The following is a 227,757-nucleotide window of genomic DNA, read 5'->3' on the forward strand; positions in this document are numbered from 1 at the left end:
TCGGCATCGGCGGCTCCGACCTCGGACCGGTGATGGCCTACGAGGCGCTGAAGCCCTACGTGCAGGCTGGCCTGGAGTGCCGGTTCATCAGCAACATCGACCCGACCGACGCGGCGCAGGAGCTGGCCGGCCTCGACCCCGCCACGACGCTCTTCATCGTCTCCAGCAAGACCTTCGGGACCCTGGAGACCCTCACCAACGCCCGGCTGTGCCGGGCCTGGCTGCTCGAGGGCCTCGGCGCCGGCGACGAGGCGGTCGCGCGCCACTTCGTCGCGGTCTCCACAGCGCTCGACAAGGTCGAGGCCTTCGGCATCGACCCGGCCAACGCCTTCGGGTTCTGGGACTGGGTCGGCGGGCGCTACTCCGTCGACTCCGCGATCGGCACGTCGCTCGCGGTGGCGATCGGTCCCGAGCGGTTCGAGGAGTTCCTCGGCGGCTTCCGGGCCGTCGACGACCACTTCGTCTCGGCGCCGGTCGAGCACAACGTGCCGATGCTGATGGGCCTGCTGAACGTCTGGTACACCAACTTCCTCGGTGCCCAGTCCCACGCCGTCCTGCCGTACTCCCAGCTGCTGCACCGGTTCCCGGCGTACCTCCAGCAGCTCACCATGGAGTCCAACGGCAAGAGCGTGCGCTGGGACGGCTCCCCCGTCACCACCGACACCGGCGAGGTCTTCTGGGGCGAGCCCGGCACCAACGGGCAGCACGCGTTCTACCAGCTCATCCACCAGGGCACTCGGCTCATCCCCGCCGACTTCATCGGCTTCGCCACGCCGGCGTACTCGCTCGCCGACGGCGACACCGACGTGCACGAGCTGCTACTGGCCAACTTCCTCGCCCAGACGAAGGCGCTGGCGTTCGGCAAGACGGCCGAGGAGGTCCGCGCGGAGGGCACTGCGGAGGCGATCGTCGCGGCCCGGGTGTTCTCGGGCAACCGGCCCACCACCTCGATCATGGCGCCGGCGCTGACGCCGTCCGTGCTCGGCCAGCTGATCGCGCTCTACGAGCACATCACCTTCACCCAGGGCGCCGTGTGGGGCATCGACAGCTTCGACCAGTGGGGCGTCGAGCTCGGCAAGCAGCTCGCGCTGCAGATCGCCCCGGGCCTCGCCGGCGACGCCGCCGTCCTCGCCGAGCAGGACGCGTCCACGCGGGCGATGATCGACTACTACCGGGAGCACCGCGCACCATGACCGAGACCCCGCCACCCCTCGTCGAGGTCCACCCCGACGCCGACACCCTCGCGACCGCCGTGGCCGGCGAGCTCCTCAACCGGATCGCCGACGCCCAGGCCGCCGGGCACGTGCCGAACGTCGGGCTCACCGGAGGCACGATCGCGGACGCCGTCCACCGCGAGATCGCCCGCCTCGCCCCCGCGTCCGGGGTCGACTGGGGCGCCGTCGTGCTCTGGTTCGGCGACGAGCGCTTCGTCGCGGCCGACTCCCCCGACCGCAACCTCAACCAGGCCAGGACCGCCTTCCTCGACGAGGTCGGCGCGCACCGGGTGCACACCGCCCCCTCCTCGACCGAGGTGGGCTCCGCCGAGGAGTCCGCGACGGCGTACGCCGACACGCTCCGTGCCGACGGCAGCGGCGACTTCGACGTGCTGATGCTCGGCCTCGGTCCGGACGGCCACGTCGCCTCGCTGTTCCCCGGGCATCCCGGGCTCGAGGCCACGGGCACCATCACCGTCGCCGTGCACGACTCCCCCAAGCCGCCACCGGACCGCGTCAGCCTGACCTTCGAGGCCCTCAACCGCTCACAGTCGGTGTGGTTCCTGGTCAGCGGCGAGGGCAAGGCCGACGCCGTACGACGAGCGCTCGCCGACGAGGGCTCGATCGCCGAGACGCCCGCCCGGGGCGTCACCGGCACCGCCGAGACCGTCTGGTTCCTCGACCGCGACGCCGCCAGCCAGCTCTAGGAGCCTGCTGGAGCGTACTGACGCCTCAGAAGATGATCTCGCCGGACTTCCGGCGCGACCGGAGCAGCTGGATCGCCTCGTCGAGGATGACCTCCGCCTCCTTGTCGGAGCGGCGCTCCTTCACGTAGGCGAGGTGGGTCTTGTAGGGCTCGATCTTCGGTGCCGGCGGCGCGTTCTCCGAGTCGAGGCCGGCGGGCAGGCCGCACTTGGGGCAGTCCCACGAGTCCGGGACGGACGCCTCGACGGAGAAGGTGATCACCGAACGGTGGTCGTTCGCACAGAAGTACGTGACCGCCTGACGAGGCGCGGCCTCACCGCGCTCGGCCTCGCCCATCGGACCCGCACCGACGCGACTACCGCGGATCGCGTTCCCACCACCAGCCAACGGATTCTCTCCTCAAGCCCTCGGACGACCCGGTGCCCGGGTCGGTTGCAAAGCGATCTGTGCTGTCAGTTCTGATAGGCGAGCAGGAGGCCCAGCGCGATCACGCAGGCGAACCAGATCACGCCGATGCCGACCGTGAACCGGTCGAGATTGCGCTCGGCGACCGAGGATCCGCCGAGCGAGCTCGACACACCGCCACCGAACATGTCCGAGAGACCACCGCCGCGACCCTTGTGCAGGAGCACGAGCAGGATCATGATCAGGCTCGTCACGATGAGCAGCACAGTCAGAAGCGTCGACACGCCAGGAATCCTACGTCAGGCCCGGTGCTAGGACAGCACCGGCATGTCGTAGAACCGGCAGATTCCCCCGAACTCGTCGGCCTCCAGGCTCGCGCCACCCACGAGAGCGCCGTCGACGTCGGCCTTGGCCATGATGCCGGCGACGTTCGCGGCCTTCACCGAGCCGCCGTAGAGGATCCGGACGGCGTCCGCCGCCTCGTCGCCGTGGCTCTTGCGGACCTGCTCGCGAATGGCCGCGCAGACCTCCTGCGCGTCGTCGGGGGTGGCGACCTCGCCGGTGCCGATCGCCCAGACCGGCTCGTAGGCGATGACCAGTCCGGCGACCTGCTTCTTGGTCAGGCCGTCGAGGGAGCCCTCGACCTGGGCGTTGGTGAACTCGACGTGCTCGCCCGCCTGGCGGACCTCGAGGCCCTCGCCGACGCACACGATGGGCGTGATCTTCTCGGCCAGGGCCGCCTTGGCCTTGGCGTTGACGACCGCGTCGGTCTCGGCGTGGTACTGACGTCGCTCGGAGTGGCCGACCACGACGTACGAGCACCCCAGCTTGGCGAGCATCGCCGCCGAGATCTCGCCGGTGTAGGCACCGCCGGCGTGCTGGGAGACGTCCTGGGCGCCGTACCGGATGGAGAGGCGGTCGCCGTCGATCAGCGTCTGCACCGACCGGATGTCGGTGAAGGGCGGGATCACCGCGACCTCGACCTTGCCGTAGTCGTGCCGCTTGTCGGACAGCGTCCACGCCAGCTTCTGCACGAGCACCACGGCCTCGGCGTGGTTGAGGTTCATCTTCCAGTTGCCCGCCATGAGCGGGGTGCGCGCAGCCCCGGTGGTTGAGCTTGTCGAAACCATCAGTCCTCCAGAACCGTGATGCCGGGGAGTTCCTTGCCCTCGAGGTACTCGAGGCTCGCACCGCCGCCGGTCGAGATGTGGCCGAACGCGGCCTCGTCGAACCCGAGGGTGCGTACGGCGGCCGCGGAGTCGCCGCCGCCCACGACCGAGAGGCCGTCGACCTTGGTCAGCGCCTCGGCGACGGCCCGGGTGCCCTCGGCGAAGGCGGGCTGCTCGAAGACGCCCATCGGGCCGTTCCAGAAGACCGTCCGCGCGTCGGCGAGCGCGGCCGCGAAGGCCTTGCCGGACTCGGGACCGATGTCGAGGCCGAGGCTGTCGGCCGGGATGGCGTCGGCAGCGACGACGCGGGCCGAGGCCTCGTCGCCGAAGCTGTCGGCCACGACGATGTCGGTGGGCAGCACGATCTCGACGCCGAGCTCCTTCGCGCGGTCCTGGTAGGCGCGCACGGTGTCGAGCTGGTCCTCCTCGAGCAGGCTGTTGCCGACCTCGAGGCCGTCGGCGCGCAAGAAGGTGAACACCATGCCGCCGCCGATGAGCAGCTTGTCGGCCTTGCCGAGAAGGTTGTCGATCACGCCGAGCTTGTCGGAGACCTTCGACCCGCCGAGCACGACGACGTACGGGCGCTCCGGGTCCACGGTGAGGCGACGCAGCACCTCGACCTCGGCTGCGACCAGGCCGCCCATGGCGTGCGGGAGGCGCTGCGCGACGTCGTACACGCTGGCCTGCTTGCGGTGCACGACACCGAAGCCGTCGGACACGAAGGCCCCGTCAGCACCGGCCAGGCCGGCGAGCTGGTCGGCGAAGGCACCGCGCTCGGTGTCGTCCTTGCTGGTCTCGCCGGCGTTGAACCGGACGTTCTCGAGCAGCGCCACCTGGCCGTCCTGCAGTGCGGTCACGGCCTCCCGGGCCGAGGCGCCGACGGTGTCGGTCGCGAAGGCGACGGGGGCGCCGAGCAGCTCGCCGAGGCGGGCGGCCACGGGCGCGAGGGAGTAGGCCGGGTCCGGCTCGCCCTTCGGCCGGCCGAGGTGCGCCATGACGACCACGCGGGCGCCGGCGTCGGCCAGCGCCCGGATCGTCGGGACGCTCGCCCGGATCCGGCCGTCGTCGGTGATCCGGGTGCCGTCGAGCGGCACGTTGAGGTCCGAGCGGACCAGGACCCGCTTGCCGCTGACACTGTCCAGGAACTCGCGGCGAAGGCCGTTGAACTCAGTCACGGGGTCAGAGCGTAGTGCCCACGTGCGTGATCAGGTCGGCCAGCCGGTTGGAGTAGCCCCACTCGTTGTCGTACCAGCCCGCGACCTTGACCTGGTTGCCGATCACCTTCGTCAACGGCGCGTCGAAGATGCACGAGGCCGGGTTGGTCACGATGTCGGAGGACACGATCGGGTCGGTCGAGTAGACCAGGTAACGGCCGTCGGCAGCCGCCTTCACGATCGCGTTGACCTCCTCCACACTCGTCTCCCGCGACGCCTCGAAGGACAGGTCGGTCAACGAGCCCGTCGGGGTCGGGACCCGCAGCGCGTAGCCGTCGAGACGCCCCTTGAGCTCGGGCAGCACCAGCCCGATCGCCTTCGCCGCACCCGTCGAGGTCGGGATGATGTTCAACGCCGCCGCCCGGGCCCGGCGCAGGTCCTTGTGGATGTTGTCCTGCAGGTTCTGGTCCGCGGTGTAGGCGTGCACCGTGGTCATCAGACCCTTCACGATGCCCAGGCCGTCGTTGAGCGCCTTGGCCATCGGCCCCAGGCAGTTGGTCGTGCACGAGGCGTTCGAGATCACCGTGTGCACGGCCGGGTCGTAGGCCTCGTGGTTGACGCCCATCACGATCGTCACGTCCTCGTTCGAGGCCGGCGCCGAGATGATCACCTTCCTCGCCCCGCCGCCGTCGACGTGCGCCCGCGCCTTGGTGGCGTCGGTGAAGAACCCGGTCGACTCGACCACGACGTCGACCCCCAGCTCGCCCCACCGCAGCGCGGCCGGGTCCCGCTCGGCCGAGACCTTGATCTCCGCATCGCCCACCACGATCACGCCGTCACCGGCATGCACGTCGGCATCCAGCGGCCCCAGGATCGAGTCGTACTTCAGCAGGTGGGCCAGGGTCGCGGTGTCCGTCAGGTCGTTGACACCGACGATCTCGATGTCCGCACCACCCGCGCGCACCGCGCGCAAGAAGTTGCGGCCGATCCGACCGAAGCCGTTGACGCCTACACGAACAGTCACTGCGAACCTCCTGGGAGAGCGGGACCTTCTCGGTCCTCCGACCCTATCCCGCAGGCCGCAACCGCGTCAGGGTCGCGCGCGGGGCCGGCTCAGGCGTCGCCGGCGAGCATCTCGGGCGTCAGCGACGCCTCGGTGTCCGGTACGCCGAGCTCCTCGGCCCGCTTGTCGGCCATGGCCAGCAGCCGGCGGATCCGGCCGGCGATGGCGTCCTTGGTCAGCACCGGGTCGTGCAGCTGACCGAGCTCCTCGAGCGAGGCCTGCTTGTGCTCGAGGCGCAGCTCGCCGGCCATCTTCAGGTGGTCGGGGACCTCGTCGCCGAGGATCTCCATGGCCCGGTGCACCCGGGCGCCGGCGGTGACGGCGGCGCGGGCGGAGCGGCGCAGGTTGGCGTCGTCGAAGTTCGCGAGCCGGTTGGCGGTGGCCCGGACCTCGCGCCGCATCCGGCGCTCCTCCCACGCCATCAGCGTCTCGTGGGCGCCGAGCCGCGCGAGCAGCTGGCCGATGGCGTCGCCGTCGCGGATGACCACCCGGTCCACGCCACGCACCTCGCGGGCCTTGGCCTGGATGCCGAGGCGGCGGGCGACGCCGACGAGGGCGAGCGCGGCCTCGGAGCCGGGGCAGGTGACCTCGAGGGACGAGGAGCGGCCGGGCTCGGTGAGCGAGCCGTGGGCCAGGAACGCACCGCGCCAAGCGGCCACGGCGTCGCAGGCGCCACCGGACACGACGGCGGGCGGCAGGCCGCGGACCGGGCGGCCGCGCTGGTCGAGCAGGCCGGTCTGGCGGGCCAGCGCCTCGCCGTCCTTGACGACCCGCACGATGTAGCGGCTGCCCTTGCGCAGGCCGTTGCCCTGCACCATGACGACCTCGGAGCCCTGGCCGTAGATCTCGGAGATGTCCTTGCGGAGGCGGCGTGCGGCCGCACCCGTGTCGAGCTCGGCCTCGACGACGATCCGGCCGCCCACGATGTGAAGCCCGCCGGCGAAGCGCAGCATCGAGGCGACCTCGGCCTTGCGGCAGCAGACCTTCGTCACCGGGATGTTGGCGAGCTCCGCCTTGACCTGTGCCGTCATCGCCATAGGGGCGATCCTCCCACGCGGGTCAACAACCCCACTCGGCGCTGCCGAAGACGTGGGCGTACGCCGTGGCGAGCCTCACGGGATCGTGCCGCGGCGTCCCGTCGCCGATCGCCAGGTCGTCGAGGACGAGCCGGGCACCGAGGGCCGCGACCGTCTCCTCGAGCTCGGCGAGGTCGTCGGCGACCGAGGTGCGGTCGGCCAGCACCACGTCGATGCCCAGGTCCGGGGCGTGCTCGGCGAGAACGGCCAGGTGGTCGGCCGGCCCGAAGCCGCCGGTCTCGCCGGCCTGCTCCTCGAGGTTGAGCACGACGACCACGCGGGCGTCGGTCGCGACGAGGGACTCGCGCAGCCGCGGGACGAGCAGGTGCGGCAGCACGCTGCTGAACCACGAGCCGGGCCCGAGGACCACCCAGTCGGCAGCGCCGATCGCGTCCAGAACCGCGGGACTCACCTCCGGGTCTGCGGGCTCGAGGGCGATCGCGGCGATCACGCCGTCGGTGGTGGCGACCTCGACCTGTCCCCGCACCGCGGTGAGGGCGTCGGGATCGCCGGCGACCAGGCCGCGCACCTCGGCGGTGATGTCCATCGGCGTCATCGCCATCGGCAGCACCCGGCCCTTGGCGCCGAGCAGCCGGCCGACCCAGTCGAGGGCGTCGACGTGGTCGCCGAGCAGCTCCCACAGGCCGACGATGAGCAGGTTGCCGACCACGTGGCCGCGCATCTCGCCGTCGCCCTCGAAGCGGTGCTGCAGCACCTTCGCCCAGGTGTCGCCCCACTCGTCGTCGCCGCACAGCGCGGCCAGCGCCATCCGCAGGTCGCCGGGCGGCAGCACGCCGAACTCGCCACGCAGCCGGCCCGACGAGCCGCCGTTGTCGGCGACGGTGACCACGGCGGTCAGCTCGTCGACGGTCAGGTCGTCGACGAGGTGGCGCAGGGCGCTGAGGGAGGCGTGCAGGCCGTGCCCGCCGCCGAGCGCCACGACCGCCTGCGCGCGCTCACTCACGGCCCAGGTCGCGGTGGATGGCGCGGGCGACGTACCCCTGCTCCCCCAGCCGGCGGGCGATCTCCTCGGTCATCGCCACGCTGCGGTGCTTGCCGCCGGTGCAGCCGATCGCGACCCGCATGAATCGCTTGCCCTCGCGCAGGTAGCCCTCCGCGACCCCGGACAGCAGGGGGACGTAGGCATCGACGAACTCGGCGGCACCCGGCCGGCCGAGGACGTACGCCGACACCTCGGCGTCCTGCCCGGTGCGGGGTCGCAGCTCGGGGACCCAGTGCGGGTTGGGCAGGAACCGCATGTCGGCGACGTGGTCGGCATCGACCGGGATGCCGTACTTGAAGCCGAAGCTGATCACCGAGACCCGCAGCTGCGTCGTCTCGCGGGTGCCGAAGGACTCCGCGATCCGGTCAGTGAGCTGGTGCACGTTGAGGCTGCTGGTGTCGATGACCAGGTCGGCCTCGGAGCGCAGGTCGGCGAGGACGCCGCGCTCGCGCTGGAGCCCGTCGAGGAGCCGGCCGCCCCCCTGCAGCGGGTGCGGGCGCCGCGCGGCCTCCTGGCGGCGGACCAGCACGTCGTCGGTCGCGTCGAGGAAGACCAGGGTGGTGACCCGGCCGGCGACGCCGTGGGCGATCGCGCTGCGCAGGCCTTGGAAGAAGGAGCCGGACCGGACATCGACCACGACCGCGACCGGCTGGGCCGGGCCGTGGCTCTCGTCGACGAGGCGGACCACCTCGGGCAGCAGACCGGGCGGGAGGTTGTCGACGACGAAGAAGCCGAGGTCCTCGAGCTCCTTGGCCGCGGTGCTGCGGCCGGCACCGGTCATGCCGGTGACGACCACGAGCTGACCGTGCGTCTCATCCATGGGCGTCATTGTGCCCAGTTCCGCCGTCGAGGGCCTCCTTGATGGCGGTGGCCGTGCGCGGCCCCACCCCGGGGACGGCGGCGATCTCCTCCACGGTGGCGGCACGCAGCTTGCGCAGCGAGCCGAAGTGGCGCAGCAGCGTCTTGCGGCGTACCTCCCCCAGGCCTGGTACGTCGTCGAGCAGGCTCTCGACCATCGACTTGGAGCGGCGGTTGCGGTGGTGCGTGATGGCGAACCGGTGGGCCTCGTCGCGGATCCGCTGCAGCAGGTAGAGACCCTCGGAGGTGCGCGGCAGGATGACCGGGTCCTCCTCGCCCGGCACCCAGACCTCCTCGAGCCGCTTGGCGAGGCCGCAGACCGGGATGTCGTCGATGCCGAGCTCGTCGAGCGCCCGCTGGGCCGCGGCCACCTGGGGCGCACCGCCGTCGACCACGACCAGGCCCGGCGCGTAGGCGAACTTCCGCGGCCGGCCGGTGTCGGGGTCGACCAGCATCGGGCCGGTGCCGGCGTCGGGGTCGCCGGGTCGCAGCTCCGAGCGCGCCTGCTCGTCGAGCAGCCGGCGGAACCTGCGGGTGATCACCTCGTGCATCGCCTTGACGTCGTCGGAGCCGTCCTGGTCCTTGATCACGAAGCGGCGGTACTCCCCCTTGCGCGCCAGGCCGTCCTCGAAGACCACCATCGACGCGACGATCTCGGTGCCCTGGATGTGGGAGACGTCGTAGCACTCGATGCGCAGCGGCGCCTCGTCGAGCTCCAGCGCCTCCGCGATCTCGCCGAGCGCGATGTTGCGGGTGGTCAGGTCGCTGGCCCGCTTGGTCTTGTGCAGCGCGAGTGACTCGGTGGCGTTGCGGGCCACCGTCTCCTGCAGCGTCCTCTTGTCGCCGCGTTGCGGGACCCGGATCTCGACCTTCGCGCCACGCAGGTCCGAGAGCAGCTGCTCGAAGGTCGCGTGCTCGGCCGGGAGGGCGGGCACCAGGATCTCCCTGGGGACGGCGTCGCGGACGTCCTCGGGCGCGACGCCGGCGTACAGCTGGAGCAGGAAGTCCTCGACCAGGGCGGCGGTGTCGCCGTCGTCGGTGCGGTCCGCGACCCAGCCCCGCTGGCCGCGGATGCGGCCACCGCGCACGTAGAACACCTGCACCGCGACCTCGAGCGGGTCCTCGGCCAGCGCGATCACGTCGGCGTCCGAGCCGTCGCCGAAGACGACGGCCTGCTTCTCCAGCGCCTTGTTCATCGCGCCGAGGTCGTCGCGCAGCCGCGCGGCCTTCTCGAAGTCGAGGGCGTCGGACGCGGCGTACATCTCCTGCTCGATGCGCCTCATGAACGGACGCGTGCGCCCGGCCATGAACTCGCAGAAGTCGTCGACGATCGCCCGGTGGTCCTCCGGCGTGATGTTGCCGACGCAGGGCGCCGAGCACTTGTCGATGTAGCCGAGCAGGCAGGGCCGCCCGATCTGGCTGGACCGCTTGAACACGCCGTTGCTGCACGAGCGCATCGGGAAGACGCGCAGCAGGATGTCGACGGTCTCGCGGATGGCCCAGGCGTGCCCGTAGGGGCCGAAGTAGCGAGTGCCCTTGCGCTTCGCGCCGCGCCCGACCATCACCCGCGGGAACTCCTCGGACACGGTGACCGCGAGCCACGGGTAGGACTTGTCGTCGCGGTACTTCACGTTGAACCGCGGGTCATACTCCTTGATCCAGGAGTACTCCAGCTGCAGCGCCTCGACCTCGGTCCCCACGACCGTCCACTCCACCGAGGTCGCGGTCGTGACCATCGTGGCGGTGCGGGGGTGCAGGTTGCCGATGTCCTGGAAGTACGACGACAGCCGGGCGCGCAGGTTCTTCGCCTTGCCGACGTAGATCACCCGCTGGTTGCGGTCACGGAACCGGTAGACCCCCGGCTGGGTGGGGATCGAGCCGGCCTTCGGCCGGTAGCTCAGCGCGGGTGACACGCCCACAACCCTACGGAGCGGCGCCGACACCTCCTTATTCGCGTTAGTCGCGTGCTTTACTACAGTTATGCGATGTCGGGACGCCTACGACTACGAGCTCACCACCGGCCCCCTGGCCGCCGACGCCTACGTCGGCGGGATCCGCGACCTGCTGCGGCTGCGCTCCGGCGCCGCCGACCGGATCGCCGCCTCCGTCGCCCTCGACCCGACCTTCGCCGTCGGGCACGCGGCGCTCGCGCTGCTCGGCCACGAGATGTGCGTCGAGGTCGACATCGCGGCCCGGCTCGCGGACGCCCGGCTGCACGCCGCGCGGGCGAGCGAGCGCGAGCGCAGCCACGTGCACGCGATCGAGCGGCACCTGGTCGGCGACCCGGCGCCGCTGGTGGCCCACCTGGCGTCGTACCCGAGGGATGCGCTGCTGCTCTCGGTCGCCATGCCGACCATCGCGTTCGCCGGCGTCACCGACGTCCCCGAGCAGGCGTGGCGGATCGCGGAGGACGCGGCGCCGGCGTACGGCGACGACCCCTGGATCACCGGCCTGATGGCGTTCGTGCGCCAGGAGCAGCGTCGGTTCGACGACGCGATGGAGCTCTCCTGCCGCTCCCTGGCAGCCGAGCCTTCGGGCGGCCACGCGGCCCATGCCCGGACGCACGCCCACTACGAGACGGGCGACCACGCGGCCGGGCTGGCGTGGATGGACGGCTGGATCCTCGGCGACGGTGCCTCGACCGACAGCCTCACCCACTTCTCCTGGCACGCCGCCCTGCACGAGCTGTCGATCGGCGACCTCGCAGCGGTCCGCGCGCGGTACGAACGCCAGCTCCAGCCGCGGCAGGCGGTCGGCTGCCGAGCACTCGTCGACAGCGGGTCGCTGCTGTTCCGTTGGGCGATCACCCCGGACGCCACCGACGTGCCTCCGCTCGCGGAGGTCGTCGCCGTCACCGGCCGCGACGTGCTCGAGCGGCCCGGGACGGCGTTCCTGGGCCTGCACGCGGCGGTCGCGCTGCTGGCGACCGGCGACCGGGCGGGCTTGCGGGACCTGGCCGCCTGGTGCGCCCACCACCCGAGTCCGACGCACCGCGAGGTGGTCGCTCCGCTGGCGACGGCGCTGGGCCTGCTCGCGGCCGGTCGCTCCTCGGCCGCCGCCGACCGGCTCGCGGCTCTGGCGTCGTCGACGTGGCGACTCGGCGGGTCGGACGCCCAGCGCGAGATCGTCGAGGAGGCTCGGATCGCGGCGCTGCTCCGCGCGGGCCGGTACGACGAGGCGCGGCAGGTCCTCGACGCGCGGCTCGACCGCAGGGTGTCGCCGAGGGATCGCGCGTGGCGCCGGTCGGCCGCCGATCAGGCGGCGAGGATCTTGTTGCCCTCGACCTTGATGTCGACCTTCGCCAATGCCGACGGCGCCGGGCCGCCCTCGACCGCACCGGTGGTCGCGGAGTAGGACGAGCCGTGGTTGGCGCAGTGGATGGTGCCGTCCTCGACCGAGGTCACCAGGAGACCCTGGTGGGTGCACACGGCGCTGAACGCGTCGTACGTCCCCGCGGTGGGCTGGGTGATCACGACCTTCTGGTCGGCCAGGATGATGCCGCCCCCGACCGGGACCTCCGACGTGGACGCGAGCTCGGTGCCGGCGCTCACCTTCGTCTTCGTCGAGCCGCCGTCGCTGCCGGCGCACCCGGCCAGGGCGGCGGCGACACCGAGGGCGCCCAGGCCGGAGAAGACGATGCGGCGGCTGGCGCGGACCTCACCGATCGTCGTACGCGGCGTCATGCGCGCTGCACCTGCCCGTCGACGACGCTGACCGCGACCGCGGCGAGGGGACCGCTCGCCGGACCGCTCTCCACGGACCCGTCGACCGCGGAGAACAGGCTGTTGTGGCACGGGCAGTGGATCGAGCCGTCGCTCACCGAGCCGACCAGACAGCCTTGGTGGGTGCACAGCGCCGAGAACGCCTTGTAGTCGCCCGCGGTCGGCTGGGTCACCACGATCTCCTCGGCCTTGAGGACCACACCACCGCCGACCGGCACGTCGGCCGCGGCGACCAGGCCGGTCGCGCCCCCGGTCGCAGCGCCGGCGTCGGCGGTCGTGGTCGCTGTCGTCGGCGCCGTCGTGGGCGCGGCCGAGGTGGGGTCAGGGGTCGTCGCCGGGTCCGTGGCGGCGGTCGAGTCGTCGCCGCAGGCCGCCAGCAGGGGGACGCCGACACCGAGGGTGGCGGCGCCCGCGAGGGCCCGTCTCCTGCTCACCGAGGAAGTCATGGGCGTCAGGCTACGGTCCGCTCCTGAGAGCGACCTATGAGCCCGCCCTCGCCGCGCTCTTCTTCGCAGGTGCCTTCTTGGCGGGCGCCTTCTTCGCTGCCGTCTTCTTGGCGGCGGCCTTCTTGGCCGGTGCCTTGACCGCCGCTGCCGGGGCCCGCTTGAGGCCCGTCGGCTGGCGCGCGGAGCGTCCCTCGAGCAGCGGCCTGAGGAAGGCGCCGGTGTGGCTGCCCGCGGTCGCCGCGATGTCCTCGGGCGTGCCCTCGGCGACCACGGTGCCGCCGCGGGAGCCACCCTCGGGACCCATGTCGATCAGCCAGTCGGCGGTCTTGATGACGTCGAGGTTGTGCTCGATGACCAGGACGGTGTTGCCCTTGTCGACCAGGCCGGACAGCACGCCGAGCAGCTTGCGGATGTCCTCGAAGTGCAGGCCGGTGGTCGGCTCGTCGAGCACGTAGACCGTGCGCCCGGTGGACCGCTTCTGCAGCTCGGCGGCGAGCTTGACCCGCTGCGCCTCGCCACCGGACAGCGTGGTCGCCGGCTGCCCGAGCCGGACGTAGCCCAGCCCGACCTCGGTCAGTGTGGTCATGTGCCGCGCGATCGCCGGCACGGCGGCGAAGAACTCCTGCGCCTCCTCGATCGGCATGTCGAGGACCTCCGCGATGGTCTTGCCCTTGTAGTGCACCTCCAGCGTCTCGCGGTTGTAGCGGGCGCCGTGGCAGACCTCGCACGGGACGTAGACGTCCGGCAGGAAGTTCATCTCGATCTTGATCGTGCCGTCGCCGGCGCACGCCTCGCAGCGGCCGCCCTTGACGTTGAACGAGAACCGGCCCTGCTGGTAGCCGCGCATCTTCGCCTCGGGCGTCTGCGCGAACAGCTTGCGGACGTGGTCGAAGACGCCGGTGTAGGTCGCCGGGTTGGACCGCGGGGTGCGGCCGATCGGCGACTGGTCGACGTGGATCACCTTGTCGACGTGCTCGAGGCCGGTGATCCTCTGGTGGCGTCCGGGGATGGCGCGGGCGTTGTAGATCTGCTTGGCCAGCGAGGTGTAGAGGATGTCGTTGACCAGCGTGGACTTGCCGGAGCCGGACACGCCCGTGACCGCGGTGAAGACGCCGAGCGGGAATGCGACGTCGACGTTCTTCAGGTTGTGCTCGCGGGCGCCGATCACCTTGAGCTCGCGGCCCTTGGTCCGCGGACGGCGGATGGCGGGCACGGGGATCTCGCGACGACCGGAGAGGTACTGCCCGGTCATCGAGTCGGGGTGCTCGAGCAGGTCCTTGACCGTGCCTGAGTGGACGACCTGGCCGCCGTGCTCGCCGGCACCGGGCCCGATGTCGACGATCCAGTCGGCGACCCGGATGGTGTCCTCGTCGTGCTCGACGACGATCAGGGTGTTGCCGAGGTCCTTGAGCCGGACCAGGGTCTCGATCAGCTTCTGGTTGTCTCGCTGGTGGAGACCGATGGACGGCTCGTCGAGGACGTAGAGGACGCCGACCAGGCCGGCGCCGATCTGGGTCGCGAGCCGGATCCGCTGGGCCTCACCGCCCGACAGCGAGCCCGAGGGCCGGTCGAGCGAGAGGTAGTCGAGGCCCACGTCGAGCAGGAAGTTGAGCCGCTCCTGGATCTCCTTGAGCACCCGCTCGCCGATCTGGCGCTCGCGCGGCGACAGGTCGAGGTCGGCGAGGTAGGCGGCGGCCTCGTTGATCGGCAGTGCGCAGACCTCGGCGATGTTCTTGCCGCCGCGTCCGTCAGCACTGTCGCGGGCGCCGAGGGTCACCGACATCGACACCGGCTTGAGCCGGCTGCCGGCGCACACCGGGCACGGGACCTCGCGCATGAAGCCCTCGAACCGCTCCCGGCTGGTGTCGCTCTCGGCCTCGCGGTGGCGGCGCTCGACGTACGTGCGCACGCCCTCGAAGTCGGCGTAGTAGGAGCGCTCGCGGCCGTAGCGGTTGCGGGTGACGACGTGCACCTTGGTCGGGTGGCCCTCGAGGATCGCCTTGCGGGCCTTGGGCGTGAGCTGCTCCCACGGCGTGTCGACGTCGAAGCCGAGCTCCTCGCCGAGCGCGATCAGCAGCCGGCCGAAGTAGTCGGCGACGTGGGCGTGGCTCCACGGCTGCAGCGCACCCTCGGCCAGGGTCGCGGTCGGGTCGGGGACGACCAGCTCGGGGTCGACCTCCATCCGGGTGCCGAGGCCGGTGCAGGCAGGGCAGGCGCCGAAGGGCGAGTTGAACGAGAAGGAGCGCGGCTCGAGGTCGTCGGTCTCGATCGGGTGGTCGTTGGGGCACGCCATCTTCTCGGAGAACTTGAGCTCCTGGCCCCCGGGCTCGGTGCTGTCCACGAGGTCGAACACGACCAGTCCACCGGCCAGGCCGAGCGCGGTCTCGACCGAGTCGGTGAGCCGGCGCTTGGCCGACTCCTTGACCGCGAGCCGGTCGACGACGACGTCGATGGTGTGCTTGTACTTCTTGTCGAGCGTGGGCGGGTTGTCGAGGTTGTGCGTCTCCCCGTCGACCCGGGCCCGGGAGAAGCCCTGGGACTGCAGCTGACGGAACAGCTCGACGAACTCGCCCTTGCGGCCGCGGACGACCGGCGCCAGCACCTGGAACCGGGTGCCCTCCTCGAGCGCGAGCATCCGGTCGACGATCTGCTGCGGCGTCTGCCGCTCGATCGGTGCGCCGCAGGTCGGGCAGTGGGCGCGGCCGGCCCGGGCGTAGAGCAGACGGAGGTAGTCGTAGACCTCGGTGATCGTGCCGACGGTCGAGCGGGGGTTCTTGGACGTCGACTTCTGGTCGATCGAGACCGCGGGCGAGAGGCCCTCGATGAAGTCGACGTCGGGCTTGTCCATCTGGCCGAGGAACTGTCGGGCGTAGGCCGACAGCGACTCGACGTAGCGCCGCTGGCCCTCGGCGAAGATCGTGTCGAACGCGAGGCTGGACTTGCCCGAGCCGGACAGGCCGGTGAACACGATGAGGGAGTCGCGGGGAAGGTCGATCGAGACGTCCTTGAGGTTGTGCTCGCGTGCCCCACGGATGATCAGCTGATCGGTCACTACCGGTCCCTCTTGAGAGTCTCGACGTCTTCGAACAAGTGTTCGCCATCGTACGCCGGCGGGCAAGCCGCGACGCACAGGGAACAGCCTCTCACCCGGCACCGACACCCGCCCTGTTCGCGCAGGCCGGGATGTGGATGATGGGGGCGTGACCTCCCCCACCTCCACCCTCGCCGCCGCCACCGACCGGCTCCTCGCCACCGCCCGCGCCCTGCCCGCCGCCGACTGGGCCGCCCCGTCGCTGTGCACCGGCTGGAGCCGCGGCCACGTGCTCGCCCACCTCGCGCTCAACGCCGAGAGCCTCGCCGGGGTTCTCCGCGGCATCCGCGACGGTGCTCCGGCGAGCATGTACTCCTCCGACGAGGCGAGGGACGGCGACATCGCCGTGCTCGCCACCGCGCCCCCGCAGGAGGTCCTCGCGCGCCTGGTCGCCGGGTCCGCGAGCCTCGCCGCGGTGCTCGACGTCGCCGCCGGATTGGCCCCGGGCACGACCTTCGAGCGCACCCCCGGCGGACGACTGATGTCCGCCAACGCCGTACCGCACCTCCGGCTGAGGGAGGTGGAGATCCACCACGCCGACCTCGGCGCCGGCTACTCCGCCTCCGACTGGCCACCGAGCACCGCGATGACGTTCCTGCACGACGATGCCGAGCGGTACGACGGCCCCGGCTTCCACGTCGTCGCCACCGACGAGCCCGCCCGCTGGGCCTTCGGCTCCCCCGCCGCCGACGCCCCGACCGTGAGCGGCCCGCTCGGCGCCCTCGCCTGGTGGGCGACCGGCCGCACCGCGGCGCCAGTAGTCTCGAGCACGACCGGAACGCTGCCGAGCCTGGAGGGACGATGAGCTACACCGGAGAGGTCACGGTCGGCGGTCCCGCCGACGTGCGCGAGCTGGCCGGGCTGACCATCACGAAGGTCGCCGTCGACGAGAAGATGTCGAACAACTGCTACCTGCTGCGCTGCACCGACACCGGCGACCAGGTCCTCATCGACGCCGCCGCCTCGCCCGAGGTGCTGCTCCCGCTCATCGGCGCGGACGGGCTGTCGGCCGTCGTCACCACCCACCAGCACTGGGACCACCACCGGGCGCTGGCCGACGTCGTACGACAGACGGGGGCGGAGGTCGTCGCGGGTGAGCCCGACGCCGACGCCATCACCGAGCAGACCGGCGTCCCGGTCTCCCGGCGCGTCACCGACGGCGACAGGGTGCCGGTCGGCTCCTGCGAGCTCGAGGTCATCCGGATCACCGGCCACACCCCCGGCTCGATCTGCCTGCTCTACCGCGACCCCGCCGGGCATCCCCACCTGTTCACCGGCGACTCCCTGTTCCCCGGCGGCGTCGGCGGGACCTTCGGCGATGCCGATGCGTTCGTGTCGCTGATCGGGGACGTCGAGACGAAGCTGTTCGGCGCGCTGCCGGACGACACGTGGTTCTACCCGGGCCACGGCAACGACTCGCAGCTCGGCGTCGAGCGGCCGCACGTCGCGGAGTGGCGCGAGCGGGGCTGGTAGGCCCGAGGTGCGCCACCCTCAGGCGGCGTAGCCCTCCGCGAGGACGATCGCGTCCTGCGCATGGAGCAGGTACTCGGCTCGGGTGATCGCGGTGGTGCCGCCGCCGGTGACGAGTCTGTAGAGGCCGTGGGGTGTGCCCCAGATCCACTTGTCGGGTCCGAGCTGCATCACCGTGTAGCCGGGCACGTGGGTCTTGGCCCGGTGGTGGTGCCGGGCGAGCGGGGTGTCGTTGTGGTCGCCGGTCTGGCCGGGTGGTCCGTGCTTGTCGTACGGCGTGGTGTGGTCGTGATCCGGTGTCCGGCCGTGTTTCGCGAAGAGGCCGGTGGCGTGGGGGAACACGTCCCCGACCGTGCGTAGCCGGGTGCGCTGTTTGATGTCGGTGGGGTGTTCGTAGCCGTTGACCGAGCGTCCGGTGTGCAGGTCGATGACGGGCTGCACGGTGATGGTCGTGTGGCGACCCAGGAGGTCGCTCACCTGGGTGAGGAGTCGTGGGCCGAGGCTCTCGACCCGGGCAACGGGTCCGAGGGCGCCGGTGTCGTCGAGCGCGACGTGGACAACGATCTCCGCGGACCGGCGGGGGTCTCGTGACGGTTGCTGCGCAACCTCCTCGACCTCCGAGGTGCCCGGGGTGTCGTCGATGCCGTGGAGGAACGCGAGGACGGCGGCGGGGTCGGCGAGCATCGCGAACGCCTCGGCCCGCCAGTGCTCCATCGACAGTGGTTCGGCGCCCTCGGGGACGTCGGCGTGCTCGGCGAGGGCAGCCGCGAGGTCGTCGACCGTGTGCTGGTGGGCGAGGGCGTCGGCCTCGTCGAGCCGGGCGAACACGGTCCCGATACCGGCAGTGTTGACCGCATCGTTGTCGTCGGCCTGGGAGCCCGGGCGGGGCTTGGGGTACCAGGCACCCTTGTCGTTCTGGTTCTTGTCGATCCGGGTCTGATGAGCGGTGGGGTCGGCCTCGATCACCTTGGCCTCGGCGATGGCAAGGATCCGCGACGGCGACTGGTCCAGAGCAGATGCGACGGCGGTATCGACGAGCGCAACTTGGTGGCGGTCGAGCGCGCGGGACATCCGTGCGACCCGCCGCACCACCCACACTTCGCACCGGCCGGACTTCACGCCTTCCCATACGGCGGGGAGGCGGTGGCGCAGGTCGAACGCATCGGCCAGCGCGCCACGGGTCGCGAGCACGTGCTCGTGCCGGGCGATCGCCATCTCCACCAGCGCGAGGTCGGCGACCTCCGGAGTCCCGTCCCCACCCAACGAGATGAGCCGCGGTCCACCGAACCTCACTGGTACCGCGCCGGGCTCGACCTGCGGGTCACCGGAGTGCAGGTCGGCCCACGCGAGCAGCAGCTCGAGCTGCCGGACCTCGGCCTTCCGCCGATCCCGGACGCCGTCCTCGGCCGCGCGGAGCAGCTGCTCCGGCGTGGCATCCGAGAGGTCCGAGATCAGGCGGTTTCAATCGGCTGTTGCAACTCCATGCGGGAAAGTGGAGGTTGCGCGGATGGCAGGAAAGCGTTTGACCGCTGAGAAGCGGTCGGTGATCGAGCGGGGTTATCGAGTTGGTCTGCCGCAGCGGACGATCGCAGCGTTGGTGGGGGTACATCCCTCGACGATCTCGCGTGAGCTGCGTCGACACCGGGCTACCGGGTACGGGTCAAGGTCGGTGCGAGGCCGGATCGCGCGCGGCGGCGGCAAGGGCTACCGGAATCGATATGACGCAGCCTCGGCCCAGGAGTTCGCCGATCGGCGGGCACGTCGGCGGTGCCGGCGCCGGCTTGACCATGGCCCGTTGCGGGAGAAGGTCTGGGAACTGCTGCGGGCCGACTGGTCCCCGCAGCAGATCGCGGCGATGCTGCCGGTGATGTTCCCCGATGACGAGGCGATGCGGGTGTCCCACGAGACGATCTACCAGGCGCTGTTCGTTCAGACCAAGGGCCAGCTCAAGCGGGAGCTCACACAGCACCTGCGTTCGAAGCGGATGCAACGAAAGCCGCAGGCCAGTGCCGCAAAACGCAGCAGCATCCGACTCAGTGATGATGTGCTGATCAGCGCACGTCCCGCCGAGGTAGAAGACCGCGCTGTACCTGGGCACTGGGAGGGTGACCTGCTGATGGGCGCCAAGGGCAAGGGGTCGATCATCACATTGGTGGAGCGCTCGAGCCGGTACGTGCTGCTGGCCCCGATCCCCGGCCGGCACACCGCCGAGACGACCCGGATGACGCTGGCACAGTTGATCGCCACGCTGCCCACCGACCTGGTGAAGTCGATCACCTGGGATCGCGGCACCGAGATGGCCGAACACGCCAGGTTCAAGGTCGAGACCGGTGTGAGCGTCTACTTCTGCGATCCCTACTCGCCTTGGCAGCGCGGCAGCAACGAGAACACCAACGGCCTGCTCCGCCAGTACTGGCCCAAGAGCTCTGACCTGACTGGAGTCACTCAGACCGAGTGCGACGACGTGGCGCTGCGGCTCAACACCCGGCCCCGCATGACGCTCAACTGGCAAACTCCCGGACAGGTGCTCAACGAGGCACTCGTTGCAACAGCGGGTTGAGTCCGCCTCATGCACCCATTCTACTAGAACATATGTTCGACTCCAAGAGGTTGGAGGAGACTTTCGCCTTGTTTCTAGGGGTTTCCGACCGTGCAGACCGCATCCCGACCGGGGAACCCGGCGACCTCCCGACCGTCTTCGTCGCTGCTCTTCGGAACGCGACCGGCTACGTACCCGAGGCCCGCGGACAGTTGCCACGTACGGCCCCGGTGGTCTCGTGACGGTCGCTGCGCGACCTCCTCGACCTCCTGGCGGGAACCGCAGGCCGACCGCAGAACCCGGCTCCTACGGACCTTCGTCGTTGCTGCGCCTTACCGCACTGTGCCGGCTATGCAGCCGAAGCCCGCGGACAGTCAGCGCGGATTGCCCGGAGGTTCCGAGGCTCGTCGCGGGCGCTCCTCGCACCGCAACCACCGAGACGGAAGGATGAGGACATGCCTGGACCGTCCCACGACGCCCCGACCGGACCCGCTGAGGAACAGGTCGCCCTGTACGGCGCCGACGGCCGCCCGACCGGCGAGTCGGTGCCGCGCTCACAGATGCGGGCCCGGAACCTGCGCCACGCGGCGACCCTGGTCGTGGTGCGCAACAGCGCGGGCGAGGTCTACGTCCACCGGCGCACCGACACCAAGGACGTCTTCCCCGGCTGCTATGACTTCGCGGCCGGCGGGGTCCTCCAGGCCGGCGAGGACCCGTACGACGCCGCGGTGCGCGAGGCGGCCGAGGAGCTCGGGGTCACCGGTGTCGACCTCCAACCGCTGGGCGAGGACGACTACACCGACGCGCACACGTCGTACCACGCGTTCGCCTACACCTGCGTCTACGACGGCCCGATCACCTGGCAGGCCGAGGAGGTCGCCTGGGGCGAGTGGGTGAGCGTCGAGCGGCTGCGGGAGATGCTGGCGACGCGGGAGTTCGTGCCGGACACCGTGGCGGTGCTGGGCGCGTGGCTTCACGGCGTGGAACCGCTGTGGGAGTCTCGGGAGGTGACCACCGTGACCTCGCTCGCCACCGCCATGTTCACCGTCGCCGACCAGGACGCCGCCGTCGCGTTCTACACCGGACCGCTCGGCTGGGAGCTGCGCTCGGACCTCGCGTTCGGCGAGGGCGAGGCCGCCGGCCGATGGGTGGAGGTCGCGCCGCCGGGATCGGTCGCGGTGCTGGCGCTCAACGTCGCCTGGGACGGTTCCGCGCCGGGCGGGGGCGCCGTCGGCGTGGAGGCGACGGACGTCCGCGGGGAGCGGTCCCGCCTCTCGCACGAGGGGGTCGTCGTCGGCGAGCTCATGGGCGGCGAGGGCCCGGTGCCGCTGATGTTCTCCGTCGCCGATGCCGATGGCAACACGGTCTGGGTCGTCGAGGCGCAGCCCCTCACGCCGGGGGCGTGAAGCCGGCCCGGGCGCGGGCGACCTCCTCACGGGTCACACAGCCCGTGACGTGGTCGTTGACCAGCCCCATCGCCTGCATGAACGCGAACGCGGTGGTCGGCCCGACGAACCGCCAGCCGCGCTTCTTGAGGTCCTTCGACATCGCGACGGCGGCGGGCGAGGTGGTGAGGGTCTGCGGGTCGCCCAGCTCGGACAGGGGCGGCTCGAAGCCCCAGAAGTACGCCGCCAGCGAGCCGCGCTCCTCGACCAGGTCGAGCGCGCGGCCGGCGTTGTTGATCACCGCCTCGATCTTGCCGCGGTGCCGCACGATCCCGGCGTCGGCGAGCAGCCGGGCGACGTCGGCCTCGTCGTAGCCCGCGACCACGTCGAAGGCGAAGCCCGCGAAGGCGGCGCGGAAGGCGGGACGCTTCACCAGGATGGTGCGCCAGCTCAGGCCGGACTGGAAGCCCTCGAGGCTGACCTTCTCGAACAGCCGCTGGTCGTCGACGACCGGGAAGCCCCACTCCGTGTCGTGGTAGGCGGGGAACTCCGGGGCGCTGACGGCCCACGGGCAGCGGGGCAGGCCGTCGGGACCGGGCACAGCAGTCATGCCGAGACCCTCCCACGACCCACCGACACGCCCTACAGTCCCGTCATGGCGTTCACTGCGCGGCAGGTCAGGGCCATGGGCCTCATCGCCGACACCTTCGCCCCCGGTGGCGACGGCGTCCCGGCCCCGACCGAGGTCGGCGCCCACGAGCTGGCGCTGCGGATCGCGGAGGCGAACCCGCGCACCGGCGAGGTACGTCAGCTGCGGGCGCTCCTCGACGCGTGGGACAGCCGGGCGCTCGGACTCGCCCTCACCGGGCGCCCCCGCCGCTTCTCCGAGCTCGACCAGGCGGCGCGCGAGCAGGTCCTGCTGTCGCTGTCCGACAGCCGCGTGGGCGCGAAGCGGGTGCTCTTCCAGGGCCTGAAGACCGCGAGCCTGCTCCCCTACTTCATGACCGGCGGCCAGGCACTGTGGGACGAGATGGGCTACCCGGGCCCGCTCGGGGTCCGCGCCGACCCGCCGACACCGGTGGTCCGGCCGATGCCGCTGACCCACGACACGACGATGAGCTGCGACGTGGTCGTGGTGGGCTCGGGTGCCGGCGGCGGTACGGCGGCCGGGGCGCTCGCGGCCGCCGGGCTCGACGTCGTCGTGCTGGAGGCGGGCGGCCTGCACGACGAGCGGCACTTCGACGGCAGCGAGGAGACCGGCTTCCTCGAGCTCTACGCCCTGAGCCCGCAGTCGACGGCGGAGGGCCAGGTGGCGCTGCTGGCCGGGCGGGGCCTCGGCGGCGGCACCGTCGTGAACTACTCGACGTCCTTCCGCACACCCGACCGCGTGCGCGAGGAGTGGGCCGGGCACGGCGTACCCCAGTTCGCCACCGGTGAGTACACCGCCTCGATGGACGCCGTGTGCACCCGCCTCGGCGTCAACACCGACCACGACAAGGCTGCCCCGCGCGACGCGATCCTCGAGCGGGGCGCCCGGGCGCTGGGCTGGGACGTGGCCGCGATGCCGCGCAACGTGGTCGGGTGCGACCAGGACGTCGAGTGCGGCCGGTGCGGGATGGGCTGCCGGCTCGGCGCCAAGCAGTCCACGGCGAAGACCTGGCTCGAGGACGCGGCCCACGCGGGCGCCCGGATCTGCACCGGTGTCACGGTCCGCACCGTCACGACGAGCTTCGGGCGCGCGACGGGGATCGAGGGCGTCACCGCGGACGGCCACCGGGTCCAGGTCCGCGCCCGCGCCGTCGTGGTCGCGGCGGGCGCGATCCAGACCCCGGCACTGCTCCAGCGCAGCGGGCTGACCAACCCCAACATCGGCCGCCACCTCCGCCTGCACCCCGCCACCGCCGTCTGGGGCCGGATGGAGGAGCCTGTCGACGGATGGGTGGGCGCCATGCAGAGCCGGTACGTCGATGCGCTCACCGACCTCGACGGCGACGGGTACGGCGTGCTCTTCGAGACCGCCCCCTTGACGCCGGCGTTCGGCACCGGCTTCGTCAACTGGCGCGGCGCCGAGGACTTCCGGCGCCGCATGAACGAGCTGCGGCACACGCTGGGCGTCGCCGTGATCGTGCGCGACCGCGACCCGGGCGGCACCGTGCAGGTCGACCGGCACGGCGAGCCCGTCGTCCGCTACCGGCTGTCCCCGCGCGACACCGACCACCTGGTCCAGGGCCTGGTCGGTGGCGCCCGGATCGCGGAGGCCGCCGGCGCCCGCTGGATCGCCTCGACCCACCACCGCACGGTCAGCTACGAGCCGGGCGTCCGCGGCTCCGCCACGACCTTCGAGCAGGACCTGCGCGCGGCCGGTGCTGCGCCCGCCACCCTCGCCCTCGCCGCGCTCCACATCATGGGCTCCGCACGGATGGGCGGCTCGCGCGACACGTCCGCGGTCGACCCGGACGGACGCACGTGGGAGGTCGAGGGGCTGTACGTCGCCGACGGCTCCTGCTTCCCGACCGCCTCCGGCGTCAACCCGATGATCTCGATCGAGTCGATCGCCCACATGACCGCGACCAGGCTCGCCGCCCGGATGCGCTGAGGCAGCGATGTAACGCACGGGCCGGTCAGCGACATGTACCGGGTGACGAACGATTCGACCAACGAAAAGGAGCGTCACCCATGACTCTCGCCCGTACCGCCGCCGCCGCGGCCGTGCTCGCCCTCGGCTTCACCGTCGCGCCGCTGACCGGCGCCGTGGCCGCGCCGCCCACCGACGCCCCCTGCGCGAAGCAGCAGGCGCAGCTCGACAAGGCCGAGGCCAAGCTCGAGTCGCTGACCGCGAAGCTCGCCGCCAAGAAGGAGGCCGTCGCCGAGGCGAAGGCCGAGGTCAAGGCCTCCGACACGGCCCAGGAGAAGCGCAACGCCAAGGCCGAGCTCGCCACGGCCAAGGAGAAGAAGCAGCACGTCCAGAAGGCCAAGAAGTTCCAGGTGCAGCGCGTCGAGCACGCGCAGGCGCGCCTCGACAAGTGCCTGGCCGCCCAGCCGGCCACCCCGGCCCCGACCGCCTGAGGCCGGTAGCCACACAGACGGACGGCCGCCGGCTGCATCCTAGGGGGGTGCAGCCGGTGGCCGTTGTCGTCTCTAGGAGTAGCTCACCTTCACGGTGTCGGTCAAGGGCACCGACTGGCAGCCCAGGCGGATCCCGTCCTCGAGGTCGTCGTTGTCGAGCACGTCGTTGTAGACCATCTTGACGTCGCCCTCGATCAAGCGGATGGCGCAGGCCGAGCACTCACCCTCACGGCAGGAGTACGGCGCCTTGACGCCCTTCGACTCCAAGAAGTCGAGCATCTTGGTGCGCGGGTCCCAGTCGTCGAAGGTGTACTCCTCGCCGTCGAGCTCGACCTCGAGCTTGACCGGGCCGGCCGGGGCGTCGGCGAAGACCTCGGCACCCGGGCCGTCGTCGTCGGACTCGGCGAGGGCGATCTCGGCCTCGACGGCCTGCAGCTCCTCGAGGTCGCCGAACGGGTTGCCGCCCAGGGAGACGAACTTCTCCTGGTGGCGCAGGCTGCGGGGCACCTCGAGGTCCTTGAGGACGGTGGTGACCATCTTCATGAACGGCGCCGGGCCGCAGACGAAGGAGTCGAAGCCGCCGTACTGCGACGCGAAGGCCTTCATCTGGGCCTCGGTCGGCAGGCCCTGGACGGACTCGAGCCAGTGGATGACCTGCAGGCGCTCGGGGTTCTCGGCGGCCAGGCGGGTGAGCTCGGCGGCGAAGATGACCGACGACTCGTCGCGGTTGGCGTAGAAGACCACGATCTGGCCCTTGCCGTGCGCGAGGGCGGTGCGGGTGATCGACATGATCGGCGTCACGCCGGAGCCGCCGGCGAAGAGCAGCAGGTCGGCGTCGATCGAGGCCGGGGTGAAGATGCCGGACGGCGGGAGCACGCGCAGCGTGTCGCCCACCTCGAGGTTGTCGCAGATCCAGTTGGACGCGTACCCCTCCGCCGTGCGCTTGACGGTGACGGTGAGCGGACCGCCGTCGTGGGGGCTGCTGGAGAGCGAGTAGCACCGCGCCGCGATCCCGGTCCGGTCGCTGGGCACCGCCACGGTCAGGAACTGGCCGGGCTTGTAGTCGAACGTCTCCTCCTGGCCCGCGGGCACGGCGAAGCTGATCGACTTCGCGTCGGCGGTCTCCTCGACCACACCGACGACGTCCAGCACGAAGGACTCGATGTCCACGAAACTCCCACTCCTCGAACAGATGGCTCAGTAGCCGTCGTACGCGCCGACCGGGACATCTCCGGCCCGGACGGCGTCGTCGATGCTAGCCATCAGCCGCGTGCACGGCTTGTGCACGTCCCGTCCGCCGGGACGCTGATCTCGTCGCACGAACTCTTGACACGCCGACCTCGCCTCTGCGCTCCACTGCACGGAGGTCTGGTGGTCGCTGTTCTTCTTGACCCGCACCCGCGCCAGGCAGTCCAGGCAGGCCACGTCGACCAGCCGGTCCTCCGTGTAGCGCCGCAGGTCGTCGAGGGTCTCCTCGCTGGTCGGGACGAACGATGCCATCGCGCGTCGCCGGCCTCAGGCGTCCGCGGGCGCGGCGGCCTCGGCGGCCGCCCGCTTGGCGAGGTTCTCGGCGACCTCGGCGTGCCAGTACTCATTGGCCTTGGTGGTGTCGACCTCGAACTCGAACCGGTCGGTCATCTCGGGCGCGATGTCGGCGACGTCGACGTAGAACTGCTCGTACCAGCGACGCAGCTGGTAGACCGGGCCGTCCTCCTCACACAGCAGCGGGTTCTGCACGGCGACCTTGTTCTCCCAGATCGCGACGTCCTGGAGGAAGCCGTCACCGAAGGACTCCGTGTAGCGCTCGGCGATGTAGGCGCAGGTCTTCTCGTCGAGGCCCTCGGGCTTCTTGACCGTGATGCCGTACTGCAGCAGGAACGACTCGGGCCCGGTCGGGATGTGGCAGTTGATCAGGATGACCTCGGTGACGAAGCCCTTGTAGTCGACCTCGAGCCAGTTGATCATGTACGACGGCCCGTAGTAGGTCGCGACCGACTTGAGGGTCGAGTTCTCGTCGCCGTACCCACCGCCCATCGTGTCGGGGCGGCCCTTCGACTCCATGAACTGGGTCGCGGTGTGGCCGTCGAAGATGTTGCGGAAGCTCGTCGGGAACGCGAAGTGCACGTAGTAGAAGTGCGCCATGTCGGCGACGTTGTCGATCAGCTCACGGCAGTGCGAGCCGTTGATCTCCTTGGTGTTCCACGACCACGGCGTGTACGCGTCCGACATCACCTCGGGCAGCTCCGGCGGCAGGATGTCGTGGTCGGCCGCCGAGCCCTCCGGGTCGTGCCAGATCAGCAGCTGGCCGTTGCGCACGACGGTCTCGTAGCGCTGCGTGCGGGCCCGCAGCGGGACGCGCCGCGCGTACGGGATCTCCTTGCACTTGCCGTCGCCGCCCCAGCGCCAGTCGTGGAACGGGCAGGCGATGTTGTCGCCCTTGACCTCGCCCTGGGTCAGGTCGCCTCCCATGTGGCGGCAGTAGCCGTCGAGCACGTTGAGCTCGCCGTCGCCGCCCTGCCACACGACCAGCTTGGTGCCGAACCCGTGGACGGCGTGCGGCTTGCCGTCGGCGAAGTCCGAGGCCAGCCCCAGGCAGTGCCAGCCGCGAGCGAAGCGGATCGGCACGGTGCCCTGGTCGAGAAGTCGCGTGTCGCTCATGTAGAACACGTTACAGTTTTGACGTTAAGGTGACAACATGCACATCGACTTGGAGCCGCAGCAGGTGGCCCTGCGCGAGGAGCTTCGCGAGTACTTCGCCCAGCTCGTCACCCCCGAGATCCGCGCCGGCCTGGCGTCCGCCACCGGCGAGTTCGGCGAGGCGGGTGTCTACAAGGACGTCATCCGCCAGATCGGCAGCGACGGCTGGCTCGGGATCGGCTGGCCGAAGGAGTACGGCGGCCAGGCCCGCTCCATGGTGGAGCAGCTGATCTTCACCGACGTGGCGGCGATCGCCGGCGTGCCGATCCCCTACCTCACGCTCAACACCGTCGGACCGACGATCATGCGCTACGGCAGCGAGGAGCAGAAGGAGCATTTCCTGCCGAAGATCCTCGCCGGCGAGCTGCACTTCTCGATCGGCTACTCCGAGCCCGGCTCCGGCACCGACCTCGCCTCGCTGAAGACCAAGGCGACGCTCGAGGGCGACGAGTGGGTCATCAACGGCCAGAAGATGTGGACCTCGCTCATCCAGTACGCCGACTGGCTCTGGATGGCGTGCCGCACCGAGCCGGACGCGCCGCGCCACAAGGGCCTGTCGATGATCCTGGTCCCGGCCGACGCGCCGGGCGTGTCGTACACCCCCGTCCACACCGTCGCCGGGGTCGGTACGTCGGCGACGTACTACTCCGACGTCCGGGTGCCCGCGTCCAACCTGGTCAGCGAGCGCGGCGGCGGCTGGGCGCTGATGACCAACCAGCTCAACCACGAGCGGGTCGCGCTGACCTCGGCCGCCCCCCTCCAGCACTCGCTGACCCTGGTCAAGGACTGGGCCCGTGAGACGCACAACCCCGACGGCAGTCGCGTCATCGACACCGAATGGGTGCAGATCGCGCTCGGCCGCGCGCACGCCCGGATCGAGGCGCTGACCCTGATCAACTGGAAGCTGGCCGCGGACGCCGACCACGGCGTACCGCTGTCGCCGGCGGAGGCGTCGGCGACCAAGATCTACGGCTCCGAGCTGGCGACCGAGGTCTACCGCTCGCTGATGGAGGTCGTCGGGCCGCACGCCGGGGTCACCGGCGACTCCCCCGGCGCCGTGCTCGCCGGCCGCCTCGAGCGCTTCCACCGCTCGTCGCTGGTCATGACCTTCGGCGGCGGCACCAACGAGATCCAGCGCGACATCATCGGGTACGTCGGCCTCGGCCTGCCCGCCGCCAAGCGAGCCTGAGGAGCACGGACATGGACTTCCTCTTCACCCCCGAGCAGGACGAGGCCGCCGAGCTGGCCGCGCAGATCCTCGCTGACAAGACCACCAACGAGCGGCTCAAGGAGGTCGAGGCCGGCGGCGACCGGTTCGACCGCGACCTGTGGGCGACGCTGGGCGACGCCTTCGACTGGACCGAGCTGGACCTGGTCATGGTCGCGCGCGTGCTGGTCGAGTGCGGCAAGCGCGTCGCACCCGTGCCGCTGGCCGTGCACGCCGCCTGCCTCGCCGCGCTCGGTGACGCCGCCGACTCGGGCAAGCTGTACGCCGCCGCGGTGGCCGAGGAGCGCGCGCACCTGCCCGCCTCCCCGACCGTCACGGCGGACGCGTCCGGTGCGCTGAGCGGGACCAAGACCCTGGTCCGGGCCGGCATGGCTGCCGACGCGCTGCTCGTCACCGCAACCGGTCCGTCCGGAGTGGGCGTCCACCTCGTCGACGCGACGGCGCCCGGCGTCGAGCGGGTCGCGCAGAGGACCAGCGACGGCGACGTGGCTGCGCTGGTGACCTTCTCCGGCGCCGCGGCCACCCAGGTCGGCGGGCCGGAGGCGCCCGAGCGCCTCGGCCAGCTCCTCGTCGCGCTCGCCGCGGCCGAGCAGCTCGGCGTGACCGAGGGTGCGCTGCGGCTGACCTCGGAGTACGCCAAGACCCGCGAGCAGTTCGGTCGCCCGATCGGCACCTTCCAGGCCGTCTCGCAGCGCCTGGCCGACGGGTTCATCGACGTCCTCGGCCAGCGACTCACGCTGTGGCAGGCGATCTGGCGCCTCGAGGAGGGCCTGCCGGCCGCGACCGAGGTCGCGACCGCGAAGCTCTGGGCCGCCGACGCGGGCCACCGGATCGCGCACACCACGGTCCACGTGCACGGCGGCGTCGGCATCGACCTGGACGGCGAGGCGCACCGCTACTTCACCAGCGGCAAGCGCTTCGAGTTCCTCTTCGGGGGCGCCACCGAGCAGGCGTTGGCGATCGGCCGCAGCTTCGCGTCCTGATCGCCGGCTGCTGCCCTGAGCCGCCCGGTCAGGGCAGCAGCGCCGCGGCCGGTCCCTGCAGCCCGACCGCGAAGAAGCCCTCGTCCAGGTCGGTGTACCAGACCTGCTGGCGCTCCACGTCCCATGCGGGCTGCGAGAGCGCTGCGCCGCCGTCGGGGCCGGGCTGGTTGAAGTAGCCGACCTCGCGCGGGTGGGCCAGGTCGGAGATGTCGAAGAGCCGCAGCCCGGAGCCGATCATCGAGCAGCCGGCGATCCGCGGCTCGTCGCGGGTCGGCAGCGAGCAGTAGTGCCCGGTGTAGCTGCGCACGATCATCCGGGCGCCGGGGTCGCCCATCACGTCGGCGCGCAGCAGCGGGTCGTGGACCTCGAGCCGCACGTTGGAGACGACGGAGGGCGCTCGCGGGTCGGTCACGTCGATGATCCGCGCGGCCCCGACCGGGCTCTTCGGCGAGTTGATGCGTGAGAAGTCACCGAACAGGTCGCTGAACTCGTCGACCTCGAGGACGTACTGCCGCCCGTCGCGGGTGAACGGCTCGGCGACCTGCGGGATCGACGACTCGTCCCAGGTCAGCCGCGAGAGCGTGCGGATGGCCGGATCCGGGCGACGGTCCTGGATGTCGGAGACGTCGAGGACGTCGAGCCCGGCGCCCTCGAGCAGGCCGCCGGTGAGGATGCTGGGGCTGCCGATGTTGGCGACGTACATGGTGCGGCCGTCGTCGGAGAGCCGCAGCCCGTGGTAGACCACCCCGGTCTTCGTCTTCAGCACGCGCGGTCGCCGCGGGTCGGTGAGGTCGACGGCGGTGAGCGTGAAGCCCGCGGCGCCGGCGGTCCAGAAGGTCCGGCCGTCGGGCGCGAAGCCGCTCTCGTGGCCCATCACGCCGGACAGCGTCGTGGACATCAGCCGCGGGTGGCGGCAGTCCTGGCTGGCGTCGTACACGTCGAGCACGCCCGGCGCGGTCGCCAGGGTGCCCATGACGGCGGCGATCAGGCCGCGCTCCTGGTTGACCAGCAGCGACTCGTGCGGCTGGAGCATCGCGGGCGTGATCAGGTTGGCCGTCTTCACCGGATGGGCGGGGTCGGTCATGTCGAGCACGACCACGCCCAGGCCCGCACCGCCGGTGAGCAGGCCCGGCAGGTTGAGGCCGACCATCATGGCCGAGTCGTAGTAGGCGCAGGTGCGGCCGGTGACGTCGGTGTAGCGCTGCACCTTGTAGCCGCCCGACCCGAGCGCCGAGCGCTTGCCGTGGTGCCCGACCTGCACCGTGTTGCAGCGGTAGCCCTGGGCCGCGCGCCCCGACGTGTAGTCGGCCGCCGGCACCCGGCCCTGCTGCGCGGTCTCGGGCAGGTCGCCGGTGGCGCAGGTCGCGCGCGGCACGCCGCTCAGCGACAGGTCGGCCTGCGAGGAGCCCGCCGTCAGCACCGCCCCGGCGAGGACCACCGTGGCCGCCACCGCGGCGAGCCCCAGCCGGCGTACCGCGTGCGGCCGGCTGCCCGTGCGCTGCGTCGTGTCCTCGTGCACCATGGCGACCCCCATGTCGTCTGCGGTAGGGCGGCCCCGGCCGCCGAGTGCGCCCACCCTCGCACGGTGACGGCGCTCACGTCGACCACCGACCCGTGGCTAGTGTGCGGGCATGGAGCACGCCTCGTTCGTCGATGCCGCCCGGATCGCCCTCGACCTCGCCTCGAGCACCGAGGTGAAGGCCGGCTGGCTCGAGGAGAGCTCGTGCGCGGGGATGTCCGTGGGCGGCCTGGCGCACCACCTGGTCCAGCAGGCCGGCAACACGGTGCGGCTGCTGGAGATGGAGCCGGTCGCGGAGCCGCCGATCCCACTGCTGGAGCACTACGCCCGCGCGGCCTGGGTCGAGGCCGGCCCCGACGACGAGGTGAACGTGACGATCCGCGAGGGTGCCGACGCCGCCGCCGACACCGGGCCGGACGACGTCATCGCGCACGGCACCGCCGCACTCGAGCGCCTGCCCGATCTGCTCCGCGACCACCACCGCCGGATCCCGGACCAGGTCCGGATCCCCTGGCAGGGCTGGTCACTCTCCACGAGCGACTTCCTCGTCACCCGCGCGATGGAGATCGTCGTGCACGCCGACGACCTGGCGAGCAGCGTCGGTGTCGAGACGCCCGACTTCCCCGACGACGTGGTCGCCGACGTCCTCGCTCTGCTGAGCGCGGTCGCCGTACGCCGCCACGGGCAGGTGGCACTCGTGCGGGCCCTCAGCCGGCCGCAGCGGGCGCCGGGGGACGTCTCGGCCTTCTGAGATCCAGGCTCAGCCGGTGTAGGGGACCTCGGCGCGCCAGTCCGCCTCGTCCTGGTCGATCGCGGCCCGCAACGCGCGCGCCACGTTGTCGGGCGCGAACGGGCCCTCCTTCTTGAGCAGGCCGCGAACGGTCACCGAGACCGCGCGGATGCCGTCGCCCTTCAGCGTCGCGTCGATGCTGCGCACCAGGTTCTGCACCCCGGCCTTCTGCACGCCCAGTGACGCCGCGCCGAACCACGGCGTGTCCGCGGCCATGCTCCCGGTCACCGTGATCCGGCCGCCGGGCCCCATGAACGGACGCGCGGCCTGGAGGACCGAGAGCAGCGCGCCGACGCCGAGGCGGACGTCCGCGAGCAGCTCGTCGGGGCTCAGGCTCAGCGGGTCCTTCTCGCGGTACGCCGAGGGGTTGAAGTGGACGACGTCGAAGTGACCGACGTGCTCCCCCATCCGGGTCACGGCCGCGCGGGTGGCCGCGTCGTCGGTGAGGTCGACGACCGACGAGCCGGCGAGCGCCCCGGCGGCCTCGACCTCGCCCCGCAGCTGGGTGAGGACGTCCTCCTCGGCGCCCAGCAGGCCGACCGAGCCGCCCTCCGCGGCGTACAGGCGGGCGAGCGAGCCGCTCACCCCGGGTCCGGCTCCGGCGATCAGCACGTTGCGGGTCATGGCACCAACCTAGATGAGTAAGTCGTCGCTACTCCGGACAGCGGGTGGCCTCGGCCCGCGGCACGACCTCGCCGTCACGTACGACGACCTCGCCCGGGGCCAGGGACGCGAGCTGGACCGGCGTGAAGGTCACCTGGGTGGCCTCGGCGTCCGCTGCGGAGTCGAGGGCGCTCAGCACGTAGGTGCGGTCGTCCTCGAGCGAGAGCTCCTCGGGACCGCTCCACCCGTCGTTGGTGGCGCCGAGGACCAGCTCGACGGTGCCGCCGTTCCCGCTACCGGCCCGCCAGGTCCCGAGGACCGGGTTCGGCTCGTCGTCTGCCAGCCCGACGCGGTCACCGAGGACCTGGACGGTGTCGATGCCGCCCGTGCACACCCGGACCAGCGCGACCGGCCGGCCGTCGGCGCCGACGGTGACGGCCGTCGTACCGATGACGTCGGCGGTGACGGCGTTGCCGCAGGCGGTGAGCGCAGGCGCGAGGACGAGGGCGAGCAGGACGAGACGCAGGCGTGTGGTCATGCTCCGATCCTGCGCACCCGGGCCCGGATCCGGCTGAGTACGCAGGCTCAGCCGAGCCCGCCGACCCCCGAGGGCACGTCGGGGTCGACGGTGAAGCTCGGGACGAGTCCTCGCTGCCGCCCGGGCGCGAGCACGCCGGCGCGGCGGCCGAGCCGCATCGCCGCGACCTTGGCGGCCGGGAGCAGGCCGTGCTCCCGGGTCGAGCGCGGCACCCGGCCGAGCCGGTTGCGCAGGTAGTAGTTGGCCGTCCACAGGTGCTCGCGGCGCACCGAGGCGGCCGTCCAGTGCTCCGTGGACAGCGAGACGTTCATGTCGCCGAGGTTCTCGACGCGGTGCGGGCTGTTCTGCGGCCACCAGGCGACCTGGCCCGGCTCGAGGTCGAGCACCGCGGCCTGCTCGTCGTACCCGAGGTCGAACGGCAGCTCCTCCTCGGTCTCCCCTGCCACCAGCCGCTCGAGGTTCTCGTCGCTCACGAACCGCTGGGTGCACGGGTACACGTAGGCGCGCTTGTGCCCGCGCAGGTGCCACAGCAGGTTCGGCTGGTTGTCGGCGTGGTAGTAGACCATCGCCGACGGCGAGGACAGCAGCAGCGTGGCCGAGGTGCGGATCGGGGCGAAGCCGGGCACCAGTGCGCGGATCCCGGCGTACAGCTCGTCGACGAGGCGGGCGAGCTCAGGGTCGTGGCGGTCGATGCCGACCAGGTTGAGCCACAAGCGGCCGCGGGCGACGACCTCCAGCAGCTCCTTGCCGGGCAGGTCGGTCTCGGCACCGCGCCGCCACTGGTCCGGGCGCGCCGGGTCGTCGCCCATCGTGTACGGATGGACGACCGACCGCGGCAGCCGGTCCAGCAGGTCGGCGAGAGCGTCGTCGGTGAACATCGGCTGCTCGTGCAGCCGGTGCGGGGCGAGGTGAGGGCGGGCGCCGAACGCAGCGATGTCGTCGAAGCCCCACGGGAGGAGGGAGGAGTCGGTCACGCCGTACTGGTGCGGCCGGTACGGCGAAAAGATCCGTCAGATCCCCGCGATCCCGTCGAGCTTCTTGACCGTCGCCTCGAACTCGGCCACCAGGTCGGCGACGACCTCGGCGACCGGGCGGACCTCGTTCATCCGGCCGACGATCTGCCCGATGGGCATCGAGATCACGTCGGGGTCCCCGGAAGCGTTGATCCGGTTGTGGGCGTCGGCGACGAGGAGGTTCTGCAGCGGCATCGGGAGGGGCGCCGGAGCGTCCTCCTCCGACCATGCCTCGGTCCACTTCGTCTTGAGCAGCCGGGCCGGCTTGCCGGTGTAGATCCGGGTGCGCACCGTGTCGGACGAGGTGGCCCGCAGGAACGCGGTCTCCCAGCCCTTGTTGCCGGCGAGGTTGCGGTACTCCTCGGTGCCGAGCCAGATCGAGCCGGTCCACACGCCCTGCGCGCCGAGCGCGAGCGAGGCCGCGATCTGGCGGCCCGAGCCGATGCCGCCGGCACCGAGGACCGGGACGTCCGGGCCGACCGCGTCGACGATGTCAGGCGTGAGCACCATGCTGGCGATCTCGCCGGTGTGCCCGCCGGCCTCGTAGCCCTGGGCGATGATGATGTCGACGCCGTTGGCGACGTGGCTCAGCGCGTGCTTCGGCGCACCAGCGAGCGCGGCGACCTTGAGCCCGGCCTCGTGGCACTGCTCGATCACGTCGACCGGCGGCGAGCCGAGCGCGTTGGCGATGAGGACCGGGCGGTGCTGCAGCGCGACGTCGACGTGCGAGCGGGCCACGGAGTGCAGCCAGCCGAGGACGCCCTCACGGCCCTCGCCCTCCGGCAGCGGCGGCACGCCGAGCTTGAGCAGGGTCTCGTCGACGAACTTCTTGTGGTCCTCGGGGATGTACGACGACAGGTCGGCCGAGGTGCCCTCGGTGGGGATCTTCATCGGCATGACCACGTCGACGCCGTACGGCTTGCCGTCGGTGTTCTCGTCCATCCAGGTCAGTACGCGGTCGAGCTCGTCGGTGTCGTTGAACCGGACACAGCCCAGCACACCCAGGCCACCGGCGCGCGACACGGCGGCCGCGACGTGCTCGGAGGGGGTGAAGGCGAAGATCGGGTACTCGATGCCGAAGGCATCGCACAGGGCGGTGTGCATCAGGCGTTCGCTCCTTCGTTCTCTGCGCGCTGCTCACGGGAGGCCAGCGCGAGCTCCTTGGCCCGCGGGTACTGCGCCTTGCCCGTGGCGTTGCGCGGGATCTCGTCGACGATGGTCAGTGCGCGGGGCAGCTTGTAGCCGGACAGGTGCGCGCGCAGGAAGGTGCGCAGCTCCTCGAGCTCGACCTCGTGTCCCGGGCGGGTCTCGACGACGGCGGCGACGCTCTGGCCGTACTTCTCGTCGGGGAGGCCGACCACCAGGACGTCGTACACGCCGGGGTGCGCCTTGATCGCCTGCTCGACCTCTTCCGGGTAGACCTTCTCGCCACCGGTGTTGATGCAGTTGGAGCCCCGGCCGAGCAGGGTGATCCGGTTGCCCTCCTCGATCCGGGCGTTGTCGCCGGGGATCGAGTAGCGCACGCCGTCGATCTCGACGAAGGTCTTGGCGGACTTCTCGGGGTCCTTGTAGTAGCCGACCGGCACGTTGCCCGAGCGGGCGGTCCGGCCGATCCTGCCGACGTCCTTGACCGGGTCGAGCGGCCGGTTGTCGTCGCCGAGGATCACGGTGGTCGGCGGGATCGAGACGACCGGGCCGTCGGTGGACAGGGCGCTGGCGTCCTGCAGGCCGGTGCCCTGGAAGCCGGTCTCCGAGGAGCCGACCGAGTCGGTGAAGACGGCGTTGGGGAAGTGCTTCATCCAGCGCTCCTTCACCGACTTGGAGAAGATCGCGGCGCTGGAGGCGATGGCGAACAGGGTCTGGCCGTCGTACCCACCGGCCTCGTAGGCGTCGATCAGCGGCACCGCCATGGCGTCGCCGGTCATGAAGAGCATCTGCACGCCGTGCTTGTCGACGAGGTCCCAGGTGCGGACCGGGTCGAACTTCGGCTCCAGGATGGTGACCTGGCCGGCGAACAGGTGCATGAGCAGCGAGGCCTGGGCGCCGCCGTGCATGAGCGGGCTGAGGGGAAGCGTGACCAGGCTGTCCTGCAGCGCCTTCTTGGACTGGTCGTACTCCTCGAGCGGCTCGGCCGTCATGAAGTCGATGCCGCCGCCGAGCACCCGCCAGAAGTCCTCGTGGCGCCACATGACGCCCTTCGGGAAGCCGGTGGTCCCGCCGGTGTAGATGATGTGGATGTCGTCGGGACTGCGCTCGCCGAAGTCACGGGCGGCGGACTGGCCGGCGACCGCCTCCTCGAGCGTGACGCCGCCGTACGACGACAGGTCGCTCTCGTCGCCGGGCTCGAGCGGGTTGGGCACCGCGATCACGGCCTTCATGGCACCGACCTTGGGCAGCACCTCGGCGACCAGCGGCGCATACACGCGGTCGTGGACCAGGCCGACGAGGTCGGCGTTGTCGAAGAGGTACTCGAGCTCGCCGGCGACGTAGCGGTAGTTGACGTTGATCGCGACCGCCCGGACCTTGAGGATCCCGATCAGGGCGATGACGTGCTCGATGCTGTTCTTCGCGTAGAGGCCGACGTGGTCGCCCGTCCCGATGCCCTGTGCCTGCAGGTAGTGCGCGAGCCTGTTGGACTCGGCCTCCAGCTCGGCGAAGGAGATGACATCGTCACCCACCTGGACGGCGGGCTTGTCGGGAACGGCGTCGACGGCGTGTTCGAAGAGATCGGCGATGTTCAGGGCCACGAGGCCGACAGTAGAACACGTTTCACTTTTTCGCTAGCGTTGTTCACATGAGTGATTGCCTCGTCGAGCAGGACGGCCACAAGCTGGTCGTCACGATGAACCGCCCGGAGCGCCGCAACGCGTTGTCGAGCGAGATGCTGCGGATCATGGAGGCCGCCTGGGACCGGGTGAACGAGGACCCGGAGATCCGGGTCTGCATCCTCACCGGCGCCGGCGGGTACTTCTGCGCCGGCATGGACCTCAAGGCCGCCGACGACAAGCCGCCCTCGGAGAGCTTCGAGTCCGGCGCCTACGACCCGACCACGATCAAGGGCCTGCTCAAGGGCTTCCGGCTCACCAAGCCGCTGATCGCCGCGGTCGAGGGCCCCGCCATCGCGGGCGGAACGGAGATCCTGCAGGGCACCGACATCCGGATCGCGGGCGAGTCGGCCAAGTTCGGCGTCGCGGAGGCGCGCTGGTCGCTGTACCCGCTCGGCGGCTCCGCCGTACGGCTCCCCCGCCAGATCCCCTACACGGTCGCCGCCGAGCTGCTGCTCACCGGGCGCACCCTCGGCGCTCCCGAGGCCAAGGAGCTCGGCCTGATCGGCCACGTCGTCCCCGACGGCGAGGCGCTGGCCAAGGCGCACGAGATCGCGGACCGGATCGCGGCCAACGGCCCGCTCGCCGTCCAGGCGATCCTCAAGACGATGCGCGACTCCGAGGGCAAGCACGAGGAGGAGTGCTGGGCCGACGACGCGAAGATCGGTGCCGCGGTGTTCTCCTCCGAGGACGCCAAGGAGGGCCCGCGTGCCTTCCTCGAGAAGCGGGCTCCGCAGTTCCGGGGTCGCTGATCAGTCGCTGACCGGTCGCGGGTCGGGAGCGGGCACCGCCGTGGCGGGACAATGATTCGAACGGGCTATGGCGCCCGGGCGCTCACGAGAAGATAGTGAGCACCGCCACATCCTGCTCTGCTCCCGATCCCCCCGATTCGGCAGGTGACCTCCGTGCGCCCTCGGACCCTTTGCGCTGCGCTCTCCTCGGCCGTGCTGCTGGCCGTCCTCGTCAACCCGGGGGCCGCGCATGCCGCGCCCCTCCCGGCGCAGGCCGACGGCAGCGCCGTACGCTGCGCCGAACCGCCGCCCACCGAGGGCACGACAGCGGAGAACCGTGACCGCTTCGTCGAGCTGTGGTCGCCACGGTTCACTGACAATGCCTGGCGCAAGGACTTCGTCGCGCTGGAGGAGGTTCCTGCCGACATCCTCGCCGAGGGCTTCCACGCACTGCCCGAGCCCACCCAGCTGTGGCTGAGCTCCTGTCTCCTCGAGGACCTGCTCGCCGTCACCCACACGACGCCGACCGCGCAGGAGCGCGAGACCTACCTCGCCGGGGTCGCGATGGTGATCTTCGGCAAGGAGGGCACAGAGCAGCTCAAGGAGGACATGAACGAACCGGCCGAGACGCCGCCCGCCTCCGACCTGCCGCCGGTGAACCGTGACCAGACCGGCGAGGCGCTGGACGACGTCGCCGAGGAGCTCGCGGAGGCGCCGAGCCTGACCTCCGCGCAGCTGCCGCGCACCTCGAAGGCCGCTCCGTCCGCCCGGACGTCGAGCGCCGTCACCGCAGGCCTCCCCCCGAGCTTCAACGACACGCTCACGTCGCTGCCGCTCGTCCCGCTGGTGCTCGACGCACTCGACGAGCTCCTGCAGGAGGTCGGCAAGGTCCAGGGCAAGCTGTTCACACTGCCGGTCGTGAACCTGCTCTCGCCGCTCTTCTACAAGATCTGCGCCGAGTCACCGACCATGACCCTGTCGTGCAGCATCTCGCTGCCCGTGGGCGTCCCGGTGCCGGCCGACGTGACCGGTGACCACCTGCCCGACGTGCTCGGTCAGCTCAACCCGGTGACCAACCTGATCGACGTGGGCGCCCGGTTCGCAGTCCAGCGGATCGCGCCCAACAGCGGTCCGCTCCCGGCGCACGTGTTCGCCGTCTACGACACCCCGATCGTGAAGAAGCGAGTCACCGTCGGGATCGACGGCCGGGCCTCGACGCTCGGGGGCAACAGCACCGCGCGGGTGATGCTCAAGAACATCGTCGACGCCATCACGGGCGACATCAAGATCGCAGCGGACGTCACGTCGACCAACCCCGGCCCGACGGAGGCGATCACGTTCGGCGTGAAGTCGCTGACCGGTGGCAGCGGCGGCGTACCGCTGACCGAGCAGGACCCGCTGACCGGCTCCGTGCAGCTCAGCCCGTTCCCGACCACGCTCGACGTGGGCGCCCAGATGACGCACCGAAGCACCGGCAGCAAGGACACGATCACGGTCAACACCCCGACCGCGACCCGCGTCGACGCCGTCATCGACCAGGCCACGACGTCGGGCCCCGTCGACAGCGACCGCCGGTTCACCGCGACGGTCGACAAGCTGCCGTCGTCGGTGCGCGTCGACCTGACCCGCCAGGGCACGCACCAGAACATCGAGTACACCGCCAACGACGAGATCGCCCTCGTGGAGGCGACCGACACGACCACCCCGGACATCACCAGGCCGACGGAGGTCGACCACGCGGTCTACCGGGTCAACGGCATCCCGAAGCACATGTCGGTCGACCTCGACGGCGACCTGATCACCTACGACGCCAGCGACTCCATCGACAAGGTGTACGCCGGCGTCGAGCGGATGGGCGGCGACCGGATCACGGCCGAGGTACTCGGCATCCCGGCGCACGCCGAGGTGCTCTTCGACGGGAAGGGCTCCGTCCTCGACTGGGACGCCGACACCGCGACCACGAGCGCCGCGGCCACCGCACATCTCACGGCCGCGACGCTCGGCACGGACCGCGACTTCGACGCGGGTCTGGCGATCACCTCGATCCCGGCGAAGTGGAACGCCTCCTGGGCGGACGGCGACGTCCTCTTCGAGGCACCTGCGGGGGGCATCGGCTCGATCGTCGCCAATGTCACCAACCACGAGACGTTCTCGACGCTGTCGGGCGACCACCTCGCGGCGTACTACGACGAGGCCTCGGGCAACCTCGACGCCAGCCTGAAGATCAGCAACCTGCGCCGGGCGGCGTTCTCCAAGCTGCCCGACGACGGCGACGGCGGTGGCTTCGAGGCCGGGCTCGACATGGGTGACAACAGCATCTTCGCCTTCGCCGCGGAGACGCACCTGGCGCAGGGCGACGTCGTCGCCTCCGGCCAGCTGAGCAACCTGCCGTCGCAGGTCACACTGCGCAGCGAGGGCGGCCGGATCACCTACGAAGGCAACACCAACCCCGACCTGACGCTGTCGGTCGCCGCAGGCAAGGCCGCCGCGCTGGCCGCCACGCCCGTGCCGCCGCAGGTCCACGGTGTCGCCGTCCGCGACGGTGCGAGCGGGTCCGACAAGGCGGTCCGGGCCAAGCTCTACCTGACCGGACTGCCGACGGGTCTCGACCTCGACTCGACCCACGGCACCTACACGGTGACGGGCTTCCACCCGACCAACGGCACCCTGGTGGTCGACGCCAAGCTGCAGGCGCTCGCGCCCAAGCCGCTCAGCCTCTACCTGACCCAGGGCATCCCGACGGCCAACCCCGTCGACTTCACCTTCGGCCCGATCGTCACGCGCACCGAGCCCGACGGCCAGCACACCATCGGCATCGACTACGTCGCCAGCGAGACGCTCGGGGCGTTCACGGCCAACGCGCAGTACGACAACACCGACGAGGCGCAGCTGACCATCAGCGCGATCCCGAAGACCATCAGCGTGGACGCCTCCTTCGGGGCCGACACGAAGGAGGTCGACGTCGCGATGGACCAGGGCATCAGCGACATCACGGCGGCGTACAAGCACGTGGGTGACCTCGACTTCGCCGCGTCCGTGCACCTGCACGACGTACCGAAGACGGTCGACCTGCTGATCGGCAAGAAGACCCAGGCCGGCAGCGGCACCACCGTCGACGCGCCGGTCTTCACGATGACGGCCTTCTCCCCCGGCCTCGACATCGACGCCTTCGCCTCGGCGAGGATCGCCGACCCCGTCGACGCCGCCGCCGCGGTGACGCTCGACGTCACCGACCTCGGCCAGCTGGTCACGGCCGACCTGATCGGTGCCCGCCTGCACATCACCTCCGCGCCGGCGACCCACGCCTTCGCCCTGGAGGCGGCCGGGCGGGTCCAGAAGTCGATCTCCCTCGACTGGGGCAGCGGTGAGGACGGTCAGACCGGCTTCTTCCAGAACCGGGGCAACCTGTCGGCCGACCTGAAGATCCACCGGGTCACGCTGGGTCTGACGGACTTCTCGGACGTCAACCTCCGCCTGGGCTTCACCACCGGCCTCGACGGCGACTTCGGGACGTTCACGTTCGGCCAGGACACCGACCTGACGGTCGACCTCGAGGAGAGGTTCTCGGTCTTCATCGACTGGCCCGACCCGCTCGGTACGGACACGATCACCATCGTGGACATCCCGCACGCCTCGATCCCGTTCGGCAACGTCGCGCCGCGCTGGCACATCAACCAGAACGTGCAGGAGCGTGCACTCCACCTGCCGATCATCCACTTCGGGATCGCGGACTGCGGCGTCTCGTTCGACGTCCGCCCGGCACCGGGCTACACGACACCGGGCAACACGTTCACGCTCGGCCAGCCCGCCGGCGACGGGACACACACGCCGGCCTGGCTGATCACGCCCGACATCAACCTGCTCGGGCTGTCGCTGCCCGACTTCGGGCTGGACATCATCGCCTACTTCCTCTCGCCCTACGGCAACAACATCAAGGTGTACCCCGAGTGTCAGTGGCTCGTGTAGGTCTGGCGCTCGCCGCCCTCGCGCTGGCCTGCTCCGGGTGCAACGACACCCCGGAGCAGGCCGGGCCCGACCCGTCCGCACCCGTCACGGACATCACCGTCGAGTGCGACCGCTTCGCTGCCACCGCGCAGCGGATCACCGACGCCCAGACGGCGCTCTACGACGGCAAGGACTCCCCCGAGGACGCGACGGCCGTCGAGGACCTCGTGACCGAGCTGGACGCGCTCAAGGAGGACGCGCCGGACGACGTCGACGAGGCGCTGACCGCGCTCGGCGCGGGCTTCCGCGCCGCGCAGGAGCTGCTGGCGGACCCGACCCCGGCGAACACCGCAGAGCTGGCCGCGCTGTCCTCCGGGCTCTCCGAGGACAGCCAGGCCGTGACGGCCTGGATCCTCAGCGAGTGCTGACGTAGCCGGCCAGCCAGTCCGGGAACTCATCGAGACCGTCCAGCACGGCGTGGGTGCCGGCGGCGACGAGCTCGGCGGCGGTGCACCCGCCGGTCAGCACGGACACGCTGGTGACGCCGGCGGCCAGGGCACCCTCGACGTCGTGGACGTGGTCGCCGACGTAGACCGAGGCGCCCTCGCGGCGCAGCACGCCGGCCTTGCCGACGCCCCAGACCCAGCCCTCGAGCAGGTCGACGTCGAGGCCCGTGTGGTCCAGGTGCAGCTGGGCGTTGGGGGCGTACTTGCCGGTGACCACGACGACCCGCCCGCCGTGGCGTCGTACGGCGGCGATCGCCTCGTGCGCGCCCGGCAGCACCGGCACGTTGGCGATCGCGTGGTCGGGGTAGAGCGCGCGGAACCGGTCGCCCGCGGCCGGGATCACGTCTGCCGGCAGGTACGGCGCGAGCAGCATCTCGAGCGGCGGCCCGAGCCTGTCGGTCATCTCCTCGACCGGGAAGTCCACGCCCAGCTCGCGGCCGAGCTCCAGCAGCACGTCCCGGAACCCGGGCACGGTGTCGATGAGGGTCAGGTCGAGATCGAACCCGACGACGAGATCCGCCATGGCCGCACGCTATCCACCCGTGTCCGGCGAGGCGTGGGCGGGCGGCGACGGGGCAGGATGGCGCCATGGCTGCCCTCCTCGTCTTCGCCGTGTTCGGCCTGGTCTTCGTCGCCGTCATCGTGCTGCTGGTCCTCGGCGTGTCCGCCGGCATGAAGCGCGCGGCCGAGCGGCGGCAGGGCCTGGCCGGCCTGGCGTGGGCGCGGGAGTGGGAGTATCGGCCGAACGACCCGGGCCTGGTCGACCGCTTCACTGGTGCGCCCTTCGGGAGCGGGCACTCCCGCCAGGCCGTCAACGTCCTCATCGGGCGCCACGACGGGCGCCCGTTCACCGCCTTCGACTACCACCACACGACAGGCAGCGGCGACAGCCCGAGCCGCCACGTCCACTCCGTGCTGGCCATCAACCTCGGCGTCCAGGCACCGCCGCTCTCCGTCGGCCCGACCACGATGGTGGGGCGCTGGATCAGCTCCCTCAGCGGCAGTGACATCGAGATCGGCGACCCGGCGTTCGACGCCTACTTCACGGTGCGCTCCCCCGTGCGGGATTTCGCGGTCGACGTCCTGCTCTCCGACGTGCGCGAGGTCATGCAGCACCACCCGAACGTCGCCTGGCGGATCACCGGCGACTCGCTGCTCGTCATCCGCGCCGGTGAGCACACCCCGGCCGAGGTCGACGCCAAGCTGCACCTGATGGACGCCCTGCTCGACCGGATCCCGGAGCGGGTCTGGGAGCGCCTGCGCGGTGAGCAGGCGCGCTGAGAGGAGTCGACCGGCGCCGGCCGGGAAAAGTCACGCGCATGGACTCGCTCCCCACCTTCATGGTCGTGATCTTCGCGATCGTCATCGGCGGTCTGCTGGTGCTCTTCCCGATCGCGATCCTCACCTCGAGGAGGACCGCGGCCCGACGCCGGCGCAGCGTCGCGTCCTTCGCCCACGACCGGGGCTGGGAGTTCCGCGCCGACCACCCGGCCCTGGCCGACCGGTTCGCCGGAGTCCCCTTCGGCAGAGGTACCGCGCGGTTCGCGACCAATGTCGTGATCGGCGAGCACGAAGGGCGCCCGTTCGTGGCGTTCGACTACCAGTACACGGACGTCATCGGCGAGAACAACAACCAGCATTTCTACTCCGTCGTGGCCGGCAGCCTCGGCCTCCGGGCGCCCGACCTGTTCGTGGGGCCGACCACGCTGCTCGGTCGCTGGGCCGACGGACTCACAGGGGGCGACATCGAGATCGGAGATCCCGCCTTCGACGGCCACTTCACGGTCCGCTCACCGAGTCCGGAGTTCGCCATCGACGTCCTGCTCTCCGACGTGCGCGAGGTCGTGAGGCACCACCCGGACCTCACCTGGCGCATCACGGGGGACTCGCTGCTCGTCGTCAGTCCGGGCCGCCACGCGCCGGCCGAGGTCGACGCGAAGCTGGAGATGATGGAGGCCCTGCTCGACCGGATCCCCGAGCGGGTCTGGGAGCGGCTCCTTGCCGGCGAGTCATAGGCCCACCGGCACGGTCCGACACGTCAGTGACCGGTGCGCCTGCCCGCCCAGCGCAGCGGGCTCGCCGGGTCGGTGCCGCGGCGGCAGGAGCCGACCTCGTAGGACAGCGTGCCGTCCTTGACCTTGCGCTTCTTCGCGATGAGCTTGCCGCCGACCTCGATGTGGTACGACGTGCCGTTGTCCTGGGTGCCGGCGAAGACGCTGCTGAACCGGCCGTTCTTCTTGACCTTCATGGTCGGCATGGTCTGCTGCACGAGCTTCACGTCGAGCCCGCAGACCACGTTCATCGTGACCAGCCAGCCCTTCACCTTGCGACCGTTCTTGGCGACCTTGAACCGGATGTCCAGGCGGTCGAGCGGGTTCGGCTCGGTCGGCGTCTCCCCTGCGGTGTAGCTGCCGTCGGGACCGGCAGCCGCCTGAGCCGGCGCGGGCGAGGCGGTGAACAGGACGGCGAGGGCCACGACCGCGACGGCGAGTGCCCGAGAGAGTCGACGCATGTCGGGGACGTTAGCACTCAGCCGACGGAGCGCTCCCCCGTCCAGAACCGTGCGCGCAGCGCCTTCTTGTCCGGCTTGCCGAGCGCGGTGAGCGGCAGCGCGTCGACGGCAAGGACGTCCTTGGGCGACTGCACGGAGCCCTTGCGCTCCTTGACCGCGTCCTTGATCTCGGCGACGACCTCGTCGGTGAGCTCGAAGCCCTCACGCAGCACCACCACCGCGGTGACCGCCTCGCCGAACTTCTCGTGCGGCGTACCGATGACACCGACCTGGGCGATCGCCGGGTGCTCGGCGATGACGTCCTCGACCTCGCGCGGGAAGACGTTGAAGCCGCCGGTGACGATCATGTCCTTGGTGCGGTCCACGATGTACCAGAAGCCGTCCTCGTCCTCGCGCGCGACGTCGCCGGTGTGCATCCAGCCGTCGCGGAAGGTCTCGGCGGTGGCCTCGGGCAGCTGCCAGTAGCCGGCCGACAGGAGCGGTCCGGCGACGCAGATCTCGCCCGGCTCGCCCGGCGCGACCGGGTTGCCGGCCTCGTCGAGCAGCGCCGCGCGCAGGTACGCCGAGGGCCGTCCACACGAGGTGAGCCGGGACTCGATCGGCGCACCCGAGGCGTCGACGTGGTCGCCCTTCGGAAAGTAGCTGATCACCATCGGCGCCTCGGACTGCCCGTAGTACTGGGCGAAGATCGGGCCGAACCGCTCGATGGCCTCCTTGAGCCGGACCGGGTTGATCGCGGACGCGCCGTAGTAGACGGTCTCCAGCGACGACAGGTCGCGGGTGCGCGAGTCCGGGTGGTCCATCAGCGCGTAGAGCATGGTCGGCACGAGCATCAGCGAGTTGATCCGCTTCTCCTCGATGGTCGCCAGCACCTCGGCCGGGTCGAACCGCGAGGACACGAACAGGGTGCCGCCCTTGAGCACGACCGGGACGAAGAAGGCGGCGCCGGCGTGGGAGAGCGGCGTGCACATGAGGAAGCGCGGCTCCTCGGGCCACTCCCACTCGGCCATCTGCACCTGCGCCATGGTCGAGAACGCACGCACCGTGCCGATCACGCCCTTGGGCTTGCCGGTGGTGCCGCCGGTGTAGGTGATCGACGTGATGTGGTCGGGCTCGAGCAGCGCGGCCTGGAACGGCTGCGGCTCGAACGACGCCGCCACCTCGGTCAGGTCGGTGCCGACCTCGGCGAGCTCCGGCGGGACCGGGCCGATGGTCAGGACCTGCTTGAGGCCCGGGCACTTGCCCAGCAGCTCGACCGCGCGGGCGGCGAAGTAGGGATCGATGACCAGCGTGGTGATCCCGGCGTCGTTGATGACGTACGCGTGGTCGTCGGCGGAGCCGAGCGGGTGCAGCGAGGTGCGCTGGAAGCCCTGGGTCTGCCCTGCGCCGAGGATGAACAGCACCTCGGGGCGGTTCAGCGCGAGCAGCGCGCCCGGCGTACCTCGCCCGGCGCCGAGCGACTCGAAGGCCTGGATGTACTGCGAGATCCGGTCCGCAGTCTCCTTGCCGGTCAGCGTCACGTCGCCGAGGTGCACGATCGGGCGGTTCGCGTGGCGCTTGAGGGCAGCGACCATCAGGTGGCCGTTGTGGGCAGGCATGCGGAGCGTGTCGGTCACCCTCGCAGACTAGAACGTGTTCTATCCACGAGCAAGGACCCTTACCGACGGGGCGCCTCAGCCGGCCGGTCGCCGCTCGACCGGCGCTCGCCGAAGCTGATCCACACCGGCACCCAGTCGGCCGCGCAGTCCCACGCCCCGCGCTGCGCCTCGACGAGGCGGCGGCGCACCTGGAACTCGGTGCGCGGACCGTCGGCGCAGATGGGCGCCGAGCGGACCGGCCACGCCCACAGGTCGAGCTCGACCAGCTCCAGCTCGAGATCCGGCAGCAGGGCAGGATCGACCAGCACCGTGGCGACGTTCTCGTGCGGCTCGCGCCTCATGCGACAGGACGGTAGCCCGCGCCGCCGACAACGACCAGCGATCAGGCCAGCAGCTCCGCGATCCCCCGGATCTCGTCGGCACTGCGGCACGACAGCAGCAGCGTGGTCACGCCCGTCTCCTCCCACTGCGCCACCCGCTCGCGCACCTCGCCGGGCGTGCCGATGATGTGCATGTCATCGACCAGCTCGTCGGGGATGAGCGCGGTGGCCTTGTCCTTCTCGCCCGACAGGTAGAGCTCCTGAACCTCGTCGGCCAGCTCGCCGTAGCCCATCCGAGTGAAGACCTGGTGGTGGAAGTTCTGCTCCTTGGCACCCATGCCGCCCATGTAGAGCGACACGAACGGCTTCATCTTGTCGATCACCATCTGCTTCTGCGCAGGCGTCTCGACGACCTGCAGGTGACAGGTGGCGGCGATCTCGAAGTCGGCACGGGTACGACGGGCGCCGGGTCGGGCGAAGCCCTCGTCGAGCCACGGCTGGTACATCCCGGCGCTCTTGGGCGTGTAGAAGATCGGGATCCAGCCGTCGGCGATCTCAGCGGTCTGGGCGACGTTCTTGGGGCCCTCCGCACCCAGCCAGATCGGCAGGTCGGCGCGCAGCGGGTGCACGATCGGCTTGAGCGGCTTGCCGAGGCCGACGGCGCCGGGCCCGTTGTAGGGCAGCGGGTGGTGCGGGCCGTCGTTGGTCACCGGCGCCTCGCGGGCCAGCACCTGGCGGATGATCGAGACCACTTCGCGGGTGCGGGCCAGCGGCTTCGAGAACGGCACGCCGTACCAGCCCTCGACGACCTGCGGACCACTGACGCCCATGCCGAGGACCACCCGGCCACCAGTGAGGTGGTCGAGCGTCAGCGCGTGCATGGCGATCGAGGTCGGCGTGCGGCCCGACATCTGCACGATCGACGTGCCGAGCCGGACCCGGGAGGTCTCACGGCCCCACCAGGCCAGCGGCGTGAACGCGTCGCTCCCCCACGCCTCGGCGGTGAAGATCGCGTCGAAGCCCGCGTCCTCCGCGGCGGCGACGAGCTCACCGACGCCCTGCGGCGGTTGCGCGGACCAGTAACCCAGCTGCAAGCCCAGTTTCATGCTCCGCATCATGACGGATCAGGCAGATCCATTTCTAGAACGTGTTTCACTTTCTGGCAGAACATGTTTCACTTCGACCATGAGCCGCACCCTCTCGGCGCCGGTCACGGTCGCCTTCGACTACACCCGGTCGACCGGCCCCGTCGTCGGTCGCTTCCTCTCCGGACTCCGCGACGGCGTCGTCGTGGGCGCCCGGACCTCGACCGGTCAGGTCGTCGTTCCCCCACTCGAGTTCGACCCCGTCACCCACGAGGCGACGACCGACTTCACGGAGGTCTCCTCCGTCGGCACCGTCACGTCGTGGACCTGGGTCCCCGAACCGGTCAAGGACCAGCCGTTCGACCGGCCGTTCGCCTTCGCCCTGGTCACCCTCGACGGCGCCGACGTGCCCTTCCTGCACGCCTTGGACGTCGCGTCACCCGCCGAGGTCACCACCGGCATGCGGGTGCGGGTGCGCTGGGCCGCGGAGCGGGTCGGCCACATCAACGACATCGCGTGCTTCGAGCCCCTGGCTCCCGGCGAGGCCGAGGCCGCCGCTGTCCCGACCGCCGCCGGCGACGAGCCGGTCACCGGCGTGGTCACCCCGGTCTCGCTCGACTACAAGTACGCCGCCTCCCCGGAGGAGTCGCTGTTCTACCGCGGCCTCAACGAAGGCCGGATCATGGGCCAGCGCTGCCCGACCTGCCAGAAGGTCTACGTCCCGCCGCGCAGTGCCTGTCCCTCCGACGGCACCCCGACCGTCGAGGAGATCGAGCTCTCGCAGACCGGCACGATCACGACGTTCTGCGTCGTCAACGTGCCCTTCCTCGGCCAGAAGATCACCCCGCCCTACGTCTCGGCGTACGTCCTCCTCGACGGCGCCGACATCGCCGTGCTGCACCTGATCCTCGGCGTCCCCGCCGACGAGGTGCGGATGGGCATGCGGGTCAAGGCGGTCTGGACGCCGAGGGACGAGTGGGCCTACTCCCTGGAGAACATCGACCACTTCGCGCCGACCGGGGAACCGGACGCCGACTTCGACACCTACAAGCACCACCTCTGAGACGGGAGACAAGGACAGATGCGTGACGTCGCCGTCGTCGGGTTCGCCCAGCGACAGATGCCTGAGTTCGACGGGTCCCCGACCTGTGTGGAGCTGCTCGTTCCGGTCTTCAAGGAGCTCTACGAGCAGACCGGCTGGACCCGCAAGGACGTCGGGTTCTGGTGCTCCGGCTCCTCCGACTACCTCGCCGGTCGTTCGTTCTCGTTCGTCCAGGCGGTCGACGCGATCGGCGTCATCCCGCCGGTCAACGAGTCCCACGTCGAGATGGACCTCGCCTGGGCCATGTACGAGGCGTGGCTCAAGATCCAGACGGGCGAGGTCGACACCGCCCTCGTCTACGCCTTCGGCAAGAGCTCGGCCGGAGTCCTGCGCCGCACCCTCGCGCTCCAGCTCGAGCCCTACACCATGACGCCCCTGTGGCCCGACACCGTGTCCCTGGCCGGCCTCCAGGCCCGCGCGGGCATCGACGCCGGGATCTGGGACGAGCGTGCGATGGCCGAGGTCGCCAACCGCTCGCTGACCGATGCGGAGAAGAACGAGCACGCCATCCGCAAGGGCGGCTCGTCGGTCGAGGAGCTGCTCGCGCGGCCCATGTACGCCGACCCCCTGCGCAAGCACGACTGCTCCCCGGTCACCGACGGCGTGGCGGCCCTGGTGCTCGCCGCCGGCGACAGGGCCCGCGAGGTCCGCGAGCGTCCCGCCTGGCTGACCGGCATCTCCCACTACGTCGACCCGATGGGCATGGGTGTGCGCGACCTCACCCGGTCGCCGTCGGCCCAGCGGGCCGGTGCCGCGCTCGACCTCGGCGGCGTCGAGGTGGCCGAGCTGCACGCTCCGTTCAGCCACCAGGAGCTCATCCTGCGCACCGAGCTCGGGCTCGGAGAGGACGTCGTCATCAACCCGTCCGGCGGCGCGCTGGCCAGCAACCCGATGTTCTCCGGCGGGGGCATCCGCGTCGGCGAGGCCGCGAAGAGGGTCTGGTCCGGCGAGGCCGACAAGACCCTCGCCCACGCCACCAGCGGTCCTGCCCTGCAGCAGAACCTCGTGTGCACCCTGGAAGGAAAGATCTGATGGGCAAGCAGCCTGCAGCGATCATCGGCGTCGGCCAGACGCACCACCGCGCGAAGCGTGAGGACGTCTCCATGGCCGGCCTGTGCCGCGAGGCCATCGACCGGGCGCTCGTCGACGCGAACCTGACGCTCGACGACATCGACGCGATCGTCGTCGGCAAGGCACCCGACCTGTTCGAGGGCGTGATGATGCCCGAGCTGTTCCTCGCCGAGGCGCTCGGCGCGGCCGGCAAGCCGCTGCTCCGGGTCCACACGGCCGGCTCGGTCGGCGGCTCGACCGCCATCGTCGCGTCGTCACTGGTCCAGGCCGGCGTCCACAAGCGCGTGCTGACGGTCGCCTACGAGAAGCAGTCCGAGTCCAACGCGATGTGGGCGCTCTCGGTGCCGCTGCCGTTCAACATGCCCGTCCACGCGGGAGCGGGCGGCTACTTCGCGCCGCACGTGCGGTCCTACATCCGCCGTTCCCAGGCGCCCACCCATATCGGCGCGGTCGTGGCCGCCAAGGACCGCAACAACGCGCTGAAGAACCCCTACGCCCACCTGCACAACGAGGGCACGACCGTCGAGTCGGTGCTGGCCTCGCAGATGCTCTGGGACCCGATCCGGTACGACGAGACCTGCCCCTCGAGCGACGGCGCCTGCGCGCTGGTCATCGTCGACGAGGACACCGCGAGGACCTCGCCGAACCCGGCGTGGATCCACGGCACCGTGATGCGGTCCGAGGCCACCACGGCCGCCGAGCGCGATCAGGTCAACCCCCAGGCCGGTCGCGACGCCGCCGCCGCGCTGTGGAAGCAGGCCGGCATCACCTCGCCGATCGACGAGATCGACGCGGCCGAGATCTACGTGCCGTTCTCCTGGTTCGAGCCGATGTGGCTGGAGAACCTCGGCTTCGCCGCCGAGGGCGACGGCTGGAAGCTCACCGAGGCCGGCGAGACCGCGATGGGTGGCCGGATCCCGGTCAACTGCTCGGGCGGCGTGCTCTCCTCCAACCCGATCGGCGCCTCGGGGATGCTCCGCTTCGGTGAGGCCGCACTCCAGGTCCGCGGCGCGGCCGGCGAGCACCAGGTCGACGGCGCCCGCAAGGCGCTCGGCCACGCGTACGGCGGCGGGTCGCAGTTCTTCGCGATGTGGGTCGTCGGCGCCGACAAGCCGACGAACTGACCCACCTGCGGTTTCGGCCGGCGCGGGGACGGCTAGGTTCACGACGTGAGTGACGCGTCGTACCCGCCGCCGCCCCCGCCGCCCGGACCGCCGTACGGCGCCGCGCCGGTTCCCGCGTCACCCGGCAACGGCCAGGCGGTAGCAGCGTTCGTCCTCGGCATCGTGGCGATCTGCGTCGCCGTCGTCCCGCTCGTCAACGTCGTCTCCGTGGTCCTGGCAGTGATCGGGATCGGCCTCGGTGTCGCCGGCGTGATCCGTGCCCGCAGACTGGCACGTCCGGCGCACCTCGCGGGTTGGGGCATCGGCCTTTCGGTCGCCGCGCTCGGCGTGTCCGCGGTGGTCTCCTACTACACGCTTCGCTACCTCGGCGACTGGTTCGACACCGTCGACCCGCCCGACCCCAGCGCCGAGGTCGGCGAGTGGTTCACCACCGACGACGGCGACCTGCGGATCAAGGTCACCTCGCTCGAGTGCCACCCCGACGACTCGGAGTACGCCGGCACCGACGACCTCGACTGCACCTTCGCCTTCGACGTGGAGAACCGCAGTGACCGCACGATCGAGCTCGACGACATCACGGTGAAGTCGGTGCTGGACGGCGAGTGGGGCAGCGCCGACGTGTCCGACCCCGCCCAGGGCGACACCTACTCGGCCGGCGTCGACGTACCGCCCGGCGCCGAGATGTCCCTGGCCGGCAGCGTCCAGCCCGGCACCCGCCACCTCGACGGGATCGTGTTCGACGCCGACGACGCGTCCAGTCACAGCGCGGTCGTCGTGGATGCCGGGGACGCCTCCTCGGGTCAGTAGGCTCGTCCCCGTGATCGAGCTGCGCACCCCCACCCAGATCGAGCAGATGCGTCCGGCCGGGCGCTTCGTCGCCTCGGTGATCCAGGCCCTCTCCGAGAAGGCCGCGGTCGGCGTCAACCTGCTCGAGCTCGACGCCCTGGCGCACCAGATGATCAAGGACGCCGGTGCCGAGTCGTGCTACATCGACTACCACCCGTCCTTCGGCGCCAGCCCGTTCGGCAAGGTGCTGTGCACGTCGGTCAACGACGCGGTGCTGCACGGTCTCCCCCACGACTACACGCTGCGCGACGGCGACCTGCTGTCCGTCGACTTCGCCGCCTCGGTCGACGGCTGGGTGTCCGACTCCGCCCTGTCGGTCGTCGTCGGCACCCCGCGCGAGGAGGACCTCCGCCTGATCGAGACCACCGAGCAGGCCCTCGCCGCCGGCATCGCCGCCGCCCGCGCCGGCAACCGCCTCGGCGACATCTCGGCCGCCATCGGCGACGTCGCCCACGCGGCCGGCCTCCAGGTCAACCTGCAGTTCGGCGGCCACGGCGTCGGCCGCACCATGCACGGTGAGCCGCACGTCGCCAACGACGGCCGCCCCGGCCGCGGCATCAAGCTCCGCCCGGGCCTGGTCATCGCGATCGAGCCGTGGTTCCTGCACACCACCGACGAGATCGTGTTCGACCCCGACGGCTGGACCATCCGCAGCGCCGACGGCTCGCGCGGCGCGCACGCCGAGCACACCGTCGCCATCACCTCCGGCGACCCGCTGGTGCTCACCGCCCGCGACTGACCCCCTCGCTTCGGGGTACCTCCATCCCCACGACCCGAGCGGTCGGGAGGTGGGATGGAGCGGCGCACCTTGGGCGTCGAGGAGGAGCTGCTCCTCGTCGATCCGGAGACCCGGGCGACGACGTCGCGCGCCGAGCAGGTGCTGAGGTACGCCGCGGAGCACGACCCGGAACCCGCCGACGAGCTCGACCACGAGCTGTTCGCGCACCAGCTCGAGACCCGCACGCCCCCGGTCCGCGACGCGGCGGACCTGCGCCGCCACCTGGTCCGGCTCCGGGACCGCGCCCGCCGGGCCGCCGAGGCGGTGGGAGCGCGGACCGCAGCCACCGGTGCCGTGCCGCTGCAGGGCGGCCCGCCCCGCACGACCCGTGATGACCGCTACCTGGCCATGGTGGCGACCTTCGGGGAGATCGCCCGCCCGGGCGGGACCTGCGGCCAGCACGTGCACGTCCAGGTCGACTCCGACGAGCAGGGCGTGCGCGCCATCGACGCGATCACGCCCTGGCTGCCGGTGCTGCTGGCGATCAGCGCCAACTCGCCGTACTTCCACGGCCGCGACACGCACTATGCGTCATGGCGGGCCGAGGCCTGGGCGCACTGGCCCAGCGCGTGCTCGACCGAGCGGTTCGGCTCGGCCGATTCGTACCACGCCCTCGGCCGCGCCCTGGTGGCCTCGGGCGCCGCCATGGACGACGGGATGCTGTACTTCGACGCCCGCCTCTCGGCCCACCAGCCGACGGTGGAGGTGCGGATCGCCGACGTGTGCACCGATCCCGACGACGCGGTCCTGGTGGCGGTGCTGGCCCGCGCGCTGGTCTCCCGCGAGGTCGACGGCGACGGGCTGCCCAGCGGTCACTGGCGGGCCGAGCTGCTCCGCGCGGCCCGGTGGCGCGCGGCGCGCTACGGCCTGACCGAGCGGCTGCTCGACCCGGTGACGGGCGACCTGGCCCCGGCGCGAGAGGTGCTGAACCACCTGGTCGCCGTCGTCGCGGACCCGTTGGCTGCGTACGGCGACGACGAGGTCGTGCGGAGGGGAGTGCCGCGAGTCCTGGCCGAGGGTGGCGCGACCCGACAGCGGGCCAGCTACGAGCGCAGCGGCGGCAGCATGACGGCGGTGGTCGACGACCTGGTCAGCCGCACGAACGCCGGCTGACCAGGTCGGAGGGGATCAGTGGCTGACGCCCCAGATGAAGCCGAAGATGCCGCAGGCGACGCCGAGTCCGACGATCACCCATAGTGAGACCCAGGCAAGGGAGTGCATCCCGTGCTGGTAGTGGTTCTCGGAGAAACCGGGGAACTGCTCGGCGTTGATCTCGCTCATCGCGTCGTCCTCCTGATGCTCGGCGTCCTGCACGAACGAACGCTACTCCATCGGGTCCCTCGGGAGGATCAACGATCCTCGGTCTTCTGGACGACGGCGAAGGCCGCGTCGAGGTCCACGTTCCACTCGACGCCCTGGGTGTCGCGCACGTCGGCCTCGTAGGCCACGCCCGGGTCGTCGCTCGCGCTCGCCTCGAGCAGGGTGCCGCCGCCGACGGCGTCCAGCGCCGCCTTCTCGACGAAGTCCCGCTCCTCGGCGGTGAGCACCCGGTCGTCGGCGTCGTTCACGTCGTTGTCGTCCGTGTCATCGTCGTCGCTCTCCTGGCCGACGACGGCGAGGTCCTCATCGAGGGTGACGTCCACCTCGGTCCCGTCGGGGCGGCGTACCTCGACCTCGTAGGCCTCGCCCGCGTCGTCGCTCTTCTCGACGGACACGGCCTCGCCGCCGCCGGCGGCCTTCTCGGCTGCGGCGGCAACCCGGTCGCGCTCCTCGCCACCGACCTCGTCGTCGCCGGAGGCCGCCCACACCGTGCCGCCCACGGCCAGGACGGCCACGACGACGACGGCGGGGATGAGGACGCGCTTGCTGCGCAGGCGTGCGGTGTTCATGGGTTTCCTTGTCTCGGAGGGGATGTTCGGCTCCGACTCTGGCACCCTCTCGCTGAACCCCTGCTGAACCTTCCTGAAGGGGCCTTCAGCCCGGCAGCCGTACGACGAACCGCGCGCCCCCGAGCGGCGACGAGTCCAGCACGACCGAGCCCCCGTGGGCGGCCACGACCTCACGGACGATGGCCAGACCGAGTCCGCTGCCGCCGGCGTCGCGGGCCCGGGCCTCGTCCAGGCGCCGGAACCGCTCGAAGACCCGCTCCCGCTCGGCCGCCGGCACGCCGGGGCCGTCGTCCTCGACGCTCACCACGACGCTGTCGTCCTGCTGGCGCACCCCGACGACCACGCGCCGGTCGGCGTGACGCACGGCGTTGTCGAGCAGGTTGCGCACCACCTGCCCCAGGGCCACGGCGTCGCCACGGACCCGGCCCGGGCCGACCCCGCCCGTGTCGATCTCGGGGCACGGCCGTCCTCCGCGGCGGGCGTGGAGCAGCACCAGGTCGTCGACGTCGACGTCGACCCGCCGCATCCTGGGCGCGCCCTCGCCGGCCCGGGCCAGCACGAGCAGCTGGTCGACGAGCAGCTGCATCCGCAGCGACTCCTCCAGCACCGTCGCGGCCAGCTCTCCCTCCGGCAGTGCGCCGGGATGGGCCTGGGCGACCTCGGCGACCTGGCGCAGGCTGGCCACCGGTGAGCGCAGCTCGTGGGAGGCGTCGGAGACGAACTGCTGCTGCAGCTCGCTCGCCTCCTGCACGCGCCCGAGCATCAGGTTCATGGTGCGGGCCAGGCGACCGATCTCGTCCTTGCCCGTCGGCACCGGGACCCGCCGCTCCAGGCTCGATCCGCTGATCCGCTCGACCTCGGCCCGGATCCGGTCGACGGGACGCAGTGCGCGCCCGACGACCAGCCAGGTGGTCGCGCCGACGACGACGAGGAGCAGTGGAACGCCGAGCAGCAGGGGGACGACCAATGCGGCGGTCGTCTCGTCGAGATCCTCGAGAGACGCGGCCACCGCGACCACGCCACCGGCCCCGGTGTCCTCGGTGACGACGACGTAGCGGTGTTCGCCGCCGCGAAGGGCGACGACCTCGCCGTCCTCGACGGGGATCCGGCCGCTCAGCGACCCGGACGCGACGACGACCTGCCCGTCGGCGCCGGTGACCTGCCAGACGACATCGTCGGGCTCGTCGTCGGTCTCCCCCGGCTCGGGCAGCCGTCCGGAGTCAACCTGGGTCACGAGGTCGCTCGCCCTGTGCTCCGCGGTGGTCTCGGCCGCGTCGCGCAGCGAGGAGCGCACCGCCAGCACGAGCAGCACCGCGGCCACCACGAGGGCCACCGCCACGACGAGGACCGCGGCGAGCGTCGTGCGCAACCGCATGTCAGCCGCCGTCGCTCGCGAGGCGGTACCCGGCGCCGCGCAGGGTCTCGATCGCGCCCCGGCCGAAGGGCCGGTCCACCTTGTTGCGCAGGTGACGCACGTAGACCTCGACGATGTTGGGGTCGCCCTCGAAGTCGCCGTCCCAGACGGCGTCGAGGATCTGGCGCTTGGACACCACGTCGCCCTTGTGCCGCGCGAGGAAGGCCAGTACCGAGAACTCGCGGGCGGTCAGCCCGATCTCGACGTCCCCGCGGTGCACCCGCCGGGCGGCCGTGTCGACGACGAGGTCGCCGATCTCCAGTGCCGTCGGGCGCTCCCGCGCACCTCGCCGGGCGACCGCTCGCAGCCGGGCGACGAGCACGGGGAAGGAGAACGGTTTGGTCAGGTAGTCGTCGGCACCGGTGTCGAGGCCCTCGACCTGGTCCCACTCGCCGTCCTTGGCGGTGAGCATCAGGATCGGGGTCCAGTTGCCCTCCTCGCGCAGTGCCCGGCACACCTGGTAGCCGTTGATCCCGGGCAGCATCAGGTCGAGCACGATCGCGTCGTACGCGTTCTCGCGGGCCAGCCACAGCCCGTCGGTGCCGTCGTGGGCGAGGTCGACGGCGAAGCCCTCGGCACCGAGCCCGACCTGCAGCGTGCGGGCGAGCCGTCGCTCGTCGTCGACGACCAGGACACGCATGCGACCTCCGGGAGAAACGGCTCAGGGTGGCCCCATTGTCGCGGAGCCACCCTGAACCTGCGCTGAAGAGGTGCGCTACTTGGTGTAGTTGACCTGCATCTCCTTGATGGCGTTGAGCCATCCGGAGCGGAGCCGACGCGGCTTGCCGACGAGCTCGATGTCGGGCGCGAGGTCGGCGATCGCGTTGAAGATCAGGTTGATCTGCAGGCGCGCGAGGTTCGCCCCGAGGCAGTAGTGCGCGCCGTGGCCGCCGAACGCGACGTGCGGGTTGTTCTCGCGCATGATGTCGAACTTGAACGGATCCTCGAAGACGGTCTCGTCGAAGTTGGCGGACGCGTAGAACATCGCCACGCGGTCACCCTTCTTGATCGCCTGGCCGGCCAGCTCGGTGTCCTTCTTGGCCGTGCGCTGGAAGACGGTCACCGGGGTCGCCCAGCGGACGATCTCGTCGATGGCCGTCTCCGGGCGCTCCTTCTTCCACAGCTCCCACTGGTCGGGGTGCTCGAAGAAGGCGTGCATGCCGTGGCTGGTCGCGTTGCGCGTGGTCTCGTTGCCCGCCACGGTCAGCAGGATCACGAAGAAGCCGAACTCGTCGTTGGTGAGCGCGCCGTGGTCGTCGTCGGCGCCGACGCTGATCAGCTTGGTGACGATGTCGTCCTGCGGGTTCGCCCGGCGCTCGTTGGCGAGCTGGTCGAAGTAGACGAGGATCTCCATGGACGCGACCGCCGGGTCGGCGCCGATGTCGGGGTCGTCGTACCCCATCATCTGGTTGGACCACTCGAAGAGCTTCTTGCGGTCCTCCTGCGGTACGCCGAGGAAGTCGGCGATCGCCTGCAGCGGCAGCTCGGCGGCGATGTCCTCGACGAAGTCGCCGGAACCCTTGGCCACGGCGTCGGCGACGATCTCGCGGGCCCGCTCCTCCAGGACCGTCTTGAGGGCGGCGATCACGCGGGGGGTGAAGCCGCGCGAGACGATGCCCCGCATCTGGGTGTGGTCCGGCGGGTCGTGGTGGATCAGCATCGCGCGCTGGACCTCGACCTGGTCGCGGGTCATGTCCGGGGCGAACCGGATGATCACGCCGTTCTCCATGGCCGACCAGTTCTCGTTGTCCTTGGAGACCTGGCGGACCTCGGCGTGGCGGGTCAGCGCCCAGTAGCCGGTGTCGAGGAAGCCGGCGCGCGCCTCGGGGACCTGCTCGATCCAGCGGATCGGCTCGTTGGCCCGCAGCGCACGGAACTCGTCGTGCGGCAGGGCCACTTCGTTGATGTCGGGATCGGTGGGATCCCATCCCTCCGGAATGAGGAGCTCGGTCACGCGACGAACCTTTCGCTACTGGACGACCATGGGGGGTGGAACACGTTCTAGAGCCACCGTACAAAGCATCGCGCCAATACGAAAGGGTTTCGTGAAAGGACTTTTCCCGTGGCGCGGATCACGACGGGACGCTGGCTAGAACGTGTTCTACTTCGGTGCTACCGTGCGGACATGGGCAACCCTGTGATCGTCGAAGCAGTCCGCACCCCCCTGGGCAAGCGCAAGGGCTGGCTGGCCGGCCTGCACCCGGCCCAGACCCTGGGCTTCATCCAGGCCGAGGTGCTCCGTCGCGCTGGGGTCGACCCGGCGCTCGTCGAGCAGGTGGTCGGCGGCTGCGTCACCCAAGCCGGCGAGCAGTCCAACGACATGGTGCGCCGGGCGTGGCTGTACGCCGGGCTGCCGATGGCGACCGCGGGGACCGCGCTGGACGCGCAGTGCGGCTCGGGACAGCAGTCCGCCCACCTGGTCAACGACATGGTCGCCGCCGGCACCATCGACGTCGGTATCGCCTGCGGCGTGGAGATGATGTCGCGCATCCCGCTGGGCGCCAACGTCCCGCCGGGGATGGGCGACCCGCGCCCCGACGACTGGTCGATCGACATGCCGAACCAGTTCGAGGCCGCCGACCGGATCGCGAGGAACCGCGGCCTCACCCGCGCCGACCTCGAGGCGCTCGGCCTCGCCTCCCAGGCCAAGGCCCGGGTCGCCGTCGACGAGGGCCGCTTCAAGCGCGAGATCGCCGCGATCGAGGCGCCGGTGCTCGACGACGAGGGCAAGCCGACCGGTGAGACCCGTCTCGTCGACGCCGACCAGGGCCTGCGCGAGACCACCGCCGAGGGCCTGGCCGGCCTGCGCACCGTGCTCGAGGACGGTCTGCACACGGCCGGCACCTCCTCGCAGATCTCCGACGGTGCGGCCGCGCTGCTGATCATGGACGAGGACAGGGCGCGCGCCCTGGGCCTGACCCCGCGGGCCCGGATCAAGGCGCAGTGCCTGGTCGGGTCCGACCCCTACTACCACCTCGACGGCCCGATCGACGCCACTGCGCGACTGCTCGAGAAGACCGGCATGGCGATCGGCGACTTCGACCTGTTCGAGGTCAACGAGGCGTTCGCGTCCGTCGTGCTCTCCTGGGCCGGCGTCCACGGCGTCGACCTGGACAAGGTCAACGTCAACGGAGGTGCTATCGCGCTCGGTCACCCGGTCGGGGCCACCGGCGTGCGGCTGATCACCACCGCGCTGCACGAGCTGGAGCGGCGCGACCAAGGCACCGCGCTGATCTCGATGTGTGCCGGCGGTGCGATGGCGACCGGCACCGTCATCGAGCGGATCTGACCTCGCCCGGCTGGCCCGGGCGAACGCCCGGGTCAGCCGACTGCTCAGCGTCGGCCGCGCTTCTCCCGCGGCTGCACCTTGATCTCGATCGGCGTGCCGACGAACCCGAACTCCTCGCGCAGCCGGCGCTCGATGAACCGCTCGTAGCCCTGGTCGAGCTTGCCGGTGGTGAACAGCTTGAACACCGGCGGCGCGCTCTGCACCTGGCTTCCGAACAGGATCCGAGGCTGCTTGCCGCCCCGCACCGGGTGCGGGTGCTCCGCGACGATGCGGCCGAGGAAGGCGTTGAGGGAGCCGGTGGAGATCCGGGTCTCCCAACCCTCGATGGCGCGGTCGAGTGCGGGCACGAGCCGGTCGATGTGCCAGCCGGTCTTCGCGGTGATGTTGATCCGCGGCGCCCACTGCACCTGCACGAGGTCGCGGTCGATCTCACGGTCGAGGTAGTAGCGGCGCTCGGCATCGACGAGGTCCCACTTGTTGAAGGCGATGACGAGCGCCTTGCCGGCCTCGCGGACCTCCTGCAGGATCCGCATGTCCTGCTCGGCGATCGACTCGTTGCCGGCGAGCACGAGCACGCACACCTCGGCCCGCTCGATCGCGGTGGAGGTGCGCAGCCACGCGTAGTACTCGTGGCCCGAGGCCTCCTTGACCCGCTTGCGGATGCCGGCGGTGTCGATGAAGCGCCACTCGCGGCCACCGAGCGAGACCAGCTCGTCGACCGGGTCGACCGTCGTACCGGCGACGTTGTCGACGACGACCCGCTCCTCGCCGGCGAGCTTGTTGAGCAGCGAGGACTTGCCGACGTTGGGGCGACCGACGATGGCGATCCGGCGGGGGCCGCCGAGCTCCTGCTCGACCCTGTCGGGCGCCTCGGGCAGCACCGACAGCACAGCGTCGAGCAGGTCGCCCGAGCCTCGGCCGTGGAGCGCGGAGACCGAGAACGGCTCGCCGAGGCCGAGGTTCCACAGGCCGTGGGCCTCGGCCTCGGCCCGCTCGTCGTCGACCTTGTTGGCGGCCAGCACGACCGGCTTGCCGGACTTGCGCAGCACCCGGACGACGGCCTCGTCGGCGTCGGTGATGCCCACCGATGCGTCGACCACGAAGAGCACGGCGTCAGCCAGGGTGACGGCCACCTCGGCCTGGACCTTGATCCGCTCGGCCATGCCGCGCGCGTCGGGGTCCCAGCCACCGGTGTCGACGAGCGTGAACGCCCGCCCGGCCCACTCGGCGTCGTACGACACACGGTCGCGGGTCACGCCGGGGATGTCCTCGACGACGGCCTCGCGGCGGCCGAGGATCCGGTTCACCAGGGTCGACTTGCCGACGTTCGGGCGGCCGACGACGGCCAGCACCGGGACCACCCCGGTCGGGGTGTCTTCACTCATCACGTTCTCCTTGCGGGAGCGGTCCGGGCAGGCGCCGCCCCGTCTCGTCCAGGGCTTCGGCCAGCTGCTGCTGCAGGTGGGTGCGCAGCGCGGCCGAGGTCAGACGGACATTCTCCCGCGTCCGGGGCCACGGAGCCGCATCGACGGCGTACGGCTCCCCCACGACGATGTCGATCCGGGCCCCCTTGTGGGGCAGCGAGCTGCTCGAGCCGCCGGGGTCACGGGATCCCAGGAAGGTCAGCGGTACGACGGGTGCCCCCGTCACGAGCGCCAGGTACGCCGCCCCGCCGTGGATCCGCTCGAGGTCCCCCGGCCCCCGCGTGCCCTCGGGGAACACGCCCACCGCGTGGCCGTCGCGGAGCACCCGCAGCGCGGTCCGCACGGCCGCCGGATCGGTGTGGTCGCGGTCGAGCGGGATCTGCCCCGACGCCCGCAGGAACGGGCCCAAGGGGCCCGAGAACATCTCGATCTTGGTCAGCGCGTGCACGGGTCGCGGCGCGAAGATCGCCATCAGTGGTCCGTCAACCAACCCGATGTGGTTGCCCGCGACCACCGCTGCCCCGTGGGCGGGGAAGCGGTCCGGGTGGTGCACCCGGACGTCGTACCGGCGCCGGATCAGCCACCGCGAGGCCGGCCGTCCCCGGACCAGGAGCCAGCGAGCGGGTCGCCGGACCTCGTGCGCGCTCACACGCGCTCCATCACCAGGCCCACCACGACGTCGACGACCTCGTCGAGGCTCAGCTCGGTCGAGTCCACGTGGACCGCGCCCTCGGCCATGGTCAGCGGGGCGACGGCCCGGCCGGAGTCGATCTTGTCGCGGGCGAGCAGCGACTCCTGGGTGGCGGTGACGTCGGCGCCACCGTTCTCCAGGGCGCGGCGGGCGGCGCGGGCGGCCGGGTCGGCGGTGAGGTAGACCTTGAGCTCGGCCTGCGGCCAGACCACGGACCCGATGTCGCGGCCCTCCACGACGATGCCGCCGGCGCCGATCAGGGCGCGCTGGAGGCTCACCAGCCGGGTGCGGACCTCGGGCACCGCGCTCACGGGCGAGACCGCGCCGTTGACCTCGTCGCTGCGGATCTCGACGGAGACGTCACGGCCGTCGACCGTGATGGTCGGCGCGAGCGGGTCGGTCCCGGAGACGAGGACCGGCTCGGAGGCGCGGGCGGCCACCGCGGCCGGGTCGTGCACGTCGACACCCTGGTCGAGCATCCACCAGGTGATGGCGCGGTACTGCGCCCCGGTGTCGAGGTAGCGCAGGCCGAGCCGGTCGGCGACCGCGCGGCACGTGCTGGACTTGCCCGAGCCGGAGGTTCCGTCAACTGCTACGACCACGTTCACCGGCACACTCACGGGCGGCACCCTACCGGTGAGTCACCCAGCCCCTCGACTCCAGAGCGGCCCGCAGCTCCTCGGCACGGCCCACGACGACGTCGAGCTCGACCTGGCCGACGGGGCGACCGGGGTCGTGGTCGATGCGCACGTCCTCGATGTTGACGCCGCTGTCGCCGGCGTCCGCGAACAGCCGCGCCAGCCCGCCCGGCTGGTCGGGCAGGGCCACCCGCACGGCCTCCATCGGCTCCGGCGCCGCGCCGTGCTTGCCCGGGATCGCCCGGGTGCCGGCCTGCCCGTAGGCCAGCAGCGACTCCAGGCCGACCCGGTCGCCCCCGGCGACCGCCTCCAGCGCCAGGTCCAGCCGGTCGCGGACCTCGCTGAGCAGCGCGGCGACCGCGGTCGCGTTGCCGCTGATGATCTGGCTGTACAGCCGCGGGTCGCCGCCGGCCACCCGGGTGACGTCGCGCACACCGGTGCCCGACAGGGCCAGGTGGTCGGCCGAGGCGCCGGCCAGGGTGCCGGCGACGAGCGAGGCCATCAGGTGCGGGACGTGCGAGGTGCGCGCGACCGCGCGGTCGTGCTCGACCGGGCTCAGGTGCACCGGCACCGCGCCGCACACCAGCGCCAGCGCCTCGACCACGCGGGTCGCCGACGCGGTGGCGTCCGGCCCGGGAGTGATCGCCCACGGGCGGCCGTCGAAGAGCTCGGCATTGGCCGAGAGCGGACCGGAGTGCTCGGTGCCGGCCATCGGGTGGCTGCCGACGTACCTGCCGATCGCCGCGTGCCCGGCCACCGCGGCCAGCGGACCGGCCTTGACGCTGCCCACGTCGGTGACCACCGTGTCGTGGCCGACGGCGTCGAGGACCTGGTTGATGACACTGCCCAGCGCGTCGGGCGGTACGGCGACCACGACCAGCTGCGGGACGTCGTCCGCCGTGCGTGCGCGACCGGCGCCGAGCCCGGTCGCCGTACGCACGTGGTCGGACGTGGTGTCCGTCAGCAGCACCTCGAGGCCCGCGCGTCGGCAGGCCAGCGCGATGGAGGTGCCGATCAACCCGGTCCCGACGATCTCGACCGGGCCGGTGAGCGGACTGGTCAGGCTCGTCTCGGACACGCAGGCAAGGCTAGTGGGATCGGGCTCACCCGTCCGCGCCGGGCTGGTAGGACCCGAAGGACCAGTGGTTGCCCTCGGGGTCGCGGACGCTGCCGCCGCGGCCGCCGTAGTCCTGGTCGACCATCGGGCGCTCCACCGCGGCCCCGGCCGCGACGGCGGCGTCGAAGACGGCGTCGGGGTCGTCGGTGACGAGGTAGACGGCGGCGCTCCCCGCCGGCTGGAGCGGGGCATCGGGCCGCACGGCGCCGAACATGATCCCGCCACCGCCGGGCCAGAGCCATTCGGCGTGCACGACGGTGCCGGCGTCGTCGCGGTGGGTGGCGTGCTCGACGAAGCCGATCCCGCGCAGCCACGCGTTCATGGTGTCGACATCGCGGAACTGCATCGCGGGCCCAGAGGCGGACTGTTGCTGCGGAGGTAGCTGTCGTTGTCATGCCTGCAAGCCTGCTCCCACGTCGTCGTCGCGGTCTTGAACGAACGGGAACTCCTCGCGCAGCCACGTCGTCGGCGTGCACCCGGCCAGCGCGGTCCACTCGCGCGTCAGGTGCGCCTGGTCGGCGTACCCGCACGCGTCGGCCACCTCCGCCAGCGGACGGTGCCCGAGCAGCCCACGCGCCGTCTCCAACCGCGCTACCCGCTGGAACGCCTTGGGCGCGAGCCCGCACTCCGCCCGCACCAGCGTCCCGAGCCGGCGCCGGCTGTAGCCGACCTCCTCGGCCACCTCCGCCACCCGGTTCCCCGACGTGAGCAGCGCGAGGGCGTGCGCGACCTCGGCCCGCGGGGCCGGGTCTCCCCCACGCGCCGCCAGCCCCGCCAGGGTCCGGTCCACCAGCGCGACCCGCGCCGGCCAGGACGCCAGCGCGTGCAACCGCTCGGGCAGGTCCCGCAACGCCTGCGGTACGACGGCCTCGTCGAGGTCGGTCAGCGCTCCCGACAGGTCCGCCGCCGGCCTCCCGAGCAGCACCCGCACCCCCTCGACCGTCAGTGCGACCTGGACCCCGCGCTGCGAGCCGTCGTGGTGGATCGCCGCCGGCTCGGTGTGCAGCCCGGACAGGGACGCCCAGGCGGAGTGCAGGCTCGCCGGACGCCCGGCCCACGAGACCCGGAGGGGGTCGTCGAGCGGGAGCACCAGGGTGATCGTGGTCGACGGCAGCCCGCGGTGCATGCCGGGCGCGCCGAAGTCGACGTCGTACGGGATGCGTGCGACGACATACCCCCGCAGGGCCGCGGGCACCGGTGGAGCCGGGATCATCCGACCACCGTAGATTCTAGAGCCCGACCAGCTCCAGCAGCTGGCCGAGCTCGTCGTCGGACAGCTCCCGCAGCCTGCCGCCGCCGAGCGTGCCGAGCTCGATCGGCCCGAACCTGGTGCGGCTGAGCTGGCGCACCGGGTGCCCGACCTGGTCGAGTAGGCGGCGCACGATCCGGTTGCGGCCCTCGTGGATGACCAGCTCGATGATCGACTTGTCGGTCGAGGTGTCGATCACCCGCGCCCGGCGTACCTCCACCGGGCCGTCCTCCAGCGTCACGCCGGCGAGCAGCTCTGCGACGGTGCCCTTGGCGAGCCGGCCGGCGACCTCGGCGACGTAGGTCTTCTCGACCTCGAACGACGGATGCGCCATCCGGTGGGCGAAGTCGCCGTCGTTGGTGAGCAGCAGCAGGCCCGAGGTGTCGGTGTCGAGCCGCCCGACGTGGAACAGGCGTTCGGGCCGGTCGGCCACCAGGTCGGAGAGCGTACGACGCCCCTGCGGGTCGGACATCGTGGACACTACCCCGCGCGGCTTGTTGAGCACGAGGTAGACGTGGTCGGAGATCGGGGGCAGCCGCTTGCCGGACACCTTGATCACCGCGGTGCGCGGGTCGACCTTGGTGCCGAGCCGGGTCACGACCTCACCGTCGACCTCGACCTCGCCCTCGAGCATCAGCTCCTCGCAGCGGCGCCGGGAGGCCACGCCGGACTGGGCGAGCAGCTTCTGCAGGCGGATCTGGCCGTCGTCGTCGACGGCGATGTCACGCGTCATCGTCGTCCTCCTCGGCCACCGGCGCGGGCTCGTCGGCGCCCGCGGCGGCCGGCTCGGCGACGCTCTCGCGCAGCTCCTCCTCGACGTCGGCGAGCTCGGGCAGGTGCGGCGCCAGGTCGGGCAGCTCGTCGAGCGAGACGATGCCGATGCGCTCCAGGAAGTAGCTCGTGGTCCGGTAGAGAGTCGCGCCGTGCTCCCCGTCGCGGCCGGCCTCCTCGACCAGGCCGCGGCTGAGCAGGGTCCGCATCACGCCGTCGACGTTGACCCCGCGCACGGCCGAGACCCGCGCGCGGGAGACCGGCTGCTGGTAGGCCACGACCGCGAGCGTCTCCAGCGCGGCCTGGGTGAGCCTGGCCTGCTGACCCTCGAGCACGAACGCCTCGACGACGGGTGCCAGCTCCTCGCGGGTGTAGTAGCGCCAGCCGCCGGCGACATTGCGCAGCTCGAAGCCGCGGCCCTGGTCGTCGTACTCCGCCGCGAGGGCGGCGAGCGCAGCGACGACCTCGGGCTCCGGGTGGCCGACGGCGGTCGCCAGCGCCACCGCGTCGAGCGGCTGGTCGGCGACCATCAGCACCGCCTCCAGCGCGGGACGCAGCTCGGCCACGGGCGGGGCCAGGGCCTCTTCACTCATCGGTGGGCTCCTCCTCGGGCGGTGCCGCCCCGTCGAACTCGTCGGTGATCAGGTCCTCCACGTCGACCGCCTCGTCGCCGGTCCAGCGGACCGACAGCTCGCCCAGCGGGGTCACCTGGTCGAAGGCGACCGCCCCCTCGCGGAACAGCTCGAGCAGGGACAGGAACCGTGCCACCGTGGTCAGGGTGTCCGGCGAGTCGCCGCACAGCGCCCGGAAGGTGAGCGTGCCGCTGCGGCGCAGCCGATCGACCACGATCGCGGCCTGCTCGCGCACGCTGACCGTCGGGGCGTGGATGTGGTGCAGGGTCAGCTGCAGCTCGGGCCGGGGTGTCATCGCCTTGGCCGCCAGCGCCGCGAACTGGTCGAGGCCGATCCCGATCAACACCTCGGGCAGCAGGCCGGCGTAGCGCTCCTCGAGCCCGACCGCGCGCGGGTAGCGGCGGGACTCGGCCTGGAGCCGCTCGTCGAGGACGGCCGCGACCTGCTTGTAGGCCTTGTACTGCAGCAGGCGCGCGAAGAGCAGGTCCCGCGCCTCCAGCAGCGCCAGGTCCTCCTCGTCCTCCACGTCGCCCGCCGGCAGCAGCCGGGCTGCCTTGAGGTCCAGCAGGGTCGCCGCGACCAGCAGGAAGGACGTCGTCTCCTCGAGCGAGTCGTCCGGGAGCTTCTTGATGTGTGCGATGAACTCGTCGGTGACCTTCGAGAGCGCGATCTCCGTGACGTCGAGCTTGTGCTTGGAGATCAGGCTCAGCAGCAGGTCGAAGGGGCCCTCGAAGTTCGCCAGGCGTACGGCGAAGCCACCGTGCTGCTCGCCGGGCTCGGCGCCCGCCTCGACCTCGCTCACGCCTGCATCATGACTCACGCAGGCGCCTGACCAGCGCGGAGCCCTCCCCCTCGGCCTCGAGCTCACCCAGGACCAGGTGCAGCGCCTCGCGGACCAGGCGGCCGCGGTCGACCGCCATGCCGTGCTCCCCGCGCAGCGTGAGCCGGGCCCGCTCCAGCTCCATCAGCTCCGCGGAGGAGACGTAGACGGTGATCTTCTCCTCGTGGCGGACCCGGCCGGACGGGCCCTTCTGGGGCTTGTCGGGTACGTCGGCCGGCGGGTCGGGGACGGCGCGGACGGCCGGCCCGGTCGAGTCGCCGGTGGGCCGGAACAGGTCGTCCGCGGCCGGCATGCTCACACGTCGAGACACCTCAGCGCCACCTCCTTCGCGAGCTGGCGGTACGCCTCCGCCCCGCTCGAGCCGGAGGCGTACGACGTGATCGGCTCGCCCGCGACGGTGGAGTCGGAGAACTTCACGGTGCGGCGGATGACGGTGTGGAAGACCTTGTCGCCCCAGGCCTGGACCAGGCGCTCGAGCACCTCGCGGCCGTGCAGGGTGCGGCCGTCGAACATGGTGCCGAGGACGCCGTCGACCTCGAGGCCGGGGTTGAGCCGCTGCTTGACCTTGTCGATGGTGGCCTTGAGCAGCGCCACGCCGCGCAGCGCGAAGTACTCGCACTCCAGCGGCACGATCACGCCGTCGGAGGCGGTGAGCGCGTTGACCGTCAGCAGGCCGAGCGAGGGCTGGCAGTCGATGAGGATGACGTCGTACTCCTCGATCGCCGGGGCGAGGACGCGCTGCAGCGTCTGCTCGCGGGCGACCTCGTGGACCAGCTGCACCTCGGCGGCCGACAGGTCGATGTTGGAGGGCAGCAGGTCCATGCCGGGCACACCGGAGGGCACGACGACCTCGTCGAGCGTGGCCTCGGGGTCCATGAGCAGGTTGTAGACCGTGCTCTCCATCTCGTGCGGGTTGAGGCCGAGGCCGACCGAGAGCGAGCCCTGCGGGTCGAAGTCGACCAGCAGCACCTTGCGGCCGTACTCGGCCAGTGCGGCGCCCAGGTTGATGGTGGTCGTGGTCTTTCCGACCCCACCCTTCTGGTTGCACATCGAGATGACCCGGGCGTGACCGTGGGCGGTGACCGGCTTGGGGTCCGGGAGCACCGGCATCGGGCGCCCGGTCGGGCCGAGCTCGCCGGTCACGGTCTGCACCGAGGCGGGCTCGGGCGCGTTCCGGTCGGGCAGCGGGAACTGCAGCGTCATCGCGTCCTCGCGCGTCGCGTCGCTGGTCACGGCTGCGTCCTCCGTGCCGAGCGGTACGTCGCTGCCGGGTGCCGGGATCGGCATCCTCGGCGGCATGTCGGGTGCACTGGATCCTCCGTAGAAGCCGGCCATTGCCCTCACCTTTGTCTGGAGTGGTTGCGGGCTCCTTCCCCAGAGCCCGGGACTCCTCCATCCAACAATGTCGACACGGCGACATTGTGGAGGCGCGCCGCGCGTCGGTCAGCCGTCGATGCCGGTGGCCGCGTGCGGGGCCCCGGTCGGCTTGCTCTGCGAGGACCCGCGCTGGCGCAGGTAGATCGAGAACACAGCCATGGCGCCGACGGCGAGGAACTCCGACTGCCAGTTCTGCAGGGTGCGCTCCCAGAAGTCCGCGGAGCCGACGTACGCCGGCCAGCTGACCGGGTCGCGCAGGTCCTGGAACCGCTGCTCGTCGTACGCCGCCCGACCGGCGACCGACTGGACGAGCCACGAGCAGACGAAGATCGTGCCCATCGCCAGGGCCAGCGAGGTGCCGTACGCGTGACGGCGCCAGCCGCTCGCCCTCGCCCAGGCCGGTGAGTCCGGACGGGCGTACTCACCGACCATCTGGTCCTCGTCGCTCTCCAGGCCGGCCTTGTCGAGCTGCTTGGACTCCGGCGAGCCCTGCTGCAGCAGCCAGACCGTGGCGAGCAGGTAGAGCAGGAACTGGAGGAACTCGCTCTGCCAGTTCTCGGCCACGGCGACGGCGTAGTCGGTGGAGGTGACGTAGTCGCCGAGGCCGATGGTGCCGACCTGGGCAGCGACCTGCTGGTCGTTGAACGACTGCCAGCCCGCGACTGCCTGGGCACCGAGGGTGGCGAGGAACAGGACGCCGAACGCGAGGCCCAGTGCGTTGAGGGTCACGAAACGCTTCATGTGTGCCGCGATCCCGCCAGGAGGAGCAGCACGATGCCGATCGTGATGACCAGGGCGTAGGTGATGAACAGGGCCTTCACCTCAGCCTCCCTCCACCGCGCACCGGTACGGCGCGTCGCCCGAGGCCTCGCAGCCCGCCGCGATCACCCGCCAGCGGTGGTCGAACCGGCCCAGGAAGACGGTGTCGGTGCCGGTCCGGACCTGGGCCGCGGTGCCGTAGACCTCGGTGTCGACGTCGTCGCCGGCAGGCGGGAGGTCCTCGTCGAGCACGGCGGCCGCGCAGGCGGCCTGCGCGTCGCGTTCGAGGGTGTCGCGGGTCGCGGGTGCGAGCAGCCGGCAGGCGCCGGCCCCGTCCCCGGCGTCGACGGCTGCCTGGAACTGCTGGGTGACCTGCGCGACGGCTCGGTCCCGGTCGGCGTCGCCGCCGCAGCCGGACAGGGCGAGCGCGAGCAGGGTCGCGCTAGCCGCCCAGGGCGCGCATTGCCTCCGTGCGAACGACGGCCTCGCCCGCCTCGTCGGAGGCGGCGAGGTCGACCACCGCTTCGATGACCCAGTCGTGATGCCCCTCGGGGTCGTGCAGGGTCTGGACGACGCGCCACTCCCCCGGCGCGCTCTTGTCGACGACGAGGAGCGCCGGTCCGCGGGCATCGGCATCGGTGAGGAGCCGTTCATGCTCGTCGTAGTACCCGTCGAGCGCGGAATCCCAACGGTCCGAGGTCATCTCGGATCCCTCGGGCTCGAGCGCGGCCAGTCCGTCGAGGTCGTCGCGCGCGACGAGCTCGACCCGGCGCCACAGCGCGTTGCGCACCATCACCTCGAACACCCGGCCCTGCTGGCTGAGCGGTCGTGGCGGGGGCGGCGGCTCGTGGTGGCTGACCTGGCGGGTCGCGTGGTCGGGGTCGTTGAGCGCCTCCCACTCGTCGAGCAGCGAGGAGTCGACCTGACGGACCGTCTCCCCCAGCCACTCGGTCAGGAGCTCGAGCTCCTCGGTGCGGTAGGACGCCGGTACGGTCTGCCGCAGCGCGCGGTAGGCGTCGGTGAGGTAGCGCAGCACCAGTCCCTCGGACCGGGCCACCTGGTAGCGCGAGACGAGGTCGGTGAACCCCATCCCCTGCTCCCACATCTGGCGGACGACGGACTTCGGCGCCAGCGCGTCCGGCACCAGCCACGGGTGCCGCTCGCGGTAGGTCTCGAAGAGCGGCTCGAGCAGCTCGCCCAGCGGCTCGGGCCAGGTGATGTCCTCGACCAGGGCCATCCGCTCGTCGTACTCGACGCCGTCGGCCTTGAGCGCCGCGATCGCCTCGCCACGGGCGGCGTGGCGCTGGGCCATCAGCAGCGGCCGCGGCGCCTCGAGGGTCGCCTCGACGACCGAGACGACGTCGAGCGTGAACGTGTCGCTGTCGGGGTCGAGGACGTCGAGCACCGCGAGCGCGAAGTGCGAGAGCGGCTGGTTGAGCGCGAAGTCCGCAGGCAGCGCCTCGGTCAGCACGTAGCGCCGGCCGAACCCGTCGACCTGGTCGAGCCGGGTCAGCACCTCGGAGGCGACCAGGCTGCGGGCCAGCCGCACCGCCCGCTTGGCCAGTCGCAGCTGGCTGCGCCGGTCCTCGTGGTTGTCGGTCAGCAGCCGCCGCATGACCGGGAACGCGTCCTTCTCGCGGGAGGCCACGTTGACGAGCATCGCGTTGTCGACCTTCATCTGCGACTTCAGCGGCTCCGGCTTGCCCTCGACCAGCTTCGCGAAGGTCTGCTCGCTCCACACGACCGTGCCCTCGGGGGGCTTCTTCAGCTGGGGCTTCGACTTCTTCTTCGCCCTCTTCTCAGGGCTCAGTGCCGCGTTCTTGGCCTCGGACTTCGCCTTGGCCTTCTCGTTCTCGATGACGTGCTCGGGGGCCTGGACGACGACGTAGCCGGCCGTGTCGTAGCCCGCTCGCCCCGCCCGGCCGGCGATCTGGAGGAACTCGCGCGTGCGCAGCACCCGCTGCCGCGACCCGTCGAACTTGGCCAGACCGGTGAACAGCACCGTGCGGATCGGGACGTTGATGCCGACACCGAGGGTGTCGGTGCCGCAGATGACCGTCAGCAGCCCGGCCTGGGCGAGCTGCTCGACCAGGCGGCGGTAGCGCGGCAGCATGCCTGCGTGGTGGACGCCGATCCCCTGCCGCAGCAGCTTGTTGAGCGTCTTGCCGAAGCCGGCGGCGAAGCGGACGCCGGCGATCCGCTCGGCGATCTGCTCCTTGCGCTCCCGAGGCAGCACGGTGTCCAGGCGCCCGGGTCCGCTGAGCAGGGAGACGGCGTGCTCGACGGCCGCGGCCTGGGTGAAGTGGACGACGTAGACCGGGCCCTGGCCGGTGGTGACCAGCTCCTCCAGCTTCTCCCCCATCGGCTCGAGCGACCACGAGAAGTCCAGCGGGACGGGGCGTTCGGCCTGGTCGACGATCGTCGTGTCGCGCCCGTTGCGCCGGGTCAGGTCGCCCGCGAGCTCGGTCGTGTCGCCCAAGGTGGCCGACATCAGCAGGAACTGCGCCTGCGGCAGCTCGATCAGCGGTACCTGCCACGCCCAGCCGCGGCCGGGCTCGCCGTAGAAGTGGAACTCGTCCATCACGACCATGCCGACGTCGGCCCGGTCGCCCTCACGCAGCGCGATGTTGGCGAGCACCTCGGCGGTGCACGCGATGATCGGAGCGTCGGCGTTGACCGCGACATCGCCGGTGAGCATGCCGACGTCGGCGGCACCGAAGATCTCGACGAGGTCGAAGAACTTCTCGCTGACCAGGGCCTTGATCGGCGCGGTGTAGAAGGTCACCCGATCGTCGGCCAGCGCTCCCATCGCGGCCGCCATCGCGACGAGCGACTTGCCCGACCCGGTCGGCGTCGCGAGCACGACGTTGTCGCCGGACAGCAACGCCAAGATCGCGTCCTCCTGGTGCGGGTACAGCTCCAGCCCGCGCCCCTCGGCGTACTCGAGGATCCGGTCGTACGCGCCGTCGGATGTCTCAGCCATGGCGCGCCCTCGGGTGCGCGGTGGCGAAGACCTCGCGCAGGTTGTCGACGGTGACGAGCGTGTAGACCTGCGTCGTGGTGACCGACGCGTGCCCGAGCAGCTCCTGGACCACGCGCACGTCGGCGCCACCATCGAGGAGGTGGGTCGCGAACGAGTGCCGCAGCGTGTGGGGTGAGACGTCGCGGGTCACCCCGGCCCGCTCGGCGGCCTTCACCAGCACCGCCCACGCCGACTGGCGCGAGAGCCGGCCGCCGCGGGCGTTGAGGAAGAGCGCAGGCGTCGCCTGGGCGGTGAGGGCAGGCCGCCCCCGCACGAGGTACGCCGACAGCGCGGCGCGCGCGTACGACCCGACCGGGACCATCCGCTCCTTGCCGCCCTTGCCGCGCAGCAGCAGGGTCGCGTCGGCGGCGTCCAGGTCGGGCTCGGCCAGGTGGCTGACGTCGTCGACGTCGAGTCCGACGGCCTCGGAGATCCGCGCGCCCGTGCCGTAGAGGATCTCCAGCAGCGCACGGTCGCGCAGCGCCAGCGGGGTGTCGGCCGCACCGGCCGCCTCGAGGATGGCCTCGACGTCGGCCAGCGGCAGTGCCTTGGGGAGCCGTTTCGCCGGTGTGGGCGGCTTGACTCCCGCCGCCGGGTCGGCCTGGGCCAGCCCGTCGGCGACGGCGAACCTGTGGAAGCCGCGCACCGCGACGACCGTGCGGGCCGCGCTGGACGCGCTCAGCGGCGGGTGGGCGTCGTCGCCCTCGCGTAGCCACACCAGGAACTCGGTCACCGTCTGCTCGGTGACCGCGTCGAGCGAGTCGATGCCCGCGGCGGCGAGGTGCGTCCGGTAGCGGCGCAGGTCGCGCTGGTAGGACGTCAGCGTGTTCGCCGCCAGTCCCTTCTCGACCGCGAGGTGGTCCAGGTACGTGCGGACCGCCCGGTCCACCGCACTTGGTCCACTCACGCGGTCAGGTTAGGCCATGGCTCCGACGCGTCAGGCGAGCGCCTCCGCGACCGGCACGGCGGCGATGCCGGTCGCCTCACCGACGGGTGTGTTGGTCAGCAGGCCGGCGTGGGTGTTGAGGCCCAGCGCCAGGCTGGCGTCGGCACGGCACGCGTCGGCCCAGCCCTTGTCGGCCAGCGCCACGGCGTACGGCAGGGTCGCGTTGGTCAGCGCGTACGTCGAGGTGTTCGGCACCGCGCCGGGCATGTTGGCCACGCAGTAGAAGGTCGAGTCGTGCACCTGGTAGGTCGGATCGGCGTGCGTGGTGGGGTGGGTGTCCTCGAAGCAGCCGCCCTGGTCGACCGCGATGTCGACGAGCACCGAGCCCGGCTTCATCCGCGAGACCAGGTCGTTGGAGACCAGCTTGGGCGCCGCGGCGCCGGGGATCAGCACGGCGCCGATCACCATGTCGGCCTCCATCACCTGCTGCTCGATCGCCAGCTTCGAGGAGGCCAGGCCATGGACCCGGTTGTTGTAGCGCCAGAACGACATCCGCAGCTTGTCGAGATCGGTGTCGAGCAGGGTCACGTCGGCACCCATGCCGAGGGCGATGTTGGCCGCGTTCTGGCCCGAGACGCCGGCGCCGATGATGACGACCTTGGCGTTGGCGACGCCGCCGACGCCACCCATCAGCACGCCACGGCCGCCCTGGGCCTTCATGAGGGAGTACGCGCCGACCTGGGGCGCCAGGCAGCCGGCGACCTCCGACATCGGGTACAGAAGCGGCAGCGCACCCGAGGGCAGCTGGACCGTCTCGTAGGCGATCGCGGTGACCTTGCGGGCGATCAGCTCCTCGGTGAGCGCCTTGTCGGCTGCCAGGTGGAGATAGGTGAACAGCACCTGGCCCTCGCGCATCCGGGCGTACTCCTCGGAGATCGGCTCCTTGACCTTGAGGATCATGTCGGCGCTGCCCCACACCGCGTCCGCGTCGGGCAGGATCGTGGCGCCTGAGGCGACGTAGTCCTCGTCGGCGATCTGCGAGCCGACGCCCGCACCGGCCTGCACGACGACCTCGTGACCGTGCGCGACCAGCTCGTGCACGCCGATCGGCGTGATGGCCACCCGGTACTCGTTGTTCTTGACTTCCTTGGGCACGCCGACGCGCATGTGGGATTCCTCCTGGTCACGGAATCCGTCGCGGATTCCCCTGTGAAGAGAAATCATGAAGATCAGTCGAGCCACCCGCTAGTAGGTGAAGCGAAAATTCGCGCCCTGCCCGAGAACCCGGATCGGATCGTCGGCGATCAGCCCTGTGGCGCGCGTCGCGCCGAACCCTGTTCGGCCGGACGCCCCCGCAGGTGCTCGAAGATCAGGCTGGTCTCGGTCATCGCGACGTCACGGGTGCCGCTGAGGTGGTTCAGGACGAACTCCCGCAGCTCCTCCGAGCCGGCGGTCGCGACGTGGATCAGGAAGTCGTCCGCGCCGGCGAGGAAGTAGACGTTGAGCACCTCGGGCAGGGTCGCCATGGCCTGGGCGAAGGCGCTCAGCTCGCCCCGCGCGTGCGGGCGCAGCCGCACCGAGATCATCGCCTGGAGCGGCCGGCCGATGCTGGCCTGGTCGACCTCCGCGTGCGCGCCGCGGATCACGCCCCGCTCGAAGAGCGCCCGGACCCGGCCGTGGCAGGTGGAGGGTGCGATGCCGACCCGTGCGGCCAGCACGTTGTTGGCCAGCCGAGCATCGTCCTGGAGCTCGCGGACGATCGCCGCGTCGATCGGGTCCAGCTCAACCACGCGCGGCCTCCCGGTCGCGACGGACCTGGACGGCGAGCACCGCCTGCACGACCGGTCCGTCGGTCACGTCGCCGGCGAGGATCGCGTCGACCAGGTCGGCGAAGGGCACCCAGAGCACCTCCAGGTCGGCCTCCTCGTGGCGCAGCTCGAAGTCGCCGCGGTCGGCCGGTGCGAGACCCTCGGCCAGGTAGTAGTGGATCCGCTCGGCGGAGTAGCCGGGCGAGCTGAGCGTGGAGAGCAGGTGGGTCCACCGCTCCGCGGCCAGCGCCGCCTCCTCGCGCAGCTCGCGCCGGGCGACGTCCTCGGGGTCCTCGCCCGGGTGGTCGATCACGCCCGCCGGCAGCTCGACCAGCCGGGACTGCGCCGGGTGCCGGTACTGCTTGAGGCACAGCACCCGGTCCTCGTCGTCGATCGCCAGGACGACGGCCGCCCCCGGGTGCTCGAGCACGAGCCGCCGGAAGGGCTCCTCGTCCTCGGCCCCCGGACGGCGGATCCGGTCGGAGCGGAACGCGACGACCCACCCGTCTCGGTGCAGGTCGACACTGTCCTCGACCGGCCAGGACTCGGGGACGTCGCGCAGGTCGCTCACTCGTCGTCAGTCGGCTCGGCGTGCAGGTTCGTGTCGTCGATCTCGAGGCGCGTCTCGCGCTGCCGCTTGATCGCCGCGCCGACCAGGCCCGCGAACAGCGGGTGCGGGCGGGTCGGCCGTGAGCGCAGCTCGGGGTGGGCCTGGGTGCCGATGTAGTAGGGGTGCACGTCGCGCGGCAGCTCGACGAACTCGACCAGGTCGAGGTCGGTGTTGAGCCCGGAGAAGACCAGGCCGGCCTCCTCGAGCTGGGCGCGGTAGGCGTTGTTGACCTCGTAGCGGTGGCGGTGCCGCTCCTCGATCAGCTCGGCCCCGTAGACCTCGCGGGCCAGCGTCCCGCCCTTGAGGTGCGCCGGGTAGAGGCCCAGTCGCATGGTGCCGCCCAGGTCGCCGGCACCCTCGACGATGGACTTCTGCTCCTCCATCGTGGCGATCACGGGCTCGGGGGTGTCCGGGTCGAACTCCGTCGAGCCGGCCTTGGCCAGGCCGAGCTCGGTGCGGGCGTACTCGATGACCATCGACTGCAGGCCCAGGCACAGGCCGAGGGTCGGGATCTTGTTGTGGCGGGCGTAGGTGAGCGCGCCGAGCTTGCCCTCGAGGCCGCGGATGCCGAAGCCGCCGGGCACGCAGATCGCGTCGACGTCGGAGAGGTGCTTGGCCGCACCCGCCGGCGTCTCGCAGTCGTCGGAGGCGACCCAGCGGATCTCCACCTTGGCCTCGTGGGCGAAGCCGCCGGCGCGCAGCGCCTCGCTCACCGACAGGTAGGCGTCGTGCAGGTCGATGTACTTGCCGACCAGCGCGACGGTGACGTCCTCCTTCGGGTGGTGCACCCGGCGCAGCAGGTCGTCCCAGACCGTCCAGTCGACGTCACGGAAGGGCAGGTTGAGCCGGCGCACGACGTACGCGTCGAGGCCCTGGCGGTGCAGCACCTTGGGGATGTCGTAGATCGACGGCGCGTCGGCCGCGGTGACGACCGCGTCCTGGTCGACGTCGCACATCAGCGAGATCTTCTTCTTGATGCTCTCCGGCAGCTCGCGGTCCGCGCGGCAGACCACCGCGTCGGGCTGGATGCCGACCTGGCGCAGCGCGGCGACGGAGTGCTGGGTCGGCTTGGTCTTCAGCTCGCCCGAGGGTCCGATGAACGGCACCAGCGAGACGTGCAGGAAGAACACGTTGTCGCGGCCGATGTCGTGGCGGACCTGGCGCGCGGCCTCGAGGAAGGGCAGCGACTCGATGTCGCCGACGGTGCCGCCGATCTCCGTGATCACCACGTCAACCTGTTCGTCGCCGTACCCCATGGCGAGGATGCGGTCCTTGATCTCGTTGGTGATGTGCGGGATCACCTGGACCGTGTCGCCGAGGTAGTCGCCGCGGCGCTCCTTGGCGATCACCGACGAGTAGACCTGCCCCGTGGTGACGTTGGCGATCTGGTTGAGGTCGGTGTCGAGGAAGCGCTCGTAGTGGCCGATGTCGAGGTCGGTCTCCGCGCCGTCGTTGGTGACGAAGACCTCGCCGTGCTGGAACGGGTTCATCGTCCCGGGGTCGACGTTGAGGTAGGGATCGAGCTTCTGCATCGTGACCCGCAGCCCACGTGAGCGCAGCAGCCGACCGAGACTGCTGGCGGTGAGTCCCTTGCCCAGCGAGGAGGCGACGCCTCCGGTGACGAAGACGTGCTTTGCCTGCCGATTCTGTCCGCTACCGGGCGCCATGTTCACGGGATTCCATCCTACGTCATCTGTGGCTGATTCACCGTGCTCGCGGTGCGTTTCGCGCCAGCTCGAGCAGCTCGCGGGCGTGCGCGAGCGCGGTGTCGGACTCCGCGAGGCCGGCCAGCATGCGGGAGAGCTCCCGCTCCCGGCCCGCGTCGTCGAGAGTGACCAGGCCCGAGCTGGTGACCGATCCGTCGCTCGACTTCTCGACCAGCACGTGCCGGTCGGCGAAGGCCGCCACCTGCGGCAGGTGGGTCACGACGAGCACCTGGGCGTCGTCGGCCAGCTTGGCCAGGCGCCGCCCGATCTCCACCGCGGCAGCACCGCCGACGCCGGAGTCGACCTCGTCGAACACGAAGGTCGGCACCGGGCTGGTGCCGGCGAGGCAGACCTCGACCGCGAGCATGACCCGGGAGAGCTCACCGCCCGACGCACCCTTGTGCAGCGGCCGCGGCTCGGACCCGGTGTTGGCGGCGAGCAGGAACTCCACCTCGTCGAGCCCACTGCGCCCGAACCGCACCCAGCGCTCCCCGACCTGCAGCAGGTCGGCCGGCGGGTGGGCGGGGTCGGCCGGCGCCTCGGCGGCACGCGGCGAGACCCGGATGGTGACCACGGCGTGCGGCATCGCCAGCAGCGTCAGCTCGTCGGAGACCGCCGTGCCGAGCCGGCTGGCGGCCTTGACCCGCGCCTCGCTGAGCTTGCTGCCCGCCGTCGCCAGGTCGGCCCGGAGCCGGGTCGCCTCGGCGCTCAGCTCCTTGATCTTGTCGTCGGTCGAGTCGAGGTCGAGCAGCCGCATCGCCGACCTCTCGGCCCAGGCGAGCACCTCGTCGACCGTCTCGCCGTACTTGCGGGTCAGCCCGATCAGCGCCGCGCGCCGCTCGGAGACCGCGGCCAGCCGGTTCGGGTCGGTGTCGATGCGCGCGGCGTACGACGCCACGTCGGCCGCGACGTCGGAGAGCAGGTAGCTCACCTCGGCCACCCGGTCGGCCAGTGCCGCCGCCTCGGGGTCGTGGTCGCGCACGCCCTCGAGCAGTCCGCGCGCGGCAGCCACCGCGCCGAGAGCGTCGGGTGAGCCGTGCTCGCTGGAGAGCGCCTCGCGGGCCTGCTCGGCCGCGCCGCGCAGCGTGTCAGCGTGTCCCAGCCGCGCCTCCTCGGCGGCGAGCTCGGCGTCCTCCCCGGGCTGCGGCTGCACCGCGGCGACCTCGTCGACGCCGAAGCGCAGCAGGTCGGCCTCCCGGGCCCGTTCGCGCGCGGTGGCGACGACCTCGGCCAGCTCCTTCTCGGTGGCGACGAGCTTGTCGTGCGCCTTCGTGTAGGCCGTCAGCAGCTTGTCGAGCGCCCCGAACCGGTCGAGCGCGTTTCGCTGGGTCTGCGCCTTGAGCAACCGGTGCTGGTCGGACTGGCCGTGCACCGCGACCAACGGCTCCGCCAGCTCGGCCAGGGTCGCGACGGGGACCGCGGCACCGCCCGCGAACGCCCGGGACCGGCCCTCGGCGCTCACGTTGCGCGCCAGCACCACCCCGTCGTCCTCGGCCTCGCCGCCGGCCTCCTCGACCGCCGTGACCAGGTCGGGCAGCGACTTCGCGGCGACCAGCCCCTCGACCCGCGCCTGCTTGGCGCCGGCCCGCACGGCGCCGCTGTCGGCCCGGCCGCCCAGCAGCAGGCCGAGCGCGGTCACCACCATCGTCTTGCCGGCACCGGTCTCACCGGTGATCACGGTCAGGCCGGGGCCCAGCTCGAGCGTCGAGGAGTCGATGACCCCGAGCGAGCTGATCCGGATCTCCTCGATCATGCGTCCTCCCCCCGGGCCCGCGCCTCCCGGCGCTGCTCCGCGGCACCTCGCCAGCCCTCCACGGACAGGCCGAACTTCGCCACCAGCCGGTCGGTGAACGGTGCAGAGTGCAGCCGGACCAGCCGGACCGGCCGCTGCCCGCGGCTCACCTCGATCCGGGCGCCCGGCGGCAGGTCGACGCTGCGCCGACCGTCGCACCAGAGCACGCCGGACCCCTGGTTGCCCTCGAGCACCTCGATCGCGATCACCGACGACGGCGCGACGACCATCGGCCGCGCGAACAGCGCGTGCGCGCTCAGCGGCACGATGCACAGCGCCTCGACCTGCGGCCACACGATCGGGCCGCCTGCGCTGAAGTTGTAGGCCGTGGAGCCGGTCGGCGTCGCGCACACGACACCGTCACAGCCCCACCGCGACAGCGGCCGGTCGTCGATCTCGACGACCACCTCGAGCATCCGCTCCCGAGCCGCCTTCTCCACACTGGCCTCGTTGACCGCGAAGGTCGAGTAGACGAGCTGACCGCCGACGTACGCCTTCACGTCGAGCGTGAGCCGGTCCTCGGTCCGGTACCGCTGCTCGACGATCGCCTCGATGGTCGCCGCCACGTCCTCGTGCTCGGCCTCCGCGAGGAAGCCGACGTGTCCGAGGTTGACGCCCAGCACCGGCGTCGAGCGCTGGTGGGTCACCTCCGCCGCGCGCAGGATGCTCCCGTCGCCGCCGATCACCACGGTCAGCTCGCAGCCGTGGCTGGCGTCGGACTCGGAGTCGGTCAGCTCGACCTCCGGGACGTAGGCGCCCGGCTCCAGGTCGAGGTCGTCGGCCTCGTGCCGCAGCAGCCGGACCACGATGCCGTGCCCCGTGAGCTCCTTGACGAAGGCACGCGCGACGTCGCGGGCCTCGGCACGCCCGGTGTGGGCGAGCACGAGCACCCGGCGCGGGATGTCGGCGGACGTCATGGGGTCACCTTCTCATCAGGGTCCGACGTTCCGCGGCGCACGATCACCGCCATGGACTCGTCGTCGATCGTCGCCGGCCCGTGCCGCAGCCACAGGAAGAACTCGACATTGCCCGAGGGGCCCGGCAACGGGCTCACCGTCACCGCCCGCGCGCCCCAGCCGCGCTCGGCGGCCGCGTGGGCCACACCCAGCACGGTCTCCACCCACAGCTCGGGGTCGCGGACGACGCCGCCCTTGCCGAGCCGGTCCTTGCCGACCTCGAACTGCGGCTTCACCATCAGCGCCAGGTCGCCGTCCGGCCGGGTCACGCCCAGCAGCGCGTCCAGCACCAGGGTCAGCGAGATGAAGGACAGGTCGCCGACCACCAGGTCCACGGGACCGCCGATGTCGTCGGTCGTCAGCGTGCGCACATTGGTCCGGTCGTGCACCACCACCTTCTCGTGCTGCTGCAGGGACCAGTGCAGCTGGCCGTAGCCCACGTCCACCGCCACCACCTCGGCCACCCCGGACCGGAGCAGCACGTCGGTGAAGCCGCCCGTGGAGGCCCCCGCGTCCAGCGCACGACGCCCTTCGACCTCGAGGCCGAGCGGGGTGAAGGCCGCCAGCGCACCCACCAGCTTGTGGGCGCCCCGCGACACGTAGTCGGGCCCGTTCTCGCCCTCCTTCACCACGATCGCGACGTCGGTCGTCACGCCCGTGGCCGGCTTGGACGCCACCACTCCCGCCACCTTCACCCGACCCTCGGCGATCAGCTGGGCGGCGCGCTCGCGCGACGACGCCAGCCCGCGGCGGACCAGCTCCGCGTCGAGGCGCAGTCGGCGCGGCGGCACTACGGGACGGCCGGTGCGGCCGGTGGGTTGTCGAGGGTCCGCCGGAGCTCGCCGTGCGCCTCCTCGAGCACACCCGCGTGCTCCTCGAGCGGACGCTCGGTCAGCCCCGCGACGAGGTCGAGCACCCGGTCGACGGCATCGATCCCGGTCGGCGTGGGCGCCGGAACTGGTACCTCGGTCATGGCCCGAGGCTACCGCGCCGCCGGGCCGGTTCCGGGGACGCGTGCCGCGGTGATGTCCGGCACCGTTCCCGTCCGGTCCCGGTGCGCCCAGGCCGTCGCCGCCGCCACGCGCCACCAGTCGTCGAGGCTCGCCCCGGCACCGGTCTGCTCCACGACCAGCCTCCCGTCGACCACCCGCCCGGACCACCCACCGGCCCGCCAGCCGTCCCCCGCTCGCTCGGGTGCCGCGTGGGCCTGCGTCAGCCCGCCGAGATCCTCCGCCACGTACGTCGGTCGCTCCCTCGGCGCCGCCGCCACCAGCTCCGCGAGCCCCGTCACGCCGGTGAGCACCAGCAGCGAGTCCACACCCGCATTGCGCGCCCCCTCGATGTCGGTGTCGAGCCGGTCGCCCACCATGAGCGGGCGCCGGCCGCCCACTCGCCGTACGGTCTCGTCGAGCAGCGGCCGAGCCGGCTTGCCGGCCACCTCGGGGCTCACGCCCGCGAACCGCTGCACCATCTCCACGAGCACGCCGTGGCCCGGCGCCACGCCGTACGTCGTCGGGATGGTCCGGTCGGTGTTGCTCGCCACCCACGGCAGCCCGTCGCGGATCCGCACCGCGGCGTGCATGATGTCGCGCCACAGCAGCTCGGGTCCGTACCCGCTCACCACGGCGACCGCCTCGGACTCCACGTCGACCGCCACCAGGCCGGCCTCGTCGAGCGCGCTCTGCAGTCCCGGGCCACCCAGGCACACCACCCGGGCGCCCGCTCCGAAGCGCTCCGCCAGGACCCGCGACGCGGCCTGGGCACTGGTCACCACGTCCGCGGGCTGGGCCGTCACCCCGAGGTCGCGCAGGTGCTCGGCGACCACAGCCGCCGACCGCGACGCGTTGTTGGTGATGAAGGCAACGCGCATGCCGGCCATCCGCGCCCGCCCGATGTGACCGGCCGCGCCGTCGACCGCCTCATGACCGATGTAGACCACGCCGTCCAGGTCGAGCATCGCCAGGTCGTAGGCCTCGGCCAGGGGATCCGCGGATGTGAGCAACACGTGCCCCACCTTGCCAGCCCGCACCACCAGCCGCTCCGTACGATGCCCTGATGGACGCAACCACCCTCGTGACCCCGCCCTACGTGGCCGGTCCGTTGCGTCTCGAGCCGTTCCCGGCGCTCATGCTCGCACCCGCCCGCGTGGGCAACCCGACCACCGGTCGCGCCTTCGCGCGCCCCTACAAGGATGTCTCGGCGCGCCTCCTCCGCTGGCAGGCCCGTGGCCTCGTGACGGCCGACGCCGAGCCCGCGCTCTACCTTCACGAGTACAGCTCCAACGGGATGACGGTCCGTGGCCTGGTCGGCGCGCTCGACGTCTCCCGCCGGGCCGCACGCGCCACGGACCGCGCCGTCCTTCCCCACGAGGGCATCCACCCCATCCAGGCAGACGAGCTCGCCGACCGGATGGACGAGATGCAGCTCAACCCCGCGCCGATCCTGCTGGTCCACCAGGGCAGTCCCCGCCTGCGCGAGGTGATCGCCGAGATCGCCCGCCGCGACCCCGACCACGCGTTCACCGACCGGGGCGGACAGGAGCACCGGATCTGGGCCGAACGCACCCCCGACACCCTCGCCGTGATCGCCGCCGAGCTGGCCGAGAGCCGAGCCCTCATCGCCGACGGCCACCACCGCTACGCGGCCTACCTCCGGCTCCAGCGTCGTCGCGTCGGCGATCCGACCGGCCCCCGCCCCACGGACTTGGGCCTGGCCATGCTGGTCGACCAGACCGACACTCCCCTCTTCCTCGGCCCGATCCACCGCACCCTGAGCGGCACGTCCCTCGAGGACCTGCGCGACGCCGCCGAGACCCTCGGCCTCGAGTACAGCGAGCAGGCCCAGTCCGACGCGGTCCACGCCCTGTCCTCGTCCCGTCTCGCGGCCACCGACGGTGTACGCTGGGCGGTGATCGGCCTGGGCATCGACGCCGACGAGGCCGCGGTGGAAGCGCTCCACCACCGGATCCTCCCGGCACTCCCGCACGGACCCGCCGCGATCGCGTACCACCACACGGTCGACGACGCCCTCGGCGGCGCTCGTCCCGATGCCATCGCGGTGCTGATGCCGGCACCCTCGGTCGACCTCGTCATCCGGGTCGCGGAAGCAGATCGGCTGCTTCCCGAGAAGGCGACCTCCTTCCAGCCGAAGCCGAGCCTCGGCGTGCTCATCCGCTCACTGCGCGACGCACCAGTCGAGCCGTCCTGACCTCGACCTCCATCCGCGACGCGGTCTGCCCGCCCGACCGGTAGAACCGGCGCCGCAGCGCGCCCTCCACGCCGACGACGTCACCGGCCCGCCAGGTGCGCATCGAGCGACGCACCTTCGACGACCAGCCAGCGAGCTCGACGACGTCCACCGACGGCCCCTTGCGTCCAGACGCCAGTGTCCGCACCGCCGCACGCGGCACGATCAGCCGGCACGTCCACAGCCGGTCCCCGCTCGGCAACACCCGCTCCTCGGGATCGGCCGCCAGCCGACCGCTGAGCTGCACCGTGTTCGCCGTCTCCGACTCCACCACGTCCCTCGTCATCCTCCGACCACCTTCGCGTCATCGGGGAGCCCCACTGGCTCACCCGAGCGACGATCCTGCGGAACAGCTCCGACACGACTGTGCCGTGCCGGCGGACGCTGGGGACAACGTCGGGCGAAAGGCAGCCTGGGGACGACCGACGGCTCCGAACATCACCCATGTGACCCACGAGGCGTGAACTGAGCCCAAAAAGCACTCAGGGCCAGCACATATATGTGCTGGCCCTGAGCCAATGTTTGTCCGGCGGCGTCCTACTCTCCCACATCCTCTCGGTTGCAGTACCATCGGCGCTGGCAGGCTTAACTTCCGGGTTCGGGATGGGACCGGGTGTTTCCCTGCCGCTATGGCCGCCGTAACTCTATGAACCCCTGTCTACGACATGTATGTCGGGGTTGGTCATCTTCATGTGGACGCGCGCACCAACACAGTGTTGTCTTGTGCTTGTTGAGTGTGTTGGGGGTTTGTTGTGGCAAGTCTTCGGCCTATTAGTACCGGTCGGCTGGGCATTACTGCTGTACACCTCCGGCCTATCAACCCAGTGTTCTGCTGGGGGCCTTAACCCACAAAGGGGTGGGAAACCTCATCTTGAAACGTGCTTCCCGCTTAGATGCGTTCAGCGGTTATCACTTCCGAACGTAGCCAACCAGCCATGCACCTGGCGGTACAACTGGCACACCAGAGGTTCGTCCATCCCGGTCCTCTCGTACTAGGGACAGCCTTTCTCAAGTTTCCTACGCGCGCGGCGGATAGGGACCGAACTGTCTCACGACGTTCTAAACCCAGCTCGCGTGCCGCTTTAATGGGCGAACAGCCCAACCCTTGGGACCTACTCCAGCCCCAGGATGCGACGAGCCGACATCGAGGTGCCAAACCATCCCGTCGATATGGACTCTTGGGGAAGATCAGCCTGTTATCCCCGGGGTACCTTTTATCCGTTGAGCGACGACCCTTCCACTCGGAGTCGCCGGATCACTAGTTCCGACTTTCGTCCCTGCTCGACATGTCTGTCTCACAGTCAAGCTCCCTTGTGCACTTACACTCAACACCTGATTGCCAACCAGGCTGAGGGAACCTTTGAGCGCCTCCGTTACATTTTGGGAGGCAACCGCCCCAGTTAAACTACCCATCAGGCACTGTCCCTGAACCAGATCATGGCCCTAGGTTAGACATCTAGTACGACCAGAGTGGTATTTCAACGATGACTCCACAACCACTGGCGTGGCTGCTTCAAAGTCTCCCACCTATCCTACACAAGCCGAACCAAACACCAATGCCAAACTATAGTAAAGGTCCCGGGGTCTTTCCGTCCTGCCGCGCGTAACGAGCATCTTTACTCGTAGTGCAATTTCGCCGAGTCCATGGTTGAGACAGTAGGAAAGTCGTTACTCCATTCGTGCAGGTCGGAACTTACCCGACAAGGAATTTCGCTACCTTAGGATGGTTATAGTTACCACCGCCGTTTACTGGGGCTTAAATTCTGAGCTTCGACTTGCGTCTAACCCGTCCTCTTAACCTTCCAGCACCGGGCAGGAGTCAGTCCGTATACATCGTCTTACAACTTCGCACGGACCTGTGTTTTTAGTAAACAGTCGCTTTCCCCTGGTCTCTGCGGCCTCCGGCGCTTCCCCAGCAAGTGGGTACACGCCTCGGGCCCCCCTTATCCCTAAGTTACGGGGGCATTTTGCCGAGTTCCTTAACCATGGTTGTCTCGATCGCCTCGGTATTCTCTACCTGATCACCTGAGTCGGTTTCGGGTACGGGCGGCTCATGGCTCGCTAGAGGTTTTTCTCGACAGCATAGGATCACCCACTTCGACCAAAAGGTCTCGGCATCACATCTCAGACTCACCCACCAAAGGGCTGGGACCCGGATTTGCCTAAGCCCCGTCCTACATGCTTACCCGCCGTCTACCATCGCGGCGGTTGGGCTACCTTCCTGTGTCACCCCATCGCTTGACTACTACCGGATCGGATCCCACGCTCCACACCAAGCCCTCACCCCGAAGGGATCAGTACGAGGTGCTTCGGGTGGTTAGCATCACCGGGCTCGTCATGGGCGCCATTTCGCCGGTACGGGAATATCAACCCGTTGTCCATCGACTACGCCTGTCGGCCTCGCCTTAGGTCCCGACTTACCCAGGGCAGATTAGCTTGACCCTGGAACCCTTGATCAATCGGCGCACGGGTTTCTCACCCGTGATTCGCTACTCATGCCTGCATTCTCACTCGTGTCACATCCACACCTGGATCACTCCGGCGCTTCACCCGTGACACGACGCTCCCCTACCCAGCTCCACCCCTGGACGCCCCTCAAGGAGACGCCTGGGTTGAATGGAACTGCCATGGCTTCGGCGGATGGCTTGAGCCCCGCTACATTGTCGGCGCGGAATCACTTGACCAGTGAGCTATTACGCACTCTTTCAAGGGTGGCTGCTTCCAAGCCAACCTCCTGGTTGTCACTGCGACTCCACATCCTTTTCCACTTAGCCACCTCTTAGGGGCCTTAGCCGATGGTCTGGGCTGTTTCCCTCTCGACTATGAAGCTTATCCCCCACAGTCTCACTGCCACGCTCTCACTTACCGGCATTCGGAGTTTGGCTAACGTCAGTAACCTGGTAGGGCCCATCGGCTATCCAGTGCTCTACCTCCGGCAAGAAACACGCAACGCTGCACCTAAATGCATTTCGGGGAGAACCAGCTATCACGGAGTTTGATTGGCCTTTCACCCCTATCCACAGGTCATCCCCTCCATTTTCAACTGAAGTGGGTTCGGTCCTCCACGCCGTCTTACCGGCGCTTCAACCTGCCCATGGATAGATCACTCCGCTTCGGGTCTAGAACACGCGACTCAAACGCCCTATTCGGACTCGCTTTCGCTACGGCTACCCCACACGGGTTAACCTCGCCACGTATCGCTAACTCGCAGGCTCATTCTTCAAAAGGCACGCTGTCACCCCAAAGGGCTCCAACGGATTGTAGGCACATGGTTTCAGGTACTATTTCACTCCCCGCCAGGGGTACTTTTCACCTTTCCCTCACGGTACTGGTCCGCTATCGGTCATCGAGGAGTATTTAGGCTTAACGGGTGGTCCCGCCAGATTCACACACCATTTCAGGGGTGGCGTGTTACTTGGGAAATGCTGAACACAGCCAGACACTGTCGTCTACGGGGCTATCACCCGCTACGGCACCGCTTTCCAACGGACTTCGACCTCGCGTCTGGTTTCTTACTGCGCGCCATCCCGGCAGAGACGACAACAACACTCCCACAACCCCCACACCGCAACGCCTGCCGGCTATCACACGACATGGGTTTAGCCTCATCCGATTTCGCTCGCCACTACTCTCGGAATCACTTTTGTTTTCTCTTCCTACGGGTACTGAGATGTTTCACTTCCCCGTGTTCCCTCCACACACCCTATTTTATTCAGATGCGGGTAACTGGACATGACTCCAGCTGGGTTTCCCCATTCGGACATCCCCGGATCAACGCTCGGTTGCCAACTCCCCAGGGCATTTCGCAGGCTCCAACGTCCTTCATCGGCTCTCGATGCCAAGGCATCCACCATGTGCCCTTAACAACTTGCCCACAACAAACCACCAACACACACAACAAACACCCCACCACGAACACCCAGAATACAAGGCCCGCAGCAGAGCATCCATGCAGTCAGTGGCCCTCATCACAAGACGTGTGGTACAAACCTGATAAGAGAACACACAAAACAATCACGAAACAAACACTATTATTAATGCTCGCGTCCACTATGAAGAAGTCAAACAACCAGAAGCCAAACCAGCCCCACACCCGGAACCAATCCAGGCAGGCGTCTGATGCCTCAGACACCCAACAGCGTGCCATACCTACCGAACAGCAACCCGATCCACCCGAAGATGAACCAGCACCGTCCAACGATCGTTGCGTTCCACTATCCGAACACCCCAAGTAACAACAACACATTCGGCTGTCGTTGCGGGTGTGCTCCTTAGAAAGGAGGTGATCCAGCCGCACCTTCCGGTACGGCTACCTTGTTACGACTTCGTCCCAATCGCCAGCCCCACCTTCGACGGCTCCTTCCACAAGGGTTAGGCCACCGGCTTCGGGTGTTGCCGACTTTCGTGACGTGACGGGCGGTGTGTACAAGGCCCGGGAACGTATTCACCGCAGCGTTGCTGATCTGCGATTACTAGCGACTCCGACTTCATGGGGTCGAGTTGCAGACCCCAATCCGAACTGAGACCGGCTTTTTGGGATTCGCTCCCCCTCACGGGATCGCAGCCCTTTGTACCGGCCATTGTAGCATGCGTGAAGCCCTGGACATAAGGGGCATGATGACTTGACGTCATCCCCACCTTCCTCCGAGTTGACCCCGGCAGTCTCCCATGAGTCCCCGGCATAACCCGCTGGCAACATGGAACGAGGGTTGCGCTCGTTGCGGGACTTAACCCAACATCTCACGACACGAGCTGACGACAGCCATGCACCACCTGTACACCAGTATCAAAGAGACCCCCATCTCTGGGGGCTTCCGGTGTATGTCAAACCCAGGTAAGGTTCTTCGCGTTGCATCGAATTAATCCGCATGCTCCGCCGCTTGTGCGGGCCCCCGTCAATTCCTTTGAGTTTTAGCCTTGCGGCCGTACTCCCCAGGCGGGGCGCTTAATGCGTTAGCTACGGCACGGAACCCATGGAATAGGCCCCACACCTAGCGCCCAACGTTTACGGTGTGGACTACCAGGGTATCTAATCCTGTTCGCTCCCCACACTTTCGCTCCTCAGCGTCAGGTAATGCCCAGAGAACCGCCTTCGCCACCGGTGTTCCTCCTGATATCTGCGCATTTCACCGCTACACCAGGAATTCCATTCTCCCCTGCATACCTCTAGTCTGCCCGTATCGGAAGCAAGCACCGAGTTAAGCCCGGTGTTTTCACTCCCGACGCGACAAACCGCCTACGAGCCCTTTACGCCCAATAATTCCGGACAACGCTCGGACCCTACGTATTACCGCGGCTGCTGGCACGTAGTTGGCCGGTCCTTCTTCTGTACCTACCGTCACTTGCGCTTCGTCGGTACTGAAAGAGGTTTACAACCCGAAGGCCGTCATCCCTCACGCGGCGTTGCTGGATCAGGCTTCCGCCCATTGTCCAATATTCCCCACTGCTGCCTCCCGTAGGAGTCTGGGCCGTGTCTCAGTCCCAGTGTGACCGGTCACCCTCTCAGGCCGGCTACCCGTCAAAGCCTTGGTGAGCCATTACCTCACCAACAAGCTGATAGGCCGCGAGCACATCCTGTGCCGAAAAAACTTTCCACCACCAATAGATGCCTATAGTGGTTATATCCGGTATTAATCACCGTTTCCGGTGGCTATCCCAGAGCACAGGGCAGATTACTCACGTGTTACTCACCCGTTCGCCGCTCGAGTACCCCCGAAGGAGCCTTTCCGCTCGACTTGCATGTGTTAAGCACGCCGCCAGCGTTCGTCCTGAGCCAGGATCAAACTCTCCATAAGAAACTTGATACCTGACAATCAAGACCCTGCTGACAAACTTGTCATCAGAATCATCATTGCCGAAAACACACACCCAACCCCAAAGGATCGAGTGCACACAAACGTCACAACAATCTATGCATGACACACTGTTGAGTTCTCAAACATCACACGCTCTCGCGCCTCGGCCCTTCGGGCTTCGGTCGCGGGGCAACCTGTGAAACGTTAGTGGTTCGTCTTCCGCTCGTCAACTCCGGGCTACCGGAGCCTCAGACCGGGGTCTGAACCGTGCTGCGGGCGTAGCGAAACGCTCTTGTTTGGGGCCTTGCCCCGGAGGTTTTCGCTGCGTTCCCCGCAACGAGAAGAACATTAACAGCACACGTCCCCCTCGTTGCAATTCGGGGTGCCCCTCAGCGTGCGGAGCGGGTCTCCTGCACGCGTTTGCGCAGGTCAGCGAGCTGTTCGGCGACGCGGACCGGTGCGGTGCCGCCCCGGCCGTCGCGGGACGCGACGGATCCCTCGACGGTCAAGACGGTGCGGACCTCGGGGGTCAGGTGGGGCGAGATGGCCGCGAACTGCTCGTCGGTGAGCTCGTCGAGCTCGATCCCGAGGCCTTCGCACTCGCGGACGCAGGCGCCCGCGAGCTCGTGGGCGACCCGGAACGGGACGCCCTGCTTCACGAGCCACTCGGCGATGTCGGTGGCCAGCGAGAATCCCTGGGGTGCCAGCGCCCCCATCCGATCGGTGTCGAAGACGAGCGTCGCGACCTGGCCGGTGAAGGCCGGGAGCAGCACCTCGAGGGTGTCGACGGAGTCGAAGACCGGCTCCTTGTCCTCCTGCAGGTCGCGGTTGTAGGCGAGCGGGAGGGCCTTGAGGGTGGTGAGCAGGCCGGTCAGGTTGCCGACGAGGCGGCCCGCCTTGCCGCGGGCCAGCTCGGAGATGTCGGGGTTCTTCTTCTGCGGCATGATGCTCGACCCCGTCGACCACGAGTCGTGGAGCGTGGCGAAGCCGAACTCCTTGGTCGCCCAGAGGATGACCTCCTCGGCGATCCGACTGACGTCGATGCCGGTCTGCGCGGCGACGTAGGCGAACTCGGCGACGAAGTCGCGCGACGCCGTACCGTCGATCGAGTTCGCGGTCGATCCGGTGAAGCCCAGCTCGCGGGCGACCAGCTCCGGGTCGAGGCCCAGGCTCTGGCCGGCCAGCGCCCCGGAGCCGTACGGCGAGTCGCCGGCCACCCTGCGCCGCCAGTCGCCGAGTCGCTCGACGTCGCGGAGCAGCGCCCAGGCGTGGGCGAGCAGGTGGTGCGAGAGCAGCACGGGCTGGGCGTGCTGGAGGTGGGTGCGGCCCGGCATGATCGCCGGTCCCCCACCGACCGAGGTGAGGTGCTGCTCGGCCTGCCCGGCCAGTGCCTCGACCAGGTCGAGGACCAGGTCCCCGACCGTGACCGAGTGGTCGAGCAGGTAGCAGCGGAAGAGCGTGGCGATCTGGTCGTTGCGGGAGCGGCCGGCGCGGAGCTTGCCGCCGACGTCGGGGCCGACCTCCTCGATGAGGAGCCGCTCGAGGGCGCCGTGGACGTCCTCGTCGGAGGGGTCGGGCCGCAGGGAGCCGTCGGTGAACCGGGAGGCGAGGGCGTCGAGCCCGCGGTGCAGCTCGGCCTCCTCGTCGGCGGTGAGCAGGCCCGCGGCGCCCAGTGCCTTGGCGTGGGCGTGGGAGCCGGCGATGTCGTAGAGGCCGAGCCGCCAGTCGAAGTGGGTCGAGCGCGACAGGGCGTCCAGCTCCGGCGACGGTCCGCCCTCGAAGCGTCCGCCCCACAGCTTGCCGGTGTTGGTGCTCATTGCGCTGGTTCCGTCCTGTCAGTTCCGCCGGACGTGCGCGATCGCCGCCCGCATCTGGTCGATCAGCCGCGGGTCCACCGCGCGGCCGTCGTGGTCGAGGTCCTCAGGGGTCCACCAGGCCGCGTCGAAGATCGACTGCGACTCCAGGTGGTCGAGCCCGTCGAAGCTGATGGGCGTCTCCTCGAGGGCGAGCGCGAACAGCGTCGAGTCGTTGACGTAGTCGCGGCCGTCCCAGGAGAACCCCACTTCGAAGGTGCCGAACGGCTCGCCGAGCAGTGCCGCGGAGACGTCGATGCCGGTCTCCTCGCGCAGCTCGCGGGCGCCGGCCTCGGCGAGGGTCTCCCCCGCGTCGAGGCCGCCGCCGATGCTGAACCAGTAGCGCACCTCCGGCAGCGCGGGATCGCAGCCGAGCAGCAGCAGGACCTTGCCGTCGCTGCTGACCGGGAGCACCCGGGCCACCGTGCGCCTGGTCGGCTCGTCGTGCACCTCAGTCGGTCCCGATCTCCATCGCCACGTCCTCGAGGATGGCCTCGCCCTCGTCGCCGCCGTCGGGGTTGGCGGTGATCTGGTCGTAGCCGCCGGCAGGCAGCTCGCCGAAGAGGGTGCCGTGCTCGACGAGGACGGTGCCCTGGTCGAGCGGCTGACCCGCGTACGCCTCGAGCTTGGCGCGGCTGTCGGCGATGTCGAGGTTGCGCATGGTCAGCTGGCCGATCCGGTCGGTCGGGCCGAAGGCGGCGTTCTCGACGCGCTCCATGGAGAGCTTCTCCGGGTGGTAGGAGAAGTTCTCGCCCTCGGTGCGCACGATCGTGTAGTCGTCGCCGCGGCGCAGCCGCAGCGTGACCGTGCCGGTCACCAGCGAGGCGATCCAGCGCTGGATCGACTCGCGCAGCATCAGCGCCTGCGGGTCGAGCCAGCGGCCCTCGTAGAGCAACCTGCCGAGCTTGCGGCCCTCGAGGTGGTAGTTGGCGAGGGTGTCCTCGTTGTGGATCGCGTTGAGCAGGCGCTCGTACGCCGCGAACAGCAGCGCCATGCCGGGCGCCTCGTAGATGCCGCGGGACTTCGCCTCGATGATGCGGTTCTCGATCTGGTCCGACATGCCGAGCCCGTGTCGCCCACCGATGGCGTTCGCCTCCAGGACGAGGGCCACCGCGTCGTCGTAGCGCCGGCCGTTGATGGCGACAGGACGGCCGGCCTCGAAGGTGACCGAGACGTCCTCGGTGTCGATCGCGACCGTGGGGTCCCAGAACTTCACACCCATGATCGGCTCGACGATCTCGAGCGAGACGTCGAGGTGCTCGAGCACCTTGGCCTCGTGGGTGGCGCCCCAGATGTTGGCGTCGGTGGAGTAGGCCTTCTCCGTGGAGTCGCGGTACGGCAGGCCGTGCTCGACCAGCCACTCGCTCATCTCGTGGCGGCCGCCGAGCTCCTCGACGAAGTCGGCGTCCAGCCAGGGCTTGTAGATCCGCAGCTCAGGGTTGGCCATCAGGCCGTAGCGGTAGAACCGCTCGATGTCGTTGCCCTTGTAGGTCGAGCCGTCGCCCCAGATGTTGACGTCGTCGGCCTGCATCGCGCGCACCAGCATGGTGCCGGTGACGGCACGACCGAGCGGCGTGGTGTTGAAGTAGGCCTTGGCGCCGGAGCGGATGTGGAAGGCACCGCACGCCAGAGCGGCGAGGCCCTCCTCGACCAGCTGGGGCTTGATGTCGACCGCTCGGGCGATCTCGGCGCCGTACTGCTTCGCACGCGCGGGGACGCCGGCGATGTCGGGCTCGTCGGGCTGACCGATGTCGGCGGTGTAGGTGCACGGGATCGCACCCTTGTCGCGCATCCACGCCACCGCGACGGAGGTGTCGAGGCCGCCGGAGAAGGCGATACCGACGCGCTCTCCCTGGGGAAGGGAGGTCAGGACCTTGCTCAACTCTGTGAATCCTTTCGGGTGTCGCCCTCGGCGAGTGCGGTGAACTTGTGGGCCAGGGCGTCTCCCCCGGCGGGGTCGCGCCCGATCACGAGCACAGTGTCGTCCCCGGCGATGGTCCCGAGCACGTCGGCGAGCTCGACCTTGTCGATGGCGCTGGCCAGGAACTGGGCCGCGCCGGGCGGGGTGCGGAGTACGACGAGGTTGGCACTGGCCTCGGCGCTGACCAGCAGCTCGGAGGCCAGCCGGGACAGGCGGTGCTGGGACGCGGCGCTCTCCCCCGTCACCGGGGACCGGTTGCCGCCCTCGGCGGGCACGGCGTACACGAGGGCGCCGGTGGTGGAGCGGACCTTGACCGCGTCGAGCTCGACGAGGTCGCGGCTCAGCGTGGCCTGGGTGACGTGCACGCCCCGACCGCCCAGCAGGTCGGCGAGCTCGGGCTGGGAGCGCACCTCGCGGGTCTCCAGGAGCTCGACGACGATCGCCTGCCGGGCGCTCTTCGTCATCGGGGTCAGGGCGTGCTCGCTCATGTCAGGAACGCTTGCCCTCGAGCCAGGTCAGGACGGCCTTCTGGGCGTGGCGCCGGTTCTCGGCCTCGTCCCACACCACGCTCTGCGGGCCGTCGAGGACCTCGGCGGCGATCTCCATGCCGCGGTACGCCGGCAGGCAGTGCATCACGATGGCGTCGGCCCGCGCCGCGGCGACCAGGCCGGGAGTCACCGACCAGGGGCCGAAGACGGCGCGGCGGGCGTCGCGCTCGTCCTCCTTGCCCATCGAGACCCAGGTGTCGGTGATGACGACGTCGGCGCCGGCGACCGCCTCGAGCGGGTCGACGACGGCGACGCCGGATCCGCCGGTGGCAGCGCCGATCTCGTCGGCGCGGGCGAACATGGCGTCGTCGGGGACGTAGCCGTCGGGGCCGCTGACCCGCACGTGCATCCCGGCGGTGGCGCCGGCGAGCAGCCAGGAGTTGCCCATGTTGCAGGCCCCGTCGCCGAGGAAGGCGGCGGTCAGCCCGGCCAGCTCGCCCTTGTGCTCGCGGATGGTGAGCAGGTCGGCGAGCAGCTGGCAGGGGTGGAACTCGTCGGTGAGGGCGTTGACCACCGGGACGCCGGCGTGGGCCGCCATCTCGTCGAGGTTCGCCTGCGCGTAGGTGCGCCACACGATCTGCGAGGCCTGGCGGCCGAGCACGCGGGCGACGTCGGCGACGGACTCGCGCTTGCCGATGCCGGCCAGGGTGCCGTCGACGAGCATCGGGTGGCCGCCGAGCTCGGCGATGCCGGCCGCGAAGGAGGCCTGGGTGCGCAGGGTGGGCTTGTCGAAGATCATCGCGACGGTGCGCGGCCCGGCCAGCGGCTGGTGGCCGAAGGGCTCGGCCTTGAGCTTGGCCGCGAGGTCCAGCACCTCGGCCTGCTCGGCCGGGCTGAGGTCGTCGTCGCGGAGGAACGAGCGGGTCATGCCTGCACTCCTGCCTGGTCGAGGCCTGCGTGGTCGAGGATGGCCGGCCAGGCCGCCGCGAAGGCGGCGACGTCGGCGTCGGCGAGGTTGAGCGGCGGGGCCATCCGCACCCGCTCGGGGGTGGCGGCGTTCAGGAGGAAGCCGGCGTCCTGCGCGGCGGTGACCACCTCGGCGGCCTTGGGCTCGGCGAGGGTCAGCCCGACGAGGAGACCCGCACCGCGGGTCTCCACGACCCGGGCGTCGGCGCCGGCGGCGGCGCGCAGCGCGGCGCCCTGGGCACGCGCGTGGGCGAGCAGGTCGTCGTCGGCGATCACGTCGAGGACGGCGAGCGCCGCCGCCGCGGCGACCGGGTTGCCGCCGAAGGTCGTGCCGTGGTTGCCCGGGTCGAAGAGCTTGCCGGCTCCGTGGGTGGCCAGGCACGCACCGATCGGGATGCCGCCGGCCAGGCCCTTGGCGAGGGTGACGATGTCGGGCGTGACCGGAGCGTCGACGAGGGCGGGGTTCTGGTGCGCGAACCAGGCACCGGTCCGGCCGACGCCGGTCTGGATCTCGTCGAGCCAGAGCAGGGCGCCGTTCTCGTGGGCGATCCGCTGCGCGGTCGGCAGGTAGTCGCGCGGCGGCACGATGACGCCGGCCTCCCCCTGCACCGGCTCGACCAGGATGGCCGCGGTGTCGCGGTCGACGGCGGCCTCGAGGGCGGCGGAGTCGCCGTACGGGACGAACACGACGTCGCCGGGCAGTGGCTCGAAGGGCTCGCGGTAGGCGAGCTTGGAGGTCAGTGCGAGGGCACCCATGGTGCGGCCGTGGAAGGAACCCTCGGTGGCGACGATCTTCGTGCGGCCGGTGCGCCGGGTCAGCTTGAACGCGGCCTCGTTGGCCTCGGCGCCGGAGTTGGTGAAGAACACCCGGGCCTCGGTGCCGAGAAGGCCGACGAGCCGCTCGGCGAGGGTGATCTGCGGGCCGCTGGCGAAGAAGTTCGAGATGTGGCCGAGGGTCTGCAGCTGCTCGGTGACAGCGGCGACCAGGCGCGGGTGGCCGTGGCCGAGCGCGTTGACGGCGATGCCGCCGAGCAGGTCGACGTACTCACGACCGTCGGCGTCCCACACGTGGGCGCCCTCACCGCGCACCAGCACGGTCTTGGGCGGGCCGAAGGTGTTCATCAGCGCGCCGGTGTAGCGCTCGGTCCACTCCCGGTTGTCGGGGTGCGTCGCGGTCATTGGTGGGCCTCCCGGGCCTTGCGGGTCTTGGTCGTGACGCCGGGCAGCACCTGGGTGCCGACGCCCTCGTCGGTGAACAGCTCGAGGAGTACGGCGTGCTCCTGGCGCCCGTCGACGACGGTCGCCCGCTTCACGCCGTCGCGCACGGCCTGCAGGCAGGCGCTCATCTTGGGGATCATCCCGCTGGCGAGCGACGGGAGGATCTCCTCCAGCGCCTCGGGGCTGATCTCGCCGATGACCTCCTCGGGGTCCGGCCAGTCGAGGTAGAGGCCCTCGACGTCGGTGAGGACGAGCAGCTTCTCGGCACCGAGGGCGGCGGCCAGCGAGGCGGCCGCGGAGTCGGCGTTGACGTTGTGGACCACGCCGTCGGCGTCGGGCGCCACGCTGGACACGACCGGGATCCGGCCGGCCTCGATCAGGTCGAGGACCGCCTCCGGGCGGACGTGGGCGACCTCGCCGACCAGGCCGAGGTCGACCTCCTCGCCATCGACGACGGTGCCGGTCTGCTCGGCGGTGAACAGGTGGGCGTCCTCGCCGGACAGGCCGACCGCGAGCGGGCCGTGCTCGTTGATCAGGCCGACCAGCTCGCGCTGGACCTGGCCGACGAGCACCATGCGTACGACGTCCATCGCCTCGGGCGTGGTGACCCGCAGGCCGCCGCGGAACTCCGACTCGATGCCGAGCCGGTCGAGCATGGTGGAGATCTGCGGACCGCCGCCGTGGACGACGACCGGGCGGAAGCCCGCGAAGCGCAGGAACGCGATGTCCTCGGCGAAGGCGCGCTTGAGGGTCTCGTCGGTCATCGCGTTGCCGCCGTACTTGATGACGACGATCTTGCCGTGGTACGCCTTCAGCCACGGCAGCGCGCCGGCGAGGGTCTCGGCCTTGAACGGGTCGGGCTTTCCCTTGGCTTCATTCATGAGGAGTAGGCGCTGTTCTCGTGGACGTAGGCGTGGGTCAGGTCGTTGGTCCAGACCGTCGCCTCGGCGGCGCCGGCCTTGAGGTCGATGGTGACGGTGACCTTCCGGTCGGACAGGTCGACGAGCGACGGGTTCTCGGCGGGCGTGCTGTTGCGGCACACCCACACGCCGTTCATCGCGACGTCGAGGTCGGCGGGGTCGAAGGCGGCGCTCGTCGTACCGACGGAGGCGAGGACCCGGCCCCAGTTGGGGTCCTTGCCGAAGACGGCCGCCTTGAAGAGGTTGCTGCGGGCGACGCTGCGGCCGACCTCGACCGCGTCGTCCTCGGAGACGGCGCCCCGCGTGGTGATCGCGATCTCGTGGTCGGCGCCTTCGGCGTCGGCGAGCAGCTGGAGCGCCAGCGAGCGGCAGACCTCGGTGAGCGCGGCGGTGAAGTCGGACAGGGCGGGCGCGACGCCGGACGCGCCGCTGGCCATCAGGGTGACGGTGTCGTTGGTGGACTGGCAGCCGTCGGAGTCGAGCCGGTCGAAGCTGACCCGGGTGGCGGCGCGCAGGGCGGCGTCGAGGTCGGCGGCGGGGACGACGGCGTCGGTCGTGATGACGACGAGCATGGTGGCGAGGGCCGGCGCGAGCATGCCGGCGCCCTTGGCCATGCCACCGATCGACCAGCCGTCTCCCTGCACGACGACCTGCTTGGACACCGTGTCGGTGGTCATGATCGCCTCGGCCGCCTCGTTGCCGCCGTCGGCGGAGAGCTGTGCGTGGAGGGTGCCGACGCCGTCGAGCAGCGTCTGCCGGTCGTTGACCAGGCCGATCAGGCCGGTGGAGCACACGACCACGTCGCCGGCGGCGATGCCGACCAGCTCGCCGACCTTCTCGGCGACCTGGTGGGTGGTCTGGAAGCCTTCGGGGCCGGTGTAGCAGTTGGCACCGCCGGAGTTGAGGACGACGGCGCGTACGACGCCGTCCTTGGCGACCTGCTCGCTCCACAGCACGGGGTTGGCCTTGCAGCGGTTGCTGGTGAAGACCGAGGCGGAGTCGAACGTGGGGCCCTGGTTGACGACGAGGGCGAAGTCCTTGTTGCCGGTCGACTTCAGGCCGATCGCGGCTCCGGCGGCGACGAAGCCGGCGGGGTGGGTGACGCTCATGGGTTATGCGGTTCCTTCGGGACGGTTCAGGCAGGGACGGCGGGGGCGACGGTGTGCCCCGATCGTCGCCAGGCCTCCTCGGCCGTGTCGGCCATGCCGGTCGGGACCAGGATCCAGTCGGTGTCGAAGGTGGAGAGCGTGAAGACCGGGATCCCGGCCTCGGCCAGCGGGGTCAGCAGGCCGACGAGGATCCCGACCGCCGACAGGTCGAGCTCGCCGTCGACGCAGAAGGCGGTGAGCGGCTTCTGGTGGCGCGCCTTCTTGGGCACGCTGCGCCCGGCGCAGACCAGGGAGGTCTCGGTCGCCGTCGCGGTGATCGAGAAGACCGAGGAGGACTCGGCCCACAGCGGGATCTCGGCGCCGGCCGCCAGCCGGACGACCGCGAGGGTCTCCGGGTAGCGCGAGAGGGAGTAGCTGGTCTGCTCGGTCTGCTCGGTCACGGGGCCAGTCCTACGGTGGTCAGGCCCGTGGTCTCGTCGAGACCCAGGGCGAGGTTCATGCACTGCACGGCGGCGCCGGCGGTGCCCTTGGCGAGGTTGTCGATGGCGCCGACGGCGACCAGCCTCCCGGCCGCCTCGTCGACGGTGACCTGCAGGTGCACGGCGTTGGAGCCGAGCACCGCCTGGGTCTGCGGCCACTGGCCGCCGGGCAGGACGTGGACGAACGGCTCGTCGGCGTACGCCTTGACGTACGCGGCGTGCGCCTCCTCGGGGGTGACCGGGCCGGCCAGCGGGGCCGAGCAGGTGGCGAGGATGCCGCGCGACATGGGCACGAGCAGCGGGGTGAAGCTGACCTTGACCTCGGTGCCCTCCGGGGCGAGCCGGCCGAGGTTCTGGGTGATCTCGGGCGTGTGGCGGTGCACTCCGCCGACGCCGTACGCACTGGTGTTGCCCATGACCTCGCTGCCGAGCAGGTGCGTCTTGGCGGCCTTGCCGGCGCCGCTGGTGCCGGAGGCGGCGACGACGACGACATCCGGTACCACGAGTCCGGCGGCGACGGCCGGAGCCAGGGTCAGTGAGGAGATCGTCGGATAGCAGCCGGGTACGGCGATCCGCCGGGCTCCCTGGAGCGCCTCCCGGTTGCCGGGGAGCTCGGGCAGGCCGTAGGGCCAGGTGCCGGCGTGGGCGCTGCCGTAGAACTGCTCCCAGGCAGCGGCGTCCTCGAGGCGGAAGTCGGCGCCGCAGTCGATGACGACGACGTCCGGGTTGTGCGCGGTGAGTTCATCGGCGAGTGCGCCGGACTGGCCGTGGGGCAGGCCGAGGAAGACGACGTCGTGACCCGCGAGCACCTCGACCGTGGTCGGCTCGAGCACCCGCTCGGCGAGCGGGACCAGGTGGGGCTGCAGTGCGCCGAGGCGCTCCCCCGCGTTGCTGGCCGCGGTGACCGCGCCGATCTCGACCCCGGGGTGGCCGAGCAGCAGCCGCAGCACCTCGCCCCCGGCGTACCCACTGGCGCCCGCGACGGCGGCCCTCACCTTGCTCATGTGCATGAACATACAGGGTTGTGCATGAAACCGCGACAGCGGCCCGCTGAAACCGCCGTGAAAGCGGCGCCCGGCAGGCTCCCACCCATGAACGACATCCTCCACCCTCCCGCCCCCGGACGCGACCTCGCGGTCGACGCCCGCGGCCTGGTGAAGACCTTCGGGAGCTTCACCGCGGTCGGCGGCATCGACCTGCAGGTCGCTCGCGGCGAGGTCTTCGGCGTGCTCGGACCGAACGGCGCCGGGAAGACGACCACCTTGTCCATGCTCGCGACCCTGCTACCCATCGACAGCGGTCACGCCTCGATCTTCGGCGTCGACGTCGCCTCCGAGCCGCACCGGGTGCGCCAGCTGCTCGGAGTCACCGGCCAGTACGCCTCGGTCGACGAGAACCTCACCGCCACGGAGAACCTGGTCCTCTTCGCCCGGCTGCTCGGACACCGGCGGCAGGGCGCGTACACGATCGCGGCCGACCTGCTCGAGCGGTTCGGCCTCACCGAGGCCGCCACCCGGCAGATCAAGAACTTCTCCGGAGGCATGCGGCGCCGGCTCGACCTGGCCGCCTCGCTGATCGCTCGGCCGCCGCTGATCTTCCTCGACGAGCCGACCACCGGCCTCGACCCGCGCACCCGCGGCCAGATGTGGGACACGATCCGCGAGCTGGTCGCCCAGGGCTCGACGATCCTGCTCACCACGCAGTACCTCGACGAGGCCGACCAGCTGGCCGACCGGATCGCGGTCATCGACGCGGGCCGCAAGGTCGCCGAGGGGACGCCGGAGCAGCTGAAGTCCGGCGTCGGGTCCTCGACCCTGCACCTGCGCCTGGCCGACCGCGAGCAGACGCCGACTGCCGCCGTGGTCGTCGAGCGGGTGCTCGGCGAGGCACCGGTGCTCACCCCCGAGGCCGGCGGGCTCAACGTGCCGCTGACCAACGCCGACCAGGCCGGCGACGTGCTCATCGCGCTGCGCCAGGCCGAGCTGTCGATCACCACCGCGACCGTGCGCCAGCCCACCCTCGACGAGGTGTTCCTGGCACTGACCGGGCACCACAGCGAACCCGACCAGACCGAGACCGAGGAGGTGGCGTGATGACCATGCTCGTCGACACGCACCCGGCGGCCGCCGTACCGCTGTCGCCGGCGGACCTGCCCGCCCGCCCGACCCTGCGCGACACGATCGACCAGACCCTGGCGATGGCGTGGCGCTCGACCAAGAAGATGCGCCGCAACCCGGAGCAGTTCTTCGACGTCACCATCCAGCCGCTGCTGTTCACGGCGATGTTCGCCTACATCTTCGGCGGCGCGATCTCGGGCAGCGTCAGCGCGTACCTGCCGCTGATCATCCCCGGCATCCTCGCCCAGACCGCACTCACCACCTGCATGGCGATGGGCACCCAGCTGCGCGAGGACATGGACAAGGGCACCTTCGACCGGTTCCGGTCACTGCCGATCGCCCGGATCGCACCCCTCGCGGGGCCTGCGCTGGCCGACGTCATCCGCTACACGATCGCCTCGACGCTGACCATCCTGGTCGGCCTCGCCATGGGCTACCGCCCCGGCGGTGGCGTCCTCGGCACGCTCGGTGGCTGGCTGCTCACCATCGTGGCGGCCTGGTCGCTGGCCTGGATCTTCACCTGGCTGGGCACCGTCGCCCGGTCCGCGCAGGCCGTGCAGGGCATCTCGATGCTCATCATGTTCCCGCTGACCTTCCTGTCCAACGCGTTCGTCCCGGCCGACTCGCTGCCCGGGTGGCTGGAGGCGTTCGTGAAGGTCAACCCGGTCTCGCACGTGGTCACCGCGTGCCGCGACCTGATCAACGAGGGCCAGGTCACCGCCGAGGTCGGCTGGGCGGTGCTCGGCTGCGCCGCGGTGGTCGCGATCTTCGCGCCGCTGGCGGTGCGGTCCTACTCGCGGAAGTTCTGAGGCCTCGGCTCATCGCCGAACAGCCGCGCGACGACGTCGCGGGTCTCGTCCAACAGGTCGAGCCCGCGGCGTTCGGCGTACTCCGCGTCGAGCAGGGCGAGCTCGCCCGGAAGGACGTCCTCGCAACGGGCGGCCGCGCGCTCCCACGACAGAGACGGCACGAAGCGCGGGTAGGCGAGGCGCTCGGCAAGCACGAGCAGTCGGACGGCCTCGGCCGTGGAGGAGGTGCCGTCGCGCAGGGCCCAGGTGCCGAGGGCGAAGAGCATCAGGCCCACCACCGGGACGTCGACGAACCTGCGGTCGCGCTCGATCACCCGCCGCAGCGCGTCCACCAGCCAAGGATGGAGCTCCCTCCCCCGCTCCTCGCGTCCGTGGAGGGCGAACGCGAGCAGGGCCACGGTGTTGCCGTAGATCGTCCACGGAGCGATGTCGGCGTCGTCCCCCATGCCGGGGAAGCGGACGGCGGCCATCGCCGCGGCGGCCTGCTCGACGATGCGGCAGCCCTCGTCCACCTCGCCCCGAGCGAAGGCGATCTCGGCCCTGGTGACCAGCACGGAGCCCCGGGCGCTGAACGCACCGCCGGCGGGGATGTCGGTGCGCGCCAGCACGTCGTCGAGGATCCGCTCGGCCTCGTCCGGGTCGCCGCGCTCGATCGCGGCGACCGCCGAGACGGCCATGGCCTGCAGTGCGTCCTCGTGCGCGCCGAGCCGGACCAGCACGGGTACGGCGGCCCGCGCGTACGGCTCCGCGAGCTCGGGCCGGCCGACCTGGCTGTAGAGGCCGGCGAGCTGGGAGTGCAGCACCGCCCTGGTCCAGGGACCGTCGTCGTCGGTGGCGACCGTCAGGGCCTCCTCGGCCGCCGCGATCGCTCCGGCGGCGTCACCGATGTTCTCGCGCTCGTGGCTGCGCCACTGCAGGGCCACGCCGCGCACCCGCGGATCGGCGGATCCGACGAGCTCGTCGGTGGGCGAGATGAGGTGGGTGGAGCCGGGCGCGTCCACGCCGAGCACGACGGTGGTCATCGCTGCGATCCGCGGGCTCGTCGTGCCGGGGCCGAGCGCGGTGAGCTCGCGGACGAGGGCGCTGACGTCGAGCTGGGCGATCCAGGAGTTGACCAGGGACAGGCACAGGGCCGCTCGCGCCTGGTCGGCGCGGGCGTGAGCGGCGCGGGCGCCGGCCAGGACCTCGGCGACCGGCTCGACCAGCATCACGACGCGGGCGTGCTCGCCGCGGATGCTCCAGAAGCCGCCGAGGAGCGCCATCAACGCGACCACGGCGTCGGGATCCGCGGCGGCGAGTGCCTTGCGCAGCGCGTCGGCGAGGTTGTTCTCCTCGGCCGCGATCTTGTCGATCGTCTCCACCTGCTCCCGGGAGAACAGCCGCGGTCCCAGTCGGTCCGCGATCGCGACCGCCCAGCCCTGGTGGGCCGCCTGCGCGTCGGCTTCCTCACCGGCGTCGACCAGCTGCATCCGGCCGAACTCACGGACGGTCTCGAGCATGCGATAGCGGGCCGGGGCTGCGTCACCGCTGTCGAGGACGGTCAGCAGGGACTGGGCGACCAGCTCCTCGACGGACGTGAGCGCGTCGTCGCCGAGCATCCGCTCCGCCGCCTCGAGCGTGAAGCCGTCCTGGAAGACCGACAGCCGGCGCAGCCCGCGTCGGTCGCGCTCGGAGAGCAGGTTCCAGGACCAGTCGATGACCGCGAGGAGCGTCTGGTGGCGATCCGGGGCGCTGCGGTCGCCGCCGCGCAGGAGGGCGAACCGGTTCTCCAGCCGGGTCGCGATGTCGTCGACCGACATCGCGCGCACCTTGACCGCGGCCAGCTCGATCGCGAGCGGCAGCCCGTCGAGGCGCTCCACGATCTCGGCGACGGCGGCGTCCGGGAGTGCGACCCGGGGCCGGGCGGCGAGCGCACGCTGGCGGAACAGGTCGGCTGCGTCCGCGGGTCCGAGCCGGCTCAGCTCGAAGACGTGCTCGGCGGCGATCGCGAGCGGGGCCCGGGTCGTGGTGAGCACCCGGAGTCCGGGTGTGAGGGCGACGAGGAAGGCGACCAGGTCCGCGACGGCCTCGACCAGGTGCTCGCAGTTGTCGAGCACCAGGAGGCTCGGCGCCTGGTCGAGCTGCTGGGCGATCCGGGAGCGGATGTCGCGCACCTGCTCGGGGGTGAGTCTCTTGCGCCCCGTCACCGAGTCCCGTACGCCGAGTGCCGAGCCGACCTCGGCGACGACGTCGGCAGGGTCGACGACGCCGACCAGCTCCACCACGTGGACCGCCGGCTGGTCGGCCTCGGCGGCCACCAGCTGGGCGAGGCGGGTCTTGCCGAGCCCGCCCGGGCCGAGGATCGACACGACGCGGTGGGAGCCGACCAGCGCGCGCAGCCGGGCGAGGTCGCCGGTGCGTCCGACCAGGCTGCTGGCGTAGTGGGCCAGTCCCGAGCGGACCGGCCGGTCGAGCAGCATCAGCTCGTGGTGGAGGGCCTGCAGCTCGGGGGCGGGGTCGACGCCGAGGCGGTCGGCCAGACGGGCCCGGTGGTCCTCGTAGCGGGTGAGTGCCGCAGGCACGCCGCGGACGGCGGCCTCGCTGCGCAGCAGGGCCGCGAGGGCGAGGTCGTCGCCGTCGGTGCCGTTCTCCTCCAGCAGCGGCAGAGCCTCGTCGTGGCGGCCGAGGGCGGCCAGGATCCGGCCGGCGAGGGCGGGGTGCGCGTCGAGCTGCGGGAGGTACGGCGCCGCCTCGCTCCAGGCCCCGGCCGCGACGGCCCGGCGGGCAGCATCGACCGCCTGGTCGCTCGCCCAGACGTCGACGTCACCGGTGTCGAGCGCCAGCCGGTAGCCGTGCCCCGCCCGCTCGACGACGCCGGGCGCGGTCGCGGCCCGCGCCCGGGACACGACGACCTGCAGTGCCTTGGTCGGGCTGACGGGCGGCTCGTCGCCCCAGATCGCGTCGATCAGGAACTCCTCGCCGACGCTCTTGCCACGAGCATCGGCCAGCGCCGCGAGCAGCGTGCGCGTCCGGTCACCTGGGACGGCGACGCCGTCCCAGGTGACCTCGTCGGCCAGCCGCAGCCGCGGCCCCGGCTTGCCCTGACTCAGCGTTGCACTGCCCCCGTCAGCTCCGCGGCGCGGGCCACGGCGGCGTCGCGGGCGGCACCGGTCTCGGCCTCGGTGAGGGTGCGGTCCGGTGCTCGGAAGCGCAGCGCGAACGCGAGCGACTTCTGCCCCTCGTCGATCTGCTCGCCGGTGTAGACGTCGAACAGCCGGATCGACTCCAGCAGGTCGCCCGCACCCTCGCGCAGCGCGGCCTCGACGGCGGCGACGGTGACGCCGGCGTCGACGACCAGGGCGACGTCCTCCTTGGCCAGCGGCATCGTGGAGAACTCCGGGCCGGGGACGACCTCGGTGGCGGCGGCCATCAGCGCGTCGAGGTCGAGCTCGACGGCGGCGCTGCGGGCCGGGAGGCCGTAGGCACGGCACACATTGGGGTGGAGCTCGCCGGCGTGGCCGATCTCGACGCCGTCGATGCTGACCACCGCGCAGCGGCCGGGGTGCCAGGGCATCCGGCCGGCCGAGGCGACCTGGACAGTGACACCCAGGTCGGCCGCGAGACGTCGTACGACGGACAGCGCGTCGGTCCAGCCGGCCTCGGTCCCGGCACCCCACCAGCCGGCCCGGCGCCGCTCGCCCGCGAGGACGACGGCGAGGTGCTGCGGCTGCACGGGCAGGGCCTCGACCAGCTTCTCCAGCTCGGCCGCGGACGGGCGGGTGTGCACGCCGTAGATCGGTGCGGGGCCGTTGTCGGCGGGGAACGCGACGGTGCCGGTCTCGAACAGGGCGACACCGGGCGCGCCGCGTCCGACGTTGCGCGCGGCGGCGTCGAGCAGGCCGGGGAGCAGTGTCGTGGTGTAGGCCGGCTCCTCGCTCGACAGCGGGTTGGCGAGCCCGACGGTGGCACGCAGCGGGTCGTCGGCGGGCAGGCCGAGCTTGTCGAAGGTCGCCTCGCCGACGAACGGGAAGCTGACGATCTCGACCAGACCGGCACCGGCGAGGGTGCGGCCGATCCGGCGGCGCAGGCGCTGGGTGCGGGTCAGGCCACGGCCGGTCGCGCGCCGCGGGAGGACGCTCGGCACCTGGTCGTAGCCGACGATCCGCACGACCTCCTCGACCAGGTCGTAGGGGTCGTTGATGTCGGGGCGCCAGGTCGGCGGGACGACCTCGATGGTGCCGGCGTCCTGCTCGGTGACCGTCGCACCGATGCTGCGGAGGTTCTCGACGGTGGCCATCGCGGTGATGTCGATGCCGCTGAGCCGGGCGGGCAGGTCGGTGGCGATGGTGATCGCCGGGCGCTCGGGGGCGGTGCCGACCAGGGTGTAGCCGGGCTCGGCGGTCGCGCCGCCGTGCTCGACGAGCAGCTCGACCACGCGGTCGGCGGCGATGCCGGGCAGCAGCGGGTCGACCCCGCGCTCGTTGCGCTTCCCGGCCTCGGAGGTCAGCTTGTGGCGCTTGCCGGTGCGGAACATGGCGACGGCGTCCCAGTGGGCGGCCTCGACGAGGATCCGGGTGGTGCTCTCCGACATCTCGGTGGTCGCACCGCCCATCACGCCGGCCAGGCCGATCGGGCCGGAGTCGTCGGTGATGACCAGGTCCTCGACCGACAGCTCGCGCACGGCGTCGTCGAGCGTGGTGAGCCTCTCGCCCTCCTTGGCCCGGCGGACGCCGAGGGCTCCGGCGACCTTGTCGGCGTCGTACCCGTGGATCGGCTGGCCGAGCTCGAGCATGACGTAGTTGGTGACGTCGACGGCGAGCGAGATGGAGCGCATGCCGGCCTGCTCGACGCGGCGCTTGATGAACTCCGGCGTCGGGGCGCCCGGGTCGAACCCGCTGACGAGGCGCGCGGCGAACACCGGGCAGCCGGCGGGATCGTCGACGACGACCTCCCAGGCCTTGCCGTCGACCTCGGGGAGATCGCGCTCGGCAGGGTCGGTGAACGGTACGTCGAAGCCGAGCGCCGCCTCGCGCGCGACACCGCGCAGGGACAGGGCGTAGGCGCGGTCCGGGTTGATCTCGAACTCGATGACCTCGTCGTCGAGCCCGAGGAGCGCGAACACGTCGTCGCCGGGCTGGCCGGCGTCCGGGGGCAGCACGATGATGCCGTCGTGGTCCTCGCCGATGCCGAGCTCGCGGGCCGAGCAGATCATGCCGGCAGAGACGTGGCCGTAGGTCTTGCGGGCGGAGATCTCGAAGCCGCCCGGCAGCACGGCGCCGGGGAGGACGACGACGACGAGGTCACCGGGCGCGAAGTTGTGGGCGCCGCAGATGATGCCCTGCGGCTCACCGGTGCCGTTGGCGTCACCGACGTCGACGGTGCACCAGTTGATGACCTTGCCGTTCTTCTGCGGCTCCTTGTCCTGGGTGAGGACACGGCCGATGACGAGCGGGCCGGTGATGTCGGCAGCCTCGATGGCCTCGAGCTTGAGGCCGAGCGCGGTGAGCCGGTCGGTCAGCACCTCGGTGGTGACCGACTCGGGCAGGTCGACGAGCTCCCGGATCCAGGAGACAGGGGCCTTCACAGTTCACTCCCGAATGCCGTGGTGAAGCGCACGTCGCCCTCGAACAGGGTGCGCAGGTCCTCGAGGCCGTGCCGGAACATCAGGGTCCGGTCGATGCCCATCCCGAAGGCGAAGCCCGAGTAGCGCTCGGAGTCGACGCCGCAGGCCCGGAGCACGCGCGGGTTGACGATGCCGCAGCCGCCCCACTCGATCCAGCCCTCGCCGCGACAGGTGCGGCAGGCGTCGGAGTCGATGCCACGGCAGACGAAGCAGACCAGGTCGACCTCGGCGGACGGCTCCGTGAAGGGGAAGTACGACGGCCGGAACCGGGTGGTGATGCCCTCGCCGAACATCTGGCTCGCGAAGTGGTCGAGGGTGCCCTTGAGGTGGGCCATCGAGATGCCCTCGTCGATGGCGAGGCCCTCGACCTGGTGGAACATCGGCGAGTGGGTGGCGTCGTACTCGTCGGTGCGGAAGACGCGACCCGGGCACACGACGTAGAGCGGAGGCGTACGCGTCAGCATGGTGCGCGCCTGGACCGGGCTGGTGTGGGTGCGCAGCACGACGTGGTTGTCGGCCGGCTCGGTCCAGAACGTGTCCTGCATGGTGCGAGCCGGATGGTCGGGCCCGAGGTTGAGCGCGTCGAAGTTGAGCCACTCGGCCTCGATGACCGGCCCCTCGGCGACCTCCCAGCCCATCGCGACGAAGATGTCGGCGATCAGCTCCGCGCCGGTGGTCAGCGGGTGACGGCCGCCGAGCGGGAGCTCGTCGGTCGGCAGCGTCACGTCGACGGCCTCCTCGACGAGGATCCGCGCCTCGTGCTCCGCCTCCAGCACCTCCTGCCGCGCGGCGAGCGCCTTGCTCACGGCACCGCGGGCCTGGCCGACGCGCTGGCCGGCCTCCTTGCGGGCCTGAGGAGGCAGCGCGCCGATCTCGCGGTTGGCGAGAGCGAGCGGCGAGCGGTCGCCGGCGTGGTCGGTCCGCACCGCCTTGAGCTGCTCCAGGTCGGTGGCGGCGGCGATCGCGGCCAGGGCGGCGTCGCGCGCCGCTTCGAGCTCGGCAGGGCTCACGGCGGCGACCTCCACGGGGTCGTAGTCAGTGTTCGGGCCAGACATATCGGCGCCAGTCTAGGAACCCGGGTCGCTCCCCCGCGAACCGGTATTCGCCCGTGGGACCTACTCGGGGAACTGCTCGGCTACCGCGGTCAGCCGCGCGACGTACGACGGCCAGTCGACGCCGTCCGGGACGTTGGTCATCGCGGGGCGCAGCCCGGCGGCGCCGTCGAGCTGCTCGCGGAGGATGTCGAGCTGGCCGGCGTGCCGCTGGAGGTCGCACAGGACGTGGACGGCGATGTGGTGCAGCGTGGTCCCTGCCCCGTCCTGCGGCCACCACGGGACGCGCCCGGGAGTGTCCAGCGGGAGCTCGGCGAGCGCGGCGTCGGCGAAGGCGCCGACCCGGCCGTAGAGGGCGATCAGCTCGGCGGCCGGGAGGTCGGCGGGCACGGTCCAGTCGGCCTGGGGATCGGTGTCGTAGGCGTCCATCGCGATCACCGCCGGGTGGTCCGGCTCTGGCCAGACCCGTCCGAAGGTCGGGCCGAAGTAGCCGATCTCGACGTTGGCGCAGTGCAGCACCGTGCCCAGGAAGGAGGTCCCGGTCGGGGTGCGGGGCAGGCGCAGCTGCCGCTCGCCCAGTCCCTCGAGCTTCCAGAGCAGCGCCTCGCGGACATTGGTCAGGTAGCGGCGAAGCACGTCGGCGGGCGGTTCGGCCTCGGTCATGGGCTCATGCTGCCACGGTCCGCGCGACCGGCCAGGTCGTGACGATCCGGGCGCCGCCGCCGGGGCGGTCGTCGACGACGATGGTGCCGCCGTGAGCGCGGACCAGGCCGCGCACGATGTAGAGGCCGAGGCCCGACCCGCCGCCCGTGCCTTCGGTCCAGAACTTGGTGAAGATCCGCTGCCGCAGCTCGGGGGCGATGCCGGCGCCCTCGTCGGTGACGGTGACGGCGAGGTGGTCGTCGTCCTCGCCCCAGCGCCCGACGTGGACCCGGACCGTGCCGCTGCCGTGGCGCACGGCGTTCTCGACGACATTGGTGAGCACCTGCAGCACCTTGTCCGGGTCGGCGTCGACCGGGGGGAGGTCGGGCTCGATGTCGAGCTCGATCGGCGTGGAGGTGACCACGGTGATCGACCGGTGCACCAGCTCGGCCTTGCGACCGAGGTCGGTCGGGCGGCGGTGCAGCTGGAGCCGGCCGGTGTCGATCCGGGCGACGTCGAGCAGCTCGGTGATCAGCCGGCTGAGCCGGTCGGCGTCCGCGCTCGCGGTGGTGAGCATGAGTCGCTTCTGCTCGTCGCTGAGCTTGTCCCACCGGTTGAGGAGGGCCTGGACGAAGCCCTTGACGCCGGTGAGGGGGGAGCGCAGCTCGTGGGCGAGGGTGGCGACGAGGTCGGAGCGGTCGCGGTCGAGGCGGGCCCGGCCCCGGCCGGAGCGCAGGTCGATGGCCACAGTGGTGACCGGGCCGGGGCGGACGGCACGGTGCAGTCGCGCGGTGACCAGCACCTCGGTGCCGTCGGGCAGCAGCCACGACTGCTCGGGGACACCGCTGCGGGTGGACAGTCCGCGGTACGGCGCGTTCGCGTCGGTCCAGGTCCGCGCGTCGTGGTCGGTGAGGGCGAGCACCTCGCCCAGCGGCCGACCGACGGCGGCAGCCGGGTCGTCGATGCCGAGCATGGCGGCCGCGACCGCGTTGACCGCGCTCACCGTGGCGTCGGCGCCGGCGAGGACGACGCCGTCCGGCAGGAGGTCGAGGGGGTCGGTCACGACCTCATCATGGCGCGGGCGCTGGCGTAGAGACAGACCGCCGCGGCCGTGGCGAGGTTGAGCGACTCGGCACCGCCGAGGATCGGGATGCTGACCCGGTGGTCGGCCAGCGCCGCGAGCTCCTCGGGCAGGCCCCAGGCCTCGTTGCCGAACAGCCAGGCCGTGGGCCGCGCGAGCAGGTCGTCGGCGGCGAAGAGGTCGACCTCTCCCCCGCCGTCGGCGGCGAGCACCGTGAGCCCGGCCGCCTGCGCCCGTCGTACGGCGGAGGCCGGGTCGCGCTCGACGACCACCGGGAGGTGGAAAAGGCTGCCGACGGTCGCCCGGACGGTCTTCGGGTTGTAGGGGTCGACGGAGTCACCGGCCAGCACGACGGCCCCGGCGCCGGCGGCGTCGCTGGTGCGGATGACGGTGCCGGCGTTGCCGGGGTCGCGCACGTCGGCGCAGATCGACAGCAGCCGCGGGGCGGACGGCAGCTCGCTGTCCAGGAACCGGCACACCGCCACCAGGCCGGCTGGGTTGACGCTGTCGCTGAGGCCGCCCATCGCGCGGTCGTCGACCAGGGTGACCGGGGCGTCGGCCAGCAGGTCGGCGTACTGCACGGCGGCCTCGGCGGTCGCGAACACCTCGACCACGACACCGGCGCCGAGCGCGCCCTCGACGGCCTTCGGGCCGTCGGCAAGGAAACACCGCCGCCCGGATCGCTCCGGACGGCGGTGCAGCTTGCGTGCTTCCTTGACGCGGGTGTTGCCCGCGCTCAGAGGAGTCATGCTCAGGCGGACACCTTGGGCGCGTTGACGTCCTCGGGCAGCGCGGCCTTGGCCTGCGCGACGAGCGCGGCGAAGGCGGGCGCGTCGTTGACCGCGAGGTCGGCGAGGATCTTGCGGTCGACCTCGATGCCGGCCAGGTTGAGACCCTGGATGAAGCGGTTGTAGGTCAGGCCCTCGGCGCGGGCAGCGGCGTTGATGCGCTGGATCCACAGGCGGCGGAAGTTGCCCTTGTTCTTCTTGCGGTCGTTGTAGCTGTAGACCAGCGAGTGGGTGACCTGCTCCTTGGCCTTGCGGTAGAGCCGCGAGCGCTGGCCGCGGTAGCCGCTGGCCCGGTCGAGGGTGGTACGACGCTTCTTCGCCGCGTTCACTGCGCGCTTGACGCGTGCCATCTTCTTACTCCTTGTTACTAAAGTTCAGGGGCGGACGGCCGGTCAGAGACCGAGCATCTTCTTCGCGCGCGGGACGTCGTTCTTGGCGACCTCGACCGTGCCGGTGAGGCGACGGGTGACCTTGGAGGCCTTCTTCTCGAGGTTGTGGCGCTTGCCGGCCTTCTCGCGAAGGATCTTGCCGCTGCCGGTCACCTTGAACCGCTTGCTGGCGCCGGAGTGCGTCTTGTTCTTGGGCATCTGATGTGTCCGCTCTGTCTCTTCGTTCGTCTTACAGGTCGATGTCGGGGTCGAGCGCCTCGTTGGCGCGCTTGGCCTTCTTGGTGCTCGACGGCTGCACGGCGGTCCGCTCGGCGTGCTCGGCGGCCTGCTCGGCGGCGCGCTCCGCGGCGGCCTCCTGCTTCGCGGCCTTCACCTCGAGCTTGGCCTCGGCCTTCTTCTTGTGCGGGCCGATGACCATCGTCATGTTGCGGCCGTCCTGCTTGGGGTTGGACTCCACGAAGCCCAGCTCCTGGACGTCCTCGGCCAGCTTCTGCAGCAGTCGGTAGCCCAGCTCGGGGCGGTGCTGCTCGCGGCCGCGGAACATGATCGTGATCTTGACCTTGTCGCCGGCCTTGAGGAAGCGAACGACGTGACCCTTCTTGGTCTCGTAGTCGTGCGCGTCGATCTTGGGCCGGAGCTTCATCTCCTTGATGATGACGTTGGTCTGGTTCCGTCGCGCCTCACGGGCCTTCTGGGCGTTCTCGTACTTGAACTTCCCGTAGTCCATGAGCTTGCAGACGGGGGGCTTCCCCATCGGGGCGATCTCCACCAGGTCCAGGTCGGCCTCCTGCGCGAGCTTGAGGGCCTGGTCGGTGGGGACGATGCCGACGGTCTCGCCGTTGGGTCCCACGAGACGGACCTCGGGAACCCGGATCCGCTCGTTGATGCGCAGCTCGGTGCTGATGTGTCCTCCAAACTAGGTGTGTCGGGAGGTCTTCAGCCCTGCAAATGAGAAGAGGCTCCCGCTGGTACAAGCGGAAGCCAGTCACGGGCCCCGTGACTCCGGTGTCGTCGTACGACGGCCCCGGCGGGGCTTTCCACGGACCGGACCCGACGACCTGGCGGCCGCTGCGGGTGGGAGACGATGGTGCTGGTCCCCGCTTGTGGATCTGTCGACGCCTGCGGGTACAGGCATGACGGATCGGTCAACGCCCGATGCTAACCCGTTTGTTCCGCAGGGTGCTAATCCGCGGCACCCAGCCAGGCCCAGTCGCCGTCCTCGAGCCGGACGGGGGTCCAGCCGGACGCGATCCGGTGCAGGTCGTCGTCGGCGAGGACGAAGGTGTGCGGGCCGGCCACGTCGACCACCAGCGCCTGCGCGCCCTCCTGCACGGCGGTGGCGGCGGCGAGGTGCGCGGCGACCGGGACCGGACGCGCCTGCGGGTCCCACGCGGCCAGCGCGGCGAGGTCGGTGAACGCGAGCAGCGCGAGCCGGCCGTCGGCGCCGGTGAGCAGCACGGCCGCCATGTCGCTCGACTTGTCGCGCGCGAGCCCGTCCTCGCCGACCTCGGCCTCGCCGAGGAGCGCGACGACCGGGACCAGCAGCCTGGCCGGGGCCAGGGCGGCGAGCGCCTCCGGGTACGGCGTCGTCCCGGCCTCGTGGCCGGCCAGCGCCCGAGCCAGGGTGGCATCGGCACCGCCGTCGTCGTCGACGTACTCCGAGCCCTGCAGGCGGCGGGCGTCGGGACGCTCGTTCGGCGATGCGGTCACGGAGGAATCATCCCACCCGTGGAACGATGACCAGATGCAGCACCACCCCCCTGCGTCGTCGATCGCGCGCACCAGGCTCGCCGCGCGCCTGCGCGAGGCAGTCGCTGCCTGGCGCGAGCCCCTGTCCACGCCGGTGTTCGTCGTCGACCTCGACGCTTTCGACGCCAACGCGGCCGACCTGGCCCGCCGGGCCGGCGGTACGCCGATCCGGGTCGCGTCGAAGTCGATCCGGGTGCCGGCGCTGGTGAGCCGGGCGCTGGCGGCCGACGGGTTCGCCGGAGTGCTGGCCTACACGCTCGCCGAGGCGCTGTGGCTGGCCGAGGAGGACGTGTGCGACGACATCGTGGTCGCCTACCCGAGCGTCGACCGGGCCGCGCTGGCCGCGCTGGTCGCCTCGCCGCGGGCGGCCTCGCGGATCACGATCATGGTCGACGACGTCGCCCACCTCGACCTCGTCGACAGCCTGCGGGCCTCCACGGCGGTGCCGGTGCGGGTGGCGCTCGACATCGACGCCGGGCTGCGCTGGGGCGGACAGGCGGTCGGCCCCAAGCGCTCCCCCCTGTACGACGTCGGCGCGGTCACCTCGCTCGCCCGGACCGTGATCGACCGCAAGGGCTTCCAGCTGGTCGGGGTGATGACCTACGAGGGCCAGGTGGCCGGCGTACCGGACGCGGTGCCGCACCAGCGGGCGAAGTCGGCGATCGTGCGCAAGCTCAAGCAGCTCTCGGTCGCGCAGCTGCAGGTGCGTCGTACCGCGATGATCGAGGCGCTCGACGCCCTCAAGGGGTACGGCGACTTCGCGGGCATCGAGTTCTGGAACGCCGGTGGCTCGGGGTCGATCGAGTCGTCGGCCGCGGACCCGGTCGTGACCGAGGTGACGGCCGGTTCAGGCCTGCTGGCGCCCACGCTGTTCGACCACTACGAGTCCTTCTCCCCCATCCCGGCGGCCTTCTTCGGGCTGCCCGTCACCCGGCGGCCCTCGGCCGACGTCGCGACGGTGCACGGCGGCGGCCTGATCGCCTCCGGCCCCACCGGCTCCGACCGGGCGCCGACGCCGTGGGCACCCCCGGGCCTGAGCCTGACCGGGCTCGAGGGCGCCGGCGAGGTGCAGACGCCCTTGGTCGGCACCAACGCCGGGCGGCTCGCGATCGGCGACCTGGTGTGGTTCCGGCACGCCAAGTCGGGCGAGCCGTTCGAGCACGGCCGCACCGCGCTGCTCCTGCAGGGCGAGCGGTTCGTCGAGGAGGTCCCGACCTACCGTGGCCACGGCCTCGCCTTCTGACATCCTCGCCGCGACCCTGTCGCGGCCGCCGACGCTCGGGGCGGGACGGCTGATCTGCATCGACGGGCTGGCCGGTTCGGGCAAGACCACGCTGGCCCGCGCGCTGGCGGCCCTGGCACCGGAGGCGGTCGTGCTCGGCACCGACGAGATGCTCGAGGGCTGGCGCGGGCTGCCGGGGCTGGGCGCCTCGGTCGAGGCGCTGCTGCTCCCCCTCGCCGCCGGGCAGCCCGGGCAGTGGCGGCGCTGGGACTGGTACGCCGACGGCTGGGACGGGACGTTCGTCGTCGACCCCGGGCCGCTGCTCGTGCTCGAGGGCGTCGGCAGCGCGGCGGCGTCGTACGCGTCACTGGTGACGTTGACGGTGTGGGTCGAGGCGGACCTCGACGTGCGCCTGGCGAGGTGGCTGGAGCGCGACGGCGAGCAGATGCGGCCGCACTGGGACGCGTGGCTGGCCGACGAGGAGGCACTGCACGCCCAGGAGGGGACGCGGGCGCGGGCGGACCTGGTCGTGCGCACCTAGCGCGTTGCCTAGGCTCACCCCGTGACCGCACCCACCGGCGAGCAGTACGTCCTGTCCTCCCACGGCTACCGCGCCGTCGTCACGCAGGGCAGTGGCGCGCTGCGGTCGCTGACGTACGGCGGCCGCGAGCTGGTCGACGGGTTCGCGGAGGACGCGATGCCGTCGGGTGGGCGGGGGCAGCTGCTGGTGCCGTGGCCGAACCGGATCCGGGACGGGCGCTACACCTTCGAGGGGAGCACCCAACAGCTCGCGCTGACCGAGCCGAAGCGGGGCAATGCGTCGCACGGGCTGGTGCGGTGGGCGGCGTGGACGTTGGCGTCCGCGGCGCCGGACCGGGTGGAGCTGTCGTACTTCCTGCCCGCGCAGACGGGCTATCCGTGGGCGCTGGCGCTGACGACGGCGTACGCGCTGGGGGCGGACGGGCTGACGGTCACGCAGGCGGCGACAAACCTGGCGACGTCGGCGGCGCCGTACGCATCGGGGGCACATCCCTACCTGCTGGCCGGGCCGGGACCGTGCGACGGATGGACGATCGACCTCGGCGCGGCGACGGTGCTGGAGGTGGACCCGGAGCGGCTGCTGCCGACCGGGACGGCGCCGGCCGAGGGGCTGGTGACCTCTCCGCTGGGCGGCACGGTGCTCAACCACGCGTTGACCGACCTGGCTCGCGACGCGGACGGCCGGGCGACGGTGACCCTGCGGTCCGGCGACGCGGGGGTGGCGCTGTGGGTCGACGAGCACCACCGGTGGCTGCAGGTCTACACCGGCGACGACACCCCGACACCGCGGGTCAGCGTCGCCGTCGAGCCGATGACCGCTCCCCCGGACGCCTTCAACTCCGGCGAGGACCTGGTGGTGCTGGCGCCCGGCGAGACCTTCGCGGCCTCCTGGGGCATTCGCGCCCTCTGAGCCGGCTCAGCCCTGGTGGGCGGCGACGACCGCGCGCAGCTCGCGGATCGCCCTGGCGGCGCGGGCACCGTCGGAGGCGTGGATGCCGAGCAGGGAGACCCGCTCGTCGTCGCCGAGGTCGAGGTGCGGCCACGGGGCACCCTGAGGGAACCGGACCGTGCCGACCTCGCTCCAGGCGAAGCGACGGGTGCGGTAGCCGTTGACGACGGTGAGCCCGTCCTCGCGGGCGACCACCCGGGAGCGGGCCAGGGCGTTGAGCAGCGCCAGGCCGAGCAGGATGAAGAAGGCGACGGTCCCCTTCTCCAGGTTGTTGACCGCGGCCTTGGTCTGGTCGTCGAAGTTCACCCAGAGCCAGGCGAAGGCGCCCACGAGGATCACCGCGAAGACCGCGGCGGCCATCCGTGGTCCGAAGGGCCGCCAGGTCCGCGGCAGCGTGGGCAGGTCGGGCGAAGAGGTCACGGGCGGGTCAGAGCCGGCAGGCGTGGATGTCGGTGGTGAGGATCGCGCGGGCGCCGAGGGCGAACAGCTCGTCCATCACCCGTTGGGCGGTGGCCCGCTGCACCATGGAGCGGACCGCGACCCAGCCCTCGCGGTGGAGCGGGCTGACGGTGGGGCTCTCGATGCCGGGAGTCAGCGCGATGGCCTGCTCGACCTTCTCCGCACGGATGTCGTAGTCCATCATCACGTACGCGCGAGCGACCAGGACGCCCTGCAGGCGCCGGGTGAAGACCTCGAGCGCGCTCGGGTCGGCGTCGGGGCGGGTGATCATCACCCCCTCGGACTCGAGGATGACGTCGCCGAACACCTCCAGGCCCGCGTTGCGCAGGGTGGAGCCGGTCTCCACGACGTCGGCGATCACGTCGGCCACGCCGAGCTGGATGCTGGTCTCGACCGCGCCGTCGAGACGGACGACCGAGGCCTCGATGCCGCGCTCGGCGAGGTAGCGCTTGACCACGCCGTCGTAGGAGGTCGCGATCCGCTTGCCCGCCAGGTCCTCGACCTTCTCGGCGGTGCCGGGGCGGGCGGCGAAGCGGAACTTCGAGCGGCCGAAGCCCAGCTGGAGCGCCTCGGTCGCGGTCGCGTGGGAGTCGAGGAGCAGGTCGCGGCCGGTGATGCCGGCGTCGAGGGTGCCCTCGCCGACGTACAGCGCGATGTCGCGCGGACGCAGGTAGAAGAACTCGACCTCGTTGTCGGGGTCGATCTTGGTGAGCTGCTTGGAGTCCGAGCGCTGGGCGTAGCCCGCCTCGCGGAGCATGCCGGAGGCAGCCTCGGACAGGGCCCCCTTGTTGGGGACGGCGATCTTGAGCATCGGAGTTACCTCAGAGGTGTGCGTAGACGTCGTCGAGCGAGAGTCCGCTCGCGATCATGAGGACCTGGGCGTGGTACAGCAGCTGGCTGATCTCCAGGGCCGTGGCGTCCTTGCCCTCGTGCTCGGCGGCCATCCAGGACTCAGCGGCCTCCTCGATCAGCTTCTTGCCGATCGCATGGACGCCGGCGTCGAGCTGCCGGACGGTGCCGGACCCCTCGGGCCGCGTCTGTGCCTTCTCGCTGAGCTCTGCGAACAGCTCGTCGAACGTCTTCACGGGAGGTCAGCCTACGGCGTGGCCGCGGCCGGACCAGCGCCGGTCTCAGCCCGTGTAGCCGCGGCTGCGGATCTTCTTCAGCGTGGCCGCGGTCTGCAGCGCGGCCGAGGCCGCCTCGTAGCCCTTGTCCTCGTGCGAGCCCTCGAGGCCGGCGCGGTCCAGCGCCTGCGCCTCGTCGTCGCAGGTGAGCACCCCGAAGCCGATCGGAATGTGGTGGTCGAGGGAGACCCGCGTGAGGCCGTCGGTGGCGGCGCTGCAGACGTACTCGAAGTGCGGGGTGCCGCCCCGGATGACCACGCCGAGCGCGATCACGGCGTCGTACGACGGAGCGAGGGCGTCGGCGGTGACGGGCAGCTCGAAGGTGCCGGGGACCCGCACCACGACCGGCGCCTCGACCTTGTGGTCGGCGAAGGCCCGCTGCGCGCCGGCGATCAGCCCGTCCATGACCTCGGTGTGCCAGCTCGCCGCGACGACCGCGACCCGCAGGTCGTGGCAGTCGGTGGGGGCGATGTCGGGGGCGCCGTGTCCGGCCATGTCAGTTGACTCCTTCGAGGTCGAGGTCGGGCAGGTCGTGGCCCATCCGGTCGCGCTTGGTCAGCAGGTAGGCGAGGTTGTGGCCGTTGGGGTGCGGCGTGAGCGGGACCCGCTCGCTGACGGTCACGCCGTAGTCCTCGAGCGAGGCCACCTTGTCGGGGTTGTTGGTCAGCAGCCGCACGTCGGAGACGCCGAGGTCCTTGAGGATCTGCGTGGCCGCGCCGTAGTGCCGGGCGTCGGCGGGCAGGCCGAGGTCGAGGTTGGCGTCGACGGTGTCGCGGCCGCCGTCCTGCAGCTGGTAGGCCTGCAGCTTGGCGACCAGGCCGATCCCCCGGCCCTCGTGGCCGCGCAGGTAGATCACGACGCCGCGGCCCTCCTCGACGATGCGGTCCATCGCCTCGTTGAGCTGGGGGCCGCAGTCGCAGCGGCTGGAGCCGAAGACGTCGCCGGTCAGGCACTCCGAGTGCACCCGGGTGAGCACCGGTCCGCCGTCCGCGAGGGTGGCCGGATCGCCGTACACGAGGGCGACATGCTCGCTGCCGTCGACGGTGATCGTGTAGCCGATCGCGGTGAAGTCGCCGTGACTGGTGGGCAGGCTGGTCTCCGCCTCGCGCACGACGTGGGTCTCGACGCGGCGCCGGTAGCGGACCAGGTCCTCGATCGAGATCATCGCCAAGCCGTGCTCGTCGGCGAACGCGCGCAGCTCGGGGGCTCGCTTCATGGTGCCGTCGTCGTTGACCACCTCGACGAGCACGCCGGTCGGGGTCAGGCCGGCGAGGCGGCACAGGTCGACGGCGGCCTCGGTGTGGCCGCGTCGGACCAGGACGCCGCCCTCGCGGTAGCGCAGCGGGAAAACGTGGCCCGGACGGGTCAGCTCCCACGGCTCGGTGGCCGAGTCGGCGAGGACCCGCACGGTGTGGGCGCGGTCGGCGGCGGAGATGCCGGTGCTGACGCCGTCGCGGGCGTCCACCGAGATGGTGTACGCCGTGCGGTAGGCGTCCTTGTTGTGCGGGGTCATCAGCGGGATCTCGAGCCGATCGAGCATGGCGCCGGGCATCGGGGCGCAGATGACGCCGCTGGAGTAGCGGATCGTGAACGCCATCAGCTCCGGCGTCGCCTTGCTGGCGGCGAAGATGATGTCGCCCTCGTTCTCGCGGTCCTCGTCGTCGACGACGACGACGGCCCTGCCCGCCGCGATGTCGGCGATCGCGCGCTCGACCGGGTCCAGTCGCACCGACATGTCAGTTCTCCTTGCTGCTGGCGCCGGGGGCGCTGGTGTAGGCACGGACGAGCTTCTCGACGTGCTTGGCGATGACGTCGACCTCGAGGTTGACCCGGTCGCCGACGGCCCGGAAGCCGAGCGTCGTGCGGGCCAGGGTCTCGGGGATCAGGCTCACGGTGAAGGTGTGCTCGCCGGCCTCGACGACCGTCAGCGAGGTGCCGTCGACGGTGATCGAGCCCTTGTCGACGAGGTAGCGGCCAAGTTCGTCGGGCATCGCGATCTCGACGAGCTCCCAGTGCTCGCTAGGGGTGCGGGCGACGACCTCGCCGACAGCGTCGACATGGCCCTGCACGACGTGGCCACCGAGGCGCTTCTCCGCGGTGACGGCGCGCTCGAGGTTGACCCGGTCGCCGACGTGGAGCCGGCCGGTGGTGGTCTTGGCGAGCGTCTCGGCCATCACGTCGGCGGTCCAGGTCGTGTCGGTGCGCTCGGCCACGGTCAGGCAGCAGCCGTTGACGGCGATGGAGTCACCGAGGCCGGCGTCGGACAACGTCACGTCGGAGGCGATGGTGAGCCGGATGGCGTCCCCCTGGTCCTCGACGGCGGTGACGGTGCCGAGCTCCTCGACGATGCCGGTGAACATCAGGCGGTTCCTTCCTCGGTGCGGCCCGTGCCGGGCCTCATGATCAGGCGCACGTTGGCCTCGGCGCCCTCGCCGACGACAGTGGTGTCGACGAGCCGCAGGTGCAACGCGTCGGCGATGGTGGCGATTCCGAGGTCGCCGACGGCGGAGCGGCCGGCGCCGAGCAGCATCGGGGCGACGTAGGTGACGACCTCGTCGACCAGGCCCGCCTGCAGGAAGGCGGCGGCCAGCGTGGGCCCGCCCTCGAGGAAGACGTGGTGGCGGTCGTGCTCGGCGTACAGGCTGCGCAGCGCCTGCTCGGGGTCGCGGGTGCGCAGGTGCACGGTGGGCGCCGCATCGTCGAGGACGCGGCGGTCCTCGCCGAGGTCGCGCTCCCCCATCACCACGCGCAGCGGCTGCTCGCCGACCGGCTGGTCGTCGTCGCCGCGGACGGTGAGCTGCGGGTCGTCGACCTCGACGGTGTTGGTGCCGACGAGCATGGTGTCGCACAGGCCGCGCAGCAGGTGCGTGTCGCGGCGCGCGGCCGGCGAGGACACCCAGCGCGAGGTGCCGTCGGCGGCGGCGCTGCGCCCGTCGAGAGTGGTCGCGAACTTCCAGGTCACGAAGGGCCGGCCGTTGCGGTGCGCGAACGTCCAGGCCCGGTTGACCTCGGCCGCCTCGTCGGCGAGCAGGCCGGCGTCGACCTCGATGCCCGCCTCGAGCAGCGTCTCCATGCCGCCCGCGGCCTGCGGGTTGGGGTCGCGCTGCGCGATGACCACGCGGGCGACGCCGGCGGCGATCAGCGCCTGCGAGCAGGGGCCGGTGCGACCGGTGTGGTTGCACGGCTCCAGCGTCACGATCGCCGTGGCGCCGCGCGCTCGGTCGCCGGCCACCTTCAGCGCCTCGACCTCGGCGTGCGGCGTACCGGCGCCGTGGTGGTAGCCCTCGCCGACGATGTCGCCGTCAGGGCCGAGCAGCACGCAGCCCACTCGCGGGTTGGGATGCAGAGGCACCCCGGGGGTCGCTGCCAGCGCGAGCGCACGACGCATCGCGTCGTACTCACGGGTGAACGTCTCCGCCACCGGCCACCGCCTCTCGTCGTCCTGGACGCGGACTCCGGGGCTTGCCTGGCGTACGACGGGCGCCCGCTGCGGGGCGTCCGTCGGACACTCGTGCGTGCACTTCCCATCCGGACTTTGACCGTCGGTCCAGGAGTTCCACCTGGTCAACCGATCACTGGCTGCGATCGGGTCGCGGACTGTCACCGCCGGTTCGGATTTTCACCGACCCCAGAGCACGCGAGCTCTTGGGACCCATGGTGGCACACGGCGACACGCCGCGGGTTGTGGGTCCGGTCACTGGAACCTCGGTAGCGTCGCAGGCATGTCGTATCCCCCACCCCTCTACGACGGCGAGGTCTCGGCCTGGGTGCGTCCCGGCACCGACGGCCCCGACCTCGTCTACCCCAACGGCAACCGGGTCCACTACCTGGCGCGTGGCGAGGCGACCGGCGGCCTGTTCGGCCTCTACCGCTGGGAGTTCTCCGAGGCGGTCAGCGGTCCGAGCCCGCACTTCCACCGCACCATGTCCGAGTCCTTCTACGTCCTCGAGGGCGAGGTGCGGATCCACACCGGCACCTCGTGGACGACGGCGCGGCCGGGCGACTTCCTGCACGTGCCGCCCGGCGGCGTCCACGGGTTCCGCAACGAGTCCGGTGCCCCGGCGTCGATGCTGCTGCACTTCGCCCCGGGCGCGCCGCGCGAGCCCTACTTCGAGGGGCTCGATCGGCTCGCCCGGGGCGAGGAGTGGACGCCCGAGGAGTACGACGCGTTCATGCGCGAGCACGACAACGTGTGGGTCGAGGAGTAGGCGTCTCGAGACGGTCACTGCACGACCTCCTCGACGTCCGGGCTACGCCGAGAGGATCAGCCCGCTCGTGGGCACACCGGTGCCGGCGGTCACCAGCACGTGGTGGGCGTCTGCGACCGGGTTGACCGAGGTGCCGCGGATCTGGCGCACTCCCTCGGCGATGCCGTTCATGCCGTGGATGTAGGCCTCGCCGAGCTGGCCGCCGTGGGTGTTGATGGGCAGCCGGCCGCCGATCTCGATGGCGCCGTCCTTGACGAAGTCCTTGGCCTCGCCGCGGCCGCAGAAGCCGAGCTCCTCGAGCTGCATGAGGACGTACGGCGTGAAGTGGTCGTAGAGCACGGCCATCGGCATGTCGGCGGGGGTGAGGCCGGACTGCTTCCACAGCTCGCGGCCCACCACGCCGATCTCGGGGATGCCGATGTCGTCGCGGTAGTAGGACGTCATCACGAACTGGTCGCGGCCCGAGCCCTGCGCCGCGGCGGCGACGTACGCCGGTGGCTGGGCCAGGTCCTTGGCCCGCTCGGCCGACACGACCACGAGGGCGACGGCGCCGTCGGACTCCTGGCAGCAGTCGAGCAGGTGCAGCGGGTCGGCGATCATCCGGGAGGCCTGGTGGTCCTCGAGGGTGATCGGCTTGCCGAAGAAGAACGCGGCCGGGTTGGTGGCGGCGTGCCGGCGGTCGGCGACCGCGACGCGGCCGAAGTCGGCCGAGGTGGCGCCGTACTCGTGCATGTAGCGGCGGGCCTGCATCGCGACCGTGGCGGCCGGGGTGGACAGGCCGAGCGGGTAGGTCCAGGCGTTGTCGAGGCCGTTGGTGTTGACCTGCTGGGCCGCCCACGCCGACACCTGGCCGAACCGGTCACCCGAGCGCTCGTTGAAGCCGCGGTAGGCGACGACGACGTCGGCGACGCCGGTGGCGACGGCCATCGCGGCCTGCTGGACGGTGGCGCAGGCAGCACCGCCGCCGTAGTTGATCCGGCTGAAGAAGCGCAGCTCGGGGATGCCGAGCTCGCGGGCCACGGCGATCTCGGACGAGGTGTCCATCGTGAAGGTGACCAGGCCGTCGACGTCGGCGGGCGTGAGGCCGCAGTCGGCGAGCGCGTGGCGCACGGCCTCGACGGAGAGCTGGAGCTCGGAGCGGCCCGACTCCTTGGAGAACTCGGTCGCGCCGATGCCGGCGATCGCGGCCCTGCCCGACAGGGTGCGCTCGGTCATGCCGCCACCGTGACCGTTCCGACGACGTGGTCGCCGAGCGACACCGCGCCGACCACCTTGATGGTGGCGACGCCGTCGGCGACGTCGGTCACCTCACCGGTGAACGTGAACGTGTCATAGGGGTACGCCGGCGCGCCGAGGCGGATCGCGATGCCCCGGATCTGCACGTCGGGTCCGACCCAGTCGGTGACGTAGCGCTCGCACAGCGCGGTCGAGGTGAGGATGTTGACGAAGATGTCCTTCGATCCGGCCGCCTGGGCGATGTCGCGGTCGTGGTGGACGTCTTGGAAGTCGCGGGTCGCGATCGCGGTCGAGACCACGAGGGTCGGCGTGATCGGAAGGGTCCACTCGGGGAGCCGGTCCCCCACGAACAGCTTGGCGCTCATCGGTCCACCTTCGTCCAGATCGGGAGGGTCAGGTCGTCGTCGACCACGTTCCAGCCGACGGTGGCGCGGTCGCCGATCTCGACCGGGCCGGTCATCTCGGCCACCATCCGCACGCCCTCGTCGAGGTCGAGCAGCGCGATGACCAGCGGGAGCTCCTTGCCGGGCACCTGCGGAGCGTGGTGGACCAGGTAGGAGAACACCGTGCCCTCGCCTGCGGACACGACATAGCCGCGGTCGAACGCGCCGCAGTCGGGGCAGGCCGGGCCGGGCGGGTGGCGCAGGACGCCGCACTGGTTGCACTTCTGGATGCGCAGCTCGCGCTTCGCCGTACCCTCGAAGAAGTAGGCGTTGTCCCGGTTGACGACCGGGCGCACCGGGCCGCTCACGCGTCGGCTTTCGCACGCGGGACGAACTTGAGGACCCGGAAGAGCATGGTCGCGACCCGCTCGCTGGGCCCGTCGGGGTGGTCGACGTACCAGGTGTTGCGGGAGGTCACGAAGTAGCCGACGCCCATCCCGGTGGCCTTCGGGCCGACGACCGAGTCGAGCGCGGTGGTGACCCGCAGCTGCTCCCCCACTCGCAGGTAGCGGTCGTAGGACTGCTCGCAGTTGGTGCCGAGGACGGCGGTGAAGCCCGCGTCGGTGAGCACCCGCATCATCGAGTGGAGGGGGTCCTGCTCGGGCGGCTTGCCGCCGAGGCCGTACATGGTCCAGACCTGGGCCATCGACGGCGGCGCCTCGCCCGCCGCGAACCGCGGGTTGTCGAGGCCCATCGCCTCCAGCCAGTTGTTGATCGTCGGCTGGTTCACCTCGTCGCGGGCGACCCGCTCGGCGGCCTCGCCCCAGGCCTTGATCCGGTCGGCCTCGGCCATGATCTTCTCGTGGACCGCGGGGTCCACCAGCGCCTGCTGCTCGTGGGTGCTCATCGCGGCACCCGCGGCAGGCCGAGGCCGAACATCGAGATCAGCTCGCGCTGGACCTCCTGCACCCCGCCACCGAAGGTGAGCACGAGGTTCCGCTTGGCCTGCGCATCGAGGTAGTCGAGCAGGTCCTTCGTCACCGTCTCCCCCGCGTCACCGTGGCGGTGCACGAGCGAGATGAGGTCGGCGAGCAGGTGCTGCACCTGGTCGGAGGCGAAGACCTTCGACGACGACGCGTCCGCCACCTCGATCTCGCCGGCGGCCGCGGCACGCGCGACCTCCCAGTTGAGCAGCTCGTTGATCCGGAACACCGCGGTGGTCCTGCCGAGCACGTCGCGGACGTCGGGACGGTCGAGGACGCCGGCCGCCCCGGCCCAGCGCAGGACCCGATCGCGCAGGCCCTCGATCCGTCCGGCGGGGCCGAGCATGACCCGCTCGTGGTTGAGCTGGGTCGTGATCAGCTTCCAGCCCTGGTTCTCCTCGCCGACGAGCATGTCGACGGGGACCCGGACGTCGTTGAAGTACGTCGCGTTGACGTGGTGCGAGCCGTCGGCCGTGATGATCGGGGTCCAGCTGTAGCCGGGATCCTTGGTGTCCACGATCAGGATCGAGATGCCCTTGTGCTTCGGGGCGTCCGGGTCGGTGCGGACCGCGAGCCACAGGTAGTCGGCCTGGTGGCCGCCGGTGGTCCACATCTTCTGTCCGTTGACCAGGTAGTAGGGGTCGCCGTCGCCCTCGATCAGCTTGGCCGTGGTGCGCAGCGAGGCGAGGTCCGTGCCGGCGTCGGGCTCGCTGTAGCCGATCGCGAAGTGCACGTCGCCCTTGAGGATGCGCTCGAGGAAGAGGTCCTTCTGCTTCTGCGTGCCGTAGCGGATCAGGGTCGGGCCGACGGTCTGCAGGGTGACCGACGGGAGGTGCACGTCGGCGTACTGCGCCTCGTTGGCGAAGATCGTCTGCTCGATCTCGCCGAGCCCGTGGCCGCCGTACTCCTCCGGCCAGCCGACGCCCATCCAGCCGTCGGTGCCGAGGCGGCGGATCATCCGCTCGTAGGTCGGCCCGTGGCGGTTCCAGGCGCCCTCGACCGGGTCCGGGTCGTGGATGCCGTCGAACTCGGCCGCGACACCGCCGAAGTACTCGCGCAGTCGCGCCTTGAGCGCGCGCTGGTCGTCGGTCAGCTCGAGGTTCTTGGCGTCGGCGTCCTCGACCGGGACGTCGGCCGCGGTGGTGTCGAGCGCGTGCGCGAGGTCGGTGCCCCACATGGTCAGCGCGACGAGCGGGTAGGTGATGTCGACGCCCATGCCGCCGTGGAGGTGGTGACAGGTGCGCAGGGCGTACGGCGCCACCTGGCTCGCCCAGTAGCCGGCCACGGCGAGGTCGTCCTCGGCCGGGAGGTCCTCGGCGACGCGCCACACGGCGTTGTCGGCAGCGAGGTCGAGGGTGCGCGAGGTGATGTAGACGTCGGCCATCTGGAGCGAGACGGCCTGGAACTCGGCGAGCGCGCGACCGAACTGCCGGCGGCCCTTGACGTAGTCGGCGGTCAGGTCGCGGGCACCGGCGAGCACGCCCGCGGCGGTGGCGGCCAGGCCGGCTCGAGCCAGGTCGCGCAGCCGGGCGGCGGCACCGTCGGCGAGCGGCTCGGCCGGGGCGCCGTCGAGGACGACGGTGTGCTGCGGGATGGCACTGGACGCGCTGGCGGGCAGCAGGGTCACGCCCGGACCGGCCGGGTCGACGAGCACGACGACCTCGTCGTCCCCGTCGGCGGCCGTCACGAGGAGGCGGGCGGCCTGCTCGGCGAAGGTGACGGCGAGCTTGCGGCCGCTGACCGTGCCGTCGGCGTACGTCGCGGCGCCGCGCAGCGCGGGCGTGAGGACCAGCTCGCCGGCGGCGATGCCGGGCAGCAGCTCCTTGCGCTGGGCGTCGGTGCCGTGGCCGGCGAGGGTGAGGGCGCCGCAGCACAGCGTCTCCCACGCCGGCACCTGGACGGCGACGCGGCCGGTCTCGCGGAGCAGGACGGCGACCTCGGTGAGGCCGAGTCCTTCGCCACCGTGCTCCTCGGGAACCGGCAGCGAGGTCAGTCCGGCTCCGGCCCAGGCCGCCCAGTCCCGGGCGTCGGCCTCGCGCTCGAGCACCTCGCCGACGACGGCACGTACTGCGTTGATCGCCTCTGCATCCACGGAGAAACTGTAACGTGTTCTAGTCTGGCCCGCATGGGTGCCGTCTCACTGATCGACGTCGCGCGCCGCCGCGTGGAGCTGCCGGCGACCCGGATCCCGTCGGGACGGATGGTGGAGCTGCCGGGACGGGGCGGGTCGACGTACGTCACCGACACGCCGGGACCGCACCCGGACTCGCCGGCGATCGTACTGCTGCACGCGCTCGGCACGACCGGACTGCTCACCTGGTTCCCCGCGATCGAGCCGCTGTCGCGGCGTTTCCGCGTGATCACGCTCGACCAGCGCTGGCACGGGCGCGGCATCCAGGGCGCGGAGTTCTCGCTCACCGACTGCGCCGACGACGTGGCCGCGCTGGTCGACGTCCTCGGGCTGGACGAGGTGATCGTCGGCGGCTACTCGATGGGCTCGATCGTCGCCCAGCGGGTCTGGCGCCAGCATCCGGCGATCGTGGCCGGCCTGGTCCTCGGCGCGACCACCGACCGGTTCCAGCTCACCGCGGCCGAGCGCGGGTTCTTCCTGGGCATGGGCTCCACCATGGTCGCGCTGCGCGGCGTCTCGCGGTCCCGTACGGCGGTGCGCGCGGCCCGTGCGGCGGCGCGGGGCGTCGACCTCGAGGTCTCCGACCTGCACGAGTGGGCGCTGCGCGAGTTCCGCTCGACCAGCCCGTGGGCCGTCGGGCAGGCGCTCGCCGCGCTCGGCCAGCACCACTCGCGACCGTGGCTCTCGCGGATCGACGTACCGACCGCCGTGGTCGCGATGATGCGCGACCGGGTCATCCCGACCCCGCGCCAGCTCGCGCTGGCACGCGCGATCCCCGGCGCGACCGTGCACGAGGTCGACGACGGGCACGCCGGGTGCGTGCTCGGCGCCGGGAAGTTCGTGCCGCGCTTCGTCGAGGCGGCCGCGACCGTCAACGCGCGGCGTCGGGACTTCCCGCGCCATCGACCGCTGCGCTGAGCCGGGCCAGCTCCCCCGGGAAGTGGCGCACGAGCGCGTCGGTGTCGGGCATCGACTCGCGGCAGGCGATCGCGCCGACATGCATCTGGCCGGCGTTCGACATCACGGTGACGTTCAGGCCAGCACCGTGGAAGACCGGGCCGAGGGGACACAGGGCGTCGATCCGCGCACCCATGAAGTAGAGCGGGACCGGCGGTCCGGGCACGTTGGAGATGACCAGGTTGTGCACGACCGGGTGCTTCTCCGCCAGGCGCAGGTTGGCGTAGGCGCGCACCGCGAGACCGAAGGTCCGCGGCGCGGCGAACTCCGCCCAGTCCTGCAGTGCGTCGGCGCTGATCGCGTTGTGGTGCTCCTTGGCGTGCTGGTTGCGCTCGGCGAGCATCCGCAGCCGCTCCAGCGGGTCGTCGATGTCGGTGCCGAGCTTGGTGAACAGCGCGGAGACCTTGTTGGCGCCGGTCGAGCGCCGTGAGCTGTCGCGCACGCTGACGGGGACGGTCGCCAGCAACGAGGACTCGGGCAGCTCGTCGCGCTCGGCGAGGTAGGCGCGCAGCGCGCCGCCGGAGACGGCGAGGACGACGTCGTTGACGGTGGTGCCGGTGACCTTCTTGATGCGGCGGATCTCCTCGAGGTCGAGGTCGGCCATCGCGATCGAGCGGTGCGAGGTGATGGTGCCGTTGAAGGAGGTGCGCGGGGCGGAGAAGGGCGCGGCCATGGCGGTCCCCTGCCGGGCGCGACCGATGCTCCTGGTGACCAGCTGGGCCGAGGGCTTGAGCACCTTGACCAGGGTGACCGGGCGGGTCGCCGTACCGATGACGGCACGGCCGAGCAGCTCGCCCCGACCGGGGTCGCGCGGGTGCGGGGCGTTCTCGGGCACCAGGGGCGGTGAGTCGGGCTCGAGCGAGCACAGGTGCGAGATCAGGTTGGAGCCGGAGACGCCGTCGACCGTCGCGTGGTGCATCTTGGCGAACACGACGACCTTCTCGGACTCCTCGCCCTCGGGCCGGTAGCCCTCGATCACCCACATCTCCCACAGTGGGCGGGAGCGGTCGAGCGGCAGCGAGGCGAGGTGGGCGCACAGGTCCATCAGCTCGGCGTACCCACCGGGCGTCGGCAGCGCGAGCCGGTGCACGTGGCGCTCGATGTCGAAGCCCTTGTCGCGCACCCAGACCGGGTGGTCGAGGCCGAGCGGGACGCCGCGCACCTTGCGGGTGAAGCCGGGCACGTCGCGCACGCGGACCTCGATCTCGCGCTGCATCGCGGCGAAGGTGTAGCGCGCGGTCATCGTCGCCGGGTCGAGCACCATCACCGCGCACACGTGCATCAGCTGGGCGGGCGTCTCCAGGTAGAGGAAGCTCGCATCCAGTCCCGACAGCCGATCCATCGCTGACCCCCATGAAAACTAGAACGGGTACCAGTTTCTCACAACGAGCCGGATACTCTCGCGTCATGGGTTTCGTACGGCGCCAGCTCGTCACGGCGGCGCTGACCGCCAACGCCATCCGCCCCGTCCCCGGCTTCCGTGCCGGCATCCCCGCCTTCTTCGCCGGCTGGCTCACCGGCGAGCTCGCGCCCCACGTCCTCGGGCTGACCGTCGCCGACGCCGCCGCCCACGCGACCGGGTCGCGGCGCGACTGGCGCGGCCTGGCCCTGGCCGGGCTCTCCGCAGCCGGACTGGCGTACCTGGTCAAGCAGAGCCGGCAGGCGGTCGACGACGCCGAGGACGCGCTGGTCGAGGGCCTCGGCGTGGAGTACGTCGAGCAGCTCGACGCCCGGCCGACGCCGGCGGACCTCGCGACGCCGTGGCGACGGCTGGCCAACCCGTTCGCCTTCGGGCGGGCGGCCCGCCGAGCGGGGGTCGAGGTGCACCGCGACATCCCGTTCACGCCGTACGGACGACGGGGGCTGCTCGACGTCTACACCTCCGAGGTGACTCCGGCCGCCGGGGCGCCGGTGCTGCTGCAGGTGCACGGCGGCGGCTGGGCGATCGGCAACAAGGACCAGCAGGGACTGCCGCTGATGCAGCACATGGCCGCGAAGGGCTGGGTCTGCGTCGCGATCAACTACCGGCTCGCGCCGCGCGACCGGTGGCCGGCGCAGGTCGTCGACGTGAAGGCCGCGATCGCGTGGATCAAGGAGAACATCGCGGAGTTCGGCGGCGACCCGTCGTACATCGCGATCACCGGCGGCTCGGCCGGCGGGCACCTCACCGCCCTCACGGCCGTCACCCCCAACGCGCCGGAGTTCCAGCCCGGTTTCGAGTCTGCCGACACGACCGTCCAGGCCGCGGTCCCCTACTACGGCGTCTACGACCTCGCCGGCGCGAGCGGGCTGCGCACCGCCGAGCTGATGCGCGACAAGTTCCTCGCCCCGATCGTCTTCAAGCGCTCGCCGCGCACGGAGCGCGAGGTGTTCGAGGAGGCGAGCCCGCTGCTGCGGGTCACCGCCGACGCCCCGGACTTCTTCGTCATCCACGGCTCCCGCGACACCCTGGTCGACGTCGGGCAGGCGCGGGCGTTCGTCGAGGCGCTGCGCTCGACCTCCAAGCGGACGGTGACGTACGCCGAGCTGCCGGGCGCCCAGCACGCGTTCGACATCTTCCCGTCGATCCGCTCCCAGCACCTGGTCCGCGCCACCGACCGGTTCCTGCACTGGCACTGGAACGGATGGCGGCGGGAGCGGCTGTCCACAAGCTCCCCCGCACCGTTGGATCCGCCCGCCGACGCGACGTAGGGTCACCACACGACCACGACCCGGAGGACCACCATGGCCATGTCGAACGCCAACCTGGAACGGCGCATCGAGCGCAACACCAACGACATCGAGGCGATCTACGACATCCTGACCGACCACGGTGAGCAGCTGGGTGCGATTCAGGCAAAGCTCGTCGAGCACGATGCCCGGTTCGAGGCGATCGACGCCCGGTTCGAGGCGATCGACGCCCGGTTCGACGGAGTCGACGCGACCCTTGCCGAGATCCTGCGCCGGCTGCCCGAGCCGCCGGCCGAAGGCTAGGAGCGCGGCAGCCCGAGGATGCGCTCGCCCGCGACGTTGCGCAGGATCTGCGTCGTACCGCCGGCGATCGACAGGCAACGGGTGTTGAGCTGCTCCCAGACGTCGGCCGCGAGCGGGTCGCGAGACTCCTTGCCGATCGGGCCGAGCAGGGCGAGGTCGTCGCCCTGGAGCCGGACCACGAGCTCGGCGGAGTCCTGACGGCTGCGGACGCCGAGCAGCTTGGCCACGCTCGACTCGGCGCCGGGGCCGTGGCCGCCGAGGGCGCGCAGGGTGGTGCGCACGCCGAGGAGCGCGCAGACGGTGGCGAGGGCGACCTGACGGCCGACCTCGACGCGCTCGACGGGACCGAGGTCGCGGGTCGCGGCGAGCTCGACGGCGCGCTCGACGCTCTTGGTGAGCCGGGCGCCGGCCATGGCGACCCGCTCGTTGGCGAGGGTGGTGCGGGCCAGGCGCCAGCCGTCGCCGGGCTCGGCGACGACGCAGTCGTCGGGCACGAAGACATCGTCGAGGAAGACCTCGTTGAACAGCGCCTCGCCGGTGATCTCGCGCAGCGGCCGGACCTCGATGCCGGGCGTGCGCATGTCGACGAGGAAGTAGGTGATGCCCTTGTGCTGCGGGACGTCGGCGTCGGTGCGGGCCAGGCAGATGCCCCAGTCGGCACGCTCGGCGACCGAGGTCCACACCTTCTGCCCGGTCAGCGACCAGCCGCCGTCGACCTTCACGGCGCGGGTGCGCAGCGAGGCGAGGTCCGAGCCGGAGCCGGGCTCGGAGAACAGCTGGCACCAGGTCAGCTCGCCGAGCAGCGAGGGCCGCACGAAACGCTCGCGCTGCGCATCGGTGCCGTGGGCGAGGATCGTCGGGACGGCCCAGCCAGCGATCACCAGGTCCGGACGTACGACGCCCGCGCGGCCCAGCTCCTGGTCGATGACGATCTGCGTGGTGGCGTCGGCACCGAGGCCGTAGGGGGTGGGCCAGTGCGGCGTCAGGTAGCCCGCGTCGACCAGGGCCGCCCGCTGCTCGGCCGCCGGCAGCCCGGCGATCCGCTCGGCGACGGCGCGCGCCTCCGGCCGGATCGGCTCGTCGCGGCCCTCGAGGTCGACGTCGACACGACGCCGGACACCGGACACGGCGGCGGCGGTCACCCGCTCCGCCGCGGGGTCGGCGGAGCCGACGAGGGCTCGCAGGGTGAGCGCGCGGCGCAGGTAGAGGTGGGCGTCGTGCTCGTAGGTGAAGCCGATGCCGCCGAGGACCTGGATGCAGGCCTTGGCGACCTCGACGGCGCCGTCGAAGCAGGTCACGTGGGCGACGTCGGTCGCGAAGGCCCACTGCTCCTCGTCGGCGCCACCGGCCGCCGCGGCCGCGTCCCAGGCTGCCGCGGTGACGGCCTCGGCGGTCTCGAGCATCTGGGCGCACAGGTGCTTGATCGCCTGGAAGGCGCCGATCCGCTGGCCGAACTGCTCACGCACCTTGGCGTAGTCGACCGCCGTCTCCAGGCACCAGCGCGTCACACCGGCGGCCTCGGCCGCGGCCAGGGTGACCGCGGTACGCCGCGCGGCCGGCTCGGCGAGCCCGGGACCAGTGCCGCGGGCGTGCCGTGCCGAGAGGTCGATGCCGGGCGCGGGGACGCCGCGGCCCGCCGTACCGCCGTCCCACACGACGCCGTCGTCGTCGAGCTGCACGCCGTGCCGCCCGGGCGTGCCGGTCAGCAGGCCGCCGACGGCCGCGCCGAGCAGTCCGCCCGGCAGCAGCTCGTGGGCGCAGGCCTCGAGGGCCACCGCCTGGTCGAGCACGGTGCCGCCACCCCCGCCGTCCGCCTCGGGTACGGCGATCGCGTGGACCCCCATCTCCTCGATCGCGGCCCAGATCGCGGCGAAGTCGGCATCCACCTCGCCCTCGGCGGCGCGGACCGCCGCCAGCGGGGACAGGCTCGCGGCCCACTTGCGCAGGCTGTCGGCGAGCTCGACCTGCTCGTCGGTGATGCCGATCGACATGGTGCTCCTTGGTCTCGAGGCTCGCTGCGCTCGCACCTCAACCTGCGGAGCGCCAAACTAGAACGCGTTCTAACTCTACTAGAGTGCACGGGTGACCGACACCATGCCGTCCGACCTGCTGGACCATGCCCGCGCCGCGAAGGGCTTCATGCCCGAGGACGAGGGCGCGCTGCTGCACCGGGTCGCACTGGAGCGCCTCCCCCACGGTCCCGCGCTCGAGGTCGGCACCTACTGCGGCAAGTCCGGGATCTACCTCGGCGCCGCCGCCCGCCAGGTCACCGACCAGACGGGCGAGACGGCGGTCGTGTTCACCGTCGACCACCACCGCGGCTCCGAGGAGAACCAGGCCGGCTGGGAGCACCACGACGCCAGCGTGGTCGACCCCGAGTTCGGCCTGATGGACACGCTGGGCCAGTTCCGCAAGAACATCGCGCGCGCCGGCCTCGAGGACCACGTGATCGCCGTCGTCGGCCAGTCCGCCACCGTCGCCGCCCACTGGCGCACGCCGCTCTCGCTGGTGTTCATCGACGGCGGGCACGGCGAGGAGCCGGCCCGCGCCGACTTCACCGGCTGGGCGCACTGGGTCGACGCGGGCGGCTATCTCGCCATCCACGACGTCTTCCCGGACCCCGCGGACGGCGGCCGGCCGCCGTACGAGCAGATCTACCTGCCCGCCCTCGCGAGCGGGCAGTACACGGAGGTCGCCGTCACCGGCTCCCTCCGTGTCCTGCAGCGCACCAAAGGGTCAGCGGGCGACCCGCTGTGATTCTGGCGCTCGCTGCGTCAGCGAACCGGGGCCGAGGAGCAGTCGCACTCCAGCGCGATCTCCTCGAAGTGCGGGGCCAGTGACGTCCCGCGCATGATCCCCGAGCCCGGGGTCGCGTGACCGTAGGTCTCCCCCAGCGCGTCGACGGCGAGCACCACCGCGGCGGCGGTGTACGTCGTGTGCTCGTGCGGCCAGTGCACGTCACGCGGCTCGTCCGCGGGCGCGGGGCGGGTCGGGTCGGCGTACACCCAGCCGGTCCAGTAGCGGCCGTCGTCCTCGCGCAGGTGCTGCATGTCAGTGAGCAGCGTCAGCGCGCGCTTGCTGGAGTCCGGGTCGCCGAGGACGTCGAGGGCCATGGCCAGCTCGCAGGTCTCGGCGCCGGTGACCCACGGGTTGGTGTCGACGCAGTGGATCCCGAGGCCGGGGACGACGAAGTCGTCCCAGCGCCGGGCGAGCAGCTCGCGGGCCGCGTCGCCGCGCACGGCGCCACCGAGGACCGGGTAGTACCAGTCCATCGAGTACGTCGATTTGTCGGCGAACCGGTCCGGGTGGGTGCGCACGGCGTGGCCGAGACGGCCTCCGGCGAGCTCCCACTCGGGCTGCGGGTCGTCCATCAGGTCGGCGAGCGCGACACCGGCCCGCAGCGAGTGGTAGATCGAGGAGCTGCCGGTGAGCAGGCAGAAGTCGTCCTCCGGCGTCCAGCGGATGCCGCCGAACGGGTTCTGCAGGGAGACCACGAAGTCGAGGCCGGCGCGCACCGAGGGCCAGTAGCGCTCGACGAAGCGGATGTCGCGGCGCACCAGCCAGTGGTGCCACAGGCCGACGGCGAAGTACGCGGACATGTTGACCTCGCCGCGCTCGTCGTCGGCGACACCGCCCACGATCTTCATCGGCCAGGAGCCGTCGGCTCGCTGCATCGTGGGGATCCAGGCATAGGCGCGCTCGGCGGCCTCGACCTGGCCGCCGACGAGCATCGCCATCGCGGCCTCGACGTGGTTCCAGATGTCGACGTGCTCACCGGTCGTCCACGGCACCGCCCCCCACGGCTCCTGCATCGCCGCGATCGCGGCGGCGGTGTCGGCCACCTGCTGGGCCGACAGCACACCCTCGACGTACGGCAGGCGGTTCAGGGGGACCTCCGGCGTGGTGCCGCGGCTCACGCCGCCTCCGGCTTGCGGAAGTACAGCACCATGCTCTTGCCGATCATCGGGTCGAGCACCTTGCCGGCGACCTGGAGCGCCTTGGGCTGCTTCATGATCTCCCACACCAGCAGCTTGTGGTACGCCTTGGCGAGCGGGTGGTCGTCGTTCTCGACGCCGACGGCACACTTGATCCACCAGTACGGCGCGTGCAGGCCGTGCGTGTAGCTCTTGCCCTCGAACACCATGGCGTCGCCGGGAGTGCCGTCGTTGAGGCGGCCACCCTTGGTGACCTTGTCGACCAGCTCGTGGTCGGTGTAGATCCGGATGTGACCGCCCTCGGCGTTGTGGTAGTCGGCCGACAGGCGCCAGTTGATCACCTCCGGCAGCCAGCGGGGCACGGTCACCGCGAGGGTGCCGCCGGGGCGCAGCACCCGGATCAGCTCGCGGATCGCGGCGACGTCGTCGTGGATGTGCTCGAGCACCTCGGAGCACACGATCCGGTCGAACTCGCCGTCGGCGAAGGGCAGCGCCAGCGCGTCGCCCTGCTTGACGTCGGCCTCGGCGCCCGCGGGCACCTCGCCGGCCTGCTTCATCGCGACGAACAGGTTGCGGACGTTCTCGAGCTCCTCGGCGTCGAGGTCGAACGCGATCACGTCCGCGCCGCGGCGGTACATCTCGAAGCTGTGGCGGCCGGCACCGGCGCCCATGTCGAGGACGCGGTCACCGGCCTGCAGGCCCAGGCGGTCGAAGTCAACGGTCAGCATGTCAGTTCTCCTCAGGCCTTCTTCTCGGCCTCGTATTCGGCGATCACGTCTTCGAGTACGGCGGCAGTGCTCGCCGCGACGGCACTCCAGCTGAACAGCTCCTTGACCCGACGGCGGCCCGCGGCGCCCATCTCGGCCCGACGGGCGGGGTCGTCGAGGAGCGCGGCCAGCGCAGTGGTCAGCTGACCGACGTCGCCGGGCTCGACGACGTCGGCGCACAGGCCGTCGGGTCCGACGACCTCGGGGATGGCTCCGGCCCTGGAGACGACCAGCGGCGTCTCGCACGCCATCAGCTCGGCGGTCGGCAGCGAGAAGCCCTCGTAGAGCGAGGGCACGCAGGCCAGCTCGGCCGAGCCCATGAGCGCGACGAGCTCGTCGTCGGTGAGCCCGTTGGCGAACGAGACGCGGCCGGCGATGCCGAGCTTGTCGATGAGCTTCTCGGTCACGCCGCCCTCCTTGGGCTTGGTGACCAGCACCAGCTCGAGGTCGCGCTCGACGACGAGCTTGGCGAACGCCTCGAGCAGGATCGAGATGCCCTTGAGCGGGGCGTCGGCGCTGGCCATCGCGAGGATGCGGCCGGGGACGCGGGGCTCGGTCGGCGGGGCGAACCGGTCGTCGACGCCCAGCAGGATCGTGTCGATCCGCGCCGGGTCGACCCGGAACTCGCGCACGACGTCGCGCTTGGACGACTCGGAGGGCACGATCACGCGACGCAGGCGCGGCGCGGTGCGCTTCTGCTGGTTCAGGAAGGAGTACCAGCGCCACACGCCGATCTTGGGCAGCTCGAGGCGCCACCGCGAGCCGTGCTTGCGCTTGGCCCAGACCGCGGAGGCGAGCTCGATGCGGCGGTCCATGGTGATCGGGTGGTGGATCGTGGTCGCCAGCGGCAGGCCGACGCCCGCGGGGTCCTCGATTCCGAGCAGCGGAGTGGCCAGCGTCTGGTTGTCGAAGACGATGTCGAAGTCGCCGCGACGGGCCTTGAGCAGCTTGACCACGCGCCTGCTGAAGGTCAGCGGCTCGGGGAACGCGCCGCTGCGCATGGTCAGCCACTCCTCGACGTCGACCAGGTCGCGGAACTCGCTCGGCCGCGGGTTGCGGAACTCGTCGCCGGGCCGGTACAGGTCGAGGCTGGGGACCTTGGTGAGGGTCACGCCCTCGTCGAGCTCGGGGTAGGGCTGGCCGGAGAACACCTCGACCGTGTGGCCGAGCGCGACCAGCTCTCGGGTGAGCCGGCGGATGTAGATCCCCTGGCCGCCCACATGGGGCTTGCTGCGGTAGGACAGCATCGCGATTCGCATCAGGTACTTCTCCCCTTTTCGAGCTCCCGGGGAGCAGGGCCGAAACAGAAACGTAGTGGAACGTGTTCCAAATTATGCGCTACCTGCCGGTAGCCTATCGACTGGGTCCACATCGACCCGACTCGTCACACCACTCCAGGGGGACCTCTCCGTGAGCATCGCGAACCCGACCACGTCCGACGATCTCGGATCGGCCGCGCAGCGGGAGCGCCGCAAGCGAATCCTCGACGCGACCTACGAGCTGGCCAAGTCGGGCGGATTCGACGCCGTGCAGATGCGCGCCGTGGCCGAGCAGGCCGACGTGGCGCTCGGCACGCTCTACCGCTACTTCCCGTCCAAGATCCACCTGCTGGTCTCCGCCCTGGGCCGCCAGTTCGAGGACGCCTCGGCGCGACTCAACGAGCGCGAGATCCCCGGCGACACCCAGGCCGAGCGCGTGCTCTACGTGCTCAAGCGGATGGCCCGCGGCATGCAGGGCGACCCCAAGCTCACCGAGGCGCTGACCCGCGCCTTCATGTTCGCCGACAGCAGTGTGACCAACGAGATCCACGTCGTCGGCATGGCGATGACCTCGATCGTGACCCACGCGATGCACGGCGGCGTGCCCGTCGAGGGAGCCCTCACCGACGAGGACGTCGCCATCGCGCGGGTCATCGGCGACGTGTGGCTCTCCGCCCTGGTGGCGTGGGTGACCGGCCGCTCCACGGCCGCGGAGACCGCGACGCACATGGAGAAGGCCGTTCACCTCATCCTCCGCGACTGATCAGGCACCGAAGGCGTGCGTGCTCGTCACGCCGCCGTCGACCGCGATCTCGGCACCGTTGATGTACGACGACTCGTCGCTCGCGAGGAAGACGTAGACCGGGGCGATGTCCTCGGGCGTGCCGACCCGGCGCAGCGGCACCTTGCTGGCGCCGTACTCCATCGCGGCGTCGCCGCCGTGCACCCGCGTCATCGGGGTGTCGATCATCCCGGGGTGCACCGAGTTGACCCGGATCCCCTTGGGGCCGAGCTCCATCGCCGCGCACTTGGTCATGCCCCGGATCGCCCACTTGGTGGCGGCGTACGCCGTGCACGACGGCATGCCGGCCAGGCCCTCGACCGACGAGGCGTTGATGATCGAACCGCCGCCGTTCTTGCGCATCGTCCGGCTGACCGCCTGCATGCCGAGGAAGACGCCGAGCTGGTTGACCCGCCAGAGCAGCTCGACCTCCTCTGCGGGCATCCGCTCGATGTCGCCGAAGCGCAGGATGCCGGCGTTGTTGGCCAGCACGTCGACCGGCCCGAAGCGGGCGTTGGCGTCCTCGACCAGGCTCGCCCAGGACGCGGCGTCGCTGACGTCGTGGTGCACGAAGTGGGCAGCATCCCCCAGCTCGTCGGCCAGCGCCTGGCCCTGCTCCTTGGCGACGTCGGCGATGACCACCTGCGCGCCCTCGGCGACGTACGCCCGGGCGATCTCGGCACCCTGGCCCATCGCGCCGCCGGTGACGATCGCGACCTTGTCCTCCAAGCGCCCCATGCTCACACCGTCAGCTTCATGATCGAGTCGGCGGCGAAGCCGACGTGCGGGTCGCGGCCGGCGAAGAAGCCGCCCAGCTGCTTGTCGAGGTCGTCGGCGGTCCACAGGTCGCCGGAGGCGTCGAAGCGCTCCTCGACGACCGGCGCCGCGACGACCGCCACCATGCCGCCGTACACGACCATGACCTGGCCGGTGATCCGCTCGGCGGCCGGCGAGGCGAGGTAGGCGACGACGGGCGCGACGTGCTCGGGCGAGTACGGGTCGACGGCCTTGCCGGACCGGTCCTCGCCGAAGACCTCGGCGGTCATCGCGGTGCGGGCGCGCGGGCAGATCGCGTTGGCGCGCACGCCGATGCGGGACAGGCCGCGGGCGCTGGACAGGGTCAGCGCGGCGATGCCGGCCTTCGCGGCGGCGTAGTTGGCCTGGCCCGGGGAGCCGCCGAGGAAGGCCTCGGAAGCGGTGTTGACGATGCTGCCGTAGACGGTGCCGGACTCGCTCTCCTTGGCCTTGCCGCGCCAGTAGGCCGCCGCGTTGCGCGAGAGGAGGAAGTGGCCGCGCAGGTGGACCGCGATGACCGCGTCCCACTCGTCGTCGCCCAGGTTGAAGAGCATCTTGTCGCGGGTCATCCCGGCGTTGTTGACCACGATGTCGAGTCCGCCGAGCTGCTCGACGGCGGCCGTCATCATCGCGTCGGCCGTCTCGCGCCGGCTCACGTCACCGGGTACGACGAGCGCCTCGCCGCCGAAGGCGCGGATCTCCTCCGCGGCCTCGTCACCGGCGCCAGGCAGGTCGTTGATGACGACCCGGGCGCCGGCGCGGGCCAGGGCGACCGCCTCGGCGCGGCCGAGACCGGCGCCGGCACCGGTGACGACGGCGACCTTGCCGTCGAGGCTGGTGCTGGCGGTGCTGCTGCTCACGCGTCGTCCTCCACGAGGGTGATGGCGGCGCGCGGGCAGGCCGCGACGGCGCGCTTGACGTTCTCGATGTTCTCGTCGGTGGTCTGCTCGGTGTGCAGCTGGAGGAAGTCGTCGTCGTCCAGCTCGAACACCTCGGGAGCCATCGCCTCGCACAGGCCGTTGGACTCGCACAGGTCGAAGTCGACCTTGATCTTCATCGGTTCATCCCTCTCAGGTCATCTTCCGGTGGTCCCAGGACGCGACCCGCTCGGGGTGGATGATCACGCCCACCCGCTTGGTCGCCTGCTTCTGCACGGCCTGCATGCCGATCTCCCCCAGCGACTCGAACGAGTCGGCGCCGACCATGCGGGTCGCGACGGCCGAGCCGATCTCGAAGATGGCCTCGGGGTCGCGCACGATCTCCGCACGGCCCTCGATGGAGACGCCGCGCAGCTCGAAGTAGTCGGTGCCGTCCTCGACGAGCGCGCTCACCCGTGGGTCGCGGTCGAGGTTGAGGATCTTCTGGCTGCGGCCGTAGGTCCAGAACGCGATCCTGCCGTCGCGCACGACGTAGAACAGCGTCGTCAGGTGCGGGAAGCCGTCGCGGCCGTTGGCCGCGACCTGCACCTTGAGGTTCTCCCCCAGCAGCGCCTGGACCTCCTCGTCGCTCAGCTTGACCTTGTCGCGTCCAGAGCTCATCTGTGCCTAGCTTCCTTCCGAGGAGTGGCCGGGGAACACGTGGGCGGTCGGGTCGATCACGACCGCCGCGTTGTTGACGGCGGTCGCGGCCTCGCCGAACCCGACGGCGATCAGCCGGACCTTGCCGGGGTACTCGGTGATGTCGCCGGCCGCGAAGACGCGCGGCAGCGAGGTGCGCATCGAGGGGTCGACGACCACGTGGCGCCGGTGGGTCTCCAGGCCCCACAGCTGGAGCGGGCCGAGGTCGGCGACGAAGCCGAGCGCCGCGACCACGGCCTGGGCGGGCAGCACCTTGGTGGCGCCGTCGGCGACCAGCTCGATCTCGGCCAGCGCGCCCGTCGTACCGCCGTCGGCGTCGCGTAGCGCGGCCACCTCGGCCTTGGTGACGACCTGGACCGAGGACGCGAGGACCTGGTCGACGGTGCGCTGGTGGGCTCGGAAGGCGTCGCGGCGGTGGACGAGGGTGACCGAGCGGGCGATCGGCTCGAGGTGGATCGCCCAGTCGAACGCGCTGTCGCCGCCGCCGACGATGACGACGTCCTGGTCGCGGTAGGGCTCGAAGGCGGGCACGAAGAACTCGACGCCGCGGCCGATCCAGCCCTCGGCGGCCGGGAGCGGGCGGGGGCTGAACTTGCCGATGCCGGCGGTGATGACCATCGCCTTCGCGCGTACGGCGGTGCCGTCGTCGAGCGCGAGCGTGAGGCCCTCGTCGTCGGTGACCAGGTCGGTGGCGGTGCAGCCGAGCAGCTGCTCGGGCTTCGCGGTCAGGGCCTGGGCGACCAGGCCCTCGACCAGGTCGCGGCCCTTGACGTCCGGGAATCCGGCGACGTCGAGGATCGCCTTCTCCGGGTACATCGCGGTGATCTGGCCGCCGAGCTCGGGCAGCGAGTCGACGAGTGCCACCCGCATCCCGCGGAATCCGGCATAGTAGGTAGCGAACAGACCGCTGGGACCGGCGCCGACCACGACCAGGTCGCAGTCCACGGTGTTCTCTCCTCGGGTGACCACGACCGAACTGTAACGTGTTCTAGTTCGTCTTGTCTTGGGTCGGCGTGTCTTCGGACGGCGCGTCGCTGCTCGGCGCACCCGACGGCGTACCGCTGGACGGGGTGTCCTGCTTAGTCCCCGCGGACGGGTCGTCGGTGTCGAGCCGGTCGACGAGCCAGCCGTGGTCGGTGTGGACCATCGTCACCAGGACGCGGTAGGGCGTCACGACGGTCTCCTTCTTTCCGTCACGCACCCGCTCCACGACCTGGTTGAGGAAGACCAGCGCCTCGAGCCGGGTCCGGTTGGCCCGCACCACGCCCTGCGCGACGACGCTCGCCTGGACCTTGAGCTGCTGGGCGATGCCCTGCTCCTTCACGTCCCCGATCGTCTTGAGATAGTCCTTCTCGTAGCGCGAGGTGGTGAGCGCGACCGCCTTCTTCACCTCGTCGTCGTACTTGCTGTAGTCGACGGACACGAGCTCCTGGGCGGCCTTGGCCGCGGCCTCGACGCCGTCGCGCCACTGCAGCGCGGACGCGACGACCGGGCGGCCCTTGGGCACGGCCAGGCTGCCGGCGCCGTCGGTGTCGCGCGCGGACGCCTTGTCGTCGTCGCCGATCCGGTCGACGACGAGCAGCGCGAACTCGGCGACCAGCGCGATCGTGACCAGCGCGAGCACGGCGATCAGGATCCGGGTGGTCCGCGGTCGGGCCAGGACGCCGGCACCGGCGGGCGCGTCGACGACATCGGTCCCACTGGGTCCGTCGACAGGTCCGTCGACGGGTCCGTCGACGGGTCCGTCGACGGGTCCGTCGACGGGCGTGTCGGCCGCGTCGGGGGTGTCGTTCGTGTCGTCGGCGGCCGAACGCGTGGCTCCGGCCTGACCGGCGATCCGGCGCGGCCGTGGCGTCTGGCCGCGCGAGCTGGCGGGCTTGCGGGGGGTGGGGCGGCTCATCTGTTCCTCGTCCTGCGCAGCGTCAGCCCAGCGCGACGTACTGGAGGTCCTTGGTCAACCAGCGACCGCCCTCCCGCACGAGCTCGAGCTGGATGCGGTAGTTGCGGGCCTCCGGCTGGAAGTTCGTCGTCTTGTTCTTCACCGTGCCGCTGGTGGCGACGATGGCCGTCGCGGTGTCCTCGTCGCCGGCGACCAGGCCGGTCCAGACGACTTCGGCGACCATGCTCGACTGTGCCTCGGTGGCGAGCTTCTCGAGATCCTTGGCGCCCTTGCTGTACTGCGACAGGAAGGTGCCGGTCGCCATCGACTTGACCGCCTCGATGGTGCGGGCCGGGTCCTGGTAGTCGAAGTTCACGAACGCGGTGACCATCTTGCTCGCCGCCTCGAGCTGCGCGGCGGTGCGCTCCTGCTCGGCGTCGTCCGCGAGCGGGACCGCCTCGACGAGGCCGCGGCCGACGTCCTGGCCCGCGCCGGGGACGACGTCGGTGCCGTTGACCTCGTTGTCGGAGGTGGTCACGTGGAGGTAGAGCAGCAGCAGAGCCACGCACCCGCACAGCACCGTGGCGGCGTAGAGGGCGATGTTGAGACGGACCCGGCTCCTGTCCACGCTCACTTGCTCGCCACCGGACCGACCAACAGCCACTTCCACGCATCCCCTCCCAGGACGGAAAGGTCCTCCGGCTGCCGCAGCTCGACCGGAGTCCCCTGGTTGTCGACCAGCCCGGGCACCTGACCGGTGGACGGGTCGTAGGTGCCACTGTAGACGCGACCGGGCGAGGCCCGGTTCTTGCGGTACGCCGGTGCGTACTTGCTGCCGCGCATCGAGTACGGCGCCCCTGCGGTGCAGCTGACGTCGGCAGGCTTCTTGTCGGTCAGGTCCTGGGTCGAGCGCCACTCGGACGGCGGGACGTAGCCCTGGGTGCACGGCGGCACGCTGTAGTCGAACTGCAGGTTGACGTGACCCCAGCCGTCCGCGGTGCTTCCGGTCGGGCCGCCGGAGATGAGCACGGGGTAGGTGACGAGCAGCTGCTCGATGCCGTCGAGCTCGGTGACCAGCACCTGGTCGACGGTGACCAGGTCGCCGAGGAGCACCGGCACGGTCGGCGAGAGCTCCTTGAGCAGCCGGGTCAGCGCCCTGGCGGCGCCGGGGGTCGCGCTCAGCACCGTGCGTAGGTTGCCGTCGCTGCCGCGTAGCGCCGTGGTGAGCGTGTTGAGGTCGTCGGCGAACCGGCGGATGTTCTCCTTCTGGCCCTGCTGCGTCTTCAGCACCGCGAGGCCGCTGTCAAGCAGCTGGATCGTCTCGTCGGTGTGGGCGTTGGCCTCGGCGATGAACGCCGAGCCGCCGTCGAGCAGCTCCTGCAGGTCGTCACCGGTGTCGGTGAACATGGTGCCGAGCTCCTTGACGACCTTCTCGAGGCTGTCCTTGTCGACGGAGTCGACGAAGCGGCTGAGGTCGACGAGCAGGTCGCCCTCGTCGACGGGCAGTGACTGGTCGTCGCCGGCGAAGGTCGAGCCGTCCTCGGCGTACGGGCCCTTCTCGTCGGGCGGCTGGAAGTCGAGGTACTGCTCGCCGACGGCCGAGAGGTTGTGCACGAACAGCCGCGAGTCCAGCGGCAGCCGGGTGTTCTCCTCCAGGTCGAGGGTCAGGTCGACCCCCTTCTCGGTGGTGTCCATCTTCGCGACGCGCCCGATCTTCACACCGCGGTAGGTCACCTCGCTGCCCTCGAACAGGCCGCCGGAGCCGGGCAGGCTGGCGGTGACGGTGATCCCCCGGCCGGTGATCCGGTCGATGATGCCGAGATAGCTGGCGGCGATGTAGGTGATGCCGACGGCGCTGAGGACGACGAACGCCATCAGCCGGATCCGGACGCCCCTGGTCATGCCAGTCCCCCGCCCAGCAGGTTCTCCGGCGAGGTCTGGTACGACGACCGTTGGGCTCCGGTGAGACCCTTGAGCAGTCCGCCGAGCAGGCCGTCGGGGCCGAGGACTCCGTTGGAGCCGGTGAGCAACCCGCCCAGGTCGAGGTTCGGCAGCGAGGTCAGCAGCTTGCAGACGGGGCTGCCGCTGATCTTCGGGTCCTGGCACTTGGTCTGCAGGTCCTGGAGCAGGTTGACGTCGCTGAGCACCTTGAGGCAGGACACGCTGGTCAGGCTGCCGCTCTTGAGGCACTTGCTGACCGAGTCGAGGACCTCGCCGAGGTCGGGCAGCTCGACCTCGGGCAGGCCGAGCGTCTTGTAGAGGTTCTCGAGGTTGAGGTCGGCGCGGATGATCGTGTCGGCGTAGTCACCCTGGACGATGTTGTTGGCCGCCTGCGGGAACGGGAAGCTGACCAGCAGGTTGAGGCCGGGCGCAAGCTGCTCGTCGGCCTCGGTGAGCCGGCGCAGGATCGGGCTGAGGTCGGCGAGGATCTTGAGCACGTCCTCCTTGCTGGCGTTGATCACGCGGGTGCCGACCTTGCCGAGGTTGTCGAGCGAGCCGAGCATCGCGATCAGCTCGTCGTGCTGGGCGGCCAGCACGTCGACGGCGGGCCCGACGGCGTCGAGCGCGTCGCCGATCGTCTTCTTCTCGGCGTTCAGCGTCGAGGTGAGGTTGTTGAGCGACTCGAGCGCCGAGATGATGTCGAGCTTCTGCTGGTCGATGGTCCCGACCACCGAGTCCAGCGAGGACAGCAGGGCCCGCAGGCGGTCCTCGCGCCCGGACATGACCAGGTTGGCCTCCTTGGTGATCGTGCCGAGCTGCGCGACGCCGCCACCGCTGAGCAGGAAGGACAGCGCGCCGAGCACCTCCTCGACCTCCGGGTTGCGGCCGGTCTTGGCCAGGGCGATCTCGTCGCCCTGGCCGAGGCGCCCGCTCGGCGCCTCCTGCTGGGGTGCCTGCAGCGAGACGTACTTCTCGCCGAGCAGCGAGACCTGGCGGATGTCGGCGATCGAGTTGTCCGGCAGCTCGACGTCCTTGCGCACCCGCAGGGTGACCTTGGCGTTCCAGCCGGACCGCTCGACCTGGGTCACCTCGCCGACGACCACGTCGTCGACCATGACGGGCGAGCGCGGGACCACGTTGAGCACGTCGTGGAAGTACGCCGTGACCTCGAACGCGTCGTCGGCGTCGACCGGGTGACCGGGCAGCGGCAGGTCGTAGGCGCCGTCGAAGCTGCTGCAGCCGGTGAGCAGGGCGGTGCCGAGCAGCAGCGCGAGGACGCGGCGGAGGGTGCCGTTCACGAGCCACCTCCCAGCAGGTTCTGGACGGACGCGTCGTCGCCGGTCGAGTAGGACACGTCGGAGATCTCCGGCACCTGGATGCCCTTCTTCGAGGCGGCCTGCTTCGGCAGGTACTGCTTGTATCCGGGCGGCAGCCACGGCAGCTGGGTCACGATCGGCTCGATGAGCTTCTCGATCAGCTCGCAGGCGGTGTCCTTGAGCGCCGGCGGCATCGCCGGGTGCTGCTGGATGAGGCCGCAGATGAAGCCGTCGGCGTCCCACACGTTGCCGCCGATGGCGAAGCGGGAGTTCTGGCTGTCGCTGACGTGGTCGAAGCCCATCGCCAGGTTGCCCATCGCGACCGGCGCCACCTCGACGGCGGTCTGGATGTTGTCCTTCTCCGAGGCGATGGTGCTCATCACGTCGGTGAGCTTCGCGATGTCGGCGACGAATGCGTCGCGGTTGTTCTTGACGAAGCCCTTGACGCTGCCGACCGCCTTGGCGACGGCGGCGACGGCCTTCTGCAGCTCGTCGCTCTCGTCGGCCAGCATCGCCGAGACGCCGGTGAGGTCCTGCATGAAGCCCCGGACCAGCGAGTCGTTCTGGGCGAGCGTGCTGGTGAACTTCGCGAGCTGGGTGACCGACTCGAACAGCGGACCGGCGCCGTCACCGAAGGTCTTCGCCGCGTCGGCGAGGTCCTGGATCATCTGGTTGCCCTTGGCGCCCTGGCCGCTGAACGCCTTGTTACCGGCCTCCAGCAGGTGGTCGAGGGTGCCGTCGGCGTTGACGCCGTTGGGGCCGAGTGCGCGGGTCAGCGCCTGCAGGCTGCCGTAGATGCGGTCGAGCTCGACCGGCACGGCCGTCTCGGGCAGCGCGATGTCGGCGCCGTCGGCCATCACGTCGCCGCCCTGGAAGACCGGGGTGAGCTGGACGAAGCGGTCCGCGACCAGGGTGGGCGTGACGATGACGGCCTGCGCCTTAGCCGGGACCTCGTACGACGCGTCGTACTCCATCTCGACGCGGACCGAGTTGCCCTCGGGGATCACGGCGGTCACCTTGCCGACGTTGACGCCGAGGATCCGCACGTCGGTGCCCTTGTAGACGCTGACCGCGCGCGGGAAGTGCGCGGTCACGGTCTTCGTCTCGGCGGGCGAACGGACCAGGTTGATCGTCACGGCGAGCAGCAGCACGACGGCGACGAGAGCGATCACGCGCCGGTCGATGCGCTTGAGGACGGTGGACACCATGGCGATCACAGCCCCGTTCCGGGGACGAACTCACCGGTCGGGATCGCGAGGACGTTCGCGGCGTACGCGTCGAACCAGGGCCCGGTGCCGATGATGTTGCTGAGGATGGACACGTAGGGACCGAGGGCGGCCAGGGTCGCCTTGAGCTTGTCCTTCTTGGAGACCAGGAAGCTCACCAGCCCGTCGACCTCCTTGAGCGCGGGGCCGATCTGCTGCTCGTTGTCCTCGACCACGCCGCGCAGCTCCTTGGCCAGCGAGCGGGCGTTGACGAGCAGTGCGTGCACCGCGTCCCTGCGCTTGGTCAGCTCCTGGAACACGAGGTCGCTGTTCTTCATCAGGTCGACGATGTCGTCGCTGCGGTCGGCGAGGACCTTCGTGACCTCCTTCGAGCTCTCGAACAGGGTCTGGATCTCGGCGTCGCGCGACGCGATGCTCCGCGAGAGCCGGGAGATGCCGTCGAAGGACGCCTGGATCTCGGGTGCGGACTCGTCGAGGGTGTCGGCCACCGTGTCCAGCGCCGTGGCGAGCTGCTGGGTGTCGATCTCCTCGGTCGTGGTGGTGAGGTCGCCGAAGACACCGACGATGTCGTAGGCCGCCTGGGTGCGCTCCATCGGGATGGTGCCGCCCTCGGCGAGCTGCCCCTTGCCACCGGGGGTGAGGTCGAGGAACTTCTCGCCCAGCAGGTTGAGCACCTCGATCGAGGCACTGCTCTCCTTGCCGAAGTCGACGTCACCGTCGATCTCGAACTTCACCTTGACCCGGTCGCCGGCGAGCGTGACCGCGGCGACGCGGCCGACGCGGATGCCGCCGACCTGGACGATGTTGCCCTTGTGGATGCCGCTGGCGTCGCTGAACTCGGCGTAGTACGTCGTACCGCGGAAGCCCGGGAACTTGCCCAGGTTGAAAGTCGCGGCGGACACGACGGCCATCACGACCAAGGTGATGACGCCGAGGCGGAGGACGCGGGCGTCGCGGGCGCGCTGGTGCTTGTTCATCGGTCCTGACACCTCGGCGCCTTGGACTTGAAGGAGAAGTTGGTGATGTAGTCCTCGATCTCCTTGAGGATCGGCAGGTCCTTGATGATCGGCAGCCGGATCCGGGCGGAGACGCCGCAGACGTAGTACTGGTACCAGGAGCCGTAGGTACCGGTGCGGGTCTGGTCGGTCATCATCTCCGGCATCCGGTCGAGGAGGCTGGCCAGGTTGTCCCGGTTCTCCTTCTTGTTGAGCAGCTTGGCCAGGTCGCGCAGCGCGGCGATGTCCTCCTTGACCAGGGGCCGGCCGCGGCGCAGCAGGTCGGCCACGGCGACCGTCAGCTCGGAGATGTTGTCGAGCGAGGAGCCGATCGTGTCGCGGTCCCTGGCGAGGTCGGTCATCCAGTCCTTGAGGGAGACGATGAGCGAGCTCAGCTGCTGGTGCCGGTCGTCGACCGTCTTCAGGGTCTGGGTGAGGTTCGTGATCACGTCACCGACCAGCTGGTCACGGTCGGCGAGGGTCGAGGTCAGCGACGCGGTGTGGTCGAGCAGGCTCTTGACCGTGCCTCCCTCGCCCTGGAGCACCTGGACCAGGTTCATGCTCAGCTCGTTGACCTGGTCGGGCGTGAGCGCCGCGAACAGCGGCTTGAAGCCGTCGAAGAGCACGGTGAGGTCGAGCGCCGGCTCGGTGTTGCGCACCGGGATGGTGGCGCCGTCCGGCAGTGCCTTCGCCTCCGCGGCGCCGGTCCCCTGCTCCAGGGCCATGTAGCGGTCGCCGACCAGGTTGAGGAACCGGATCTTGGCCTCGGACGCCGTGGTCATCTTGACGCCGGAGTCGACCTTGAAGGTCACCTTGGCCATCGTGCGGTGGTAGTGCTCGACCTTCTTGACCTCGCCGACGTTGACGCCGGCGACCCGGACGTCGTCGCCCTTCTCCAGCATCGTGGCGTTGGTGAAGATCGCCTGGTACTCGTTGCGGTCGCCGAAGCCGACGTTGCCCATGATCACGGCCAGCAGGCCGGTCACGAAGACCGACACGACGGTGAAGATGCCGAGCTTGATCGCCGCGGCCGTCGTGGCCGCGTTGCGCTGGTTCCCTCCGGGGTTCATCCGGCCGCCTTCCCTTCCCGGACGACCGGCCCGTAGAGCAGCGTGCCGAGGGAGCCGTACGCCGCGGGGTCGTGACCGCTCTCGCCGGCGAGCATCGCGTTGACCACGCGCTGCTCGGCCACGCTGCCGGCGTACCCGCTGTCGATGGCGGCGGGCCGGCCCAGCAGACCCTGCAGGGGCAGCGGCGAGAAGCCGCCCTTCTCGTCGATGTCGGAGCCCTGGTCGAGGGGATGCGCCGGGGCCGGGATGGTGAAGTCCGGCAGCCCGAGGCACCACGGGCCGTGCCCGACCTCGCCGTACGACGGCAGGTCGCGCTCGTCGTAGGGCCGGAACTGCGGCTGGAAGAACTCGATGTACTGCTTGACCACGTTGCCCTCGAACGTCTTGGACAGGATCGGCGCGTAGTTGGCGGCACCGCGGATCAGGCAGGGGAACTCCGGGGAGTACTCCGCGAGCAGGTCGAGGACCGGCGCGGTCACCTGGCCCATCCGGATCAGGTTCTGCTCGTTCTCGGCGAGGAACTTCGTCGCGGTGTCGGACAGGCCAGTGAGGTCGGAGAAGAAGACGTCGAGGTCCTTGGCCTTCTCGGTGACCGTCTTGCTGGTGACCGTGACGTTGTCGAGGACGTCGAGCAGGTCGGGCGCGGCGACGTCGTACGCGTCGGCGACGTCGGCGAGCGCGACCAGGTCCTTGCGCAGCGTCGGCAGGTGGTCGTCGATCGCACCGATGTAGTCGCCGAGCTGGTCCATGGTCGCGCCGAGCTTCTCGCCGCGGCCCTCGAGCGCGGTGGCCAGGGCGTGCAGCGTGGCGTTGAGGTCGGCGGGGCGCACGGCGCGCAGCAGCGGGAACAGGTTGGCGAGCACCTGGCTCAGCTCGACGTTGGTGTCCACCCGGTCCGACGCGATGACGTCGCCGTCCTGCAGGTGCCCGCTGGCGGCCTCGGGCCGGACCAGCGCGACGAACTTCTGGCCGAACAGCGTGGTCGGCAGGATCCGCACGCTCACGTTGGCGGGGATCTTCTTCGCGGCGTCGTTGTCGATGGCGAGGGTGATCTCGGCCTGCTTGCCGTCCTGGTCGATCTTGTCGACCCGGCCGACCAGCACGCCGTTGATCCGCACGTCGCCGAACTTGGCCAGCTGCAGGCCGGCGCGGTCCGCCTTGACGGTGACGGTGGTCGAGCTGTCGAAGGTCTTGTTGTAGATCGCGATCGAGAGCCACACGAGCAGCGCGATCACGGTCAGGAACACGGCCCCGGCGACGAGGAGCCGGTTGTGCTCCCGGGCACTGTCGTGATGGATGTTCACCAGCATCGGCGGCTCACCCCGTGATCCGGACGGTCGTCGTCGAGCCCCAGATGGCGAAGGTCAGGAAGAAGTCGGCCATCACGATCGTCACGATGCTGGTGCGGATCGCCTTGCCGACCGCCCGGCCGACGCCGGCAGGCCCGCCCGAGGCGGTGTAGCCGTAGTAGCAGTGGATCAGGATCACCGCGACCGCGAGGAAAAGCAGCTTGAAGAAGGACCAGACCATGTCGATCGGCGGCAGGAACTGCAGGAAGTAGTGGTCGTAGGTGCCACCCGACTGGCCGTAGATCATGGTGACGATCAGCCTCGGCGAGAGGTACGACGCGCACAGCGCCACGATGTAGAGCGGGATGACCGCGATGAACGCCGCGACCATGCGGGTCGTGACGAGGAACGGCAGCGACGGGATGCCCATCACCTCGAGCGCGTCGATCTCCTCGGAGATCCGCATCGCGCCCAGGCGCGCGGTGTAGCCGCAGCCCACGGTCGCGGCGAGCGCGATCGAGGACACCAGCGGTGCGACCTCGCGGGTGTTGAAGTACGCGGAGATGAAGGCGCTGAACTTCGCCACGCCGATCTGGCTCAGCGAGGCGTAGCCCTGGATGCCGACCTCGGTGCCGGCGAAGAACGCCATGAACGCGATCACGCCGACCGAGCCGAGGATCAGGCTCAGGCCGCCCGAGCCGAAGGCGACCTCGGCCAGCGTGTTCATGATCTCGCGGGGGTAGCGCTTGACGGCCCGCGGCGCCCAGGTCAGCGCCTTGACGTAGAAGAGCAGCTGGTCGCCGTACCCCTCGAGGGTGGAGCGCCCGCTCTTGTAGCTGTTGGCGAAGAAGTCGGCGGCAGCCATCACAACCCCACCGGCGGGGCGACCTGGAAGTAGATCGCGGTGATCACGGCGTTGAGGAAGAACAGCGCCATGAAGGCGATGATCACCGACTCGTTGACCGCCCGGCCGACGCCGCTCGGTCCGCCGCCGGCGTTGAGGCCCTTGTAGGCGCCGATGATCGCGGCGAGCCAGCCGAAGATGATCGCCTTGATCATCGCGATGTAGAGGTCGGGCAGGGAGGCGAGAGCGGTGAACGAGGACAGGAAGGCGCCGGCCGACCCGCCCTGGACGATCACGGTGAAGAAGTAGCCGCCGCCGATGCCGGTGCCGATCACGATGCCGTTGATCATGAAGGCGACGAACATGGTCGCCACCACGCGGGGCGCGACCAGGCGCTCGAGCGGGTCGATGCCGAGGACCTCCATGGCATCGATCTCCTCGCGGATCTTGCGCGCGCCGAGGTCGGAGCAGATCGCCGAGCCGGCGGCGCCGGCGATGATCATCGCCGCCGCCATCGGCGCCGCCTCGCGCACGGTGGCGAGCACCGCGGTCGCGCCGGCGAAGGACTGGGCGCCCAGCTGACCGGTCAGGTTGCCGACCTGGAGCGAGATGACCGCGCCGAACGGGATCGAGACCATGATGGTCGGCATCAGCGTCACGCTGGTGACGAACCAGGCCTGCTCGAGGAACTCCCGCACCTGGAAGGGCCGGGTGAAGATCCGCTTGGTCACCTCCACGACCATCAGCGCGATCTCGCCAGGGCCACGCACGACCGCCATGGCATTGAAAGCCACGCCCCGACTCCTCTCCCCACGGTGTTCAAGCGGGTCCCGCTCCAGGGACCCGGCGATATTAGAACACGTTCTCGTTGTGACCAAGGCAACTTGGCCGGCCCTTGGTCCTTTTTGCCGCCTCCCCTCGCACAACGCCGCCGTGGTGGCCGGGGTCACGCCGGGCGGTTTCCTAGGATCGGCTCGTGCAGTCCTCCGCCGCGAGGCCGTCCCGGCCACTGGAAGTCATCGGCCGTCACCCCTCCGCACTCCTGCTGGCGGCCCAGCTGGTGGTCGTGCTCGCCTACCCGGCGCTCGAGGGATCGGCCGCGGGACGGGCGGTCGTCGGGGTGTTCCAGATGGTCGTCGTACTGTCCGCGGTCTGGGCGGTACGCCGGACGGCCACCCTGCGGTGGGTGGTCCTCCTCCTCGGCGCCCCTGCCGTCGTGCTCGCCGTGCTCGAGGCCGTCCAGCCCGACGTGGACTGGATCGTGCTCGCCTCGGCGGCCTTCCACGTCCCGTTCTACTTCTTCGTGTCGTACGCGATGATCCGCTACCTCTTCCACGACGACCGGGTCACGGTGGACGAGATCTTCGCGACCGGCGCGGCGTTCACCGTCGTGGCGTGGGCGTTCGCCTACCTCTACGCCGCGGCCCAGGTGCTCTGGCCGGGCTCCTTCGTCGGCTTCAACAGTCCCGACGGCGGCTCACCCCTGAGCTGGTTCGAGCTGCTCTTCCTGTCCTTCACCACGCTGACCAGCGTCGGCCTGTCCGACGTCTACCCGGTCGTGAACCAGGCCCGGTCGTTCGTGATGGTCGAGCAGGTCGCGGGCGTCTTCTACGTCGCGCTCGTCGTCGCCCGCCTCGTCGGGCTCAGCGCGCGTCGGGTGTGAGGTCCACCATCGAGGAGCCTCCGGCCACCTGCTCACGGGTGGTCAGCGAGCGGACCCGGCGCCGGTAGCGCAGCACCTGGACCACCCCGAGGGTCCACAGCAGGTACTGGGTCGCCATCGCCCACCGGAACGCCTCGGGCGTGTAGTCCTGCGCGCCCGGCGTCAGCGCGTCGAGGACCGCCCCGACCGCGAGGACCGCGAGCAGGCCCGAGGTGAAGCCGCCGACGTTGATGATCCCGCTGGCGCTCGCCGTGCGGTGGTCAGGGTTGCTGGTGCGGGCGACGTCGAAGCCGATCATCGAGCCCGGCCCGCCCGCGCCGACGACGACGATCAGGAGCACCAGCAGCGGGAGAGGGGCGTCGCCGGGCCACAGCAGCACCAGCCCCCAGGCCGTCGCGAGGGCGCCGACGATGACCAGCGAGGTCGTCGAGCGGTGCCACGGGTGCCGCCCGACCAGCCACCCGAGCAGCGGGCCGTAGGCCACCGAGGTCGCGACGAGCAGGGAGAGCAGCGCGCTCGCCGTACCGGCGGAGAGGTGCTCGGCCGTCACCAGGAAGGGGAAGCCCCACAGCAGGCCCATCAGGGTGGTGCTGAACGGCGTCGAGAAGTGCATCCACAGCCCCAGCCGGGTGCCGGGCTGAGCCCACGACGCGGCCAGGCTGGCGACCAGCGCCCGGGCGCTCAGCGGTACGCCGCGCAGGTGTGCCTGCGTCGGCGTGTCGTGGAGCAGCACCCGCAGCACCACGAGCATCACCGCCCCGGCGAGCGCGCCCCCGAGGTAGGCGCGGGTCCAGCCGAGGTGGCCCAGCGCCCAGGTCATCGGCGCGGCCGCGGCGAGGGCGCCGAGCTGGCCGAGGTTGCCGGTCAGCTGGCTGATCAGCGGCACCTGGCGCCGCGGGAACCAGGAGGTGACCAGGCGCAGCACGCAGATGAACGTCATCGCGTCGCCCGCACCGACCAGCACCCGGGCGCCGAGCGCCAGCGCGTAGCTGTCGGCGAAGGCGAAGGCCGCCTGGCCGGTGCCGACCACGACGATGGCCGCCGTGAGGACGGTCCGTGAGCCGAACCGGTCGACCATCAGCCCGACCGGGATCTGCATGGAGGCGTAGACCAGCAGCTGGAGCACGGTGAACGACGCCAGCTGGCTGGCCGAGATGTCGAAGCGCTCGGTCGCGGCGAGCCCGGCGACAGCGAGGCTGCTGCGGTGGAAGACCGCGAGTCCGTAGGCGAGGAGGCCGACGATCCACACGGTGTAGCGACGCCCGGGGACCGGCCCAGGCTCGTTGCTCACACCAGCAGGCTATCGGCTCCGGGTGGCCCAGACCGCCTTCGCGAGGACGTGCGACGGCTCACTTGGTCGCTTCGAGCATCTGGCGCAGCTCCTTCTTGAGCTCCCCGATCTCGTCGCGCAGCCGCGCGGCCAGCTCGAACTGCAGCTCGGCGGCCGCCGCCTTCATCTGGTCGGTCAGGTCCTGGATGAGCTGCGCCAGGTCCGAGCTCGGTAGCCCGGCCAGCTCGGCGGCATGCCCGCCGATGTCGGTCGTGCGCAGCTGGGGCGTGGGTGACTTCTTCGGCTTCACTCCCCCGGCGCGACCCTTCTGGCCGACGTCGGCCCAGGTCTGCAGCAGCTCCTGGGTGGTCTCGTCCTCGCGGGCGAGCATCTCGGTGATGTCGGCGATCTTCTTGCGCAGCGGCTGCGGGTCGATGCCGTGGGCCTCGTTGTAGGCGACCTGCTTGGCCCGGCGCCGGTTGGTCTCGTCGATGGCCGACTCCATCGACGGGGTGATCCGGTCGGCGTACATGTGCACCTCGCCGGACACATTGCGCGCCGCGCGGCCGATGGTCTGGATGAGCGACTTGTCGGAGCGCAGGAAGCCCTCCTTGTCGGCGTCGAGGATCGAGACCAACGAGACCTCGGGCAGGTCGAGGCCCTCGCGGAGCAGGTTGATGCCGACCAGGACGTCGTAGGCACCCAGCCGCAGGTCGCGCAGCAGCTCGATCCGCTTGAGGGTGTCGACCTCGGAGTGGAGGTAGCGCGTGCGGATGCCTGCGTCGAGGAGGTAGTCGGTGAGGTCCTCGGACATCTTCTTGGTCAGCGTGGTGACCAGGACCCGCTCCTGCTTCTCGGCCCGGGTGCGGATCTCGTGGATCAGGTCGTCGATCTGGCCCTTCGTCGGCTTGACCACGACCTCGGGGTCGACCAGGCCGGTCGGGCGGATGATCTGCTCGACGACGTCGCCCTGCACCTTGTCGAGCTCGTAGTCGCCCGGCGTCGCCGACAGGTAGACGGTCTGCCCGATCCGCTCGAGGAACTCCTCCCAGCGCAGCGGCCGGTTGTCCATCGCGCTGGGCAGCCGGAAGCCGTGCTCGACCAGGTTGCGCTTGCGCGACATGTCGCCCTCGTACATGCCGCCGATCTGCGGGACCGCGACGTGGGACTCGTCGACCACGAGCAGGAAGTCCTCGGGGAAGTAGTCGAGCAGGGTGTTGGGGGCGGTCCCCCGGCCACGACCGTCCATGTGCATCGAGTAGTTCTCGATGCCCGAGCAGGAGCCGACCTGCCGCATCATCTCGATGTCGTACGTCGTGCGCATCCGCAGCCGCTGCGCCTCGAGCATCTTGCCCTGCCGCTCGAACGTGGTCAGCTGCTCGGCGAGCTCGGCCTCGATGCCGTTGATCGCCCGCTCCATCCGCTCCGGGCCGGCGATGTAGTGGCTCGCGGGGAAGACGTAGAGCTCTTGGTCCTCGGTGAGCACCTCGCCGGTGACCGGGTGCAGCGTCATCAGCCGCTCGATCTCGTCGCCGAAGAACTCGATCCGCACCGCCAGCTCCTCGTAGACCGGGAAGATCTCGAGCGTGTCGCCGCGGACCCGGAAGGTGCCGCGGGTGAAGGCCAGGTCGTTGCGGGTGTACTGGATCTCGACGAGCCGGCGCAGCACCGAGTCGCGGTCGTGCTCCTCTCCGACGCGCAGCCGGACCATCCGGTCGACGTACTCCTGCGGGGTGCCGAGGCCGTAGATGCACGACACGGTCGACACCACGATCACGTCGCGCCGCGTGAGCAGGCTGTTGGTCGCGGAGTGCCGCAGCCGCTCGACCTCCTCGTTGATCGAGGAGTCCTTCTCGATGTAGGTGTCGGTCTGGGGGACGTAGGCCTCGGGCTGGTAGTAGTCGTAGTAGGAGACGAAGTACTCGACCGCGTTGTCAGGGAACAGCTGGCGCAGCTCGTTGGCGAACTGTGCGGCCAGCGTCTTGTTGGGCTGGAGCACCAGCAGCGGCCGCTGCACCTGCTCGGCCACCCACGCCACGGTGGCGGTCTTTCCGGTGCCGGTCGCGCCGAGCAGGACGACGTCCTCGACACCGTCGTTGAGACGCTTGGTGATCTCGGCGATCGCGGCCGGCTGGTCGCCCGAGGGCTGGTAGTCGGACTGCACGTGGAAGGGCGCGACGCGACGCTCGAGATCGGTGACCGGACGCATGGCTCCAGCGTACGAGGGGCCACCGACAGTCCTCCTGGCGCTGCCCTACCTCGGACGGTCCGGCTGCACCCGCAACGCGTGCAGCGCGGTGGCGAGCATCGCGTAGTGGCCCACGAGCATCACGATCTCGATCCGCTCGCGGTCCTCGAAGCACTCCCCCAGCTCGGCCCACAGGCCGTCGGGGATGTCCTGGTCGGCGAGCAGCTCGTCGGTGGCGCGCAGCAGCAGCCGCTCGCGCTCGCTCAGTCCCGGGTGCTCGCCGAAGGACTCGATCGCCGCCACCTCCTCGCGCGAGAGCCCGGCCCGGCGGGCCAGGCGGCGATGCTGCTCGAGCTCGTAGGCCGACCCGCGGCGCGCCGCGACCCGGACGATGACCAGCTCCGACTCCCGCCGGGACAGCCGGCCGCCCGGCATCAGCCGGCCCGCGAAGTGCAGCCAGCCCCAGAACAGGCGCCGGTGCCGGCCCAGGGTCAGGAAGACCGCCGGCGGCTCGGTGCCCTGCACCCGGCCCGCGATCCGGGCGAAGGCGGCCACGAACGGGCCGACCTCGCGCCAGCCGCCCGGCGCGATCCGTGCCGTGGTCCCGGCCCCGCTCATGCGGTCCTCCGGGCCTGCTCGACCGCGGGCAGCACCCGGTTGGCGCCGTAGTTGAAGACCCGCATCGCGATGGCGTACCCGGGCGGGAAGTAGCGCTGCAGCCAGTGGACCAGCCGGATGTCGGGCGAGGTGTAGACCCAGTAGCGGTTGCGCAGCGCGCCCCTCCAGATCGCGGTGGCGGCCTGCTCGGGCGAGACCGCACGCTTCTGGAAGTGTCGTCGGGCCCGGACGAAGGCCTTGCTCTGCTGGTCGATCCCGGCGATCCGGATGGTCTCGACCAGGCCGGTGTCGACGCCGCCGGGGCAGACCAGGCTGACCCCGATCCGATGCTTGCGCAGGTCGTAGCGGAGCACCTCGGAGACCCCGCGCAGGCCGAACTTCGACGCGCTGTACGCCGCGTGCCACGGCATCGCGATGATCCCCGCGGCCGAGGAGACGTTGACCAGCTGGCCACCGCGGCCGGCGTCGATCATCGGCGGCACGAACTCCTCGATCACGTGGATCGGACCCATCAGGTTGACGTCGACCAGGCGCTGCCAGTGCTCGGCCTCGAGGCTGCGGACGGTGCCCCAGATCGCGATGCCGGCGACGTTGAGGACCACGTCCATCGCGCCCGCGCGCTCGGTCACCAGCGCCGCGAGGCGGCGTACCTGGCCGTGGTCGGAGACGTCGGCGACCTCGGCGGTGCCGACCGTCCCGCCGCGGGCCCGGATGGCGTCGGCGACCTCGGCCAGCCGCTCGGGCTGGACGTCGGTGAGGTGCAGCACGGCGCCGCGGTCGGCGGCCTGCTCGGCCACGGCGCGGCCGATGCCGCTGGCGGCGCCGGTGACCAGGACCTGCTTGCCGGTCAGGTCTCGGACGGGAGCACGGAACCACATGGACTTCTCCTGGATCGGTCGTCAGTGCGGGAACAGCGAGGCGGCGAGGGCGACGAGCGGCGGGTGCAGCCCGGCGAGCTCCTCGGGCTCGCCGAGGGTGATCCGGGCGGTCACCATCTGGATGATCGCGGCGAGCAGCGCCTCGCAGGCGAACCGCTCCTGCGCGGTCCGGGCCGAGAAGACCGTGGCGAGCGCCGCGGCCGCCTCCTGCTGGACCTCCACGCGACGGCGCATCGCCTCGGGGCCGGCGGCGTACACCTCGACGAGGAAGAGCCGGGCGCGGCCCGGGTCCTCGGCGAGGGCGGCGAGGTAGCGCTCGAGCAGCGCCGCGAAGCGTTTCTGCGGGGTGCCCCTGGCGGCGAGCCCGGCGGCGAATCCGGCCCGGAGGGCGTCGGTCGCCCACGCGTAGGCCGCGATGAAACAGTCCTGCTTGGAGCCGAAGTGCTGGTAGAACGTCTCGCGCGAGACGCCGGCCCGCTTGATGATCTCGGCGACCGGAGTGGCGACGTACCCGCGCTCGGTCATCGCCGCCGCCAGCGCGTGGAACATCCGCTCGCGCTGGTCCGCGGCCACCTCGGCACGGCTCAGCCCGTGTCGGCCGCGGGGCAGGGTCGCCATGTCCCGGACAGTTTCACGAACAGTAGTGTTCGTCAATGTCTATTGGCTCGCTGCGCTCGCATGTCGCGCGCGCTTTGACGCGTTGCCTTCCTCCGCTGCGCTCGCTGGCGCTCGCTCCGCTCCGTCCAGGCAACGCGGCGCGCGCGACGGGCTCGCCTGAATGTCATGCGCGCCCGAACGTCGTTCGGCTGAACCCCGTCGGGCGCCCCGCGTGATCTGGACCGAGCGGAGCGAGCGACCGAGCGCCAGCGAGGAAGAGAGCGCAGCGAGGGAAGATCACGCGTTAAAGGGCGCCCGACATGCGCGAGCGAAGCGAGCGCCAAACCAACACCGTGAGCCGCTCACGCAGCGCACCAGCCCCGACCCACCCGGCTACAAAAGAGGCCGCAGGGGGGCCAGCACCGCCTCGGTGAACTTGCGGTGCACGTCGCGGGCCTCCCACTCGCCGCTGGTCAGCTCCAGGCAGTTCGACTGGTCGACCTCGAAGATCTCCTCGAGCTCGCGGGCGAAGCCCTCGTCGATGATCTCGACGTTGATCTCGAAGTTGCCCGTCAGGCTGAGCCGGTCGATGTTGGCGGTGCCGACCGTCGCCCAGGTGCCGTCGACGGTGGCGGTCTTCGCGTGCACCATCGCGTCGCGGTAGCGCAGGATCCGCACGCCCGCGTCGAGCAGCTGCGTGAAGTGGCCGCGGGAGATCCAGTCGGCCACGATGTGGTTGGACTTGAGCGGCAGCAGCAGTCGTACGTCGACCCCGCGTCGCGCCGCCGCCTTCACCGCGTCGATGAAGTCCTCGTCGGGCAGGAAGTAGGCCTGGGTCATCCACACATTGCGGCTGGCCCGGTTGATCGCCTCGATGTACATCGCCCGGATCGGGAACATCCACAGCCGCGGCACGTTGCGCTGCACCCGGACCCGCGGCTCCCAGGTCGAGGCGGTCTCGAGCAGCAGCGGCCGCTCGGAGGAGCGCAGCCGGCGTCGCCGGTTGAGGTTCCAGAAGTCGGCGAACGCCCGTTTGAGGTCCCACACCGCCGGACCGGTGATCCGGACGTGCGTGTCACGCCACTCCGACTCGTAGGCCGAGCCGATGTTGTAGCCGCCGACGAAGCCGAGGTTGTCGTCGACGACCAGGATCTTGCGGTGGTCGCGGCCGTAGCGGCGCAGGTCGAAGAACCGCCAGCCGGCCGTGTAGACGGGATAGCGCAGCACCTTCACGCTCGGCGGGAAGCGCTGGAAGGCCGGCGAGACCACGAGGTTCGCGAAGCCGTCGTAGATGCAGTAGACGTCGACCCCGCGCTCGGCGGCCGCGATCAGGGCGCGCTTGAACCGCTCCCCCGTCGCGTCGCCCTTCCAGATGTAGGTCTCGAAGAGGATCTGGCGCTCGGCGCCCTCGATCGCGGCGAGCATGTCGTCGTACAGGTCACGACCGAAGGTGTACGTCGTCACGTCCCCGTCGCCGACCGCGACCGTGCGCGGGTCGGTGGTCGGGAACGGCTTGGGCCGCTTGCCGCGCCGGCGGTAGGAGTCGACGAGCGACATCGCGATGGCGACGACGAACGGGATGCCGATCAGGGTCAGCAGGACGCGCCGCAGCACGGTCCTCAGGCCGGCAAGCGAGTCCCCGTCGTCGTGCGCCACGCGCGTCAATCTAGTGGGTCGGTCGCGACGCTACTGCGCACCCTCGCCGCTGTTGGTGCCGCTGAGCAGGTCCAGCCGGTCGACCAGCCACTCGCCCTTGACGAGCTTCATGGTCATGCTGACCCGCTGCTCCTCGACCTTGACGTCGGCGTTCTTGTCGTCGGTGATCGCCTGGTCGACGAAGGCCAGCACCTCGACCTGGGTGTCGTCGACCACCCGCCCGGCGGCGTCTACGACCTGGCCCTTCGCGGTGACCTTGCCGTCGACGATCGCCTTCTGCAGGTCGCCGACGTTGGGCGCCAGCTTGTCCTTGAGCTCGGTGTTGGCGATCTTGTCGACCCAGGCGAAGTCGTGCTCGCCGTCCTTCCAGGAGTACGACGTGATCTGGACCAGCAGCTCCTTGGCGGCATCGAGCGCCGCCTTCTCCGCGTCGTCGCGTGCGGTGAGCTCGTCGACCTTGGCCAGCGCGTCCTTCAGCGCCTTGTCGTCCGAGCTCGAGCCGCACCCGCCGGCCAGCAGGCCCAGCGCGAGCAGCAGGGCGCACAGCAGGGCCAGCGGACCGCGGCCGCGCCGGGTGCTGGTCGTCGTCCGGCTCACTGCACCGGCCCCGGGGCGTGGGCGGCACCGCGCTGCAACGTGGCGAAGGAGGCCGCGCAGCGCCCGTCCTTCTGCAGCGCCCGGCGCTCGGTCTTCTTCGGGTCGAGGCGGGACGTGCCGTAGCTGCACCGCGGATCCATGTCGGGGATCAGCTCGATGCGCAGCTCGCCGTCGCGGACCTTGGACAGCAGCGACCGCAGGCCCGGCGAGTAGTTCTGCAGCAGGGCGCGCAGGTGGGGCTCGTAGGAACGGAACACGTCAGTGAAGCTAACGCCCGTCGACAAGAACCCGGGCAGCACCTGGTCGGCGTCCTTGACCAGCTTGATCAGCTCGTTGACCTGGCCGGGGCCGCGCTTGAGCAGGTCGCGCAGCTCCGGGTCGTAGTTGCGCAGGAACCTCGCGAACTGCTTGGCCGAGGTCGCGAGCTGCCGCAGCGAGTCGGCGTTGTCGGTAGCGATGGACAGCACGCCGCCGGAGCTGCTGATGATCCGGTCGGTCTCGGGCCACACCTCGTCGAGGGTCTGCAGGATCGCGGTGCCCTGGTCGAGGATCTGGCCGAGGTCGTCACCGGTCCCCTTGAGGCCCGTGCTGAGCTCGCCGAGGACGATCCGCAGCTTCTTGTCGTCGATCTGGCGCAGCACGTTGTTGACCGCGACGACCGTCGAGCTCAGGCTCTTCGGTACGTCGGTCGACTCGGCGGGGATCTTGTCGCCACTGGCGAGGAAGGGCCCCTTGACCTGCTTCGGTTGGAAGTCGAGGTACTGCTCGCCGACCGGCGAGAGGCTGCGCACCCGGGCGAGCGAGTCCCTGGGGATCTCGGTGCCGGTGGTGATCGCGATCGTGGCCTCGACCCCCTTGGAGGTGGGCACGATCGAGCGGACCTTGCCGACCTTGATGCCGCGGTAGGTCACCACCGACCCCTCGAACAGGCCGCCCGTCTGCGCGAGCTCGACCTTGACCTCCACCGGCCGCGAGGTCAGCGGCTGGTCGAGGACGGCCGCGAAGATGTAGGCGGTCGTCACGATGAGCACGACGATGATCCCCGCGAGGCTGAGGTAGAGCTTGTTGCCCAGCAGCTTCAGCATCTCAGGCCCCCCGTCCGAACAGGGCCTTCAGGAGGCCGTCGAGTCCGAGCGGGTCGGGGGTGGTGGTCCCCGTCCCGCCGGCGGCGCCGTCGGTGGCCGGCGTACCGCTGCCCTTGGCGCCGGCCTTGGCGCCGGTCTTGTTGCCGCCGAGCAGGGGCAGGCCCTTGAGCAGGTCACCGAGCCCGACCAGGTCGAGCAGGTCGCCCACGACCCCGTTGACCGTGCCCTCGAGCAGTCCGCCGACGTTGAGGTTGTCGATGTGGAGCTCGAGCGCGATGTTGAGGTAGTCGGTCCCGATCACCGCGTCGGCCGAGCCCGACGCCTTGATCACGGCCTGCAGCGACTTCTCGAACGTGCCGTTGTTGGCCGCGAACTCGGCCAGCACGGGCTCGAGCTCGCTGAGCATCGAGAGCAGCTGCTGACGGGTCTTGGTGACGGTGTCGTTCGCCGCTCCGCTGAACTTCTCGACCTCCGCCAGCAGCTCGGTGAAGGCGGGCGTCTTCTCCCGCAGCACCTTGGCCGCCGGGCGGATGTCCTTCAGTGCCCGGTTGATCGTCTTCTTGCGCCCGTTGAGTGTGGTCGAGAGCGCGTTCATCGAGGTGAGCACGCTGTCGATCGCCTGGGTGGTCGAGTTGGCCTGGGTGAGGAACACCGAGGCCTTGTCGAGCAGCGCCCGGTAGTCGCCCTCGTTGCCGTTGAGCGCGGTGTTGAGCTCCTCGGTGACGGTCTGCAGCTGGTCGAGGCCGCCGCCGTTGATGAGCAGCGAGGCCTGGGCCAGGGCGTCCTCGACGGACGGCGCCGTCGTGGTGTTCTCGCGCGCCAGCACCGCCTTGTCGGCCAGTACCTTGCCGTCGGCCGGGTTGGTCACGTCGACGAAGAGCTCGCCGAGCGGCGTGGTGTAGCGCAGTCGCGCCTGGGCTCCGTCGCGGACCTCGGCGTCCTTCTTCACCGTCAGCGTGGCGCGGGCGGTGAAGTCGTCGGCCTCGATCGACTTGACCTTGCCCATGTCGACGCCGTTGACCTTGACCGGCGCACCGACGGCCAGGTTGAGCGCGTCGTCGAACTGGGCCTGGATCTCGATCGTGTCGCCGGAGACCCCGGTCCCGGGGATCGGCAGGTCGCGCATGGTGGTGCCGCACGCGGACAGCAGGCCCAGCGCGAGCGCCAGCAGCGCGACCAGGGCGGTCCGTACGGCGGTCGTGCGCGCCGTCAGCCTCATCGCAGTCATCGCTCCCCTCACGATCCCGGCTGCGTGCCGTTGATGAAGCTGCACAGCGGGCCGAGCAGGCCCTTGCACAGCTGCTGCAGGACGCCACCCAGCGGGTCGAGGATCAACGGGTCGATCCGGACCGGGAGCCGGTCGCCCTGGATCAGCTGCAGGTTCTGCAGCGCCAGCGGCATCACCCGCAGGATCTCGGCGAGCTGGTCCTGCTTGGTCAGCAGGGTCTTCATCAGCTTGGTCGAGCCGTCCAGGCTGTCGACGATGGACTGACGGTTGTCGACCGCGAACTTCGCGACAGTGGTCACCGCCTCGTCGAGCGAGCGCAGCGCCTGCTGGAAGTTGCCCCGCTCGTCGGCGAGCAGCTGCGAGGCCTGCGACACCTGCTGGATGAAGGTGCGCGCGGTGTCCTCGTTCGCCGAGATGGTGGTGAGCAGCACGTCGAGCGACTTCAGGGTCGCGGCGATGTCCTCGCGGTGGGCGGCGATGCCGTCGACTCCGTTGGCCAGCGAGTGGATCGTCTGGTTCAGCAGCGGTCCGCGGCCCTGGAGGGCCGTGGTGCCGGCGTCGATGAACCGCTGGACCGCCTTGGTGGTCTCGGCGTTGCCGCCGATGCCGGTGGCGAAGTCGTTGAGGGAGGCCAGCACCTGGTCGAAGTCGACCGGGGTCTGGGTCTTGTCGAGCGCGATCGTCGCGTTGTCGGCGAGCTTCTTGTCACCCTTGTGGTAGACGGGCGTGAGCTCGACGTAGCGGTCGGTCGCGACCGACCGGGCCACCACGACGGCACCGGCGTCAGCCGGGACCGGCTGCTCGGAGTCGACCTCCATCGTCACCAGCACCTTGTCGCCCTCGGGCTCGATCGAGGTGACCTTGCCGACGGTGACGCCGAGGACGCCCACGTCGTTGCCGACGAACAGGCCGGCCGAGTCGGCGAAGTAGGCCTTGACGGTCATCTTGTCGGACCCGCCGACGACGCCGCAGCCGGTGGTGAGCAGGACCGCGAGGACGGCGACGGCCGCCCCCACCTTCTTGAGTGCCCCGGTCATCGCTGGCACGTCCCTTCCAGCTTGCAGGTGGTGTCGTCGGCAGGGATCGCCGGCGGCTTGACGTACAGCGGGAGGTAGGGGCCGCTGCCGGTGGCGTTGGCGACGTACCGGATCGCGGGCGCCATGTTCTCCAGGAGCCTGGTCAGCTGCTTGTCCTGGCCGTTGAGGGTGTCGAGGACGGCCTTGACGTCCTTGAGCGCCGGCTTGAGCTTGCCGTTGGTCGACTTCACGATCGCGGTCAGCGCCTTGGACAGGTCGGTGGTCTCGACGAGCAGCCGGTGGATCGCCTGGCGCCGGGCGGTGATCTCGCTGACGACCAGGTTGGTCTGCTGCATCAGCCCGACGATGTCCTGGCTGCTGGCCGAGAGCTGGTCGGTGACCTTGCGGGTCGACTCCAGCAGGTCGCCGACCTGGTCGGAGCGCTTCGAGACGACCTCGGAGAGCCGGGCGACGCCCTCGAGGGCCGGCCCGATCTCATCCTGGCTCGCGCCCAGGGTGCCAGCCATGGCGGTCAGCGCCTTGGCGAGCAGCTCGGGGTCGAGCTCGTCGAGGGCGTCGGTGCCCTTCTCGATGACGTCCTGCAGGTTGTAGGGCACCGAGGTCCGCTCGAGCGGGATCCGGTTGCCCGCCAGGCCGCCGGTGCCGTGCGGGTCGACCTCGAGGTAGTGGGTGCCGAGCAGCGTCGCCACCTTGACCGTCGCGGTCGAGCGGTCGCCCAGCGAGATGTCCGAGTCGAGGGCGAAGGTCACCTGGACGTGGTCGTCCTGGATCTCGATGCCGGTGACCTTGCCGGAGATCACGCCGTGCACCTGGACGTCCTCCCCCTTGCGCAGTCCGGCGGTGTGCTCGAGCAGGGCGGTGTACTTCTTCGTGCCGAAGGTGCTGACACTGAGGAAGATGACCAGCCCGGCCACCAGCCCGATGACGACCAGGGTCACGATGCCGACGCGCAGCGGGTTGCGCTCGTTCATGGGCTTCATCGGCACGCCGCCGACCACGGGCCGTTGTTGCCGACCGGGTTGATGCCCGCACCGTTCTCCGTCAGCGCCACGGAGAGCGAGCAGACGTAGACGTTGAGCGCGTTCTCGTACGACGTGGCCCGGCCGAGCGACTCGAAGACCGTCGTGAACGCGGGGATCGCCTGCACCAGGCTCCCCCGGGACCTCTCGAACATGTCCGCGACCGTGACCAGGCGGTCGGTCGTCTTGGTCAGGGGCACCTTGACCTCCTTGAGCAGCGAGCTGGTCGCACCGACGAGCCGGCTGACACCGTCGATCGACGCCCCGATGGACTTGCGGTCCTCGGCCAGCCCGGTCATCAGCTTGCGCAGCTCGACGACGGTCTGGGAGAGCTCGTCCCCCTGGCCGGCGATGTTGTCGAGCACGGGCTTGAGGTTGGTCATCACCTCACCGATCACGGTGTCGCGGTCGGCGAGGAAGTTGCTGAGCTGACCGGTCTGGGCGAGCAGCTGCTCGACCGTGCCGCCCTCGCCCTGGAGCACCTTGACCAGCGAGGACGCGAGCTTGTTGACGTCGCCGGGCTGGAGCACCTTGAACAGCGGCCGGAACCCGTTGAGCAGGCCGGTCAGATCGAAGCCCGGGTCGGTCCGCGCGATCGGCACCGTGGCGCCGTCCTTCAGCGCGGCACCGCGCTGTGCCCCCTGGATCAGCGAGATGTAGCGCTGGCCGAGGAGGTTCTGGTAGCGCATGACCAGCTTGGTCGTGTCGAGCAGCGGCTGGTCCTTGACCAGCTCGACCTTGATCTCGGCACCGTCGGTCGTCGCCTTGATGTCCTTGACCTGGCCGACCCGGACGCCGGCCGCCTTGACGTCGTCACCGACGCGCAGGCCGCTGACGTCGGCGAACTCGGCCTTGAACTCGTGGGTCCCGCCGGGCACGCCGTTCTGCATGGTGTTGACCAGCAGCAGCAGCATCAGCCCGCTCACGATGGCGAACGCGGTGAACTTGATCGCGATCGAGCGCAGCCCGGTCATCGGCCCTCCCCCCAGAGTCGTCCGACACCCGCGGGGTCGGTGCTGCCCGTGCGGTAGACGGGCTGCTGGCCGCTCGTGTAGTAGGGCGGCGGCGAGAGGCGCAGCGTGCCGTCGGTCTTCACGAAGCCGCCGCGGACCGCCTCGGGCAGGTTGGTGCCGAGCAGGATGTTGACCGCCAGCGCGTCGGTGATGCCGGCCTTGCGGTTGTCGTAGACCGCGTCGAGCAGCACCGCCGATCCGTTGATGAAGTCCACCAGGTTCTTCTCGTTCTTGTTCAGGAAGGCACGCGAGGTCTTCGCCAGGTTGGTGCCGCCGCTGATGAGCGCCGTGATCGCTGCCTCCTGGGTGACGATCGTGTGCAGCGTGACCAGGACGTCGTCGGTCGCGTCGAGCAGGTCGGGCGCGATCTGGTTGACGAGCTGGGTCGTGGAGGCGAGCGCCTGCAGGTCCGCCCGGACCTGCGGCATCCGCGGGTTGATCCGGTCGAGGTAGTCGTTCAATGTGCGGACGGTCTGCCCGATCTGGCCGCCGCGACCGTCGAGCGCCTCGGCCGCCGAGCCGATCGCCGAGGCGAGCTCGGCCGGGCCCAGCGCCTTGACCAGGCGGTCGATGTCGTCGAGGGCCTGCTGCAGCTCCAGGGTCTCCTGGGTGCTGTCGGCCTGCACCTTCGCGCCGGCCTTGAGCTCGCCGGCGGGCTTGCCGTGCACGACCAGGTCGACGAACGTCGTACCGAACACCGTGGCGGGCAGGATCCGCGCCACCACGTTGCCGGGCACGACGTCCATGTCCTTCTTCGACATCTCCATGTCGACGGTGACGCCGCCCGAGGCGGCGCGGCTGATCTGGGTGACCTTGCCGACGATGACGCCGTTCATCTTGACGTCGGAGCCGGACCGCAGCGCGCCGCCGGCGTTGGCGACCTCGGCGGTGACGTGCGGCTTCGAGCCGAACGTGCCGTTGCTGCGCAGGGTGATGAAGGCACCGATGACGGCGAGCGCGACGATCGCGATCAGGCCGCGTCGGGCCAGCTGGTTGCGGGAGATCTCTCGAGCCATGTCGTCACCTCACCCGGAGATCCGGAAGCCCGGGTCGCCGCCCCAGAACACCAGGGTGAGGACCATGTCGAGGAGCACGATCGAGACGATGCTGGCCCGGATGCCGGTGCCCGTCGCCTCGCCGACGGCCTGCGGACCGCCGCCGACGCGCATGCCGTACCAGCAGTGGATCAGGGCCACGGTCAGGGCGAAGATCAGGATCTTGATGATCGAGAAGACGATGTCCCTGCCCTGGATGAACGTCGAGAAGTAGTGGTCGTACTGGCCTGGTGACTGCCCGAACAGGATGACGACCGAGGCCTGCGAGGCGACGTAGCTGCCGATCAGGCCGATCAGGTAGAGCGGAAGGATCGCGACCATGCAGGCGATGACCCGGGTGGTGCAGACGTAGCGCACGGCGCTGACCGCCATCACCTCGAGGGCGTCGATCTCCTCGTGGATCTTCATCGAGCCGATCTGGGCGGTGAACCGGCAGCCGACCTGGGCGCCGAGCGCCAGGGCGGCGATGAGCGGCGCCAGCTCACGGGTGTTGACGCTCGCGGAGATGAAGCCGGTGAGCGGCGCCAGGCCGACGATCTCGAGGCCGTTGAAGCCCTCGATGCCGATCGACGTACCGGCGGCGACCGAGAGCAGGATCATCACGCCGACCGTGCCGCCACCGACGAGGAGGGCGCCGCTGCCCCAGGCGATGTCCTTGATCTGGCGCAGCACCTCCTTGGGGTAGAGGGCGATCGTCGCGGGGATCTCGCGGAAGACCTTGCCGGAGAAGCTCACGAAGGAGCCGAGCATCGCGAGCGTGCTCATCACCGAGTCGGCGATGCCGACGAGTGCGTCGGAGAACCGGGCTCCGACGCCCCGACCGAGCTGGACCCCGGACATCAGGCACCTCCGGGGAAGAGCATCACGTAGGCCTGGGTCAGCCCGACGTTGATCACGGCGAGGATGATGACGCTGAGCACGACGGCCTGGTTGACGGCGTCGGCCACGGCCTTCGGTCCGCCGTGGGCGCTGAGTCCCTTGTGGGCGCACACGATGATCGCGACGAAGCCGAACAGCAGGCCCTTGAACTCGGCGAGGATCAGGTCACCCGGTTGGGCGAGCCCGACGAAGGAGTCGAGGTAGGTGCCCGACGAGATCTGGCCGCCGCCCACGACGATCACGAACGCGGTCGTCATGGCGGTCATCGCGACGATGATCGTCAGCAGGACCGAGACCAGCAGGGCCGCGAGGATGCGGGGCGCGACCAGCCGCTGGATCGGCGAGATGCCCATGACCTTGAGGGCGTCGATCTCCTCGCGCACGGTGCGGGCACCGAGGTCGGCGCACACCGCGGACCCGACCGCGCCCGCGATCATCAGCGAGGTCACGAGCGGCGCACCCTGCCGGAGCACGCCGATGCCGTTGACCGCACCGATGAAGGACTGGGCGCCGATCTGGTTGGCCGCGGCGCCGATCTGCACGGACGTGATGACGCCGAACGGGATCGCGACCAGGATGGTCGGCAACAGCGAGACCCGGGTCATGAACCAGCACTGCAGCAGGAACTCGGACCACGAGAACCTGCGGGCGACGATGTCGGAGAACCCCCACTGGATGGACTCCACGGCGAGCTTGACCAGCTCACCGGTGGTGATCACCCCAGCCCTGAACCGACCGGTCATGTTGTCGAGGACGGACCGTCCCCCGGCGACCACGGTGCTCATCAGGGCAACCGCCTCTCGTGCATAAACACCCCTGCCTGTCTCACCGGTGGAACCGGTTCCAGCCAGCCCCCCGTGACTGCCTGTTGCTCGGTGTAACACTTATCACGCAATTTGGTCACGGCTCCTGAGATGTTCACGTGGCGCCATCCGCGGACCGCGCCGGGGGCGGTGCAGCCCGGCGGCCGCCACGAGGAACGGGACGCGGCCCCGGTGCCCCGCCCAGGGGCGCAGGTACCGGGCCAGCTCGGCGTCGTCGAACAGCCGTCCCTCCAACGCCCAACCCACGTCCTTGGCGACGTGGTAGTCGCCGAAGGACACCGCGTCGGGGTCGCCGAGCGCGCGCTGGCGGACCTCGGCGGCCGTCCACACCCCGATCCCGGGCAGTGCGCGCAACCGTGCCTCCGCCTCCTCCCCCGGCAGGCCGGCGGCTCGCTCCAGGGCCTCGGCGTGCCGGGCGGCGGTCACCACCGCCCGGCTGCGCGCAGGGTCGATGTGCAGGCGCAGCCACTCCCAGGACGGGACCCGGCGCAGGGCCGCGGCGTCGGGCTGGACCATCAGCCCGAGCGCGGCACCCGGTCCCGGCGCCGGGGTGCCGTGTCGCCGTACGAGTGCCCGGAACCCGGCGAAGGCCTCCTGGCCGGTGACCTTCTGCTCGATGATCGCGGGCACCAGGGCCTCCAGCACCAGGCCGGTGCGTCCCAGCCGCAGGTGCGGGTGCCGGCGCCGGGCCTCCGCGAGGACGGGGTGGCGCGGCTCGAAGCCGGACCAGTCGTCGGACTCGCCGAGCAGAGCGGGCAGCTGCTCGGTCGCCCAGGTGGCGCCGGGCCCCCACGCGCGCGCCGCGATCGCGCCGCTCGCGTCCTGCTCGGAGACGGTGAGCGTCGCCACGCCGTCGGGCGTGCGGCAGGCGCGCCAGTGCCGGCCGGCGAGCGCCAGCCGATGGGTCGGGTCACCTCCGCCGTGCCGCTGCTGGCGCAGCAGCGCGCCCACCGGGACGGGACGACCGGGGAGCCACACGCGCTCCGCGTCCGGGGCGACCGGTTCGTCCGGGGAGGTCACGGGAGCACTGTAGGTCCATGGCTGGTCGCTGCGCTCCGGGTCGCGAGAGACTAGGCTCTCTCACGCAACGACGAATGTCTTTCGTTCGTCACCGACCTCTTCCTCAGGCTCCGGAGGGCAGTTGAGCATCGACACGACCCGCAGTCGCCGGGCCCGCCTCGACCAGGAGGCGGTGCTCCAGGCGGCGGAGGCGCTCGTCGACCGCGACGGTTACGACGCCCTCACCATGACCTCGCTCGCCGCCGAGCTCGAGGCCCGGGTCTCCTCCCTCTACAACCACGTCGCGAACCTCGAGGACCTGCGCGCGCTGATCCAGGTGCGCGCGATGCGCCTGCTCGGCGACCACGTCCGCGGTGCCGCGATGGGCCACGCCGGCGTCGCCGGGCTGCGCGCCCTCAGCCACGCGCTGCGCGCGTTCGCCCGCACCCACCCGCAGCGGTACGCCGCCCTCACCCGCCCCCCGATCGACCGTGAGGCCTTCTACGCCGCCGCGCTCGACGCGATCGAGGCACTGGCGATCATGGGTCGCTCCGCCGGGTTGCCCGACGAACGGCTCCTGCAGAACGCCATGGCGCTGTTCGCGTGCCTGCACGGCTTCGTGTCGCTGGAGGTCGCCGGCTACTTCGGCGACCTGTCCGGCACCAATGCCGAGCTCGACCTCGACGAGGTCTACGAGCACGTGATCGACGGGGCCGTCACCGCTGCCTCGCTGGACGCCACGCGCTGAGCCCCGGCCGAGCCATGCTGCTTCGCGACCTCGTCGACGTCTCCCGCCAGGTCGCCGCGACGCGCTCGCGCAAGGAGAAGACCCGGCTGATCAGCTCGCTGCTGGTTGCTGCCCCGGCCGGGGAGCGGGCGCTGGTCGCCCGCTACCTCAGCGGGCGGCTCCGGCAGCGTCGTACCGGACTCGGGTGGCGGGGACTGCAGACCCTGCCCTCCCCCGCCGAAGCGTCGTCCCTCGAGGTGAGCGAGGTCGACGCCGCCTTCGAGGCGATGTCGCTGCTCGGCGGGCCCGGCTCGGTCGGGCTGCGCTCGGCCGCGGTCGCGGACCTGTTCGGCCGGGCCACCGCGGCCGAGCAGGAGTGGCTGCGCGCGGTCGCGGTCGGCGAGGTCCGCCAGGGCGCCCTCGAGGCGGTCGTCACCGAGGCCCTCGCAGTCGCCGCCGGCGTGCCCCTGGCCGCGGTACGCAGGGCCGCGATGCTGGCCGGCGGTGCGACGTACGTCGTGGACGAGGCGTTCGCCGGCCCGGCGGCGCTGGGCTCGGTCGGGCTGACCGTCGGCCGGCCCGTGCTGCCGATGCTCGCCTCGTCGGCGCCCGACGTGGCCGCAGCCGTCGCGAAGGCGGGCTCCGGGGTCATCGGCGTCGACGCGAAGCTCGACGGCATCCGGATCCAGGTGCACCGCGACGGCGACGACGTCCTGGTCGCCACCCGCAGCCTCGACGACATCACCCACCGCCTGCCCGAGGTGGTCGCGATCACCCGCGCACTGCCCGCCTCACGGGTGGTGCTCGACGGGGAGGCGCTGTGGCTGGCCGCCGACGGCCGCCCGCGCCCGTTCCAGGAGACCGCCTCACGCACGGCCTCGGCCGCCGCCGCGGAGTCCGTCGTGTCGCCGTACTTCTTCGACGTGCTGCACCTCGACGGCACCGACCTGATCGACCGTCCCGCCCACGAGCGCTGGCAGGTCCTCGAGGACCTCGTCCCCGCCGAGCACCGAGTGCAGCGCTGGATCGGCTCCTCGGTGGACGAGGCAGCGGCCTTCACCGACTCGGTGCTCGCCTCCGGCCACGAGGGTGTCGTCGTGAAGTCCCTCGACGCGCCGTACGACGCCGGTCGCCGCGGGTCCGCCTGGGTCAAGGTGAAGCCGGTCCACACCCTCGACCTCGTCGTCCTCGCCGTCGAGCATGGCTCCGGTCGCCGCCGCGGCTGGCTGTCCAACATCCACCTCGGTGCCCGCGACCCGTCCTCCCCCACCGGTTTCGTGATGCTGGGCAAGACCTTCAAGGGCATGACCGACGAGATGCTCGCCTGGCAGACCGAGCGCTTCCGCTCGCTCGAGGTCGCCGACGACGGGTGGGTCGTCACCGTCCGCCCAGAGCAGGTCGTCGAGATCGCCTTCGACGGGTTGCAGCACTCGACGCGCTATCCGGGCGGGCTGGCGCTGAGGTTCGCGCGGGTCGTGCGGTACCGCGACGACAAGGGCGCCGACGAGGCGGACACGATCGAGACGGTGCGGGGGCTCGCGACGCCCTGACGGGGAGATGTTGCAACACCGAGTTGCACGTCTCGTACACTTCCCCCATGGCGACCAATGCACCAGCCACCGACGGCCGTCGCAAGGCGGCGGCCGCGCGTCGGAAGGCAAGGCAGGCGGAGATCATCGCGGCGACGCGCCAGATCTTCGACTCCAAGGGCGTGCGGGACGTCCAGATCGAGGAGATCGCGAGCGCGGTCGGGATCAACCGGGCGATCGTCTACCGGCACTTCACCGGCAAGGAGGAGCTGTTCGCGCTCACCCTGGTCGGCTACCTCGAGGAGCTGCACGACGCGATGGCGGCGGCCGCGGCGAGCGGGAGTGCTCCGGGCGAGCAGCTCGAGCGGATCGTGGGGGCGTTCGTCGACTACGGCGTGGCGCACCCCGCGTTCGTCGACTGTGCGCAGGCGCTCATGGTGCGTCCCGGCGAGGAGCTCCTCGACGAGATCGCCGAGGGACCGCTCTTCCGGCTCGGGCGCGGCATCACCTCCTGCCTGACCGTCCTGTCCGACACCCTCAGCCAGGGAGTCGAGGCGGGCGCGTTCGAGCTGAGCGACGACCCGGTGCTGCTCGCCAACGCGCTGTACGCCAGCGGGCTCGGGGCCCTGCAGCTGGCCCGGCTGGGCATCCTCGTCAGCGAGGTCGCGCCCGGCATCCCGACGGTCGGGCAGATCTCGGCGGCGCAGGTGCGCTCCTACCTGGTGCGCTCCGCCCTCGCCCTGGTCACCGCCTGAAAAACCACATCGGCGTCGATCGGACGAACCTGGTTCGTCCGATCGACGCCGATGTCCTGCTCAGCGCTCCATGATCGCGACGACGCCCTGGCCGCCGGCCGCGCAGACCGAGATCAGCGCCCGACCGCCGCCGTTGGCCTTCAGCAGCTTGGCCGTGTTGGCCACGATCCGGCCGCCGGTGGCCGCGAACGGGTGGCCCGCGGCGAGCGAGGAGCCCTTGACGTTGAGCTTGGCGCGGTCGATCGAGCCGAGCGGCGCGTCGAGGCCGAGGCGCTCCTTGCAGAACACCGGGCTCTCCCACGCGGCGAGGGTCGAGAGCACCTGCGAGGCGAACGCCTCGTGGATCTCGTAGAAGTCGAAGTCCTGCAGGCTCAGGCCGTTGCGCTCGAGCATCCGCGGCACGGCGTACGCCGGCGCCATCAGGAGCCCCTCGGCACCGTTGACGAAGTCGACGGCGGCGACCTCGGAGTCGACGAAGTAGGCGAGCACCTCGAGGCCGTGGGCCTCGGCCCACTCGTCCGAGCCGAGCAGGACGGCGGACGCGCCGTCGGTCAGCGGGGTCGAGTTGGCGGCGGTCATGGTCGCCGCCTCACCCTTGCCGAAGACCGGCTTGAGCTTGGCGAGCTTCTCCAGCGAGGAGTCGGCGCGCAGGTTGTTGTCGCGCTCGAGGCCGCGGAACGGGGTGATCAGGTCGTCCTGCCAGCCCTCGTCGTACGACGCCGCGAGGTGGTGGTGCGAGGCGACGGCCAGCTCGTCCTGGGCCTCGCGGGCGATCTGCCACTCCAGCGCCGTCAGCGCCTGGTGCTCGCCCATGGAGAGCTTGGTGCGCGGCTCGCCGTTGGACGGCACCGCGAGGCCGATGTCGCCGGGGCGGATGGTCGCCAGGATCGCGAGGCGGTCCTTGGTGGAGCGCGCGTTGTTGAGCTGGATCAGCTTCTTGCGCAGCTTCTCGGAGATCGCGATGGGCGCGTCGGAGGTGGTGTCGACGCCACCGCCGATGCCGGAGTCGATCTGGCCGAGCTTGATCTTGTTGGCGATGTAGTTGATCGCCTGGAGGCCGGTGCCGCAGGCCTGCTGCAGGTCGATGGCCGGGGTCTCGGGGGCGAGGCGGGTGCTGAGCACCGACTCGCGGACCAGGTTGAAGTCGCGGCTGTGCTTGAGGACGGCGCCACCGGCGACCTCACCCAGACGTTCACCCTCCAGCCCGAAGCGCGCCACGAGGCCGTCGAGGGCAGCGGTCAGCATCTCCTGGTTGGAGGCGGTGGCGTAGGCGCCGTTGGAGCGGGCGAACGGAATACGGTTACCGCCCAGTACGGCGGCCCGGCGAACAGTCTCGGTCATGGATCAATCCTCACGCAGCGGGGCCCTCCGGAGAACCGATTGAGGGCGAGATCACGAAATGTGGACTCAGAGTTACACATCTAGTTACATGGTGTCATGACTGACAAGTACCAGGGCTTCGTGAGCTCCCCGATCGGCAAGCTCCTCGTCAAGAACCTCGGACTGCCGAACCCCACCAAGCTGGACCGCTACCAGGCCGGCGACCCGCTGGTCGACGGCACCGTCCTCGTCGGCGGCCGCGGCCGCCTCGCCGAGTCCCTGCCGGGGCTCCTCGACGTGCTCGGCATCGCCTCGGTCGGCGCGCAGACCGAGGGCGAGAAGTACAAGGGCCTGGTCTTCGACGCCACCGGCATCACGAGCGTCGAGCAGCTCGTCGAGCTGCAGGCCTTCTTCACCCCGCTGATGCGCAGCCTCAAGAGCTGCGCCCGCGTCGTCGTCATCGGTACGCCGCCCGCCCTGGTCGAGGGCAGCGAGGAGATCGCGCAGCGCGCCCTCGAGGGCTTCACCCGCAGCCTCGGCAAGGAGATCGGCAAGGGCGGCACCGTCCAGCTGGTCTACGTGGCCGAAGGCTACGAGGACTCGGTCCTGTCGACCCTCGGCTTCCTGCTCAGCCCGAAGTCGGCCTACGTCTCGGGCCAGGTCGTCCGGATCGGCGCCCACGCCGAGTCCCACGGCTCGGCGCTCGCCGACTGGACCCAGCCGCTGGCCGGCAAGGTCGCCTTCGTGACCGGCGCGAGCCGCGGCATCGGTGAGGAGATCGCCCGGGTACTGCACCGCGACGGCGCGAAGATCGTCGGCCTCGACGTCCCGCAGGCCGCCGACGAGCTGGTCAAGGTCATGAACGAGCTCGACGGCGACTGGCTCACCCTCGACATCACCGCCGCCGACGCCCCGCAGCGGATCGCGCACCACCTCAAGGAGAAGCACGGCGGCGTCGACATCGTCGTGCACAACGCGGGCGTGACGATGGACAAGAAGCTCGCCAACCAGACGCCGGAGCGCTTCGGCAAGGTGCTGCAGATCAACCTGGAGGCGCCCGAGCGGATCACCGCCGAGCTGCTCGACCAGAAGGTCGTCAACAGCAACGGCCGGATCATCGGTGTCGCCTCCATCGCCGGCATCGCCGGCAACCTGGGCCAGACCAGCTACGCCGCGTCCAAGGCCGGCGTCATTGGCTTCGTCGACTCGCTGGCCGACAAGCTCGAGGACGGCGTCACGATCAACGCCGTCGCGCCGGGCTTCATCATCACCCAGATGACCGCCGCCGTGCCGTTCGCCACCCGCGAGGTCGGCCAGCGCCTCAACGCGATGGCGCAGGGCGGGCTGCCGGTCGACGTCGCCGAGACCATCGCCTGGTACGCGTCCCCCGCCTCGACCGCCGTCAACGGCAACGTCGTGCGGGTCTGCGGCCAGATGATGCTGGGAGCCTGATCATGGGTGGGATGGCTCTCCCCGTGATGCTGAAGGCCGCGCTGCCCGCGGTCCCCGGTGTGAACCAGCTGCCGGGCATCAAGAAGACCGGCGGCGCGCTGCCGGACCTCACCCTGTCCCGCGACGACGTGCTGGTGGAGCGCTCGGCCGTGGAGCGGTACGCCGCCGTGTGCGGCTTCCCGAACCGCGACGTCGCGCCGGTGCCGTACCTGCACATGCTGGCGTTCCCGCTGCACATGCAGCTGATGACCGACGCCAAGTTCCCGTTCCCGGCCATCGGGTCGGTGCACCTGGAGAACACCATCGTCCAGCACCGTCCGGTGGCGATCGGCGAGACCGTGTCGCTGTCCCTGAAGGCCGACAACCTGCGGGCCAGCACCAAGGGCCGCGCCTGGGACATGAACGTCACCGGCACCGTGGGCGAGGAGGTCGTGTGGGAGTCGGTGTCGACGTACCTGCGCGTCGGCAAGGGAGACAAGGAGAACGGGGACCCCGGGATGTCGCTGAGCTCGATCGCGGCCAAGGGCCCGGTGTGGAGCATCCCGGAGAACATCGGCCGGACGTACGGCGCCGTGTCGGGTGACCGTAACCCGATCCACCTCTACCCGCTGACCGCGAAGGCGCTGGGCTTCCCGCGCCACATCGCACACGGCATGTGGAGCAAGGCCCGCTGCATCGCGGCCCTGGAGAACCGGCTGCCGGACGCGGTCAAGGTCGAGGTGGCGTTCAAGAAGCCGATCTTCCTGCCGGGCAAGGCGCAGTTCGGCGCCGAGGCCAACGCGGCGGGCTACGACTTCACGCTGGTCAACCCGAAGAGCGGTGCGCCCCACCTGCTGGGTCGCACCACCGCCCTCTAGCCGCGTCAGTGGTGCAGGCGCGGCGTCACCTGCCGCGCCTGCTCCTCGGGCATCGGCTCGTAGTGCGCGAAGGCGCGGGTGAAGGTGCCCGCGCCGCGCGTCGAGGCCCGTAGGTCCACCGCGTAGCGGACCAGCTCGCGCTGCGGGACGTGGGCCCGCACCAGGGTCCGGCCGCCGTCGACGTTCTCGTTGCCGAGCAGCCGGGCCCTCCGTGCGCTCAGGTCGCTCATCACCGGCCCGACCAGGTCGTCGGGGACCAGGACATTGACGTCGTCGTACGGCTCCAGCATCGAAACGCCGGACGCCTGCGCCGCCTCGCGCAGGGCCAGTGCGCCCGCGCTCTGGAACGCCATGTCGGACGAGTCGACGCTGTGCGCCTTGCCGTCGGTGAGGGTGACGCGCAGGTCGACGACCGGGTAGCCGTGGCGCAGGCCGCGCTCCATCTGGGCGCGCACGCCCTTCTCGACGCTGGGGATGTAGCTGCGGGGCACCGCGCCACCCACGACCCTGTCGACGAACTCGAAGCCGCTGCCCTCGGGGAGCGGCTCGATCTCGATGTCGCAGATGGCGTACTGGCCGTGACCGCCGGACTGCTTGACGTGCCGGCCGTGGCCCTTCGCCGGACTGGTCACGCACTCGCGCAGCGGGACCAGCAGCTCGCGCTGCTCGACAGCCACGCCGTGCCGGTCCGCCAGTCGTTCGAGCACGACGTCCGCGTGGGACTCCCCCATCACCCACAGCACGAGCTGACCGGTGTCGGCGTTGTTGTCGATGCGCAGGCTCGGGTCCTCCGCGGCCAGCCGGCCGAGCGCCTGCGACAGCTTGTCCTCGTCGGAGCGGGTGGCCGCCTCGATCGCGACGGGGAGCAACGGGTCGGGCATCGACCAGGGCTTGAGCACCAGCGGCTTGTCGACGGCGGAGAGGGTGTCGCCCGTCTCCGCGCGAGACAGCCGGGCGACCGTGGCGAGGTCGCCGGCGAGCACCCGCGCGGCGGGCACCTGCGCGGCACCGAACGGGTGCCCGAGCGCGCCGATCCGCTCGTCCTCGTCGTGGTCCTCGTGCCCGCCCTCGGCGGCGAAGAACGACGAGAAGTGCCCGGACACGTGGACCGCCGTGTCCGGCTCGAGGGTGCCGGAGAAGACCCGGACCAGGCTGATCCGGCCGACGTACGGGTCGCCGGCGGTCTTGACCACCTCGGCGACCAGCGGACCGGTGGGGTCGCAGGAGACCCGGCCGACGGACGCACCCGCGGGGGTGAAGACCTCGGGCGAGGAGTGCTCCAGGGGCGAGGGGAAGCCGTCGACGCACAGGTCGAGCAACTCGCCGAGCCCGACGGCGGTGGTGGCGCAGACCGGGACGACGGGGTGGAGGCTGGCGCGGGCGACGGCGGTCTCCAGGTCGGCGACCAGTACGTCGAGGGCGACCTCCTCGCCGCCGACGTAGCGGTCCATCAGGTCCTCGTCCTCGGACTCCTCGATGATCGCCTCGATCAGCTCGCCACGACGCGGGTCGTCGGTGCCGCCGGAAAGCAGCCCGGTGAGGCCATCGGCCCCCACGAGGTAGACCGGCAGCACCTTGCCGCCGAACGCCTCCCTCGCCTGGGCGACGACCGCATCGACGTCGGCGCGCGGGTGGTCGAGCTTGGTGACCACGACCGCGCGCGGCATGGCGACCTGGTCGCACTCGCGCCACAGGGCGCGGGTGCCCTCGTCGACCTCCTCGTTGGCCGCGACCACGAACAGCGCGCAGTCGGCGGCGCGGAGCCCGGCCCGCAGATCACCGACGAAGTCGGCGTACCCGGGGGTGTCGATCAGGTTCACCTTCACCTTCCGGTGCACCAGCGGCGCCACCGCGAGCGAGATCGAGCGGCCGTGGCTGCGCTCCGCGTCCTCGCTGTCACACACCGTGGTGCCGTCGGCCGTCGTACCCGCCCGGTTGATCGCGCCGGTGTGCAGGAGAAGGGCCTCCACGAGGGAGGTCTTGCCCGAGTGGGAAGGCCCGACCAGGACCACGTTGCGTACCCGGTCGGGCCCGGTTGCCGCGAGGTCGTGCTCGCCCCGCCTCTCTCCGCGCTTGTCCGCCATGGCTTCACGTAACTCCTGTGGCGGCCCGGAGACAACCCCCGGACACGGGAGGGTCAGCGCGTCGGGCGGATCAGCCCCTCCTGGGCGACGGTGGCGACGAGGGTGCCGTCCTGGGTGAAGATCCGGCCCAGGGCGAGGCCCCGGCCACCGCTGGCCGACGGCGACCACTGGTCGTAGAGCCACCACTCGTCGGCCCGGAACGGCCGGTGGAACCAGATCGTGTGGTCGAGGGAGGCCATCTGCACCTTGTGCGGCCCGTGCTCCGGGTGGGCGGCGAGGGTCGCGCCGAGCAGCGACACGTCGCTGGCGTAGGTGAACGTCGCGAGGTGCTCCATCGGGTCGTCGCTCAGTCGCCCGTCGACCCGGATCCAGACCTGGGTCTTCGACGGGTGCATCGGGTCGGGGTCCATGCCGTGGGCGGAGTTGCCAAGCCAGCGCACGTCGAGCGCTGCCCACTCCTTGCTCAGCCCGTCGTCCGTGCCACGCTCGGCCATCAGCGCCATCAGGTCCAGGCCGTCCTCGGGCGGCCTGACCTCGGGCATGACGTCCTGGTGCTCGAGGCCCTCCTCGGCACGCTGGAAGTTGAGCGACTGGTAGTAGATCGGGCGGCCGTGCTGGCGCGCGAGGACCCGGCGGGTCGCGAACGACTTGCCGTCGCGGATCCGCTCGACGTCGTAGATGATCGGCACCTTGTAGTCGCCGGGCAGCAGGAAGTAGGAGTGCAGCGAGTGCACCTTCATGCCCTCGTCGACCGTCCGGGACGCGGCGATCAGCGCCTGCGCGGCGACCTGGCCGCCGTACACCCGCTGCCGGATGGTCTCGGGCTGCTGGCCGCGGAACAGGTCGGTGTCGAGCCGCTCGAGGTCGAGCAGCTCGACCAGCCTGCGCGTGGCCTCCCCCATGACACGCTCGCTCATGGCGTTCCTCCGGTCTCGTCAGGCCCCTCGAGGCCGGCCAGGAACTGCTCGAACTGCCGGCCGATCTCCTCGCCGGTCGGCAGCGGCTCGTCCTCGGCCAGGAGGCTGCTGCCCTCCTCCTCGGCGCGCGCGAAGGTGTCGTACTGCTGCTCCAGCGCGGTGACCACGTCGGCGACCTCGTCGTTGGCCGACAGGTAGCGACCGATCTCCTCCTCCCGCTCATCGGCGGACTCCCGCAGCTCGGAGAGGTCGACGGTGAGCCGGGCCGCCAGCTCGACCTGCTCCAGCAGCGACACCGAGGCCCGCGGGTAGTCGAGCTGGGCGAGGTAGTGGGGCACGTGGGCGACGAAGCCCTGGGCGTCGTGGTCCCAGTCGCCGAGCCGGACCTCGAGCAGTGCCTGGGCACTGCTCGGCACCCGCAGCTCACCGCGCCACGGGCTGGAGCCGGTGAGCAGGTCGGGGTTGTTGGCGTGGTGGGTGATCGCGATCGGCCGGGTGTGGGGCACCGCCATGGGCACCGAGCCCATCGAGACGACCAGCGCGACGTCGAAGCGCTCGACCACCTCCCGAACACCGCGGCAGAACGCCTCCCAGCGGATGTCGGGCTCGGGACCGTGCAGCAGGAGGTAGGGCGTACCGCCGGCGTCGCGCAGCATCCGCACCACCAGCCGCGGGGCCTCGTAGCCCTCGTAGTGGTCGCGCGCGAAGGTCATCGGGGGACGCCGGGCGCGGTAGTCGTGGAGCTGGTCGACGTCGAAGGTCGCGACCACCACTCCCCCGCCGTCGGTCGAGAACGCGCCGGCCCGGACCAGGTGGCGTGCGGCGAGCGCGCCGGCGTTGCCGGCGTCGAGGAAGCCCTCGAGCGCCACCACGAGCGCGAGGTTCTCGACGCCCTCCAGCTCGGGCACCTCGTCGACGATGTGGACGAGACGGGGCGATGAGGTCACCCGGAGAGCCTATTCGGTCGGCGGTCGCTGCTGCAGCCGGCTGTGGCTGCGGCCGTAGGCGAAGTAGACGACGAACCCGATCAGCATCCACACGCCGAACCGGATCCAGGTGTCCCCGGTCAGGTTGAGCATCAGGTAGAAGCACATCAGCGTCGAGACCGCCGCGACGACGGGGGCGGCCGGCGTACGGAAGCCGCGGGGCAGGTCGGGTCGGCTGCGACGCAGCACGACGACGCCGATGCTGACCAGCATGAACGCGAACAGGGTGCCGATGTTGACCAGGTGGGCGAGCGTGCTGAGGTCGATGAAGCCGGCCATGGCGGCCACCGCGACGCCGGTCAGGATGGTGATCCGGTACGGCGTCCCCCAGGTCGGGTGCACCTTGGCGAGCCCGCGCGGGAGCAGTCCGTCGCGCGCCATCGCGAAGCCGACCCGGGACTGGCCGAGCATCAGGATCATGGCCACGACGACCAGGCCGATGCAGGCGCCGATCGAGATCAGGTCGGGCATCCAGTCGACGCCGGAGGCTTTGAAGGCGTCGGCGAGCGGCGCCGCGCTGTCGGGGTCGATGTCCTTGTAGCTGCGCAGGCCGGTGACGACGAGGCTGACCGCGGCGTACAGGACGGTGACGATCGCCAGCGAGCCGAGGATGCCGATCGGGACGTCGCGCTGCGGGTTCTTCGTCTCCTCTGCGGTGGTGGCGACGATGTCGAAGCCGATGAAGGCGAAGAACACGATCGCGGCGCCGGAGATGACGCCGGCGAGGCCGAACACCGCCGGCTCGAGGCCGAGCAGGCTGGTGATCAGGGGTACGTCGGCGAAGCCGCCGCTGGACTCGGGTGCGGGCTGCGCGTCCGGGATGAACGGGGTCCAGTTGCTGACGTCGATGTGGGCGATGCCGACCACGATCACGGCGGCGACCACGACCAGCTTGAGCGCGACGACGACCTGGTTGAAGCGGCTGGAGAACTTGGTGCCGCGGATCAGCAGGAATGTGACGAGCAGCGCGATCACCACGGCGGGCAGGTCGATGAGGCCGTCGGCGGCGGAGCTGATCTGGGTCGGCAGGGTGACGTCGGCGATGCCCAGCACCTCCTGGAGGTACGCCGAGAACCCGGTCGAGAGCGCCGCGGCGCCGACGGTGAACTCCAGCACCAGGTCCCAGCCGATGATCCACGCGACGAGCTCGCCGAGCGTGGCGTAGCTGAAGGTGTAGGCGCTGCCCGCGACCGGCACGGTCGAGGCGAGCTCGGCGTAGCAGAGCGCCGCGAGGCCGCAGGCGACGGCGGCGATCACGAAGCTCAGCGCGAGCGCCGGACCCGCGTTGCTGGCGGCGACGGTGCCGGTGAGCACGAAGATGCCGGCACCGATGATGACGCCGACGCCGAAGACGGTGAGGTCGAGCGCCGAGAGGTCCTTGCGCAGCCGGTGGTCCGGCTCGTCGGTGTCGGCGATCGACTGCTCGACCGACTTGGTGCGGAAGAGGCTCATGGGCCCTCCTGTCCCGAGTAGGTGCGTTCCATCAGTCCTACACCCCGCTGGGCCAGCTGTGCGGGAGTGACACCGAGGACCTCGGGCAGTACCTGCGCTTGGTCGGCGCCGTCGGCGAGCCGGTCGAGGAGCAGCAACAGCACCGGCCGGCCGTAGACGCTGGCGACGTACTCGCAGACCCACCAGGACACGGCGTACCAGGCCTCGGCGTCGGGGCCGCCGAACTGGGCCGCGCCGGGGAGGTCCGTGACGGTCGCGGCGAGGTCGAGCGCCCGGGCCGGGAGCCGGCGGCGGGTCGGCGCCATCGGCTGCACCGAGACGTACTCGGCGACGCCCTCGCTCAGCCACAGCGGGGCCCCGTGGCCGCGGGAGCCGAGGGTGGCGTGGGTGAGCTCGTGGCGGACCAGCCGGCCGAGCACGCCGACCGGCTGCTCGAGGACCCGTGGGTTGAGGAAGATCCGGTACGACGCGACACCCTGGCTCGCGTCCATCCCGTCGACGGGCACCGCGATCGTGAGGCCGTCGGCGCGGTCGGGGTCGCCCACCGTCTGGTCGGCCAGGCCGCGCAGGAAGGCCGGGTCGCGCAGCGAGTAGACGACCACGCCCGTCGGGGCGGTCGCGCTGGTGGAGCCGATCACGCTGCGCACGTCGGAGCGCCCGCTGCCGGCCGCGTCGAGCACCTTGCCGGCGTTGCGCACCGTCGTGTCGTCGAAGATGCCGAGGACGCCGACCGCCTCCCGGACCTGGATCGGGCCGAGGTCCCACGGCTGGAGGTTGCCCGGGTGCGCGGTCTCCCACGAGTAGTCGGTGGTCGAGGTGATGACCAACCGGCTCTTGTCGGGCGAGGGCGTGAACAGGAACCGGTCGCGGGTGCGGGTGGGCGTGGCGTCGTACCCGTCGAGGCCGAGGCTGAGCACCACCTCGACCCAGTAGTCCTCGCTGCCCTCGACCGGCGTGATCGTGTCGGCGGCGACCTCGTAGTGGAGCTCCCCGACGGGCAGCTGGGCGAGGTTGTCGAAGTAGGCCTGCTGCTCCTCGACCAGCCCGGCGTCCCCGCGGTCGAGCGCCTTGCGGAACCGGGCCACGTCGTGGGTGCGCAGCCCGCGAGCCCGCTTGTTCAGCGTCTTCTGCATCAGGGTCGCGACGTCGTCGTATCCGGAGCCGGAGTACGTCGGCGGCGGCGGGTCGTCGGAGCAGGCGGTGAGCGGCAGCAGGAGCAGGGCCAGGGCCGGGAGGAATCCCCTAGCGCGAGCCGTCGACATCGAGGAGCGCCCGTCCTTCCGGGGCGGGGTCCGCGCTGTCCCGAGCGATGTCGTGGAGGACCTCGAGCGCGATCGCCGAGGGGGTGAGCCCGATCCGCTCGAGGATCGCGGCCCGCTTGGCGTGGTCGAGGAAGTCCTGCGGGATGCCGTGGATGCGCACCGGGGTGCGCACGTCGGCGGCCGCGAGGGTCTGCAACAGCACCGCGCCCACACCGCCCACGACTCCGTTGTCCTCGAGGGTGACGACGCGGGCGTAGGTGCGGGCGAGCTCCACCAGGGCGGGGTCGACCGGCTTGACCCAGCGCGGGTCGACGACGGTGACGCCGATGCCCTGGTCGACCAGGCGCTGCGCGACATCGACGGCGACCGGCGCCATCGAGCCCACGGAGACGATGAGCACGTCGCGGGCGCCGTTGCGGACGAGTACGTCGCAACCGCCCTCGGTGCCGATGGCCGGCACGTCCTCGGGGGGCGGGCCCTTCGGGAAGCGGACCACGGTGGGGGCGTCGGCGACCTCGACCGCCTCGTCGAGAAGCTCGCGCATCCGGGTCACGTCACGGGGCGCGGCCAGGCGCAGGCCCGGCACGACCTGCAGGATGGACATGTCCCACATGCCGTTGTGGCTGGCGCCGTCGTCACCGGTGACGCCGGAGCGGTCGAGCACGAAGGTGACCCCGCACCTGTGCAGCGCGACGTCCATCAGGACCTGGTCGAAGGCCCGGTTGAGGAAGGTCGCGTAGACCGCGAAGACGGGGTGCATGCCGCCCATCGCGAGGCCGGCCGCGGAGGTCGCGGCGTGCTGCTCGGCGATGCCGACGTCGAAGGTGCGCTCGGGGAACCGGGCCTGGAACTTGTCGAGGCCGACCGGGTGCATCATCGCCGCGGTGATCGCGACGACGTCGGGGCGGCGCTCGCCGATCGCGACGACGTGGTCGGCGAAGTGGTCGGTCCAGATCGGGCCCTTGGGCTTCTCGGCGCCGGTCTGCACGTCGAACGGCCCGGGCGCGTGGAACTGGTCGGCCTCGTGCCGCTCGGCAGGGTCGTAGCCGAACCCCTTGCGGGTGATCGCGTGCACGATGACCGGGCCGCCGAAGCGCTTGGCCTGGGCGAGTGCCTGCTCCATGGCCGAGCGGTCGTGGCCGTCGACCGGGCCGACGTACTTGAGCCCGAGGTCCTCGAAGAGCCCCTGCGGCGCGAGCGCGTCCTTGATGCCCTTCTTCATGGCGTGCAGGGCGTCGTAGGCCGCCGCGCCGACGCCGGGCACCGCGTTGAGGCGACGCTTGACGACGTCGAGGACGTGCTCGTAGCGCGGGTTGGTGCGCAGGCTGGTGAGCGCCGTCGCGAGACCGCCGATGGTCGGCGTGTAGGAGCGGCCGTTGTCGTTGACCACGATCACGAGCTTGGAGTCGTGCTGGATCGCGATGTTGTTGAGCGCCTCCCAGGCCATGCCGCCGGTGAGCGCGCCGTCGCCGATGACGGCCACGGTGTGCCGGTCCTCGCCACGGATGCGGAACGCCTTGGCGATGCCGTCGGCGTAGCTCAGCGCCGTGGAGGCGTGGGAGTTCTCGACCAGGTCGTGCTCGGACTCGGCCCGGCTCGGGTAGCCGCTCAGCCCGCCCTCGCGCCGCAGCGTGCCGAAGTCGCCGGCACGGCCGGTGACGAGCTTGTGGACGTAGGACTGGTGGCCGGTGTCGAAGACGATCTTGTCGCGCGGGGAGTCGAAGACCCGGTGGATCGCGAGGGTCAGCTCGACGACGCCGAGGTTGGGCCCGAGGTGGCCGGTGTTGGTGGCGACGGTGCGGATGAGCAGGTCACGGATCTCGGCCGCCAGCTGGGTGAGCTCGTCCTCGGACAGGGCCCGCAGGTCACGCGGGGTGGTGATGGTCTCGAGGACAGACATGAGGGCCAGTCTACGGGGCTAGAGGTCGGTGAACGCGATCGCGGGCTCGTGCAGGCTGCCCAGCCAGACCCGGCCGCGGTGCTCCCGCACGCCGGTCACCATGTGGTACGCCGCGCCGTGCTCGCCCGGCGCGAGGTCGAGGTCGTGCACGAGGGTGCCCTGCTCGTCGTACGCGACGACGCGGACGGTCTGCTTCGGCTTCGGTTGGAACTCCTCCGGCAGCCTCGTGGCCAGCTTGCGCAGCACCATCGGGCCGCGCTGCAGCCGCTCGACGAGCGGGTCGGTGGGGCTGGCGATGGTGATCCAGATCAGCCCGTCGGTGCCGCGGGAGATGTTGTCGGGGTAGCCGGGCAGGTCGGCGGCGAGGAGGTCGCGGCTGCCCTGCTTGTCGCCGGTGACCCAATGGCGTACGACGGTGCGGGCACCGGTCTCGGCGACGCAGACGAAGTCGCCGGCGGCCGAGAGCGCGACGCCGTTGGCGAACGCGAGCCCGTCGAGGACGACCGCGACGGTGCCATCGGGGTCGCGGCGCAGCAGTCGCCCGGTGCGGGTGTTGCGCACGAAGTCGTCCTTCCAGCGGGCGATCCCGAACTCGGTCGAGGAGTCCGACCACCAGATCGTGCCGTCCTCGGCGATCGCCGCGTTGTTGCAGAAGACCATCGGCCGGCCGGCGACGTCCGCGGTGATCAGCTCGACGGCGCCGCTCGCCGGGTCGGCCCAGAGCAGACCGCGCTGCGCGTCGCACACGAGCAGCCGGCCGTCCGGCGCGAACTCGATGCCGAGGGGGCGCCCGCCGGTGTGGGCGACCCGATCGACCTTCGTGCCGTCGGGGCTGACCCGGAAGATCGCGCCGTCCTCGGTGCCGGTGAACACACAGCCCAGGTCGGGCCCGGACGTCGCCACGACGACGTCCTCCGCGCCGTGGCCGGGAACGGGGATCACGGTGAGGGAGGTCACGGATCCGACCTTAGCCTCGATCCACCGATGCTCAGCCCCCGTGGTCGGTGAGCTCGCGGTAGCGCTCGGAGGCGAGGAAGGCAGGCAGGATCTCCTGCGCCGCGCGGCTCAGCGGGCGCCCGGCCAGGGCCGCCGGGTCGACGAACACGATCTGGCGCCCCTCCCCGACGACGACGTCGGCATCGGTGGCCCGGGTCGGGGCGGCGTAGAGGCCGACCACGTCGTCGGCGCCGTTGGCCTGGTGGGAGACGGCGAACTCCCGCCACAGGGGCAGCTCCTCGGCGGCCAGGCCGGTCTCCTCGGCCAGCTCGCGGTGGGCGGCGGCGTCCGGGTCCTCACCCGGCTCGACGTGGCCGCCCACGAAGCCCCAGCAGTCCGGATCGAGCCGCGGGTGCTCGTCGCGCTCCTGCAGCAGCAGCCAGCCGCGCGGGTCGACCAGCAGCACGGCCGCGAACCGCTGGCTCACGCGGCGATTCCGCCCGACGGCAGGTCGGCCGGGTCGACGCCGCCGTGGCAGGACGCGAAGGGCTCGGGTGCGGTGTCGCCCGCGCCGAACTCCGCGACGAACAGCCCGATCCGCGGGTCGTCCGGCCCGGTCAGCGCGAGCTGGCGACCCCAGACCGTGATCACGACCGGTGCCTCCTGGTCGTCGTACGGCGACAGGATGCCGTTGTCCGGCAGCTGCTCGGCGAGCTGCTCGATGCCGGCGGCGTCGACGTCGTCGGTGCGGTAGGTCAGCCACACCGTGCCGTGCTCGAGGTCGTGGACTGCGTTCGCCTCGGGCACCGGCTCGTCGTAGACACCACACTCGAGCCAGTACTGCGCGTGGTCGCCGCCCGCCGGCGGGGACTGCGGGTAGTCGATCTCCTGGCCGGGCGCGAGGTGCTGGTTGGTCAGCCCGGCGTACTCCTGCACGGCGTCCAGGTTGCTCGTGTCGACCTGCGCGGAGGTGTCGTCGTCGCCGGCGTCCGTCCCGGAGTCGTCGTCCTTCGACAGCACGACCGGGACCAGCACCGCGGCCGCGACCACCAGGACCGCGGCGAGCGCGGCGAGCACGATCGGCAGCGGCGAGCGCCTGCGCGGGGGCAGCGGGGGCGCGAAGCCGGCTGGCGGCCCGTACGGCGGGGGTGGGCCCGGCGGGGGTGGGCCCGGCGGCGGGGGCGGAGGAGGAGGGGGCGGCGGCGGGAACGGCGGCTGGCTCACTGCTCGAGCGCCCGCTCCACCCGCTCCACCTTCGCGGTGAGCTCACCGGTGAAGCCCGGCCGGATGTCGGCCTTGAGCACCAGCCCGACCCGCGGCGAGGTCGCGGCGACGACGTCGACCGCCTGCTTGACGACGGCCATCACCTCGTCCCACTCCCCCTCGATCGTCGTGAACATCGACGTCGTCTCGTTGGGCAGACCCGACTCGCGGACCACCCGGACCGCGGCGGCCACGGCCTCGGACACGCCACCGGTGTCGTCGGAGCTGGACGGGCTGATGCTGAACGCGACGAGCATGCGCCCACCGTAGTCACGCGGGCCTCAGCCGCCGGCGGGCGCCCAGCGGTCGAGCAGGTCGAGGAAACCCTCGTTCGCACGTTCCCGGACAGCGGCGCTCGGCGTACCGCCGATGTCGGGATCGGTCGCGAACACCCCCTCCACCCAGGCCGCGATGGCCGGCGGGACGGGGGCGTCGCCCAGCTCGCGGGTGCGGGCCTTGAGGTCGCGCAGCCCTTCGAGCTCGGCGCGGACGGCGACGGGGACCTCGGACTCGGCGAGCAGCTCGTCGAGGTTCATGGGCGGGACGCCGACGTTCCCGTCCAACCAGCGCAGGGTCACGGCGGGGCGCACGGCGTAGAAGACCCGCTTGAGCCGGACCAGGTCCGCGCCGACGCGGGCGTTGGCCCACTGGCCGCGCCCGACATGCAGGTAGTGGCGCCGCACCCACGCCGGGTCGGTCACCGCGGCCACGAGGTCGAGCAGGTCGTCGCGGAACGCCGGGTCGCCGCCGTACACGTGGGGCGAGCGCAGCCACTCCCCGACCGTCGCGTTGCCGGCCGTGGCCAGGCGCACCGCCTTGGCCAGGTCCCAGCCGTTGACGTCGAGCAGCCCCTCGAGCGGGGTCTCGATGACGTCGCGCGGCGCCCACAGCGACAGGTAGTCGCGCCGCGGCCGGACGAAGAGGAACCGGCAGTCGTAGTCGCTGTCCGGCGACGCGAACCCCCACGCCCGGCTCCCGCTCTCGATCGCCCACGGCACCCGGACGCCGTACGACGCCGCGATGTCGCCCAGTCGCGCGTCGATCGCCGTGACGGTCGCCGGGTCGAAGTCATCGGGGATCGAGCGCATGGGCGGCACCGTACGACACATGCCGAACGGCCCGCCCCTCCGTTGCGGGGGGACGGGCCGTTCGGGTCGAGCAGCGTCGCGGGTCAGCCGCGGAGCAGGTTCCGCAGGACGTACTGCATGATGCCGCCGTTGCGGTAGTAGCTCGCCTCACCGGGGGTGTCGATGCGGACGACCGCGTCGAACTCGACACCGGTGTCGGTGGTGACCTTGACGGTCGCCGGCGTGGTGCCGTCGTTGAGCTCGGTGATGCCGGCGATCGAGAAGGTCTCCTCGCCGGTCAGGCCGAGCGACTCGGCGTTCTGGCCCTCGGGGAACTGCAGCGGGATGACGCCCATGCCGATGAGGTTGGAGCGGTGGATGCGCTCGTAGCTCTCGGCGATGACCGCCTTGACGCCCAGCAGCGAGGTGCCCTTGGCCGCCCAGTCGCGCGAGGAGCCCGAGCCGTACTCCTTGCCCGCCAGGACGACGAGCGGGGTGCCGGCCTCCTGGTAGTGCACCGAGGCGTCGTAGACCGTGCTGACCGGGCCGCCCTCGACCGTGAAGTCGCGGGTGAAGCCGCCCTCGGTGCCGGGCGCGATCTGGTTGCGCAGGCGGATGTTGGCGAACGTGCCGCGGATCATGACCTCGTGGTTGCCACGGCGCGAGCCGTAGGAGTTGAAGTCACGCGGGGCGACGCCGTGCTCGGTGAGGTAGATGCCCGCGGGCGAGTCGGCCTTGATCGAGCCGGCCGGCGAGATGTGGTCGGTGGTGACCGAGTCGCCGAGCTTGAGCAGGACGCGGGCACCGGAGATGTCGGTGACCGGGGCCGGCTCGTCGGGCATACCGTCGAAGTACGGCGCCTTGCGGACGTAGGTCGACGCCTCGTCCCAGGTGAAGGTGTTGCCCTCGGGGGTGGGCAGCGAGCGCCAGCGCTCGTCACCCTTGAAGACGTCGGCGTAGGACTCGGCGAACATCTCCGAGTTGATCGCACCGGCGATGGTCTCCTCCACCTCGGCCGGCGAGGGCCAGATGTCCTTGAGGAAGACGTCGTTGCCGTCGGCGTCCTGGCCCAGCGCGTCGTTGAACAGGTCGACGTCCATCGAGCCGGCCAGCGCGTATGCGACGACCAGCGGCGGGGACGCCAGGTAGTTCATCTTGATGTCGGGGCTGATCCGGCCCTCGAAGTTCCGGTTGCCCGAGAGCACCGAGACGACGGCGAGGTCGTTCTCGTTGACCGCGGCCGAGACCTCGGGGATGAGCGGGCCCGAGTTGCCGATGCAGGTGACGCAGCCGTAGCCGACCAGGTTGAAGCCGAGCTTGTCGAGGTACGGCGTCAGGCCGGCCTTCTCGTAATAGTCGGACACGACCTGCGAGCCGGGGGCGAGGGTGGTCTTGACCCACGGCTTGCGGGTCAGGCCCTTCTCGACGGCCTTCTTGGCGAGCAGCGCCGCGCCGATCATGACCGACGGGTTGGACGTGTTGGTGCAGGAGGTGATCGAGGCGATCGTCACCGCACCGTGGTCGAGCGTGAAGCTCGTGCCGTCCTCGAGGGTCACCTCGACGGGCTTGGACGCCCGGCCACCGTCGGCGGGCGCCGCGGAGAGGTGGTTGTTGGGCGCCGGCGCACCGTTGGCCTGGTTGGGGTCGTGCGACGGGGCGTCGGAGGCCGGGAAGGACTCCTCGACGGCCTCGTCGTAGCCCTGGGCGTCCTGGGGGGCGCCGGCGTAGTCGACCAGCGCGCCGCGGAAGGACTCCTTGGCCTCGGAGACGAGCACGCGGTCCTGCGGGCGCTTCGGGCCGGCGATCGAGGGGACGACGCTCGCCAGGTCGAGCTCGAGCTTCTCGGAGTAGCGCGGCTCGGCGGCCGGGTCGAGCCAGAGGCCCTGCTCCTTGGCGTACTTCTCGACGAGAGCGATCTGCTCCTCGGAGCGACCGGTCAGGCGCAGGTAGCTGGTGGTCTCGCCGTCGATCGGGAACACCGCGATGGTCGAGCCGAACTCCGGCGACATGTTGCCGATGGTGGCGCGGTTGGCCAGCGGCAGCGCCGCGACGCCGGGGCCGTAGAACTCGACGAACTTGCCGACGACGCCGTGCTTGCGGACCATCTCGGTGATCGTGAGGACCAGGTCGGTGGCGGTGGAGCCCTCGGGCAGCTCGCCCGACAGCTTGAAGCCGACCACGCGCGGGATCAGCATGGAGACCGGCTGGCCGAGCATCGCGGCCTCGGCCTCGATGCCGCCGACGCCCCAGCCGACGACGCCGATGCCGTTGACCATGGTGGTGTGCGAGTCGGTGCCGACGCAGGTGTCGGGGTAGGCCAGCAGCTCGCCGTCGACCTCACGGGTGAAGACGGTGCGGGCGAGGTGCTCGATGTTGACCTGGTGGACGATGCCGGTGCCCGGAGGAACGACCTTGAAGTCGTCGAAGGCGCCCTGGCCCCAGCGCAGGAACTGGTAGCGCTCGCGGTTGCGCTCGTACTCGATCTCGACGTTGCGGGCGAAGGCCTCGGGCGTGCCGAAGACGTCGGCCATGACGGAGTGGTCGATGACCATCTCGGCCGGCGCGAGCGGGTTGATCTTGGTGGCGTCGCCGCCCAGGTCGGCCATGGCCTCGCGCATGGTGGCGAGGTCGACGACGCAGGGGACGCCGGTGAAGTCCTGCATGATCACGCGGGCAGGCGTGAACTGGATCTCCTTGTCGGGCTGGGCGGTCTCGTCCCAGCCGGCGAGGGCCTTGATGTCCTCGGCCGTGATGTCCGCGCCGTCCTCGGTGCGGAGCAGGTTCTCGAGCAGCACCTTCAGCGAGAAGGGCAGGCTCTCGACGTCGAGGCCCTCACCCTTGACCGCGTCGAGGCGGAAGATCTCGTAGGACTTGCCGTCCACGTCCAGGGTGCTCTTGGCGCCGAAGCTGTTCTTGCTGGCCATCGCGTCTCCGTCCTCATCGACTTCATCGTTGTCGGTAGGTCTCCTGTTGCATCCTGCCGCCGCGAGCGGCGGATCGGATAGTGAGGCTGACCTAAGTCTTGCGGACACCGGGCTCCCGATATCTCTTGACGTCAAGATACACGATCGGCGGGCAGATCTCCATGGAGGTCCGGCGCCGGCGCGCTGGGAGCGTCCTCGGCGAACTGGGTCCGGTACAGCTCCTCGTAGCGACCGCCCGCGGCCAGCAGCGCGGCATGCGTGCCCCGCTCGACGATCCGGCCGTCCTCCACGACGGCGATCAGGTCGGCGGCCCGGATCGTGGAGAGCCGGTGCGCGATCACCAGCGCGGTCCGCCCGGCGAGCGCCTCCCCCAGCGCCGCCTGCACGGCGGCCTCCGAGGTGGAGTCCAGGGACGCCGTCGCCTCGTCGAGGATGACCACCCGGGGCTGCTTGAGCAGCAGCCGGGCGATGGTGAGCCGCTGGCGCTCGCCGCCGGAGAGCCGGTAGCCGCGCTCCCCCACGACCGTGTCGAGTCCGTCGGGCAGCCCGCGCACCAGGTCGGCCAGCCGGGCCCGGGACAGCGCGTCCCACAGGTCCTGCTCGTCCGCCTCCGGCCGGGCCAGCAGCAGGTTGCCGCGGATCGTGTCGTGGAACAGGTGGCCGTCCTGGGTGACCATGCCGACCGCCCCGCGGATCGAGGAGGCGGTCAGGTCGCGCACGTCCACCCCCGCCAGGCGTACGGCGCCCCCGTCGACGTCGTACAGCCGGGACACGAGCTGCGCGATGGTCGACTTCCCGGCGCCCGAGGAGCCGACCAGGGCCACGACCTGCCCGGGCTCGGCACGCAGGGAGATGCCGTGCAGCACCTCCTCGCCGCCGCGGGTGTCGAGCGTGGCGACCGCCTCCAGCGAGGCGAGCGAGACCTTGTCGGCCGAGGGGTAGGCGAACCGGACGTCGTCGAGCTCGACCGCGACCGGGCCGTCCGGGACGGTGCCGGCGTCGGGCCGGTCGGTGATCAGTGGCTCGAGGTCGAGCACCTCGAAGACCCGCTCGAAGCTGACCAGCGCGCTCATCACCTCGACCCGGGCGCTGGCCAGCGCGGTGAGGGGCGCGTAGAGCCGGGTGAGCAGCAGGGACAGGGCGACCACGTCACCGGCGTCGAGGGTGCCGTCGAGGGCAAGGGTGCCGCCGAGGCCGTAGACGACAGCCACGGCGAGCGCTGACACCAGGGTGAGCGCGGTGACGAAGGTGGTCTGCACCATCGCCGTGCGCACGCCGATCTCGGCGACGCGCTCCGCCCGCGCCGCGAACTCGACCGACTCCTGCTCGGGGCGGCCGAACAGCTTGACCAGCGTCGCCCCCGGCGCCGAGAACCGCTCGGTCATCTGGTTGCCCATCGCGGCGTTGTGGTCGGCCGCCTCCCGCTGGATGCCGGCCAGCCGGCGCCCCATCCGCCGCGCCGGGACGACGAACACCGGGAGCAGCACGAGCGCGAGCAGGGTGACCTGCCAGGAGATGCCGAGCATCACGACCAGGGTCAGCACCAGGGTCACCAGGTTGCCGACCACGCCCGAGAGGGTCTGGCTGAACGCCCGCTGTGCCCCGATCACGTCGTTGTTGAGCCGGCTGACCAGCGCACCGGTGCGGGTCCGGCTGAAGAAGGCGACCGGCATCCGCTGCACGTGGTCGAACACCGCCGTGCGCAGGTCGAGGATCAGCCCCTCGCCGATGCTCGACGACAGCCAGCGCGACACCAGCCCGAGTCCCGCGTCCAGCACCGCCAGCACCGCGATCGCCATCGCCAGCCGCAGGACGACCGAGCGGTTGTCGCCGGCGACGATCGCGTTGACGACGTCGCCGGCCAGCACCGGTGTCGCGACCGCGAGCCCGGCTGTCACGACGCTGAGGACCACGAACCCGATCAGCTTGCGGCGGTGGGGACGCGCGAAGCGCAGGATCCGCTTCGCGGTCGCGGTGCTGAACTCCCGCTCCTCGTCGGGTCCGTGCATCCCCCGGTACACCTGGTTCCAGGCGATCGACTCCATGCTCATGTCGCCGAAGGTAGAACCTCAAGCCGACATGAGGACAAGCCGGAGAGGTCAGGACCGGGGAAAATCACCGAAAAAAGATTCGTCCGGCCTGTCGTACCGGCCCTGCGCCGTTCGTGGAGAGGATGTCAGCGCCCCCATCCCGACCTCGGAGGTCATCCATGCGCACCCTGATCTACACCGCCTTCGTCTCGCTCGACGGCGTCGTCCAGGCCCCGGCCCCGGAGCCCGACTACCGCAACGGCGGGTGGACCTTCCAGGGCATCGACTTCCTCCCGGAGGTCTACGAGCTCAAGGGCCGCGAGCAGGAGGAGGCCGGCGCGCTGATGCTCGGCCGGGTCAGCTACCAGGCCTTCGCCCCGGTCTGGCCGACGATGACCGAGGAGTTCCCGAAGTACAACGCGATGCCGAAGTACGTCGTCTCCACCACCCTCGAGGAGGACGACCTCGTCACCGACTGGGGCGAGACGACGATCCTGCGCTCCGTCGACGACGTCGCCGCACTGAAGGAGACCGACGGCGGCCCGATCTCGATCCACGGCTCCGCGAGCCTGGCCCGCGGCCTGGCGGACGCCGGCCTGCTCGACCGCTACCACCTGCTGGTGTTCCCGTGGGTCCTCGGCGCCGGCAAGCGGATGTGGAGCGAGACCGACAAGGACCGCCAGCGCCTGGAGCTCGTCGAGAGCGAGTCCTACGCGAACGGCGTGCAGAAGCTCTGCTACGCCGTCGTGCGCTGACGCCCTACAGCACGACCGTCGGCTTGACCCGGCTCGGCGTCCACACCCGGTGCCTGCGCGCGACCAGCGAGGTGAGCACCAGCGCACCGACCAGGTACGCCGCCAGCACCAGCACCGCCGTGGACGCCCGGGCCGGGTCGCCGCCGTACATCAGCTGGCGCAGGCCGTCGACGGCATAGCTCATCGGCAGCACCTGGTGCAGCCAGTGCAGCGGTTCGGGGATGGTCTGCCACGGGAAGGTGCCGCCGGCGGTGACCAGTTGCACCACCATCAGGACCAGGGCGAGGAACTGGCCCGGCGTGCCGAGCAGGGCGTTCATGAGGTGCACGATCGCGACGAAGGTCGCCGAGATCAGGATCATGAACAGCCAGGTCCGCAGGCTCTCGACGATCCCGACGTCGAGGGCGAGCGCCACCACGGCGAAGGCGAGGGTCATCTGGGCCGCCCCGATGAGGGCCGGCGGCAGCCAGCCGCCGACGGCGATCCGCAGCGGGTGCTGGTTGGCGGCCAGGGCCCGGCTGGACAGCGGGCGCACCAGGAGGAAGAGGACGTAGCCGCCGATCCAGGCGGCCAGGGCCAGGAAGAACGGCGCCAGTCCCGCGCCGTAGTTGCGGGCTGCCGCGTCGCTGCGGGCCTGGACGTCGATCGGGTTCGCGATCGTCTCGGCGATCTGCTGGCGTGACTCCTCGGTGGTGTCGGGCACCTTCTCGACGCCGGCGGCGAGCCCGTCGCGGAGCGTGCCGGCACCCGTCGTCAGCTGGCGCAGGCCCTTGCGCAGCTCGAGGGTGCCGTCGTGCAGGGTGGCGGCGCCCTTGTCCAGGCGGGCTGCTCCGGTCTCCAGCTCGCCGGCTCCGTCGCGCGCCTGGCGGATGCCGTCGAGGAGAGCCGGCGCCGAGCGGGCGAGCTGGTCGGCACCGTCGGCGACCCGGTCGGCGCCGCCGGCGAGCTGGTTGAGCTGCTTGCGTACGTCGCCCGCCTTGGTGTCGACGTCGTGGACCTTGCCACCGACCCGGTCGTAGACCGCGAGCAGCCGGTCCTGGGCGGCCTGGTCGATCCCGAGCTGGTTCATCTGGGCGACCAGATCGGCCCGGCCGCCGTCGTACGCGACCCGGGCGCCGTGGACCGCACCCGCGATCCTGTTGCCCGCGTTGGCGACCTTCTGGTCACCGTCGGCGACCTGACGGGCGCCGTTCGCCAGCTTCCTCGCCTGCTGGGGCAGGGGCGCCGTACGCGTGGCGAGGGTGGTCAGCCCGTCGTGCAGCTGGGTCGCGCCGTCGTGCAGCTGCCCGGTGCCGTCGGCGAGCCGGGCGCTGCCGTCGACGAGCCTGCGTGAGCCCTTGCGAGCCTGCGTCAGCCCGTCCTGCAGCTGGCCGGCGCCGTCGGCACCCTGCTGGAGGCCCTGGCGGACGTCGGCGATGCCGAGCAGGAAGGTGCCGACCGCCTCCTGGGAGACCTTCTGCCCGATCGCGTCGCGCACCTTGGTGGCGACGGTGTTGGCGATGGTGGTCGACAGGTAGGAGTTCGCGTCGTTGGTGAGCATCGTGATCCGCGCCTGCTCCGGGTCGCTCCCGGAGCTGCTGGTCAGGGCGGCGGAGAAGTCGCGCGGGATCAGCAGCGCGAAGTCGTAGGTGCCGTCGTCGACGCCGGCCTCGGCGGTGGCGCGGGAGACCTCGTGCCAGCCGAAGTCGGCGGACTCCAGCAGCTGGTCGGCCACCTCGCGCCCGGCGTCGAGCTGCTTGCCGTCGAGCCCGGTCGCACCGGTGTCCTCGACGACCAGGGCGGTCGGAACCCGGTCCAGTGCCGAGTAGGGGTCGTGGTTGGCATAGAGGTAGAGGCCGGCGTAGATGGTCGGCACCGTGACCAGGGCCAGCACGGTGATGCGGCCCATCCGGATGCTCAGCAGGCGGGAGAGCTCGCTCCAGGCGATGCGCAGGGTGTTCACGCCGCACCTCCGATCGTGGCCGTGTGGACGACCTCGCCCGCCAGGTCCACCGCCTCGCTCACCGTCACGAGGACGCCGAGCCCGTCGTCCGCGGCGGCCCGGACGACCGGCCACCAGTCCCGGCGGTGCAGTCCGTGCCGGTCCGGCGAGACCAGCACCAGGAACCGCGCGCCGGGTCGCGCCGCCCCCAGCTCAGTCAGCGAGCGGATCCGGTCGGCCGGCGGCACGTCCTCGGTCCGCAGCCCCGGCCCGGTGGTGAGCCGGTGCTCGCGCAACCACGCCGACGCCGCCCGCGGGCCGGCGGGCCGACCCGCGAGGGCCAGCTCCTCGGCCACGACCACCCGGAACGGCACGCTGTCGTCCGGCTCGGTGACCCCGGGTACGTCGACCAGCACCACCGCCGCCTGCAGCGCTCCTGGCTCGGGGTCTTCACCGAGCGCGACCGTGCCGCCGGTCAGCCGGAGCCGCCCGGCCAGGGCGAGGGCCAGAGCCACGTTGCCGTGGCCCGGCCGGCCCACGGCGACCACCACCTCGCCGGCGACCAGCTCCACCGAGGTGGGTTCCAGCAGCCCCGAGACCGCCCCGTCCGTCATGACCAGGTTCGCCATGGCGGCCAGTCTGCCGTGTCGGTCAGGTCGTGCCGTGGACCTGGTGCGCGATCGCCGAGAAGACCGCCAGGCCGACGGCCAGGGCGTCCTCGTCGGGATCGAAGGTCCCGGTGTGCAGGCCTCCGCCGGCGGCACCGGCCCGCCCGCAACCGAGCATGAACATCGCGCCCGGCACCACCTGCTGGTAGTAGGCGAAGTCCTCCGAGCCGAGGTGCGGTCGCTCCAGCTCGATGAGCTGCGCTCCCGGGGCGAGGGCCTCACGAGCCGCCATCCGGACGGTGGCGGCCAGGTCCGGGTCGTTGACCACCGGCGGGAAGCCCTCGACGATCCGCACGCCCGCGTGCGCGCCCATCGACGCGGCGACGGCCTCGGCCGTCGTGGTCAGTCGCTCACGCAGCAGGATCTTGTCGGCCGACTCGACGCACCGGATCATGCCTCGCACCTCGGCGGCGCCGGGGATCACGTTGACCGCGTCGCCGCCGCGGACCGATGCGACGTTCAGCGTGGCCACGCTGAACGGGCTGAGCGTCGCGCACAGGCCGTCGAGCGCCGTGACGATCCGCGCGGCCACCGACACAGCGTTGACGCCGAGCTCGGGCTGGGAGCTGTGCGCCTCACGTCCGGCGACGGAGATCTCGAACTCGTCGTCGGTCGCCGTCAGCGCACCGTCGCGGAGCGCGATCGAGCCGGTCGGCAGCTCCGGGACGACGTGCAGCGCGAAGATCCGCTCCACCCCGGCGTCGCTGAGCTCTCCGGCGTCGATGACCCGCTGCGCGCCGCCGTTGGCCTCCTCTCCCGGCTGGAAGACGAAGACGACGGTGCCGGTCAGCCCATCCGCCTCGGCGGCGAGCCGCTCGGCCAGCCCCAGCAGGATCGCGGTGTGCATGTCGTGCCCGCAGGCGTGCATCACGCCCGCCACCGCGGACCGGAACGGCAGCGCGGTCTCCTCCGTGATCGGCAGCGCGTCCAGGTCGGCGCGGAAGGCGGTGACCGGGCCCGGCCGACCGGTGTCGAGGGTGGCGACGACCCCGGTCCCGGCGACACCGGGGCGGTACGGCAGGCCGATCCGGTCAAGGTGCTCGCAGACCAGTCGGGCGGTCCGGTGCTCCTCGAAGCTCAGCTCGGGGTGCTGGTGGATCGACCGGCGCACCGCGAGGGCCGTCGCCGACGCGGCCGCCACGACGTCCGTGGACACCGCTAGCGCGCCGGGAGCTCGGCGAGCCGGCCCAGCAGCGTGTGGGTCGTCTCGGAGTTCGCGTAGATCTTCCGGATGCCCTGCAACGCGTACTCGTGCCGCTGCGGGCTGAGCGCGCCGACGGCGTCCTCGATCAGGTCGACCTGGTAGCCGAGGTCGGACAGGTCGCGCACCGACGCGCTGATGCACTGGTCGGTGTAGAAGCCCACCACCAGCACCTTCCGGGCGCCCAGGTTGCGCAGCACCTGGTCGATGTGGGTGCCGACGTGGATGCCGGAGCAGGTCTTGTTGAGGACGACCTCGTCCTCGCGCGGCATCACCTCCGGGAGGAACTCGGAGTCCTTCGAGCCCGGCGGGTAGAACATGCCGGCCGACCGGTGCAGGGCGCCGGTGTCGGCCGCATCGGGGAGATGGGACTGGATGCGCACGTGGATCGGGCGGATCCCGGTCTCGCGGCACCGCTCCAGCACGGCCGATATGTTCGCCACCGTCGCCCGCATGTCGGCCTCGATGCGGTCGAGGACCGGGAGCATGGGCTCGGAGTCGACGCCGAGCGCGGCGAAGGTCTTGAGGAACGCGTCCTTGGTGATGCACTCCTGGATGTCGATCAGGACCAGCACCGTGTCCGCCGGGTCGAGCGGCACCGGGGTCGCGTAGATGCTGGAGCTGAGCCCTCCGTAATAGGTGTCGGCGAAGGCGTTGACCATCGCGTCGGTGACGGCGGACGGAGTCGAGGTCATGAGGGGTCCTGTCTGTGAGGGCGGCGCCCGAGCGCGAAATGGTGTGCCCTCACTGTAAAGGGGTGCCGGTCCTCGTCAGCAGCGCGACGCACTCCACGTGGTGCGTCATCGGGAACAGGTCGAAGGCGCGCAGCGACGCGAGCCGGTAGCCGTGCTCGGCGAAGATCGCGACGTCGCGGGCGAGCGCGGCGGGGTCGCAGGCGACGTAGGCCACCGCGCGGGGTCCGCGGGCGACGACCTGCTCGACGACGGCCCGCTTGGCACCGGCACGGGGCGGGTCGAGGACGACGAGGTCGGCGTGACCCCAGGCGGCGGGCAGGCCGGTCGCGAGCACGGAGGCGACGTCGCCCGGCACCGCGGTGAGTCCCGGGCAGTTGCGCTCGGACAGGGCCGAGGCGGCCAGGTCGCCCTCGACGGCGGCCACCCGTCCGGTGGGCCCGACGGCCTCGGACAGGAACCGGCTGAACAGCCCGACGCCGGCGTACAGGTCGAGCGCGCTCTCCCCTGGCCGCGGGTCGAGGGCCTCGAGCACCGCACCGACCAGGGCCTCCGGGGCGCCCGGGTGGACCTGCCAGAAGCCACCGTCAGCGACCTCGAAGCCCCGCCCCCGGACGTCGTACGACGGACCGGTGGGCGCCTCGAGCAGGCACTCGTCGACCGGGATCACGTCGTGGGAGCGGTGCTTGCGCATGCCGCGCCGGCCGTCGGGCAGCGGGACGTAGCGTTGGCGGGTGCGCCAGCGCAGTCCGTCCTCGTCGCCGGGCACGGCCTCGACGCTCACCTCCACGTCGAGGCGGGCCACCCGGCGCAGCTGCTCGCGCACGACCTCCGCCTTGAGGGCGCGCTGGGCCGGGAGCGCGACGTGCTGGAAGTCGCAGCCGCCGCACAGCCCGGGGCCGGCGTACGGACAGGGCGCGGGCACCCGGTCGGGCGAGGGCGTGAGCACCTTCACGGCGTCGGCGCGCCAGAACCGGTCGCCCTCGGTGCCCTCGGTGATCTCGAGGACCACCCGCTCACCGGGCAGGGCGTGGCGCACGAAGACCACCCGGTCCTCGACGCGGGCGACGCAGTGGCCGCCGTGCGCGACCGGGCCGACCTCGGCCTCGAAACGGCGCCCGGCCACCGAGCTGCCGCGGGCGGTGCGGGCCCGGGGGCGGCGCGACGGTCGGCGGGCGGGCCGGCTCACCGCGGGGTCTGCCGGTCGTTGCCGACCACCCGACCACGACGCAGGTCGCCGGCGTGCACGCGGTGCTCCTCGCGCTCCTCACGCTCGAGCGCGAGCTTGGAGGACCGCAGCTGGTAGGGCACCGAGATGACCATGACGCCGGGGGTGAACAGCAGCCGGCCCTTGAGTCGAAGGGCGGTCTGGTTGTGCAGGAACTGCTCCCACCAGCGCCCGACGACGTACTCGGGGATGTAGACGGCCACCACGCCGCGCGGGTTGGACCGGCGGATCGCCGAGGCGTACTCCACGATCGGCTTGATGATCTCGCGGTACGGCGAGTGCAGCACCTTGAGCGGGACCCCGGTGTTGCGCTCGTCCCACTCCTCCAGCAGCCGGGCGGTGTCCTTCTCGTCGACCGACACGTAGACGCCCTCGAGCGCGTTGGGCCGGGTCGCCTTCGCGAAGGCCAGCGCCCGCAGAGTCGGCTTGTGCAGCTTGGAGACGAGCACGATGGCGTGCACCCGGGTCGGCAGCGCCTTGTCGGTCTCGTCGGCGGCGAGCTCGCGCGCCACGTTGTCGTAGTGCTTCTTGATGGCCTTCATCAACGCGAAGAAGAAGCACATGGCGAGGATGGTGATCCAGGCGCCGGCCAGGAACTTGGTGATCAGCACGATGACCAGGACGACCGCGGTGAGGCCCAGGCCGAACGTGTTGATCGCCCGTGCGCGCTGCATCCGCCGTCGTTCGCCGGCGTCGGTCTCCGTCGCGAGGTGCCGCGTCCAGTGCCGGATCATGCCGAGCTGGCTGAGGTTGAACGAGACGAAGACGCCGACGATGTAGAGCTGGATGAGCTTGGTGGTCTGGGCCTCGAACACGACGATGAGCACGATCGCCATGACGGCGAGGAAGACGATGCCGTTGCTGTAGGCGAGCCGGTCTCCCCGCGAGCCGAGCGCACGGGGGGCGAAGCCGTCCCGGGCGAGGATCGAGCCGAGTACCGGGAAGCCGTTGAAGGCGGTGTTGGCGGCCAGCACGAGGATGATGCCGGTGACGGTGACCACGAAGTAGAAGCCCGGCGAGAAGTTGCTGAAGACGCCGTTCGCGATCTGCGAGATCACCGGGTGCTGCTGGTAGTCGTCCGGCACGGCGTCGCCGCCGGCGGTGCGCAGTCGCTCCAATGCGTGCGGGTCGACGAACCGGATCGCCATCTGCTTGGCCAGCACGATGATGCTCATCATCATGCTGACCGCGATCAGGCCGAGGAGCAGCAGCGTGGTCGCCGCGTTCTTGCTCTTGGGTCGCTTGAAGGCCGGGACGCCGTTGGAGATCGCCTCGACGCCGGTCAGCGCCGCACAGCCGGACGAGAAGGCACGAGCGAGCAGGAAGATCAGGGCGACCTGGTTGAGCGGGCCCTCCCAGCCCTCCTCCGGGACGATCTTGAGGTCCGCGCTCTCCGCGTCGGGCAGGCTGCCGGCCAGCAGCTGGACCAGCCCGTAGGCGCACATGCCGAGGATGGCGAACATGAACAGGTAGGTCGGGATGGCGAAGAACGTGCCCGACTCGCGCACACCCCGCAGGTTCACGGCCGTGAGCAGCACCACCGCGATCGTCGCGACCATGACCTCGTGGCCGATCAGCTCGGGTATCGCGCTCGCCGCGTACTGGGACGCGTTGGAGATCGACACCGCCACCGTGAGCACGTAGTCGACCAGAAGGGCGCTGGCGACGGTCACGCCGGCGGTCTTGCCGAGGTTGACCGTGGCGACCTCGTAGTCGCCGCCGCCCGAGGGATAGGCGTGCACGGTCTGGCGGTACGACGCGACCACCGTGAACATCACGAGGGCGACGGCGAGGCCGATCTTCCACGACCAGGTGTAGGCGCTCGCGCCGGCGATCCCGAGCATGATGAAGACCTCGTCGGGCGCGTACGCCACCGACGACAGGGCGTCGCTGGCGAACACCGGGAGCGCGATCCGCTTGGGAAGCAGTGTCTCCCCGAGCTGGGCGCTGCGCAGCTTGCGTCCGAGGAGGATGCGCTTCGATACGTCTCCGACACCCACGAGCGACAACGGTAGGGCATCTCCCGTGGGATAGCGTGCTCACCGTGCACGTCGTGATCATGGGCTGCGGACGAGTCGGCTCGACCCTGGCCCGCAGCCTCGAGGACCGCAACCACACCGTGTCGATCATCGACAGCGAGCCGGACGCCTTCCGGCGGCTCGGCCCGGGCTTCAACGGCGACAAGATCCCGGGGATCGGCTTCGACCAGGAGGTCCTGGAGAAGGCCGGCATCCGGCGCGCCGACGCGTTCGCCGCGGTGTCCAGCGGTGACAACTCCAACATCATCGCGGCCCGGGTCGCCCGGGAGACCTTCGGGATCCAGCAGGTCGTCGCCCGGATCTACGACCCCGGCCGCGCCGAGGTCTACCAGCGACTCGGCATCACCACGGTGGCCACCGTGAAGTGGACCGCCGACCAGGTGCTGCGCCGGATCCTCCCGGCCGGTGCCGAGCCCGACTTCCGCGACCCGTCGGGCACGATCCGCGTCGACCACATCCCGACCCCCGAGGTCTGGGTGGGCGCGCGGGTGGGCCAGCTCCAGGAGCAGGCCCGCTGCCGCGTCGCGTGGATCGACCGTCTCGGCGAGGGCCTGCTGCCCGACCGCGACAGCGTGATCCAGGAGGGCGACATGCTGCACCTGGTCACCCGCGAGGAGTCCGCGGACCAGGCGTACAAGGTGCTGGCCCGCGGGCCCGAGCACGAGGGCTGAGAGGGAACCAGAGATGCGCGTCGCCATCGCCGGAGCAGGTGCCGTCGGTCGCTCGATCGCCCGCGAGCTGATCGAGAACGGCCACGAGGTGCTCCTCATCGACAAGTCCCCCGCCTCGATCCGGCCCGAGCGGGTCCCCGACGCCGAGTGGCTGCTCGCCGACTCCTGCGAGCTCTCCTCGCTCGAGGAGGCCCGCCTCGACAAGTGCGACGTGGTCATCGCCGCCACCGGCGACGACAAGGCCAACCTGGTCACCTCGCTGCTCGCCAAGACCGAGTTCGGGGTCCCCCGCACCGTCGGCCGGGTCAACCACCCCAACAACGAGTGGCTGTTCACCGAGGCCTGGGGCGTGGACGTCAACGTCTCCACGCCGCGGATCATGTCGGCGTTGGTCGAGGAGGCCGTCAGCGTCGGCGACCTGGTGCGGCTGTTCACCTTCCGCAAGGGCAACGCCAACCTGGTCGAGATGGTGCTGCCGGCCGACTCGCCGTACGTCGGCAAGGCCTCGGGCCTGATCCCGCTCCCGGAGAACTGCGCCCTGGTCTCGATCCTGCGCGACGGCCAGGTCTACGTTCCGACGCCCGAGCAGCCGGTCGAGTCCGGCGACGAGCTGCTGTTCGTGGTCCCGGCCGAGGCCGAGGACGAGCTGGAGCGGCTGCTGGCGCCGGGCTCGCACCCGGAGAAGTAGGTCAGGCGGGCTCGGCGTCCGCGTCGGGCTCACCCGCGGCCGCCTCAAGCGGCGTCGCGTTGCGGGCGAGCAGCCAGAACATCAGCGAGAACGCCGCGATCCGCAGCACCCAGCCGAGCCCGAGCCGCAGCACCGCGATGATCGTGACCGCCACCTCGGCGCGGATCACGTCGTGGTGGCCGAGCAACCAGACCGGACCCTGCAGGAGCACGCCGATGGCGCCGGGCGCCAGCATCAGCCAGGTGAGCCGGCTGCACAGCCGGACCACCTGGTCGTTCTTGCGCCACTCGAGCGGGTCCTCGGCGCCCACGCCGAGCATGAAGCCGAGCATCGGCCAGCGCAGCAGGCAGGTCGCGGCGAGGACGATGGAGTAGACCCCGCTGTAGAGGATGCCGGGCAGGAAGTAGGCCAGCGCCTGGTCCGAGGCGTCGCCGCCCGAGCCCGCGGCCCAGCGGACGAAGACCCAGCCGATGGCGAGGCCGAAGATCGCGTTGAAGACGTACTGCGTGGTGCTGCGCTGCACCAGCCGCAGGACCAGGGCGATCGCGGCCACGATGCCGGCGGCGACCAGGGCCAGCTCGATCTGCTTCGTCGGCAGCCAGAGCAGGGTGAACACGAGACCCGGCAGCGCCGCCTCGATCGCGCCCCGCCGGCCGCCGAGGGTCGCCGCCAGCTGACGGCGCACGAGTGCCTCGACGGTGTCGACGCCGATCGGGTGGGAGCTCGCCGTGTCCTCCACGGCGCGCTGCGGTGCGTCCTCCGGCATGCTCACAGCAGCTCGTAGCGCGGGTTGTAGAGCATCCGGGTGCCGTCCTGGGTGCCGATCCGGCCCCGCACCTCGAGCGCGCGGCCCGGATCGATGCCGGCGATGCGCCGGCGGCCCAGCCAGATGACGGTCACGACGCCGGTGCCGTCGTAGAGCTCGGCCTCGAGGGCCGGCACGCCGCCCCGGGGGCGCAGGGTGACTGTGCGCAGCGTGCCGCGCAGCCGGACCGGCTCGCGGTCGGGTGCGTCGCCGATGCAGACGACTCCGCTGCCGCTGAACTCGGCACGGAGGTCACGGGCCTCCGCCTCGTCGGGATTGGCCCACTTGCTGATCGTGCGCCGCAGGCGGCTCTTGGTGCGCATGGGACCGGTCAGCTGGTGGGTACGGCGCGCGGCGTGGCGCCCTCAGGCAGCGAAAGAGGGAGCTGCTCGCCGACAGGCATGGCGTGGGCGCCGCGGCGTACGGCGACCTGGGCGATCGCGGCCTCCCAGGCGTCGGCCGTCTCGGGGTCGCGGGCCGGGTCGCCGAGCAGCGTCGCGCGCAGCAGCCAGCGGGGGCCGTTGATCCCGATGACGCGGGAGGTCTGGGTGCCGGTGGCGCCGTCGGGGCGGGTCATCCGCACCTCGCACACCAGCTCGGTGCCGAACCGGCCCTCGCGCTCGGTGGCGGTGCCACCTCGGCGCGCGGCGTCGGCGGCGATCTGCGGGCGGATCTCGCTCCACAGGTCGCCGTTGCGGGGCGCCGCGAAGGCGCGCAGCTCGAGGGCGCCGGCGTCGCTGGCGAGGAGCACGGCACGGACCGCACCGGACTGCTCGTCGACCTGCACCCGCAGCTCACGGTCCTCCGTCGGCGCGACGAGCAGGGAGCCCAGGTCCAGCCGGGCCACGCCGTCGTCGGGGAGGTCGTCGGCGTCATAGGGACCGGCGGCCACGTCACCCGCGGCCTCGGCGGTCTCGCGGGCACCGGTGGTCTCGTCCACCGCGTCGTCGACCGACGGGTCGGCAGCCTTGCGCCGCAGCCTCACTGTGTCCTCCTCGTCACGCCGCTCGGGCCGCTGTCGGCCCTCACGACTGGAATCCTCCGGTTGAACCGTAGCCGCCGCTGCCACGCACGCTGTCCGGAAGGGCGCTCACCGCCTCGAACCGGGCCCGCTCGACCCGCTGGACCACCAGCTGGGCGATGCGGTCTCCCCGGCGCAGCGTGATCGCCTCCACCGGGTCGTGGTTGATCAGCAGCACCTTGATCTCTCCACGGTAGCCCGCGTCCACGGTTCCCGGGGTGTTCACGATCGACAGGCCGTGCTTCGCGGCCAGGCCCGAGCGCGGGTGGATGAGCGCGACGTACCCCTCGGGCAGTGCGATCGCGATCCCGGTCGGGATCAGCGCCCGCTCACCGGGGGCCAGGTCGACGTCGACACCGGCGACCAGGTCGGCGCCCGCATCACCCGGGTGGGAGTAGGCGGGCAGGGGCAGCGCGGGGTCGAGCTGCTGGACGGCGATCACCAGATCAGCGGAGTCGTCAGGCACGGGGAGACCCTAGCGACCCCTCACGACGAGGTCCGACCGGCCGGATGGGATCATCCTCCCCGTGAGCGAGAGTGCGAGCTACCAGGAGCGGCTGCGGGTCCCGCTGCGCTGGTGGGCCCAGGGCACGATGCTCGTCGCGACCCTGTGGCTGACCCTGATCGTCGCGCTGATCGGCCACGCCGCCTGGCTCGCGTGGGTGGTGACCGGCCTGGTCCTGGTGGCGATGGCGGCCTGGCTGCGGTCCTACGGTGGAGCCCGGATCGTCGTGTCCGACGGCTGGTTCCGCGCGGGCCGGGCCCGGATCGAGATGTCGTACGTCGGCGCGGCCGAGGCCCTCGACGCCGACCGTACCCGGCGGGTGTCGGGTCCCGAGGCCGACGCCCGGGCGTACCTGCTGCTGCGCCCCTACCTGCGTCAGTCGGTCAAGGTGGAGATCACCGACCCGGCCGACCCGGCGCCGTACTGGCTGGTCAGCTCCCGCCACCCGCGCGCCCTGGCGACGGCGCTCAACACCCGGGACCACTAGCACCCACTAGGCTCGGGTGCATGGCAAAGGACAGCTCCAAGGTCTGGTCGGCGTTCTCCCTCGTCGCTGCGCTCGGCGCCGCGTCGGTGGCCAAGAAGGGGCTGGACACCAGCTGGCGCGCCGCGACCGGCAAGAAGCCGCCGGTCAACCCGGCCGACCCCGATGTCGACGTCTGGGAGGCGGTCGCTTGGGCGGCGGCCAGCGGCACGTTCATCGCGCTCGCCAAGATGCTCGCCCAGCGCCGGGCCGCCGGCTACTACCTGAAGTCGACCGGCCAGCTGCCCCCGGGCCTGCGCAAGGGCGACGCCTGAGGGACCGACCGGTCAGGACATGACAGAGCGGCCGTGGCGGTCAGACCGCCCCGGCCGCTCGTCGTCTGTCAGACGCAGTCCTTGCAGATCATCTTCTTCGGATCTGCGAGCTGGCTGCGGTGGTGGACCAGGAAGCAGCTCATGCAGGTGAACTCGTCATCCTGCTTGGGCTTCACCTCGACCGCGAGCTCCTCGTGGGAAAGGTCGGCGCCGGGCAGCTCGAACGACTCTGCTGCCTCGGTCTCGTCCTCGTCGACCTTGCCCGAGTTCTTGTCGTGGCGGCGCGCCTTGAGCTCTTCGATGCTCTCCTCGGACTGCTCGTCCTCGTTCTTGCGCGGTGCGTCGTAGTCAGTCGCCATGACCGGTTGCTCTCTCCCCTCAGTGGCCGCCACCCGCACGGGAAGCGTGCGGATGGGCGCGGCAGATTGTGCACCATGGGAGCCGGTTCGCGACACCCGGGTCGGTGCGAGTCCCCAGAACAGTGGACGGGGCGGTCCTATTCCCCGGTCGCCACGGCGAGGAATCCGGCGGTCCGGACGGCCTCCAGGAGCTCGTCGAAGCCGTGATCGGGGCCACAAACGACGGCCTCCTGTCCGCCGGCGCCGACGGTCACGAGGAGCCGCGCCCCGGCGAGCCGGGCGAGGAACCCGCCGGCCGCGTGGTCCCACAGGTGGACCCCCTCCTCGACGTACCCGTCGAGGGCTCCCTCGGCCACCCGGCACAGGTCGAGCGCGCACGAGCCGGTGCGCCGGATGTCGCGGATGTGCGGCAGGAGCCGGGCCGCCGCGGCGGCCTGGACCTCGCGCACCGGGCGGGTGTAGTTGAAGCCGGTGGCGACGAGCCGGTGCGCGAGCGGCGCGGGACCACGCACCGTCAGGGGAACGCCGTCGCGGGTCGGTACGCCGCCCGCGTGGCCGGCGTAGAGCACGTCCTTGGCCACGTCCATCACGACGCCGGCGACCACCTCGCCGTCGACCTCGGCGGCGATCGACACGGCGTACTCCGGGATGCCGTAGAGGAAGTTGACGGTGCCGTCGATGGGGTCGACCACCCAGCGCACCCCGGAGGTGCCGGCGAGGTCGTCGCCCTCCTCGCCGAGGAAGGCGTCGTCGGGGCGGGCCTCGAGGACCAGGCGGCGGATCAGCTCCTCGCTGGCCCGGTCGGCCGCGGTGACCACGTCGATGTCGCTGGACTTGGTGGCGGCGACCGAGACCCCCTTCGCGGCGTGCTCGCGCACCAGGACGGCGGCCGCGCGGGCGACGTCCTCGGCCAGGGCGCGGAGGGCGGCGGGCTCGCTCATCCGCGGCCGGCCGTGCAGCAGCCCAGGGGGCAGTGGTCGCGCGGCACCGGCGTCAGCGTGCGCTCGCGGGAGGCCCGGGCCAGCAGCAGGTCGCGGATCGCCGCCACGAACGCCGGGTGGGTGCCCGCGGAGGCTGCCCGGCGGGCCGGGAGGCCGAGCCGCTCGGCGGTCGCCAGCGCCTCGGTGTCGAGGTCGTAGACGACCTCCATGTGGTCGGACACGAAGCCGACCGGGACCAGGACGACGGCCGCGGTCCCCTCGCCGGCGAGCTCCTCGAGCCGGTCGTTGACGTCGGGCTCGAGCCACGGGACGTGGGGTGCGCCGGAGCGCGAGCAGTAGACGAGCTCGTGGGGTCGCTCGACGCCGGTGGCGGCGGCGACCTGCGCGGCGACGGTGGCGGCGACCTCGAGGTGCTGGGCGACGTACGCGCCGCCCTCTGGTCGGTCCGCGGGAGGACCGCTGGACTCGCTCATCGAGATCGGGATCGAGTGCGTGACGAACACCAGCCGGGCGGCGTCGCGGACCTCGTCGGGCAGGTCGGCCAGGGCGGCGAGCACCCCGTCGGTGTTCGCGGTGACGAAGCCCGGGTGGTCGAAGTAGGCGCCGACCTTGTCGATCTCCGGCGCGACCAGACCCTCGGGCACGGCGCCGAGCGCCGCCTCCAGGTTGTCGCGGTACTGGCGACAGCTCGACCAGGAGGAGTAGGCCGACGTGGCCAGGCACAGCACCCGTCGTACGCCGTCGCGGGCCATCTGCTCGACCGTGTCGGCCAGGTAGGGGTCCCAGTTGCGGTTTCCCCAGTAGACAGGCAGGTCGAGCCCGTGCTCGGCGAGGTCCTTCTCGATCGCCGCGATCAGCGCCCGGTTCTGGTCGTTGATCGGCGAGCGGCCACCGAAGAGGAAGTAGTGCTCCCCCACCGCCTCGAGGCGCTCGCGTGGGATCCCGCGGCCGCGGGTGACGTTCTCGAGGAACGGTACGACGTCCTCCGGCCTCTCCGGTCCGCCGAAGGAGAGCAGCAGGAGCGCGTCGTAGGGGTCGGTCGATCGTTCGGTCGGTCGGGAGTCCGGCGCGACCTGCTGCTGATTGGGCACGTGCCCATCGTAGGGAGGACGATGAGCACGCAATGTTGCAGACCTATCGCCAGATCTTCACGCCGGCCACCGCACGCTTCAGCCTCGTCGGGCTGGTCGCCCGCCTGCCCATCTCCATGGTCGGGCTCGGCATCGTCCTGCTCGCCGAGCACGAGACCGGGTCCTACGGGTTCGCGGGCTCGGTGTCCGCCGTCGCCGTCATCGCCAACGCGGTCTTCGCGATCCCGCAGGGCCGGCTCATCGACCGGCTGGGCCAGGGCCGGGTGCTGCCGGTCGTCATCACGCTGTGGGGCGTGGGCCTGGCGCTGGCGATGGGCTCGCTGTCGTGGGACTGGCCGACCTGGTCGACGTACGCCTTCGCGATGCTGGCCGGCGCCTCGCTGCCGTCGGTCGGCACCTGCGTGCGAGCCCGCTGGTCGCACACGCTGGCCGATCGGCCGGCGCTACTGCACACGGCGTTCTCGTTCGAGGCCGTCGGCGACGAGGCCGTCTTCATCGCCGGCCCGGTCGCGGTCACCCTGCTCGCGACCTCCGTGCACCCGGCGGCCGGGCTCGGCACCGCGCTCGTGGTCGGCCTCGCCGGGACCTGGGCCTTCGCGCTCCAGCGCGCCACCGAGCCGCCCGCCCACCCGCGCGCCGACCGGACCAGTGCCCGCCCGCCGATGCCGTGGGGAGCGATCGCGCCGCTCACTCTCGTCGGTGCAGCCCTGGGCATCGTGTTCGGCGGGGCCGAGGTGGTCACCGTCGCCTTCGCCGACGAGCAGGGCCACCAGTCCCTGTCCGGCATCTACCTCGCTGTCTGGGCGCTCGGCAGCCTGCTCGCCGGGGTGGTGTCCGGGGCGATCACCTGGCGGCGCGGCCCGCTGGCGCGGCTGCGGATCGGGGCGATCGGCATGGTCGTCGCCACCCTGCCACTCGCCTTCGTGCCCAACCTGGTGGTGATGGCGCCGGTGCTGCTGCTCAGCGGCCTGGCCATCTCCCCCACCCTGATCGCGACGATGTCGCTGGCCGAGCAGGTGCTCCCGCACGCACGGCTCACCGAGGGCATGGCGTTCATCCAGACCGGCCTGGCCGTGGGTCTCGCGCCCGGCGCCGCCGTCGCCGGGGTCGTCATCGACGAGGCGGGCGCCTCGCCGGCGTACCTCGTGTGCCTGGTCGGCGGCGTCCTCGTCCTCGTCGGCGCGCTGCTCATCCGGGTCGGGCCGCGGCCGGATAGCGTGCCTCCCCATGAGCACAACCCCGAGCAGACCGACCGGGCAGACCGCGCCGAGCTGGCGTAACTGGTCCGGCCTCGAGTCGGCCGACGGCCTCGAGGTCGTCCAGCCGGCCGACGCCGTCGAGGTGGCCGAGATCGTCCGCCGGGCCCGGGACGCGGGCCGGACGGTCAAGAGCGCGGGGACCGGGCACAGCTTCACCGGCATCGCGACCCCGCGGCACGTGCACCTGCGCCCCGAGCGGATGCGCGGGATCGTGGCCGTCGACCGTGACGCGATGACGGTCACGGCGCTGGCCGGCACCCAGCTCAAGGTGTTCAACGCCGAGCTCGCCCGGCTCGGGCTGAGCCTGCACAACATGGGCGACATCGCCGAACAGACCCTGGCCGGCGCGATCTCGACCGGCACCCACGGCACCGGCGGACGCGCGGCCGGCCTCGCCGCCCAGGTCGTCGGCCTCGAGCTGGTCACCGGCACCGGCGAGGTGCTGCGCGCCAGCGCCGCCGAGAACCCCGACGTCCTCGACCTCGCACGGGTCGGCCTCGGCGCGCTCGGCGTGCTGACCACGATCACCTTCGCCGTCGAGCCGCTGTTCCTGCTCCGCGCCGAGGAGCAGCCGATGTCGTGGACCGACGCCCTGGCCGCCTTCGACGACCTGACCGCGGCCCACGACCACGTCGACATGTACTGGTTCCCCCACTCCGACCGGATGCTGACCAAGCGCAACACCCGGCTCGGCACCGACCTGACCGCCGCCGAGCCGCTGGCCCGCTGGCGGGCCTGGCTCGACGACGACCTGCTGTCCAACAAGGTCTTCGGGGCACAGACCGCGGCGCTCAACCTGGTGCCCCGCGCGATCCCCGCGGCCAACCGCTTCGCGTCGCGGCTGCTCGGGCCGCGCACCTACACCGACCTCGCCCACAAGGTCTTCACGACCGAGCGCGACGTGGTCTTCTGCGAGATGGAGTACGCCGTCCCCCGCGAGGCCGGGCTCGACGCGCTGCGCGAGTGCCGCACGGCGTTCGAGCGCTCCGGGCTCACCGTCTCCTTCCCGGTCGAGATCCGGGTGGCGCCGGCCGACGACGTGCCCCTGTCGACGTCGTACGACCGCGACTCCTTCTACCTCGCCTTCCACACCCACCGCCGCGCCGACCACCACGCCTACTTCGCAGTGATGGAGCCGATCCTGCGGGCCCACGGCGGCCGACCGCACTGGGGCAAGCTGCACACCCTCGACGCCGCGGACGTCGCCGGGCTCTACCCGCGACTGCCCGACGTCCTCGCCCTGCGCGAGCGGCTCGACCCCGACCGGGTCTTCGCCAACGCCTACCTCGAGCGGGTGCTCGGTGGCTGAGCCCGGGGAACGTCCTGCCTGCCCGTGCGACTCCGGGCGGACCTACGACGACTGCTGCCGCCCCTACCACCGCGACCCCGGCTCGGCGCCGACCGCCGAGGCGCTGATGCGCTCGCGGTACTCCGCGTTCGTGAAGGGGCTCGCGTCCTACCTGCTCCACACCTGGCACCCCGCCACCCAGCCCTCCTCGCTGCAGCTCGACGACCGCATCGAGTGGACCGGCCTCGAGGTGCTCGCGGCCCAGGCCGGTGGCCTCGAGGACAAGCGGGGCATGGTCGAGTTCGTCGCCCGCTTCACGCGCGACGACCTGCCCGGTTCGCTCCACGAGATCAGCCGGTTCCGCAGGCAGGGCGACACCTGGCTCTACGTCCGCGGACGGGCCCGCTGGAGGGCGTAGGCTCGCCCGATAACCTGAGCACGACGCAGACCAGCATCCGCAGAGCACTGACGACAGCACTGACGACACAGAGCATCGACGACCCGAGGGCAGCATGACCGACACGGCGGACCAGGGCGGCACCGGCCGCCCCGTGCGCCTGACCCTCGCCGACGGCCAGTCGTCCGGGTCCGACCGGCGGCGCCTGCTGCTGGTCGACGACCAGGGCGGTGAGTTCACGCTCGACATCACCCCCGACCTGCGCGCAGCCGTGCGCGGCGACTCACCGCGTCGATTGGAGACACCGATGAGCAGCAGCATCCGGCCCCGCGAGATCCAGACCCGGATCCGTTCCGGCGAGTCCGCGGAGGCGGTGGCCGAGGCCGCCGGCACGTCCGTCGAGGCGATCATGCCCTACGTCGCCCCCGTGCTCGCCGAGCGCGAGCATGTCGCCGCGCGGGCCCAGAAGGCCTCGGTCCGGCGCACTCCCGGAGAGGGGCAGTCCGGTCCCTCCGCCAGCCGCGTGCTCGGCGACGCCGTCGCCGCCCACCTGCGCGGGCGCGGCGGCAACCCCGAGGCCGTGGCCTGGGACGCCTACCGGCGCGACACCGGTCGCTGGGTGCTCACCGGCACCTTCGAGACCGGAGAGCGCGGCGGCGTCGCGCGGTTCACCTACGACGCCCCCGGCAACTACGTCCTCTCCGACAACGACGACGCCCGCTGGCTGATCGGCGAGGTGCTCGCGCCCGCCGTCCCGCCGGCCCGCGACGACCTGCAGCAGGTCCGCGAGCGGCGGCTGGCCGCCGTACCCGAGGACCTGCCGCTGGGCGGCGAGGCGCTCGACCACGTCGACGAGACGCTGCCGCTCGGCGACTCCATCGACCAGGCCCTGGACCTGGTGACCGGCGAGGCGGCCGATCCGCTCGCCGACGAGCCGATCCGCGCGACGACCCAGGAGCCGGCCGCGGCGGCCGAGCCGACGGCCGAGGAGGCCGCGGCGGAGACCGAGGCGGAGCGCGCCAAGCATCGCCGGCCGGTGCAGAAGAAGCGCGGTCGCGCGTCGGTCCCGAGCTGGGACGAGATCATGTTCGGCGGCGGCGACCAGTAGTTAACTGACCAGTAACGGAGCAGGGCAAAAGCGCGTAGCGTTCGCGCATGGCCTACTTCGTGACCGGCGCCACTGGATTCATCGGGCGCCACCTCATCGCCGAGCTCGTCGACCACCGGGAAGGCCCGGTCTTCGTCCTCGTGCGTGCGTCGTCGCTCCCGCGCATGGAGGCACTGGTCCGGCAGTGGGGCTCCGAGCGGGTGCAGCCCGTCGTCGGCGACCTCACCCGGCCCGGGCTCGGGGTCGACCCGGCCTGGGTCGCCGAGCATGCCGGGACGATCGACCACTTCTTCCACCTCGCCGCGATCTACGACATCACCGCCGACGACGCGACCAACGACGCGATGAACATCGACGGCACCCGCAACGCCCTCGCCCTCGCCGAGGAGCTGCGGGCCGGGGTGTTCCACCAGGTGTCCTCGGTCGCCGCGGCGGGCGACTACCACGGCCGGTTCGACGAGACCATGTTCGAGGAGGGCCAGCCGCTGCCCTCGCCGTACCACCGCACGAAGTACGAGTCGGAGAAGATCGTCCGCGACGAGGCCACCATCCCGTGGCGTGTCTACCGGCCGGCGATCGTGGTGGGCCACTCCGAGACCGGCGCGATGGACAAGATCGACGGGCCCTACTACTTCTTCCCGCTGATCAAGCGACTGCGCGACTCGCTGCCGGCCTGGCTCCCGCTGGTCGGGCTCGACCTCGGCGACACCAACCTGGTGCCGGTCGACTACGTCGCCAAGGCGATGGACCACCTCGGCCACCTGCCCGACCGCGACGGCGAGGCGTTCCACCTGGTCAACCCGGAGCCGCAGCCCGTGATCGAGATGATCAACGCGTTCTGCTCGGCGGCCGGCGCCCCGCGCTTCGCGACGCCCGTCGACCGCTCGATCACCACCGCCGGCCCGCTCGCCCTGATCCCGCGCGCGCTGCGCCCGATCAACGTGATGAACGCGGTCGTCCGCTCCGCCCCGGCCCAGCTGGTCCTCGACCAGACGATCGGCCGGCTCGGCGTCCCCGCCGAGGTGTTGGCCCACACCTCCTTCCCGTCGGTCTTCGACTCGCGCATCACCGAGAAGGCGCTCGCCGGCTCCGGGATCAGCGTGCCTCCGCTGGAGACCTACGTGCGCGCGCTGTGGGGCTACTGGGAGGAGAACCTCGACGACGCCACCGGACGCGACCCGAAGGCCGTGGCCGCACTGAAGGACAAGTACGTCGTCATCACCGGCGCCTCCTCCGGCATCGGCCAGGTGGTGGCGCTCAAGGTCGCCCAGGCGGGCGGCATCCCGGTGCTCGTGGCCCGCGGCAAGGAGAAGCTCGAGGCGACCCGCGACATCATCGAGCTGCGCGGCGGCCGGGCCGAGGTGTTCCCCTGCGACCTGTCCGACCTGGAGGCGATCGACCGGCTGTGCGAGCAGCTGAGCACCGAGCTGCCGAGCGTCGACTACGTCATCAACAATGCCGGCCGCTCGATCCGGCGCTCCCTCAAGCTGTCGCAGGACCGGTTCCACGACTTCGAGCGCACCATGCAGCTCAACTACTTCGGCGCGATCCGGCTCGTGATGGGCCTGATGCCGCAGCTGCACGAGCAGCGCTCGGGCCACATCGTCAACATCTCCTCGATCGGCGTCCAGACCAACCCGCCCCGGTTTTCGGCGTACGTCGCCTCGAAGGCGGCCCTCGACGCCTGGAGCAATGTCGTCTCCTCCGAGGTCGTCGGGCACGGCATCACCTTCACCAACGTGCACATGCCGCTGGTGCGCACGCCGATGATCGCGCCGACCAAGATCTACGACAAGTTCCCCACGATCTCCCCCGCCCAGGCCGCCGACGTGGTGATCAAGGCGATGGTCGACAAGCCCCACGAGATCAACACCGCGCTCGGTACCGCCGGCGAGCTCGCGCACACGATCGCGCCGCGCACCGCGTTCCGGGTGCTCAACCTGGCCTACCAGGTGTTCCCGGACTCGGCCGCGGCGAAGGGCCAGAAGCCCGCGTCACAGGCGGCGGCTGCCGCCGAGGAGGCGCCCGCCTCGAACCGGCGCGAGACCGAGCAGATGCTGATGGCCCAGCTGTTCAGGGGCGTGCACTGGTAGCAACCGGACGCGAGGGGTCGGCCACCCACTCGCTCCAGCTGCCCGGGTAGAGGGCGGCGGTGATCCCGGCGAGCTCCAGTGCGAGCACGTCGTGGGCCGCCGTGACCCCCGACCCGCAGTAGACCGCGACGTCGGCGCCGGGCACCGCACCCACCTCGGCGTAGGTCGCCGCCAGGCTCGCGGGATCCCGGAACCGGCCGCGCTCGTCGAGGTTGCGGCCGGTCGGCACGTTGACCGCGCCCGGCACGTGCCCGGCCACCGGGTCGATCGGCTCGACGTCGCCGCGGTAGCGCTCGGTCGCCCGCGCGTCGACCAGCACGCCCGCTGCCCGCACGGTCGTCGCGTCGACCACCGGCAGCGCACCCGGAGCGGCCGTGAAGTCGCCGGCCACCCGCGGCGCGCCGTCGCCGGTCGCGACCTCGCCGCCCGCCGCGCGCCAGTCGGTCCAGCCGCCGTCGAGCACTCGGACGTCGGCGTGGCCGTGGTACCTCAGCAGCCACCAGGCCCGCGCCGCCGCGTGCCCCGACCAGTCGTCGTACACGACCACCGGCCGGGCGGCCCGCACCCCGACCCGCCGCATCGCCGCCTCGAAGACCGCGACGTCCGGCAGCGGGTGCCGGCCACGCTCCCCCGGCTCGGCGGCGAGGTCGCGGTCGAGGTCGACGTACGCCGCCCCGGGGACGTGCCCCGCGACGTACTCCGCCGGCCCGGCGGGCCCGCCCATCCGGTAGCGCACGTCGAGGAGGGTCACCTCCTCGAGGCTGGCGCGGAGCTCGTCGACGCTGATCAGTCCGGACCTCATGGGGCGAGCCTAGGAGGGGGCGGGCCGGGCCTGTGGAGGACGCTCCCGCGACCGGCGCCGATCAGGCAGGCTCCCCCGCATGATCCAGGAGCCGGTCCCGACCCTGCTCGAGCGCGTGCTCCTGCGGGCGGTGCGCGAGCACGCCGAGGCCGAGGGCCGCTGCCAGCTGCCGCCCACGCTCCACGTCGGCATCCCCGGCGCCGAGGTCCGCGCCTTCGAGATCGTCGCCGGCCAGCGGCTCGACCTCACGTTGCGCACCGAGGTGCTCGAGGCGATGTGCCGCGACCACCTCGAGCGCGACGTCGTCCCGCTCGTCTGGCTCACCCGGACCCCGGACGGCCACGACGTCGAGGACCTGGCCTGGGCGGCCGCCGTCGGCTGCGCGGGGCCCGAGCTCGGCGTCCGGCTGGACCTGGTCGTCGTCACCCGCAGGTCGTGGCGCGACCCGCGCTCGGGCGTGGGCCGGCGGTGGACCCGGTTGCGGCGGCCGCGCCCCGAGGAGGCCCGGGCCCCGGAGACCTAGGCCCAGGTGTGCACCGGCTCGTTGTCGTGCATCCGCTGCCGGTACTCGGCCAGCACGGCCCGCAGCGCGTCGTAGCGGTCGGCGTCGTCACGCTCCTGCACCCGCCGGGTGAACCAGTCCGAGGCGTTGGTGCCGGCCAGGCAGCGCTGCTCGATCACGTCGAGGTAGCGGTGGGCCTCCTCTGACGAGACGCCCCAGGCGGCCAGGCCCTCGTGGGCCAGGGGCAGCAGGCGGCGTACGACCAGCTCGGTCGCCCGGACCCGGCCCAGCTGGGGCCAGTAGACCTCCGCGTCGATGCCGTGGCGCGCCGCGCTGTGGAAGTTCTCCTCCGCCGCGCTGAACGACATCTGCGACCACAGCGGCCGGTCGTTGTCGGCGAGCGCGCGGACCAGTCCGAAGTAGAACGCCGCGTTGGCGACCGTGTCGACGACCGTCGGGCCCGCCGCGAGGATCCGGTTCTCGACGCGCAGGTGGGGCAGGCCGCCGGTGATGTCGTAGACCGGGCGGTTCCAGCGGTAGATGGTCCCGTTGTGCAGCCGCAGCTCGGACAGGTTCGGCGTGCCGCCCGCCTCCAGGACGGTGAGCGGGTCCTCCTCGTCGATCACGGGCAGCAGCGGCGGGAAGTAGCGGACGTTCTCCTCGAACAGGTCGAACACGGAGGTGATCCAGCGCTCGCCGAACCACACCCGCGGCCGCACGCCCTGCACCTTCAGCTCCTCGCCGCGGGTGTCGGTGGCCTGCTCGAACAGCGGGATCCGGGTCTCGGACCACAGCTGCTTGCCGAGCAGGTACGGCGAGTTGGCCGCCACCGCGAGCTGGATGCCGGCGATGGCCTGGGACGCGTTCCAGTACGACGCGAACTGGTCCGGGCTCACCTGCACGTGGAACTGGGTGCTGGTGCACGCCGCCTCCGGCATGATCGTGTCGACCGTGGTGTGGAGTCGCTCGACGCCGCGGATGTCGATGAGGATGTCCTCGCCGCGGGCGCGCAGGATCTGCTCGCTCAGCAGGCGGTAGCGCGGGTTGGCGCTGATCACCTCGGCCCGCAGGTGCTCGGGCGCGAGTGTCGGCAGGATCCCGATCATCACCAGGTGGGCCCCGAGCGGCGCCGCCCGCTCCTCGGCGTGGTTGAGGCTGGCCCGCAGCTGCTTCTCGTAGCCCTCCAGACCGCCGCCGGCCAGCGGTCCCGGCGCCAGGTTGAGCTCGATGTTGAACTGGCCGAGCTCGGTCTGGAAGTCGGGGTCCTCGATCGCCTCGAGCACCTCGGCGTTGCGCAGCGCCGGGTCCCCGGCATCGTCGACCAGGTTGAGCTCGACCTCGACGCCGGTCCACGGATCGTCGGTGTCGAAGGCCGACTCGCGCAGCATCCGCTCGAACACGTCGAGACAGCGCCGGACCTTCTCCCGGTAGCGGGTCCGGTCGGCGGGGGTGAACTGCTGGGCCGCGACGTCGTCTCCCATGCACCGACCTTAGATAACTCATCCAGCGTCCGGCAGCCCCTCGTCCCATGCGAATCCTCCTTCCCAGCTCTGCGGCGGCACGGCGCCCTGGAGGATCGAGCCCAGCTGCTCGGCCATCCGGTAGCCCGGCTCGGCCCGCAGGCACCGGTCGACCGCGACCCAGGCGAGGGCGCCGTCGCCGGCCTGCCAGGCCGCCCAGCCGAGCAGCGCGGCCGGGGCGGCCACCAGGGGGTCGGGCGCGCGGCGCACGGCATCGGTCCACAGCCGGACGTGGCCCTCGGCGGTGCGACGGCCGAGGTGGGCCCAGGCAGCGTCGCGCACCCGGGTGGCCTGCATCACCCACAGCAGGCGGGCCAGGTCGGTGTCGTCGGGAAGGGCGTCGTCGGCGACCAGGTCGTGGACCGCGTGGTGCACCCACTCGCCGGCGGCACGGATCGCACGGCCACTCGTCGGCACACCCGCGTCGGCGTAGCGGCCGGCCACGAGCGCCGTGCTCACCGCGGCGGCCGCCGCCCGGTCGGGGTCGAGCGAGGCGACCAGGTCGGCCCGGGAGCGGTGGGCGAGCCGCCCCGACACCAGTGCCTCGAGCACGAACGGATGGGCGCTGACGTCGTAGGGATGCCGTCGGCGCCGTTCGTCGGGGTCGGGGGCGCTCAGGTCGCGCAGGTGGGTGCGGTCGGCGACGAGCGCGGCGATGACGACCAGGCCGGTGCGCCGGCAGGTCCGGCGCAGCGAGCGGTGCACGGCCTGCGCCGCCGCGGGCTCGTCGGTGTAGTAGAGGAGCACGACGTGGCTGGCGCCGTGGCGCAGCGCGGGCTCGAGGAGCACCTCGGCGAGCTCGCGGCGCACGGCAGGCCGTTGCGCGGCGAGCGGCGGCAGGTCGACGCGTGCGTGGAAGGGATGGTGGGCACCGAAGGTCATCAGCACCACGGACTCCTCGGGCCAGAAGCCGAGCAGGACGGGAGCGGCGGCGAGCAGGTCGGCGTGGCCGCGGACGGTGAGAGAGGTGATGGGGCGAGGGGTCGTGGTCATGACGACGACGGTCGCCGGGAGGTCCGACGCGAGCCCGAACGGCAGGGACGGGCTGTGGAGGACGACCGTCGGCACGCCGGCTGTGGAGAGCCGAGGGACCCGGCTATCAGCACTGCGCACTAACGTGACCTAGTGGCCACCCCCGAGCGCTCGCCGTGCGTCCCGCACTCCGGGCACGCACCTGGCTGCGTTGGCGTCGCTCGATGGACGACCCAGTACGGCTTCGCTCCGCCGCCTTGCCATGCACGCACCCGGCGCACGGGACGCCCCCGCCGAGCGCCCGGGCGTGTCCACTAGTGCGCCCCCACGCCTCGGTCCTCCACCTGGACCTCGACGCGTTCTTCGCGGCGGTGGAACAGCGCGACAAGCCCTCGCTGCGCGGCAAGCCGGTCGTCGTCGGCGGGACCGGCGGGCGCGGAGTGGTGTCGACGGCGTCCTACGAGGCCCGGGCGTACGGCGTCCGCTCGGCCATGTCGACCCGGGAGGCGCGCGCTCGGTGCCCGCACGCGGCGTACCTCTCCGGCCGGTTCGAGGCCTACCGCTCCACCAGTGCCGCGGTGATGGCGGTCCTGCGTGACTGCTCGCCGCTGGTCGAGCCGCTCTCGCTGGACGAGGCGTTCGTCGACCTGGCCGAGGCCGGCCTGGCCGACCTCGAGGTGCCGACGGTGACCGCGCTCGCCGAGGAGCTGCGGCAGCGCGTCCGCGAGGTGACCGGCGGGTTGACCGCGTCGGTGGGCGTCGCCTCGTCGAAGTTCCTCGCCAAGATCGCCAGCGACCTGCGCAAGCCGGACGGGCTGGTCGTCATCGAGCCCGGCACCGAGCTGGACCTGCTGCGCCCGCTGCACGTCTCGGTGATCCCGGGGGTCGGGCCGGCGACGGTCGAGCGGCTGCGCCGGGCGGGCGTGCACACCGTCGCCGAGCTGGAGCGGGTCAGCCTGGACGAGCTGGTCCGGCTCGTGGGCAAGGCCCAGGGGCAGGGCCTGTTCCACCTGGCCCGTGCCGAGGACGACCGGGCCGTCGTACCGGACCGCGAGACGAAGTCGGTCAGCGTCGAGGGCACCTACGAGACCGACCTCACCGACCGCCAGCAGATGAGCGCGATCGTCACCCGCCAGGCGGGAGAGGTCGCCAAGCGGCTGCGGAAGAGCGGGCTGTCGGGTCGCACGGTCACGATCAAGGTCCGCCTCTACGACTTCACCACACTGAGCCGCTCCTCCACCCTCCCCGCCCCGACCGACTCCCCCGCGACCGTCGCCCGCCTGGCTCGGACCCTGCTCGAGGATCTCGACACCTCCGGCGGCGTACGCCTGCTCGGCGTCGGCGTCTCCGGCCTGGCCGACTGGATCCAGGAGGACCTGTTCGCCACCGAGTCCGAGACGGACGACGACCAGGAAGAGGAGGAGTCCGCCGAGCCCGACCAGGCCGGCGCCCGGTGGCGCAACGCCGGTCCGCAGAGCTGGGCCCCCGGAATCGACGTCGTGCACGCCGAGCACGGCCGGGGCTGGGTGTGGGGATCGGGCAAGGGGGTGGTCACGGTGCGCTTCGAGACCGCCGAGACGCCGCCGGGACCGGTCCGCTCGTTCCCTGCCGACGACCCGGCGTTGACACGCTGGCAGTAGCGTTCCCGGCATGCCCGTCCCGCCGAGCGCCCCGCGCCACCCGGTCACCACGACGAACCACGGCCACACCCGCACCGACGAGTACGAGTGGCTGCGCGACAAGGAGGACCCGGCGGTCATCGCGCACCTCGAGGCCGAGAACGCGTACACCCAGGAGCGCACCGCGCACCTCGCCGACCTGCGCGGGCGGATCTTCGAGGAGATCAAGGCCCGCACCCTCGAGACCGACCTGTCGGTGCCGACCCGCGTGCGCGGGTTCTGGTACTACGGCCGCTCCTTCGAGGGCCGCCAGTACGGCGCCAGCTGCCGCGTCCCGGTCAGCGACCCGGACGACTGGACTCCCCCGCAGCCCGCCGCCGACGCGCGTCCCGACGAGCCGGCGCTGCCCGGCGAGGAGGTGCTGCTCGACCTCGACGCGCTCGCCGAGGGTCACGACTTCTTCAGCCTGGGCGGCTCCTCGGTCAGCCCCGACGACCAGCTCCTCGCGTACGCCGTCGACGTGGTCGGCGACGAGCGCTACACCGTCCGCGTGCTCGACCTGGCCACCCGTGCGCTGCACGACGACGTGCTCACCGACGTCCTCGGCGGCGTGACCTGGGGCGGCTCTCCGGACCACTTCTACTACACGACCGTCGACGAGGCCTGGCGTCCCGACAAGGTCTGGCGGCACCGCCTCGGCACCGCCCAGGCCGATGACGAGCTGGTGTTCCACGAGCCCGACGGCCGCTACTTCGTCGGTGTCGGGCGCACCCGCAGCCGGCGCTACGTGATGATCGCGGCCAGCTCGAAGACGACCTCCGAGTTCCACGTCCTCGACGCGGCCGACCCGCAGGCGCAGCCGGTCTGCTTCGCCGAGCGCACCGACGGCGTCGAGTACTCCCTCGAACACGCGGTCGTGGGCGGCCAGGACCGGTTCCTGGTGCTGCACAACGCGACCGGGCCGGAGTTCGAGCTGGGCCACGCCCCCGCCGTACCGACTCCCCCGGAGGAGTGGCAGCCGCTGCTCCCCCACGACCTCGCGGTGCGGCTCGAGGACGTCGACGCGTTCGAGGGCCACCTCGTCGTCCAGCAGCGCAGCGGGGGCAGCAGCCAGGTCCGCGTCCTCGACCTCGGCGACGACCCGCAGAGCCCGGTGACCGGCGACCGGTTCGTCGAGTTCCCCGGCGAGCTGGCGACGGTCGGCGCGGGCAGCAACCCCGCGTTCGAGCAGCCGACCATCCGGGTCGGGATGACCAGCCTCGCGCGCCCCTCGGCGGTCTACGACCACGACCTGCGCACCGGCGAGCTGGTGCTGCGCAAGCAGGCACCGGTGCTGGGCGGCTACGACGCCGACGACTACGAGGAGCACCGCCTGTGGGCGACCTCGGTCGACGGCGTCCAGGTGCCGATCTCGCTGGTGGTCCGCAAGGGCGTGCGCGGCCCCGACGGAACCGACCGGGTCCCCGTCCACCTCTACGGCTACGGCGCCTACGAGGCCTCGATCGACCCCTACTTCGCGGTCGCCCGGCTCTCCCTGCTCGACCGCGGCGCGGCGTTCGCGATCGCCCACGTGCGCGGGGGCGGCGAGATGGGCCGTCACTGGTACGACGACGGCAAGCTCGAGCACAAGCAGCACACCTTCGACGACTTCATCGCCGCGGCCCGCCACCTCGTCGAGGCCGGCTGGACCACCCCGGACCGCATCGTCGCGGAGGGCGCGAGCGCCGGCGGGCTGCTCATCGGCGCAGTCGCCAACCAGGCGCCCGAGGCGTTCGGCGGCTTCGTGGCGGGCGTGCCGTTCGTCGACACCCTCACCACCATGCTCGACGCGACGCTGCCGCTGACCGTCCCGGAGTACGACGAGTGGGGCAACCCGAGCGACGACCCGGTCGCCTACGAGCGGATCGCCGGCTACGCGCCCTACGAGAACGTCGCCGACCTCCCCTACCCGCCGATCCTGGCCGAGACGTCGCTCAACGACACCCGGGTGCTCTACGTGGAGCCCGCCAAGTGGGTCGCGCGGCTGCGCGAGCGCGCGCCGCAGGCCGACGTGCTGCTGCGCACCGAGATGGCGGCCGGGCACGGCGGCGTGTCCGGGCGCTACCGCGCGTGGGAGGACCGGGCGTTCTCGCTGGCCTGGATCCTGGACCGGCTCGGCCTCGCCGACGCCGAGCCGCGTTCCTGAGCGCTGACCCCCCGAAATTGAGAACTCCCTGAGATTCGTCGTCAGGGGCAACTTCCGGGGATTCCCAGACGTCAAAGCCGGTGAGAGCAACACCGAAGGTTCCGGGGAATCCCGGGTACCTCGCCGGTGTTGGGAACCACAGGTGCGGATGGGCTCCAGCCGCACGGGGCAAGGAGGGACGCCATGGCAGCGACGATGACCGCGACAGTGAAGAGGACGCGCAACACCGGACGCGAGATCGAGGGGCGCGACAGCGTCGGGCTGTACCTCGACGAGATCGCCCGCACCCCCCTGCTCGACGCGGCGCGGGAGGTCGAGCTCGCCAAGGCGATCGAGGCCGGCCTGTACGCCGAGCACCTGCTCGCCGAGGGCCGGATCGGCCGACGCAAGGGCGGCGCCCCCAAGCAGGCCACCGAGGCCGAGCTCGAGTGGATCGCCGAGGAGGGCCGCAAGGCCGTCACGGAGTTCATCAACGCCAACCTGCGCCTGGTGGTGTCCATCGCCCGCAAGTACGGCCGGGCGCAGATGCCGATGCTCGACCTGATCCAGGAGGGCAACACCGGCCTGATCCGCGCGGTCGAGAAGTTCGACTACGCCAAGGGCTACAAGTTCTCCACCTACGCCACCTGGTGGGTCCGCCAGGCCATCACCCGCGGCATCGCGCAGCAGGCCCGCGTGGTCCGGCTGCCCGTGCACGTGGTCGAGGAGCTCAACCAGGTCGGCGGCGCCCGCCGTACCCTCGAGCGCCAGCTGGGCCGCGACCCCGAGCCGGCGGAGATCGCCGCCGAGCTCGGCCTCGAGGTCGACCGGGTCCTCGACCTGATGGCGTGGGGCCGCGAGCACGTCAGCCTCGACACCCCGGTCGACGAGGACGGCGACACCTCGCTCGGTGACCTGATGGCGCAGGAGACCGCGCCCGGCCCCGACCTGACGGTGCTCGACGTCGAGGCCCGCGAGCGGCTCAACACCCTGGTCGACCAGCTCGACGCGCGGGCCGCCGACATCATCCGCGAGCGCTACGGCCTGGTCGACGGCCGCCAGCACAAGCTCGCCGACATCGGCGTCAAGCACGGCATCTCCGCCGAGCGGGTGCGCCAGCTCGAGCGTGAGGCGCTGCAGAAGCTGCGCCGCCTCGGCGACCCCGACATGGCCGCCTGAACCGACCGCTGCCCGGCTCCGCGGGGACCTCCGTCATCTGAGGACGGAGGTCCTCGTGCGTCCGGGCACCTTCGCGCTCGCGCGGGCCACGCCGATCCAGATCGCCCAGGTCCCGAGCAGGGCGCTGACCGGGAACAGCGGGTCGAAGGTGTCGGTGAAGGCGATGGTCGCCGAGGCGAGCGTGAAGGCCCCGCCACCGACGGCGCCGAGCGCCGCGGTCACCGGGTTCCCGATGCTGCGGGTGACGCCGCCGACCACGGCCAGCGCCGCGAAGGCGAGGCCCCAGGCGGAGTCGACGACGGTCTCGTTGACCACCTGGAGCTGCGCGAACAGATTGGTCCGGCCGTCGGCGAGCGCGTCCGCGTTGAGCGCCTCGAGCAGGTGGATCGCCATGCCCAGCACAGCGACCACGCCGACCACGGATGCGATCCGGGCGGTCGCGCCGACGACTCCGGTGGCGCCGTGCCGCAGCGCGAGGGCGCCGGCCGCGAAGCCGACCGTGGCGAGCAGGAGCAGCGCGTGCGCGGGGTACCAGCTGGACTGGACCAGCATCTCGTGCAGCTGCTCGGTCTTGGTGCCGGAGCCGCTGTCTCCGGGGTGCAGCATCCCGCCCGCGATGAAGGCGAGGCCGCCGACGGCGAGCAGCGGGAACGCGAGGGCGTGAGGAGGTCGGGTGGTGTGGGTCATGGACCGCACGCTGCCCCCGGTCGGCGGCTGCGGGCTCCGGGGCTGACCCTGGCGGCGATCTCCAGGGAGAACCCTGTACCGATCGCGCTCCGGGGGGCCGGCCGTCGTGCCAGCATGGCGCCGTGGCACAGCCCGAGGTCCGCTGGGGCGACGTCGTCGTCACGCTCGGTGGCGTCGGGGTCGTGGCCGTCCTCGTCGCCCTCGGCGCGCAGCGTGGGCTCTGGGTGTCGAACCTCCACAACGCCGTCCTCGCCACCACCTTCACCCTGGTCGGCGCGCTGACGCTGGCCAAGCGGCCCGGGCACGCCGTGGCCCGGCAGTTCGTGGCCGTCGGGGTGGCCAGCGCCGTGCTCTACCTCGGCCGGCAGGTCGGGCTCGCCTCCACCGACCGGGCCGACGCGTGGTGGGGCTGGCTGGGCGTGTGGCCGACCGCGGTCATCATCGGCCTCACGACCTGGGTGGTCCTCGGCTTCCCGGAGGGACGGCCGCTCTCGCCCACCTGGCGCCGGGTCGCCGTCGGCGCGGTCGGGCTGGCGCTGACGAGCGCGGCCCTGTCCGCCCTCTACCCGGTGGAGTACGGCGACGCGGCCGTCGGCACGCCGTACCCGTTCCGCCTGCCGGGGCCCGACGTCGCGCAGCGGGTCTGGGACGTCCTCGGCCCGGGCACCTACCTGCTGCTGCAGGGGCTGTGGGTCGTCGGCCTGGCCGCGCGCTGGCGGGTCTCCGACTCCGCGGTGCGGCGCCAGCTCACCGTGCTGCTCGCGACCGTGGCGGTCGCGACGGTGCTGCTGCTGGCCGGGCTCGTGGTCGGCGGGACGCCGACACCGGGGCTGATCGCGCTGGGCGCCGTGCCGGTCGTCGCGGGCCGGCTGCTCGACCGGATGAGCCTGGCCCACGTCGTCGAGATCGAGCAGGCCGCCGGGCGGCTGCCCGAGCTGTCGCCGCGTGAGAACGACGTGCTCGAGCTGATGGCCCAGGGGCTCTCGAACGCCGCCATCGCCGACCGGCTGTGCCTGAGCGTGAAGACCGTCGAGCCGGCGATCAGCTCCATCTTCCGCAAGCTCGGCCTCGCCGAGGAGCCGGCGAGCAACCGGCGGGTGCTGGCCGTCGTGCAGTACTGGTCGCGCCCCGACCTCAGGCGGGTCGACTGAGGGCGTCGAAGACGTCGACGACCGCGCGGCGCAGGTCCTCGCGGGTGCCGGTGTTCTCGATGAGGTACGTCGCCACGGCCCGCCGCTGCTCGCGGCTCGCCTGGGCGGCGATCCGGGAGCGGCCGTCCTCCTCGGTCCAGCCGCGGTCGCGCACCATCCGCTCGAGCTGGACGTCCTCGGGGGCGTCGACGACGATCACGGCGTCGAACTCCTCCGCGCGGCCGGACTCCACCAGCAGCGGGATGTCGTGGACGACGATCGCATCGGCCGGTGCGGCGGTCTCGAGCTCGGCGTACCTCTCGAAGACGAGGGGGTGCACGATCCCCTCGAGCCGGCGCCGTGCGGACTCGTCGCCGAAGACGAGCGCACCCATCCGCGGCCGGTCCAGCTCGCCGTCGGCCGTCAGCATCTCGGGCCCGAACGCCTCGACGACGGCCGCGAGCCCGGGGGTCCCCTTCGCGACGACCTCGCGCGCGATCTGGTCGGCGTCGATGACGACCGCACCCAGCTCCCGCAGGATCGACGAGACAGTGCTCTTCCCCGAGGCGATCCCCCCGGTCAGTCCGACGCGCACACGCGGACCCTATCCGGCTACGGCGCGCACGGCCCGACCGCGGCGCCCGGGAAGCAGACGTAGACGGGCGCGCTGGTGCTCCGGATCCCGCTGCTGTCGGTGACGGTGGCCCGCAGCCGGACGACCCCGGCACCGGGCGCGTGCAGGTCGCTGACCTGGACGGTGCCGGCAAGCACGCCGTCGACGCGCTGCACGGGGTGGGCGTGGAAGGTGCCGCCGGAGTAGTGCAGGAAGTCGACCGCGAGCTCGGCGCCGTCGGCCAGCACGGTCCCGTCGGGGTCGTGGGGGTCGTCGGGGTCGCTGGCGGCGATCGTGAACGGCACCTCGCCGGTGGCGGCGACGTAGCCGTTGGCGGGCGCAGCCAGCGCCACGACCGGAGGGCCGCCGGTCCGGGTCCAGGTCACTTCGGCCGACGCGTTCGCGACGTCGCCGTGGACCAGCTCGGCACGGACGGCGTGCAGCCCGTCGGCCAGCACCACGTCGTGGTCGCGGCTGGCGGCCCAGAAGCTGCCGGCGTAGAAGTCGTGGACCACCTGGTCGTCGACCCACAGCCGCACCCACTCGCCGCTGCGCACCGAGAACCGGTAGGTCCCGGCGGCGAGGTCGACCCGGCCGCGCCACGCCGTACCGAACCGGTCGCCGGGGTGGGCGCGCTCGTCGGGGTGCTCGGCGCCGGCCCACGGTGAGCCGGACGTCGGCTCGAGCCGGATCCCGGCCTCGCAGGTCGCCTCGGCCAGCGGCTCGGCCGGCAGCTGCGCGGCGGTGTAGGGATAGACCCAGCGCCAGGCGGGGTCGACCTGGTCGAGGTCCAGGTCGAACACGGAGTCGGCCCCGTCGAGGTCGTGGAAGGTACGCCGGAAGCTGCCCTCGGGGCACCGGTCGGGCGTCGCCGCGGCGGTCGGGCGGATCCGGCGCAGGCTGCCGGTGTAGATCGACAGCGTCCAGACCAGGCCGTCCGGACCGGTCAGGAACTTCACCGGGCCCTCGGCCGCCGTGGTGTCGGCGAGCACCTCCACACCCGTGACGTCGCCGTCGACGGCGAGGTGGGCGGTCCAGATCCGGTTCTGGGCGTAGTCGCCGAAGACGTAGCGACCACGCGTGCCGGTCGGGTACGCCGGATCGGCCAGCACCGTGCCGCCGGTGACCGAGCCGCCGCCGGTCGCGTGCGGGTAGGAGTACGACGGCGCGCGTGCCCCGCCGTCGGCCCGGACCGCCGCGCACGCGTGCCACGGGCTCTCCGGGTCGTCGACGTCGCCGAGGTCGGTCGCGGCGGCGCCCTCCCGGCAGGGCCATCCGAAGTTGGCCGGCGCGGCGGCGGAGGCGGCCAGGTCGACCACGTCGACCTCCTCGGCGCTGCCCTCGCCGACCTCGCCGATCACCAGCAGGTCGCCCTGGAGGCCGAACCGGAACGGGTTGCGCAGCCCGAGCGCCAGCACCCGCGAGGCGTTGTCGGAGCCGTCGCCGGTGTACGCGGGGTTGCTGGGCACGCCGCGGCCGGTGGCCGGGTCGATCCGGAGCACCTTGCCGGCCAACACCTGCGGGTCCTGGGCGCGCAGGGTCTCGAGGCGACCGCGCACGCCGTTGGAGGTGAGGTAGAGGGAGCCGTCGCCGATCCCCACCAGCAGCCGGCCCGCGGCGTCGAAGCCGAGGTCGCCGATGGTGTGGGCGTCGCCGCGCAGCGGGAGGCAGTCGGGGGTGCGGACGTTCTCGTCGGCCCAGCAGCCGGGACCGGTGACGCTGCCGAGCACGACGGTGCGGGACGACGGGTCGAGCGCGTCGCCGTCCCAGGTGTAGCGCGCGACCTGCTGGCTGTGCCGGTCCGCCGTACCGTCGGCCGGGTCGGCCGGGTCGGCCAGCACGTGGGCGAGGTAGACGTAGCCGTTGTCAGTGAAGCCGGGGTCGACGGCGATGCCGGTGAGGCCGGCGTCGCCCTCGTCGCGCACCAGGTCGCGCAGGTCGAGCACCTCGCGCGGCGGGGCGAAGCCGCCCTCGCCGGTGGGCTCGACCGCCTGCACCAGGCCGGCCTTCTCCGTCACCAGCACCGCGCCACTCGGCAGCACCGCGGCGCTGGTCGGCAGGGACAGCCCGCCCTGCACTGTCTCGATCGCGAAGCCGTCGGCGACGCCGGAGTCGACCCCGATGACGGGCGCCGGTACGTCGACCAGCACCGCCTCGCTCAGCGTGCTCCCGCCGCGGCCGATCGCGCGGGCCACGACGTCGTGCGTCCCGGAGGCGGCGGTCAGGTCGGCCTGCCAGGGCGGGACGGGGTCCTCGGCGACCGCGACGCCGTCGACGAGGAAGCGGACCCGGTCCGCCCGGCCGGTCGTCGTGGCGGTGATCGTGCGCCCCTCGACGGCGACGGTGACGCCGGGCGGCGGCGGGAGCGGCTCGGGGGCGGGCGTGGTCGTACCGGTGACCGTGACGACGCGGCTGACCGCGGCCGGCAGCCGGCGCCCGCCGGATCGTTGTGCCGGCGCCCGGAAGCGGTACCGGACCGGACCCGCGGTGGCGACCAGCTCGGCCCGGGCGACGCCGCGGCGGTCGGTGCGGGTCCGCGCGACGCGGACCCAACGGCCGGCGACCGACTCCTCGATGCGCACCGGCCGCCGGCCGTCGCCGGGCAGTCGGGTGCGCAGGCGGACCGCCTCGCCGACCCGGGGGGACGACGGCGAGACGCTCACCGTGGGACGCGCCGCCGAGCCCGAGGGCGCGGCGGCACCCGACCCGGTCGTCTGCAGGACGACGACAGCCACGAGCAGGCTGGTCAGGAGAGCACGCACCACCGCGCCAGCCTGCTCGACCGCCGCGGGCGGCGCGGGCGAATGGCGACCACCCGGGGCCAAGGTCCCTGATACGCCGTCCGGTCGGCGTCGACGCACCTGCGATGATGCGCCCGATGGACGAGCCCACCTCGCAGCCGACCCTGCACCCCGGCGACCGGGTCGCGCTGCTCGTGCCCGGTTCCCATGCGTACGTCGACGCGGTGCTCCGGATGCTCACCGCCGGCGTCTTCCCGATCCCGCTGGACCCGCGACTCACCCCCGCCGAGCAGTCACGGATCCTCGAAGGCCTGGCGCCGACGGCCGTCGTACGGACGACGGACGAGCTGGCCGCCCTCGTGGCGCCCCTCCCCGGCGCCGGTCTCCCGCTGGGCCGGCCGATGCACTGCACCAGCGGCACGACCGGGGTGCCGAAGGGAGTCTGGTCCGGGCTGCTGTCGCCGCCCGACGCGGCGGCACTGGTCGCCGAGGAGCGCGACCTGTGGGGCTTCTCCCCCGACGACGTCAACCTGGTCCTGAGCCCGCTCTACCACTCCGCACCGCTGCGCTTCGCGATGGGCACGATCCTCGCGGGCGGCCGGATCGTGATCCCCGGGCCGTTCGACCCGGCAGCGGTGACGGCGGCGATCGAGGCCGAGCGGCCGACCACGATGTTCTGCGTGCCGACCCACCTGCAGCGGCTCTTCGCGTACTGGGACGAGCACGGGAGGCCCGACCTGTCGTCGTACCGACTGGTCGCGCACGCCGGCGCACCCTGCCCGACCGAGCTCAAGCACCGCATCATCGACGCCTTCCCGCCGGGCTCGACGTGGGAGTTCTACGGCTCGACGGAGGGGCAGTTCACGGCGTGTCGCAGCGAGGAGTGGCTGGAGCGGCCCGGCACCGTCGGCCGCGCCCGACCCGGCCGCACCCTGACGACCGACCCCGACGGCACGATCTGGTGCGCCGTCCCGCCGAACGCCTGCTTCTCCTACTTCGGCGCGCCCGAGAAGACCGCCACCGCCTGGCGCGACACCCCCGACGGACCGGCGTTCACCGTCGGCGACCTCGGCCGCCTCGACGCAGACGGCTACCTCTACCTCGACGGCCGCCGCGAGGACCTGGTGATCAGCGGCGGCGTCAACGTCTACCCGACCGAGGTCGAGCAGGTCCTCGGCACCTGCCCCGGCGTCCTCGACATCGCGGTCTACGGCGTCGACGACCCGCAGTGGGGCCAGCGGGTCTGCGCCGCGGTGGTGGCCGGCCCGGACGGACCCTCGGAGGAGGCGATCCGGGCGTTCGCGCGCGAGCACCTGGCACCGCCGAAGCGGCCCAAGGACTACACCTTCCTCGCCGAGCTGCCCCGCACCCTCACCGGCAAGGTCCGGCGGAACGAGCTGCGGGCCCCGTGATGACGTGATCAGGCGGGAGTGCGCAGGCACCGCGGGTCCGGGGCCGCTCCGGCTCCCACATCCTCGGTCTGGGAGAGGCAGGCACCGTCGTACACCGCGCGCTCGCCCAGCGGCGCGGCCAGCTCGACGGTCATCTCATAGCGTTCGAGCACGAGGATGCACATCTGCGCCGAGTCCTGTGCATACGCGGTGATGACCACGCGGTCGGGGTGCTCCTCTACCAGGTTGCCGTTGGACTCCTGACAGGCGCTGCCGCCGTACCCGACGACGAGGCGGTCCTCGGCCGCGACGCTCAGGTGGTCCCAGGTGATGGGCGCGCCGGCGGGGACGGTCTGCAGCCGCCGCGGCGGGTCCTCGGCAACGTCCGACGAGTCGGCGCGGAACAGCCGCCAGCCGGCGACGCCCAGGACGGCCACCACGAGCACGGCCACGGCACTCCACAGCACACCCGAGCGTGTCATGACCGGATGGTCACCCGACTCCTCGGCTGCTGTCCAGCAAAGGCTCCGGTCACCGACCTGCCGCGAGCTCGAGCGCCAGCCACGCACCCACCCGGGCGGCGGGGTCGTCGAGGTCGAGCCCGGTCAGCCGCTCGATCTCGGCCAGCCGGTTGCGCACGGTGTTGCGGTGCACGCCGAGGTCGTCGGCGACCGCGCCGCGGGAGCCGTGGTGGCGCAGGAAGGCGGCCAGCGTGGTGCGGTGCTCGT

The 227,757-nt window shown here is 71.4% G+C and carries 219 protein-coding genes, 3 rRNA genes and 1 riboswitch (2 of these 223 cut by a window edge); of the genes, 58 read left to right on the forward strand and 164 right to left on the reverse strand.

The genetic code is table 11. The features are described 5' to 3' along the window. Window positions 1-1,193 carry the 3' portion of a glucose-6-phosphate isomerase gene (gene pgi / locus QI633_RS13935; RefSeq protein WP_282426128.1) on the forward strand. Its footprint begins 454 nt before the window's first position, so only the last 1,193 of its 1,647 coding nucleotides appear in the window; the start codon falls outside the window, past its left edge; it ends in the stop codon at window positions 1,191-1,193. After that, the gene (gene pgl, locus QI633_RS13940; protein WP_141798639.1) at window positions 1,190-1,921 is read left to right on the forward strand and encodes a 6-phosphogluconolactonase; all 732 of its coding nucleotides are present in this window, start codon (window positions 1,190-1,192) and stop codon (window positions 1,919-1,921) included. Before pgi ends, pgl begins: the two co-directional genes overlap by 4 nt. Window positions 1,922-1,946: 25 nt before the next feature. On the opposite strand, the gene QI633_RS13945 is transcribed toward pgl, so the two are convergent. The 9 genes from QI633_RS13945 to uvrC all read right to left on the reverse strand — a co-directional run bounded on the left by QI633_RS13945 (window position 1,947) and on the right by uvrC (window position 10,560). Beyond that, entirely contained in the window at window positions 1,947-2,306 is a 360-nt protein-coding gene (locus QI633_RS13945; RefSeq protein WP_141007576.1) for an RNA polymerase-binding protein RbpA, read from the reverse strand. Window positions 2,307-2,371: 65 nt separating this feature from the next. After that, window positions 2,372-2,608 carry a preprotein translocase subunit SecG gene (secG, locus tag QI633_RS13950; protein WP_141798638.1) on the reverse strand — a complete coding sequence of 79 codons (237 nt, stop codon included), beginning with the start codon at window positions 2,606-2,608 and terminating at the stop codon, window positions 2,372-2,374. A 27-nt stretch (window positions 2,609-2,635) separates the two neighbouring features. Continuing rightward, entirely contained in the window at window positions 2,636-3,454 is an 819-nt protein-coding gene (gene tpiA / locus QI633_RS13955) for a triose-phosphate isomerase (RefSeq protein WP_282426129.1), read from the reverse strand. Beyond that, the gene (locus QI633_RS13960; RefSeq protein WP_282426130.1) at window positions 3,454-4,668 is read right to left on the reverse strand and encodes a phosphoglycerate kinase; all 1,215 of its coding nucleotides are present in this window, start codon (window positions 4,666-4,668) and stop codon (window positions 3,454-3,456) included. The genes tpiA and QI633_RS13960 overlap by 1 nt, the downstream gene beginning before the upstream one ends. A gap of 4 nt (window positions 4,669-4,672) precedes the next feature. Beyond that, window positions 4,673-5,671, reverse strand: coding sequence for a type I glyceraldehyde-3-phosphate dehydrogenase (gene gap, locus QI633_RS13965; RefSeq protein ID WP_282426131.1), 999 nt, complete (start codon window positions 5,669-5,671; stop codon window positions 4,673-4,675). Between the two features lie 89 nt (window positions 5,672-5,760). Continuing rightward, on the reverse strand, window positions 5,761-6,747 hold the full coding sequence (gene whiA, locus QI633_RS13970; protein WP_141798635.1) for a DNA-binding protein WhiA: 987 nt from the start codon (window positions 6,745-6,747) through the stop codon (window positions 5,761-5,763). Window positions 6,748-6,769: 22 nt separating this feature from the next. Further along, complete coding sequence (gene yvcK / locus QI633_RS13975; protein ID WP_282426132.1) at window positions 6,770-7,750, reverse strand: uridine diphosphate-N-acetylglucosamine-binding protein YvcK; 981 nt, start codon at window positions 7,748-7,750, stop codon at window positions 6,770-6,772. After that, window positions 7,743-8,609: an RNase adapter RapZ gene (gene rapZ, locus QI633_RS13980; protein ID WP_222117816.1), complete on the reverse strand. Its 867-nt coding sequence runs from the start codon at window positions 8,607-8,609 to the stop codon at window positions 7,743-7,745. Before rapZ ends, yvcK begins: the two co-directional genes overlap by 8 nt. Further along, a complete protein-coding gene (gene uvrC, locus QI633_RS13985; protein ID WP_141798633.1) occupies window positions 8,602-10,560 on the reverse strand; it encodes an excinuclease ABC subunit UvrC in 1,959 nt (652 codons plus the stop codon). Before uvrC ends, rapZ begins: the two co-directional genes overlap by 8 nt. Window positions 10,561-10,627: 67 nt before the next feature. Between uvrC and QI633_RS13990 the strand changes: the two genes are divergently transcribed. Further along, window positions 10,628-12,001, forward strand: coding sequence for a pyridine nucleotide-disulfide oxidoreductase (locus tag QI633_RS13990; RefSeq protein WP_282426133.1), 1,374 nt, complete (start codon window positions 10,628-10,630; stop codon window positions 11,999-12,001). Here QI633_RS13990 and QI633_RS13995 read toward each other — a convergent pair. From QI633_RS13995 to uvrA, 3 genes are read right to left on the reverse strand one after another with little or no spacing between them, the layout of a single operon-like run. Further along, complete coding sequence (locus QI633_RS13995; protein WP_282426134.1) at window positions 11,902-12,330, reverse strand: Rieske (2Fe-2S) protein; 429 nt, start codon at window positions 12,328-12,330, stop codon at window positions 11,902-11,904. The two genes, QI633_RS13990 and QI633_RS13995, sit on opposite strands and share 100 nt — an antisense overlap. Beyond that, window positions 12,327-12,815 (reverse strand): Rieske (2Fe-2S) protein, encoded by a 489-nt coding sequence (locus tag QI633_RS14000; protein WP_282426135.1) that lies wholly within the window; start codon window positions 12,813-12,815, stop codon window positions 12,327-12,329. The genes QI633_RS13995 and QI633_RS14000 overlap by 4 nt, the downstream gene beginning before the upstream one ends. Before the next feature lie 34 nt (window positions 12,816-12,849). Continuing rightward, window positions 12,850-15,867: an excinuclease ABC subunit UvrA gene (gene uvrA / locus QI633_RS14005; protein WP_141798630.1), complete on the reverse strand. Its 3,018-nt coding sequence runs from the start codon at window positions 15,865-15,867 to the stop codon at window positions 12,850-12,852. 148 nt (window positions 15,868-16,015) lie between these two features. Here uvrA and QI633_RS14010 point away from each other — a divergent pair, with 148 nt between their 5' ends. Together QI633_RS14010 and QI633_RS14015 are read left to right on the forward strand one after the other, a co-directional pair. Beyond that, entirely contained in the window at window positions 16,016-16,711 is a 696-nt protein-coding gene (locus QI633_RS14010) for a maleylpyruvate isomerase family mycothiol-dependent enzyme (protein WP_282426136.1), read from the forward strand. Then, entirely contained in the window at window positions 16,708-17,379 is a 672-nt protein-coding gene (locus QI633_RS14015) for an MBL fold metallo-hydrolase (RefSeq protein ID WP_282426137.1), read from the forward strand. The genes QI633_RS14010 and QI633_RS14015 overlap by 4 nt, the downstream gene beginning before the upstream one ends. 18 nt (window positions 17,380-17,397) lie before the next feature. Here the strand turns inward: QI633_RS14015 and QI633_RS14020 are convergent, their stop codons facing one another. Next, a complete protein-coding gene (locus QI633_RS14020; protein ID WP_282426138.1) occupies window positions 17,398-18,639 on the reverse strand; it encodes a hypothetical protein in 1,242 nt (413 codons plus the stop codon). A gap of 244 nt (window positions 18,640-18,883) precedes the next feature. Between QI633_RS14020 and QI633_RS14025 the strand changes: the two genes are divergently transcribed. Beyond that, window positions 18,884-19,936 carry an IS30 family transposase gene (locus QI633_RS14025; protein WP_282426139.1) on the forward strand — a complete coding sequence of 351 codons (1,053 nt, stop codon included), beginning with the start codon at window positions 18,884-18,886 and terminating at the stop codon, window positions 19,934-19,936. 434 nt (window positions 19,937-20,370) lie between these two features. Then, window positions 20,371-21,321, forward strand: coding sequence for an NUDIX domain-containing protein (locus QI633_RS14030; protein WP_282426140.1), 951 nt, complete (start codon window positions 20,371-20,373; stop codon window positions 21,319-21,321). Here QI633_RS14030 and QI633_RS14035 read toward each other — a convergent pair. Then, entirely contained in the window at window positions 21,305-21,910 is a 606-nt protein-coding gene (locus tag QI633_RS14035; RefSeq protein ID WP_282426141.1) for a DNA-3-methyladenine glycosylase I, read from the reverse strand. The genes QI633_RS14030 and QI633_RS14035 overlap by 17 nt on opposite strands. Window positions 21,911-21,955: 45 nt before the next feature. Between QI633_RS14035 and QI633_RS14040 the strand changes: the two genes are divergently transcribed. Then, window positions 21,956-23,896, forward strand: a complete 1,941-nt coding sequence (locus QI633_RS14040) for a GMC family oxidoreductase (protein ID WP_282426142.1) — start codon at window positions 21,956-21,958, stop codon at window positions 23,894-23,896. An 80-nt stretch (window positions 23,897-23,976) separates the two neighbouring features. After that, on the forward strand, window positions 23,977-24,366 hold the full coding sequence (locus QI633_RS14045) for a hypothetical protein (RefSeq protein ID WP_141798624.1): 390 nt from the start codon (window positions 23,977-23,979) through the stop codon (window positions 24,364-24,366). A gap of 72 nt (window positions 24,367-24,438) precedes the next feature. On the opposite strand, the gene QI633_RS14050 is transcribed toward QI633_RS14045, so the two are convergent. The 3 genes from QI633_RS14050 to QI633_RS14060 are packed head-to-tail and all read right to left on the reverse strand — an operon-like array spanning window position 24,439 to window position 27,024. Next, window positions 24,439-25,536 (reverse strand): ferredoxin--NADP reductase, encoded by a 1,098-nt coding sequence (locus QI633_RS14050; RefSeq protein WP_282426143.1) that lies wholly within the window; start codon window positions 25,534-25,536, stop codon window positions 24,439-24,441. A 27-nt stretch (window positions 25,537-25,563) separates the two neighbouring features. After that, window positions 25,564-25,866 (reverse strand): hypothetical protein, encoded by a 303-nt coding sequence (locus tag QI633_RS14055; RefSeq protein WP_141798622.1) that lies wholly within the window; start codon window positions 25,864-25,866, stop codon window positions 25,564-25,566. A 15-nt stretch (window positions 25,867-25,881) separates the two neighbouring features. Next, window positions 25,882-27,024, reverse strand: a complete 1,143-nt coding sequence (locus QI633_RS14060; protein WP_141798621.1) for a Rieske 2Fe-2S domain-containing protein — start codon at window positions 27,022-27,024, stop codon at window positions 25,882-25,884. Between the two features lie 37 nt (window positions 27,025-27,061). On the opposite strand from QI633_RS14060, the gene QI633_RS14065 reads away from it, so the two are divergent. Beyond that, complete coding sequence (locus tag QI633_RS14065) at window positions 27,062-28,252, forward strand: acyl-CoA dehydrogenase family protein (protein WP_282426144.1); 1,191 nt, start codon at window positions 27,062-27,064, stop codon at window positions 28,250-28,252. An 11-nt stretch (window positions 28,253-28,263) separates the two neighbouring features. Then, window positions 28,264-29,274, forward strand: a complete 1,011-nt coding sequence (locus QI633_RS14070) for an acyl-CoA dehydrogenase (RefSeq protein ID WP_282426145.1) — start codon at window positions 28,264-28,266, stop codon at window positions 29,272-29,274. A 28-nt stretch (window positions 29,275-29,302) separates the two neighbouring features. Here QI633_RS14070 and QI633_RS14075 read toward each other — a convergent pair whose 3' ends face one another. Then, window positions 29,303-30,808 (reverse strand): hypothetical protein, encoded by a 1,506-nt coding sequence (locus QI633_RS14075; RefSeq protein ID WP_141798618.1) that lies wholly within the window; start codon window positions 30,806-30,808, stop codon window positions 29,303-29,305. 97 nt (window positions 30,809-30,905) lie between these two features. On the opposite strand from QI633_RS14075, the gene QI633_RS14080 reads away from it, so the two are divergent. After that, window positions 30,906-31,544, forward strand: coding sequence for a maleylpyruvate isomerase N-terminal domain-containing protein (locus QI633_RS14080; RefSeq protein WP_282426146.1), 639 nt, complete (start codon window positions 30,906-30,908; stop codon window positions 31,542-31,544). A 9-nt stretch (window positions 31,545-31,553) separates the two neighbouring features. Here the strand turns inward: QI633_RS14080 and QI633_RS14085 are convergent, their stop codons facing one another. Genes QI633_RS14085 through QI633_RS14105 form a run of 5 tightly spaced genes read right to left on the reverse strand, consistent with a single transcriptional unit; the run spans window position 31,554 to window position 36,484 of the window. Further along, the gene (locus tag QI633_RS14085) at window positions 31,554-32,207 is read right to left on the reverse strand and encodes an SDR family oxidoreductase (RefSeq protein WP_282426147.1); all 654 of its coding nucleotides are present in this window, start codon (window positions 32,205-32,207) and stop codon (window positions 31,554-31,556) included. A 28-nt stretch (window positions 32,208-32,235) separates the two neighbouring features. After that, window positions 32,236-32,724 (reverse strand): hypothetical protein, encoded by a 489-nt coding sequence (locus QI633_RS14090; protein WP_282426148.1) that lies wholly within the window; start codon window positions 32,722-32,724, stop codon window positions 32,236-32,238. A gap of 47 nt (window positions 32,725-32,771) precedes the next feature. Further along, window positions 32,772-33,698 carry a hypothetical protein gene (locus QI633_RS14095; protein ID WP_282426149.1) on the reverse strand — a complete coding sequence of 309 codons (927 nt, stop codon included), beginning with the start codon at window positions 33,696-33,698 and terminating at the stop codon, window positions 32,772-32,774. Window positions 33,699-33,734: 36 nt separating this feature from the next. Next, entirely contained in the window at window positions 33,735-34,841 is a 1,107-nt protein-coding gene (locus QI633_RS14100; RefSeq protein ID WP_141798613.1) for a nitronate monooxygenase family protein, read from the reverse strand. Continuing rightward, complete coding sequence (locus QI633_RS14105) at window positions 34,841-36,484, reverse strand: acyl-CoA synthetase (protein ID WP_282426150.1); 1,644 nt, start codon at window positions 36,482-36,484, stop codon at window positions 34,841-34,843. Before QI633_RS14105 ends, QI633_RS14100 begins: the two co-directional genes overlap by 1 nt. 47 nt (window positions 36,485-36,531) lie before the next feature. On the opposite strand from QI633_RS14105, the gene QI633_RS14110 reads away from it, so the two are divergent. The 3 genes from QI633_RS14110 to QI633_RS14120 all read left to right on the forward strand — a co-directional run bounded on the left by QI633_RS14110 (window position 36,532) and on the right by QI633_RS14120 (window position 41,666). Then, the gene (locus QI633_RS14110) at window positions 36,532-37,314 is read left to right on the forward strand and encodes a crotonase/enoyl-CoA hydratase family protein (protein ID WP_141798611.1); all 783 of its coding nucleotides are present in this window, start codon (window positions 36,532-36,534) and stop codon (window positions 37,312-37,314) included. Window positions 37,315-37,467: 153 nt separating this feature from the next. Next, complete coding sequence (locus tag QI633_RS14115) at window positions 37,468-41,259, forward strand: hypothetical protein (RefSeq protein WP_282426151.1); 3,792 nt, start codon at window positions 37,468-37,470, stop codon at window positions 41,257-41,259. Continuing rightward, entirely contained in the window at window positions 41,247-41,666 is a 420-nt protein-coding gene (locus QI633_RS14120; RefSeq protein WP_141798609.1) for a hypothetical protein, read from the forward strand. Before QI633_RS14115 ends, QI633_RS14120 begins: the two co-directional genes overlap by 13 nt. Here the strand turns inward: QI633_RS14120 and QI633_RS14125 are convergent. Beyond that, the gene (locus QI633_RS14125; protein WP_141798608.1) at window positions 41,653-42,267 is read right to left on the reverse strand and encodes an HAD hydrolase-like protein; all 615 of its coding nucleotides are present in this window, start codon (window positions 42,265-42,267) and stop codon (window positions 41,653-41,655) included. The two genes, QI633_RS14120 and QI633_RS14125, sit on opposite strands and share 14 nt — an antisense overlap. A gap of 65 nt (window positions 42,268-42,332) precedes the next feature. On the opposite strand from QI633_RS14125, the gene QI633_RS14130 reads away from it, so the two are divergent. Further along, window positions 42,333-43,025, forward strand: coding sequence for a hypothetical protein (locus tag QI633_RS14130; RefSeq protein ID WP_282426152.1), 693 nt, complete (start codon window positions 42,333-42,335; stop codon window positions 43,023-43,025). Window positions 43,026-43,063: 38 nt separating this feature from the next. Continuing rightward, a complete protein-coding gene (locus QI633_RS14135; protein ID WP_282426153.1) occupies window positions 43,064-43,759 on the forward strand; it encodes a hypothetical protein in 696 nt (231 codons plus the stop codon). A 23-nt stretch (window positions 43,760-43,782) separates the two neighbouring features. On the opposite strand, the gene QI633_RS14140 is transcribed toward QI633_RS14135, so the two are convergent. From QI633_RS14140 to QI633_RS14155, 4 genes are read right to left on the reverse strand one after another with little or no spacing between them, the layout of a single operon-like run. Further along, complete coding sequence (locus tag QI633_RS14140) at window positions 43,783-44,256, reverse strand: hypothetical protein (RefSeq protein WP_141798605.1); 474 nt, start codon at window positions 44,254-44,256, stop codon at window positions 43,783-43,785. 17 nt (window positions 44,257-44,273) lie between these two features. Next, a complete protein-coding gene (gene fadD8, locus QI633_RS14145) occupies window positions 44,274-45,872 on the reverse strand; it encodes a fatty-acid--CoA ligase FadD8 (RefSeq protein ID WP_260805952.1) in 1,599 nt (532 codons plus the stop codon). A gap of 41 nt (window positions 45,873-45,913) precedes the next feature. Continuing rightward, window positions 45,914-46,195 (reverse strand): hypothetical protein, encoded by a 282-nt coding sequence (locus QI633_RS14150; RefSeq protein ID WP_282426154.1) that lies wholly within the window; start codon window positions 46,193-46,195, stop codon window positions 45,914-45,916. Between the two features lie 41 nt (window positions 46,196-46,236). Further along, complete coding sequence (locus QI633_RS14155; protein ID WP_282426155.1) at window positions 46,237-47,280, reverse strand: LLM class F420-dependent oxidoreductase; 1,044 nt, start codon at window positions 47,278-47,280, stop codon at window positions 46,237-46,239. 79 nt (window positions 47,281-47,359) lie between these two features. On the opposite strand from QI633_RS14155, the gene QI633_RS14160 reads away from it, so the two are divergent. Genes QI633_RS14160 through QI633_RS14185 form a run of 6 tightly spaced genes read left to right on the forward strand, consistent with a single transcriptional unit; the run spans window position 47,360 to window position 53,293 of the window. Continuing rightward, a complete protein-coding gene (locus QI633_RS14160) occupies window positions 47,360-48,322 on the forward strand; it encodes an OB-fold nucleic acid binding domain-containing protein (protein ID WP_282426156.1) in 963 nt (320 codons plus the stop codon). 18 nt (window positions 48,323-48,340) lie between these two features. Beyond that, window positions 48,341-49,393, forward strand: coding sequence for a thiolase domain-containing protein (locus QI633_RS14165; protein WP_282426157.1), 1,053 nt, complete (start codon window positions 48,341-48,343; stop codon window positions 49,391-49,393). Beyond that, entirely contained in the window at window positions 49,393-50,556 is a 1,164-nt protein-coding gene (locus QI633_RS14170; protein ID WP_282426158.1) for a thiolase domain-containing protein, read from the forward strand. Before QI633_RS14165 ends, QI633_RS14170 begins: the two co-directional genes overlap by 1 nt. Window positions 50,557-50,601: 45 nt before the next feature. Next, window positions 50,602-51,363, forward strand: a complete 762-nt coding sequence (locus QI633_RS14175) for a hypothetical protein (protein WP_282426159.1) — start codon at window positions 50,602-50,604, stop codon at window positions 51,361-51,363. A gap of 10 nt (window positions 51,364-51,373) precedes the next feature. Further along, complete coding sequence (gene map, locus QI633_RS14180) at window positions 51,374-52,141, forward strand: type I methionyl aminopeptidase (RefSeq protein WP_141798598.1); 768 nt, start codon at window positions 51,374-51,376, stop codon at window positions 52,139-52,141. Window positions 52,142-52,195: 54 nt separating this feature from the next. Further along, complete coding sequence (locus QI633_RS14185; RefSeq protein WP_141798597.1) at window positions 52,196-53,293, forward strand: glutamate--cysteine ligase; 1,098 nt, start codon at window positions 52,196-52,198, stop codon at window positions 53,291-53,293. Between the two features lie 15 nt (window positions 53,294-53,308). Here QI633_RS14185 and QI633_RS14190 read toward each other — a convergent pair whose 3' ends face one another. From QI633_RS14190 to QI633_RS14210, 5 genes are all read right to left on the reverse strand, one after another. Next, window positions 53,309-53,494 carry a hypothetical protein gene (locus QI633_RS14190; protein WP_141798596.1) on the reverse strand — a complete coding sequence of 62 codons (186 nt, stop codon included), beginning with the start codon at window positions 53,492-53,494 and terminating at the stop codon, window positions 53,309-53,311. Window positions 53,495-53,529: 35 nt separating this feature from the next. Next, complete coding sequence (locus tag QI633_RS14195) at window positions 53,530-54,069, reverse strand: PepSY domain-containing protein (protein ID WP_141798595.1); 540 nt, start codon at window positions 54,067-54,069, stop codon at window positions 53,530-53,532. An 85-nt stretch (window positions 54,070-54,154) separates the two neighbouring features. After that, window positions 54,155-55,444 (reverse strand): HAMP domain-containing sensor histidine kinase, encoded by a 1,290-nt coding sequence (locus QI633_RS14200; RefSeq protein ID WP_141798594.1) that lies wholly within the window; start codon window positions 55,442-55,444, stop codon window positions 54,155-54,157. A gap of 1 nt (window position 55,445) precedes the next feature. Further along, window positions 55,446-56,123, reverse strand: coding sequence for a response regulator transcription factor (locus QI633_RS14205; RefSeq protein ID WP_141798593.1), 678 nt, complete (start codon window positions 56,121-56,123; stop codon window positions 55,446-55,448). A 75-nt stretch (window positions 56,124-56,198) separates the two neighbouring features. After that, complete coding sequence (locus tag QI633_RS14210; protein WP_141798592.1) at window positions 56,199-57,437, reverse strand: cytochrome P450; 1,239 nt, start codon at window positions 57,435-57,437, stop codon at window positions 56,199-56,201. Between the two features lie 171 nt (window positions 57,438-57,608). Between QI633_RS14210 and QI633_RS14215 the strand changes: the two genes are divergently transcribed. Continuing rightward, window positions 57,609-58,772, forward strand: a complete 1,164-nt coding sequence (locus QI633_RS14215; protein ID WP_141798591.1) for a steroid 3-ketoacyl-CoA thiolase — start codon at window positions 57,609-57,611, stop codon at window positions 58,770-58,772. Between the two features lie 44 nt (window positions 58,773-58,816). Here the strand turns inward: QI633_RS14215 and der are convergent, their stop codons facing one another. The 24 genes from der to QI633_RS14335 all read right to left on the reverse strand — a co-directional run bounded on the left by der (window position 58,817) and on the right by QI633_RS14335 (window position 81,056). Further along, window positions 58,817-60,157 carry a ribosome biogenesis GTPase Der gene (gene der, locus QI633_RS14220; RefSeq protein WP_141798590.1) on the reverse strand — a complete coding sequence of 447 codons (1,341 nt, stop codon included), beginning with the start codon at window positions 60,155-60,157 and terminating at the stop codon, window positions 58,817-58,819. Then, window positions 60,150-60,845: a lysophospholipid acyltransferase family protein gene (locus tag QI633_RS14225; RefSeq protein ID WP_141798589.1), complete on the reverse strand. Its 696-nt coding sequence runs from the start codon at window positions 60,843-60,845 to the stop codon at window positions 60,150-60,152. The genes der and QI633_RS14225 overlap by 8 nt, the downstream gene beginning before the upstream one ends. Next, a complete protein-coding gene (gene cmk, locus QI633_RS14230; RefSeq protein ID WP_282426160.1) occupies window positions 60,842-61,507 on the reverse strand; it encodes a (d)CMP kinase in 666 nt (221 codons plus the stop codon). Before cmk ends, QI633_RS14225 begins: the two co-directional genes overlap by 4 nt. 10 nt (window positions 61,508-61,517) lie before the next feature. Next, a complete protein-coding gene (locus QI633_RS14235) occupies window positions 61,518-62,603 on the reverse strand; it encodes a prephenate dehydrogenase (RefSeq protein WP_260805950.1) in 1,086 nt (361 codons plus the stop codon). Window positions 62,604-62,628: 25 nt separating this feature from the next. Further along, window positions 62,629-62,988 (reverse strand): VOC family protein, encoded by a 360-nt coding sequence (locus tag QI633_RS14240; RefSeq protein ID WP_282426161.1) that lies wholly within the window; start codon window positions 62,986-62,988, stop codon window positions 62,629-62,631. Between the two features lie 45 nt (window positions 62,989-63,033). Further along, a complete protein-coding gene (locus QI633_RS14245) occupies window positions 63,034-63,855 on the reverse strand; it encodes a helix-turn-helix transcriptional regulator (RefSeq protein WP_282426162.1) in 822 nt (273 codons plus the stop codon). Window positions 63,856-63,871: 16 nt separating this feature from the next. Next, window positions 63,872-64,624 carry a pseudouridine synthase gene (locus tag QI633_RS14250; protein WP_141798586.1) on the reverse strand — a complete coding sequence of 251 codons (753 nt, stop codon included), beginning with the start codon at window positions 64,622-64,624 and terminating at the stop codon, window positions 63,872-63,874. Beyond that, entirely contained in the window at window positions 64,614-65,255 is a 642-nt protein-coding gene (scpB, locus tag QI633_RS14255; RefSeq protein WP_282426163.1) for an SMC-Scp complex subunit ScpB, read from the reverse strand. Before scpB ends, QI633_RS14250 begins: the two co-directional genes overlap by 11 nt. Next, on the reverse strand, window positions 65,248-66,096 hold the full coding sequence (locus QI633_RS14260; protein ID WP_282426164.1) for a ScpA family protein: 849 nt from the start codon (window positions 66,094-66,096) through the stop codon (window positions 65,248-65,250). The genes scpB and QI633_RS14260 overlap by 8 nt, the downstream gene beginning before the upstream one ends. 7 nt (window positions 66,097-66,103) lie before the next feature. After that, complete coding sequence (locus tag QI633_RS14265; RefSeq protein WP_174245211.1) at window positions 66,104-66,445, reverse strand: hypothetical protein; 342 nt, start codon at window positions 66,443-66,445, stop codon at window positions 66,104-66,106. After that, window positions 66,430-67,245, reverse strand: coding sequence for a ParA family protein (locus QI633_RS14270; protein ID WP_260806579.1), 816 nt, complete (start codon window positions 67,243-67,245; stop codon window positions 66,430-66,432). The genes QI633_RS14265 and QI633_RS14270 overlap by 16 nt, the downstream gene beginning before the upstream one ends. A 333-nt stretch (window positions 67,246-67,578) precedes the next feature. Beyond that, on the reverse strand, window positions 67,579-68,241 hold the full coding sequence (locus QI633_RS14275) for a DUF6766 family protein (protein WP_282426165.1): 663 nt from the start codon (window positions 68,239-68,241) through the stop codon (window positions 67,579-67,581). Between the two features lie 93 nt (window positions 68,242-68,334). Then, a complete protein-coding gene (locus tag QI633_RS14280) occupies window positions 68,335-68,523 on the reverse strand; it encodes a hypothetical protein (RefSeq protein WP_222117813.1) in 189 nt (62 codons plus the stop codon). Between the two features lie 190 nt (window positions 68,524-68,713). Then, the gene (locus QI633_RS14285) at window positions 68,714-71,254 is read right to left on the reverse strand and encodes a DEAD/DEAH box helicase (protein ID WP_282426166.1); all 2,541 of its coding nucleotides are present in this window, start codon (window positions 71,252-71,254) and stop codon (window positions 68,714-68,716) included. Further along, window positions 71,247-72,200: a site-specific tyrosine recombinase XerD gene (gene xerD, locus QI633_RS14290; RefSeq protein ID WP_141798581.1), complete on the reverse strand. Its 954-nt coding sequence runs from the start codon at window positions 72,198-72,200 to the stop codon at window positions 71,247-71,249. The genes QI633_RS14285 and xerD overlap by 8 nt, the downstream gene beginning before the upstream one ends. Before the next feature lie 30 nt (window positions 72,201-72,230). Next, on the reverse strand, window positions 72,231-73,346 hold the full coding sequence (gene ald / locus QI633_RS14295; protein WP_282426167.1) for an alanine dehydrogenase: 1,116 nt from the start codon (window positions 73,344-73,346) through the stop codon (window positions 72,231-72,233). 137 nt (window positions 73,347-73,483) lie between these two features. Then, on the reverse strand, window positions 73,484-73,969 hold the full coding sequence (locus tag QI633_RS14300; protein ID WP_141798579.1) for an Lrp/AsnC family transcriptional regulator: 486 nt from the start codon (window positions 73,967-73,969) through the stop codon (window positions 73,484-73,486). Further along, the gene (locus QI633_RS14305; protein ID WP_141798578.1) at window positions 73,962-74,558 is read right to left on the reverse strand and encodes an NUDIX hydrolase; all 597 of its coding nucleotides are present in this window, start codon (window positions 74,556-74,558) and stop codon (window positions 73,962-73,964) included. Before QI633_RS14305 ends, QI633_RS14300 begins: the two co-directional genes overlap by 8 nt. Next, window positions 74,555-76,264, reverse strand: a complete 1,710-nt coding sequence (locus tag QI633_RS14310) for a CTP synthase (RefSeq protein WP_141798577.1) — start codon at window positions 76,262-76,264, stop codon at window positions 74,555-74,557. Before QI633_RS14310 ends, QI633_RS14305 begins: the two co-directional genes overlap by 4 nt. Before the next feature lie 37 nt (window positions 76,265-76,301). Beyond that, a complete protein-coding gene (recN, locus tag QI633_RS14315) occupies window positions 76,302-78,056 on the reverse strand; it encodes a DNA repair protein RecN (protein ID WP_141798576.1) in 1,755 nt (584 codons plus the stop codon). Then, window positions 78,053-79,012, reverse strand: a complete 960-nt coding sequence (locus QI633_RS14320) for an NAD kinase (protein WP_141798575.1) — start codon at window positions 79,010-79,012, stop codon at window positions 78,053-78,055. The genes recN and QI633_RS14320 overlap by 4 nt, the downstream gene beginning before the upstream one ends. Further along, the gene (locus tag QI633_RS14325; protein ID WP_141798574.1) at window positions 79,009-79,842 is read right to left on the reverse strand and encodes a TlyA family RNA methyltransferase; all 834 of its coding nucleotides are present in this window, start codon (window positions 79,840-79,842) and stop codon (window positions 79,009-79,011) included. Before QI633_RS14325 ends, QI633_RS14320 begins: the two co-directional genes overlap by 4 nt. Continuing rightward, window positions 79,842-80,024 carry a hypothetical protein gene (locus tag QI633_RS14330; RefSeq protein ID WP_141798573.1) on the reverse strand — a complete coding sequence of 61 codons (183 nt, stop codon included), beginning with the start codon at window positions 80,022-80,024 and terminating at the stop codon, window positions 79,842-79,844. Before QI633_RS14330 ends, QI633_RS14325 begins: the two co-directional genes overlap by 1 nt. A 9-nt stretch (window positions 80,025-80,033) precedes the next feature. Next, entirely contained in the window at window positions 80,034-81,056 is a 1,023-nt protein-coding gene (locus QI633_RS14335; RefSeq protein ID WP_260805949.1) for an HAD-IIA family hydrolase, read from the reverse strand. 50 nt (window positions 81,057-81,106) lie between these two features. On the opposite strand from QI633_RS14335, the gene QI633_RS14340 reads away from it, so the two are divergent. Beyond that, complete coding sequence (locus tag QI633_RS14340) at window positions 81,107-82,258, forward strand: DUF1015 family protein (RefSeq protein ID WP_141798572.1); 1,152 nt, start codon at window positions 81,107-81,109, stop codon at window positions 82,256-82,258. Here QI633_RS14340 and QI633_RS14345 read toward each other — a convergent pair. The 14 genes from QI633_RS14345 to argC form a co-directional block, all read right to left on the reverse strand. Next, window positions 82,218-82,583: a single-stranded DNA-binding protein gene (locus tag QI633_RS14345; RefSeq protein ID WP_141798571.1), complete on the reverse strand. Its 366-nt coding sequence runs from the start codon at window positions 82,581-82,583 to the stop codon at window positions 82,218-82,220. The two genes, QI633_RS14340 and QI633_RS14345, sit on opposite strands and share 41 nt — an antisense overlap. Window positions 82,584-82,821: 238 nt before the next feature. Continuing rightward, a 5S ribosomal RNA gene (gene rrf, locus QI633_RS14350) occupies window positions 82,822-82,938 on the reverse strand. Between the two features lie 110 nt (window positions 82,939-83,048). Continuing rightward, a 23S ribosomal RNA gene (locus tag QI633_RS14355) occupies window positions 83,049-86,171 on the reverse strand. Window positions 86,172-86,572: 401 nt separating this feature from the next. Continuing rightward, window positions 86,573-88,092, reverse strand: a 16S ribosomal RNA gene (locus tag QI633_RS14360). Together the 16S, 23S and 5S rRNA genes form the textbook arrangement of a ribosomal RNA operon. A 389-nt stretch (window positions 88,093-88,481) precedes the next feature. Continuing rightward, entirely contained in the window at window positions 88,482-89,909 is a 1,428-nt protein-coding gene (argH, locus tag QI633_RS14365; protein ID WP_141798570.1) for an argininosuccinate lyase, read from the reverse strand. An 18-nt stretch (window positions 89,910-89,927) separates the two neighbouring features. Further along, window positions 89,928-90,395: an NUDIX domain-containing protein gene (locus QI633_RS14370; protein ID WP_160158234.1), complete on the reverse strand. Its 468-nt coding sequence runs from the start codon at window positions 90,393-90,395 to the stop codon at window positions 89,928-89,930. A gap of 1 nt (window position 90,396) precedes the next feature. Next, on the reverse strand, window positions 90,397-91,827 hold the full coding sequence (gene argG / locus QI633_RS14375; protein WP_141798568.1) for an argininosuccinate synthase: 1,431 nt from the start codon (window positions 91,825-91,827) through the stop codon (window positions 90,397-90,399). Beyond that, the gene (locus QI633_RS14380; protein ID WP_141798567.1) at window positions 91,824-92,354 is read right to left on the reverse strand and encodes an arginine repressor; all 531 of its coding nucleotides are present in this window, start codon (window positions 92,352-92,354) and stop codon (window positions 91,824-91,826) included. Before QI633_RS14380 ends, argG begins: the two co-directional genes overlap by 4 nt. A 1-nt stretch (window position 92,355) precedes the next feature. Then, window positions 92,356-93,282 carry an ornithine carbamoyltransferase gene (argF, locus tag QI633_RS14385; RefSeq protein ID WP_141798566.1) on the reverse strand — a complete coding sequence of 309 codons (927 nt, stop codon included), beginning with the start codon at window positions 93,280-93,282 and terminating at the stop codon, window positions 92,356-92,358. Beyond that, on the reverse strand, window positions 93,279-94,499 hold the full coding sequence (locus QI633_RS14390; RefSeq protein WP_282426168.1) for an acetylornithine transaminase: 1,221 nt from the start codon (window positions 94,497-94,499) through the stop codon (window positions 93,279-93,281). Before QI633_RS14390 ends, argF begins: the two co-directional genes overlap by 4 nt. Beyond that, entirely contained in the window at window positions 94,496-95,419 is a 924-nt protein-coding gene (gene argB / locus QI633_RS14395; protein ID WP_141798564.1) for an acetylglutamate kinase, read from the reverse strand. Before argB ends, QI633_RS14390 begins: the two co-directional genes overlap by 4 nt. After that, on the reverse strand, window positions 95,416-96,567 hold the full coding sequence (gene argJ, locus QI633_RS14400) for a bifunctional glutamate N-acetyltransferase/amino-acid acetyltransferase ArgJ (protein WP_282426169.1): 1,152 nt from the start codon (window positions 96,565-96,567) through the stop codon (window positions 95,416-95,418). The genes argB and argJ overlap by 4 nt, the downstream gene beginning before the upstream one ends. Before the next feature lie 26 nt (window positions 96,568-96,593). Further along, a complete protein-coding gene (locus QI633_RS14405; RefSeq protein ID WP_160158233.1) occupies window positions 96,594-97,007 on the reverse strand; it encodes an ACT domain-containing protein in 414 nt (137 codons plus the stop codon). After that, complete coding sequence (gene argC / locus QI633_RS14410) at window positions 97,004-98,056, reverse strand: N-acetyl-gamma-glutamyl-phosphate reductase (protein WP_282426170.1); 1,053 nt, start codon at window positions 98,054-98,056, stop codon at window positions 97,004-97,006. Before argC ends, QI633_RS14405 begins: the two co-directional genes overlap by 4 nt. A gap of 81 nt (window positions 98,057-98,137) precedes the next feature. On the opposite strand from argC, the gene QI633_RS14415 reads away from it, so the two are divergent. Continuing rightward, entirely contained in the window at window positions 98,138-99,139 is a 1,002-nt protein-coding gene (locus QI633_RS14415) for an ATP-binding cassette domain-containing protein (RefSeq protein ID WP_282426171.1), read from the forward strand. Then, a complete protein-coding gene (locus QI633_RS14420) occupies window positions 99,139-99,972 on the forward strand; it encodes an ABC transporter permease (RefSeq protein WP_174245209.1) in 834 nt (277 codons plus the stop codon). The genes QI633_RS14415 and QI633_RS14420 overlap by 1 nt, the downstream gene beginning before the upstream one ends. On the opposite strand, the gene QI633_RS14425 is transcribed toward QI633_RS14420, so the two are convergent. From QI633_RS14425 to QI633_RS14470, 10 genes are all read right to left on the reverse strand, one after another. Then, window positions 99,954-102,857, reverse strand: coding sequence for an NB-ARC domain-containing protein (locus tag QI633_RS14425; RefSeq protein WP_282426172.1), 2,904 nt, complete (start codon window positions 102,855-102,857; stop codon window positions 99,954-99,956). The two genes, QI633_RS14420 and QI633_RS14425, sit on opposite strands and share 19 nt — an antisense overlap. Before the next feature lie 200 nt (window positions 102,858-103,057). Further along, the gene (pheT, locus tag QI633_RS14430) at window positions 103,058-105,535 is read right to left on the reverse strand and encodes a phenylalanine--tRNA ligase subunit beta (RefSeq protein ID WP_282426173.1); all 2,478 of its coding nucleotides are present in this window, start codon (window positions 105,533-105,535) and stop codon (window positions 103,058-103,060) included. Further along, complete coding sequence (gene pheS, locus QI633_RS14435) at window positions 105,532-106,629, reverse strand: phenylalanine--tRNA ligase subunit alpha (protein WP_141798557.1); 1,098 nt, start codon at window positions 106,627-106,629, stop codon at window positions 105,532-105,534. The genes pheT and pheS overlap by 4 nt, the downstream gene beginning before the upstream one ends. A gap of 60 nt (window positions 106,630-106,689) precedes the next feature. After that, a complete protein-coding gene (locus QI633_RS14440) occupies window positions 106,690-107,289 on the reverse strand; it encodes a DinB family protein (protein WP_282426174.1) in 600 nt (199 codons plus the stop codon). 4 nt (window positions 107,290-107,293) lie between these two features. Continuing rightward, window positions 107,294-108,331 (reverse strand): ATP-binding protein, encoded by a 1,038-nt coding sequence (locus tag QI633_RS14445; protein WP_282426175.1) that lies wholly within the window; start codon window positions 108,329-108,331, stop codon window positions 107,294-107,296. Then, the gene (locus QI633_RS14450; protein ID WP_282426176.1) at window positions 108,328-109,098 is read right to left on the reverse strand and encodes an RNA methyltransferase; all 771 of its coding nucleotides are present in this window, start codon (window positions 109,096-109,098) and stop codon (window positions 108,328-108,330) included. Before QI633_RS14450 ends, QI633_RS14445 begins: the two co-directional genes overlap by 4 nt. Before the next feature lie 2 nt (window positions 109,099-109,100). Beyond that, complete coding sequence (rplT, locus tag QI633_RS14455) at window positions 109,101-109,487, reverse strand: 50S ribosomal protein L20 (RefSeq protein WP_141798554.1); 387 nt, start codon at window positions 109,485-109,487, stop codon at window positions 109,101-109,103. Between the two features lie 42 nt (window positions 109,488-109,529). Next, a complete protein-coding gene (rpmI, locus tag QI633_RS14460; protein WP_028654205.1) occupies window positions 109,530-109,724 on the reverse strand; it encodes a 50S ribosomal protein L35 in 195 nt (64 codons plus the stop codon). A gap of 31 nt (window positions 109,725-109,755) precedes the next feature. Continuing rightward, window positions 109,756-110,430: a translation initiation factor IF-3 gene (infC, locus tag QI633_RS14465; protein ID WP_222117996.1), complete on the reverse strand. Its 675-nt coding sequence runs from the start codon at window positions 110,428-110,430 to the stop codon at window positions 109,756-109,758. A gap of 278 nt (window positions 110,431-110,708) precedes the next feature. Continuing rightward, a complete protein-coding gene (locus QI633_RS14470) occupies window positions 110,709-111,236 on the reverse strand; it encodes an SseB family protein (protein WP_141798552.1) in 528 nt (175 codons plus the stop codon). A 34-nt stretch (window positions 111,237-111,270) separates the two neighbouring features. Between QI633_RS14470 and QI633_RS14475 the strand changes: the two genes are divergently transcribed. The 3 genes from QI633_RS14475 to QI633_RS14485 are packed head-to-tail and all read left to right on the forward strand — an operon-like array spanning window position 111,271 to window position 113,947. After that, window positions 111,271-112,518, forward strand: a complete 1,248-nt coding sequence (locus tag QI633_RS14475; protein ID WP_141798551.1) for an amino acid deaminase/aldolase — start codon at window positions 111,271-111,273, stop codon at window positions 112,516-112,518. Then, window positions 112,496-113,038, forward strand: coding sequence for a 4-amino-4-deoxy-L-arabinose transferase (locus QI633_RS14480; RefSeq protein WP_282426177.1), 543 nt, complete (start codon window positions 112,496-112,498; stop codon window positions 113,036-113,038). The genes QI633_RS14475 and QI633_RS14480 overlap by 23 nt, the downstream gene beginning before the upstream one ends. A gap of 21 nt (window positions 113,039-113,059) precedes the next feature. Then, on the forward strand, window positions 113,060-113,947 hold the full coding sequence (locus QI633_RS14485) for an aldose 1-epimerase family protein (RefSeq protein WP_282426178.1): 888 nt from the start codon (window positions 113,060-113,062) through the stop codon (window positions 113,945-113,947). Window positions 113,948-113,953: 6 nt separating this feature from the next. Here the strand turns inward: QI633_RS14485 and QI633_RS14490 are convergent, their stop codons facing one another. From QI633_RS14490 to ribD, 7 genes are read right to left on the reverse strand one after another with little or no spacing between them, the layout of a single operon-like run. After that, window positions 113,954-114,406, reverse strand: coding sequence for a PH domain-containing protein (locus QI633_RS14490; protein ID WP_282426179.1), 453 nt, complete (start codon window positions 114,404-114,406; stop codon window positions 113,954-113,956). Between the two features lie 7 nt (window positions 114,407-114,413). Continuing rightward, the gene (gene hisG / locus QI633_RS14495; protein ID WP_141798549.1) at window positions 114,414-115,256 is read right to left on the reverse strand and encodes an ATP phosphoribosyltransferase; all 843 of its coding nucleotides are present in this window, start codon (window positions 115,254-115,256) and stop codon (window positions 114,414-114,416) included. A 10-nt stretch (window positions 115,257-115,266) separates the two neighbouring features. Further along, window positions 115,267-115,530, reverse strand: a complete 264-nt coding sequence (locus tag QI633_RS14500) for a phosphoribosyl-ATP diphosphatase (RefSeq protein ID WP_141798548.1) — start codon at window positions 115,528-115,530, stop codon at window positions 115,267-115,269. A gap of 45 nt (window positions 115,531-115,575) precedes the next feature. Further along, window positions 115,576-116,064: a 6,7-dimethyl-8-ribityllumazine synthase gene (ribH, locus tag QI633_RS14505; RefSeq protein WP_141798547.1), complete on the reverse strand. Its 489-nt coding sequence runs from the start codon at window positions 116,062-116,064 to the stop codon at window positions 115,576-115,578. Between the two features lies 1 nt (window position 116,065). Beyond that, window positions 116,066-117,304 (reverse strand): bifunctional 3,4-dihydroxy-2-butanone-4-phosphate synthase/GTP cyclohydrolase II, encoded by a 1,239-nt coding sequence (locus tag QI633_RS14510; RefSeq protein WP_141798546.1) that lies wholly within the window; start codon window positions 117,302-117,304, stop codon window positions 116,066-116,068. 1 nt (window position 117,305) lies between these two features. Continuing rightward, the gene (locus tag QI633_RS14515; RefSeq protein WP_141798545.1) at window positions 117,306-117,929 is read right to left on the reverse strand and encodes a riboflavin synthase; all 624 of its coding nucleotides are present in this window, start codon (window positions 117,927-117,929) and stop codon (window positions 117,306-117,308) included. Then, the gene (ribD, locus tag QI633_RS14520; protein WP_141801032.1) at window positions 117,929-118,957 is read right to left on the reverse strand and encodes a bifunctional diaminohydroxyphosphoribosylaminopyrimidine deaminase/5-amino-6-(5-phosphoribosylamino)uracil reductase RibD; all 1,029 of its coding nucleotides are present in this window, start codon (window positions 118,955-118,957) and stop codon (window positions 117,929-117,931) included. Before ribD ends, QI633_RS14515 begins: the two co-directional genes overlap by 1 nt. 123 nt (window positions 118,958-119,080) lie before the next feature. Next, a riboswitch (FMN riboswitch) is annotated at window positions 119,081-119,210 on the reverse strand. Window positions 119,211-119,291: 81 nt separating this feature from the next. On the opposite strand from ribD, the gene QI633_RS14525 reads away from it, so the two are divergent. Continuing rightward, window positions 119,292-119,777 carry a cupin domain-containing protein gene (locus tag QI633_RS14525; RefSeq protein WP_282426180.1) on the forward strand — a complete coding sequence of 162 codons (486 nt, stop codon included), beginning with the start codon at window positions 119,292-119,294 and terminating at the stop codon, window positions 119,775-119,777. Between the two features lie 42 nt (window positions 119,778-119,819). Here QI633_RS14525 and QI633_RS14530 read toward each other — a convergent pair whose 3' ends face one another. From QI633_RS14530 to QI633_RS14550, 5 genes are read right to left on the reverse strand one after another with little or no spacing between them, the layout of a single operon-like run. Next, window positions 119,820-120,992 (reverse strand): lipid-transfer protein, encoded by a 1,173-nt coding sequence (locus QI633_RS14530; RefSeq protein ID WP_141798543.1) that lies wholly within the window; start codon window positions 120,990-120,992, stop codon window positions 119,820-119,822. Continuing rightward, window positions 120,989-121,378: a MaoC family dehydratase gene (locus QI633_RS14535; RefSeq protein ID WP_141798542.1), complete on the reverse strand. Its 390-nt coding sequence runs from the start codon at window positions 121,376-121,378 to the stop codon at window positions 120,989-120,991. The genes QI633_RS14530 and QI633_RS14535 overlap by 4 nt, the downstream gene beginning before the upstream one ends. Beyond that, the gene (locus tag QI633_RS14540; protein ID WP_174245208.1) at window positions 121,375-121,764 is read right to left on the reverse strand and encodes an OB-fold domain-containing protein; all 390 of its coding nucleotides are present in this window, start codon (window positions 121,762-121,764) and stop codon (window positions 121,375-121,377) included. Before QI633_RS14540 ends, QI633_RS14535 begins: the two co-directional genes overlap by 4 nt. Next, window positions 121,761-122,303 carry a MaoC family dehydratase N-terminal domain-containing protein gene (locus QI633_RS14545; protein ID WP_282426181.1) on the reverse strand — a complete coding sequence of 181 codons (543 nt, stop codon included), beginning with the start codon at window positions 122,301-122,303 and terminating at the stop codon, window positions 121,761-121,763. The genes QI633_RS14540 and QI633_RS14545 overlap by 4 nt, the downstream gene beginning before the upstream one ends. Then, the gene (locus QI633_RS14550; protein ID WP_282426182.1) at window positions 122,300-124,471 is read right to left on the reverse strand and encodes an acyl-CoA dehydrogenase; all 2,172 of its coding nucleotides are present in this window, start codon (window positions 124,469-124,471) and stop codon (window positions 122,300-122,302) included. The genes QI633_RS14545 and QI633_RS14550 overlap by 4 nt, the downstream gene beginning before the upstream one ends. Before the next feature lie 33 nt (window positions 124,472-124,504). Between QI633_RS14550 and QI633_RS14555 the strand changes: the two genes are divergently transcribed. Next, entirely contained in the window at window positions 124,505-125,428 is a 924-nt protein-coding gene (locus tag QI633_RS14555) for an alpha/beta fold hydrolase (RefSeq protein WP_282426183.1), read from the forward strand. On the opposite strand, the gene QI633_RS14560 is transcribed toward QI633_RS14555, so the two are convergent. Continuing rightward, entirely contained in the window at window positions 125,382-126,809 is a 1,428-nt protein-coding gene (locus tag QI633_RS14560; protein ID WP_282426184.1) for a wax ester/triacylglycerol synthase family O-acyltransferase, read from the reverse strand. The genes QI633_RS14555 and QI633_RS14560 overlap by 47 nt on opposite strands. Window positions 126,810-126,874: 65 nt before the next feature. On the opposite strand from QI633_RS14560, the gene QI633_RS14565 reads away from it, so the two are divergent. Together QI633_RS14565 and QI633_RS14570 are read left to right on the forward strand one after the other, a co-directional pair. Continuing rightward, the gene (locus QI633_RS14565; protein WP_282426185.1) at window positions 126,875-128,158 is read left to right on the forward strand and encodes an alpha/beta hydrolase; all 1,284 of its coding nucleotides are present in this window, start codon (window positions 126,875-126,877) and stop codon (window positions 128,156-128,158) included. 33 nt (window positions 128,159-128,191) lie between these two features. Continuing rightward, window positions 128,192-128,440, forward strand: coding sequence for a hypothetical protein (locus QI633_RS14570; RefSeq protein ID WP_282426186.1), 249 nt, complete (start codon window positions 128,192-128,194; stop codon window positions 128,438-128,440). Here the strand turns inward: QI633_RS14570 and QI633_RS14575 are convergent. After that, complete coding sequence (locus tag QI633_RS14575) at window positions 128,437-130,431, reverse strand: acyl-CoA dehydrogenase family protein (protein WP_282426187.1); 1,995 nt, start codon at window positions 130,429-130,431, stop codon at window positions 128,437-128,439. The genes QI633_RS14570 and QI633_RS14575 overlap by 4 nt on opposite strands. Before the next feature lie 91 nt (window positions 130,432-130,522). On the opposite strand from QI633_RS14575, the gene QI633_RS14580 reads away from it, so the two are divergent. After that, on the forward strand, window positions 130,523-131,197 hold the full coding sequence (locus QI633_RS14580; RefSeq protein WP_260805946.1) for a class I SAM-dependent methyltransferase: 675 nt from the start codon (window positions 130,523-130,525) through the stop codon (window positions 131,195-131,197). 17 nt (window positions 131,198-131,214) lie between these two features. Here QI633_RS14580 and QI633_RS14585 read toward each other — a convergent pair whose 3' ends face one another. Genes QI633_RS14585 through QI633_RS14595 form a run of 3 tightly spaced genes read right to left on the reverse strand, consistent with a single transcriptional unit; the run spans window position 131,215 to window position 134,401 of the window. Further along, window positions 131,215-132,357 carry a prenyltransferase gene (locus QI633_RS14585; RefSeq protein ID WP_141798535.1) on the reverse strand — a complete coding sequence of 381 codons (1,143 nt, stop codon included), beginning with the start codon at window positions 132,355-132,357 and terminating at the stop codon, window positions 131,215-131,217. After that, on the reverse strand, window positions 132,354-133,103 hold the full coding sequence (locus QI633_RS14590; RefSeq protein WP_282426188.1) for a class I SAM-dependent methyltransferase: 750 nt from the start codon (window positions 133,101-133,103) through the stop codon (window positions 132,354-132,356). Before QI633_RS14590 ends, QI633_RS14585 begins: the two co-directional genes overlap by 4 nt. A gap of 11 nt (window positions 133,104-133,114) precedes the next feature. Then, complete coding sequence (locus tag QI633_RS14595; protein WP_282426189.1) at window positions 133,115-134,401, reverse strand: glycosyltransferase family 4 protein; 1,287 nt, start codon at window positions 134,399-134,401, stop codon at window positions 133,115-133,117. A 151-nt stretch (window positions 134,402-134,552) separates the two neighbouring features. Between QI633_RS14595 and QI633_RS14600 the strand changes: the two genes are divergently transcribed. After that, complete coding sequence (locus QI633_RS14600; RefSeq protein ID WP_141798532.1) at window positions 134,553-135,164, forward strand: TetR family transcriptional regulator; 612 nt, start codon at window positions 134,553-134,555, stop codon at window positions 135,162-135,164. Here QI633_RS14600 and QI633_RS14605 read toward each other — a convergent pair whose 3' ends face one another. From QI633_RS14605 to QI633_RS14675, 15 genes are read right to left on the reverse strand one after another with little or no spacing between them, the layout of a single operon-like run. Next, on the reverse strand, window positions 135,165-135,920 hold the full coding sequence (locus tag QI633_RS14605; protein ID WP_282426190.1) for a glucose 1-dehydrogenase: 756 nt from the start codon (window positions 135,918-135,920) through the stop codon (window positions 135,165-135,167). A 2-nt stretch (window positions 135,921-135,922) separates the two neighbouring features. Beyond that, complete coding sequence (locus QI633_RS14610; protein ID WP_141798530.1) at window positions 135,923-136,837, reverse strand: 3-oxoacyl-ACP reductase; 915 nt, start codon at window positions 136,835-136,837, stop codon at window positions 135,923-135,925. Then, a complete protein-coding gene (locus QI633_RS14615) occupies window positions 136,834-137,034 on the reverse strand; it encodes a ferredoxin (RefSeq protein ID WP_141798529.1) in 201 nt (66 codons plus the stop codon). The genes QI633_RS14610 and QI633_RS14615 overlap by 4 nt, the downstream gene beginning before the upstream one ends. Window positions 137,035-137,047: 13 nt before the next feature. Then, window positions 137,048-137,515, reverse strand: a complete 468-nt coding sequence (locus tag QI633_RS14620; RefSeq protein WP_141798528.1) for a pyridoxamine 5'-phosphate oxidase family protein — start codon at window positions 137,513-137,515, stop codon at window positions 137,048-137,050. Window positions 137,516-137,521: 6 nt separating this feature from the next. After that, on the reverse strand, window positions 137,522-138,523 hold the full coding sequence (locus tag QI633_RS14625; RefSeq protein WP_282426191.1) for an NAD(P)/FAD-dependent oxidoreductase: 1,002 nt from the start codon (window positions 138,521-138,523) through the stop codon (window positions 137,522-137,524). A 19-nt stretch (window positions 138,524-138,542) separates the two neighbouring features. After that, window positions 138,543-139,454, reverse strand: a complete 912-nt coding sequence (locus tag QI633_RS14630) for a hypothetical protein (protein ID WP_282426192.1) — start codon at window positions 139,452-139,454, stop codon at window positions 138,543-138,545. A 22-nt stretch (window positions 139,455-139,476) separates the two neighbouring features. Then, window positions 139,477-140,067 carry a hypothetical protein gene (locus tag QI633_RS14635; RefSeq protein WP_282426193.1) on the reverse strand — a complete coding sequence of 197 codons (591 nt, stop codon included), beginning with the start codon at window positions 140,065-140,067 and terminating at the stop codon, window positions 139,477-139,479. Then, complete coding sequence (locus tag QI633_RS14640; RefSeq protein WP_141798524.1) at window positions 140,064-141,335, reverse strand: MlaD family protein; 1,272 nt, start codon at window positions 141,333-141,335, stop codon at window positions 140,064-140,066. The genes QI633_RS14635 and QI633_RS14640 overlap by 4 nt, the downstream gene beginning before the upstream one ends. Next, on the reverse strand, window positions 141,332-142,672 hold the full coding sequence (locus QI633_RS14645) for an MCE family protein (RefSeq protein WP_282426194.1): 1,341 nt from the start codon (window positions 142,670-142,672) through the stop codon (window positions 141,332-141,334). The genes QI633_RS14640 and QI633_RS14645 overlap by 4 nt, the downstream gene beginning before the upstream one ends. Continuing rightward, the gene (locus QI633_RS14650; RefSeq protein WP_141798523.1) at window positions 142,669-143,898 is read right to left on the reverse strand and encodes an MCE family protein; all 1,230 of its coding nucleotides are present in this window, start codon (window positions 143,896-143,898) and stop codon (window positions 142,669-142,671) included. Before QI633_RS14650 ends, QI633_RS14645 begins: the two co-directional genes overlap by 4 nt. A 5-nt stretch (window positions 143,899-143,903) precedes the next feature. Further along, a complete protein-coding gene (locus QI633_RS14655) occupies window positions 143,904-144,893 on the reverse strand; it encodes an MlaD family protein (protein ID WP_141798522.1) in 990 nt (329 codons plus the stop codon). Further along, entirely contained in the window at window positions 144,890-145,981 is a 1,092-nt protein-coding gene (locus QI633_RS14660) for an MCE family protein (RefSeq protein WP_141798521.1), read from the reverse strand. The genes QI633_RS14655 and QI633_RS14660 overlap by 4 nt, the downstream gene beginning before the upstream one ends. Further along, a complete protein-coding gene (locus QI633_RS14665) occupies window positions 145,978-147,291 on the reverse strand; it encodes an MCE family protein (protein ID WP_282426195.1) in 1,314 nt (437 codons plus the stop codon). Before QI633_RS14665 ends, QI633_RS14660 begins: the two co-directional genes overlap by 4 nt. A gap of 7 nt (window positions 147,292-147,298) precedes the next feature. Continuing rightward, window positions 147,299-148,135 (reverse strand): ABC transporter permease, encoded by an 837-nt coding sequence (locus QI633_RS14670; RefSeq protein ID WP_141798519.1) that lies wholly within the window; start codon window positions 148,133-148,135, stop codon window positions 147,299-147,301. Further along, window positions 148,135-148,893, reverse strand: coding sequence for an ABC transporter permease (locus tag QI633_RS14675; RefSeq protein ID WP_141801029.1), 759 nt, complete (start codon window positions 148,891-148,893; stop codon window positions 148,135-148,137). The genes QI633_RS14670 and QI633_RS14675 overlap by 1 nt, the downstream gene beginning before the upstream one ends. Before the next feature lie 197 nt (window positions 148,894-149,090). Here QI633_RS14675 and QI633_RS14680 point away from each other — a divergent pair, with 197 nt between their 5' ends. Further along, complete coding sequence (locus QI633_RS14680) at window positions 149,091-149,777, forward strand: ion channel (RefSeq protein ID WP_260805943.1); 687 nt, start codon at window positions 149,091-149,093, stop codon at window positions 149,775-149,777. Here QI633_RS14680 and QI633_RS14685 read toward each other — a convergent pair. The 16 genes from QI633_RS14685 to QI633_RS14760 all read right to left on the reverse strand — a co-directional run bounded on the left by QI633_RS14685 (window position 149,758) and on the right by QI633_RS14760 (window position 166,741). Then, window positions 149,758-151,068 (reverse strand): MFS transporter, encoded by a 1,311-nt coding sequence (locus QI633_RS14685; protein WP_282426196.1) that lies wholly within the window; start codon window positions 151,066-151,068, stop codon window positions 149,758-149,760. The genes QI633_RS14680 and QI633_RS14685 overlap by 20 nt on opposite strands. 58 nt (window positions 151,069-151,126) lie before the next feature. After that, window positions 151,127-153,256 carry an excinuclease ABC subunit UvrB gene (gene uvrB, locus QI633_RS14690; protein ID WP_141798518.1) on the reverse strand — a complete coding sequence of 710 codons (2,130 nt, stop codon included), beginning with the start codon at window positions 153,254-153,256 and terminating at the stop codon, window positions 151,127-151,129. 45 nt (window positions 153,257-153,301) lie between these two features. Then, complete coding sequence (locus QI633_RS14695; protein WP_282426197.1) at window positions 153,302-153,853, reverse strand: carboxymuconolactone decarboxylase family protein; 552 nt, start codon at window positions 153,851-153,853, stop codon at window positions 153,302-153,304. Further along, window positions 153,850-154,731: an SDR family oxidoreductase gene (locus QI633_RS14700; protein WP_282426198.1), complete on the reverse strand. Its 882-nt coding sequence runs from the start codon at window positions 154,729-154,731 to the stop codon at window positions 153,850-153,852. Before QI633_RS14700 ends, QI633_RS14695 begins: the two co-directional genes overlap by 4 nt. 21 nt (window positions 154,732-154,752) lie before the next feature. Continuing rightward, entirely contained in the window at window positions 154,753-155,349 is a 597-nt protein-coding gene (locus tag QI633_RS14705; protein WP_282426199.1) for a TetR/AcrR family transcriptional regulator, read from the reverse strand. Between the two features lie 372 nt (window positions 155,350-155,721). Further along, the gene (locus tag QI633_RS14710; RefSeq protein ID WP_282426200.1) at window positions 155,722-156,984 is read right to left on the reverse strand and encodes a phospholipase D-like domain-containing protein; all 1,263 of its coding nucleotides are present in this window, start codon (window positions 156,982-156,984) and stop codon (window positions 155,722-155,724) included. A 30-nt stretch (window positions 156,985-157,014) separates the two neighbouring features. Continuing rightward, a complete protein-coding gene (locus QI633_RS14715) occupies window positions 157,015-157,581 on the reverse strand; it encodes a hypothetical protein (protein WP_141798514.1) in 567 nt (188 codons plus the stop codon). After that, on the reverse strand, window positions 157,578-158,666 hold the full coding sequence (locus QI633_RS14720; protein ID WP_141798513.1) for an MlaD family protein: 1,089 nt from the start codon (window positions 158,664-158,666) through the stop codon (window positions 157,578-157,580). Before QI633_RS14720 ends, QI633_RS14715 begins: the two co-directional genes overlap by 4 nt. A gap of 1 nt (window position 158,667) precedes the next feature. Continuing rightward, window positions 158,668-159,894, reverse strand: coding sequence for an MCE family protein (locus QI633_RS14725; protein ID WP_141798512.1), 1,227 nt, complete (start codon window positions 159,892-159,894; stop codon window positions 158,668-158,670). An 8-nt stretch (window positions 159,895-159,902) separates the two neighbouring features. Next, entirely contained in the window at window positions 159,903-160,931 is a 1,029-nt protein-coding gene (locus QI633_RS14730) for an MCE family protein (protein WP_141798511.1), read from the reverse strand. Beyond that, window positions 160,928-161,902, reverse strand: coding sequence for an MCE family protein (locus QI633_RS14735; RefSeq protein WP_160158231.1), 975 nt, complete (start codon window positions 161,900-161,902; stop codon window positions 160,928-160,930). The genes QI633_RS14730 and QI633_RS14735 overlap by 4 nt, the downstream gene beginning before the upstream one ends. 5 nt (window positions 161,903-161,907) lie before the next feature. Next, window positions 161,908-162,924 carry an MlaD family protein gene (locus QI633_RS14740; RefSeq protein WP_141798509.1) on the reverse strand — a complete coding sequence of 339 codons (1,017 nt, stop codon included), beginning with the start codon at window positions 162,922-162,924 and terminating at the stop codon, window positions 161,908-161,910. Then, a complete protein-coding gene (locus QI633_RS14745; protein ID WP_282426201.1) occupies window positions 162,921-163,979 on the reverse strand; it encodes an MlaD family protein in 1,059 nt (352 codons plus the stop codon). The genes QI633_RS14740 and QI633_RS14745 overlap by 4 nt, the downstream gene beginning before the upstream one ends. Window positions 163,980-163,988: 9 nt before the next feature. Continuing rightward, window positions 163,989-164,858: an ABC transporter permease gene (locus tag QI633_RS14750; RefSeq protein ID WP_260805940.1), complete on the reverse strand. Its 870-nt coding sequence runs from the start codon at window positions 164,856-164,858 to the stop codon at window positions 163,989-163,991. Then, complete coding sequence (locus QI633_RS14755; protein ID WP_141798507.1) at window positions 164,858-165,682, reverse strand: ABC transporter permease; 825 nt, start codon at window positions 165,680-165,682, stop codon at window positions 164,858-164,860. Before QI633_RS14755 ends, QI633_RS14750 begins: the two co-directional genes overlap by 1 nt. A 102-nt stretch (window positions 165,683-165,784) precedes the next feature. Further along, window positions 165,785-166,741 (reverse strand): DNA-3-methyladenine glycosylase 2 family protein, encoded by a 957-nt coding sequence (locus QI633_RS14760; RefSeq protein WP_282426202.1) that lies wholly within the window; start codon window positions 166,739-166,741, stop codon window positions 165,785-165,787. Window positions 166,742-166,862: 121 nt separating this feature from the next. Here QI633_RS14760 and QI633_RS14765 point away from each other — a divergent pair, with 121 nt between their 5' ends. From QI633_RS14765 to QI633_RS14775, 3 genes are read left to right on the forward strand one after another with little or no spacing between them, the layout of a single operon-like run. After that, on the forward strand, window positions 166,863-167,468 hold the full coding sequence (locus tag QI633_RS14765) for a TetR/AcrR family transcriptional regulator (protein WP_282426203.1): 606 nt from the start codon (window positions 166,863-166,865) through the stop codon (window positions 167,466-167,468). 14 nt (window positions 167,469-167,482) lie between these two features. Next, complete coding sequence (locus tag QI633_RS14770; protein WP_141798505.1) at window positions 167,483-168,997, forward strand: ATP-dependent DNA ligase; 1,515 nt, start codon at window positions 167,483-167,485, stop codon at window positions 168,995-168,997. Between the two features lie 47 nt (window positions 168,998-169,044). Then, window positions 169,045-169,731: a TetR/AcrR family transcriptional regulator gene (locus QI633_RS14775; protein WP_282426204.1), complete on the forward strand. Its 687-nt coding sequence runs from the start codon at window positions 169,045-169,047 to the stop codon at window positions 169,729-169,731. A gap of 60 nt (window positions 169,732-169,791) precedes the next feature. Here the strand turns inward: QI633_RS14775 and QI633_RS14780 are convergent, their stop codons facing one another. Continuing rightward, window positions 169,792-171,072, reverse strand: coding sequence for an acetyl-CoA C-acetyltransferase (locus QI633_RS14780; protein ID WP_141798503.1), 1,281 nt, complete (start codon window positions 171,070-171,072; stop codon window positions 169,792-169,794). Between the two features lie 96 nt (window positions 171,073-171,168). Between QI633_RS14780 and QI633_RS14785 the strand changes: the two genes are divergently transcribed. Both QI633_RS14785 and QI633_RS14790 read left to right on the forward strand, forming a co-directional pair. Then, complete coding sequence (locus QI633_RS14785; RefSeq protein WP_282426205.1) at window positions 171,169-172,503, forward strand: 3-oxoacyl-ACP reductase; 1,335 nt, start codon at window positions 171,169-171,171, stop codon at window positions 172,501-172,503. Between the two features lie 11 nt (window positions 172,504-172,514). Next, on the forward strand, window positions 172,515-173,360 hold the full coding sequence (locus tag QI633_RS14790) for a MaoC/PaaZ C-terminal domain-containing protein (protein WP_260805939.1): 846 nt from the start codon (window positions 172,515-172,517) through the stop codon (window positions 173,358-173,360). A gap of 5 nt (window positions 173,361-173,365) precedes the next feature. Here the strand turns inward: QI633_RS14790 and QI633_RS14795 are convergent, their stop codons facing one another. The 13 genes from QI633_RS14795 to QI633_RS14855 all read right to left on the reverse strand — a co-directional run bounded on the left by QI633_RS14795 (window position 173,366) and on the right by QI633_RS14855 (window position 190,202). Then, the gene (locus QI633_RS14795) at window positions 173,366-175,444 is read right to left on the reverse strand and encodes an elongation factor G-like protein EF-G2 (RefSeq protein ID WP_282426206.1); all 2,079 of its coding nucleotides are present in this window, start codon (window positions 175,442-175,444) and stop codon (window positions 173,366-173,368) included. Window positions 175,445-175,497: 53 nt separating this feature from the next. Continuing rightward, window positions 175,498-176,361: an acyl-CoA thioesterase II gene (locus QI633_RS14800; RefSeq protein WP_282426207.1), complete on the reverse strand. Its 864-nt coding sequence runs from the start codon at window positions 176,359-176,361 to the stop codon at window positions 175,498-175,500. Further along, on the reverse strand, window positions 176,358-177,308 hold the full coding sequence (locus tag QI633_RS14805; RefSeq protein ID WP_282426208.1) for a PAC2 family protein: 951 nt from the start codon (window positions 177,306-177,308) through the stop codon (window positions 176,358-176,360). Before QI633_RS14805 ends, QI633_RS14800 begins: the two co-directional genes overlap by 4 nt. 9 nt (window positions 177,309-177,317) lie before the next feature. Next, a complete protein-coding gene (locus QI633_RS14810) occupies window positions 177,318-178,799 on the reverse strand; it encodes an amino acid permease (protein ID WP_282426209.1) in 1,482 nt (493 codons plus the stop codon). Beyond that, window positions 178,796-180,061, reverse strand: coding sequence for a hypothetical protein (locus QI633_RS14815; protein ID WP_282426210.1), 1,266 nt, complete (start codon window positions 180,059-180,061; stop codon window positions 178,796-178,798). The genes QI633_RS14810 and QI633_RS14815 overlap by 4 nt, the downstream gene beginning before the upstream one ends. Beyond that, entirely contained in the window at window positions 180,042-181,961 is a 1,920-nt protein-coding gene (gene dxs, locus QI633_RS14820) for a 1-deoxy-D-xylulose-5-phosphate synthase (protein WP_282426211.1), read from the reverse strand. Before dxs ends, QI633_RS14815 begins: the two co-directional genes overlap by 20 nt. A gap of 18 nt (window positions 181,962-181,979) precedes the next feature. Then, window positions 181,980-182,918: an SMP-30/gluconolactonase/LRE family protein gene (locus tag QI633_RS14825; protein ID WP_282426212.1), complete on the reverse strand. Its 939-nt coding sequence runs from the start codon at window positions 182,916-182,918 to the stop codon at window positions 181,980-181,982. A 31-nt stretch (window positions 182,919-182,949) separates the two neighbouring features. Further along, on the reverse strand, window positions 182,950-183,384 hold the full coding sequence (locus tag QI633_RS14830) for an NUDIX domain-containing protein (protein ID WP_282426213.1): 435 nt from the start codon (window positions 183,382-183,384) through the stop codon (window positions 182,950-182,952). Next, window positions 183,381-183,974: a DUF3105 domain-containing protein gene (locus QI633_RS14835; RefSeq protein ID WP_282426214.1), complete on the reverse strand. Its 594-nt coding sequence runs from the start codon at window positions 183,972-183,974 to the stop codon at window positions 183,381-183,383. The genes QI633_RS14830 and QI633_RS14835 overlap by 4 nt, the downstream gene beginning before the upstream one ends. Before the next feature lie 143 nt (window positions 183,975-184,117). After that, window positions 184,118-184,417: a thiamine-binding protein gene (locus QI633_RS14840; protein ID WP_282426215.1), complete on the reverse strand. Its 300-nt coding sequence runs from the start codon at window positions 184,415-184,417 to the stop codon at window positions 184,118-184,120. A 24-nt stretch (window positions 184,418-184,441) separates the two neighbouring features. Continuing rightward, the gene (locus QI633_RS14845) at window positions 184,442-185,248 is read right to left on the reverse strand and encodes a nucleotidyltransferase domain-containing protein (protein WP_282426216.1); all 807 of its coding nucleotides are present in this window, start codon (window positions 185,246-185,248) and stop codon (window positions 184,442-184,444) included. An 83-nt stretch (window positions 185,249-185,331) separates the two neighbouring features. Then, window positions 185,332-188,151: an aconitate hydratase gene (locus QI633_RS14850; RefSeq protein WP_282426217.1), complete on the reverse strand. Its 2,820-nt coding sequence runs from the start codon at window positions 188,149-188,151 to the stop codon at window positions 185,332-185,334. 131 nt (window positions 188,152-188,282) lie between these two features. Beyond that, complete coding sequence (locus tag QI633_RS14855) at window positions 188,283-190,202, reverse strand: ABC transporter ATP-binding protein (RefSeq protein ID WP_282426218.1); 1,920 nt, start codon at window positions 190,200-190,202, stop codon at window positions 188,283-188,285. A gap of 158 nt (window positions 190,203-190,360) precedes the next feature. Between QI633_RS14855 and QI633_RS14860 the strand changes: the two genes are divergently transcribed. Further along, complete coding sequence (locus QI633_RS14860; protein ID WP_282426219.1) at window positions 190,361-190,936, forward strand: dihydrofolate reductase family protein; 576 nt, start codon at window positions 190,361-190,363, stop codon at window positions 190,934-190,936. A 4-nt stretch (window positions 190,937-190,940) separates the two neighbouring features. On the opposite strand, the gene QI633_RS14865 is transcribed toward QI633_RS14860, so the two are convergent. The 6 genes from QI633_RS14865 to QI633_RS14890 are packed head-to-tail and all read right to left on the reverse strand — an operon-like array spanning window position 190,941 to window position 198,646. Further along, window positions 190,941-192,878, reverse strand: coding sequence for a YhgE/Pip domain-containing protein (locus QI633_RS14865; protein WP_282426220.1), 1,938 nt, complete (start codon window positions 192,876-192,878; stop codon window positions 190,941-190,943). Then, window positions 192,875-193,486, reverse strand: coding sequence for a hypothetical protein (locus QI633_RS14870; RefSeq protein ID WP_282426221.1), 612 nt, complete (start codon window positions 193,484-193,486; stop codon window positions 192,875-192,877). Before QI633_RS14870 ends, QI633_RS14865 begins: the two co-directional genes overlap by 4 nt. 22 nt (window positions 193,487-193,508) lie before the next feature. Beyond that, window positions 193,509-194,681, reverse strand: a complete 1,173-nt coding sequence (locus QI633_RS14875; protein ID WP_282426222.1) for a M20 family metallopeptidase — start codon at window positions 194,679-194,681, stop codon at window positions 193,509-193,511. Window positions 194,682-194,683: 2 nt separating this feature from the next. Continuing rightward, on the reverse strand, window positions 194,684-195,421 hold the full coding sequence (locus tag QI633_RS14880; protein ID WP_282426223.1) for an isochorismatase family cysteine hydrolase: 738 nt from the start codon (window positions 195,419-195,421) through the stop codon (window positions 194,684-194,686). A 49-nt stretch (window positions 195,422-195,470) separates the two neighbouring features. Continuing rightward, window positions 195,471-196,607, reverse strand: coding sequence for a TRAM domain-containing protein (locus tag QI633_RS14885; RefSeq protein ID WP_282426224.1), 1,137 nt, complete (start codon window positions 196,605-196,607; stop codon window positions 195,471-195,473). Beyond that, window positions 196,604-198,646 (reverse strand): APC family permease, encoded by a 2,043-nt coding sequence (locus QI633_RS14890; protein ID WP_282426225.1) that lies wholly within the window; start codon window positions 198,644-198,646, stop codon window positions 196,604-196,606. Before QI633_RS14890 ends, QI633_RS14885 begins: the two co-directional genes overlap by 4 nt. A gap of 44 nt (window positions 198,647-198,690) precedes the next feature. On the opposite strand from QI633_RS14890, the gene QI633_RS14895 reads away from it, so the two are divergent. Together QI633_RS14895 and QI633_RS14900 are read left to right on the forward strand one after the other, a co-directional pair. Further along, window positions 198,691-199,356, forward strand: a complete 666-nt coding sequence (locus QI633_RS14895) for a TrkA family potassium uptake protein (protein WP_141798481.1) — start codon at window positions 198,691-198,693, stop codon at window positions 199,354-199,356. A 13-nt stretch (window positions 199,357-199,369) separates the two neighbouring features. Then, window positions 199,370-200,044: a TrkA family potassium uptake protein gene (locus QI633_RS14900; RefSeq protein WP_141798480.1), complete on the forward strand. Its 675-nt coding sequence runs from the start codon at window positions 199,370-199,372 to the stop codon at window positions 200,042-200,044. 1 nt (window position 200,045) lies between these two features. Here QI633_RS14900 and QI633_RS14905 read toward each other — a convergent pair whose 3' ends face one another. Genes QI633_RS14905 through dut form a run of 4 tightly spaced genes read right to left on the reverse strand, consistent with a single transcriptional unit; the run spans window position 200,046 to window position 202,336 of the window. Next, a complete protein-coding gene (locus tag QI633_RS14905) occupies window positions 200,046-200,810 on the reverse strand; it encodes a DUF3159 domain-containing protein (RefSeq protein WP_282429308.1) in 765 nt (254 codons plus the stop codon). 2 nt (window positions 200,811-200,812) lie between these two features. Then, window positions 200,813-201,172: an OB-fold nucleic acid binding domain-containing protein gene (locus QI633_RS14910; RefSeq protein ID WP_141798479.1), complete on the reverse strand. Its 360-nt coding sequence runs from the start codon at window positions 201,170-201,172 to the stop codon at window positions 200,813-200,815. Between the two features lie 8 nt (window positions 201,173-201,180). Then, window positions 201,181-201,834, reverse strand: a complete 654-nt coding sequence (locus QI633_RS14915; protein WP_282426226.1) for a DUF3710 domain-containing protein — start codon at window positions 201,832-201,834, stop codon at window positions 201,181-201,183. Window positions 201,835-201,874: 40 nt separating this feature from the next. Next, window positions 201,875-202,336, reverse strand: a complete 462-nt coding sequence (gene dut, locus QI633_RS14920; RefSeq protein WP_141798478.1) for a dUTP diphosphatase — start codon at window positions 202,334-202,336, stop codon at window positions 201,875-201,877. A 61-nt stretch (window positions 202,337-202,397) separates the two neighbouring features. On the opposite strand from dut, the gene QI633_RS14925 reads away from it, so the two are divergent. Next, window positions 202,398-202,862: a DUF3093 domain-containing protein gene (locus tag QI633_RS14925; RefSeq protein WP_141798477.1), complete on the forward strand. Its 465-nt coding sequence runs from the start codon at window positions 202,398-202,400 to the stop codon at window positions 202,860-202,862. Window positions 202,863-202,882: 20 nt separating this feature from the next. Further along, window positions 202,883-203,173, forward strand: a complete 291-nt coding sequence (locus tag QI633_RS14930) for a DUF4235 domain-containing protein (protein WP_141798476.1) — start codon at window positions 202,883-202,885, stop codon at window positions 203,171-203,173. Between the two features lie 68 nt (window positions 203,174-203,241). Here the strand turns inward: QI633_RS14930 and QI633_RS14935 are convergent, their stop codons facing one another. The 3 genes from QI633_RS14935 to QI633_RS14945 form a co-directional block, all read right to left on the reverse strand. Beyond that, on the reverse strand, window positions 203,242-203,532 hold the full coding sequence (locus tag QI633_RS14935; RefSeq protein WP_141798475.1) for a DUF4193 domain-containing protein: 291 nt from the start codon (window positions 203,530-203,532) through the stop codon (window positions 203,242-203,244). A gap of 137 nt (window positions 203,533-203,669) precedes the next feature. Beyond that, on the reverse strand, window positions 203,670-204,473 hold the full coding sequence (locus QI633_RS14940; protein WP_282426227.1) for an inositol monophosphatase family protein: 804 nt from the start codon (window positions 204,471-204,473) through the stop codon (window positions 203,670-203,672). After that, on the reverse strand, window positions 204,470-205,564 hold the full coding sequence (locus QI633_RS14945; RefSeq protein ID WP_282426228.1) for a ferrochelatase: 1,095 nt from the start codon (window positions 205,562-205,564) through the stop codon (window positions 204,470-204,472). Before QI633_RS14945 ends, QI633_RS14940 begins: the two co-directional genes overlap by 4 nt. A 32-nt stretch (window positions 205,565-205,596) precedes the next feature. Here QI633_RS14945 and QI633_RS14950 point away from each other — a divergent pair, with 32 nt between their 5' ends. The 5 genes from QI633_RS14950 (at window position 205,597) to QI633_RS14970 (ending at window position 211,709) form a co-directional block, all read left to right on the forward strand. Further along, the gene (locus QI633_RS14950) at window positions 205,597-206,844 is read left to right on the forward strand and encodes an MFS transporter (protein WP_282426229.1); all 1,248 of its coding nucleotides are present in this window, start codon (window positions 205,597-205,599) and stop codon (window positions 206,842-206,844) included. Further along, complete coding sequence (locus tag QI633_RS14955) at window positions 206,792-208,132, forward strand: D-arabinono-1,4-lactone oxidase (RefSeq protein WP_282426230.1); 1,341 nt, start codon at window positions 206,792-206,794, stop codon at window positions 208,130-208,132. The genes QI633_RS14950 and QI633_RS14955 overlap by 53 nt, the downstream gene beginning before the upstream one ends. Continuing rightward, a complete protein-coding gene (locus QI633_RS14960; RefSeq protein WP_282426231.1) occupies window positions 208,125-208,529 on the forward strand; it encodes a YchJ family metal-binding protein in 405 nt (134 codons plus the stop codon). The genes QI633_RS14955 and QI633_RS14960 overlap by 8 nt, the downstream gene beginning before the upstream one ends. Window positions 208,530-208,623: 94 nt before the next feature. Further along, window positions 208,624-209,616, forward strand: a complete 993-nt coding sequence (sepH, locus tag QI633_RS14965; RefSeq protein WP_141798469.1) for a septation protein SepH — start codon at window positions 208,624-208,626, stop codon at window positions 209,614-209,616. Between the two features lie 47 nt (window positions 209,617-209,663). After that, window positions 209,664-211,709, forward strand: coding sequence for an SDR family oxidoreductase (locus QI633_RS14970; protein ID WP_141798468.1), 2,046 nt, complete (start codon window positions 209,664-209,666; stop codon window positions 211,707-211,709). On the opposite strand, the gene QI633_RS14975 is transcribed toward QI633_RS14970, so the two are convergent. After that, the gene (locus QI633_RS14975; RefSeq protein ID WP_282426232.1) at window positions 211,690-212,511 is read right to left on the reverse strand and encodes a sulfurtransferase; all 822 of its coding nucleotides are present in this window, start codon (window positions 212,509-212,511) and stop codon (window positions 211,690-211,692) included. The two genes, QI633_RS14970 and QI633_RS14975, sit on opposite strands and share 20 nt — an antisense overlap. Window positions 212,512-212,590: 79 nt before the next feature. Here QI633_RS14975 and QI633_RS14980 point away from each other — a divergent pair, with 79 nt between their 5' ends. Continuing rightward, entirely contained in the window at window positions 212,591-213,034 is a 444-nt protein-coding gene (locus QI633_RS14980) for a hypothetical protein (RefSeq protein WP_282426233.1), read from the forward strand. Here QI633_RS14980 and QI633_RS14985 read toward each other — a convergent pair. Further along, entirely contained in the window at window positions 213,031-214,494 is a 1,464-nt protein-coding gene (locus QI633_RS14985) for a glutamate-cysteine ligase family protein (RefSeq protein ID WP_141798465.1), read from the reverse strand. The genes QI633_RS14980 and QI633_RS14985 overlap by 4 nt on opposite strands. Window positions 214,495-214,512: 18 nt before the next feature. Further along, window positions 214,513-215,526 (reverse strand): DUF4192 domain-containing protein, encoded by a 1,014-nt coding sequence (locus QI633_RS14990; protein ID WP_282426234.1) that lies wholly within the window; start codon window positions 215,524-215,526, stop codon window positions 214,513-214,515. 296 nt (window positions 215,527-215,822) lie between these two features. Between QI633_RS14990 and QI633_RS14995 the strand changes: the two genes are divergently transcribed. From QI633_RS14995 to QI633_RS15005, 3 genes are all read left to right on the forward strand, one after another. Continuing rightward, entirely contained in the window at window positions 215,823-217,145 is a 1,323-nt protein-coding gene (locus QI633_RS14995) for a DNA polymerase IV (RefSeq protein ID WP_282426235.1), read from the forward strand. A gap of 10 nt (window positions 217,146-217,155) precedes the next feature. Further along, window positions 217,156-219,309: a S9 family peptidase gene (locus QI633_RS15000; protein WP_282426236.1), complete on the forward strand. Its 2,154-nt coding sequence runs from the start codon at window positions 217,156-217,158 to the stop codon at window positions 219,307-219,309. A 183-nt stretch (window positions 219,310-219,492) separates the two neighbouring features. Then, window positions 219,493-220,467 carry a sigma-70 family RNA polymerase sigma factor gene (locus QI633_RS15005; RefSeq protein ID WP_260805936.1) on the forward strand — a complete coding sequence of 325 codons (975 nt, stop codon included), beginning with the start codon at window positions 219,493-219,495 and terminating at the stop codon, window positions 220,465-220,467. Window positions 220,468-220,500: 33 nt separating this feature from the next. On the opposite strand, the gene QI633_RS15010 is transcribed toward QI633_RS15005, so the two are convergent. Next, a complete protein-coding gene (locus QI633_RS15010; protein ID WP_282426237.1) occupies window positions 220,501-221,154 on the reverse strand; it encodes a hypothetical protein in 654 nt (217 codons plus the stop codon). A 122-nt stretch (window positions 221,155-221,276) separates the two neighbouring features. Here QI633_RS15010 and QI633_RS15015 point away from each other — a divergent pair, with 122 nt between their 5' ends. Further along, complete coding sequence (locus QI633_RS15015) at window positions 221,277-222,305, forward strand: helix-turn-helix transcriptional regulator (RefSeq protein WP_282426238.1); 1,029 nt, start codon at window positions 221,277-221,279, stop codon at window positions 222,303-222,305. On the opposite strand, the gene coaE is transcribed toward QI633_RS15015, so the two are convergent. After that, window positions 222,289-222,879, reverse strand: coding sequence for a dephospho-CoA kinase (gene coaE / locus QI633_RS15020; protein WP_141798461.1), 591 nt, complete (start codon window positions 222,877-222,879; stop codon window positions 222,289-222,291). The two genes, QI633_RS15015 and coaE, sit on opposite strands and share 17 nt — an antisense overlap. A 17-nt stretch (window positions 222,880-222,896) precedes the next feature. Next, the gene (locus tag QI633_RS15025; RefSeq protein WP_282426239.1) at window positions 222,897-225,662 is read right to left on the reverse strand and encodes a PQQ-dependent sugar dehydrogenase; all 2,766 of its coding nucleotides are present in this window, start codon (window positions 225,660-225,662) and stop codon (window positions 222,897-222,899) included. 113 nt (window positions 225,663-225,775) lie between these two features. Here QI633_RS15025 and QI633_RS15030 point away from each other — a divergent pair, with 113 nt between their 5' ends. Beyond that, complete coding sequence (locus QI633_RS15030) at window positions 225,776-227,050, forward strand: AMP-binding protein (RefSeq protein WP_282426240.1); 1,275 nt, start codon at window positions 225,776-225,778, stop codon at window positions 227,048-227,050. An 8-nt stretch (window positions 227,051-227,058) separates the two neighbouring features. Here QI633_RS15030 and QI633_RS15035 read toward each other — a convergent pair whose 3' ends face one another. Further along, a complete protein-coding gene (locus QI633_RS15035) occupies window positions 227,059-227,511 on the reverse strand; it encodes a hypothetical protein (RefSeq protein WP_141798458.1) in 453 nt (150 codons plus the stop codon). A gap of 49 nt (window positions 227,512-227,560) precedes the next feature. Next, window positions 227,561-227,757, reverse strand: the end of a protein-coding gene (locus tag QI633_RS15040) for a PucR family transcriptional regulator (RefSeq protein WP_282426241.1). Its footprint extends 1,282 nt past the window's final position; the window shows 197 of its 1,479 coding nt (coding positions 1,283-1,479); the start codon falls outside the window, past its right edge; its stop codon occupies window positions 227,561-227,563.

It is taken from the genome of Nocardioides sp. QY071 (genome assembly GCF_029961765.1).
GTDB lineage: Bacteria > Actinomycetota > Actinomycetes > Propionibacteriales > Nocardioidaceae > Nocardioides.

Coding starts and splice junctions, on each gene's coding strand:
- QI633_RS14590 (WP_282426188.1), bottom strand. CDS start 133,103: ATGCTGACCGTTGACTTCGACCGCCTGGGCCTGCAGGCCGGTGACCGC.
- uvrB (WP_141798518.1), bottom strand. CDS start 153,256: ATGCGTCCGGTCACCGATCTCGAGCGTCGCGTCGCGCCCTTCCACGTG.
- scpB (WP_282426163.1), bottom strand. CDS start 65,255: ATGAGTGAAGAGGCCCTGGCCCCGCCCGTGGCCGAGCTGCGTCCCGCG.
- QI633_RS14125 (WP_141798608.1), bottom strand. CDS start 42,267: ATGGCGGATCTCGTCGTCGGGTTCGATCTCGACCTGACCCTCATCGAC.
- QI633_RS14090 (WP_282426148.1), bottom strand. CDS start 32,724: ATGACCACACGCCTGCGTCTCGTCCTGCTCGCCCTCGTCCTCGCGCCT.
- QI633_RS14975 (WP_282426232.1), bottom strand. CDS start 212,511: ATGAGGTCCGGACTGATCAGCGTCGACGAGCTCCGCGCCAGCCTCGAG.
- QI633_RS14150 (WP_282426154.1), bottom strand. CDS start 46,195: ATGAGGCGCGAGCCGCACGAGAACGTCGCCACGGTGCTGGTCGATCCT.
- QI633_RS13990 (WP_282426133.1), top strand. CDS start 10,628: ATGCGATGTCGGGACGCCTACGACTACGAGCTCACCACCGGCCCCCTG.
- QI633_RS14990 (WP_282426234.1), bottom strand. CDS start 215,526: ATGACCACGACCCCTCGCCCCATCACCTCTCTCACCGTCCGCGGCCAC.
- QI633_RS14040 (WP_282426142.1), top strand. CDS start 21,956: ATGGCGTTCACTGCGCGGCAGGTCAGGGCCATGGGCCTCATCGCCGAC.
- QI633_RS14100 (WP_141798613.1), bottom strand. CDS start 34,841: ATGCACACCGCCCTGTGCGATGCCTTCGGCATCGAGTACCCGATCTTC.
- QI633_RS14755 (WP_141798507.1), bottom strand. CDS start 165,682: ATGAGCACCGTGGTCGCCGGGGGACGGTCCGTCCTCGACAACATGACC.
- QI633_RS14750 (WP_260805940.1), bottom strand. CDS start 164,858: ATGTCCGGGGTCCAGCTCGGTCGGGGCGTCGGAGCCCGGTTCTCCGAC.
- QI633_RS14025 (WP_282426139.1), top strand. CDS start 18,884: ATGGCAGGAAAGCGTTTGACCGCTGAGAAGCGGTCGGTGATCGAGCGG.
- recN (WP_141798576.1), bottom strand. CDS start 78,056: ATGATCGAGGAGATCCGGATCAGCTCGCTCGGGGTCATCGACTCCTCG.
- QI633_RS14670 (WP_141798519.1), bottom strand. CDS start 148,135: ATGGCTGCCGCCGACTTCTTCGCCAACAGCTACAAGAGCGGGCGCTCC.
- QI633_RS14560 (WP_282426184.1), bottom strand. CDS start 126,809: ATGGATCGGCTGTCGGGACTGGATGCGAGCTTCCTCTACCTGGAGACG.
- QI633_RS14950 (WP_282426229.1), top strand. CDS start 205,597: ATGTTGCAGACCTATCGCCAGATCTTCACGCCGGCCACCGCACGCTTC.
- QI633_RS14570 (WP_282426186.1), top strand. CDS start 128,192: ATGGCCATGTCGAACGCCAACCTGGAACGGCGCATCGAGCGCAACACC.
- der (WP_141798590.1), bottom strand. CDS start 60,157: ATGAGTGAAGACACCCCGACCGGGGTGGTCCCGGTGCTGGCCGTCGTC.
- QI633_RS14660 (WP_141798521.1), bottom strand. CDS start 145,981: ATGAACCCCGGAGGGAACCAGCGCAACGCGGCCACGACGGCCGCGGCG.
- argJ (WP_282426169.1), bottom strand. CDS start 96,567: ATGAGCGTCACCCACCCCGCCGGCTTCGTCGCCGCCGGAGCCGCGATC.
- QI633_RS14330 (WP_141798573.1), bottom strand. CDS start 80,024: ATGACCGAGGTACCAGTTCCGGCGCCCACGCCGACCGGGATCGATGCC.
- QI633_RS14910 (WP_141798479.1), bottom strand. CDS start 201,172: ATGCGCACCAAGAGCCGCCTGCGGCGCACGATCAGCAAGTGGGCCAAT.
- QI633_RS14515 (WP_141798545.1), bottom strand. CDS start 117,929: ATGTTCACCGGCATCGTCGAGGAGCTCGGCACCGTCACCGCCGTCGAG.
- QI633_RS14840 (WP_282426215.1), bottom strand. CDS start 184,417: ATGCTCGTCGCGTTCAGCATCAGCCCGTCCAGCTCCGACGACACCGGT.
- QI633_RS14930 (WP_141798476.1), top strand. CDS start 202,883: ATGGCAAAGGACAGCTCCAAGGTCTGGTCGGCGTTCTCCCTCGTCGCT.
- QI633_RS14770 (WP_141798505.1), top strand. CDS start 167,483: ATGCTGCTTCGCGACCTCGTCGACGTCTCCCGCCAGGTCGCCGCGACG.
- ribD (WP_141801032.1), bottom strand. CDS start 118,957: ATGCGTCGTGCGCTCGCGCTGGCAGCGACCCCCGGGGTGCCTCTGCAT.
- QI633_RS14530 (WP_141798543.1), bottom strand. CDS start 120,992: ATGACCGAGCGCACCCTGTCGGGCAGGGCCGCGATCGCCGGCATCGGC.
- QI633_RS14740 (WP_141798509.1), bottom strand. CDS start 162,924: ATGACCGGGCTGCGCTCGATCGCGATCAAGTTCACCGCGTTCGCCATC.
- QI633_RS14675 (WP_141801029.1), bottom strand. CDS start 148,893: ATGGCGGTCGTGCGTGGCCCTGGCGAGATCGCGCTGATGGTCGTGGAG.
- QI633_RS14810 (WP_282426209.1), bottom strand. CDS start 178,799: ATGAGCCTCTTCCGCACCAAGTCGGTCGAGCAGTCGATCGCCGACACC.
- QI633_RS15030 (WP_282426240.1), top strand. CDS start 225,776: ATGGACGAGCCCACCTCGCAGCCGACCCTGCACCCCGGCGACCGGGTC.
- QI633_RS14085 (WP_282426147.1), bottom strand. CDS start 32,207: ATGACCCGCAACGTGCTGATCGCCGGAGCCGGACCCGGGGTGAGCGGC.
- pheS (WP_141798557.1), bottom strand. CDS start 106,629: ATGTCTGGCCCGAACACTGACTACGACCCCGTGGAGGTCGCCGCCGTG.
- QI633_RS14725 (WP_141798512.1), bottom strand. CDS start 159,894: ATGACTGCGATGAGGCTGACGGCGCGCACGACCGCCGTACGGACCGCC.
- QI633_RS14545 (WP_282426181.1), bottom strand. CDS start 122,303: ATGAGCACCCACGAGCAGCAGGCGCTGGTGGACCCCGCGGTCCACGAG.
- QI633_RS14270 (WP_260806579.1), bottom strand. CDS start 67,245: ATGCCGGTGCTCCCGGACCCCAAGCCGGTCACCGCCCACGGTCACGCC.
- QI633_RS15000 (WP_282426236.1), top strand. CDS start 217,156: ATGCCCGTCCCGCCGAGCGCCCCGCGCCACCCGGTCACCACGACGAAC.
- QI633_RS14620 (WP_141798528.1), bottom strand. CDS start 137,515: ATGAGCTCTGGACGCGACAAGGTCAAGCTGAGCGACGAGGAGGTCCAG.
- QI633_RS14880 (WP_282426223.1), bottom strand. CDS start 195,421: ATGACCTCGACTCCGTCCGCCGTCACCGACGCGATGGTCAACGCCTTC.
- QI633_RS15010 (WP_282426237.1), bottom strand. CDS start 221,154: ATGACCCACACCACCCGACCTCCTCACGCCCTCGCGTTCCCGCTGCTC.
- QI633_RS14345 (WP_141798571.1), bottom strand. CDS start 82,583: ATGACGAGGGACGTGGTGGAGTCGGAGACGGCGAACACGGTGCAGCTC.
- rapZ (WP_222117816.1), bottom strand. CDS start 8,609: ATGGATGAGACGCACGGTCAGCTCGTGGTCGTCACCGGCATGACCGGT.
- QI633_RS14775 (WP_282426204.1), top strand. CDS start 169,045: ATGGCGACCAATGCACCAGCCACCGACGGCCGTCGCAAGGCGGCGGCC.
- QI633_RS14695 (WP_282426197.1), bottom strand. CDS start 153,853: ATGAGCGGGGCCGGGACCACGGCACGGATCGCGCCGGGCGGCTGGCGC.
- QI633_RS14475 (WP_141798551.1), top strand. CDS start 111,271: ATGCAGCACCACCCCCCTGCGTCGTCGATCGCGCGCACCAGGCTCGCC.
- QI633_RS14140 (WP_141798605.1), bottom strand. CDS start 44,256: ATGCGTCGACTCTCTCGGGCACTCGCCGTCGCGGTCGTGGCCCTCGCC.
- QI633_RS14065 (WP_282426144.1), top strand. CDS start 27,062: ATGCACATCGACTTGGAGCCGCAGCAGGTGGCCCTGCGCGAGGAGCTT.
- ald (WP_282426167.1), bottom strand. CDS start 73,346: ATGCGCGTCGGCGTGCCCAAGGAAGTCAAGAACAACGAGTACCGGGTG.
- QI633_RS14640 (WP_141798524.1), bottom strand. CDS start 141,335: ATGACCAGGGGCGTCCGGATCCGGCTGATGGCGTTCGTCGTCCTCAGC.
- argB (WP_141798564.1), bottom strand. CDS start 95,419: ATGAATGAAGCCAAGGGAAAGCCCGACCCGTTCAAGGCCGAGACCCTC.
- QI633_RS14185 (WP_141798597.1), top strand. CDS start 52,196: ATGGAGCGGCGCACCTTGGGCGTCGAGGAGGAGCTGCTCCTCGTCGAT.
- QI633_RS14390 (WP_282426168.1), bottom strand. CDS start 94,499: ATGACCGCGACGCACCCCGACAACCGGGAGTGGACCGAGCGCTACACC.
- QI633_RS14320 (WP_141798575.1), bottom strand. CDS start 79,012: ATGACGTCCGCCGACATCCCGCGCCGGGTGCTCGTGCTCGCCCACACC.
- QI633_RS14850 (WP_282426217.1), bottom strand. CDS start 188,151: ATGGCCAGCAAGAACAGCTTCGGCGCCAAGAGCACCCTGGACGTGGAC.
- QI633_RS14630 (WP_282426192.1), bottom strand. CDS start 139,454: ATGAGCCGCCCCACCCCCCGCAAGCCCGCCAGCTCGCGCGGCCAGACG.
- QI633_RS14060 (WP_141798621.1), bottom strand. CDS start 27,024: ATGAGCGACACGCGACTTCTCGACCAGGGCACCGTGCCGATCCGCTTC.
- QI633_RS14575 (WP_282426187.1), bottom strand. CDS start 130,431: ATGTCGATCGGCATCACCGACGAGCAGGTCGAGCTCGCCGACAGCCTG.
- QI633_RS14605 (WP_282426190.1), bottom strand. CDS start 135,920: ATGGGGCGCTTGGAGGACAAGGTCGCGATCGTCACCGGCGGCGCGATG.
- QI633_RS14450 (WP_282426176.1), bottom strand. CDS start 109,098: ATGACTCCTCTGAGCGCGGGCAACACCCGCGTCAAGGAAGCACGCAAG.
- QI633_RS15005 (WP_260805936.1), top strand. CDS start 219,493: ATGGCAGCGACGATGACCGCGACAGTGAAGAGGACGCGCAACACCGGA.
- QI633_RS14070 (WP_282426145.1), top strand. CDS start 28,264: ATGGACTTCCTCTTCACCCCCGAGCAGGACGAGGCCGCCGAGCTGGCC.
- QI633_RS14240 (WP_282426161.1), bottom strand. CDS start 62,988: ATGCAGTTCCGCGATGTCGACACCATGAACGCGTGGCTGCGCGGGATC.
- QI633_RS14415 (WP_282426171.1), top strand. CDS start 98,138: ATGAACGACATCCTCCACCCTCCCGCCCCCGGACGCGACCTCGCGGTC.
- QI633_RS14055 (WP_141798622.1), bottom strand. CDS start 25,866: ATGGCATCGTTCGTCCCGACCAGCGAGGAGACCCTCGACGACCTGCGG.
- QI633_RS14525 (WP_282426180.1), top strand. CDS start 119,292: ATGTCGTATCCCCCACCCCTCTACGACGGCGAGGTCTCGGCCTGGGTG.
- QI633_RS14245 (WP_282426162.1), bottom strand. CDS start 63,855: ATGATCCCGGCTCCACCGGTGCCCGCGGCCCTGCGGGGGTATGTCGTC.
- QI633_RS14155 (WP_282426155.1), bottom strand. CDS start 47,280: ATGAAACTGGGCTTGCAGCTGGGTTACTGGTCCGCGCAACCGCCGCAG.
- argH (WP_141798570.1), bottom strand. CDS start 89,909: ATGAGCACCAACACCGGCAAGCTGTGGGGCGGACGCTTCGAGGGCGGA.
- QI633_RS14555 (WP_282426183.1), top strand. CDS start 124,505: ATGGGTGCCGTCTCACTGATCGACGTCGCGCGCCGCCGCGTGGAGCTG.
- QI633_RS14845 (WP_282426216.1), bottom strand. CDS start 185,248: ATGCGCTCGATCCCCGATGACTTCGACCCGGCGACCGTCACGGCGATC.
- QI633_RS14565 (WP_282426185.1), top strand. CDS start 126,875: ATGGGTTTCGTACGGCGCCAGCTCGTCACGGCGGCGCTGACCGCCAAC.
- QI633_RS14285 (WP_282426166.1), bottom strand. CDS start 71,254: ATGGCTGAGACATCCGACGGCGCGTACGACCGGATCCTCGAGTACGCC.
- dxs (WP_282426211.1), bottom strand. CDS start 181,961: ATGTCTGTCCTCGAGACCATCACCACCCCGCGTGACCTGCGGGCCCTG.
- QI633_RS14785 (WP_282426205.1), top strand. CDS start 171,169: ATGACTGACAAGTACCAGGGCTTCGTGAGCTCCCCGATCGGCAAGCTC.
- QI633_RS14205 (WP_141798593.1), bottom strand. CDS start 56,123: ATGCGTGTCCTGGTCGTCGACGACGAGCGACGGCTCGCCCGCACGCTG.
- QI633_RS14935 (WP_141798475.1), bottom strand. CDS start 203,532: ATGGCGACTGACTACGACGCACCGCGCAAGAACGAGGACGAGCAGTCC.
- QI633_RS14130 (WP_282426152.1), top strand. CDS start 42,333: ATGGCTGCCCTCCTCGTCTTCGCCGTGTTCGGCCTGGTCTTCGTCGCC.
- QI633_RS14870 (WP_282426221.1), bottom strand. CDS start 193,486: ATGGCGAACCTGGTCATGACGGACGGGGCGGTCTCGGGGCTGCTGGAA.
- sepH (WP_141798469.1), top strand. CDS start 208,624: ATGACCGACACGGCGGACCAGGGCGGCACCGGCCGCCCCGTGCGCCTG.
- QI633_RS14160 (WP_282426156.1), top strand. CDS start 47,360: ATGAGCCGCACCCTCTCGGCGCCGGTCACGGTCGCCTTCGACTACACC.
- QI633_RS14165 (WP_282426157.1), top strand. CDS start 48,341: ATGCGTGACGTCGCCGTCGTCGGGTTCGCCCAGCGACAGATGCCTGAG.
- QI633_RS14860 (WP_282426219.1), top strand. CDS start 190,361: ATGCGCACCCTGATCTACACCGCCTTCGTCTCGCTCGACGGCGTCGTC.
- QI633_RS14035 (WP_282426141.1), bottom strand. CDS start 21,910: ATGACTGCTGTGCCCGGTCCCGACGGCCTGCCCCGCTGCCCGTGGGCC.
- QI633_RS14000 (WP_282426135.1), bottom strand. CDS start 12,815: ATGACTTCCTCGGTGAGCAGGAGACGGGCCCTCGCGGGCGCCGCCACC.
- QI633_RS14110 (WP_141798611.1), top strand. CDS start 36,532: ATGAGTGATTGCCTCGTCGAGCAGGACGGCCACAAGCTGGTCGTCACG.
- QI633_RS14250 (WP_141798586.1), bottom strand. CDS start 64,624: ATGACGCGTGACATCGCCGTCGACGACGACGGCCAGATCCGCCTGCAG.
- QI633_RS14970 (WP_141798468.1), top strand. CDS start 209,664: ATGGCCTACTTCGTGACCGGCGCCACTGGATTCATCGGGCGCCACCTC.
- QI633_RS14655 (WP_141798522.1), bottom strand. CDS start 144,893: ATGAACAAGCACCAGCGCGCCCGCGACGCCCGCGTCCTCCGCCTCGGC.
- QI633_RS14940 (WP_282426227.1), bottom strand. CDS start 204,473: ATGAGCGAGCCCGCCGCCCTCCGCGCCCTGGCCGAGGACGTCGCCCGC.
- QI633_RS14780 (WP_141798503.1), bottom strand. CDS start 171,072: ATGACCGAGACTGTTCGCCGGGCCGCCGTACTGGGCGGTAACCGTATT.
- QI633_RS14595 (WP_282426189.1), bottom strand. CDS start 134,401: ATGCGAATCGCGATGCTGTCCTACCGCAGCAAGCCCCATGTGGGCGGC.
- QI633_RS14705 (WP_282426199.1), bottom strand. CDS start 155,349: ATGGCGACCCTGCCCCGCGGCCGACACGGGCTGAGCCGTGCCGAGGTG.
- QI633_RS14795 (WP_282426206.1), bottom strand. CDS start 175,444: ATGGCGGACAAGCGCGGAGAGAGGCGGGGCGAGCACGACCTCGCGGCA.
- QI633_RS14015 (WP_282426137.1), top strand. CDS start 16,708: ATGAGCTACACCGGAGAGGTCACGGTCGGCGGTCCCGCCGACGTGCGC.
- QI633_RS14720 (WP_141798513.1), bottom strand. CDS start 158,666: ATGCTGAAGCTGCTGGGCAACAAGCTCTACCTCAGCCTCGCGGGGATC.
- QI633_RS14170 (WP_282426158.1), top strand. CDS start 49,393: ATGGGCAAGCAGCCTGCAGCGATCATCGGCGTCGGCCAGACGCACCAC.
- pgl (WP_141798639.1), top strand. CDS start 1,190: ATGACCGAGACCCCGCCACCCCTCGTCGAGGTCCACCCCGACGCCGAC.
- QI633_RS14200 (WP_141798594.1), bottom strand. CDS start 55,444: ATGCGGTTGCGCACGACGCTCGCCGCGGTCCTCGTCGTGGCGGTGGCC.
- QI633_RS14665 (WP_282426195.1), bottom strand. CDS start 147,291: ATGCTGGTGAACATCCATCACGACAGTGCCCGGGAGCACAACCGGCTC.
- QI633_RS14745 (WP_282426201.1), bottom strand. CDS start 163,979: ATGGCTCGAGAGATCTCCCGCAACCAGCTGGCCCGACGCGGCCTGATC.
- tpiA (WP_282426129.1), bottom strand. CDS start 3,454: ATGGTTTCGACAAGCTCAACCACCGGGGCTGCGCGCACCCCGCTCATG.
- QI633_RS14985 (WP_141798465.1), bottom strand. CDS start 214,494: ATGGGAGACGACGTCGCGGCCCAGCAGTTCACCCCCGCCGACCGGACC.
- QI633_RS14855 (WP_282426218.1), bottom strand. CDS start 190,202: ATGAGCATGGAGTCGATCGCCTGGAACCAGGTGTACCGGGGGATGCAC.
- ribH (WP_141798547.1), bottom strand. CDS start 116,064: ATGGCCGGACACGGCGCCCCCGACATCGCCCCCACCGACTGCCACGAC.
- QI633_RS14340 (WP_141798572.1), top strand. CDS start 81,107: ATGGACGCAACCACCCTCGTGACCCCGCCCTACGTGGCCGGTCCGTTG.
- QI633_RS14075 (WP_141798618.1), bottom strand. CDS start 30,808: ATGGGGGTCGCCATGGTGCACGAGGACACGACGCAGCGCACGGGCAGC.
- QI633_RS14615 (WP_141798529.1), bottom strand. CDS start 137,034: ATGAAGATCAAGGTCGACTTCGACCTGTGCGAGTCCAACGGCCTGTGC.
- QI633_RS14135 (WP_282426153.1), top strand. CDS start 43,064: ATGGACTCGCTCCCCACCTTCATGGTCGTGATCTTCGCGATCGTCATC.
- QI633_RS13995 (WP_282426134.1), bottom strand. CDS start 12,330: ATGACGCCGCGTACGACGATCGGTGAGGTCCGCGCCAGCCGCCGCATC.
- QI633_RS14195 (WP_141798595.1), bottom strand. CDS start 54,069: ATGAACACCGCACGCCTGCGCAGCAAGCGCGTCCTCATCCCCGCCGTC.
- whiA (WP_141798635.1), bottom strand. CDS start 6,747: ATGGCGATGACGGCACAGGTCAAGGCGGAGCTCGCCAACATCCCGGTG.
- QI633_RS14800 (WP_282426207.1), bottom strand. CDS start 176,361: ATGAGCGAGCGTGTCATGGGGGAGGCCACGCGCAGGCTGGTCGAGCTG.
- QI633_RS14420 (WP_174245209.1), top strand. CDS start 99,139: ATGACCATGCTCGTCGACACGCACCCGGCGGCCGCCGTACCGCTGTCG.
- QI633_RS14980 (WP_282426233.1), top strand. CDS start 212,591: ATGATCCAGGAGCCGGTCCCGACCCTGCTCGAGCGCGTGCTCCTGCGG.
- QI633_RS14735 (WP_160158231.1), bottom strand. CDS start 161,902: ATGAACGAGCGCAACCCGCTGCGCGTCGGCATCGTGACCCTGGTCGTC.
- QI633_RS14440 (WP_282426174.1), bottom strand. CDS start 107,289: ATGACCGAGGCCGAACCGCCCGCCGACGTGCTTCGCCGCTACCTGACC.
- QI633_RS15035 (WP_141798458.1), bottom strand. CDS start 227,511: ATGACACGCTCGGGTGTGCTGTGGAGTGCCGTGGCCGTGCTCGTGGTG.
- QI633_RS14790 (WP_260805939.1), top strand. CDS start 172,515: ATGGCTCTCCCCGTGATGCTGAAGGCCGCGCTGCCCGCGGTCCCCGGT.
- QI633_RS14900 (WP_141798480.1), top strand. CDS start 199,370: ATGCGCGTCGCCATCGCCGGAGCAGGTGCCGTCGGTCGCTCGATCGCC.
- QI633_RS14815 (WP_282426210.1), bottom strand. CDS start 180,061: ATGTCGACGGCTCGCGCTAGGGGATTCCTCCCGGCCCTGGCCCTGCTC.
- rpmI (WP_028654205.1), bottom strand. CDS start 109,724: ATGCCCAAGAACAAGACGCACTCCGGCGCCAGCAAGCGGTTCAAGGTG.
- QI633_RS14380 (WP_141798567.1), bottom strand. CDS start 92,354: ATGAGCGAGCACGCCCTGACCCCGATGACGAAGAGCGCCCGGCAGGCG.
- QI633_RS14030 (WP_282426140.1), top strand. CDS start 20,371: ATGCCTGGACCGTCCCACGACGCCCCGACCGGACCCGCTGAGGAACAG.
- rplT (WP_141798554.1), bottom strand. CDS start 109,487: ATGGCACGCGTCAAGCGCGCAGTGAACGCGGCGAAGAAGCGTCGTACC.
- QI633_RS14700 (WP_282426198.1), bottom strand. CDS start 154,731: ATGTGGTTCCGTGCTCCCGTCCGAGACCTGACCGGCAAGCAGGTCCTG.
- argC (WP_282426170.1), bottom strand. CDS start 98,056: ATGCACATGAGCAAGGTGAGGGCCGCCGTCGCGGGCGCCAGTGGGTAC.
- hisG (WP_141798549.1), bottom strand. CDS start 115,256: ATGCTCAAGATCGCCGTCCCCAACAAGGGGGCCCTGTCCGAGGCTGCC.
- QI633_RS14045 (WP_141798624.1), top strand. CDS start 23,977: ATGACTCTCGCCCGTACCGCCGCCGCCGCGGCCGTGCTCGCCCTCGGC.
- QI633_RS14905 (WP_282429308.1), bottom strand. CDS start 200,810: ATGCCGGAGGACGCACCGCAGCGCGCCGTGGAGGACACGGCGAGCTCC.
- QI633_RS14080 (WP_282426146.1), top strand. CDS start 30,906: ATGGAGCACGCCTCGTTCGTCGATGCCGCCCGGATCGCCCTCGACCTC.
- QI633_RS14730 (WP_141798511.1), bottom strand. CDS start 160,931: ATGACCGGGGCACTCAAGAAGGTGGGGGCGGCCGTCGCCGTCCTCGCG.
- QI633_RS14215 (WP_141798591.1), top strand. CDS start 57,609: ATGGGCAACCCTGTGATCGTCGAAGCAGTCCGCACCCCCCTGGGCAAG.
- QI633_RS14955 (WP_282426230.1), top strand. CDS start 206,792: ATGAGCACAACCCCGAGCAGACCGACCGGGCAGACCGCGCCGAGCTGG.
- QI633_RS14535 (WP_141798542.1), bottom strand. CDS start 121,378: ATGAGCGCCAAGCTGTTCGTGGGGGACCGGCTCCCCGAGTGGACCCTT.
- QI633_RS14650 (WP_141798523.1), bottom strand. CDS start 143,898: ATGGTGTCCACCGTCCTCAAGCGCATCGACCGGCGCGTGATCGCTCTC.
- argF (WP_141798566.1), bottom strand. CDS start 93,282: ATGACCCGCTCGTTCCTCCGCGACGACGACCTCAGCCCGGCCGAGCAG.
- QI633_RS14310 (WP_141798577.1), bottom strand. CDS start 76,264: ATGGCGCCCGGTAGCGGACAGAATCGGCAGGCAAAGCACGTCTTCGTC.
- QI633_RS14510 (WP_141798546.1), bottom strand. CDS start 117,304: ATGTCGGTGCGACTGGACCCGGTCGAGCGCGCGATCGCCGACATCGCG.